Here is a 230,686-nt window from a genome sequence, read left to right on the forward strand (position 1 = left end):
CCCGGCCTGACCCGCGTACTGCGCGACGCCGACGGCTCCATTCTCATCGAAGACATCGACGATTGACCCGGCCCACCACGGCGGACCGCCCACAATGCACGCGAGTGTCCTAGCCCATGAATAGTGCGCGCCCTTTGCTTCTGCTGCTGATCGATGAGGATGAAGCCAGCTACCGGCTCACCCGCGACCTGCTCGGCGTGAACGGGATATTGCACCACCGCCTGGAATGGGTGGGCAATCTCGAGCAGGCACAGCAGAGCATCCTCGAGTACGCGCACGACCTGTACCTGATCGACTACCGCTTCGTAGCGGGCAGCGGGCTGGACCTCATTGCCTGGGCCCAGGCCCAGGGCGTGCACGCACCCTTCATCCTGCTCACCGATCAAGAGGATGAAGCGCTGGAAGCCAGCGCCATCGACGCCGGGGCCGCCGACTACCTGATCAAGGGACAGTTAGACAATCGCAACCTGGTACGCAGCATTCGCTACGCCATAAGCCGGACCCAGGCTTCACGCGCCGTGGCCAACAGCGAGACGCGCTATCGCCTGCTGTTCGATGCCAACCCTCAGCCCATGTACGTTTTCCACCGGGAAAGCCTGGCCTTTCTGGCAGTCAATCAGAAGATGCTCGACATCTACGGCTACGCGCGGGACGAGCTTCTGAGCATGAGTCTGCTCGACATCCGCTGCCCAGAGGAGCAACAGCGCATGCTCGAGTCCTTCAACCCTGCGGAAGTCCAGCGCTCGTTCTTCGGCCCCAGCGTCTGGCGCCATCGCCTGAAGGGCGGCGATGAAATATTGGTGGAAGTAACGGTTTCCGAATTCGACTTCAACGGCCTGCCGGCCTATATCGCCGTAACCAAGGACGTGACCGAACTGCTTCAGTCTCGCCGGGAAGCACAGCGCAAGAGCCAGGCCTTCCATCAGCTGCTGACCGATAGCCGCGACGCCATCCTGGTAGTCGATGCCCAAGATACCGTGCGCTACGCGAACCCTGCCGCGGAAGACCTGCTCGGCGCTCCTCTCGCCGAACTGCAGCAACGCCCCCTGGGCTTGGCCGTGGAGCCTGGCCGGCTGCACGAATGTGCGATGCCGCTGACCAGCGGCGAAACACTGCATGTAGAGGTTCAGTGCTCCCAGACCGCATGGGATGGCCAGGACATGCGTCTGCTCCTGCTAAGGGATATCCGCGGTCGCATCGAGTCGGACAAACAGCTGCGCCTGCTACGGCGCAGCCTCGAAACCAGCTATAACGGCGTGCTGATCTGCGATGCCCATGCCCGCGATTTGCCAATCATCTACGTCAACCCGGCGTTCGAGCGCATCACCGGCTACAGCGCCGATGAAGTCATGGGCCGCAACTGCCGCTTCCTTCAGGGCAAGGAGCGCGACGAGGCCGCTGCCGAGGAAATACGCCGCGGGCTGAAGGAGAAGCACGAAACCCACATCCTGCTGCGCAACTTCCGCAAGGACGGCACCCCCTTCTGGAACGCCCTCTACATCGCCCCGGTACCGGACGAACAGGGCTGCATCAGCCATTACATCGGCATCATGAACGACATCTCCGAGCAGAAACGCTTCGAGAGCCAGCTGGCCTACAATGCCAGCCACGACGTGCTTACCGGTCTCCCCAACCGCTCCCTGCTGGAGGACCGCCTAAACCAGGGCTGCCAGATCAGCCGGCGCTACCGACGCAGCCTGGCGGTGCTGTTCATCGACCTGGACGGCTTCAAACCGATCAACAACAGCATGGGCCACAGCGTCGGCGATCAACTTCTGGTCGAGGTCGCCCGCCGCATGAATCAACAGGTGCGCCCCGGCGACACCGTGGCGCGCCTGGGCGGCGACGAATTCGTCATCATCCTGCCGGATCTGGCCCGCGAAGAAGATGTGCTATTGGTGGCGGACCGTATCATCGCCAGCATTGCCCAGCCCTACAGGGTGGCCGGCATCGAGATGCACATCACTGCCAGTATCGGTATTGTCCTCACCGATGGCTCCGTCGATCAGCCGACAGTGCTGATCCAGCAGGCCGACCTGGCCATGTACAAAGCCAAGCAGCAGGGGCGCAACAACTACCAGTGGTACACCCAGGACCTCGACGAGAGGGTCAGCGAAAAGGTCACTCTGCGTAACGAGCTGCAGAAAGCGATCGAGGCCGAAGCCTTCCAGCTCTACTATCAACCCCAAATCGACGGGCGCAGTGGCCAGGTCGTCGGCTACGAGGCTTTGCTGCGCTGGCAACACGCCGACCGCGGTTTCATCTCGCCAGCCCAATTCGTCCCCGTGGCCGAGAATACCGGGCAGATCATCCCCCTCAGCGAGTGGGTCCTGCTCACTGCCTGCCAGCAGGCACGCTCGCTGTTCGACCAGGGCTGGACCGGCAACACCATGGCCGTCAACGTGTCGCCGGTACAGTTTCAGAGGGTCAACTTCGTCGAAACCGTGTGCAAAGTGCTGGAAGAAACCCGACTGCCGGCGGAGCTGCTGGAACTGGAGCTCACCGAAACCGTGTTGCTGAACAACGCCGAGCGGGCGATCTTCGTTCTGCATGCTCTGAAAGACCTCGGCGTGCATATCGCCATCGACGATTTCGGCACCGGCTTCTCCAGCCTGAACTACCTGAAGCGTCTGCCGATCGACAAGATCAAGATCGACCGCTCTTTCGTCCAGGAGGTAATCAGCGATAGCACCGATGCCGCGATCTCTTTAGGCATTATCTCCATGGCCCACCACCTCAATATCAAGGTGATCGCCGAAGGCGTGGAAACCGAACCCCAATACGCCTTCCTGAAGAAGAATCACTGCGACGAGTTCCAGGGCTTCTACTTCGCCAAGCCCATGCCGCTGTCGCTGCTGGAAGAGTTTCTTCGCGCCCAACGAGAACGCCAGCAACAGCGGATACGCGACTCCGACGGCGAGCGCAACGCCCAGACCCTGCTGCTGCTCGACGACGAGGAGAACATCCTGCGCGCCCTGACCCGCGTTTTGCGCCGCGACGGTTACCGGGTTCTCTCTGCCAACAGTGCCCAAGAAGCCTTCGCCCTGCTCGCTAAACACGACGTACAGGTGATCCTCTCGGATCAACGCATGCCGGAAATGAATGGCACCGAGTTCCTCAGCCGGGTCAAGGACCTCTACCCCGACACTATCCGCATCGTGCTATCGGGCTATACCGACCTGAAGTCGGTCACCGACGCGATCAATCAGGGGGCAATCTACAAGTTCCTCACCAAGCCCTGGGACGACGCTCAGCTGCGCACCACCGTGGCCCAGGCGTTCCAGCACTACAACCTGGCGAAGGAGAAGGACTCCAGCGCGACAGCGCCAGGCGCACAACCCTGAGTAACCCGGCTGTGCTAGCGCCGGCAGAGCGGCACATGTGCACGGCGTCTTGGAGGAACTGCGGCAGGCCAATATCCAGCGCGCCGGGCACCGAAGCCCCCTGCCACCAACAAGCGAGCGCCGGTTCCCCGAGGTGCAACACGCGTGACTACAGCTGAATCGGCCGCCGGCCGGCGATCGAATGGGCCAGGGTGCCGCCATCGACCAGTTCGAGCTCGCCACCCAGTGGCATGCCGTGAGCAATGCGCGAGGCGACCATGCCCTTGCCCGCCAACAGCTGGGCGATATAGTGCGCCGTAGCCTCACCCTCCACCGTGGGATTGGTGGCGAGTATCACCTCGCCGAAGCTTCCGTCCTCGACCCGAGCCAGCAGCTCGGGAATGCCGATGGCTTCCGGGCCCAGGCCATCCAGTGGCGACAGGTGCCCCTTGAGCACGAAGTAACGGCCACGGTAGCCGGTCTGTTCCACCGCATAGACATCCATCGGCCCCTCCACCACGCACAACAGGCCGTCATCCCGACGCGGATCGAGACAGGTCTGGCAGAGCTCATCCTCGCTCAGGGTTCGGCACTGCTTGCAGTGGCCCACCCCCTCCATCGCCTGACTCAAGGCCTGGGCCAAACGCAAGGCACCGCTACGATCACGCTCGAGCAGGTGCAGCGCCATGCGCTGGGCGGTCTTCTGCCCCACGCCAGGCAGGATGCGCAAGGAGTCGATCAGGTGACGAATCAGGGGGCTGAAGCTCATGGGCAGGCTCGATAGCTACACAGGAATTTCTGGGCCCTAGATGCCGTAGCGCACAATCGGAACGCCAGGCATCGGGCACACAGAGCACAGTGACAGCGATACGGGACACCCCGCGGCGCCGCCCTGTGGGTAGACGGATGACGGGGTCAGAAAGGCATCTTGAAGCCGGGCGGCAGCTGCATGCCGGCGGTCATCCCGGCCATCTTGTCCTGGCTGTTCTGCTCGACCTTGCGCACCGCATCGTTCACCGCAGCGGCGATCAGATCCTCGAGAATCTCCTTGTCTTCCTGCATCAGGCTGTCGTCGAGGCTGACGCGCTTGACGTCGTGACGACCGGTCATCACCACGCTCACCAGGCCGGCGCCGGACTGGCCGGTCACCTCGGCGTTCGCCAGCTCTTCCTGCATCTTCTGCATCTTTTCCTGCATCTGCTGGGCCTGCTTCATCAGGCCGGCCATGCCACCTTTCATCATGGTGCTAGTCCTCGGTAATCAGGGGTTAAATTCGTTCGGTTCACAGTAAATGGCGCTCGGCATGTCCGCCACCCTTAACCAGCCCTAGGTATCCACGGGCTCAATGCTGTCCGCCCTTATGCTGGCGGCGAACTGCTGAATCATCTGCTGTACCAGCGGGTCGCTGTGGATCGAGGCCTCGGCCTCGCGCTGGCGGTTGGCACGCTTGCGCGCCGCCGCCTGCGCCGGGGTTTCCTGCTCGGGCTGCCGCAGCTCGATCTGCAGTTTCAACTCGCGGCCGAGGTGCTGGTTCAGCGCATCATTCAAGCGGCGCTGTTGAGTCGCGTTGAACAGCGCGCTGTGTCCAGGGTCCAGGTGCAGCAGCCAGTTGTCACCCTCGGCCGAGATCAGCGTGCAGTTGGCGCCGATGCTACCGGTCATGCCGGACAGCCCCAGCTTGGGGAACAGCTCCAGCCAGTCGGCGGCCAGGCCGGTAGCCGGCTGCGCCGCGACCGTCGGCTCCGGCTCGGCCGGTTGCGTGCTGGCGACCGCATCGAAGTCGTAGTCGAAGGACTCGGCGTCCATCTCCACATAGTCGTAGTCGCCCGGTGGCGGCTCATCCTCGCCCTCGATCTCGGCCGGCGCCTCGCTGTCGACGCTCTGCAGCGCCACACCCCCGGGGACGGCTCGAACGGGCATCGCCTCGACGTCGGGAGCGGCCGGCTCCGCGGCACCGGCCGCAGCAGGCGCCATGGGTGCGGCCTGGGGAGCCTGTTCTTCCCACGGCAGGTCGGTAATCGCCGACGCGGCGGCCGTAGCGGCGGCAGACGCCTCTTGCACGGCAGGCACCGCGGGCGCCACGGATACCTCGGCGCCCGCAGGCTCGACAGGTGCCACGACAGGAGCGGCCGGCTGCTCTACCGGCTGCGGCTCGGGCGGCGCCGCCATGGGCGTGATCGGCGCCTGGGACTCGCTGGCAGGCACAGGAGCGGCAACAGCCGGCGCGACCATGGCCGCGTCGGCCACTGGGTTGCTTCGGGGATCAGCAGTGGCCTGGCTAATCCCTAGCGGCTTTAGCGCCACCCTCGGCGCATCGTCGCTATCCGCCGGGCGGAATGCCAGCATGCGCAACAGCACCATCTCGAAGCCACTGCGCGGGTCTGGCGCCAGGGGCAGGTCGCGGCGACCGATCAAGCCCATCTGGTAATAGAACTGCACATCCTCGGCCGGCAACGCCTGGGCCAGCGCCAGCACCCGATCGCGGTCGCCCTGACCGTTATCCACCGCCTCCGGCAAGGCCTGGGCGATGGCCACGCGGTGCAGCACATTGAGCATTTCCGCCAGCACGCCGTTCCAGTCCGGGCCTTGTTCGGCCAGGTGGCGCACGGCATCGATCAAGGCACGGGCGTCGCCCTCCAGCAGGGCATGCAATACGCCATACACCTGACCATGGTCCAGGGTGCCGAGCATGGCGCGCACATCGGCGGCCAGCACCTTGCCTTCGCCGAAGGCAATGGCCTGATCGGTCAGACTCATGGCGTCGCGCATGGAACCGTCGGCCGCGCGGCCGAGCAACCAGAGGGCGTCCTCCTCGTAGGGGATACTCTCGGCGGCGAGTACATGGCCGAGGTGCTCGACCACCCGCTCCGGCGGCATGTTCTTCAGGGAGAACTGCAGGCAGCGAGAGAGGATGGTCACCGGCAATTTCTGCGGATCGGTGGTGGCCAGGAGGAATTTGACGTGCGGCGGCGGCTCTTCCAGGGTCTTGAGCAGTGCATTGAACGAGTGCGACGAGAGCATGTGCACCTCGTCGATCAGGTAGACCTTGAAGCGCCCGCGGCTCGGCGAGTACTGCACGTTGTCCAGCAGCTCGCGGGTATCCTCGACCTTGGTGCGGCTGGCGGCGTCGACCTCGATCAGGTCGACGAAACGTCCCTCGTCGATCTCCTTGCAGACCGAGCAGACCCCACAGGGCGTCGAGCTGATGCCACTCTCGCAATTCAGGCACTTGGCGATGATCCGCGCGATGGTGGTCTTTCCCACCCCGCGGGTGCCGGTGAACAGGTAGGCGTGATGCAGGCGCTGGCTGTCGAGGGCGTTGATCAGCGCCTTGAGCACATGGGTCTGGCCGACCATTTCGCGGAACGAGCGCGGACGCCACTTGCGTGCAAGAACCTGATAACTCATCGAAACCCGTCACGAGAGGAAAGCATTGAAGAAGGCTAATGCTAACGGAGCATGGGGCAAATTGCATCCGATGCACAGCGCCGGCGCTGTCAGCCACGTCACTCTGTCGATAGTGGACGAGGGCTCGGGGTTTCGTCGGCCACCGCAGTTGTCAGCCCGACATCGAATTGATGCACTCTTGCTGAACTTAGTGCGAGACTCATGGTCTGCTGTCATCACCCTCAGGAGAGAGTACGGATATGGACAACCCCAATCAGCAATTCGTCGACCAACTGTTTGCCCCCTTGCGCGCCAACTTCAGCAACCCTCGCCCAGACGGCAGCATTGTCCTGTCCCTGCTCGACGAAAGCGACGCCACCGCCTACAGCCGAGTGCTCAACGCCAGCCAACTGAGCGACCCACAGGCCTTTGCGCAGAGCCTGGAAGAAATCCGCCTGGAGCTCGCGGTCCGTTCCGGGAGCATTCCTGCCGAGATGCGCAAGGCACTGAAAGAGCAGGACAGCGTACTCAATTACCAGGTCACCTGACACTCGACACACCGGCACTCGCCCCGGCCAATTCGGGGCCTTTCATTCCTCGCCAATTTTGCAGAAGCACTGCCCTCCAACACTAAAGGAGCCGGCGCCTCCCCCCAGCGAATCTGAGGTGCTCGTCATTTCCCGCCGAAGGCATGAGAACGCACAGGACACCGCACCACAACTCGTGAACAGAGGCCGGGGACGGACAACAGAAAAAGGAAGATGCTGCGCACGGGTGCATCACTTCTGTATCACTGCATGAGCGAAGTGAAGAAACCGTTATAGATACAAGATACTGGAGGTGGACCCCACCAGCCACACCCCGGCACACAATGTCACCGCTGCGGCTGCTCCCTTCCGGGCCTGACCGGGTTCACGGCTGATCGTTGCGGGGGGACCGGCAGGGCCACCATAACGCTGCCCACCAGGCGGCGGGCCGCGCCATTGTACCGGCTTGCCCCGAACTTACAACTGCTTCAAGCACTTAGCGCGAAAAACAGGGCGTCAATATGGAGTTTTCCACTTGCCGAGGGGTCACAAGGCGGGCTCGTTTTCCCCAAGTCCGCATCCTGCGATGCCAGCACGGCGAAATACCAGTACCCTGCGCAGGGCATTACAGCACCACCTCTCATTTCAAGGAGCACCATATGGCCATGACCAAAGACCAGTTGATCAGCGATATCGCCGAAGCCATCGACACCCCGAAGAGCACCGTGCGTGCAGCCCTCGAACAGCTCAGCGAGATCGTCAGCGATGCCCTGGAAAATGGCGAGGAAATTACCCTGCCCGGCATCGGCAAGTTGAAAGTCGGCGAGCGCCCGGCCCGTACCGGCCGCAACCCGCAGACCGGCCAGGCGATCGAGATCGCCGCGAAGAAGGTGGTCAAGTATGTGCCGGCCAAGGCACTGACCGACGCGATCAATTAAGGCCTAGGGGCCCTCACCGTCATCTTGGCACCCCAGATGACGCCGCCGCGTTGCACTGCAATGCGGCGGCTGTTAGCTGCGACAGACCGCCCGAATAGTGAAGACTGCGGCGCACAGGTCGCAATACATTCGGCTCCGGACGCCTTACGGGGTCTGTACCGACTCCTGCTGGACAGCGGCCGCTCCCGCACCCAGCTTTCGGCACTGGCGGAACCCTCGCAGCTGGTGATCGAACGCCTGCCGCACCGCGTCCGAGCCTGACTCCCTGAACGCCTCTGGCCTGCCGGCGCCGGTTTGTCAGCCGATGCTGCCATGGCTGGCCAGCACGGCCATGAACCCCTCCTCGTCCAGCACCCGCAGGCCCAGCTCGCTGGCCTTGGCCAGCTTCGAGCCGGCACCCGGTCCGGCCACCACGCAGGTGGTCTTGGCCGACACCGAGCCGGCGACCTTGGCGCCCAGGCTCTCCAGCCTGCTCTTGGCCACATCGCGACTCATGAGCTCCAGGGTGCCGGTCAGGACCCAGGTCTGCCCGGCCAGAGGCAACCCCTCCACGGCCTTGCGCTCGCTCTGCCAGTGCATGCCGAACTCACGCAGCTGCGCCTCGATCGCCCGGGCCCGCTCGACGTTGGCCGGCACCGCGAAATGCTCGCGCAGGGCCTGCTTGGCCTTCTCGTTGAGGCCCTTCATCACGCTCAGCTCCAGCCAGTCCTGACTGAGGGCGATCACGCCGTCGAGGCTACCGCCCTTCTCGGCCAGCTTCCTCGCCCCGGTGGCGGCGATGCCGGCGATATTCAGCTTGTCGAGCAGCCCCTCCAATGTGGCGCAGGCGGCGAACTCGGCGCCGAGCTCACCCTCCTCCTGCAAGGCGATGCCACGGGCCAGCAGGTCGCGGATCACCTGCTGGTTGTGGCCATCGGCGAAGAAGTTGCGAATTTCGTGGGCGACCTCCAGGCCGACATCCGGCAGGTAGGTCAGCACCTCCGGCAGCGCCCGCTGGATGCGCGCGAGCGAGCCCAGGGCACGGGCCAACAGCTTGGCGGTTTCCTCGCCGACATCGGGGATGCCCAGGGCGTAGATGAAACGCGCCAGGCTCGGCGTACGGCTGTCGACGATGGCGGCCAGCAGGTTGTTGCTCGACAGCTCGGCGAAGCCCTCCAGGCCGACGATCTGCTCGAAGGTCAGGCTGTAGAGATCCGCCGGGGAGCGCACCAGGCCCTCGTCGACCAGCTGCTCGACGCTTTTCTCGCCGAGGCCCTCGATGTCCATGGCACGGCGCGAGACGAAATGGATGATCGCCTGCTTGAGCTGGGCAGCGCAGGCCAGACGGCCGACACAACGGTACACCGCCCCCTCGCTAAGGGTCTCGCGCCCCTTGCTGCGCTTGACCAGCTGGGTGCGCTCGACCCGCGAGCCGCACACCGGGCACTGCTCGGGCACCTGCACGGCACGGGCATCGGCCGGGCGGCGCTCGCGCACCACCTGAACCACCTGGGGAATCACGTCGCCGGCCCGGCGGATGATCACCGTATCGCCGACCATCAGCCCCAATCGCGCCACCTCGTCCATGTTGTGCAGGGTCGCATTGGACACCGTGACGCCGGCCACCTTCACCGGCTGCAGGCGCGCCACCGGGGTCACCGCCCCGGTGCGCCCGACCTGAAACTCGACGGCGAGCAGCTCGGTCAGCTCCTCCATCGCCGGGAACTTGTGGGCGATCGCCCAACGCGGCTCGCGGGCGCGAAAACCCAGCTCGCGCTGAGAGGCCAGGCTGTTGACCTTGAACACCACGCCGTCGATCTCATAGGGCAGCGCCTCGCGGCGCTCGCCTATGGCGCGGTAGTAGTCCAGGCACTGCTGTGCGCCCTTGGCCAGTTTCAGCTCGCGGCTGATCGGCAGGCCCCAGCCCTTGAGCGCCTGGAGGATGCCGATATGGGTGTGCGGCAGTTCGCCCTCGACCCGGCCGATGCCGTAGGCGCACAGCTCCAGCGGGCGACTGGCGGTGATCTTCGGGTCCAGCTGGCGCAGGCTGCCGGCCGCGGCATTGCGCGGGTTGGCGAAGGTCTTGCCGCCACTCTCCGCCTGGCGCGCATTCAAGGCCTCGAAACCGGCCTTGGACATGAACACCTCGCCGCGTACCTCGAGCACTTCGGGCCAACCGCTGCCGTGCAGGCGCAGCGGGATGTTGCGTATGGTGCGCACGTTGGCGCTGATGTCCTCGCCGGTGCTGCCGTCGCCGCGGGTGGCACCGCGGACCAACTGACCCCGCTCGTACAGCAGGCTGACGGCCAGACCGTCCAGCTTGGGCTCGCAGCTGTACTCTACTTCGACGCCTTCGGCGAACAGGTCCCCGGTATGGTCGCCGGCCGGCAGATCCAGCCCCTCACGCACGCGGCGGTCGAAATCCAGCAGGTCGCCTTCCTCGAAGGCGTTGCCGAGGCTGAGCATCGGCACCTCGTGCCGGACCTCGCCGAAGGCACTCAGGGCCAGGCTGCCGACCCGCTGGGTCGGTGAGTCCGGGGTGATCAGCTCGGGGTGTTCGGCCTCCAGGGCCTTGAGCTCATGGTAAAGGCGGTCGTACTCGGCATCCGGAATGCTCGGCTCGTCGAGCACGTGGTAGCGGTAGTTGTGCTCATCCAACTCGCTGCGCAACTGGGCGATGCGTTCGGCGGCACTCTGGGCAGATGGGGCGGCGTCGGTCATGGGGCTCATCTCTCAAACGAAAAGAGCAGCCTGGGCTGCTCTTTTCGCGACACAATTGCTACTTAGCGTTTACCGGTCAACTGCTTGCGCTCGAACTCGACGATGCGCTGGCGGTAGTGTTCGATGGTCTGGGCGGTCATCACGCTGCGCTGGTCGTCCTTCAGTTCGCCGTTCAGCTCGTGAGCCAACTTGCGCGCGGCGGCGACCATCACGTCGAACGCCTGCTTCGGGTGGCGCGGCCCCGGCAGGCCGAGGAAGAAGCTCACCGCGCGGGTGCTGAAACCCTCGATATCGTCCAGATCGAAGGTGCCTGGCTTGAGTGCGTTGGCCATGGAGAACAGCACCTCGCCGTTGCCGGCCATGCTCTCGTGGCGATGGAAGATGTCCATTTCGCCGAAGCGCAGGCCGCTCTCGAGGATGTTCTGCAACAGGGCCGGGCCCTTGAACCCTCCATCATCCCGGGCGACCACGTTGATCACCAGGACTTCTTCCACCGCCGCCGGCTCTTTGCCGACGTTTTTCTTGGCGCCGTTATGGGCTTCCGGGGCTCCCGGGTCGACGGGGCTGAGCAGGGTCGGCACCGGCTCGTCCAGGTCCAGATTCAGGTCACCCTGGCGCGGCTCGTTGGAGCGGCGCCGACTCGACTCGCGGGCGCTCATGGCCGGCAGGTCGTGCTCGTCCAGCGAAGGCTCCTGCTGACGCTGAACGACCCGTGGCGGGCCGAGCAGATCGGGATCGCCCTCATCGTCCACTCCGCCGGCCATGCTCCGGTCGAGCTTGAATTTCAACTTGCCCTTACCGCCACGCATGCGCCGCCAGCCATCGAACAAGATGCCGGCAATGACGATGATACCGATGACGATCAGCCACTCGCGCAGACCGAATTCCATGAAATACCCTGACCCCTAATGAATTTTCTACGTAAAAAAGAGCATCCCGCCCTTACTTCGATGACCTTGAAACGCGGCGCCAACTCCATGTTCTGTCAGGCGTTTTCCACGTGCGATAAAAGTGCGCAATAAGCTAGCACGACGAAAGGCAACTTTACACAGCCGACAGGTCGTTATAGCAACTGGCCGCGCAGCGCGATTGTTGCACGCCCAGCCTTCTCAGGCCTCGACCATGGCCAACGCCTCCTCCACATCCACCGCCACCAGGCGCGAGCACCCCGGCTCGTGCATGGTAACGCCCATCAGCTGATCGGCCATCTCCATGGCGATCTTATTGTGGGTGATATAGATGAACTGCACCTTCTCCGACATTTCCTTGACCAAACGGGCATAACGGCCGACGTTGGCGTCGTCCAGCGGCGCATCCACCTCGTCGAGCATGCAGAACGGTGCCGGGTTGAGCTGGAAGATGGCGAACACCAGGGCCAGCGCGGTCAGCGCCTTTTCGCCCCCCGACAGCAGGTGGATGGTGCTGTTCTTCTTGCCCGGCGGCCGCGCCATGATGGTCACGCCGGTGTCCAGCAGGTCTTCGCCGGTGAGCTCCAGGTAGGCATTGCCCCCGCCGAACACCTTGGGGAACAGGGTCTGCAGGCCGCCGTTGATCTGATCGAAGGTCTCCTTGAAGCGGTTGCGGGTTTCCTTGTCGATCTTGCGGATGACGTTTTCCAGGGTATCCAGGGCCTCGACCAGGTCGGCGTCCTGGGCATCCAGGTAGCGCTTGCGCTCGGACTGCTGCTGGTACTCGTCGATGGCCGCCAGGTTGATCGGCCCCAGGCGCTGGATGCGCCCGGCGAGGCGCTCCAGCTCCTCTTCCCAGGCCTGCTCGCTGGCCTCCATGGGCAGGCTGGCGAGCACGCCGTGCAGGTCGTAACTGTCCTCGGCCAGCTGATCCTGCAGGGCCTTGCGCCGCACGTTCAGCGACTGCCACTCCAGGCGCTGCTGTTCGAGCTGGCCACGCAGCAGCTGGGCTTGCTGCTCGGCCTGGCTGCGGCGCTTCTCCGCATCGCGCAGTTCACGGTCGGCGTCCTCCAGGGCCAGGCGGGCGTGCTTGAGCTCCTCCTCCACGCCCAGGCGGCGCTCGAGCAGCTCTTCAAGCTTCAGGCGCAGCTCCTCGAGCGGTGCCTCGCCCTCCTCCAGGTTGAGACTGAGCTGCTCGCGCTTCTCGTGCAGGCGCTCGGCCTGCAGCTCCAGGCGCTCCAGGGCCTGGCGGGTGGAGTCGTGCTGGGCTCGCAGGGAGCCCAGGCGCACGGCCAACTGGTGGGCATGATCCTTGTGTTGACGCGCCTCCTGACGCACGCGATCGAGCCGCTCGCGCAGGGCGTCGCGGCTGGCCAGCAGGGTCTCGCGCTGCTCGTTGTCGAGGGCCATGGCGTCCAGGGCGTCCTGCAGCTGCAGCCGTGCCTCGCCCAATTGCTCCTGCTCCAGCTCGCGCTGCTCGGCCTGCTCGGCCTGTTCGCTCTCGAGCCGGCGGCGACGCAGGGCAAGCTGCTCGGCCTTGGCCTGGCCCGCAGACAGCAGGGCCTTGAGTTCGCCCAGCGCGCGGGTGCGCTCCTGCAGCTGGCGGCGTTGCTGTTCGCGGCGCTCCTCCTGCTGGCGCTGGGTCTCGCGCAGCGCCAGCAGGCGCTCGTCGAGCAATTCCAGGGCGGCCTCACGCTCGTCGCGCTCCAGCCCCAAGCGCTCCAGCTCCTGGCCACGGGCCAGCACGCCACTCTCCGCCTCGCCGGCGCGGCGCACCCGCAGAAAGTGCCGGCCGACCCAGTAGCCGTCGCGACTGACCAGGCTCTCGCCCTCGGCCAGCGCCGCCCGCCCCGCCAGAGCCTCCTCCAGGGACGCCACCGGCCTGACCCTGGCCAGCCAGGGCGCCAGGTCGACGCTCGCCTCGACCTTGTCCAGCAGGCTGCCGGCCATCCTGGCCGTACCGGCAGCGGAGCTGACCAGGCGCAGCTCGCCCTGGCTCAGGCCGGTGAAATCCAGATCGGCGAAGTCGTCCAGCAACACCGCCTGCAGGTCGGCGCCGAGCACGGTTTCCACCGCCAGCTCCCAGCCCGACTCGACCCGCAAGCCCTCGGCCAGACGCGGGCGCTCGCTCAGCTGCTGCTCGCGCAGCCAGTCCACAGCCCCCGCCCCCGGATCGAGCGCCGCCTGCTGCAAGGCTTCCAGCGAAGCCAGGCGTCCCTGCAGGCGCTGCAACTCGCCCTGGGCCTGCTGTTGCGCCTGACCGGTTTGCTGCAATTCGTCGCGCAACTGCCGCAGGCGCTCGGCCTGCTGCTGCTCGTCCGCCTGCAGCTGCTCCTGTTCCAGCTCGGCGGCGGCTATCTGCTCGCCCAGTTCGATGATCGCCGCGTCTTCGGGGTCGGCGACCAGCTGCTGCAATTCGTCGCCCAGGCGCCGCTGGCGTTCGGCCAGACGCTCCAGGCTCTGCTCCAGTTGCTGGATGCGCGACTGCTGCACCTCGGCCTGGCGGCGCGGCTCGGCGCTGCGCTGATTGAAGCCGTCCCACTGCTCCTGCCAGCCGTGCATGGCGCTCTCGGCCTCCTCCAGGGCGGCGGCGGCCTCCTCGGCGGCGGCGCTGGTCAGCTCCTGCTCGGGTTCGAGCAGGGCCAGCTCTTCGCCCAGGGAGGCCAACAGGGTGCGGTCGTGCCCCAGGTGCGACTCGGTCTCCTGACGCGCCCGCTCGGCCTCGCGCAGATCGTCCTGCAGCTGGCGCAGGCGCTGCTGGCCGTGCTGGATGCTCTGCTCGACCCGGGCGATGTCGCCGCCGACCGAATAGAAACGCCCCTGCACCAGGTTGAAGCGCTCGGAGAGCTCGTGGTGACCGTCGCGCAGGCGCTCGATGCTGGCATCGGCATTGCGCTGCTCGGCGACCAGTGCCTCGAAACTGACCTCCTGATTGCCGATCACCGCCTCGCGCTGGCCCACCTGTTCGTTCAGCGCCTGCCAGCGCAGGGCGGTGAGCTGGGCCTTGAGCTGTCGCTCCTCGGCCTTGCACTGCTGGTACTTCTCCGCCGCCTGGGCCTGGCGCTGCAGGCGCTCGAGCTGGCGCTCCAGCTCCTCGCGCAGGTCGGTCAGGCGGGCCAGGTTCTCGTGGGTGCGACGAATGCGGTTCTCGGTCTCGCGGCGGCGCTCCTTGTACTTGGAGATGCCGGCGGCCTCCTCGATGAAGTTGCGCAGGTCCTCGGGCTTGGCCTCGATCAGCTTGCTGATCATGCCCTGCTCGATGATCGAATAGCTGCGCGGGCCCAGGCCGGTGCCCAGGAAGATGTCGGTGATGTCGCGGCGACGGCACTTGGTGCCGTTGAGGAAATAGGTGTTCTGGCTGTCGCGGGTCACCCGACGGCGAATGGAAATCTCGTTGTAGCCGGCGTATTCGCCCACCAGGGTGGCATCTGAGTTGTCGAAGACCAGTTCGATGCTGGCCTGGGTCACCGGCTTGCGCGTGTTGGAGCCGTTGAAGATGACGTCGGTCATCGACTCGCCCCGGAGGTTCTTCGCCGAACTCTCGCCCATCACCCAGCGAACGGCGTCGATGATATTGGATTTGCCGCAACCATTGGGCCCCACCACCGCCGCCATGTTGCTCGGAAAGCTCACGGTGGTCGGGTCGACGAAGGACTTGAAGCCGGCCAGCTTGATGCACTTCAGGCGCATGGGTTAACGCTCGGCCAGGGTCGCCAGGACCAGTTGGCAGTTGTGCTCGCCGTAGCCGAGCAGCAGCTCGCGGGCGCGCCCGTGATCGCGCTCGACTATCGCCTGCAGCAACTGGGCGAATATCTCGAGAAACTGCGCCATCTCGCCTTTGCGCCGCTCCAGCGCCAGGTGATAGGTGCGGCTGATCGCCGGCAGCAGGTTCTCCACGGTTTCCTGCAGATAGGGGTTGTCGGCGAAGGGAAAGGCCAGGCGCATGACATCGAAGCTGTGCTCGACGAAGGCGTCTATGTCCTCGTTGCGCTGGCTCTCCATCAGCCGCTGCTGGATGGCCAGGAAAGGCGCGAGGTCGCTGTCGTCTCGCCAGCCGTCGGCCACGGCGCGGGCCAGGAGGATATACAGCTCCATGACCAGGGCATACAGGCTCTTGACCTTGTGTGGCGTCAGTTCGCTGACCTGGGCGCCGCGGCGCGGCAGGATGACCACCAGGTGACGCCGCTCGAGTATCAGCAAGGCCTCGCGCACCGAGCCGCGGCTGACGTTGAGCGCCTGGGTGACCTTCTGCTCCTGAATCCGCTCGCACGCCTTCATCTCACCACGAATGATGCGCTGCGCGAGGTAATGGGCGATCTGTTCGGCGAGGCTGTCCGAGGCCTTGAACGTCATGATTTTCCTTGGGCTCCATGGACCTTGCGGGGCAGGCGATAACGACGCCATAGCCCCGCCGTGCCGGCGCTGGAGAGGCTGGCGCGGGGCGCGAGTGTAGCACAGGGCGTCCGGTGGCCAATGGCACTAAGGGACGGCCGCGCGCACCTTGGCACCCGACTGCGCCGCCGGCCCGCCCCTCGGATTCGGAGGTCAGCGTCATGGAACGGGCTAGCCTCTGACTAGATCCAGCGCGCGCGGTTCGCCTCATAACCGAATCGCATGACAACCTCCTGACCAGCGGGTCAAATATTTGTTGACCCAAAAGTCAGAAAACTCTAGATTTGCCCCATGACAGAACGGGCGGAAATGCCGCGCAACCGTTATTCGTCCGCCCGCTACGAGTCGCTCGTAAAGAACAATAAAGTGCCTGGAGGTCGTCCTTGATCCAGTTTTTACTCAACCGGGAGCTGCGCACAGAGCAGCGACTCGATCCTAATGTCACCGTGCTCAACTACCTACGCGAGCACCTCGGCAAGCCCGGCACCAAAGAAGGTTGCGCCTCCGGCGATTGCGGCGCCTGCACCGTGGTGGTCGGCGAACTGGACGGCGAACGCATCCGTTACCGCACCCTGAACTCCTGCCTGACCTTCGTCTCCAGCCTGCACGGCAAGCAGCTGATCACCGTCGAAGACCTCAAGCACCAGGGCAAGCTGCACAGCGTGCAACAGGCCATGGTCGACTGCCATGGCTCGCAATGCGGCTTCTGCACCCCCGGTTTCGTCATGTCGCTGTTCGCCCTGCAGAAGAACAGCGACGGTTTCGACAAGGCCGAGACAATGGAGGCCCTGGCCGGCAACCTGTGCCGCTGCACCGGCTACCGGCCGATCATCGACGCCGCCGAGCAGGCCTGCTGCCAGAAGCAACCCGACCAGTTCGACGCCTTCGAGGCCGAGACCGTGGCCCAGTTGAAAGCCATAGCACCCCGTGAAACCGCCGAGCTGAACAGTGGCGACAAGCGTTGCCTGCTGCCGCTGACCGTCGCCGACCTGGCCGACCTCTACGCCGCCAACCCAGAGGCACGCCTGCTCGCCGGCGGCACCGATTTGGCCCTGGAGGTCACCCAGTTCCATCGCGAACTGCCGGTGATGATCTACGTCGGTCATATCGAGTCGATGAAACGGGTGGACGTGACCGCCGACAGCATCGAGATCGGCGCCGCCACCGCCCTGTCCGACTGCTACGCCGCCCTGGCCGAGGAGTACCCGGACTTCGGCGAGCTGTTGCACCGCTTCGCCTCGCTGCAGATCCGCAATCAGGGCACCCTGGGCGGCAATATCGGCAACGCCTCGCCCATCGGCGACGCCCCGCCGCTGCTGATCGCCCTGGGCGCCCAGATCGTCCTGCGCAAGGGCAACAGCACCCGCACCCTGGCCCTGGAGGACTACTTCCTCGACTACAAGGTCACCGCCCGCGAGGAAGCCGAGTTCATCGAGAAGATCGTCGTGCCGCGCGCCCGGGCCAACCAGGCGTTCCGCGCCTACAAGGTGTCCAAGCGCCTGGACGACGATATCTCCGCCGTCTGCGCCGCCTTCAACCTGGTGATCGAGGACGGTGTGGTGCGCGAAGCCCGCATCGCCTTCGGCGGCATGGCCGCCATCCCCAAGCGTGCCGCCGTCTGCGAGGCCGCGCTGGTCGGCGCCGGCTGGTATCCAGAGGTCATCGAGCGCGCCTGCGCCGCCCTGGCCGAGGACTTCACCCCGCTCAGCGACTTCCGCGCCAGCAAGGAATACCGCCTGCTCACCGCGCAGAACCTGCTGCGCAAATTCTTCCTCGAGCTCAACGCTCCCGAAGTCGAAACCCGGGTGACCGCCTATGTCTAACCATCACACTACCCCGAAGACCCAGGCCGAGCTGGCCGAACTGTTCCGCGCCGGCATCACCACCGGGGTCGGCCGCAGCGTCAAGCACGAGAGCGCGGACAAACACGTCTCCGGCGAGGCGGTGTACGTCGACGACCGTCTGGAATTCCCCAACCAGCTGCATGTCTATGCGCGCATGAGCGACCGCGCCCACGCCCGCATCGTCAGGATCGATACCTCGCCCTGCTACGCGATACCCGGGGTGGCCATCGCCATCACCGCCCAGGACGTGCCCGGCCAACTGGACATCGGCCCGGTGGTGGCCGGCGACCCGCTGCTGGCCGACGGCAAGGTCGAATACGTCGGCCAGGTGGTGCTCGCGGTCGGCGCCGACAGCCTGGAGACCGCACGTAAGGCGGCCATGGCGGCCATCGTCGAGTACGAGGACCTGGAGCCGGTGCTCGACGTGGAAGAAGCGCTGCGCAAGAAGCATTTCGTGCTGGACAGCCACCAGCACCGCATCGGCGACTCCGCTGCGGCCCTGAGCAGCGCACCGCACCGCCTGCAGGGCAAGCTGCATATCGGCGGTCAGGAGCACTTCTACCTGGAGACGCAGATCTCCTCGGTGATGCCGACCGAAGATGGCGGCATGATCGTCTACACCTCGACGCAGAACGCCACCGAAGTGCAGAAACTGGTCGCCGAGGTGCTCGGCGTGCCCATGCACAAGATCGTCATCGACATGCGCCGCATGGGCGGCGGCTTCGGCGGCAAGGAAACCCAGGCCGCCGGTCCGGCCTGCCTCTGTGCGGTGATCGCCCACCTCACCGGGCGGCCGACCAAGATGCGCCTGCCGCGCATGGAAGACATGAGCATCACCGGCAAGCGCCACCCCTTCTATGTCGAGTACGACGTGGGCTTCGACGACGACGGCCTGCTGCACGGCATCCAGATGGAGCTGGCCGGCAACTGCGGCTATTCGCCGGACCTGTCCGGTTCCATCGTCGACCGCGCGATGTTCCACTCCGACAACGCCTACTTCCTCGGCAACGCCACCATCAACGGCCATCGCTGCAAGACCAACACCGCCTCCAACACCGCCTACCGCGGCTTCGGCGGCCCCCAGGGCATGGTCGCCATCGAGCAGGTGATGGACCACGTCGCCCGCACGCTGGGCAAGGACCCGCTGGAGGTACGCAAGCGCAACTACTACGGCAAGGAGGAGCGCAACGTCACCCACTACCACCAGACCGTCGAGCACAACATGCTCGCCGAGATGACCGCCGAACTGGAGGCCAGCGCCGAGTACGCCCAGCGCCGCGAGGCCATCCGCGCCTTCAACGCAGGCAGCCCGGTATTGAAGAAGGGCCTGGCACTGACCCCGGTGAAATTCGGCATCAGCTTCACCGCCACCTTCCTCAACCAGGCCGGCGCGCTGATCCATGTCTACACCGACGGCAGCATCCATTTGAACCACGGCGGCACCGAGATGGGCCAGGGCCTCAACACCAAAGTCGCCCAGGTGGTCGCCGAGGTGTTCCAGGTCGATATCTCGCGCATCCAGATCACCGCGACCAACACCGACAAGGTGCCCAACACCTCGCCGACCGCCGCCTCCAGCGGCGCCGACCTCAACGGCAAGGCCGCGCAAAACGCCGCCGAGACCATCAAGCAGCGCCTGGTGGACTTCCTGGTGCGCGAGTACCGGGTCACCCCGGAAGACGTGGAATTCCGCAACGGCCAGGTGCGCGTGCGCGAGCAGTTCCTGTCCTTCGAGGAGCTGATCCAGAAGGCCTACTTCGCCCAGGTCTCGCTCTCCAGCACCGGCTTCTACCGCACGCCGAAGATCTACTACGACCGCGACAAGGCCGCCGGCCGGCCCTTCTACTACTTCGCCTACGGCGCCGCCTGCGCCGAGGTGCTGGTCGACACCCTGACCGGCGAATACAAGATGCTGCGCACCGACATCCTGCACGACGTCGGCGCCTCGCTGAACCCGGCCATCGACATCGGCCAGGTCGAGGGCGCCTTCGTCCAGGGCATGGGCTGGCTGACCATGGAAGAGCTGGTGTGGAACGCCAAGGGCAAGCTGATGACCAACGGTCCGGCCAGCTACAAGATCCCGGCCATCGCCGACATGCCCCTGGACCTGCGGGTCAAGCTGGTGGAGAACCGCAAGAACCCGGAAGACACGGTGTTCCACTCCAAGGCCGTGGGCGAGCCGCCGTTCATGCTCGGCATCGCCGTGTGGTGTGCGATCAAGGACGCGGTGGCCAGCCTCGGCGGCTACCGGGTACAGCCGCTGATCGACGCCCCGGCCACCCCGGAGCGCGTGCTCTGGGGCGTGGAGCAGATGAGGAAGCTGCAGCAGACGGCCAAGGCCGCCGCCGCTAGCGAAGCCGAGCCGGCATAACGCCAACTCTCGTGGGGTGGATGGGCCAAGCGACATCCGCTCCACGACCTGAACGAAACGGGTGTAAAACAATGACAAAACACACCGAACCCAATAGCCGACCCGCACGCCCGGCTCCGGTGCCGATTCTGGACCCGTCGCCGAGCAACTGGCGCCTACCGCGCCCGGGACAGACGCCGCCGACCTGGAGGCTGAGCAAATGAGCTGGATCAGCGCATTGGCCGAACTGCAGCAGCAGGGGCAACCCTGCGTACTGGTGACCATCATCGAGGAACGCGGCTCGACACCGCGCAACGCCGGTTCGAAGATGGTGGTCACCGCCGAGCGCATCTTCGAGACCATCGGCGGCGGCCACCTGGAGTACAAGGCCATGAAACTGGCCCGCGAGATGCTCGAGAGCCGCAGCCAGGACACCCGCCTGGAGCGTTTCAGCCTCGGCGCCAGCCTCGGCCAGTGCTGCGGCGGCGCCACCGTGCTGTTGTTCGAGCCCATGGGCCAGCCCCAGGCGCAGATCGCCGTGTTCGGCGCCGGCCATGTCGGCCGCGCCCTGGTTCCGCTGCTCGCCAGCCTGCCGTGCAAGGTGCGCTGGATCGATTCGCGGGAAAACGAATTCCCCGCGCAGATTCCCGCCGGGGTGGACAAAGTGGTCAACGACGAGGTGGTCGACGAGGTCGATAGCATGCCGGCCGGCAGCTACTACATCGTCATGACCCACAATCACCAGCTCGACCTGGAGCTGACCGCCGCCATCCTCAAGCGCAACGATTTCGCCTACTACGGCCTGATCGGCTCGCAGACCAAGCGCGTCAAGTTCGAGCACCGCCTGCGCGAGCGCGGCTTCGCCCCCGAGACGATGGCCCGCATGCGCTGCCCCATGGGCCTGGCCGAGGTGAAAGGCAAGCTGCCGGTGGAGATCGCCGTGTCCATCGCCGGCGAGGTGATCGCCACCTACAACGCCGCCTTCGGTCAGGACGTGAAGAAAGGCCAGCCGAGCATCGCCAAACTGCTGCCCAGCTCGCGCCGCGCCCAATCCTAGGCGGCACGCCGCCAACACCACCTTAGCCAGGGGCGCAGACGCCCCGACCCAACCGAGATCGAGACGTATCAGATGTCCAGCCACCTGAAAGCCTACCGCGCCGCCATCCTGCACAGCCTCGCCGACCCCGCCGTGGTCGGGGTCGAGCAATCCTATGAGTACTTCGAGGATGGCCTGCTGCTGGTCGAGGATGGGCACATCGCCCGGGTCGGTCATGCCGCCGAGCTGCTGCCCACGCTCAAGGATGTGGAGGTCGTCGAATACCGCGACGCCCTGATCACCCCCGGCTTCATCGACACCCACATCCATTACCCGCAGACCGGCATGATCGCCTCCTACGGCGAACAGCTGCTGGACTGGCTGAACACCTACACCTTCCCCACCGAGCGCCAGTTCGCCGACAAGGCCCATGCCGGCGATGTGGCCGGCATCTTCCTCAAGGAGCTGCTGCGCAACGGCACCACCACCGCCCTGGTGTTCGGCAGCGTGCACAAGCAGTCGGTGGATGCCTTCTTCGAGGCGGCCCAGGCGCTGAACCTGCGGATGATCGCCGGCAAGGTGCTGATGGACCGCAACGCCCCGGACTACCTGACCGATACGCCGGAGTCCGGCTACGCCGACAGCAAGGAGCTGATCGAGCGCTGGCACGGCAAGGGCCGCCTGCACTACGCGGTGACCCCGCGTTTCGCCCCCACCAGCACGCCGGAACAGCTGGCGCTGGCCGGCAAGCTGCTGAGTGAATACCCGGGCCTGTACATGCACACCCACCTGTCCGAGAACCGCAAGGAGATCGAGTGGGTCAAGGAGCTCTTCCCCGAACGTCAGGGTTACCTGGACGTCTACGACCACCATCGACTGATCGGCGCCCGCTCGGTGTTCGCCCACGGCGTACACCTGTGTGACGAGGAGTGCCGACGCCTGGCCGAGACCGGTTCGGCCGTGGCCTTCTGCCCCACCTCCAACCTGTTCCTCGGCAGCGGCCTGTTCGACCTGAACAAGCTGGAGGCGCACGGCGTGCGGGTCGGCCTGGGCACCGACGTCGGCGCCGGCACCAGCTTCAGCCAGCTGCAGTCGCTGAACGAGGCCTACAAGGTGATGCAGCTGCAGGGCAAGAAGCTCGACCCCTTCAAGTCGCTGTACCTGGCCACTCTGGGCGGCGCCAACGCGCTGTACCTGGACGACAAGATCGGCAACTTCGCCAGCGGCAAGGACGCCGACTTCGTGGTGCTGGACTACAACGCCACCCCGCTGATCAGCTACCGCATGCAGCAGGCCAAGACCCTGGCCGAGAAACTGTTCGCCCTCACCATGCTCGGCGACGATCGCGCGGTGAAGGAGACCTACGCCGCCGGGCAGTCGGTGCACCGCCGCGATTGAGCCCATTCATACGTCCCGCCGAACCGCGACCATGAAAAAAGCCCCGCGGCGCAAGCCGCGGGGCTTTCTGGCGAATCTCGCTCAGCGAGCGGCGCCGTTGCGGCCCGGCTTCTTCTTGGTCTGCAGCACGTGGGAGAACACCGCGTGCAGATCGTCCGAGGCGCTCTCCTCGTCCAGGTTGAGCTTGCTATCGATATGGTCCATGTGATGCATCATCAGGCTCACCGCCCGGGCGGCGTCGCGCGCCTCGATGGCGTCGATCAGCTGATTGTGCTCGTCGTAGGAGCAGTGCGAGCGGCTGCCGCTTTCGTACTGGGCGATGATCAGCGAGGTCTGCGACACCAGGCTGCGCTGGAAGCTGATCAGCGGCGCATTGCGCGCCGCCTCGGCCAGTTTCAGGTGGAACTCGCCGGACAGGCGAATGCCGGCGCCGCGATCGCCTCGGGCGAAGCTCGCATGCTCGTCTTCCACCATCTGGCGCAACTCGGTCAGCTGCTCGGCGGTGGCATGCTCCACCGCCAGCTCGGTGATCGCGCGCTCGACCATACGCCGTGCATAGAAGATCTGCCGGGCCTCCTCGACGCTGGGGCTGGCCACCACCGCGCCACGGTTCGGCCGTAGCAGCACCACGCCCTCGTGGGCCAGGCGCGACAGGGCGCGGCGGATGATGGTGCGGCTGACGCCGAAGATCTCGCCCAGGGCCTCCTCGCTCAGCTTGGTGCCGGGCGCCAGGCGCTGTTCGAGGATGGCATCGAAGATATGGGCGTAGACGACATCGTCCTGAGTCCCGCTGCGGCTGCTCTTGCCGGTGCGCGGCTGCTTCTTAAGGGGCTGCAATTGTTCGTTCATTCTGGCTCGTATCTAAAGAGGGCGGCCTGGTACCAGGGAACTCTACTGCGATTCACCCCGTACCTGGCAAGCCGTCGACGGCACGAATCACAGAAAACATCGGACCATTGTACACAATTCAACCAACCCGAACACTGCCCTCCAGCCCTGCACCCTAATCCTCGACGGTGCCCATGGCGGGCCGCACACGGCGGGCTCGCTAAATCCATTTCTTATAAGAGGCGCCCCTTCTTACTCATAAACCCAGTCTCGAATCCCTAGCCGATGCGCCGAGGAGACCTCGTGGAGCGCCCTGCCCTCGCCCTCTCCACCCCCTGTAAATCTCCTACCCATCTGATTTGGTTGATTTTTTTGTTCAGGAGCCCGCCTTCTCCGAACACACAAACCAAGCACTTTTTTCCTCAATCGCGCATCGAGTAGGTCACACACACCACAGAAAACATTATTTGCTTTTTTTGTATACAACAGCATAATCGCGACTGGGCGACTTCCTGACCGCTCGGTCAACAACTAAGCCAGCAAGCGCCCCAAACGCACCACCTGCCTCAGAGAGTCGAAGCCTTGACTCTGGGTGGTACACAACAAGAGATATGAGGAGTACCCGCTGTGGAAAGCGCTAAACAAGAACAACTTGCGACTCACGCCCAAGGCCTGGCGAAAGCCGGCTTACTCGACCGCTTCTTCAAGCTGACCGAGCACCGCACCACCATCAAAACCGAACTGCTGGCCGGCCTGACGACCTTCGTCACCATGGCCTACATCATCTTCGTCAACCCCAACATCATGGCCGGCGCCGGCGTCGATCACGGCGCTGCCTTCGTCGCCACCTGCATCGGCGCCGCCCTCGGCTGCTTCCTCATGGGCCTGTACGCCAACTGGCCGGTGGGCCTGGCGCCGGGCATGGGCCTGAACGCCTTCTTCACCTACACGGTGGTCGGCGAGATGGGCTACAGCTGGCAGATCGCCCTGGGCGCGGTGTTCATCTCCGGCATCCTGTTCATGATCATGAGCCTGTCGCGCATCCGCGAGTGGCTGCTCAACAGCATTCCCATGAGCCTGCGCTTCGCCATGGGCGCCGGGGTCGGTCTGTTCCTCGGCCTGATCGGCCTGAAGACCGCCGGCATAGTGGTCGACAGCCCCGCCACCCTGCTGACCATGGGTTCCTTCGGCGAGCCCTCGGCCCTGCTGGCCGCCGTGTGCTTCCTGCTGATCGCCGTGCTCAGCCACCGCAACGTGTTCGGCGCCATTCTCTTCAGCATGCTCGGCGTCACCGCCCTGGGCTGGGCCCTGGGCCTGGTCGAGTACAACGGCCTGGTGTCGATGCCGCCGAGCCTGGCCCCCACCTTCCTGGCCATGGACATCGCCGGGGCCTTCAACGTGGCCATGGTCAGCGTCATCCTGGCCTTCCTCTTCGTCAACATGTTCGACACCGCCGGCACCCTGATGGGGGTCGCCCACCGCGCCAACCTGGTGGACGAGGACGGCAAGATCCAGAACCTGTCCAGGGCTCTCAAGGCCGACAGCACCTCCAGCGTGATCGGCGCCATGGTCGGCTGCCCGCCGGTGACCAGCTATGTGGAAAGCGCCTCGGGCGTCGCCGCCGGCGGCCGTACCGGTCTCACCGCCGTCACCGTCGGCCTGCTGTTCCTCGCCGCGATGTTCTTCGCCCCCCTGGCCGGCATGATTCCGGCCTATGCCACCGCCGGTGCGCTGATCTATGTGGCGATGCTGATGATGAGCGGCATGGCCCATATCGACTGGGAAGACCTGACCGACACCATCCCGGCCATCGTCACCGTGGTGATGATGCCGCTGACCTTCTCCATCGCCAACGGCATCGCCCTGGGCTTCCTGACCTACGCCACGCTGAAGCTGCTCACCGGCCAGCGCAGCAAGGTCTCCGTCAGCCTCTACGTGCTGTGCATCATCTTTATCGCCAAGTTCGCCTTCCTGTAAGGTTGGCTTGAGCCCTACCCGCCCCCGGCACGCAAGTGCCGGGGGTTTCGCCACTTGTGGAGGCCACCCATGAGCCTGGAAACCTGGCTGCTGTTCGCCAGCGCCGCACTGATCGTGATCCTGATCCCCGGTCCGCTGTCCCTGCTGATGGTCAGCAACAGCCTGAACTACGGCCTGAGCCGCTCCCTGCCGGCATTCCTCGGCGGCGTTTCGGCCTCGATCTGCCTGCTCAGCGCCTCGGCACTGGGCCTGGGCGCCCTGCTGCTGGCCTCGGAGCGGCTGTTCAGCGTCCTCAAGCTGCTCGGCGCCCTCTACCTCTTCTACCTCGCCTGGCAGAGCTGGCAGCAATCGCGCCAGGCCGCCAAGCCGGCACAGGCCGAGGAACAGCCGGTCAACCCCGGTTTCCGCAGCCTGTTCTGGAAGGCCTTCGGCCTGGGCGCCAGCAACCCCAAGGACATCCTGTTCTTCGCCGCCTTCCTGCCGCAGTTCATCAGCGCCGACCGCCCCCTGCTCAGCCAGTTGCTGGTGCTGATCCTCACCTGGACCGTACTGGACCTGGGCTGCAAGCTGTTCTACGGCCTCGGCGCCCACGGCGCCGCACGCTACCTGCGCACAGGCCAGGGCCAGGTGTGGTTCAACCGCATCAGCGCCGGGTTGTTCGCCAGTGCCGGCACGGCCTCCCTGCTGAGCCGCTGAGCATCCCGCAGCGGCTCAAACGGTCGCAGCCGCGCACAGCCCCCTTTCGCCCGCCCGCGGCACCAGCCTCCGCGCGGGCCACCTCCCCCCTGCAACAGTCGCCCGGCCCCAGCGGGGCACCGGCGCATGTCCGTCATGTTTGTGTCGTAATTGACTAAAGCCCGACGCCAATTAGCCGACAGAATAGGAGCCGTCACCAACCGTCTGCGTGCCTACCCAGCAGGAACTCCCGATGAACATAAAACAAAAATTGACCTGGGCCTTTGCCGTCATCGCCTGCGTGCCGATCATGTTGGTCGCCACCCTGGTGGTCTTGAACCTGCGCAGCGAGGCGAAAGACGAGTTCGTCGAAACCAGCGCACGGGAAATCCGCCAGGTGGAGAACGCCATGCAACTGTTCTTCGACGGCATCAACCAGAACGTCGAATACCTGGCCAAACATCCCCTGCTCGCCGCCTCCGACGCCAACCTCAAGCGCTATACCGCCGCCGATGCCGCCAACACCCCGGCCGGCGAGCAGGACAAGCAGATCCTCAAGCTGTTCGCCGATTTCGGCGCCAGTCACCCGGGCTATGCCTACATTTCCCTGGGCACCGTCGACGGCGGCTATGTCAGCTGGCCGGAAGACCCCAAGCTGAGCAACTACGACCCACGCCAGCGCCCCTGGTACCAGAAGGCCATGGCCAACCAGGGTCAGACCGTGCGCACCGATGCCTATTACTGGGCCGTCGACGATGCCGTGCTGCTCGCCAGCGTGCGCAGCATCGCCAATGCCCTGGGCAACCCGGGCGGGGTCCTCGGCATCGACGTGTCGCTCAATCAGCTGACCGACATCGTCAAGGGCATCAAGCTGGGCGAAAGCGGCTACCTGATGCTGATGGAGAACAACGGCACGGTGCTGGTCGACCCGAGCCAGCCAGAGCACAACTTCAAGAAGCTCGGCGAGCTGGGCGCCGGCTATGCGGCGCTGGCCTCCGCGGACAAGGGGCTGGTCGAAGTCGAGATCGACGGCGTGCGCTACATGGCCAACGTCTGGCCGTCGGAGCGCCTCGGCTGGCGCTTCATCGGTCTGATCCGCCAGTCCGAGGTGATGGCCGGCGCGACCCAGCTGACCTGGGTGATCGTCGGCCTGGCGGCGCTGCTGGCCCTGGTGTTCGCCTTCGTCGGCGCCAGCTTCGCCGGCCTGATCGTCAGCCCGATCCGCGCCGTGGCCTCGGGCCTGGAGGGCATCGCCCAGGGCGAAGGCGACCTGACCCGCTCGCTGACCGTCCGCGGTCAGGACGAAACCGCGCAGCTGGCCGGCTGGTTCAACCAGTTCCTCGCCAGCATCCGCCAACTGATCCTGAACATCGGCCAGGCGTCCAAGCAGATCCACCAGACCTCCGGCACCTCCGCCCAGGTATCCGGGAACATGGCCGAAGCCGCCGGACGCCAGCGCGAGTCGGTCGACATGGTCTCCACCGCCTTCCACGAGATGGTCGCCACGGCCAACGAAGTGGCGCGCTCCTGCAACCAGGCCGCGGACTCCGCCGACAGCGGCCAGCGCCAGGCCCAGGAGGGGCAGCTGCAGATCGACGCCGCGGTGAGCAGCGTCGAGCAGCTGAGCCGGGAAATCTCCCAGGCGGCCGCCGCCATGCAGCAACTGGAACAGGACAACAACAACATCCAGTCGATTCTCGGCACTATCCGCTCGATCGCCGAACAGACCAACCTGCTGGCGTTGAACGCCGCCATCGAGGCGGCCCGCGCCGGCGAACAGGGTCGCGGCTTCGCGGTGGTCGCCGACGAGGTGCGGGCCCTGGCCAAGCGCACCTCCGACTCCACCGCGGAAATCGACGGCCTGCTCAGCAACCTGGCGCAACGCACCCGGCAGATGGCCAAGCAGATGCATGCCAGCCTGGAGGTGTCGCAGCGCACCGTTTCCAGCATCAACGACGCGAGCGCGAGCTTCGGCCTGATTCGCGAGTCGGTCGACGTGATCCGCGACATGAATGCGCAAATCGCCACCGCCGCGGAAGAGCAGCATCAGGTGGCCGAGGACATCAACCGCCATATCACCCAGATTCACGGCGACGCCCAGCTGGTGGCCGACCTGGCCGAGTCGGCGCGCTCCGACTCGCAGAACCTCTCCAGCCTCTCCCAGGAGCTCAACGGCCTGGTCCAGCGTTTCCGCACCTGACAGCCCCTCACCAGGCTCGGCCCCGACGACACGCTCGCCGGGGCCGAGACACTGCCGCCATAAGCCCCCCTGTCATGACCTGCTTGCTGCAGCCGTAAAAAAGCCCGCAGCAGGCGGGCCAAGGACTCGTTGACGGAGTCAGAGGGTGACAAGCATTCGGGGTCAGCTGCCGCGATAGGTGGAGTAGCTGTAGGGCGAGATCAGCAGCGGCACGTGGTAGTGCTCCTGGCCGGCATCGATGCCGAAGCGCAACACCACCACATCGAGAAACGCCGGGCTGGGCAGCTCCACCCCCCGCGCCCTGTAGTAGTCGCCGGCATGGAAATGCAGTTGGTAGACGCCGCTGCGGTAGTCCTCGCCCTGCAGAATCGGCGCGTCACAACGGCCATCGTGATTGGTCTGCACGCTGGCGAGCAATTCCAGCTGCGCACCTTCGACGCGGTACAGCTCGATCTTCAGCGCACTGCCGGGGCAGCCGTGCGCGGCATCTAGCACATGTGTCGTCAATCGTCCCATTGGTTCAGGGCGCCCGCGCCGGCCAGCGGCCACGCAGACACCACACCTCCTCTACGCTTATGAAAACTACCGGATCGCCCCAGCGCGATCAGCCTGGTGCTGGCCAGCAGCTTAACATGGAATGCACAAAACGGAACATTTTTGCATGATAATTGTACACAATAATTCCGACTATTTTTCACACTACCTGCTTCGGAAAGCCGAAACGAAAAACCCGTTAGAGGCCTGCACCACACCAGATATGCCCAAGAAACGAGCAGGCAGGCGAGGCACTGCCCCTAGCTCGGGTTTTTACGAAGAAGGCAAATTTTAGATTTACAAATCACAAATCAATTTGTATACAATTACCCCAACACGGCTGCGTACCCCCGATACCCCCGGGCGACGCAGAGGCCGCAACAACACCCAATAAGGAAGACTGCAGTGAGCGCTGACTACCCACGCGACCTGATCGGTTACGCCAACAACCCGCCGCATCCGCAGTGGCCGGGCGATGCCCGCATCGCCCTGTCGTTCGTCCTCAACTACGAGGAAGGCGGCGAACGCAATGTGCTGCACGGTGACAAGGAATCCGAGGCCTTCCTCTCCGAGATGGTCGCCGCACAGCCGCTGCAAGGCCAGCGCAACCTGTGCATGGAGTCGCTCTACGAATACGGCAGCCGCGCCGGCGTCTGGCGCCTGCTCAAGCTGTTCCAACGCCACGGTATTCCGCTGACCGTGTTCGCCGTGGCCATGGCCGCCCAGCGTCACCCGCAAGTGATCAAGGCCATGGTCGCCGCCGGCCATGAGATCTGCAGCCATGGCTACCGCTGGATCGACTACCAGTACCTGGACGAGGCCACCGAGCGCGAGCACCTGCTCGAGGCCATCCGCATCCTCACCGAACTGACCGGCGAACGCCCGCTGGGCTGGTACACCGGGCGCATCGGGCCGAATACTCGCCGCCTGGTGATGGAGGAAGGCGGCTTCCTCTACGACTCCGACACCTACGACGACGACCTGCCCTACTGGGACCCGGCCAGCACCGCGGCCAAGCCCCACCTGGTGATCCCCTATACGCTGGACACCAACGACATGCGCTTCACCCAGGTGCAGGGCTTCAACACCGGCGACGACTTCTACCAGTACCTCAAGGACGCCTTCGACGTGCTCTACGCCGAGGGTGCCGAGGGCGCGCCGAAGATGCTGTCCATCGGCATGCATTGCCGCCTGCTCGGCCGCCCGGCACGTCTGGCCTCGCTCGCGCGCTTCCTCGACTACGTGAAGAGCCACGACAAAGTGTGGTGCGCCCGCCGCGTCGACATCGCCCGCCACTGGCACGCCACCCACCCCTTCAAAGAGAGTGCGAAATGAGCCGTTTCCAGACCCTGACCCCGTCCCAGCTGAGCCGCGCGGACTTCGTCAACGCCTTCGCCGATATCTACGAGCACTCGCCCTGGGTCGCCGAGAAGGCCTTCGACCTGGGGCTGGATGCGCGCGTCGACACCATCGATGGCCTGCACCAGCGCATGGCCGACCTGCTGCTCAGCGCCAGCCATGAGATGCAGCTGGCGCTGATCAACGCGCACCCGGACCTGGCCGGCAAGGCCGCCATCCAGGGCGAGTTGACCGAGTCGAGCACCTCGGAACAGGCCGGCGCCGGCATTCATCAGTGCACCGCCGAGGAGTTTGCCCGTTTCACCGAACTGAACGACGCCTACAAGGCCAAGTTCGGCTTCCCCTTCATCATGGCGGTGAAGGGCAGCAACCGGCACCAGATACTCGCGGCCTTCGAGGAGCGCATCCACAACGACCCCGAGCAGGAGTTCGCCCGCGCCCTGGCCGAGATCAACAAGATCGCCCTGTTCCGCCTGCAGCAGCTCTAGTCGCACGCGCCCCATTCACGCCAACACCTGAGGCAGATCATTAATGAAAGCTTACGCCGTACCCTTCGAGAAATACGTCAACCTCGCCGACGCCCGCCTCGGCACCCAGGCCATCTCGGTCACCGACGACTGGTTCGCCGACGTCAACCGCCTGTTCCAGCCGACCCCGGCCGCCTGGAAGGAAGGCGTGTTCGACGACAACGGCAAGTGGATGGACGGCTGGGAGTCGCGCCGCAAGCGCTTCGAGGGCTACGACCACGCCGTCATCCGCCTCGGCGTGCCGGGCTCGATCAAGGGCGTGGACATCGACACCAGCTTCTTCACCGGCAACTTCCCGCCGTCGGCCTCCCTGGAAGGCTGCTTCGTCGCCGAGGGCGACCCGACCGAGGCCACCGAGTGGGCCGAGGTATTGCCGGCCGTGGAGCTGCAGGGCAACAGCCATCACTACCACGAGATCGCCAACGCCCAGGCCTTCACCCACCTGCGCTTCAACATCTACCCCGATGGCGGCGTCGCCCGCCTGCGCGTCTACGGCGTGCCGTTCCGCGACTGGAGCAACGTCGGCGACAACGAGCAGGTCGACCTGGCCGCCGCCCTCAATGGCGGCCGCGCCCTGGCCTGCTCCGACGAGCACTTCGGCCGCATGAGCAACATCCTCAACCCGGGCCGCGGCATCAACATGGGCGACGGCTGGGAAACCGCGCGCCGCCGCACCCCGGGCAACGACTGGGTCATAGTCGCCCTCGGCCATCCCGGCGAGATCGAGCGCATCGTCGTCGATACCCTGCACTTCAAGGGCAACTACCCGGACAGCTGCTCGATCCAGGGCGCCTTCGTCAAGGGCGGCACCGACAGCCAGATCGAGACCCAGAGCCTGTTCTGGCGCGAACTGCTGCCGAGCCAGAAACTGTCCATGCACGCCGAGCACGAGTTCGTCGAACAGATCCAGGCCCTGGGGCCGATCACCCACGTGCGGGTGAACGTGTTCCCCGACGGCGGCATCAGCCGCCTGCGCCTGTTCGGCAAAGTCAGCAAGTAAGGCCACCGCCCCCGGCTGCGGCCGGGGGCGTCAACGCAACAGAGAACAAGTAGACCGACATGCGCAAACTGATCATCGAGCCCTTGAGCAAAGAAGCCTTCGCCCCCTTCGGCGACGTCATCGAGACCGAGGGCAGCGAGTTCTTCATGATCAACAACGGCTCCACCCGCCGCTACCACAAGCTGGCCACGGTGGAGACCGCCCAGCCGGAGGATCGGGCGATCATCAGCATCTTCAGCGCCGAGGCGCTCGAGATGCCGCTGACCGTGCGCATGCTGGAGCGCCATCCGCTGGGCAGCCAGGCCTTCGTGCCGCTGCTCGGCCACCCCTTTCTGATCGTGGTCGCGCCACTTGGCGATGCACCTGAATCGGAGTTGGTCCGCGCCTTCCGCAGCAACGGCAGGCAGGGCATTAATTACCATCGCGGCGTCTGGCACCACCCGGTGCTGACGATCGAAAAGCGGGATGACTTCCTGGTGGTTGATCGCAGCGGTTCTGGCAACAACTGCGATGAGCATTTCTTTACCGAGGCAGAGCAACTGCTCCTCGACCCCCACCAATAAGAGAAGCCCAGGGGACCGGCACACCGGCACTGGGAAAGAGGTACACACTGTGGAAGCACATTTGACTGAATGGCTGAACCTGGGCATCCGCTGGGTCCATATGATCACCGGCATCGCCTGGATCGGCGCATCCTTCTATTTCGTCTGGCTGGAAAACAACCTCAACCGCAGCAATCCTCGCGAGGGCCTGTCCGGCGACCTCTGGGCGATCCACGGCGGCGGCATCTACCACCTGGAAAAGTACAAGCTGGCTCCGCCGAAAATGCCGGAGAACCTGCACTGGTTCAAATGGGAGGCCTACTTCACCTGGCTGTCGGGCGTCGCCCTGTTGATGGTGGTCTACTACCTCAACCCCAGCCTGTACCTGATCGCCCCCGGTAGCGACATGGCCCCGGCCGTCGCCATCGCCATCGGCCTCGGTTCGCTGGTGGCCGGCTATGTGGCCTACCACTTCCTCTGCGACTCGGCCCTGGGCAAGCAGCCGGCCCTGCTCGGTGCGGTGCTGTTCGTCCTGCTGATCGCGGCGGCCTGGGGCTTCAGCCTGATCTTCAGCGGTCGCGCGGCCTATATCCATGTCGGCGCCATCATCGGCACCATCATGGTCGGCAACGTGTTCTTCACCATCATGCCGGCCCAGCGCGCCCTGGTTAAGGCCATCGAAGAGAACCGCGAGCCCGATCCGGTATTGCCGGCCAAGGGCCTGCTGCGCTCGCGCCACAACAACTACTTCACCCTGCCGGTGCTGTTCATCATGATCAGCAACCACTTCCCGAGCACCTACGGCAGCCAGTACAACTGGCTGATCCTGGCGGGCATCGCGATTCTGGCGGTACTGGTGCGCCACTACTTCAACACCCGCCACGACAGCAGCAAGTTCGCCTGGACCCTGCCGGCCGCGGCCCTGGGCATGATCTGCCTGGCCTACGTCACCGCACCGGTGCGCCCGGCACCGAGCGCCGCGCCGGTGGCCGCGAGCCAGCAGGCCGTGGACGCCAGCGTCGCCAAGGTCGAGACCCTGCCCGCCGAGCAGAGCAGCGCCCCGGCCGAGCAGTCGAGTGCCGCCGCCCAGCCTGACGCAACCCCGGCCGACGGCGCCGACAGCAACTTCGCCAAGGTCAACAGCGTGATCCAGGAGCGCTGCACCGTGTGCCACTCGGCCAGCCCGAGCAGCCCGATGTTCAGCAGCGCACCGGCCGGCCTGATGCTCGACACCCCGCAGCAGATCCAGCAGCAGGCGGCGAAGATCCATGCACAGAGCGTCGCCAGCCAGATCATGCCGCTGGGCAACATCACCCAGATGACCCAGGAGGAACGGGACCTGATCGGCGCCTGGATCGCCCAGGGCGCGCAGACCAACTAACGCCGCGACACTTGGGTACCCCCGAGCAGAAGCCCGCCCCTTGGCGGGCTTCTGCTTTTGTCGCTCCGGAGCCCGGGGTCCGACTGCCGATTCCGGCAGCCCGCTACACTGACTGGAGCCCATCCACGCGAACGCCGCCATAGGTATTGCCGATGCTCGAAGCCAGCTGGATCGCCTTCGCATTCTTGATGGGCCTGGCCGCGCGCTTTATCGGTTTACCCCCCCTGGTCGGCTACCTGGCTGCCGGCTTCACCCTGTCGGGACTCGGCCAGTATCTGCACATCGGGCCGCTGGACAGCTCGATTCTCACCCACGTCGCCCACCTCGGCGTCCTGCTGCTGATGTTCACCATCGGCCTGAAGCTGAAGCTGAGCAACCTGGTGCGGATAGAGGTGATCGGCGGCGGCCTGTTGCACTTTCTCATCTCCGGCCTGCTGTTTCTCGCCGCCGTACTGCTGATCCTCGGGTTGCCGCTGCGCGAGGCGGTACTGCTGTCGGTGGCCCTGTCCTTCTCCAGCACGGTATTGGCGGCCAAGGTGCTGGAGAGCAAGCGCGAACTGCGCTCCTTCCACGGCCGCCTGGCCATCGGCGTGCTGATCATCCAGGACCTGCTCGCCCTGCTGGTGATGAGCCTGGCCAACAGCGAGGCCCCCTCCCCCTGGGCTCTGCTGGTGTTCGCCCTGCCCCTGCTGCGACCGCTGCTGTTCCGCCTGCTGGACGCCAGCGGCCACGAGGAGCTGATGGTGCTGCTGGGCCTGCTGCTGGCCTTGGTCATCGGCGGCTATGGTTTCGAGTCCCTCGGCCTCAGCTCGGAACTCGGCGCCCTGGCCTTCGGCATCATGCTGGCCAGGCACAAGCGTGCCATCGAGCTGTCCAACGCGCTGTGGAGCATCAAGGAGGTGTTCCTGGTCGGCTTCTTCCTGCAGATCGGCATCAGCGGCCTGCCGGGTCCCGATGCCCTGGCCTTTGCCGTGGTCATGGCGGTGCTGCTGCCGTTCAAGGGTCTGCTGTTCTTCGTGCTGTTCGTGCTGTTCCGCCTGCGCGCCCGCAGCGCCTTCCTCGGCAGCGTCAGCCTGACCAACTACAGCGAGTTCGGCCTGATAGTCGCCAGCGTGGTGCTGCCGCAATGGCTGATCCCCCTGGCCATCACCGTGGCCCTGTCCTTCGTCATCTCCGCGCCCCTGAGCCGTCTGGCCCACCCGCTCTACAAGCGCCTCGCCCGCTGGCTGATCCCGCTGGAGCGCGACACCGAGCACCCGGACGAACAACCGCTGTCCCTGGGCGACGCACAGATCGTGATCATGGGCATGGGGCGCACCGGTCGCGCCGCCTTCGACTACCTCAGGGCCAAGGGTTTCGAAGTGGTGGGGCTGGACTCCGACCCGGTGGTCATCGAGGCCTGCGCCAAGGCCGGGCGGCGGGCGCTGTTCGCCGACGGCGAGGACCAGATGCTCTGGCAACGCCTGGACATGCCCCTTGTCGAAGCGGTGATCCTGGCGCTCAACGACGCCGAGACCAAGATCATCTCCATCGGCCAACTGCGCGAACGCGGCTTTCCCGGCCTGATCGCCTCCCATGCCATGTACGAGGACATCGCCCAGCGCATCCTCGAGGCCGGCGCCGACCGCACCTACCTGACCATGAGCGAAGCCGGCGCCGGCCTGGCCGAGCACGTCGCCCACGAACTGCGACCGGGAGCCTACTAGCGCTCCTGTCACCGCCGGAACCGGCGACTCGCAGCGCCGGGTCGCTCAGGCCCGGGCATGCCACAGGAACGAGCAGCGTTCCCAGCCAATTTTTTGTGCACAATATTCAAATAAATTGTTTTTAACGCTGTGCGCATATTGTTATAGTCAGCCGACTCTGACCAGTCGGACAGTTTTTCCGCGATCAGACGGAGGCGCCGTGAAGCCTCGTGCAAGCCCATGACCATATAAGAACAACTGGCAGGCTCTGACATGACCACGACAAGTACGCCCACAGCCACAGCTCCGTCTGCTGGCAGCAACGACCTGATCTACCAACTGGATGACCGCCCCGACTTCGCCCCGGCGATCTTCGCCGCCCTGCAGCATGTGCTGGCCAGCTTCGTCGGCATCATCACCCCAACGCTGATCATCGGCGGCGTGCTCGGCCTGGGCGCCCATGTGCCCTACCTGGTGAGCATGGCGCTGTTCGTCTCCGGGATCGGCACCTTCGTCCAGGCCAAGCGCCTGGGCCCCATCGGCTCCGGCCTGCTGTGCCTGCAGGGCACCAGTTTCGGTTTTCTCAGCGTGATCCTCAGCGCCGGCTTCATCGTCAAGGGCCGCGGCGGCAGCGAGGAGGAGATCCTCTCGACCATTTTCGGCGTGTGCTTCTGCGCCGCCTTCGTCGAGATCGCCTTCAGCCAGTTCATCAACAAGCTGCGCAAGGTCATCACCCCGGTGGTCACCGGCACCATCATCTGCCTGATGGGGTTGTCGCTGATCAAGGTGGCGATGACCGACATCGCCGGCGGTTTCGGCGCCCCGGACCTCGGCGCCCTGCACCACCTGGGCCTGGGCGCCTTGGTGCTCGGCAGCATCGTCCTGCTCAATCGCTCCGCCTCCCAGGTGGTCCGTCTGTCGGCGGTGATCGTCGGCCTGCTCCTCGGCTTCGCGGTGGCCTGGTTCACCGGCCAGGTGGACTTCGCCGACATGGCCGAGGTGCCGCTGGTCAGCGTGCCGGTGCCCTTCAAGTACGGCTTCGACTTCGACTGGGTGGCCTTCGTGCCGATCGCGGTGATCTTCCTGATCACTCCGCTGGAGACTGCCGGCGACCTTACCGCCAATTCGATCATCTCCAAGCAGCCGGTAGCCGGCCCGCTGTACCTGCGCCGGATCAAGTCCGGGGTACTGGCCGACGGTTGCAACTCGGCCGTCGCGGCGATGTTCAACAGCCTGCCGATGACCACCTTCAGCCAGAACAACGGGGTGATCCAGCTCACCGGCGTGGCCAGCCGTCACGTGGCCTTCTATATCGCCGGCCTGCTGGTGCTGCTCGGCCTGTTCCCGGCGGTCGGCGCGGTGCTGCAGCTGATGCCCAAGCCCGTGCTGGGCGGCGCCACCCTAATCATGTTCGGCACAGTCGCCGTGGCCGGCGTCAAGATCCTCAGCGAGGCCGGGCTGCACCGGCGCAATGTGCTGATCGTGGCCATCTCCCTGGGCCTGGGTCTGGGCGTGGCCGGCGTGCCCGAAGCCCTGTCGCAGATGCCCGACGCGCTGAAGAACATCTTCGGTTCACCGATCACCATCGGCGCCTTCAGCGCCATCCTGCTCAACCTCTTCCTCCCGGAGGAGCAGCTCGAGCAGGAGAGCGACTTCGAGCCCGAGGCGCAGCTGCACAGCGTCCTGCAGAGCCGCCCGGGCGCCGAGCCCGGTGCGATGCCGCAAGACCTCGATGAGGGCATGGGCCTAGCCGGCCGCGGCAACTAAAGCAAGCGTCCACTCAACCACCCCTGTACCGCCCCGCGCCTCGGCGCGGGGTGCCAATCCTTGTCTGTCCTAAAAATAAGGAAACTCCGATGAAGCTCAAACACCTTCCCCACTGCCTCGCCCTATCTGCCGGCCTGCTCACCACCTACCAGGCCAACGCCGGCGACCTGCTGTTCTGGCAGGACAACAGCCTGACCTACCTGTATGGCGAGAGCTTCAACGAAGGCCAGTTCGACGAAGAACAGAAGACCCAGACCACCTTCACCTTCGAACACGCCAGTGGTTGGGCCTGGGGGGACATGTTCGGTTTCTATGACTACGTCCTGGCCGACAACACCCAGTCGCGGGGCAGCTTCAGCAATGGCACCTTCCGCCAGCACCGCGAAGAGAACTTCTACTACCTGGAGCTCTCCCCGCGCGTCAGCCTCAGCTGGCTGACCGGCCTGGACCTGTCCGCCGGCCCGCTGAAGGACGTCTATGCGGCCTTCACCTACGAAAAAGGCAATGGTGGCCCGGGGACCGAGAACTACCTGTATGGCATCGGCACGTCCTGGAACGCACCCGGCTTCGCCTACCTCAATGCCAACCTGTATCGGGTTAAGGTCAACAACCAGGTGTTCTTCGCCGACCAGGACAGCAACGGCAACACCTACCAGCTGACCGTCAACGGCGCCTACCCCTTCGCCATCGGCGGGCAGGACTTCGTCGTCGACGGTTACATCGACTGGCGCGCCCCGTCCAAGGACGCCAATACCCAGACCTCGGTCGGCTCCTCCATCCAAGTCAAGTGGGATGCCGGCAAGGCCCTGTTCGGCAAGGAGCGCCAGCTCTACGTCGGCACCGAAGTGAACATGTGGCACAACAAATACGGCGTGAAGCCGATCGACGGTTCGGATGACTTCCACCAAACCGCCGTGCAGGCGCTGGTCAAGTACCACTTCTAAGGGTGATCCCGACCGCCCGTTGATGTGGTGGCGGGCGTTGTATAGAAAAAGGGAATCGTTCTCTCACGACTTATAAGCACCACAAACAAACAACCCGCCATCAAGGCGGGCTGTTTGTTAATGCAAGAACCTACTGCCAGTTAGCTGCGATGACCGCATTGAGCTGATCGCGCTGCACCTGACTCAGGTTGATCTCCCCACCGGCAGGCGCGCCAAAGGCGGCCATGGCATTGACCAGGTTATCGACCTGATTGGCGTACAAGATCGAAGCACCCGCCTGAATTGCATCCAGACGCTGGGCCGAGTTTGCATACCAATCCTGCACGGTAACGCTGTCGGTAGAGCCCGTCACATCGATCACCAGGCTGTCGCCCTGACGCGACAACCAGAGGTTGTCACGGGTGATGCCTTCGATGCTCAGCATGTCGTTATCGGCCGGAGAATTGGACAGGTTGTTGATAACATCCTGACCATCGCCTGCAGCGAAGTAGTAGGTGTCGTTTCCCTCGCCACCGAGGAGGTAGTCATTACCCTTGCCTCCGCGCAGCTTGTCGTTACCAGCACCACCGTCGATCAGGTCCGCATCGGACGAACCGATGACATTCTGATCGCCAGCCTGCCCCGCCAGAATGGTGCCAAACGCACGCTCATCCGGCAGGTTCTGGTAGTTCGGCGAGCCGTTGGTATCAGGGTTAGTCAGACCGAACGCGCCAAACAGCTGAGCAGCTGTGAGTTGGCCACCTGAAGCGAAGCTGATCACATCGACGACATGGTCACCGCCCAGGAACCAGTTCTTCAGGGTGACCTGATCGCTGCCACCGCTGACCTTGAGCACCAGGTCGTTACCGCTCTTCATCAGGCCACTGGAGACTTGGTTGAAGGTAATACCGTCTAAGCGCAGGGTATCGAAACCGCCACCGATATTATCGATAACGTCCTGGCCGCCACCTGCCGCGAACACATAGGTGTCATCGCCACGACCGCCAACCAGCGTGTCACTACCTGCGCCGCCGTTGAGAGTGTCGTTGCCGTTGCCGCCCTCGAGGCGATCATTACCGGCTGCACCGGAAAGCTGGTCATTGCCATTGAAGCCTTGCAGCAAATCACGCTGAGCGCTGCCATTCAGTGCGGCATCGTCGCCACTGCTGCCCTGCACGACATTGTCGAACGCCGCAGCGGGCGCCGTTGGCATAGCAATACCAAACGCCCCGAAGATTTGAGCCGCGGTCAATTGGCCACCGGTGTCGAAGCTGATGGTCTCAACCAGACTATCGCCGCCCAGGAAGTAATCCTTCAGCGTGACCTGGTTGGCGGTGTTGCCATTCACCTTGAGGACCAGGTCGTTACCCGACTTGCCCAAGCCAGAGGCTACCTGGTTAAAGGTAATGCCATTGGCGAAGCGCAACGTGTCGATGCCGCCCAGTTCTTCAAGCACATCCTGACCGGCAGTGAAGACATAGGTATCGTCGCCAATACCGCCCAGCAACCGGTCATTGCCTGCCCCGCCCGTGAGCGTGTCGTTACCGGCGCCACCAATCAATACATCATTGGCTGCGGTCCCGCTGAGGACATCATCACCGCCAACACCCGCAACTGGTGGTTGGTCGCCGCCACCTGGATTGGTGCCGCCGTCACCCGGCTCTTCACCGTCACCGGGATTGCCACCATCCTCCGGCTCATCGGTGCCGCCATCGGGCAGCGCGGTCAGCAGGCCAGCAATCTGAGCGGTGGTGATATAGCTGCCACCATCGGGCTGAACATAGTCAATGGCGAAATCCCCGCCAAGGAAGTGATCGGTCACTTTTACCTGCTGCTCAAGATCGCCATCCACCAAAATCAGCAGATCGTCGCCTTCGCGATGGAAACTCAACCGAGCACGCGCGATACCGATAAAGAACGCACCGTCGAAGCCGCCACCCGTGTTGTCGATCACGTCGACACCGCCGTTGGCACGGTAGTAGTACTTATCATCACCTGCGCCGCCGGTCAGTTGGTCATCGCCATCTTCACCATCGAGCACATCGTTGCCAATGCCGCCAAGTAGGATGTCATCACCCGAACCGCTCTGCGAGCCGTTGCCGCCAGAGAGGTAATCGTTGCCGTCACCGCCTTCGATCTGGTCATTACCGCCCATACCGAACAGGGTGTCGTTACCCGCCAGACCACGCAGCAAATCACGCTCCTGGCCACCGGCCAGTTGCTCACCTGCAGCAGTACCCTCTACGAGGGTATCGAAGCCGCCAGGCACGTTGCCGGCTGCAACGATCTGGGCAATACGTGTGGCGTTGATCAGGAAGCCGCCATCAGGCTGCACATAGCTGATGGCCTTGTCGCCACCCAGAAAATGACCCAGCACGCGCACAGATTGCTCTGCATCGCCGTCCACCAGAATCAACAAGTCATCACCATCGCGGGTAAAGGTCAGACGCTCCTCATCGATACCGCCGCTGAAGAACACTCCGTCATTACCACCGCCGGTATTGTCGATGGTGTCGACGCCGTCGCCCAACGTGTAAACGTATTTGTCGTCGCCAGTACCGCCGGACAGCAGGTCATTACCCACACCGCCCATCAACTGGTCGTTTCCAGCACCACCATAGACCGTGTCGTCACCAGCCTCACCGTCCAGGTAGTCGTTACCACCCTCACCGTGGATTACATCATCACCGGCTCGGCCCCAGGCTTTGTCGTCACCCGCGCCAAGACGCATGCTGTCGTTAAGGTCGCGGTAACCGATAAAACTGTCCACGCCACTTGTGCCGTGCCAGATCACTTGCCCTTCGACTTCGGCCTGGCTCAACTCGCTGCCATCGGCGAACACGAAATGCTCGAGCTTGAAGTGATCGTTGGGCTCCTTGAACCAGTTCTGCACAGTGATGGAGTCAGTGCCGTTGGCATGCTCGATGATCATGTCCAGGCCACGGCGGTGGAAGCTCAGGTCGCTGGCCGCAATCCCCTCGCCAAAGCTCAAGGTGTCGGCGGTCGGCTCAATGTTGCTGTAGGCCTCATTGGCACGCCGCTCGATCAGCAGGTCATGGCCATCGCCGAGGTTGAAGATGTAAGTGTCCTCACCGAACGAGCCATAGATAGTGTCGTTACCGGTACCGCCCTGGATGGTATTGCTGCCCTGATTCCAGGCATTGCTGTAAGCCTCAATCAGGTCATCACCAGCGCCGCCTTGCAGGGTGTCGAAACCCTCGCCTTTGAGGGTATCGTTACCCTCGCCGCCAATCAGCAGGCCGCTGCCTTCCAGGTAATCGTTACCAGCGCCACCGTCGAGCACTCCACCACCGTAAAGATGGTCATCGCCCGCTTCGCCGTAGAGATGGTCATTACCAGCACCGCCATGGAGGATATCGTTACCGTCACCGCCATACAGTTGGTCATCGCCCCAGTCGCCATTGAGCAGGTCGCCGCCAGCATCGCCGTACAGTGCGTCGTCGCCATCGCCGCCGTTTAGGGTGTCATTGCCCTCGCCAGCGTGAATCTCATCGCTGCCTTCCTGGCCATGCACGATGTCGTCGCCCGCACCTGCATGAATAAGGTCATCATCGGGGTGGCCGAAAATCTCATCGGCATCAACGGTACCGGCCAACGCCATTTGCTTGATCTGAACAATATCCCAGGACGTACCATCAGCGAAGAGCATTGACTCGATTGGGGTTTGACCATGCACACCCGCCTGATAGGAAAACTGACCCTTAATCCGAATCTGATCACCCGTGGCAGTTCGGCTTATTACCAGGTCGTACTCATCACGACGCAAAACAACATCCGCAGGGACTGCATCAATAAAGTGCAGGCTGTCGCTACCGCTTTCGTCCTGAATCAGATCTATGCCGCTACCAGCAGCTAATTGGTATAGGTCGTCACCCTGGCCACCTTGCAATTGGTCGTTGCCAGCTCCGCCAACCAGCGTGTCATTACCCTGACCGCCCTGAAGCAAATCATCACCAGCACCGCCATCAAGCAGGTCATCACCCGCAAAGCCTTCAATATGGTCTGCACCTTCGCCAGCAGAGATCGTGTTGTCCAGATCATTCGCCTGGATATGATCATCCCCTGTCGAGCCGACCAACGTCCTTGCATTAACCCCTTGAGTATCCAGCACTTCCACATTGCCTAGCGCATCCTTTAAGGTCAGCCCACGGCGCGGAGTACTGTCGTCGAAGAACTTCTCGAACGTCAGTGTGTCCTGACTATTTGCCAGGAAAGAGACAGCTAGATTATCGCCGGAACGGCGCAACAAAAGTTGCTCAAGGTTGTAACCTTCAATCTGGATGATCGCTTCAGTTGGCAAGCTACTCACCCGGTCATGATCACTGCCTTGACGGAAGATATAGGTATTCTTCTCCCCCCCCCAGTAAGTATCATTACCGGCACCACCATCCAGCAAGTTAGCACCACGGCCACCGGACAGCTCATCATCACCATTGCCCCCAAGCAAGGTATCGTTACCTTCGCCGCCATCCAGGGTGTCGTTGCCATCGCCACCAGATAAATGATCATTCCCAGCATTGCCGTAGAGCCGATCATTTCCTGCTAAGCCCTCCAGTACATCGTCTGTAGCGTAGCCGTATAGCCTATCCGCCCCGTCAGTACCAACCTGTACAAGCTGCTTGACCGCCTCTACATCCCAGGAAGTACCGCCGGCGAAGACAATTCGATCAATCTGGTAACCGTCGGTGGCGTCACTTTCAAAATAGTGTTCAACAGTCAATGTGTCGTCGCTACCTTGAATGCTCAGGATGAGATTGTTCTGCAGACGAGTCAGGCGAATATCCGCCGGTGATATACCAGCGGCGAGTTGAATAATGTCCTCGGAGCCAGCAGATCGATCAAAGTTATTGATCACATTCTGCCCGTAACCGCGACCAAACACATAGGTATCTGAACCTTCACCACCAGTCATGTAGTCATTACCAGCGCCTCCATCCAGGGTGTCATTTCCTTCACCACCCTCCAGGCGATCATTACCCTCGCCGCCAGACAAATGATCGTTTCCCTGATTACCAATCAGGGCGTCATTACCGGCACCACCATTGATCAAATCATTCGTCGCATAACCGTATAAGGTATCGGCGCCATCAGAGGGTTGAAGTACCTGCAGCTTGATTTGCTCAAGATCCCAAAAGCTGCCATCGGCGAATACAATGCGATCAATAAAGTGCCCGGTGGTCGCATCCTTGGCAAAAAAGCTGAGAACGGAAACCGAATCACCCGTATCGAGAATGGTCAGAATCAGGTCGCTGTTGCTGCTTCGGGTCAAGCGGATATCCGACTGAGCAATACCTTCGCCAAGTTGAATGACGTCCACTCGACCAGCAGTGATGTCGTAGTTGGAAATACGATCGTGACCATCACCGCGCCCAAACAGATAAGTATCGGAACCTGCATCACCGGATAAGTAATCATTACCACCTCCTCCGCGCAGCACATCGTTACCGTCGCCACCGCTCAGCGAGTCATTGCCTATCCCGCCGCTCAGGCTGTCGTCGCCATCCTGGCCATCGATTTTGTCATCGCCTATCCCGCCGTCGATCATATCCCCAGAGGCATAACCGGTTAGCTGGTCAGCCCCGTCCGTGGCTTGCAAGACCATCTGCTTGATGGTCGCCACATTCCATTGGGTGCCATCTGCAAAATCGATACGGTCCACCTGATAACCGCCCGCACCATCTTGGTGGAAGAAGCTCTGCACACGTATCGAATCTTGGCCATTATTGAGGCGCACCAGGAGGTCACTGCCCGAACGCCGCACCGTCACATCCTGAGGCGTCACACCCGTTGCAAGCTGAATACGGTCAAGCCGCCCCGTCGAGGTGTCATAGTTATTCACTACATCGTGCCCGGAGCCGGGTCCGAACAGATAAGTATCGGAGCCAATACCGCCTGACAGGTAATCGTTACCTACACCACCATCTAGAACATCATTACCGGTGCCACCGTCGAGACGGTCATTGCCACCGCCACCTGCAAGCGTGTCATTGCCACCATAGCCGTTGATAAACTCACTCGCATCCGAGCCCTGAATCACATCGGCAGACTCATAGCCGTGCAACTGGGTCAGCCCTTCGGCGGGCTGCATAACGATGTGTTTGATTTCGTCCAGTGACCAGGATTGTCCACCGGCAAACTGAATCTGATCGATCTGATAACCGCCAGTCGCATCTTGGTTGAAGAAGTAACTAACCCGTAATGTATCGCTATGACCCTTCAACTTGATCACTAGGTCATTACCCTGACGAGAAAGCTGGACATCTTCCTTGCCCAGCCCTTCGCTCAGTAGAACGCTATCAAAGCGGCCAACCGAACGGTCGTAACTGCCAATCGTGTCGTTGCCTGAGCCAATACCAAACAGGTAGGTGTCCGATCCCTCACCACCGTCTAAGTGATCATTACCCGCTCCACCGCTAATGATGTCATTGCCGGCACCGCCAGAAAGATAATCATCGCCACCACCGCCAAGCAGGATATCTGCGCCGTCACCACCGTACAGACGGTCACTCCCCGCCCCGCCATCGAGGTAGTCATTACCCAGATTACCTTGGAGGGTATCGTTGCCTTCTTTGCCAAAAACAAAGTCTGAACCGCTACCAGTAGAGAGCGAATCGGCAATAGCACCGCCCTGGACAATGCTGCTCGCGCCACCCAACTGCTGCTTGAACGCTTGCTGCTGAGCAGCATCGAGTTGCGACACCCAGGTACCTAGGGTAGCGGACCATTGATCCAGAGGCCCTTTGACCGCCTTGATCAACTCAAACAGATCGACGCTGGCCTTGATTGGGTTGCTTTGGTGGGTCTGTTCAAGTAACTGAGTGACATCGCTGTAATCCAACGCTATGCCATCTACAGAAAAAACCAGATTGATATCAGCCACATAAGGCTGTAAGCGTGTCTGTAACAACAGCCCTTGATACACCGACTCACGCAACGCCTCATAAGCACTTTTCAGGAGCTGAGCCTGGGTCGCGTTCACCCCCAGGTGTGCTTCGGTGACGTAGTGAGTGGTATCACCCATGACGATACCGCTGCTGAAACTGCCACTCCCGCCACGCATAGAACCGGCACCAAATACTGCATCCACAGTTTTCTTGCCGCTGGCGTCGGTACGCTGCGTCGCGCTGAAGTTAAAGAAGTTCTGACTATTGAAGACCTCGAGAATCTTGATTTTCTCAAGCAATGCCTTCTGCTCAAGCTGAGCAGCAGTTGGCCCTGTGTTATGCCCTTCGCCCAGGGCAAGCGAGCCCGAATTACTGCCGCCGCCACCCGTTGAACCAGCGGAAAGACTGATGCCCTGTGGCTTTTCCCAAGAATAGGCAAAAATAAAACGCGCCGAATTGCTATTCAGCGCAGAGACTCGCTGATCGAAAGTGCGATAGCCCGAGCTTTCGGCCCACTCGGCAAGCACACGATCCAGTAACCCTAATTGTTCTTGACGAGTCTGCGCCGAAGCATATTGAGCAAGCACAGCCTTAAGTTTAGGGTTGAGCATGCTGGCTTCGCGTAGATCCCGCACCGCGCCCGAGCCTTGCATGCCCGGCAGCCCCTTTGCAACCGAGTCCAAGGCTATGCGGTCGGTAAACTGACGGTAGAACGGATTGGATGCCAGATCCAGGTTGGCCGCCTGGCTTAAGTTGCCATTGACCGAACTCTCGCTGCCATCACCACGAACATAAGTGCCTACAGCACTGATCAAGTTTCCGTTGGAGTTCTGATTGGTACTGGTCGAGTCAAGATTGATGGCGACGATGTTATGTTCGGCCAGGCTTTTTAGCTCATGCGCCTGCGATACACCATCTTGATTAAGATCCTGCCAGACACGCACATTGGCAAACTCGATATCTTGCGAGTCGAATACGCCATCGGCATTGCTATCCAGATCGCGCAGGGCGTCGAAGCCGTCGGAGGCCAGCTTACCGTTGACCTTAACGGTATCGACACCAAATAGTTCCTTACCGGTATCGATGGTGCCATTGCCATTGCGGTCAAGCACCAAGAAACCGTCATCGCCTTTGACCCAGCCGGTGCCAGTTTTTAGGCCGTCGCCGTCGAAATCGAAGGTGATACCAGAGTTGGCCGAAAGCGTTTCGATACCGTCGCCGTCGAGGTCTAGTGCGAGGGGATCGCGGCGCTGGACAAACTCAACTGCTGAAGTAAATTCAGAGTTTATCCGCTCAACTTCGGCATTAATATATTCTGACCAATTTGGATAGCACAGCCTAGTTAAAGCAGATCCTGAAGACAGCTCGCCTCCTATTTTTTTTATCTTGTCGACAGCATCTCTGACATCTTCCAACTTATCCTTTAAATCCTTCTCAGCACCTAAATCCTCATCGGTAAAATAGGGCCCATCTGGATAAGGGATTGGTTTAAATGGGGGGGCAGGAGTGCCATCTGGACGTTGAGGATTGTAACCAGACCACTTATTTAGTGCATTCACCCCGTCGAGTATGATTCTTAACGTGGTATTGTTAGCCTTTCTTGCCCACTCGCTAGTCCCCTCTGCATACTCGACAAAAGTCAACACTCCACTTGCGCTATCAGCAAGCTTGCCGACTGTCCCACCCATCTGACTCAATCCCTCAAGCAGCAAATCAATAGAGTCATGGACAGATTGTTCATTGTCGCCAGATTTTATATTTTCGATTTGACTTCGAACATACTCATTAATTGTCCCTGCCTGATCAATAGTATTTTTTACATCTTTTAGAGTTTCCACTGGAGTAGACATTCAGACCGTCCTTGATTATTTCACAGAAGAATTTATATACGCCCCGGCTTTCGCAAAATCACCGCCAGCAAAACCCATGACATGGGCAATCAACAAAGCATACTCATGAAAGAAATTCGGATTTCTTTTTAATAAACTGATACAGGACTTTGTTTTGAGGCTTTTCATAAGCCCGCCTTCCAGCTTTATTTTTTCAATAATGCGCCTTGATGCACTGCGAGCAGAGTCAATACTTCTAGATGAAAGAGTTTTTATCTTATACTTTAGAATTGCTGACTCATAAGCCACCGGGCAAATGCTAGCATCTTTGACCCTGCTGATTGCCTCAACAGCCCCCTTAAGCCCTGTATCATAATCAGCCCCATCAATCAAAAGGTTAGATGCCGATGTCATAATTAAATAGCATCGTTCAGAATCATCCTTGCATCTATTCCTCACAACATAGGTAATGAGTTCTTGGTTTTTGCTGGAGCCTTCCTGAAGACTTAATAGATTCATCCGCTCATGCTCCTCAATATCGAGTGCACGGACGTTGAAATAGCTTACACCCCACATATCCCACAACACCCATCTTGACTCCCGCTCGCCAACAGCGATCAGTGAGTTGCCGTATATCCAAAACACTGAAAATACAGCCAGCAAAAGACCGCCGCAAACCAGGAGCCTTACTTTCATTTACACGCATTCCTTAATAGATTTATATTGAGCCATAATAAATTCACACCAACTTATCCAGCACCCACCTAGATAGGCAAATGGGCAGATTTATTTTTAAAATCTCCTTATAACGATGAATAATCCATATAATCACAGACGCACAGCAGCGCCCCTTCCGCATCTTTTCTTGCCATAACTGTACAGTCAACACCCTGAGGAATATCTAACTCACGAATTAGCAAACTTTCTTTTTGCGCATCCCCTCTTATGAAAAGGGACAGCCTATAAATTCCACCTTGAGCGGGCAATTCAAACCTCACATAATTTTTAGATGTAAGATGGGGCCTCGATGCCTGATGGACTGTTATGGACCGCTTGGATATTACCTCCCCATCAATGGCAGCCCCAACCACAACGATGTCTTGCCCGCTTGTATTGGAAACAACAAACCTGTGCCTGCTAAATAGAAAAAAATCAGCAAGCACCCACAAGAAGGCAACGACTATAGCTCCCACTCCAATGATTGTTACTATGCGAAAATATTGGAAAATAAATAACTTAATCTTGCTCCTAACATATTATCTCTCTACCAGGCTTTCAACGGCATATTGCTTTAGCGGACTAAGGAAGTAGTCAATTACCTTCCTCTTATCCGTCTTCACCTCCGCCCTAACCGCCATCCCCGGCGATAAGGCAATCAGGTTCTCGCCCACCCGAATACTGTCCTGCTTGAGTTGTATCCGCGCGCTGTACACCAGCCCCAGACGTTCATCCTCGATGGCATCGTTGGAGATACTGACCACCTCGCCTTCAATCACGCCGTACTTGGTGAAGGTGAAGGTCTCGACTTTGACCTCCACTTCCTGCCCTGGGCGGACGAAGCCGATGTCCTTGTTCTCCAGCAGGGCTTCCACTTCCACCGGCTGGTCGCTGGGCACTATGACCATCAGCGGCTGGGCTTCGGTGACCACGCCGCCCTGGGTGTGGATGGCCAGCTGTTGCACGGTGCCGTCTACCGGGGCGGTGAGCTGCATCAGGCGGTCGCGCTGCTGGGCTTTCTTCAACTCCTGGCTTAGCGCCGCGGCGCGCTGTTCGGCCTCCTGCTGCAGATCGAGCATGGCGCGGCGGGTCTGCGCCAGCACGCTGCTGCGCTGGCTCTCGGCGGCCTTTTTCGCCGCGCCGAGTTCGCGCACCCGCGACTGCTGGGTGCTGAGTTCGCGCTCCTGGTTAAGCAGGGTCTGCTGTTTCTCCAAGTAGGCGTGCTTGGCCACATACTGCTTGTCCAGCAGGCGCTTATAGTCGGCGGCCAGCTCGCGGGTGATCGGCAGGCTCTGTTGCAACGAGGCGACGCTGGTTTGCGCCGCCTGGATCTCGGCGCTGCGTTGCTCGATAGCGGCGGCGCTCTGCGCCAATGTGCTTTGCAGTTCCAGGTACTGGCCTTGCAGCCAGCGTTGCGCCGCCAGCTGCTGCTCGGCGCTGGCCTGGGGAATCAATTGCTCCAGGCTGGCTGGCGGCGCGTTGTGCTGGATGGCATCCAGCAGGGCCGTGGCGCGGGCGCTGTCGACCTGGGCCGCGAGCAGGTCGCTGTTCAGGCGCTGCACATCGGCGTGGGTCTGACTGCTGTCCAGTTCCACCAGCAGGTCACCGACCTTGACCCGTTGGCCGTCCTGCACGTGGATGGCCTCGACCACCGCCACTTCGCTGGGCTGGATCACCTTGCTCTTGCCGCTGGGCACTATCTTGCCGCTGGCGGTGGCGACCACGTCGATCTCGCCGACGCAGGCCCAGATCAGGGTCAATACGGCGAAGGCCATGATGGTCCACTGCACGTAGCGCGACGCCGGGTGCACCGGTTGCTCCTGCAGGGCCAGGGCGGCGGGCAGAAATTGCAGCTCGTGGCTTAGTCGGGCCGGCGCATCCATGGCCTTATGGTTGGCCCAGGCATGGCGCCAGGCCTGGCGGTAACGGTTGAGCAGATCGCGCTTGGCACTCATGCGGCACCGCCTTGCTGCAGGCGATGCAGGCGCGAGTAGTGGCCGGCCTGATGGTCAAGCAGTTCGCTATGGCTGCCCTGCTCGACTATCTGCCCACGGTCCATCACCAGGATGCGGTTGGCGTCGCGCACGGCGCTCAGGCGGTGGGCGATGATGATCACCGTGCGGCCCTGGCAGATGGCCTGCATATTCTGCTGGATGATGCGTTCGGACTCGTAGTCCAGGGCGCTGGTGGCCTCGTCGAAGATCAGGATGCGCGGGTTGCCGATCAAGGCGCGGGCGATGGCGATGCGTTGCCGCTGGCCACCGGACAGCGAGGCGCCGTGTTCGCCTACGACGGTGTCGTAACCTTCCGGCAGTTCGAGGATAAAGTCATGGGCGCCGGCCAGCTTGGCCACCTGCATCACCCGTTCGATCGGGGTGCCGGGGTCGCTCAGGGCGATGTTCTCGCGGATGCTGCGGGCGAACAACATGTTGTCCTGCAGCACCACGCCTATCTGCCGGCGCAGGGAGGACACATCAGCCAGGGCCAGGTCCATGCCGTCCACCAGCACCCGGCCGCGTTCGGGGGTGTAGAGGCGTTGCAACAGGCGGGTCAGGGTGCTCTTACCGGAACCGGAACGCCCCACCACACCTATCACCTCGCCGGCCTGGATGCTCAGGCTGATGCCGCGCAGCACCTCGGAGCCGTCCGGGCGATAGCGGAACTGCACCTGATCGAATTCGATGGAGCCCTTGAGTGGCGGCAGCGCGCTACGCGAATCCTGGGACAGTTCGGTACGGCTGTTGAGGATATCGCCCAGGCGCTGCACCGACACGCCGGTCTGCTGGAAGTTGGTCCACAGCTGGGCCAGGCGCATGATCGGCTGCGACACCCGGCCGGCGAGCATGTTGAAGGCAATCAGCTGGCCCACCGAGAGGTCGCCGTCGATCACCAGGCGCGCGCCCAACCATAGGGTGGCGACCGTGACCAGCTTACCGATCAGGCCTACGCTTTCATTGGCGATGGCCGAGAGGTTCTGGGTCTTGAAGCTGGCGGCCACATAGCCGGCCAGCTGGTTGTCCCACTTGCGGGTGATCTGCGGCTCCACGGCCATGGATTTGAGGGTGTCGATGCCGTTGACCGTCTCCACCAGAAAGGCCTGGTTCTCGGCGCCGCGGGTGAAGCTTTCATTCAGGCGCGCGCGCAATACCGGGGTGATCAGCAGGGACACGATGAAGTACAGCGGCAAGGAGAGAATCACCACCAGGGTCAGCCAGCCGCTGTACATAAACATCACGGCGATAAACACCACCGAGAACAACACGTCCAAGACCAGGGTGATGGCGTTGCCGGTGAGAAAGCTGCGGATATTCTCAAGCTCGCGCACCCGCGCCACCGAGTCCCCCACCCGCCGGGCCTGGAAGTAGGCCAACGGCAGGGTCACCAGATGGCGGAACAGGCGCGAGCCCAGCTCCACATCGATGCGGCTGGCGGTGTGGGCGAATACATAGGTGCGCAGGCCACTCAAGGCGGTCTCGAACAGCATGATGCCGAGCAGGCCGATGGCGATCACATCCAGGGTGGACAGGCCGCGATGCACCAGCACCTTGTCCATCACCACCTGGAAGAACAGCGGCGTCAGCAGGGCAAAAATCTGCAACACGAAGGACACCAGCAGCACCTCGCCGAGCAGCTTGCGGTGCTTGACGATGGCCGGGATAAACCAGCTGAAGTCGAACTTGGCCAGATCGCCGGCCAGGGACGCCTCGGAACGAATGAGGATCAGCTCGCCGCTCCAGCGTGCCTCAAGCTCCTCGAAACCAAGTACCTCGGGGCGCTGGGCCAGGGGGTCGTGAATCAGCGCCTTGCCTTCGTCCAGGCGGGCGATGATAAAGAAGCGCCCCTCGCTATCGGCGGCCATGGCCGGCAGCGGCGTGTGCGCCAGGCGCTCGAGCTTACTGCGCACGGCCTTGGCCTTGAGGCCGAGCTTCTTGGCGGCCAGCAGCAACTCGGCGCGGGCGAAATGGCGGCCATCTTCGGCGAACTCGTGGGAGAGCTGTTCGGGCGAAGCGGCGACGTTGTGGAAGCGCGCGAGCATGACCAGACAGGCAAGTCCACTATCCACGGTGGGAGCGGCACCCATTCCCGGGTGTACATCTGTCATTAGCATTCCTTGGCACAGGTACCGTTAGATAAACGGTCGTTTGAGTCAAGAGGCTAATGCATCAGTATTCGCTCCTGCAAGCCATGAAAGCACCGAGATAGAGGCTCTCGCATCACGTGTGACGTCCTTCTCACTGGCAGCTGGTGCAGGACACAGCTCAAAATGAACACGAGTTTAGTGGTCGGTCTCCGCCTCCACCGAGGCGCCCCTCGGTCGGTCTCGAGCAGCTTGGCCCCCATCTTCTTTCTGTCAATGAGCTAAAAGACACCAATGCAGCGGGTTGATCGGATGCACCGGAATCTGAGGTGCGGCTACGCCAGGGAATAGGCGTTCTGAGCGAACCAAGATATCAATAGTTCGCCGCCCCCCCCTGTCGGCAGCACACCACGCCTCCTTGGGGATGACGCGTCGTGGCAGGCTTACTGCTCGGCCGCCTTGGCCTTCTGCCGCTCGAGGAAATCCACCTTCCACTGCTCCATGCCCATGTACTCGGAGTCCAGATTGGCCTCGACCCGGTGCTTGGCTTTCAGCGCGGCCACCTCGGCGTGGCGCTCGAGCAGGAAATGATCGAAGCGCTGCAGCAGCTCGGGGTGCTTGAGCGTGGACAGATGGAAGGTGCCGCGGGTGTGCGGCAGCTTGGGATCGAACACCAGGGCGCCGGGCCGGGCGCGGATGTTGTCGAGGTAATGGGTGGCTACCACCACGTTGAAATAGGCGCCGTCGGTATCCTGCTTCAACGCCTGGTGGATCATCTTGCGCAAATCGTCGCTGTAGGTCAGGCGAATTGCCCCGGCATCGATGCGCTGCTGGTAGCCCCAGGGCGTCCAGCCATCGACCAGAGCCAGGCGCTTGAGCCGCTCGAGGGGCTCGCCCTGGCGCTGCGGCGCGACCAGCACGCCATCCACATAGTCGACCACGGGCTGGCTGTAGGTCAGGTCGCTGCCGGCCTTCTGCGCCTGGGCCCAGTGGACGCTGTCGGGGTACTTGAAATCCACCTCGCCCGCCAGCAGGGCCGGCAGCAAACGAGCCACCGGCAGTGCCCTATAGTTCAGTTCCATGCCGCTGTGCGCGGCGAAGGCGTCGAGCAGCTCACGGGCGAACCCCTGGTACTGCCCCTGCTTGTCGATGCTGTAGTGCGGCGCGAAGGCCAAGTCCTCCACACCGACCACATAGCGCTCGGCACTGGCATCGGCGGCGATCAACGCGGCTAATAAACTGCAGACGCGAATGGATTTCACAGCGACCCTCCTGATTATTGTTTGAGTTGGGTTAGGCGTGGGGATGGGGCCTACAGCGGCGACTCAGCCGCCGGTCATGCTCATGAACCGCACCACCTGCACCTGTGCATCGGCCTCGAAATGGTGGCGCTCGGGCTTGAGCTGCAAGGCCTCCAGCAGAGCACCGCGCAGGCGCTGACGGTCGCCCGGATGCCGGCGTATCAGCGCCTTGAGATCGAGTGCGTTCTCATGCCCTAGGCACAGCACCAGCTTGCCCTCGGCGGTGACCCGCACGCGGTTGCAGTCCCCGCAGAAGTTGTGGCTGTGCGGCGAGATGAAGCCCACCCGGGTTTCGCTGCCGAGCACCTGCCAGTAACGCGAGGGGCCGCCGGTCTGCTGGTTGCTGCGCACCAGTGCGTGACGCTGCTCGATGCGCCGGCGCACCTCGTCGCTGGAGCAGAAGGTCTCTTCGCGCCGGTGGCTGGAGACGCTGCCCAGCGGCATTTCCTCGATGAAACTGATGTCCAGACCGCGGGCCATGGCGAACTCGACCAGCTCCAACACCTCGTCGTCGTTGCGCCCCTTCTGCACCACGCTGTTGAGCTTGATCCGGCGAAATCCCGCCGCCCGTGCGGCCTCTATCCCGGCCAGCACCTGGTCGAGGCGGTCGCGCCGAGTGAAGGCGGCGAAGCGCTCGCGGCGCAGGGAATCCAGGCTGACATTCAGGCGCTGGACGCCTGCGGCACGCAACTGCGGCGCAAGTTCGGCCAACTGCGAGCCATTGGTGGTAATCGCCAGATCCTCCAGCTCGGGACACCGCCCTAGGCGGGCCAACAGGCTCAGCAGGTTCTTGCGCACCAGGGGTTCGCCGCCGGTGATGCGGATGCGCTTAACCCCCAGGCCGATAAAGGCATCGGCCACCGAATAGAGCTCCTCCAGGCTGAGGATCTGCGCACGGGGGGCGAAGACCATGTCCTCGCTCATGCAGTAGGTACAGCGGAAATCGCAGCGGTCGGTGACCGACAGCCGCAGGTAGGTGATGCGCCGACCGAAGGGGTCGACCAGCTGAGAGTTGTGCACAGCGGGTCTCCTGCTACTCAGAGAGCCGATAGGTCTTTTGTCATGAACGCCATGGCAGCAGATGGAAACAGAAAAGCTCCATCCTGTATACAGGATATTGACCTGACGGTCAGCTAAGCGAGCCGCAGGCCCGCCAGGCGCTGGCTTGAGCCTTGCGCGAGGCCGGTGCTACCATGCCGCTCCGCCGTCCCCCGCCGGGCGACACAAGGATATCGAAAGGGCCTATGACCAGCATTCGCGAGCGCAACAAAGAGCTGATACTGCGCGCGGCCAGCGAAGTATTCGCCGACAAGGGCTTCGCGGCGAGCAAGACCAGCGACATTGCCGCCAAGGCCGGCCTGCCCAAGCCCAACGTCTACTACTACTTCAAGTCGAAGGAAAACCTCTACCGCGAGGTGCTGGAGAGCATCATCGAGCCGTTGCTGGCCGCCTCCGCCCCGTTCAACCAGGCCGGGCGCCCGGGCGAGGTGCTCGAAGCGTACATCCGCTCGAAGATACGCATCTCCCGCGAGCTGCCCTTCGCCTCCAAGGTATTCGCCAGCGAGATCATGCATGGCGCGCCGCACCTGTCGAGCGAACAGACCGAACAGCTCAATGCCCAGGCCAAGCACAACATCGCCTGCATCCGGCGCTGGATCGACCAGGGTCTGATGGCCGAGGTCGACCCGCACCATCTGCTGTTCAGCATCTGGGCGGCGACCCAAACCTACGCCGACTTCGACTGGCAAATCTCCACCGTCACCGGCAAGGCCAGCCTCAGCGATGAGGACTACGAAGCCGCCGCACGGACCATCATTCGCCTGGTGATCAAGGGCTGTGAAATCGACATAAGCGCAGCCACCCCCTCGGAGCGGATCGGCCACGCTTGAGTCAATGCCTTCGAGCGGGTTAGGCGGTGCGCAAATCTTCCGTGTAATCGTGCTCGATGCCCCGCACGGCTAGCCGGCCTAGGTCACTCAGCCGACAACGCCCGGATCGGCCTTCAGGCCCTGGGACTCCACCGCGCTGATCGCACAGCGCTCATCGATGTCCGAGGTGTCGCCGGTGATGCCGATGGCACCTATCACCTCGCCTTCCTCATCACGAATCAGCACCCCGCCCGGCGCCGGGACCAGGTTGCCGCCTGCCAGGTTGTTCACCGCACCGATAAAGGCCGGACGCTGCTGGGCATCGGCGGCGATCAGGCGCGAACCCTTGCCCAGCGCTAACGCCCCCCAGGCCTTGGCGATGGCGATCTGCGGGCGCAACAGGCTGGCGCCGTCTTCTCGCTGCAGACTGATCAAGTGACCGCCGGCATCCAGCATCGCGACCGTCAGGGGTGCGGCGCCTATTTCCCGGCCGACCGCCAGGGCGCGGTTGCTGATCAGGGTGGCCGTGTTCAGGTTCAGGGTGCTCATAAGTAGCCCTTCCTCAATGGTGATAGATCGAACGAAACGCCCGCCGCAATCCCCGCCTGCGTGGCGGAAGAAGACACGCGAGCAATCCAAAGCTCACCCCAACTATCCCACCAGAAACAAAAAAAACAATATAAGGACACACTTAAAATGCTTTTTGTATACATAGGTGATCTCCACCGCCCCCTACTCCTGCACCGCTCCGCTCAAACAGGCGTTTCAAAAGATTTTCCACCGCAGCCTCGGCACGCCAGAAAAATTGTTGACCCACCAGTCAGTAGCTGCATAGAATCCGAGCCAGGTAACTTGTATACAATCTGAAAACAAAAGAGGCACAAGACAATGGCCAGAATGAGAGCAATCGAGGCCGCCGTACTGGTGATGCGCCGCGAAGGCGTTGACACTGCGTTCGGCATCCCCGGCGCCGCCATCAACCCCCTGTACGCCGCACTGAAGAAAGTCGGCGGCATCGACCATGTCCTGGCTCGCCACGTCGAAGGCGCCTCGCACATGGCCGAGGGCTACACCCGCACCAATGCCGGCAACATCGGCGTGTGCATCGGCACCTCGGGCCCGGCCGGCACCGACATGGTCACCGGCCTGTACTCGGCCAGCGCCGACTCCATCCCGATCCTCTGCATCACCGGCCAGGCGCCGCGTGCGCGCATGCACAAGGAGGACTTCCAGGCCGTCGACATCACCAGCATCGTCGAGCCGGTGACCAAGTGGGCCACCACCGTGATGGAGCCGGGCCAGGTACCGCGCGCCTTCCAGAAAGCCTTCTACGAGATGCGCAGCGGCCGTCCCGGTCCCGTGTTGATCGACCTGCCGTTCGATGTGCAGATGGCCGAAATCGAGTTCGACATCGACGCCTACGAACCCTTGCCGCTGGCCAAGCCGGCCGCCAACCGCGTGCAGGCGGAGAAGGCCATCGCCATGCTCAACGAGGCTGAGCGCCCGCTGCTGGTCGCCGGCGGCGGCATCTTCAACGCCGACGCCGCCGACAAGCTGGTGGAATTCGCCGAGCTGACCGGCGTGCCGGTGGTGCCGACCCTGATGGGCTGGGGCGCGATCCCCGACGACCACAAACTGATGGTCGGCATGGTCGGCCTGCAGACCAGCCACCGCTACGGCAACGCCACCCTGCTGGCCTCCGACCTGGTGTTCGGCATCGGCAACCGCTGGGCCAACCGCCACACCGGTTCGGTCGAGGTCTACACCGAAGGTCGCAAGTTCATCCACGTCGACATCGAGCCGACCCAGATCGGCCGGGTGTTCAACCCGGATCTGGGCATCGTCTCCGACGCCGGCGCGGCGCTGGACGCCTTCCTCGAGGTCGCCCGCGAGTGGCAGGCCGCCGGCAAGCTGAAGGACCGCAGCGCCTGGGTCGAGTCGTGCCGCGAGCGCAAGCGCACCCTGCAGCGCAAGACCCACTTCGACAACGTGCCAGCCAAGCCGCAGCGCGTCTACGAGGAGATGAACGAGGCGTTCGGCAAGGACACCTGCTACGTCAGCACCATCGGCCTGTCGCAGATCGCCGGCGCGCAGTTCCTGCACGTCTACAAGCCGCGCCACTGGATCAACTGCGGCCAGGCCGGCCCGCTGGGCTGGACCATTCCGGCGGCCCTCGGCGTGGTCAAGGCCGACCCGCAGCGCCAGGTGGTGGCGCTGTCCGGCGACTACGACTTCCAGTTCATGATCGAGGAACTGGCCGTCGGCGCGCAGTTCAACCTGCCGTACATCCACGTGCTGGTGAACAACTCCTACCTGGGCCTGATCCGCCAGGCGCAGCGCGGCTTCGACATCGACTACTGCGTGCAGCTGGCGTTCGAGAACATCAACGCGCCGGAGATCAACGGTTACGGCGTCGACCACGTCGCCGTGGTCGAGGGCCTGGGCTGCAAGGCGATCCGCGTGTTCGACCCGAACGAACTGCAGAACGCCTTCGCCGAAGCCCAGCGCCTGATGGCCGAACACCGCGTGCCGGTGGTGGTCGAGGTGATCCTGGAGCGCGTCACCAACATCTCCATGGGCACCGAGATCAACGCCATCAACGAGTTCGAGGAACTGGCCGAGCGCGGCGCCGACGCCCCGACCGCCATCTCGCTGCTGGATTGATGCAACCCTAGGGTGGATGTGCTGTGCGGCATCCACCCTACGCACCCGAGGAGTGCTTTTATGCCCCGTTTTGCCGCCAACCTGTCCATGCTGTTCACCGAGGTGGACTTCCTGGAGCGTTTCGCCGCCGCCGCCGAAGCCGGCTTCAGCGGCGTGGAATACCTCTTTCCCTACGATTTCCCGGCCGAGGAGATCAAGGCCCGTCTGGACGCCAACCAGCTGACCCAGGTGCTGTTCAACCTGCCCGCAGGCGACTGGGCCAAGGGTGAGCGCGGCATCGCCTGCCACCCGGACCGGGTCGAGGAGTTCCGTGCCGGCGTCGATAAGGCCATCGCCTACGCCAAGATCCTGGGCAACAGCCAGATCAACTGCCTGGCCGGCATCCGCCCCCAGGGCGTCGACTGCGCCACGGTGGAGAAGACCTTCGTCGACAACCTCAAGTATGCCGCCGACAAGCTCGAGGCCGCCGGCATCAAGCTGGTCATGGAAGCCATCAACACCCGCGACATCCCCGGCTTCTACCTGAACAACACCCAGCAGGCGCTGGCCATTCGCGACAAGGTCGGCAGCAGCAACCTGTACCTGCAGTACGACATCTACCACATGCAGATCATGGAGGGTGACCTGGCCCGCACCGTCGAGGCCAACCTGGCGGCAATCAACCATGTGCAGTTGGCCGACAACCCGGGCCGCAACGAGCCGGGCACCGGCGAGATCAACTACCGCTTCCTGTTCGAGCACCTGGACCGCATCGGCTACCAAGGCTGGATCGGCTGCGAATACAAGCCCGCCACCACCACCGCTGCCGGCCTTGGCTGGATGAAAGCGCACAACGCCATCTAATCAGAGGAGATCTCTCATGGCTAAAATCGGATTTATCGGCACCGGCATCATGGGCAAGCCCATGGCGCAGAACCTGCAGAACGCCGGCCACACCCTGTTCTTCTCCGAGCACTTCGACAAGGCCCCGGCCGACCTGCTGGGTGCCAACGGCATCGCCCTGGCCAACCCGCGCGAAGTCGCCCAGGAAGCCGAGTTCATCATCGTCATGGTGCCGGACACCCCCCAGGTCGAGGACGTGCTGTTCCGCCAGGACGGCGTGGCCGAGGGCGTCGGCGCCGGCAAGGTGGTCATCGACATGAGCTCGATCTCCCCCTCCGCCACCAAGACCTTCGCCGAGAAGATCAAGGCCACCGGCGCCGCCTACCTGGACGCCCCGGTGTCCGGCGGTGAAGTCGGCGCCAAGGCGGCGACCCTGAGCATCATGGTCGGCGGCTGCCCGAATGCCTTCGAGCGCGCCCTGCCGCTGTTCCAGGCCATGGGCAAGAACATCACCCGCGTCGGCGGCAACGGCGACGGCCAGACCGCCAAGGTGGCCAACCAGATCATCGTCGCCCTGAACATCCAGGCAGTGGCCGAGGCCCTGCTGTTCGCCGCCAAGAACGGCGCCGATCCGGCCAAGGTGCGCGAGGCACTGATGGGCGGCTTCGCCGGCTCGAAGATCCTCGAGGTACACGGCGAGCGCATGATCAAGGGCACCTTCGATCCGGGCTTCCGCATCAGCCTGCACCAGAAGGACCTCAACCTGGCGCTGGCCGGCGCCAAGGAACTGAGCCTGAACCTGCCCAACACCGCCAACGCCCAGCAGGTGTTCAGCACCTGTGCGGCCATCGGCGGCAGCAACTGGGATCACTCGGCGCTGATCAAGGGCCTGGAGCACATGGCCAATTTCAACATCCGCGGCGAGTGAGGCCACGGGTCGCGGGAGGGGGTCAGCCCTCCCGCGGCAACCCTTTCGATCTGCCTGGCTGGCGGTGTCACGGCCTGCCAGCCGGGTGGGTCGATTCTAGTGCGCAGCGCCTGCAGGGCGGACGCCGCGCAGTAGAATCGACGTTGTACCAGCGATAACAAGAGAGCCTGCCATGTCCATCGATCCGCAAAGCCTGCTGCGCGAGCTGTTCAGCGCCGCCATCGACGCCGCCCACCCGCGCCAGGTGCTGGCCGACCACCTGCCCGCCGACCGTAGCGGTCGGGTCATCGTCATAGGCGCCGGCAAGGCCGCCGCCGCCATGGCCGAGGTGATCGAGCGCGAATGGCAGGGCGAGGTCTCCGGCCTGGTGGTGACCCGCTACGAGCACGGCGCCGATTGCCGCAAGATCGAGGTGGTGGAAGCCGCCCATCCGGTGCCGGACGATGCCGGCGAGCGGGTCGCGCGGCGGGTGCTGGAGCTGGTCAGCAACCTGCAGGAGTCCGACCGGGTGATCTTCCTGCTGTCCGGCGGCGGCTCCTCGCTGCTGGCCCTGCCGGCCGAGGGCATCTCGCTGGCCGACAAGCAGGCGATCAACAAGGCCCTGCTCAAGTCCGGCGCCTCCATCGGCGAGATGAACTGCGTGCGCAAGCACCTCTCGGCGATCAAGGGCGGCCGCCTGGCCAAGGCCTGCTGGCCGGCCAGCGTCTATACCTACGCGATTTCCGACGTGCCGGGCGACGAGGCCACGGTGATCGCCTCCGGCCCCACGGTGGCCGACCCGACTACCTCGGCCGAGGCCCTGGCGATACTGGCGCGCTACCAGATCGAGATTCCGGCCAACGTGCGCACCTGGCTGCAGGACCCGCGCTCGGAGACGGTCAAGCCTGGCGACCCGGTGCTCTCGCGCAGCCATTTCCAGCTGATCGCCACCCCCCAGCAGTCCCTGGAGGCCGCCGCCGAGAAGGCCCGCGCCGCCGGCTTCACCCCGCTGATCCTCGGCGATCTGGAGGGCGAATCGCGCGAGGTGGCCAAGGTGCATGCCGGCATCGCCCGCCAGGTACGCCTGCACGGCCAGCCGCTCAAGGCGCCCTGCGTGATCCTCTCCGGCGGCGAGACCACCGTCACCGTGCGCGGCAACGGCCGCGGCGGACGCAACGCCGAGTTCCTGCTGAGTCTCACCGAGAGTCTCAAGGGCCTGCCCGGGGTCTACGCCCTGGCCGGCGACACCGACGGCATCGACGGCTCCGAGGACAACGCCGGCGCCCTGATGACCCCGGACGCCTACGCCCGCGCCGCGCGCCTGGGCCTGAACGCCCGCGACGAGCTGGACAACAACGACGGCTATGGCTACTTCGCCGCCCTGGACGCCCTGATCGTCAGCGGCCCGACCCGTACCAACGTCAACGATTTCCGCGCCATTCTGATCCTCGAGGAACCCGCCCAATGAACGCCGACAAGAAAGTTAAGATCCTCGCCACCCTCGGGCCGGCCGTCGAAGGCATCGAACAGATCCGCCAGCTGGTGGAGGCCGGGGTCAATCTGTTTCGCCTCAACTTCAGCCACGGCGAGCACGCCGACCACGCCCAGCGTTACCAGTGGGTGCGCGAAGTGGAGCGCCAGCTGGGCACGCCCATCGGCATCCTCATGGACCTGCAGGGACCCAAGCTGCGGGTTGGCCGCTTCGCCGAAGGCAAGGTCGAGCTGCAGCGCGGCCAGACCCTGCGCCTGGATCTGGACAGCACCCCGGGCGACGCCCGGCGGGTCAACCTGCCGCACCCGGAAATCATCGAGGCGCTGCAGCCGGGGATGAACCTGCTGCTGGACGACGGCCGTCTGCGCCTGCAGGTGACCGCCAAGGAAAGCGACGCGGTGATCACCGAGGTGATCGCCGGCGGCGAGCTGTCCGACCGCAAGGGGGTCAACGTGCCCGAGGCGGTACTGCAACTGAGCCCGCTGACCGAGAAGGATCGCCGCGACCTGACCTTCGGCCTGGAACTGGGCGTGGACTGGGTGGCCCTGTCCTTCGTCCAGCGCCCCGAGGACATCCTCGAGGCTCGCGCGCTGATCCAGGGCAAGGCCGCCCTCATGGCCAAGATCGAGAAGCCCTCGGCGGTGCAGAAGATCGAGGAAATCGCCCAGCTGTGCGACGCCATCATGGTTGCCCGCGGCGACCTGGGCGTGGAGGTGCCTGCGGAGAACGTACCGCGCATCCAGAAGGACATCATCCGCATCTGCCGCCAGCTCGGCCGGCCGGTGGTGGTGGCCACCCAGATGCTCGAATCCATGCGTTTCTCCCCCGCGCCGACCCGTGCCGAGGTCACCGACGTGGCCAACGCCGTGGCCGAGGGGGCCGATGCGGTGATGCTGTCGGCCGAGACCGCCTCCGGCGACTACCCGCTGGAGGCCGTGCAGATGATGAGCAAGATCATCCGCCAAGTGGAGGGCGGCCCGGACTTCCAGAGTCAGCTGGACGTCGGTCGGCCCCAGGCCGAGGCTACCGCCTCGGACGCCATCAGCTGCGCCATTCGCCGTATCAGCGCCATCCTGCCGGTGGCCGCGCTGGTCAACTACAGCGAGTCCGGGGCCAGCAGCCTGCGCGCCTCGCGCGAGCGGCCGAAGGCGCCGATCCTCAGCCTGACCCCGAGCCTGGATACCGCGCGCCGCCTGTCCGTGGCCTGGGGCGTCTACTCGGTGGTCAACGAGCGCCTGCACAAGGTCGAGGATGTCACCCGCACCGCCCTGGAAATCGCCCGGGCCCAGGGCGTCGCCCGGGCCGGCGACACCCTGGTGATCACCGCCGGCGAACCCTTCGGTCAGCCAGGCAGCACCAACAGCCTGCGCATCGAGACCCTGCACTGACCGACCGCTGGCCCTGGCCCGCAACATTGCGGGCCGCAGCCTCCATGCTCCCACGCTGGCATTGCCAGATTACAGGCGTCCCCTGCTGCGGCAGCGGGCGCCTCTTTTTATTCAGTTTCGTCGGGTAGGTTAGGCGCAGGGCGGGATATTCTGCCTGCCACGGCTGTACATTGCGCCGTAACCCACCCTACGATTGGACCGATGGGCGCTCTCACCGGCGCCTGCTTTCATTCACGCCGAGCCTCTATGTCGCCCCTGCCCACTCACGTCCTGCGCGGCTTGCGCGCGTTGCTCAACGGCTTCAGCCAGATATTCCTGCAGAGCCATCCCGGCTGCGGCCTGCTGGTGCTGCTGGCGCTCGCCCTCGGCGCACCGAACCTGCTCGGCGGCGCCCTGCTCGGTGGTCTGAGCGGCATGCTGGTGGCCCGCTGGCGCGACTGTCCGCGCGCCGATATCGAGATCGGCCTGTACGGCTACAACGGCATCCTCCTCGGCCTGCTGGCCAGCCTGCAGTTCGCCTGGTCGCCGCTGCTGGCGCTGTTGATCGCCCTCGGCGGCGGGCTGTCCAGCCTGCTGCTGGCGCCCTGGATGACGCGGATGCGCCGGCGCGGCTGGCTGCCGGCCTTCACCCTGCCCTTCGTCCTGCTCGGTTGGGGGCTGCTGGCCCTGGCCGCACCTCTGCCGCTACCGCTACGGGACGAGGTCGCGGCCGGCACGCCCACCCTGGACGGGTTCGGCATCTTGCTGGCGGTGCTGCGCGGCCTGGGCCAGGTGATCTTCCTCGATAACCCCCTGTCCGGCCTGTGCCTGCTGCTCGGCCTGCTGCTGGCCGACCGTCGCGCCGCCCTCTGGGCCCTGCTCGGCGCAGCTGCTGGCCTGGGCCTGGCCACGCTGCTGGGCTGGTCGCAGGCCGACGCCCTGAGCGGGCTCTTCGGCTACAACGCCGTGCTGGCGGCGATCGCCCTGAGCCAGGTACAGCGCCGACCCTGGGTGCTACTGCTGGGCAGCGTCCTGGCCACGCTGCTGCAGCACGGCCTGGCCAGCCTGGGGGTGCCGGCCCTGACCCTGCCCTTCATCCTCGCCTGCTGGCTGATTCGGCTCAGCGCACAAGGCTGGCGACGCGCGGTAAAGGCCGGCGCGCCGGGACCAAACGTCCACTAGGCAGGCGCTTGCCACCCGACCTCAGGGTCGCTCAGTGCAGCGCGCCCGGCGGACAACCGCCAAGCGCCCGGACAACTGCCTGCAGCACGGCGTTTCCTCGGTTGCCGGTGTCGTGCCTGCGCATGGCGGCGGCCGCCCGCCCTGCTAGCGTAAAAGCTCATCCTTTCGGGTCCCAGACCCATCCCCCACCCAGCGAGAACGACATGCTGCACAGCATCAAGCAAGGCATCACCCTGGAAGAACTGGAACCCTGCGGCACCCTCGAAGACATCGGCGTCGAAATGATCGAAGGCGACAACAGCATGTTCGCCCTGACCACCTTCGCCACCGAAGACGAGTCGGTCAGCGCCGGCTACTTCGGCGTACGCCGCAGCCGTTTCCGCCTGCCCTACACCTTCCATGAGCAGGCCGTGGTGACCCTCGGCGAGGTGAAGATCACCAACGAACAGACCGGCGAAACCGCCCACTACAAAGCGGGCGACTCCTTCTTCGTCGCCAGCGGCACCAACACCCTGTGGGAAGTCGTCAGCGACAGCTTCACCAAACACTACCTGGCGGTCGACTGACAACGGCGCGCTTAGGCCCTGCCCACCGGCAGGGCCTAAGCGCGGGCGACACGGCCCGCACCGCTCGCGCAACGTGCCGTTGCAGCGCGAGCGGTGCGCAAGCAGCCCCCTGGCGGCAGCACACAGCGCACGACATTCGACCATCGCCTGGGAAGAACCCTTGCCACCTCCGCCCCATCCTGCCTAGGCTTCGCCCTCTCGCAAGCAGGGGGGTTCGCCATGGATAACTGGCGCCAACGTCTTTACGCCATCATCTTCCACACCGACACACCGGCCGGACAACGCTTCGACAACTGGCTGCTGCTGATCATCCTGGCCAGCCTGGTGGTGGTAATGCTCGACAGCGTCGACGCCTACCACCGGCAGTACGCCGGCCTGTTCGACGGCCTGGAGTGGGCCTTCACCCTGATGTTCGCCGTCGAGTACGGCTTGCGCCTGTACTGCTCACCCAAACCGCTGCGCTATGCCTTCAGCTTCTTCGGCCTGGTCGACCTGCTGGCCGTGATGCCGGCGATTCTGGCGCTGATCTTCGCCGACGCCCAGTACCTGATGATCGTGCGGGTCGTGCGCATGATCCGCATCTTCCGCGTGCTCAAGCTGCGCCAGTACCTGAGTCAGGCCAACTTCCTGCTTACCGCCCTGCGCGGCAGCCGGCAGAAGGTCACGGTGTTCCTGGTCAGCGTGTCCACCCTGGTCACGGTGTTCGGCGCACTGATGTACGTGATCGAGGGTCCGGCCAATGGCTTCACCAGCATTCCCACCAGCATCTACTGGGCGGTGGTGACCCTGACCACCGTGGGCTACGGCGACATCACCCCGCAGACCCCGGCCGGGCAGATGCTCTCCACCCTGGTGATGATCACCGGCTACTCGATCATCGCCGTGCCCACCGGCATCTTCACCGCCGAACTGGCCAGCGCCATCCGCGGCGGCGAACACCTCAAGCATGCCTGCCCGAATTGTCAGAAGGCCGAGCACGAGCAGACGGCGGCCTTCTGCAACCGCTGCGGCCAGGCGCTGTACCCGCAGCAGCCCCCACGGGACTGACGAGTACCGCAATGAAAAAAGCCCGCATCGCAGCGGGCTTTTTCATTTGCCTCGACTCACTCGCGCTCGACCGGCGCCGAGCTCAGCTCGAATGGGCTGTTGCTGCGCCGCTGATTGCGGTCTTCCCGCGGGGTGGCGCCGAAGAAGTTGCGGTAGGCGCTGGAGAAGTGCGGGCCCGAGGAGAAGCCGCAGGACAGGCCGATCTGGATGATCGACTTGCTGGTCTGCATCAACAACTGGCGCGCCTTGTTCAGGCGCAACTCCAGGTAATACTGGCTGGGCACGCGGGTCAGGTACTGCTTGAAGATGCGCTCCAGCTGACGACGCGACACGCACACATGCTGGGCGATCTCGTCGGTGGTCAGCGGCTCCTCGATGTTCGCCTCCATCAGCAGCACCGCCTGGGTCAGCTTGGGATGGCTGGAGCCCAGGCGATTCTGCAGCGGGATGCGCTGACGCTCGCTGCCTTCACGGATGCGCTCGACCACCAGTTCCTCGGACACCGCACCGGCCAGTTCGGCGCCGTGATCGCGGGCCAGCAGGGCCAGCAGCAGGTCGAGCACGGCCAGGCCGCCACAGGCGGAGAGACGGTCGCGGTCCCAGTCGAACAGGTGGCTGGTGGCGATCACCTTGGGGAAGCGCTCGCTGAAATCGTCCTGCCAACGCCAGTGCACCGCGGCGCGGTAACCGTCGAGCAGGCCCAGCTGGGCCAGGGGATAGACCCCGGCGGAGACGCCGCCGACGATGCCGCCGGCGCGCACCCACTGCTTGAGCGCAGCCGACAGCGCAGGGGCCATCGCCGCAGGCGGCTCGTCAGCCAGCAGGAACAGCTTGTGCACGCCCTCCAGCCTGCCCTGCCAGGGTTCGCCCGGCAGGCGCCAGGCTCCATCCTCGGGCGCTTCGGCCTGGAGGAAGGACAGTTCGTAAGCCACTTCGGGGTGGACGCGTTGGGCGACACGCAAGGCTTCCTCGGCCAATGCCAAGGTCAGGGGCTTGGTATTGGGCCACAGCAGGAAGCCGATTCGATGGGCAGTCATGGGGGGCAGTTTAGGCTCTATTGGCTTAGGGGGGCATGCCGCCACGCCCGCTCTCGTGCTTATTTCAGACTACCGGACAGGAACTGCTGAAGCCGCTCGGACTGCGGGTTGGCCAGCACCTCCTTCGGACAGCCCCGCTCTTCTACCACGCCCTTGTGGAGGAACACCAGCTGGTTGGACACCTCGCGGGCGAAGCCCATCTCGTGGGTCACCACCACCATGGTGCGGCCTTCGGTGGCCAGGTCCTGCATGACCTTGAGCACCTCGCCGACCAGCTCCGGGTCGAGCGCCGAGGTCGGCTCGTCGAACAGCATCACCTCCGGCTCCATGGCCAGGGCCCGGGCGATCGCCACGCGCTGCTGCTCGCCGCCGGACATGTGCCCCGGGTAGGCATCCTTGCGGTGCGCCACGCCGACCTTGTTCAGGTAATGCTCGGCCTTCTCCTGGGCCTCCTTCTTGGCCATCCCGAGCACATGCACCGGGGCCTCCATGACGTTCTCCAGCACGTTCATGTGCGACCACAGGTTGAAATGCTGGAAGACCATGGCCAGGCGCGAGCGCATGCGCTGCAGCTGCTTGGGGTCGGCGGCCTTGAGTCCGCCGTCCTTGTTGGCCACCAGCTTGAGCTCCTCGCCGTTGAGCAGGATCTTGCCGCCGTAGGGCTGCTCCAGCAGGTTGATACAGCGCAGGAAGGTACTCTTGCCCGAGCCGCTGGAGCCGATGATGCTGATCACGTCGCCGGCCTTGGCCGCCAGGGACACGCCCTTGAGCACCTCGTGGCTGCCATAGCGCTTGTGCAGATCCTGAACTTCGAGTTTGTACATGGTTTCCACTCTCTTGAATCAGTCGCTCAACAGGCGACCCAGGCGAATAGGGGTAGAACCGGCCACCTTGGCCAGCCACAGACCGGGTTGGGCGAAGCGCATCCGTTCACGCGCATAGAGCACCCCGCTGGTGGTCGCACAGACGATGCTGCGGCGATCGTCCAGCGGGTCGATCACCTCGAACAGCGGCTCGCCGGCGGCGACCCGCGCCCCCAGCGGTTGCAGGAAACTCACCACCCCGGCATGGGGCGCATAGGCGTATTCGGCCCCCTCGAACGGCGTGGCCTCGCAGCAGGCCTCCGGTGCCGCCGGCCAGTCGCCGGCGATCAGCCCCTGTTCGGCGAGAAATGCCAGGATGGCCTCGGCACTGGCCTGGGCCCGGTCCGCCTCGGTGTCGGCCATGCCGCCCAGCTCGACCGTGGTCGCCAGGCAGGCCAGCGGGATGGTCGCCGCGGGGAAGCGCCGCGCCAGCTGCAACCAGGGTGTGGCGCAGGCTTCGTCGAAGGAGCTGCCGCCGGCGTCCTCCGTGGTCAGCACCGCGCCCGCCTGCAGCCGCGCGGCCAACGATCGCAGTTCATCCCAATGCTGCGGCAGGCTGTACAGGTGCACCACGGCCTCGAAGTCGCAGTGCAGGTCGAGCACCACATCGGCATCGCAGGCATGCCCCAGCAGCAGGCGCTGCAAGCCCTGCAACTCGGACTGGGCCGGCGGCAGCGCCTCGAGCGCCGCTTGCATGGCCGCCCGGATCAGCCGCACGTTGGCGGCGCCGTCCGCCCCCAGGCTGCCGTCCAGGGCCGGGGCGATGGCGCTGGCCAGGTCGAAGAAGTCCCGATTGAAGTTCTTGCCGCTGGCGAACTCGAAGCGTCCCTGGACGGTGGCCTGGAACAGCTGCGCCAGACCGATGGGGTTGGCCAGCGGCACCAGCTCGACCACTCCGCTCAGGCGACCCAGCGCCTCCAGCTCGCGCAGGCGCCGCTTGAGCTCGACGGCGACACGCATGCCCGGCAGTTCATCGGCGTGCAATGACGCCTGGATATAGGCCTTGCGTGGGCCGTTGCCGAAGCGGAACACGCTCAGCCGCCGCTCGGAGCCAGGACAACCCCAGGGCAGGACGTGGTCGATCCGTTGCATGCTCGCCCCCTCAGGCCTTGCGCGGCGCCATATAGCCGAGCCAGCGGCGCTCGGCCGCCTTGAACAGGCGCACGAGGATGAAGGTCAGGCACAGGTAGAGCAAACCGGCGGTGATGAAGGCCTCGAACGGCAAGTAGTGCTGCGAGCTGACGGTGCGCGCCGCGCCGGTGATGTCGATCAGGGTGACGATCGACGCCAGGCTGGTGGTGTGCAGCATCATGATCACTTCGTTGCTGTACTGCGGCAACGCGCGGCGTAGCGCCGAGGGCAGCAGGATGCGGCGGTACAGCTTGGCCCGCGACATGCCCATGGCCTTGGCCGCCTCGATCTCGCCATGGGGCGTGGCGCGCAGGCTGCCGGCGAGGATTTCGGCGCTGTAGGCGCTGGTGTTGATGGCGAAGGCCAGGCAGGCGCAGAAGGTCGCGTCCGACAGGTAGGGCCAGAGCGCGCCCTCGCGCACCGCCTCGAACTGGGCCAGGCCGTAGTAGATCAGGAACAGCTGCACCAGCATCGGCGTGCCGCGGATCACGTAGGTGTAGAGCCAGGCCGGGAAGTTCACCAGCTGCGACTTGGAAACGCGCATCAGCGCCAGGGGAACCGCCATGGCCAGGCCCAGCGCCAGGGAGATCAACAGCAGCTTGAGGGTGACCAGCACACCGCCGAAGTACAGCGGCAGGCTGGCCCAGATGACGTTGTAATCGAAGATCATGCGTTCGCTCCCATGCTCACAGGTCGGCGGCTTTGACGCCGACCGAGTAGCGCTTTTCCAGGTAACGCAGGGCCAGCAGCGACACGCTGGTCAGCACCAGATACAGGGCCGCGACCGCCAGGTAGAAGGTGAAGGGCTCACGCGTGGCATCGGCGGCGCTCTTGGCCTTGAACATCATGTCCTGCAGGCCGACCACCGAGATCAGCGCGGTGGCCTTGGTCAACACCAGCCAGTTGTTGGTGAAGCCGGGAATGGCGAAGCGGATCATCTGCGGTACCAGGATGCGGAAGAACACCTTGATCCCGCTCATGCCGTAGGCCGCCCCCGCCTCGGCCTGGCCCTTGGGGATGGCCATGAAGGCGCCGCGGAAGGTCTCCGACAGGTAGGCGCCGAAGATGAAGCCCATGGTGAACACACCGGCGATGAAGGGGTTGATGTCGATGTATTCGTCATAACCGAGCATCGGCGCCACCCGGTTCACCAGGTCCTGGCCACCGTAGAAGATCAGCAGGATCAGTACCAGGTCGGGAATACCACGAATCACCGTGGCGTAGGCCTCACCCAGTATCGCCAGCCATTTGATCGGCGACAGGCGGAAGGCCGCCCCGAGCAGGCCCAGGAAAATGGCGACCGCCACCGAGGACAGGGCCAACAGCAGGGTGAGCCAGGCACCTTCGAGAATGGTCGAGCCGTAGCCGTTCAGCATGCTCCAGTTACCTCATGCGGGCGCCGCGAGGCGCCGGAAGCACAACGAAAAAGTGGCGCAAGTCCGCGTTGCATCGGGTTGCGCCACTTTCGGTGGGAAGCGATTACTCGCCGTAGACGTCGAAGTCGAAATACTTGTCCTGCACTTCCTTGTACTTGCCGTTGGCGCGGATCGCCGCGATGGCCGCGGTGATCTTGTCGGCCAGGGCCTTGTCGCCCTTGCGCACGGCGATGCCCTGCCCTTCGCCGAAATACTTCATATCGGTGAAGTCAGGCCCAGCAAAGGCGAAACCCTTGCCGGCGTCGGTCTTGAGGAAGCCGTCGTCGATGTTCACCGAGTCGGCCAGGGTGGCGTCCAGGCGGCCGGCGGTCAGGTCCAGGAAGATCTCGTTCTGCGAACTGTAGCGCACCACTTCGATGCCGGCCGGGGCGAAGTTGTCGGTGGCATAGCGGTCGTAGATCGAGGAGCGCTGCACGCCGACCTTCTTGCCTTTGAGGTCGACCAGCGGATCGTTGAGCTGGGTACCGGCCTTCATCGCCAGCTTGGCCGGAGTGGAGTAGTACTTGCCGGTAAAATCAACCGACTTCTTGCGATCTTCGGTGATGGACATCGAGGACAGCACCGCATCGAACTTGCGCACCTTCAGTGCCGGGATCAGGCCGTCGAACTCCTGCTCGATCCACTTGCACTCGACCTTCATCTCTTCGCACAGGGCCTGGCCGATGTCGTAGTCGAAACCGGTGATGTTGCCTTCCGGGGTCTTGTAGGCGAACGGCGGGTAGGCCGCCTCGATGCCGATGCGCAGGGGCTTGGCGTCATCGGCCATGGCCAGCGGGGACAGCACGGAGAGCGCCAGTGCGCCGAGAAGTGCGATCTTCTTCATCTTGTGACTCCTTCGAATGGGAATGGCTTCGCGTGGCGGTGCCGGGGAGCGTGCGCAGGCAGTCAGCCATGCACGAATTGCAGGGATCGTCGCCGTCCTTGCCGCGTAACTCGCGGACGACAAGGAGCCCGGCTCGGTGATCGGCATTCTAGCGAGAGCCCGGAAGTCGAAATTTCCTCAATGCGACAAGTATTTACAAAAGGCCAGAAAGGGCACGCCGGGCGCATTGACAGTCCCCCGACAAACATGCAGAGGCGCAGGAAAGGTAAACCGAATAATACTGCAATAAGCGCGCCCAACACTGAAGAAGCCCGGGATACAAGGCCTGTAGCACATCGGTAAGTTTCAGGGCCGGCGTTCGACGCGCCGATAGCGCACAACTGCGTTTCCATAGACCCCATCGATAGCGCGAGGCGTTACCGGCCCTCCCGCATCCATCCGAGCCTCCAAAAGCACGACGCCCCGCCGCGGCTTGTGGCCGGGCGGGGCGTCGTCGACAGGTGCCGGTCAGGCGGCCTGCATGCCGCGGTGAGTGTCGATGAGGTGTTGCACCACGCCAGGGTCGGCCAGCGTGGAGATGTCGCCGAGCGCATCGTATTCGGCGACGGCGATCTTGCGCAGGATACGGCGCATGATCTTGCCCGAGCGGGTCTTCGGCAGGCCCGGCGCCCACTGGATCACGTCCGGCGTGGCGATCGGACCGATTTCCTTGCGCACCCAGTTCTTCAGCTCCAGGCGCAGCTGCTCGGAAGGCTCCTCGTCGCTGTTCAGGGTGACGTAGACGTAGATGCCCTGCCCCTTGATGTCGTGCGGCACGCCGACCACCGCCGCCTCGGCGACCTTAGGATGGGCGACCATGGCGCTTTCCACTTCCGCGGTGCCCATGCGGTGGCCGGATACGTTGAGCACGTCGTCCACCCGGCCGGTGATCCAGTAGTAGCCGTCCTCGTCGCGCCGGGCGCCGTCGCCGGTGAAGTACATGCCCCGGAAGGTCTTGAAATAGGTGTCGACGAAACGGTCGTGATCGCCGTACAGGGTGCGCGCCTGGCCCGGCCAGGAGTCGATGATCACCAGGTTGCCCTCGGTGGCGCCTTCCAGCAGGTTGCCCATGCTGTCCACCAGGGCCGGCTGCACGCCGAAGAACGGCCGCGCCGCCGATCCCGGCTTGAGGCCGTGGGCGCCGGGCAGCGGCGACATCAGGGTGGCGCCGGTCTCGGTCTGCCACCAGGTGTCGACGATCGGGCAGCGGCTCTGGCCGACCGTCTCGTAATACCACTGCCAGGCTTCCGGGTTGATCGGCTCGCCGACCGAGCCGAGCAGGCGCAGGCTGGAGCCGTCGAACCCCTCCACCGCCGCCGTGCCCTGGGCCATCATGGCGCGAATCGCGGTCGGCGCCGTGTAGAGGATATTGACCTGGTGCTTGTCGACTATCTTGGCGACGCGGGTGATGTCCGGGTAGTTCGGCACGCCCTCGAACAGCACGATGGTGGCGCCGTTGGCCAGCGGCCCGTAGACGTTGTAACTGTGGCCGGTGACCCAGCCGATGTCGGCGGTGCACCAGAACACCTCGCCCGGGCGGTAGTCGAAGACCCGCTCATGGGTCAGCGCGGCATACAGCAGATAACCGCCGGTGGTGTGCTGCACGCCCTTGGGCTTGCCGGTGGAGCCGGAGGTATAGAGGATGAACAGCGGCTCCTCGGCCCCCATCTCCTTCGGCGCGCACTGGCTGCCGGCGACCTGCATCAGGTCCTCGTACCAGATGTCGCGATGCGGGTGCCACTTGATCTGGCCGCCGGTGCGCTTGCAGACGATGATCTTCTGCACGCTGGCGGTTTCCGGGTTGGTCAGGGCATCGTCGACGTTCTCCTTGAGCGGGATGCTCCTGCCGCCGCGCAGGCCCTCGTCGGCGGTGATCACCACCTTGGACTTGCAGTCGATGATCCGCCCGGCCAGCGCCTCGGGCGAGAAGCCGCCGAACACCACCGAATGAATGGCGCCGATGCGCGCGCAGGCGAGCATGGCCACCACTGCTTCCGGGATCATCGGCATGTAGATGGTCACCACGTCGCCGCGATGCACGTCCTGCCCGCGCAGGGCGTTGGCCAGCTTGCACACCTGCTCGTGCAACTCGCGGTAGGTGATGCGCTTGCTCTCGGACGGGTCGTCGCCCTCCCAGATGATCGCCACGGCCTCGCCGCGCTCCTCCAGGTGACGATCCAGGCAGTTGTAGGCCACGTTGAGGGTGCCGTCGGCGAACCACTTGATATCGACGCGGTGATCGTCGAAGGAGGTCTGCTTGACCTGAGTGAAGGGCTTGATCCAGTCCAGACGTTGGGCCTGTTCACGCCAGAAACCCTCGGGATTGATCACCGACTGCTGGTACATGGCTTTGTAGGTGGCCTCATCGGTCAACGAACGGGCCGCTACCTCGGGGCGCACGGGATACAGGGACGCAGCACTCATCAGCAATACCTCAGTGGTTAGTTGTTGTTCTGCAATGCGTCATTTTGTAGCCACACCCCCCTCCCTGGGCCATTCGACCATGGTATTACCGCTCTACGACAAGGGTCTCACCCCCGCACAAGGAGCGGACCTGCGACCCGGCCAGCCGTGGAACCCCGGTCGCCCGGGGCGCCGACATAACGCTATCGAGGCCCGAAAAACAGGCAAAAAAAGGCGACCCGCCAGGGGTCGCCTACCCAATCACTCCCAAAGGAATGGAAAATGCCTGTCTCCAAATCACGCAGGATCCGGACGGGCCCAGTTTCCGCCACCCGTACCCGCCCCCGCCATTGCACCAAGGTCTAACAGGACTCGGCCGCCCCGCCGCCGGTCTCGCCGCTACCCGCAATGCCCACACTGCTCACCACCCAGCAGGCCACCAGGCTGGCCAGTAACCAGAGCGCGGCGAATATCCCCATCACCTCCAGGTAGGCCATGCCCTGATTCCAGGGCCGCGCCACCCCGAGAAACGCGGCGAACAGCCAGGCGCTCATGGACAGCGCGCCGAGCAGGCCCAGGCGAATCCGCGCCGAGGCAGGCAAGGCAACGAAGGGCGCCTGGTGCAACAGGGGAAAACCGAGGCGGTGCAGCAGTACACCGTTGCAGGTCAGCAGCACGACCACGCTGCCCTTGGCCCAGAGTTTCTGATTGAGCAGATAGTCGGCCCCGGCCGTCAGATAGCCCTGCGCCACCAGCGCCAACCCGGTGACCCACAGGGCCAGCAGTGCCAGGCTGACCACCTGCTGCACCTCCGCCAACTGGGCGCGCTTGCCCTCGTCCAGTCCTGCCTTGCGCCAGCGCCAGAGCTTGTGGTCGGTCTGCAACAGGGTACCGAGGGCGACACAGGTGGCCAGCAGGTGGCTGTAGATGAGGAACGTCTTGAGCATGGAACTACCTTCTTGTTGTCAGGCCAGGCGTTCCCTGCGGCGCAAAATTGAAACGTAATGCTACAGACTCCCATTTGCACCAACAACCAGAATGCGAAGCGTTCTTACTCCTTGCCGACACCGTGCTGGCGCAACTTGTTGGCGATGGTGGTGTGCGACACCCCCAGGCGCTTGCCCAGTTGGCGGCTGCTCGGATGCTCGGCATACAGGCGCTCCAGCACGGCCTTCTCGAAGCGGCCGAGGATGACTTCCAGGCCGCCCTCCAGGGAGAAGTCGCCGAGCGGCTGCGGCGCGCCATAGTCCGGCAGGCGGATATGCTCGACCTTGACCGTGCCGCCCTCGCACAGCGACACGGCCTGGAACAGCACGTTCTCCAGCTGGCGCACGTTGCCCGGCCAGTGGTAGTGGCCGAGCTTGTCCAGCACCTGGGGCGCCAGACCCGGCAAGGGGCAGCCGATCTGCCGACTGGCCTGGTCGAGAAAGTGCTCGACCAGCGGCGCCAGGCCATCCAGACACTCGCGTAGCGGCGGAATATGCAGGCTCAGCACGTTGAGGCGGTGATAGAGGTCCTGACGGAACTCGCCCTTGGCGCACAGCTCGGACAGGTCGACCTGGGTGGCGCAGACCACCCGCACGTCCAGGTACACCTCCTCGTCGCTGCCGACCCGGCGGAAGCAGCCGTCCTGCAGGAAACGCAGCAGCTTGGCCTGCAGGCGCGGGCTCATCTCGCCGACGCCGTCGAGAAACAGGGTGCCGCCGGCAGTCAGCTCCAGCAGGCCAAGTTTGCCCTCCGGCCGCGCCCCCTCGAAGGCCCCCGGGCCGTAACCGAACAGCTCGGTCTCGGCCATGGACTCCGGCAGCCCGGCGCAGTTGAGCGCCATGAACGGCGACTGCCCTCGCGGGCTGGCCAGATGGCAGGCGCGGGCCAGCAGCTCCTTGCCGGTGCCGGTCTCGCCCTCGATCAGCAGCGGTGCGTCCAGCGGCGCCATGCGCCGCGCCTCGCGCACCACCGCGGCCATCACCTTGGAGCTCTGGAAGATGCTGTCGAAGCCGCGCAGCTCCTGCTTGCGCACGTGGTAGATACGCTCGCCCACCCGGTCGGCGCGGTGCAGGGTCAGCACCGCGCCGGCCAGCGCATCGCTTTCGTCGTGCTCGGTCTGCAGCGGGGCGATATCGGCGAGGAACACGTCGCCCTTGACCTTGACCCGCAGGCCGTTGATCCGCGACTTGTTGGCGCGCACCAGCTCGGGCAGGTCGAAGTCCTCGGCGTAGCGCGACAGCGGAATGCCCGGCACCTCGTCCACCCGCACGCCGAGCAGCTGCGCGGCGGCGCGGTTGGCGGCGACTATGCTGCCGCCCATGTCGATCGACAGCACCGGAAAATCCAGGGCGCCGAGCAAGGCGTTGAGCTCCAGGTGGCGCCGTTCGCTGGGCATCAGGCCGACGCGCTTGACGCCGAACACCCCGGAAATCGCCTCGAACTTGGCGCGTAGCGACTGGAACTGCAGGTTGATCAGGTTCGGGCAGTGCAGGTAGATGGCATTGCCCTGCTCGCCGCCGACCTCGCCGCGGGCGACGTTGATGCCGTAGTCGACCAGCAGGTTGAGGATGTCGCGCAGGATACCGATACGGTTCTGGCAGTGGACTTTGATACGCATGACGGGCCCCGATGGCGGCGTTGGAAGCGGCTGAGGCCCCTGGAATCGAGCAATCTGCCGTAATTTCCGTCAAGAATATGTTACGGACATAGCCACCAGCAAGACGGCGCGTCGCCACTCCGCCGCCTTCGTAATCTATTCTTTACGGAAAGCGCGCCTTGTCACCGCCCGTCTTTTCCCGGGAGCGGCTGCGCAATCGCACATCCTGGGATATCCATAGTCCAACACAACAACAAGGCCCCCTCAGGAGGCAGCGATGAAATCCACGCAGTACGTGGCCCGCAAACCGGACGAAAGCGGCTTCATCCACTACGACGAGGCCGAGCATCGGGTGTGGAACACCCTGATCACCCGGCAGCTCAAGGTGGTCGAGGGGCGCGCCTGCCAGGAGTACCTGGACGGCATCGACCAGCTCGGCCTGCCGCTCGAACGCATCCCCCAGCTCGACGAGATCAACAAGGTGCTGCAGGCCAGCACCGGCTGGCGGGTCGCCCGGGTACCGGCGCTGATTCCCTTCCAGACCTTCTTCGAGCTGCTGGCCAGCCAGCAATTCCCGGTGGCCACCTTCATCCGCACGCCGGAAGAGCTGGACTACCTGCAGGAGCCGGACATCTTCCACGAGATCTTCGGCCACTGCCCGCTGCTGACCAACCCCTGGTTCGCCGAATTCACCCACACCTACGGCAAGCTCGGCCTCAAGGCCAGCAAGGAAGAGCGGGTGTTCCTGGCGCGGCTGTACTGGATGACCATCGAGTTCGGTCTGGTCGACACCAGCCAGGGCCGCAAGATCTACGGCGGCGGCATCCTCTCCTCGCCGAAGGAAACCGTCTACTGCCTGTCCGATGCGCCCGAGCACCAGGCCTTCGACCCGCTGGAGGCGATGCGCACCCCCTATCGCATCGACATCCTGCAGCCGTTGTACTTCGTCCTGCCGGAGCTCAAGCGCCTGTTCGAACTGGCCCACGAGGACATCATGGCCCTGGTCCACCGGGCCATGCAGATGGGCCTGCACGCCCCGAAGTTCCCACCCAAAGCCGCGTAGGGCGGATAACGCCGCCTGCGGCGGCTTATCCACCATCACCCTGTCCCGGTGGACAAGGCCGAGGGCCGTTGTCCACCCTACGAACACCCCCATCTTCAGGAGAACCCCCATGAGCCTTGCCCAAGCCCACTGCGAAGCCTGCCGCGCCGGTGCCCCGCTGGTGTCCGACGAAGAACTGGCCGAACTGATCAAGCAGATCCCCGACTGGAACATCGAGACCCGCGGCGACCACATGGAGCTGGAGAAGGTCTTCCTGTTCCGCAACTTCCGCCATGCCCTGGCCTTCACCAACGCCGTCGGCGCCATCGCCGAGGAAGAAGGCCACCACCCGGCCCTGCTCACCGAATGGGGCAAGGTCACCGTGACCTGGTGGAGCCATGAGGCCCGCGGCCTGCACCGCAACGACTTCATCATGGCCGCGCGCACCGACGAGGTGGCCAAGAACGCGGAGGGCCGCAAGTGAGGCACTTCGGCGCCATCGCACGGGTGCCCGGCGACCCCATCCTCGGCCTGATGGAAGCCTTCGCCGCCGACGCCAATCCGGCCAAGCTGGACCTGGGCGTCGGGGTGTACAAGGATGCCCGCGGCCTGACCCCCATCCCGCGGGCGGTCAAGCTGGCCGAGCAGCGCCTGGTCGAGGGCGAGACCAGCAAGAGCTACATCGGCGGCCATGGCGATGCCCTGTTCACCGCGCGCCTGGCCGAACTGGTGCTCGGCGCCGCCAGCCCGGCCCTGGCCGAACAGCGTGCCGCCGCCAGCCAGACCCCCGGCGGCACCGGCGCCCTGCGCCTGGCGGCCGACTTCATCGGCCACTGCCTGCCGGGCCGTGGCATCTGGCTGAGCGACCCGACCTGGCCGATCCATGAGACCCTGTTCGCCGAAGCCGGTCTGCGCGTCGGCCACTACCCCTATGTCGGCCCCGACAACCGCCTGGATGTCGAGGCCATGCTCGAGACCCTCGGCCGCCTGCCCCAGGGCGACGTGGTGCTGCTGCACGCCTGCTGCCACAACCCCACCGGCTTCGACCTCGGCCAGGACGACTGGCGCCGGGTGCTGGAGGTGGTCAAGGCGCGCGAGCTGCTGCCGCTGATCGACTTCGCCTACCAGGGCTTCGGCGACGGTCTGGAGCAGGACGCCTGGGCCGTGCGGCTGTTCGCCGAGGCGCTGCCGGAGCTGCTGATCACCAGCTCCTGCTCGAAGAACTTCGGCCTCTACCGCGAGCGCACCGGCGCCCTGCTGGTCTGCGCGGCAGACACCGGAAAGCTTCAGGATGTACGCAGCCAGCTGGCCTCCATCGCCCGCAACCTGTGGTCCACGCCGCCGGCCCACGGCGCCGCGGTGGTCGCCAGCATCCTCGACGACGACGAACTCAAGGCCCTGTGGATCGACGAGCTGGACGCCATGCGCCAGCGCGTCGCCGCCCTGCGCCAGGGACTGGTCGAGGCCCTGCGCCCCCACGGCCTGGCCGAGCGCTTCGCCCATATCACCGTGCAGCGGGGGATGTTCTCCTACACCGGCCTGTCGCCGCGGCAGGTGCAGCGCCTGCGCGAGGAGTACAGCGTGTACATGGTCGGCTCGGGACGGGCCAATGTCGCCGGCCTGGATGCCCAGCGCCTGGACCAACTGGCCAGCGCCATCGCCCGGGTCTGCAGCTGAGGGCTGCCGGGGAGCCGGCCCGCCGGACGAGGGCTCGACTATAGTTCGGGCAAACCCTTCGTTTCGGCGGCCGCTCCCGTGGTGCAACCCTCCAACCTGCTCTTCCGCGCCTACCTGCGCACCATCCACAGCCTGGCGTTCTACCCGACGCTGATCGCCCTGGGTTTCCTGCTGCTGTGCCTGCTCAACATCGCCATCGAGTACCAGCCCTGGCTGCTGGCGGTGAAGGCCAGGCTGGACATCGGCCTGGTGAAGAACGCCGACAACGCGCGGTTGATCCTCGGCACCCTGGTGGCCGGCATCATGTCGTTGATGGTGTTCAGCTTCTCCATGGTCATGGTGGTGCTCAACAACGCGGCCGCGGCCCTGTCGCCGCGGCTGATTCCCGGGCTGATCAGCAGCAAGGGCCACCAGAAGACCCTGGGCTTCTACCTGGGCACCATTCTCTATGCGCTGCTGCTGATCACCACCATCGAGCAACAGGGCGACGAACGGGTTCCCAGCCTCGGCGTACTGGTCACCCTGGGCCTGGGCATCGCCTGCCTGGGGCTGTTCGTGCACTTCATCCGCTCGATCAGCCAGTCGATTCAGGTCGAGCACATCCTCAACAGCCTCTATATCGGCACCCTGGACAAACTCAGCGACTGCGAACACAAGCTGCTCGATTGCACCCAGGCGCCCTCCTGGCCGGTCGACGAGGGCTGGGTGCAGGTCGAGGCCCAGCGCAGCGGCTATTTCAAGGAACTCAACGTCAGCACCCTCTGCGCCCTGCTCGAGGAGCACGACCTGCGCATGGCGGTGCTGGTCCATCGCGGCTTCTTCGTCATGAGCGGTCATCCGCTGTTCAAACTGGATCGCCAGGTCGACGAAGACCTGAGCCAGCAACTGCTCGACTGCTTCGACTTCTTCGTCGAGCAGTACGTCAGCTCCCACTACCTGTTCGGCTGCAAGCACATGTCGGAGATCGCCGTGAAGGCCCTGAGCCCCGGGATCAACGACCCGGGCACGGCCATCACCGCCATCGACATGCTCAGCGTACTGTTCAGCAAGCGCATGGCCCTGCCGGACCTGGATGTCGTCCCCCTGCCGGACCAGCCGCCGCGCCTGTTCTTCTTCGAGCTACCGCTGGACCAGTTGCTGCAGCTGATCTTCGGTCCGCTGCGCAGCTACGGCCACGAGGACCCGCATGTGCTGATCGGTCTGCTGCAGGCCTACAAGAACCTGCTGTACCAGCGCCCCCGCGCCCATCACCAGGCCGACCTGATCCGCCACGCGCAGAGCGTGCTGGAAACCGCCGACCGGCACATCGCCAACCGCCGCGACCGCGAAGAGCTCAACGCCATGGTGGAGCGCTTCAACCAGGCCGCCCGGACCACCCCTCCCGCCCTGAACCCCCTCAGGGTGGAGGCGTCCTGAGCCGGCAATGCCCCAAAAGGGTGCGAAATCTCGCCAAAAAAATATCGCCAGCCTTTTATCTCTTAAATTACCCCTTGCATATCAACAACTTAACCAACGCAACCCGACCCACCTGGCCCGCTTCGTGCTTGCTATCGAGGGCGTAGTTCCCTAGGGTAGTCCGCCATGTGGTCCCAGATTGCCCCCATCAGCTCACTGCTGAGCGGGGTCGCGTTACTCCTGCTCGGCAATGGCCTGCTCAACACCCTCCTGACCTTGCGTGGCGTCGCCGAAGGCTACTCCAGCTCGATGCTCGGCCTGATCATGTCCGGGTATTTCGTCGGCTTCCTCCTCGGCACCTGGCTGGCGATTCCGCTGGTGCGCCGCGTTGGGCATATCCGTGCCTTCGCCTTCTGTGCCGCCCTGGCCGCCATCGCCGCCCTGCTCCACGTGCTGCTGGTCGACCCCTGGGTCTGGCTGGCCCTGCGCGTGCTCTACGGCCTGGCCCTGGTCAGCCTGTACATGGTGATCGAGAGCTGGCTCAACGCCCAGGCCCCCGAGGACAAGCGCGGCCAGGTGTTCGCCCTGTACATGGCGGTCAATCTCGGCGCCCTGGCCGCGGCGCAGCAACTGCTGGGCCTGGCCGAGCCCGGCGACTTCATCCTCTTCGTCCTGGCGGCGATGCTGATCAGCGCCGCGCTGATGCCCATCACCCTCACTCGCCAGGCCCAGCCCAGCGTGCCCGAGGCGCTGCACAGCAACCTGCGCCAACTGCTCGGCATCGCCCCCCTGGCGATAGTCGCCGCCGGCCTGTCGGGCCTGGCCCTCGGGGCCTTCTGGGGCATGGCGCCGGTGTACGCCAGCCTCAGCGGCTTCGACGCCGGCGGCGTGGGCCTGCTGATGAGCAGCGCGATTCTCGGCGGCGCCCTGCTGCAGTGGCCCATCGGCCGCTATTCGGACAAACACGACCGCCGCCTGGTGATGCTCTGGGTGGTGATCCTGGCGGTGCTGGTGGCGCTCGGGATGAGCCTGCTGCCGGCCGGTCGGGCGCTGCTCGGCCTGATCTTCCTGTTCGGCGGCCTGGCGTTCGCCATCTACCCCATCGCCGTGGCCCAGCTGATCGACCAGCTGCACGGCGACGAGATTCTCGCCGGCTCCGGCAGCCTGCTGATGGTCAACGGCATCGGCTCGGTGTGCGGCCCGCTGCTGGCCGGGGTGCTGATGCAGCAGTTCGGCGCCCGCGCCCTGCCGCTGTACTTCGCCACGGTGCTGGCCCTGCTGGCCGCCTACACCTGGTACCGCCTGCGCCATGTCAGCGACCTGGTCAGCGGCGAACAGGCGCACTTCATGCCGATGCTGCGCACCAGCCACACGGTGCTGGAACTGATGCCCGATGCGCCGCCCGCCGAGACGGGCCGCGTCGACGAGCCACTCGTCCCCGAATCACGCTAGCGGCGCACAACCGCGCCGCTGCAACAACTGCGGCCGCCGCCCTCGCGCGGCAACGCCCACCCAACAGCACGTCGGCCCAGGTCGGCGCGTCAACTGCATAAGGAGACAGCGCATGCTACTTGCCACCGATCTCGATGGAACCTTTCTCGCCGGCGATCCCGAGGATCGCCTGAGCCTCTACCAGACCATCGCCGCCCACCCCGAAATCCGCCTGGCCTACGTCACCGGCCGCAGCCTGGAGGCGGTGCTGCCGCTCTTGGCCGACCCGACCCTGCCGCAGCCGGACTACATCATCGCCGACGTCGGCGCCAGCCTGGTGCACGGCGACACGCTGCAGCCCATCCAGCCGCTGCAGAGCGCGGTGGACGCCCTGTGGCCCGGCGAGAGCCAGGTCGCCAGCGCCATCGAGGGCTTCGACCTGGAGCGCCAGGACGTGCCCCAGGCCCGTCGCTGCTCCTACTTCTGCACGCCCGAAGAGGCGGCCAACCCGGCCCTGCTGGACGCCGCCCGCGCCCTGGGTTGCGACCTGCTCTACTCGGCCGAACGCTACCTCGACTTCCTGCCCCAGGGGGTGAACAAGGGCAGCAGCCTCAAGGCCCTGGCCGACTGGCTGAAGCTGGACGCCGACCAGGTGCTGGCCGCCGGTGACACCCTCAACGACCTGTCCATGCTCAGCGGCCCGTTCAAGGGCGTCTGCGTCGGCCAGTCCGAGACGGGCCTGCTGGAAGCCACCGCCCAGCACTCGCGCACCCTGCACGCCAAGCGCCCCGGTTGCGGCGGCATCCTCGAAGCCTTCGCCCACTTCGGTTTCCTCGGCGAGCACGGCATCGCCGCCGAGCACCGCCAGGCCGCCCAGCCCGGCAAGGCCGAACTGGTGATGGTTTACCATCGCCTGCCCTATGAGGAATACCGCGGCACCGACGGCAAGCTGCAGCGCCGCCGGCCGACCTCGCCGAACGGCATCATCCCCACCCTGCTGAGCTTCTTCGGCGACGGCCGGCCCGGCTCCTGGGTCGCCTGGGCGGTGCACGAGGACGAGGATGAACCCTTCGACAGCCACACCACGGTGGATGCCGAACGCTACCCCAAGCTCACCGCCGCGCGGGTCAAGCTCAGCAAGCAAGAAGTCGACATCTTCTACAAGCGCTTCTCCAAGGAGGCCTTCTGGCCGACCCTGCACACCTTCTGGGAACGGGCCACCTTCAACGAGGACGACTGGCAGGTGTTCTGCAAAGTCAACCGCGCCTTCGCCGAACGCACCGCCCTGGAAGCCGCCAAAGGCGCCATCGTGTGGCTGCACGACTACAACCTGTGGATGGTCCCGGCCTACCTGCGCGAACTGCGCCCGGACCTGCGCATCGCCTTCTTCCACCACACCTACTTCCCCTCGGCGGACGTGTTCAACGTGCTGCCCTGGCGCCGGCAGATCGTCGGCAGCCTGCTGCAGTGCGACTACGTCGGCTTCCACATCCCGCGCCAGGTGGAGAACTTCGTCGATGTGGCCCGCGGGGTGTTCCCGCTCAAGACCCTGGAGCGGCAGAACTGCGCGCCGCGCTTTATCACCTACGGCTGTGCCGTGGGCCTGGAGCGCATGACCACGGCCGTGGACACCGGCACCCGAGTGGTCAAGCTCGGCGCCCACCCGGTCGGCCTGGATATCGGTCGGGTGCGCAGCGCCCTGGACAACCCGAAGATCCGCGAGATGATGGCGCGGCTGCGCGAGGAGCTGTCCGGCGTCAAGCTGCTGCTCTCGGTCGAGCGCCTCGACTACACCAAGGGCATCCTGGAGAAGCTCAATGCCTACGAGCGCCTGCTGGCCGACAACCCCGAGCTGCTCGGCAAGGTCACCCTGGTCACCGTCTGCGTGCCGGCGGCCAAGGAAATGACCATCTACGACGAACTGCAGACCCAGATCGAGCAGGCGGTCGGCCGCATCAACGGCCGCTTCGCGCGGATCGGCTGGACGCCGCTGCAGTTCTTCTTCCGCAGCCTGCCGTTCGAGGAGGTCAGCGCCTGGTACGCCATGGCCGACGTCATGTGGATCACCCCGCTGCGCGACGGCCTCAACCTGGTGGCCAAGGAGTTCGTCGCGGCCCAGGGCCTGCTCGGCGGCAGCGGCGTGCTGGTGCTCTCCGAGTTCGCCGGCGCCGCCGCCGAGCTCAAGGGCGCCCTGCTGACCAACCCTCACGACCCGGCGGACCTGGCGCAGACCTGCTACCTGGCGCTGAACCTGCCCAAGGCCGAGGCCCAGGCGCGCCTGCGCCAGCTGTTCGATATCGTCAGCTACAACGACATCCACCGCTGGGGCGACGAGTTCCTCGCCGGGGTGGCACTGGAAGACAGGCCGCAGGAGTCCCTCGTGCAGGCCTCCTGACAGCCCGCCGCCCGCGCTCGTCCCACGGGGCGACGCCGCGAGGCGGCGACCCCTCAGGCCCGAGCTTCTACCTCGATCAGGCCCTCCAGCCACTGCATGAACACCCTCACGCGCTGCGGCAGATAACGCCGGTCGGCGTAGAGCAGCGTAACCGCCATCGGCGGCGCCAGGTGGTCCGGCAGCACGGTGCGCAGCCGCCCGCTCGCCAGGTAGTCGCGCACCCCGGCCAGCGGCGCCTGAATCAACCCCAGACCGCCTAGACAGGCGGCCTCGTAGGCATCGGTGTTGTTCACCGTCACGCTGCCCGTCATCGGCACCTGGCGCAGCCTGCCGTTGGTGACATAGTCGAAGCCGCTCGAGCGCGCGCCGAGCACCGGCACGTAGTGGATCAGCCGATGCCCGGCGAGGTCCTTGAGGGTCGCGGGCGTGCCATAGGCTTGCAGGTAGGCCGGGCTGGCGCAGTTGACCATGGTGAAGCCGCTGAGCCGGCGTGCGACCAAGGAGGTGTCGGCCAGTTCGCCGACGCGCAGCACGCAGTCGAAGCCCTCGCCCACCAGATCGACCTGGCGGTCGCTGCTGCTGATCTCCAACTCGACCTGCGGATGGCGGGCGACGAACTCGGCCAGCCGGGGCAGGACGATCTTGCGAGCCACCGAGCTGGGCATGTCGACCCGCAGGCGGCCGACCAGCGCCGTGTCGTCCTGACGGAACAGGCCCTCCAGCTCATCCATGTGCGCCAGCATGTCCTTGCTGCGCTCGTACAGCACCAGGCCGTCCTGGGTGACCTGCACCTTGCGCGTGGTGCGGTGCAGCAGGCGTGCGCCGAGCAGCGCCTCCAGGGCCTGCACCTGCTCCGATACCGTCGAGCGCGGCAGGCCAAGGCTCTCCCCGGCCTGGGTAAAGCTGGCCAGTTCCGCCACCCGGACGAAGGTGCGCAACAACTCCAGCTTGTTCATGGGTGGCCTCCTCGAAATTGTTCGCCATATCCGACCAGTGTTTCCAATTCTGCCGGATTTATCGGAGCCGGATCGAACAATAAGCTGGCCCTCGACCCTTCCACCCAGGCAACGAGGAGTACGGCCATGACCCGTAAAATCGCACTCATCACCGGCGCCAGCCGCGGTCTCGGCAAGAGCACCGCCCTGCACCTGGCCGCCCAGGGCATCGACATCATCGGCACCTACCACAGTCAGGCCGGCGAAGCACAGGCGCTGGTCGGCGAAATCGAGAAGCTGGGTGGCCGCGCGGCCATGCTGCAGCTCGACGTAGGCGCCAGCGCCGGCTTCGACACCTTCGCCGCGCAGGTTGCCGAGACCCTGGCCAGCACCTTCGGCCGCGAACGCTTCGACTTCCTGGTCAACAACGCCGGCATCGGCGTCCACGCCAGCTTCGCCGAAACTACCGAGGCGCAGTTTGACCAGCTGGTGAACATCCAGTTGAAAGGCCCGTTCTTCCTCACCCAGAAACTGTTGCCGCTGATCGCCGAGCAAGGCCGCATCCTCAATATCTCCACCGGCCTGGCGCGCTTCACCCTGCCGGGCTACGCCGCCTACGCGGCGATGAAGGGCGGTATCGAGGTGTGGACCCGCTACCTGGCCAAGGAACTCGGCCCGCGCGGCATCACGGTCAACGTGCTCGCCCCCGGCGCCATCGAGACCGACTTCGGCGGCGGCGTGGTGCGCGACAACAGCGAGGTCAACCAATACATCGCAGCCAACACCGCACTGGGTCGCGTGGGTCTGCCGGACGACATCGGCGGGGCAATCTCCCTGCTGCTGGCCGAGGGCGGTCGCTGGATCACCGGTCAGCGCATCGAAGCCTCCGGAGGCATGTTCCTCTGACCCCGCCCCCCCCGGCGCCTCAGGCCAGCTGCAGCGCCCGCTGCAGTTCGCCGACCAGGGCGGCGGGACGCTCCAGCATCGGCAGATGCCCGCAGCCCGGGATCAGGGACTGGCTGGCCGCGGCCGACTCGGCCCAGGCCGGCACGTCCCAGCCCGCGCGCGAATGCTCACCGGCGATCAAGTGCACCGGTAGACGGGCGAAGAGCGCGCGCAGCCTGTCCCGATACGCCGCCGGAGCGGTTTCGGCCACCACCGCCTGCGCCATGGCCTGCACCGTCGAGGCAGGCTGCTGGGCCAGCCAGCACTCGGCCACCCGCAGGGTTTCAGCCGTCGGGACAACCCCCGCCCCGGCCAGCCAAGCGGCCGGGTCTCGCCGATAGCCCGCGAGCAACGCCTCCACCTCTGCCGGCGTCATGGCCGCCACCCGGGCCGACCAGAAGGCATCCTTCAGGCTGAAGTTGCCCTCCACGCTGACCAGGCTGCGCACCCGTGCCCCGTATCGGCACGCGAACAGCGCCGCCACCACGCCACCGACCGAATGCCCCACCAGGTGCACCGGCTCATCGCCGAAATGCTGCTCGACAATCCCACGCAGGTACTCGACCTGGGCATCGATGCTCAACTCGGCGGCCACCCGCTGTCGCTGCGCGCCATAGCCGAGCAGATCGGGCGCCAAGACCCGGTGCGGGGCGAGCAATCCGCTCAAGTCGGGAAGCTGCAACGAGCCGATAAGCCCGTGGATCAAGACGATGGGGGTAGAGGCAAGCATTTGGAATCCTTTCGCTGATGTTCGAACAACGGCCGGGACCACCCCCGCGCCTTCGGTACCGCAGGGCCACACGCTGCAATGCAGGGGCATGGGGCGTCAAGCTGTGCTATCGCTGTTAGGGTGCAGTGCAGAGCGCGCTTCGGCGTGAGGAGGCAGGCGATGACACAGGCGGTGCTGCTGGACGTCAGCGGGGTGCTCTACCAGGACAGCGTCCCCCTGCCCGGCTCGGTGGACGCGGTTGCCCAACTGCAGGCCAAGGGCTACCCGTTGCGCCTGGTGACCAATACCTCGCGCCTGACCGCCGCCGAGATCCATCGCCAGCTCAGTGGCATGGGCTACGTCATCGACCCCGAGCAGATCTACAGCGCCCCCCGAGCCATGCGCCATTACCTCGAGGCCCGGGGCCTGCGCCCCTACTGCCTGATCCACCGCAACCTGGAAGCCGAGTTCGCCGACCTCCTCGAAGAACCGGCACCCAATGCGGTGGTCATCGGCGACGCCGCCGAACGCTTCGACTACCCGCATCTGGAGCGCGCCTTCCACCTGCTGCTGGAGGGCGCGCCGTTGCTGGCCATGGGCATCAATCGTTACTTCCGCTACCAGGGTGCCCTGCGCCTGGACGCCGGCCCCTTCGTCCGCGCCCTGGAATACGCCGCAGGGGTCGAGGCCCTGGTGCTCGGCAAACCCTCCGCGGCCTTCTTCCAGGGCGCCCTGGAGGAACTCGGCGTGCAAGCGCCCCAGGCGCTGATGATCGGCGACGACGTCGAAGGCGATGTATTGGGTGCCCAGAAGGCCGGGTTGCAGGGCTGCCTGGTGCAGACCGGCAAGTACCGTCCCGGCGACGAAACCAGGGCTCCGGACGCCCTGCTGGCCAAGGACCTGGCCGATGCGGTCCGCCGCTATTGCTGAGCGGCACCGAAGGAGCCCGCCGGAGTTCCCGGCGGGCGGTCTGTGGCGAGGTCGACTGCCGGCTTACAGCTGCAGGCAGGTCTTCCTCGCCTGGTGGTTGCCGCCGAACGGCGAACACAAGCGCTGGTGCACCCGGCTGAGGAAGCCGATCTCGAAGGCCCGGCGCTGCGCTCCGGGGGGCAGCGCGTCGCGCTCGATGATCAGGTTGGCCCACAGCCAGCCGGTGTCGTCGTTGCTCAACCAGGCCTGGGCGCTGGCCACGCCCCGGTCGAAGGCCTCGTGGCAGTTCACCGGCCACTTGATGATCGCGCCACGATGGCCGTCATGGGTGGGCAGGTGGCTGGTGCAGGGTCTATTCATCGCCAACCCTCCCTTGCGCCTGGGCCAACGCCCGGCGGTACAGCACCAGCACGTCGCTCAACAGCGCGCGGGCGCTGTCGCAGGCCTCATGCAGCGGCCTCGCGCCGGGGGTGGACGCCTCCATGCGCGCCAGGATGTCGAACAGCTTATGCAGCATCGCCACCCGCAACTCGGCCGCCGCCTGGAAATGGCAGCCCTGGCCATCGAGGCAATCGAGTGGTTCGTAGCGTTTGGGGAAGGGAACGACAACAGCGTTGAATCTAGCCATGGCGCACCTCCAGGCAGGAGGCGAACGACAAGGCAAACAGCCCAAGGTGGAGCCCTTGGGTAAAAGGTGGATAGCGCATTTTCCGTATGCTCCTTGGTTTGATTAAGGAGCCGTCACCCCACCTTCCTACGGGTAAGGGTGGCGGACCGTACAAGGGTAGGAAACCGGCAACCAAGGAAACCGGCCAGGCCGAAGCCTGCCTCGCACGGCCCGCCATAACTGCACGAGAAAACAGCAGGCACAAAAAAGCGCCTGCTCTCGACTTATGGCGCTACCGCGCCTTGGTTCAGATCGGGTTCCTACACCCGGTCACGGGATTGACCGTGACCGGCGCACTCTAGCCCGGTGCAATGAGCAGGGCAAGCTCGAAGAAACGAGGGGGCGCTTCGCCACAACAACTTGTGACGACACGCCGCATTCGGGTAGTTTCAGCCCACGCAATGACGCACCCCGCAGGCAGGACGCCGAGTAGCTTTCCCCTGCTTGCATCGACTGTTTCAACTGAGTCATCCGTCGATGCAAAAATGGCACGCCAATGCTTGCCCAGGGTTGTCGATGCGCCACCCCTGGTGCATAACACCCCACAAGGACCCTGCCACAAGCCGGAAGCCTCAAGCTAGAGAGGTTGCGCTGATAATGGCAGGGAATGTTATCCACCCAATGGTGCGTTTAAACGCACCATTGGGTGTCTAATTTTAGTTAGGCCTTATCATCAAGAATAGAGAGGGAGCCTCATATGACAAGCCACACCGCCGTCGCCTTAACTGGCCTTATTACTTGGGCATTGTTTCTGCTCATTCTGATGGAACTTCTGCGTGCCCGTCTCGTTATCTTAAAACAGATCCCCGCAAACGAATTCAAGCCAGACAATGCCAATCTTTCTCCGTTCATGCAGCGTTTGGCGCGTGCACATGCCAACTGCATAGAAGGCCTTCCCATATTTGGCGGCCTCCTGCTTGTGGCCCTTGTCACGGGCCAAGCCGCAGTCACTGATTCACTTGCCTATCCTCTTCTTGCTGCCCGTTTAATGCAGTCGCTTGCACATCTCACATCGCTGAGTATTGTGGCAGTGAACATTCGCTTCGCGGCCTTCGTCATTCAAATGATAATCGCCGCATACTGGGCTATTCGGCTGCTTTCGGGGTTGGCCGGCTAAGGCCTAACAATACGTTTCATCACGACTCTCCCAACTATCAGCCACCACCGCTGCGGGTATAGAAGGTGGTGCGGGGAGAGTCCATTACAGCACTCAAATCGCTCATTTCGTTCGCCGGGACCGGCTAAAGCCGGCCCCTTAGCTTAATCGTTATACAGCACAGCGCTGATCGCAATCTGGCCAAGGAATGGTGATATCTATGCATCCAATTCAATGTAAATGCGGTGCCGTTAAAGGGCAGCTCAAAAGCATTAGAACTAGCAATCGTCTCATCTGCTATTGCACGGATTGCCGAGCGTTCGCACATTTTCTTGGTAAAGCTCCTTTTGTACTAGACGAACAAGGTGGAACTGAGATCGTTCAAGTGGCTCAACAAGACCTGCTTTTCTGCCAAGGAGAAGATCTCCTATCGGCAGTACGCCTCAGCGAAAACGGTATGATCCGCTGGTATGCAGCATGTTGCGGAACGCCTATTGGCAATACTATGGCCAGCCGAAAAGTGTCATTCATCGGACTTATTCACAGCTGCCTTGACCGTCAGCAAATGGATAAAGACTTTGGAGCAAACGTTGCAGTTTTAAACACTGACACCGCCCTAGGCCAAGCGAAGCCAAAGCAACGCGGGCTTCTGGGGGTTTTAGTTCGTTTCATATGGATCGTGGTCACGAACCGCGTCAACGGACGGTACAAAAAATCGCCTCTTTTTAATTCTTCAGGCTTGCCTCGAGTACCCCCCAAAATACTGAGAACTGACGAATTGGATAAGTTGAAGAGTGCCGTATAACGGCTTATATGGACTCTCCCCACAAGCGGTGAGGAATAGCTTTTCCAACCCTGTCGTCAGCGCGGTTGCATGCGTATATCCGGCCTGTGTTGGGCGCTATCGCCCCGGCCATTCTGTAGTTCGCGCAGCGGGGGCCAAGCGTTCAATCGATCCCTCAGATCATGATTGTTATCGGCCTTGTTCCGCTGCAGGGCTCGCCTGTTCCGACAGTGCTGCCGCTCACCACAACCCCATGAAAACCTTCACCCCATCCTGATTACCCCCGCCGTCAGGCGGGCTTCGTGCTGTGCCAAACGCCGCTGAAGCGCCGCGCATGGCACCACACCGCCCAGCAAATCCGCACCAGTTTGTTCGCCAGGGCCACCGCCGCCTTGTTGTGGCCGATCCGCGCGGCGGTCTCGACGGCCCTGCGCTGTAGTGGGGTCAGTTTCTCCGGCGTGCGCGCCTGGCAGCGCTGCGCCGCCAGCAAGGCTGCTCGGGAGCCGTGGACCAATAACGTGCGGACATAGACGTTGCCCAGCCGGCTGATGTGCCCCAGCTTGCGCCGCTCGCCGCTACTGAACTCGCGCGGGGTCATGCCCAGCGCCTGCACTATGCGCGCCCAATAGTGGGCCGTACCACAAGCCTCCATCACCCACTCGACCGCCTCGGCCTGCTCCTGTATATATCGCCGGAACGCCTCCCGGTTCACCCGCTTGCGCTGCACCACATGGCCGGAACGGACACCCGCGGCAACTTGGTAAACGGACTTGGCCAGATCAACCGCAATACGCTTCATCTCGACCCTCCCAACTATCAGCCACCACCGCTGCGGGTATAGATATAGAAGGTGGTGCGGGGGAGTCCATTACAGCATTCAAGATCGTTCGCTACGCTCACTCCGGACGTCCTCAAGCTACGCCGCGTCCGCCCCTTAACCTGTCCGTTAGGCGTCATATGAAAGTTTCAAAAATTCCTAAAAAAATGGCAGCAGAGTTAGACTCTGAAAACAACTTTATTGTCCGTGAAGTGTTCAGCGTACTTCTATCCGACAGAATATTTGAACTATCTACTCGCAGCGTGAGCCCCTACCTAAAGGACTACACGTCGGATGATGAGCCTGAAGATGATTCTGATTGCTACGGTGCATTCGTCGATCAAGAGCTAGTCGGGAAGATCGTGCTTAGTTCAACCTGGAACGACCTAGCCTCAATTGAGCATATTGTTGTAGCTCGCACACACCGAGGCAAAGGAGTCGCAACTGGCCTCATCGAATTTGCAAAAGAATGGGCGCTGAGCAAGCGGCTTCATGGCATCCGCTTGGAGACGCAGACAAATAATGTTCCCTCCTGCAATCTTTATGCGAAATGTGGTTTCACCCTCGGCGGTATTGACTTGTTCTCGTATAAAACTCGACCACAAGTTTCAAACGAAACGGCCATGTACTGGTACTGGTTCCCGAGAACAGTGAATGACACCTAACAATGTATATGGACTCTCCCCACAAGCGGTGAAAAATAGCTTTTCCAACCCTGTCGTCAGCGCGGTTGCATGCGTATATCCGGCCCGTGTTGGGCGTTATCGCCCTGGCCATTCTGTAGTTCGCGCAGCGGGGGCCAAGCGTTCAATCGATCCTTCAGATCATGATTGTTATCGGCCTTGTTCCGCCGCGAGGCCGGCCTGTTCCGACAGGCTCGCGCCTCACCACAACCGCCGATATGAAATGGTCCAGGCACAGGCTCGCGACAGATCAGGCGAGTAGCCGCAAGGCCTCGGCACTGGCTTGCTGGATACGTGCCCAGTCGCCACGCTCGACCCACTGGCGCTCGAACATCCAGCTGCCGCCAACGCACATCACATTGGACAGCGCCATGTAGCTCTGCAGATTGCCCGGGTTGATGCCGCCGGTCGGGCAGAACCGCACGCCGCCGAACGGCCCGGCGAGGGCCTTGAGCGCCGCGGTGCCGCCGCATACCTCGGCCGGGAACAGCTTGAAGCGCCGGTAGCCGAGGCCGTAGCCGAGCATGATGTCCGAGGCGCTGCTGGTGCCCGGCAGCATGGGCACGGTGCTCTCCAGGCCGGCCTGCAACAGCTCGGCGGTGGAACCCGGGGTGACGATGAACTGGGCGCCGGCCTGCTCGGCCGCGGCGAGCATCTGCCGGTCGAGCACGGTGCCGGCGCCGACGCACAGCCCCGGGCGCTCCTCGCGTAGGCGGCGGATGGCGGTCAGGCCGTGCGGCGAGCGCAGGGTGATCTCCAGCACCGTCAGGCCGCCGGCGGCCAGGGCATCGGCCAGGGGCAGGATGTCTTCTTCGCGAGCGATGGTGATCACCGGCATGATCCGCGCACGGGCGCAGATGCTGTCGATCTGGGCGATCTTGTCGGCCATGCGCTCGGCCTGGCGGGTGTCGTTGTTGGTCATGTCGGCTGGTCCTTCGGCCCTAAGGGCACCAGTAGATTTCAAGAGGGGAACGGAGGAAGGCGCGGATCGGCATGCTGCTCGCGTCGGCATGGCTCAGGGCCGCGCCCAGGGTGACCAGCTTGGCCGGCCCCTGGATCGCCAGCAGCGGTCGGCGCGCCGCGGCCAGCAGCGGCAGTGTCAGGCTCAAGCGCTGGCGCGGCTCGCTCGGCGCCTGCATCGGCAGGCAACGGCGCGGACAATCGGTTTGCAGGGCCAGGCCCAGGTTCGGGCTGCCCGGGAACAGCGAGGCGGTATGGCCGTCGTCGCCCATGCCCAGCACCAGCACGTCGATCGGCGGCAGTTCGGCCAGCGCCTGCTCGGCCTTGAGGGCGGCCTCTTCGAGGCTGCCGGCGACCTGGTAGAGGCCGAGCAAGCGCGCCTCGGCGGCCGGCCCGCGGAGCAGGTGACGGCGCACCAGGGCCTCGTTGCTGGTGGCGTGGTTGACCGGTACCCAGCGCTCGTCCGCCAGGCTGATCAGCACCTGCGCCCAGGGCAGTACCTGCCGGGCCAGGCACTCGAAGAAGGCGATGGGGCTGCGACCGCCGGACACCACCAGGGTCGCCCGGCCCTGGCTGGCGATGGCCGCGCGCAAGGCGGCCGCCACGTCGCCGGCGAGGGTCTCGGCGAGCTGCTGGGCATCGTTCAGGCTGCGCGCCACAACGCCGACCGGCAGGTCCAACTTAGAGATCGCCATACCAGGACCTCCCGTCGCGGGTGATCAGCGCCACCGAGCCCATGGGGCCCCAGGTGCCGGCCGGATAGGGTTTGGGCGCGTCGCCGAGCTGTTGCCAGCCGGCGATCAGCTGGTCGCACCATTGCCAGGCGTACTCGATCTCGTCCTTGCGCACGAACAGGTTCTGGTTGCCGCGCATCACCTCCAGCAACAGGCGCTCGTAGGCATCGGGGATGCGCGCACTGCGATAGGTGTCGGAGAAATTCAGCTGCAGCGGGCCGCTGCGCAGCTGCATGCCCTTGTCCAGGCCCTGGTCCTTGGTCATCACCTGCAGGGCGATGCCCTCGTCCGGCTGCAGGCGGATGATCAGCTTGTTGCCGATCAGCTGGCGCTGCTCCGGGGCGAAGATGTAGTGCGGCGGTTCCTTGAAGTGGATGACGATCTGCGACAGCTTCTGCGGCATGCGCTTGCCGGTACGCAGGTAGAACGGCACGCCGGCCCAGCGCCAGTTGCGGATATCGGCGCGCAGGGCGACGAAGGTCTCGGTGTCGCTCTGGGCATTGGCGTTCTCCTCCTCCAGGTAGCCCGGAACGGCCTTGCCATCGCTGCTGCCGGCCACGTACTGGCCGCGCACCACCTGACGACTGAGCTGTTCGGCCTTGATCGGCTCCAGGGCCTTGAGCACCTTGACCTTCTCGTCGCGGATGCTGCTGGCCGACAGGTCGCTGGGCGGGTCCATGGCGATCAGGCAGAGCAGCTGCAGCAGGTGGTTCTGGATCATGTCGCGCAGCTGCCCGGCCTGGTCGAAGTACCCCCAGCGCCCCTCGATGCCGACCTTCTCGGCCACGGTGATCTCCACATGGGAGATGAAGTTCTGGTTCCACTGGGTCTCGAACAGGCTGTTGGCGAAGCGTAGGGCGATCAGGTTCTGCACCGTCTCCTTGCCCAGGTAGTGGTCGATGCGATAGACCCGCGACTCGGGGAAGAACTGTGCCACCGCCTCGTTCACCGCCCGCGAGGACTCCAGGTCATGGCCGATCGGCTTCTCCAGCACCACCCGGGTGCGCGCGGCCAGGCCGCTGCCGGCCAGGTTGGCGCAGATACCGCCGTAGACCGCGGCCGGGGTGGCGAAGTAGGCGATCAGCGACGGCGCGTCGCCGACCCGCTCGGCCAATACGGCGTAGTCGTCGGCCTCGCGGAAATCCATGCTCAGGTAGCTCAGGCGCGCCTGGAAGCGTTGCAGCACCGCCGCGTCGAGCTCGCCCGCCGGCACGTGGCGACGCAGGTGCTCCTCTATGTTGCCCAGGTGCTGCTCGGCGTCGCCGCTTTCGCGGGCCAGGGCGAGGATGCGCGTATCGGCGTGCAGCAGGCCGGCACGGTCGAGCTGATAGAGGGCCGGGAACAGCTTGCGCAGGGCCAGGTCGCCCAGCGCGCCGAACAAGGCAATGCTGCAGGAGTCAACGGTTATGGATGGCATAATGTTTGTTCTTCTATCAAGATGCACTAGGAATACCCGGTATCCGCCATTTTTACAAGGCTAGATGTAGTAATATAACAACATTTTTCGTAAAGACACATTCCTATGGTCGCGAGTCGACCCCATCAGTACGATAGGCCGGCACTTTCATCGCCCGCCTGAGGAAAAGAAATGGATCGCGTGCGAAATCTCCTGGAGCAGATCCAGAGCCGCCTCGACAGCCTGAACAAGGCCGAGCGCAAGGTGGCCGAGGTGATACTGCACAACCCGCAGCAGGCCACCCGCTTCAGCATCGCCGCCCTGGCCCAGGCGGCCCAGGTCAGCGAGCCCACGGTCAACCGCTTCTGCCGCTCCTTCGACGTCAACGGCTACCCGGAACTGAAGATGCAGCTGGCCCAGAGCCTGGCCAGCGGCGCCGCCTACGTCAGCCGCGCCGTGGAGGCCGACGACGGCCCGGAGGCCTACACCCGCAAGATCTTCGGCAGCGCCATCACCTCGCTGGATGCCGCCTGCCAGGCGCTCGACCCGCAGATGATCAGCCGCGCCGTCGACCTGCTGATCCAGGCCCGGCAGATCCACTTCTTCGGCCTCGGCGCCTCGGCTCCGGTGGCCCTGGACGCCCAACACAAGTTCTTCCGCTTCAACCTGGCCGTGTCGGCCCATGCCGACGTGTTGATGCAGCGCATGCTGGCCTCGGTGGCCCACACCGGCGACCTGTTCGTGATCATCTCCTACACCGGGCGCACCCGCGAGCTGGTGGAGGTGGCACGCCTGGCCCGGGAGAACGGCGCCTCGGTACTCGGCCTGACCGCCGCCGGCTCGCCGCTGGCCAAGGCCAGCACCCTGAGCCTGGACATCCCCCTGCCGGAGGACACCGACATCTACATGCCGATGACCTCGCGGATCATCCAGCTGACCGTGCTCGACGTGCTGGCCACCGGCATGACCCTGCGCCGCGGCGTGGACTTCCAGCCGCACCTGCGCAAGATCAAGGAGAGCCTCAACGCCAGCCGCTACCCCAGCGACGAGGAACCCAGCTAGGTTCAGAAGATGTAGTCGGTGGTCAGGAAGCTCGACTCGCGCTTGCGGATGATCTCGCTGACCAGCGCCTTGTTGCTCTCCTGGAACTTGGTCGCCACCAGGGTGCGGATGGAGAACACGCGCAACGCGTCATGCACCGACAGGGTCCCCTCGGCCGAGTTCTTGCGCCCGTTGAACGGGTAGCTGTCCGGGCCGCGCTGGCACTGGGCATTGAGATTGATGCGCCCGACCTGGTTGGCGAAGGCATCGATCAGGCGGCCGACCTGGGCCGAGTCGCTGCCGAAGATGCTCAGTTGCTGGCCGAAGTCCGACTCCAGCACGTAGTCGATCACCGTCTGCAGGTCGCGGTAGGGCACCACCGGCACCAGCGGGCCGAACTGCTCCTCCTGGTAGACCCGCATGTCCGCGCCGACCGGGTAGAGCACGGCCGGGTAGAAGAACGAGCCGCGCGACTCGCCGCCACCGGGATTGACCACCCGCGCGCCCTTGGCCAGGGCGTCGGCCACCAGGGCGTCGAGGCACTCGACCTTGCCCTCCTCCGGCAACGGCGTCAGGGCCACGCCCGACTCCCAGGGCATGCCCGGCTTGAGCGCGGCGAGCTTGCTGTTGAACTTGTCGAGAAAGCTGCCGACCACCTCCTCGTGAACGAAGAGGATCTTCAGTGCGGTGCAGCGCTGGCCGTTGAACGACAGCGCACCGGTCAGCGCCTCGCTCACCGCGTTGTCCAGGTCGACCTCGGGCAACACGATGCCCGGGTTCTTCGCGTCCAGGCCCAGGGCCGCGCGCAGGCGGTGCGGCCGCGGGTGCAGTTTCTTCAGCGCGCTGGCGCCCTTGTGGGTACCGATGAAGGCGAACACGTCGATCTTGCCGCTGGCCATCAGCGCGCTGACCGCCTCGCGGCCGCCGCTGTAGATGACGTTGATCACCCCGGCCGGGAAGCTGTCGCGAAACGCCTCGAGCAGCGGGCGGATCAGCAGCACGCCGAACTTGGCCGGCTTGAACACCACGGTGTTGCCCATGATCAGCGCCGGGATCAGGGTGGTGAAGGTCTCGTTCAGCGGGTAGTTGTAGGGCCCCATGCACAGGGTCACGCCCAGCGGCACGCGACGGATCTGGCCGAGGCAGTCCTGCTCCAGCTCGAAGCGGCTGGAGCGACGATCCAGCTCCTTGAGCGCGGCTATGGTGTCGACGATGTAGTCGCAGGTACGGTCGAACTCCTTCTCCGAGTCCTTGAGGTTCTTGCCGATCTCCCACATCAGCAGCCTGATCACCGCCTCGCGCTGCGCACGCATGCGCACCAGGAAGGCCTCGACATGCTGGATGCGCTCGGCCACACGCATGGTCGGCCAGGCGCCCTGGCCGTTGGCGTAGGCGCGTACCGCCGCGTCCAGGGCGTCCAGCGCCGCCCGCTCGTCGAGTTCCGGCGTGCTGCCGAGCACCACCTGCTCATCGCCCCCCTCGCCCGCCAGGTACACCGGGCTGCGCACGGTCGCCAGCGGCCCCTCCCAGATGCGCAGCTGGCCATCGACCAGGTAGTCGCGCTGCTCGATGAGGGCGCCCAGGCGGTATGCCTCGGGAATCTCGGCCGGGGTCGGGAAAAGCGTGTCGAGACGACTAGCAGTGCTCATGGCAATACCTCTTGTAAATAGCCAATGCCGAGGCGGCGGTCCGCGCCGGCACGAAACGAATCCTCGCGGGCGCGCAACGCCGGCGCCGCGCATACCCAGACCGAGCGCATCAGCAAACGGCATCGCCCACGCGGACCACCCGCAGGCAGTTGGTACCGCCCTGGGCGTTGGCATGATCGCCGCGCGAGATCAGCACGTGGTCGCCCTCCGCCACCACGCCGCGCCGCACCAGCTCCTCGACGGCGCGGCCGTTGACTTCGCCGATCGGATAGGCGTCGCAATCGAAGGGAATGGTCTGCACCCCGCGGAACAGGGCCACCCGGCTCTGCGTGCGCGGGTTGCGCGAGAAAGCGTAGATCGGCAGGTGCGAGCGGATGCGCGACATCAGCCGCGGCGTATCCCCGCTCTCGGTCATGCAGATGATCGCCCGAACCCCGTGCAGGTGGTTGGCCGCATACATGGCAGCCATGGCGATCGACTCGTCGATCTTGTGGAACCGCTCATCCATGCGGTGCTTGGAGCGATGGGTGTGCGGATGCTTCTCCGCCCCGACTATGACCCGGCGCATGGCCTGCACGGTTTCGACCGGGTAGGCGCCGGCGGCGGTCTCGGCCGAGAGCATCACCGCATCGGTGCCGTCGAGCACCGCATTGGCCACGTCGAACACCTCGGCACGGGTCGGCAGCGACTGGCTGATCATCGACTCCATCATCTGCGTCGCGGTGATCACCACCCTATTGAGGCTGCGCGCCCGCTCGATGATCAGCTTCTGCACCGCCACCAGCTCGGCATCGCCTATCTCCACCCCCAGGTCGCCGCGAGCCACCATCACCCCCTCGGAGGCCTCGATGATGGCGTCCAGCACGCGGGGGTCGACGACCGTCTCGGCCCGCTCGATCTTGGCGATCAGCCCGGCCTCGCCGCCGGCCTCACGCAGCAGGCGGCGCGCCAGCTGCATGTCGGCAGCGTCACGGGGGAAGGACACCGCCAGGTAGTCGACCCCCATGCTGGCGGCGGTCTGGATGTCGGCGCGATCCTTGTCGGTCAGGGCCGCAGCCGACAGGCCACCGCCCTTGCGATTGATGCCCTTGTTGTTGGACAGCGGCCCGCCGACCAGCACCTCGCAGACCACCTGGCCGCCCTCGACCCGCAACACCCTGAGCTCGATGCGTCCGTCGTCCAGCAAGAGGATGTCGTCCGGCCGGCTGTCGCTGATCAGCGCCTCGTAGTCGATGCCCACGCCATGCGCGTCGCCGGCGTTCTTGCCCCGCCCGGCATCGAGGACGAAGACCTGCCCCTTGCACAGCTGCACCTTGCCCTCGGCGAAGCGGGCGATGCGGATCTTCGGCCCCTGCAGGTCGGCCAGCACGGCGACGAAGCGCCCGTGCTTGCGGGCCAGCTCGCGCACCAGCGCGGCACGGGCGATGTGCTCCTCGGCACTGCCGTGGGAGAAATTCAGGCGCACCACATCGACGCCGGCCAGCACCAGCGCCTCGATGGCCTCGGGACTCTCGGTGGCCGGCCCCAGGGTGGCGACAATTTTCGTTCTGCGCTGCATAGCTGAATTCCCTCGAAGGCAGGTGGTGCGAACAGGACAGGCGAGGCGCGGAACGGACCGACCGCAGAGAGACCCCGAAGGGTGCTCACGGGAGCGGAGGCCTCGCCATTAAATTGTTGCTCTATCAACTAAATCTATAGATATCTCGTACAACAACATCCATCAAGGATTAATGTTGTTATATAACTACATTTATTTCATAAGTTCAGCCCCGGCGCGCGCCCAGACTCAGCACGCCCTCCTCGCCGGCCTGCAGACTCAGGCTGTCGGGTCCGCAGCTGGCCGCCTCGACACAGAGGAAGCCCAGGGTCTCGTTCCAGCCGACATCGGTCAGCGGCCGGCTGCCGGGATGCCAGACCACGCTGTTGGCGGCACCGGAGGTATCCAGCAGCAGGCGCCGCTGCCAGGCCAGATCCCGCAGCTGCAGCTCGCCGCCGCGGCGGTAAACCCGGTGGCAGCCATCCCCGATGCGCAACTCGCCCTGCTGCCGGCAGTCGGCGCGCGCCAGCAGATCGTGACCCGAGGCGCCGTCCAACCCCAGCAGCGCCAGCTGTGCCACATCGCCGACCCGCCAGTAGGCATGCAAGGCATGGCTGAGCCTGCAGGGCTCGCTGTCCCCGTGCAGGGTGACCAGGCGCAGGCTCAACTCATCGCCCAGCTCGGCCTCCAGGGTCACCTGCCAGTCGCACAGCTCCAGCCGCCAGCGCAGGCGCACGCCTCGCTCATGACTCTCGCAGCCCAACAGCTGCCAATCGCTCAGCCGCGCCCAGCCGTGGGACGGCCAGCCAGGCTCGCTCGGATGGCGGCCGAACCAGGGCCAGCAGATCGGCACGCCGCCGCGAATCGCCCCGTGGGGCTGCCAGCGACTGGCGCACCACAACCAGGGGCGCTCGCCAGTCGGCTGGAAGTGCAGCAGCTGCGCGCCCTGACGGCTGAATACGGCCTGGCAGCGCGGGTGCTCGATCAGCAGCAGCTCGCGTCCCTGATGCATCAACCAACGCTGCGGCGGCCCGCCGCACGGCCGAAACAACCCGGCCAGGGGGTGCTCCACGCCCCCCCCCGGCCGGCTCGCCGGCTTGCCAGAGGGCAAGCCGAGTCGATGCCGTGCCCTAAGCGGCAACATCGAGCCTCACCACCAGTACTCGACCTGCACGCCGAAGTTCGAACCGTGGAGGGCACTGCCGAACGCCCCGCTGTCGGACAGCGCCGAGCCGGCCGCCATCCGGCTGGCGGCCTCCTGCGCCGCCTGGTTCCAGGTTGCGTAGGTGTAGTACAGGCGCAGCTCCGGGCGGGCCCAGAAGCCCGGACCGGACGGCGACCAGGTCGGCGCCACGGTGAACTTGCTCAGCTTGCGCGTGCCGCCCTCGGCATCGACCTGGTCGTGGCCCAGCTCGCCGACCAGCTTGAACTGCTCGGTGAAGGCGTAGCTGGCGCGGCCGCCGACCGACAGCCAGTTCTCGTCGTCCATGTCGGCGCGCTCGTCCTTCTGGTACACCACCAGGAACTGGCCACCCAGGCGCGGGGTGATCTGCCAGTCGAAGAACTCCACCAGGCGATAGCGCTTGGCACTGTCGTCGAGCATCACGTCGCCGGTGGAGCCCAGGGCGGTGCCCGGACCCGGACCGTACTGCAGGGCCAGGGTGTTGGTGCCGCCGAGGTTGAGGAAGTCCTTCTGCTTGTGCTGGGCGGTGATCGACCAGCCGCTGTGGGCGCCTTCGATGTGGCGCGGCTTGTCGATGAAGCTCAGGCCGAACTCCAGCTCGCCATTCGGGTTGGTGGCGAAGCCGGCGACGTTGAAGTCGTGGCGGTTGATGTATTCCTTCTGGAACACGCTGTCCTTGCGCGAGAAGGCGTAGCTGTACTTCAGCCCGCCCAGCGCGTAGTCCTCGATGCCGGCGCCGGTGGCGCTCTGGTTCCAGTAGAAGAAGTCGCTGATATGAATGTCGTTGCGCTTGTAGAAGCGCCGCCCGGCCCACAGCGAGCCGCCGTTTAGCGCCGGCACCTGGCTCCACTCGACGTAGGCCTGGTTCATTCGCGTGAAGCCATGCTCGCCGGTGAATGTCGGGGTATGCCCATACTCGTTGAACAGCTGCGCCATGCCTTCGACGCTGACCACCGAGCCGTCGTCCAGGCTCAGCAGGTCCTGGCGCAGGTCCAGTTCGGCGTACTGCTCACACTCGTTGCCCAGGCGGAACTTCGACTGGGCGCCGGGCAATTGGAAGCACGACTGGCGGCCATTGCCGTCGGCTGTACCGGCGCCGCTGCGCACATAGCCGCTGAACTCCAGGGCCTGGGCTTGGGGCAACAGCAAAGCCACGGCCAATAGGTAGGGTGCGCCACGCACACCACTGACTACCGACGATGACTGAGGGTTGGGGCCATTCTCCATGGTTACTCCTAATTGTTTTTGTTGTGGGGGGCTTCGGAAACCGCCGAAGCGACGGATGCTCTGGCTTTGTGCAGGCGTACAGCTCCCTTGCCGAGTGACGAATCACTCGGTTTTAAATCTTCAGTGGTGAATGGCCGGGCGATGCCGCGCCTCAGCGGCGCGGCAGCCGCATCAGCTCAACCCCGATGACGACCGCGGAAGAAGTCGATCAGCCCCTGGGTCGAGCCGTCCTCGGCTCCGCCCTGCTCGCTGCCGACCAGGCGCGAGTAGACGCTCTTGCCCAACTCCTTGCCCAGCTCCACACCCCACTGGTCGAAGGCGTTGATGCCCCAGATCACGCTCTGCACGAACACCTTGTGCTCGTACAGCGCGACCAGGGCGCCGAGACGGCGCGGGCTGACCCGTTCCATGACCAGGGTGTTGCTCGGCCGGTTGCCGGGGATCACCTTGTGCGGCGCCAGGCGCTGCACCTCATCCTCGTCCAGGCCCTTGGCGCGCAGTTCGGCCTCGGCTTCGGCCTGGGTCTTGCCGCGCATCAGCGCCTGGCTCTGCGACAGGCAGTTGGCGTACAGCCACTGGTGATGGTCGGCCACCGGGTTGTAGCTGACCACCGGCACGATGAAGTCGGCCGGGATCAGCGCGGAGCCCTGGTGCAGCAGCTGGTGATAGGCGTGCTGGCCGTTGCAGCCGACCCCGCCCCAGATCACCGGGCCGGTGGCGCAGGGCACGAGCCTGCCGTCCTGCAGCACGCGCTTGCCGTTGGACTCCATGTCCAGCTGCTGCAGGTGCTTGGTGATGTTGCGCAGGTAGTGGTCGTACGGCAGGATCGCCTGGGTCTGGGCGCCCCAGAAATTGCCGTACCAGATGCCCAGCAGAGCCAGCAGCACCGGCATGTTCTGCTCGAACGGGGCGTTCTGGAAGTGCTCGTCCATACGGTAGGCGCCGGACAGCAGCTCCTTGAAGTTGGACATGCCGATGGACATGGCAATCGGCAGGCCGATGGCCGACCACAGCGAGTAGCGGCCGCCAACCCAGTCCCACATCGGCAGGATGTTCTCCTCGCGGATGCCGAAGGCCACCGCCGCCGGCACGTTGCTCGACACGGCGATGAAGTGACGATGCAGTTCGGCTTCCGAACCGCCCTGGGCCAGGTACCAGCTGCGTGCAGCCTGGGCGTTCTTCAGGGTCTCCAGGGTGCTGAAGGTCTTCGAGGAGATGATGAACAGGGTGGTTTCGGCGCGCAGCTTGGCCGCCAGCTCATGGAACGAGCTGCCGTCTATATTGGCCAGGTAGTGGCAGCGCACGCCGCGCTGGGCGAAGGGCAGCAGCGCCTCGGAGACCAGCTGCGGGCCGAGGAAGGAGCCGCCGATGCCGATGTTCACCACGTCGGTGATGGGCTTCTCGCTGTAGCCGCGCCACAGGCCGTCATGCACCTTGCCGACCAGCTCGGTCATCTGCAGCAGCACCCGGTGCACCTCGGGCATCACGTCGACGCCGTCGACCAGCACCTTGTCGCCGATCGGCCGGCGCAAGGCGGTGTGCAGGGCCGGGCGGCCCTCCGAGGCGTTGAGCCGTTCGCCGTCGAACAGCGCGCCAATCGCCTGCCGCAGGCCACACTCTTCGGCCAGGCGCACCAGCAGGTCGCGGGTTTCGCGGGTGATCAGGTTCTTCGAGTAGTCGAGGAACAGCCCGCAGTCGTTCAGGGAAAACTCGGCGAAGCGCTGCGGCTGCTCGGCGAATGCGTCGCGCATGCTGAACTCGGCGAAGCACTCGCGGTGCGCGGCAAGGCCCTGCCAGGCGGGCAACCGGGTGACATCGTGGGATGGCTGAGGGTGCGGCATGACAACTCCTGGAAAGTTAATGGACGAAAGGCTTGAGGCTCCGGCGCGGCTCAAGGCTGTTCCAGTTCATGGGCGTAGGGCAGATCCGGCCCGGTGCGCGAGCAGGTCACCGCAGCGGCGCGCACGGCGTAGTCGAGCATCGCCTCGATATGCGTGCGCGACAGCGCGGCCAGCGCCTCCGGGCTGTCCAGGCCGTGGCGGCTCAGGTAGGCCAGTAGTGCGGCCTGAAAGGTGTCGCCTGCGCCGACCGTGTCGCGCGTGTCCACCGCCTGCGCCGGCACCGCCCAGCGCCCGTGCTGGCGGCTGTGCACGCTGGCGCCGTCGCTGCCGTGGGTGAGGAACACCAGCTGGCAACGCTGGCCGAGCCACTGACCGACCACGTCCTCGGGATCGCGCTGCGGGTAGAGCAGGGCCAAGTCTTCCTCGCTGACCTTGATCAGGTGGGCCTGGGCGGCGAAGGCCTCGACGCGCTGGCGCCACAGCTCGATGCTGGGCTCGACGCCGAGGCGCACATTGGGGTCGAGGCTGATCAGGCGTTGATCGCCCTCGCGCCGCACCAGTTCGAACAGGGTATCGGCGATGGGCGTCACCACCAGGGAGTAGGAGCCGACATGAATGCCGCGCACCCGTGCCTCCAGCGTCGGCAGATGCTCGAGGCCCAGCATGCGATCGGCACAGCCCTCGCCGCGAAAGCTGTACTGCGGCACGCCCTGGGCATCGACCGCGACCATCGCCAGGGTGGTCGGCGCGTCGCTGGACACCAGGTAGGCGCCGCTCACGCCTTCCTCATGCAACACCCGGCGCAGTCGCTCGCCGAGAAAATCCGTGGAAATTCCGGCGAACAGCGCCGAATCGGCGGCCAAGCGACGCAGGCCGACGGCCACGTTGAACGGCGAACCACCGGCGATCGCCTGCAATTCGAGCTGACTGCTGCGCGCGCCTTCGTCCAGGCTGAAGACATCGAACAAAGCCTCGCCACATACCAGATACATAACTGACTCCTTATCAGGGGAAGGCGCCTTCGCGGCACGGGGGCTCAAGCGAGCAGGGCCTGCAGGGTGACGCTCACCCCTTGGCTGCGCAGGCTCTCGAGATTGCGCTCGAAGGCGGCGACGAAGGCCGGCGAGGCGGCCAGCGCGCCGCCGAAGATCGTCTCTTCACCCAGCACCCGGGCGGTCAGTTGCTGGTCGTCATCGATCAGCGCCTGGCAGTGCTCGGCGCGTGGGTCGACGATCCGGTAGTGCTCGCCGTTCTCGTCGACGCCCTTGAGGTACAGTGCCCAGGCCGCCACCACCAGGGCGCCACGCTCCAGCGCAGCGCCGTCTTCGAGCAGCCGGTTGAGGGTCGGCACGATGAACTTGGGCAGTTTCGACGAGCCGTCGGAGCAGATCCGCTCCAGCTGGTCGGCAATGGCCTGGTTGCAGAAGCGCTCGATCAGGGTGTCCTTGTAGACCTCCAGGTCGATGCCCGGCACCGGCGCCAGCTGCGGAGTCACGTCCAGGTCCATGAAGGCGCGCAGGTAACGGCGCAGCAGCGGGTCGTTCATCGCCTCGTGGACGAAGCGATAGCCCTTGAGAAAGCCCAGGTAGGTCAGCGCCATATGGCCGCCGTTGAGCAGCTTGATCTTCATCTCCTCGTAGGGCGTGACGTCGTCGGTGAACTGCACGCCGACCTTCTCCCAGGCCGGCCGGCCGTTGACGAACTTGTCCTCCAGCACCCACTGGGCGAAGGGCTCGCAGACCACCGGCCAGGCGTCCTCGATGCCGTGGCGCTCGGCCAGTTGCTGGCGGTGCGCCTCGCTGGTCATGGGCGTGATGCGGTCGACCATGGCGTTGGGAAAGCTGACATTGGCCTCGATCCAGGCGGCCAGCTCGGGGTCGGCCAGGCCGGCGAAACTGAGCAGCGCCTTGCGCGTGACCGCGCCGTTGTGCGGCAGGTTATCGCAGGACATCAGGGTAAAGGCCGGGGTGCCGGCGGCGCGGCGCCGGGCCAGGGCCGCACAGAGAAAGCCGAAGACGCTGCGCGGGGCCCCGGGATGGGCCAGGTCGTGCTGGATGTCGGGCAGCTCGGCGAGAAACTCGCCGCTGCTGTCGTCCATGCAGTAGCCGCCTTCGGTGATGGTCAGCGAGACGATGCGGATCGCCGGATCGGCCAGCTTGTCGATCAGCGCCTGGGGCGAGTCCTCGGCCAGCAGCATGCCGCTGATGGCGCCGACCACCTGCACCGCGTTGCCCGCCTCGTCGCCCAGCTCGACCAGGGTGTAGAGGTAGTCCTGGGCGGCCAGGGCATCGCGCATGGCGCGGTCGGCGCCGCGCAGGCCGACGCCGCAGATGCACCAGTCGAGGGCCTCGCCCTGGTTCATCAGGGCCTCGGTGTAGTACGCCTGGTGGGCGCGATGGAAGCCACCGACACCGATGTGGACGATGCCCTGCTGGGTGGTGTCGGCACGGTACGCGGGCAGCGCAATAGGCGCCGCCAACTGGTCGAGGTGCTGGCGATTGAGTTTCATCTGTGCATTCCTGGATGGGGCTGGCGGGCGGCCTCAGGCCGCCTGCTGGAGTCGTTTGGCAATGGCCTGGCCATCGGCGTCGAACAGGTGGCAGTGGGCCGGGTCGAAAGCGAGCTCCAGGACTTCGCCGGCGCGCGGGGCGAAATCGCCGCGTACGCGGATGGTCAGCATCTCCCCGGAGGCACAGCGCACGTGGCAGTAGGTATCGCTGCCCAGACGCTCGCTGACGTCGGCGGTGACCCGCAACTGGCCTTGGCCGGCCGGCACGATGTCGAAGTGCTCGGGACGCACGCCCAGGGTCACCGCGCTGCCCGCGGCCAGGCCGGCGGCGGCCAGCGGCAGGCTCAGTTGCGCGCCGCACTCCAGCTTCACTTCGCAGGCGGCAGCGTCGACCTTGGCGGTCTGGCCCCGCAGGAAGCCCATCTTCGGCGTACCGAGGAAGCCGGCGACGAACAGGTTGGCCGGATGGTGATACAGCTCCATGGGCGAGCCGACCTGCTCGACCCGCCCGCCGTTGAGCACCACCACCTTGTCGGCCAGGGTCATGGCCTCGACCTGGTCGTGGGTCACGTAGATCATGGTCGCCTGCAGCTCCTGGTGCAGGCGCGCCAGCTCCAGGCGAGTCTGCACGCGCAGGGCGGCGTCGAGGTTGGACAGCGGCTCGTCGAACAGGAAGATCTTCGGGTTGCGCACGATGGCGCGGCCGATGGCCACGCGCTGGCGCTGGCCGCCGGAGAGTTGCTTGGGCTTGCGCTCGAGCAGGGGCTTGAGCTCGAGGATGGCCGCGGCGTTGTCGACCTTCTCCTGCACCTCGCGCTTGTCCACGCCGGCCAGGTCGAGGGCGAAGGACAGGTTCTTGCGCACGGTCATGTGCGGGTACAGGGCGTAGGTCTGGAACACCATGGCCAGGTCGCGCTTGGCCGGGGCCATGTCGGTGATGTCCTTGCCGTCCAGCTCGATGTGGCCGCTGGTGACTTCCTCCAGTCCGGCGATCAGCCGCAGCAGGGTGGACTTGCCGCAGCCGGAGGGGCCGACGAACACCACGAACTCGCGGTCGCGGATGTCCAGGTCGATGCCCTTGATGATGGCGGTGCCGTCGAAGCCTTTCTTCAGGTTGCGGATCTTCAAATTAGCCATGGGGAAATCCTCTTGTTACTTGACGGCGCCGAAGGACAGGCCGCGGACGAGTTGTTTCTGGCTGATCCAGCCGAAAATCAGGATGGGCGCGCAGGCCAGGGTCGAAACGGCCGAGAGCTTGGCCCAGAACAGGCCTTCCGGACTGGAGTAGGAGGCGACCAGGGCGGTCAGCGGGGCGGCGGCCGAGCTGGTCAGGTTGAGCGACCAGAAGGCCTCGTTCCAGCACAGGATCAGCGACAACAGCATGGTCGAGGCCAGGCCGCCGCGGGCGATCGGCAGCAGCACGCGAGCGATCTCCTGCAGGGTGGTGGCGCCATCCAGGCGCGCGGCTTCGAGGATGTCGACGGGGATGTCCTTGAAGTAGGTGTAAATCATCCAGACCACGATCGGCAGGTTGATCAGGGTGTAGATGACGATCAGCGCGATGCGCGAATCGAGCAGGCCCAGGCTCTGGCAGATCAGGTAGATCGGCATCAGCACGCCCACCGGCGGCAGCATCTTGGTCGACAGCATCCACAGCAGCGTGCGCTTGGTGTGGCGGCTCTCGAAGAAGGCCATGGAGTAGGCCGCCGGCACGGCGATGAGCATGCACAGCAGGGTCGCCGTGACCGAGATCAGCAGCGAATTCCAGGCGAAGCTGAAGTAGTCGCTGCGCTCGTTGATCAGCAGGTAGTTCTCCAGCGTCGGCATGAAGAGGAACTGCGGCGGCGTGGCGAAGGCGGCGATCTCGGTCTTGAAGCTGGTGAGGATCATCCACAGGATCGGGAAGAAGATCAGCGCGGCGATAGCCCAGGCCGAAGTACCCACCAGCACACTCTGCAGGCGACGGGATTGTTTAAGCGTCAGCATGATCAAGGCCTCATTGCTGGTTGGTGAGGTTCTTGCCGATCATTCGGATCAGCACTATCGCCGCGAGGTTGGCGATGACCACCGCGATCAAGCCGCCGGCCGATGCCATGCCGACGTCGAACTGCAGCAGCGCGTGGTTGTAGATCAGGTAGGCCAGGTTGGTGGACTCGAAGCCCGGGCCGCCGGCGGTGGTGGTGAAGATTTCGGCGAACACCGAGAGCAGGAAGATGGTCTCGATCATCACCACCACGGCGATCGGCCGGGCCAGGTGCGGCAGGGTCAGGTGCCAGAAGATCGCGACGGGACCGGCACCGTCGAGGCGCGCGGCCTCCTTCTGGTCCTGGTCCAGCGACTGCATGGCGGTCATCAGGATCAGGATGGCGAACGGCAGCCACTGCCAGGACACGATGAAGATGATCGACAGCAGCGGGTACTGGGCCAGCCAGTCCACCGGCTGCGCGCCGAAGAGCTTCCAGATCGCCGCGAGGATCCCCGAGACCGGATGGAAGATCAGGTTCTTCCACACCAGGGCACTGACCGTCGGCATGATGAAGAAGGGCGAAATCAGCAGCACGCGGACGATGCCCCGGCCCCAGAACTCGCAGGCCTCCAGCAGTGCGGCGATCAGCACGCCGAACACCACGCTGATCAGCAGCACGCTGCCGACCAGCAACAGGGTGTTGAGCGCACCCGGCATGAAGCCGGCGTCGCTGAGGAAGTACTCGAAGTTCTCCAGGCCGACGAACTGGTTTTCGCCGGGATACAGCAGGTTGTAGCGAATCAGCGAGAAGTAGATGGTCATGCCCAGGGGAATGATCATCCACAACAGCAGCAGCGCCACCGAAGGGCTGACCAGGAACCAGCCCGGCTTGAGCGTGCGCCGCTTGGTGCGGGCAACCGCGGGGGCGCTTTTCAGGGGCGCGTCGAGGGTCGAAGTGTTCATGGTGACTCCGTGTGAATCCGGGAGAATGCGGACAGTCGGGCACCGGCCATCGGGACTGAGGGCGCGGTGCCGGGGCGCTCAGGTGAGCCGGTCTACTTGGGGTAGCCCGCGCGCTTCATCTCGCGTGCCGTGGACTGCTGGGCAGCGGCGAGAGCCTGGTCGACCGACATGTGCCCGGTGAGCGCTGCGGTGAACTGCATGCCGACCTGGGTGCCGATGGCCTGGAACTCGGGGATGGTGACCAACTGGATACCCACATAGGGCACCGGCTTGAGCGTCGGGTTCGCCGGGTCGGCCTGCTGCAGGGACTCCAGGGTGACCTTGGCGAACGGCGCGGCCGCCATGTAGGCGTCGCTGTAGGTCGAGGCGCGGGTGCCCGGCGGTACGTTGGCCACGCCATCGGTCTCGGCGACCAGCTTGGCGTAGGCCTGGGAGGTCGCCCAGGCACTGAAGGTCTTGGCCGCGGCCTTGGCTTTGGAGCTGGTGGGTATCCCCAGCGCCCAGGAGTACAGCCAGGCCGAGCCCTTGTCGGTGACCTGCTGCGGCGCGTGGCTGAAGCCTACCTTGTCGGCGACCTTGCTCTGGCTGCTGTCCGTGACGAAGGAGCCGGCCACGCTGGCATCCACCCACAGCGCACACTTGCCGCTGTTGAACAGCGCCAGGTTCTCGTTGAAGCCATTGCTGGAGGCGCCCGGCGGGCCGTACTGCTTGAGGGTATCGACGTAGAAGTTCAGCGCCTGCTTCCACTCGCTGCCGCTGAATTCGGGCTGCCACTGCTCGTCGAACCAGCGCGCGCCGTAGGCATTGGCCACCGTGCTGATCAGCGCCATGTTCTCGCCCCAGCCGGCCTTGCCGCGCAGGCAGATGCCGTACTGCTCCTGCTCCGGCTTGTGCAGGGCGGCGGCGAACTCGCGCATCTGCTCCCAGGTCGGGTGCTCGGGCATGTGCAGGCCGGCCTGGGCGAACAGGTCGGTGCGGTAGTAGGTGATCGAGCTTTCGGCGTAGAACGGCAGGGCGTACAGCGTGCCCTTGACCGACAGGCCTTCGCGTACGGAGGGGAAGACGTCGTCCAGGGCATAGTCGGCCGGCAGGTCGGCCATGGGTTCGAGCCAGCCCTTCTCGCCCCACAGCGAGGCTTCGTACATGCCGATGGTCAGCACGTCGAACTGGCCGCCCTTGGTGGCGATGTCGGTGGTCAGGCGCTGGCGCAGGACGTTCTCTTCGAGCACCACCCACTTCAGGCGAATCTGCGGATGCTGCTCTTCGAAGGTTTTGGCGAGCCGCTGCATGCGGATCATGTCGCTGTTGTTGACCGTGGCGATGGTCAGGGTTTGCGCGGCTTGGGCAAAAGTCGTCAGGGACAGGCAGGATGCAGCAAGCAGTGCTTTAGCTGAATGGTTCATTTTCGGACTCCCCTCCCGGGCCGCTACGACACCAGGAGAACGCTGTTGTTTTTGTATTAGTCGACCTGCATTACACCCCCGCCATGCCGCCTGGAACAAATCCTAGACTGCACCCCGACCAATACTTTTTTGCACTTAATGGCCAGCCTGCCAACCAGGCAAAAGCACTGCATCCCAGCAATTACGGGGCGAACGAGAAATACAGCCGGCAAATCAGTACAGGTTTTGCTCGGTCAGGCGCTGTACCACCAGCTTGCGGTAGTCCGAGGGCGTCATGCCCTTCAACTGCTGAAAGCGTCGGTTGAAGTTGGAAATGTTGCTGAATCCAGACTCGAAGCAGACCTCGGTCACCGGCATGTCGCTCTGGCTCAACAGCTCGCAGGCCTTGCTCACCCGCAGTCGGTTGACGAACTCGACGAAACCGCGCCCGGTGGCCTGCTTGAAGAAGCGCGAGAAGTAGGTCGGGGTCATGCCCAGGTACTCGGCCACCTCCTCCTGGCTCAGGTCCTGGACGTAGCGCTGGAAGATGTAGTCCACCGCCCGATTGATGCGGTCGACATGCTGCTCGTCCGCCGGCTGGGCGGGGATTCGGCCGGAGAGCAGCTGGTAGTCCTCGCTGGCGGCCAACAGCTCGAGCAGGATGAAGAAATGACCGAGCCGGGTAGCGCCCTGGGAGTCGGCGATCTTCTGCAGCAACAGCCGCGCCTCGCGGATGCAGGACGGATCGCGAAACTCGATGCCGAACTGTGCCCGGGCCAGCAGCGGGGCCACGCTCTTCAGTTCGTCGAAGACCGCGACGCCGCGCTCCAGCACCTTGTCGGTGAAATTGACCAGCATGTCGCGCTCGGCGAACGCCTCGCCCTCCCCGGCCTGGGTGATCCAGTTATGCGGCAAGTTGGGCCCGGTCAGGAACAGCGACTCCGCTGAGAAGTTGCCTATGTAGTCGCCGATGAACACCTTGCCTGAGCTGGCGACTATGAGGTGCAGCTCGTATTCCTTGTGAAAATGCCAGCGCACCAACGGACTGGGAAAGCCGTGCTGCCGATAGATCAACGAGTGGCCTTCGTGGTCGTCCATCAACTCGAAGGAGGGTTCGGAAAAACGATTAGTACGGTGCATAGCGGCTGGCGAATTCAGGCTGGTTGCAGTTTGCGCGGCAGCGCCGGAGCACTGCGCCGAAGCGGCGAAGCCCCGCGGGCCGCGCGTCATTCATAGTAGCGCTTTTGACACCTGTACCCAGCAGGACGGTCTCCACCGCCCCGCTCGGCAGCGGCACAGAGCAGGCAGCTGCGCCCCCAGGTGCCCGCCGCGACGCCGGCTCGGGGATGCCCCGCGCCGCGGCAGCCTCGGGCCTCACCACCAGTACTCGACCTGCACGCCGAAGTTCGAGCCGTGACGGGCGCTGCCGAACGCCCCGCTGTCGGACAGTGCCGAGCCGGCGGCCATCCGGCTGGCGGCCTCCTGCGCCGCCTGGTTCCAGCTGGCGTAGGTGTAGTACAGGCGCAGCTCCGGGCGGGCCCAGAAGCCCGGACCGGACGGCGACCAGGTCGGCGCCACGGTGAGCTTGCTCAGCTTGCGCGTGCCGCCGCTGGCATCGACCTGGTCGTGGCCCAGTTCGCCGACCAGCTTGAACTGCTCGGTGAAGGCGTAGCTGGCGCGGCCGCCGACCGATAGCCAGTTCTCGTCGTCCATATCGGCGCGCTCGTCCTTCTGGTACACCACCAGGAACTGGCCCCCCAGGCGCGGGGTGATCTGCCAGTCGAAGTGCTCCACCAGGCGATAGCGCTTGGCGCTGTCGTCGAGCATCACGTCGCCGGTCGAACCCAGGGCGGTGCCCGGGCCGGGACCGTACTGCAGGGCGAAGGTGTTCTTGCCGCCGAGGCCGAGGAAGTCCTGCTGCTTGTGCTGGGCGGTGATCGACCAGCCGCTGTGGGCGCCTTCGATGTGGCGCGGCTTGTCGATGAAGCTCAGGCCCAGCTCCAGCTCGCCGCCCGGGTTGGTGTCGAAGCCGGCGACGTTGAAGTCGTGGCGGTTGATGTATTCCTTCTGGAACACGCTGTCCTTGCGCGAGAAGGCGTAGCTGTACTTCAGCCCGCCCAGCGCGTAGTCCTCGATGCCGGCGCCGGTGGCGCTCTGGTTCCAGTAGAAGAAGTCGCTGATATGGATGTCGTTGCGCTTGTAGAAGCGCCGCCCCGCCCACAGCGAGCCGCCGTTTAACGCCGGCACCTGGCTCCACTCGGCATAGGCCTGATTCATCCGCGTGAAGCCATGCTCGCCGGTGAATGTCGGGGTGTGGCCATACTCGTTGAACAACTGCGCCATGCCCTCGACGCTGACCACCGAGCCATCGTCCAGGCTCAGCAGGTCCTGGCGCAGGTCCAGTTCGGCGTACTGCTCGCACTCGTTGCCCAGGCGGAACTTCGACTGGGCGCCGGGCAACTGGAAGCACGACTGGCGGCCATTGCCGTCGGCCGTACCGGCGCCGCTGCGCAGATAACCGCTGAACTCCAGGGCCGATGCCGAGCCGGGTGCTGCCAGATAGGCCAGGGTTACCGCCAGGCCGAGACTCTTCGCTGCTTTCATTCACCTACTCCTTCTTGTTGTTATGGTCAGATCATGGGTGCGGCCCGTCGCGGCGCGCAGACACGGCAGGCGCCGGACGAGCCTGTTGCGGCTCATTGCATGGACTTGCGCGCGCGGAGGCGCGCGGACGGCCTTCCGGCCGTCAGCGGCCCTTCAGCTGCGCGACCTTGCGCGGCGCCGTGCTGACAACCGGCACGCCGAGCGGCAGGCGCTCGCCCGTGCGCGCGTCGAACAGCAGCGCCCTGCCCGGGTCGAACTGCAACTCCAGGCCCTGCCCCACCCGCGGCGCCGCGTCCGGCGCCAGGCGGCAGCAGACCTTGGTCTGGTTGATCTCGACGAAGGCCAGGGTGTCCGGGCCGGTGGGCTCGATGACCTCGACCTCGGCGACGATCGAAGGCAGCACAGCGCCCCCGACCGAGACCTGCAGAAGCTGTTCGGGGCGAATGCCGAGGATCAGCTCGCGCCCTTCCAGCCCCTCGGCCGCCCCCAGCGCCAGCTCGCACCGCGCCTGACCCGGAGCGCCGGCCGCGGATTCCAGCAGGCCGTAGCGCTGGCCGTCGCGCACCTGCACCCGCAGCGGGATAAAGTTCATCGGCGGCGAACCGATAAAGCTCGCCACGAAGAGATTCGCCGGGTCGTTGTAGATCTGCTGCGGGGTGCCGAACTGCTGGATGATGCCGTCCTTCATCACCGCCACCTTGTCGCCCAGGGTCATGGCCTCGATCTGGTCGTGGGTGACGTAGACCGTGGTGGTCTTCAGGCGCTGGTGCATCAGCTTGATCTCGGTGCGCATCTCCACCCGCAGCTTGGCATCCAGGTTGGACAGCGGCTCGTCGAACAGGTAGATCTTCGGCCGCCGCGCCAGGGCCCGACCCATGGCCACGCGCTGCTGCTGGCCACCGGACAGCTGGCCGGGCTTGCGGCTCAACAGGTGCTCGATCTGCAGCAACTTGGCCACCCGCGCCACCTCCTCGTCGATCTGTGCCTGCGCCAGCTTGCGGATCTTCAGGCCGAAGGCGATGTTGTCGCGCACGCTCATGGTCGGGTACAGGGCGTAGGACTGGAACACCATGGCGATGTCGCGATCCTTGGGGCTCTTGCCGCTGATGTCGTCGCCGTCCACCAGGATCGCCCCGCCGCTGACATCCTCCAGGCCGGCGATGCAGTTCATCAGGGTCGACTTGCCGCAGCCGGACGGCCCTACCAGGATCAGGAACTCGCCCGAGTCGATGGACAGCTCGATGTTCTTCAGGGTGTCCGCCAGGCCGCTGCCGTAGGACTTGTTGACGTTGCGTAGTTCGAGGGTTGCCATTGTCGTGTCCTCAACCTTTGACGGCGCCGGCAGTCAGCCCGCGCAAGAAGTACTTACCGGCCAGCACGTAGACCACCAGGGTGGGCAGCCCGGCGATCAGCGCCGCGGCCATGTCGACGTTGTATTCCTTGACCCCGGTGCTGGTGTTGACCAGGTTGTTCAAGGCCACGGTGATGGGCTGGGTGTCGCCGCTGGCGAACACCACGCCGAAGAGGAAGTCGTTCCAGATCTGGGTGAACTGCCAGATCAGGCAGACCATGATGATCGGCAGCGACATCGGCAGCAGGATCTTGCCGAAGATGGTGAAGAAGCCGGCGCCGTCCAGGCGCGCCGCGCGCACCAGGGCAGCGGGGATGCTCACGTAGTAGTTGCGGAAGAACAGCGTGGTGAAGGCCAGGCCGTAGACCACGTGGATCAGCACCAGGCCGCCGGTGGTGTTGGCCAGGCCGAGCTGGCCGAGGGTGAAGGACGCCGGCAGCAGCACCACCTGGAACGGCAGGAAGCAGCCGAACAGCAGCAGGCCGAAGAACAGCTGCGAACCGCGGAAGCGCCACATGGCCAGCACGTAGCCATTCAGCGCGCCGAGCAGGGTCGAGATCAGCACCGCCGGCACGGTGATCTTCACCGAGTTCCAGAAGTATCCGCCGACGCTGTCCCAGGCCTTGACCCAGCCGATCGCGGTGAACAGTTCGGGCCAGGACAACAGGTTGCCGCTGCGGATGTCGTCCGGGGTCTTGAAGCTGGTGAGCAGCATGATCACCAGCGGAATCAGGTAGACCGCGCAGACCACCAGCAGGGTCGCGTAGATGGCCACACGGCCCGGAGTCAGGGCACGCTTAATCATGGCGCTTGTTCCTCAGTTCGGAGTACAGGTACGGCACCAGGATCGCCAGCACCGCGCCGAGCATGAGGATCGCGCTGGCGGCGCCGAGGCCCATCTGGCCGCGGGTGAAGGTGTGGGCGTACATGAACAGCGCCGGCAGGTCGGAGGAGTAGCCCGGACCGCCCGCGGTCATCGAGGCCACCAGGTCGAAGCTCTTGATCGCGATATGGGCGAGGATCATCAGGGCGCTGAAGAACACCGGGCCGAGGCTCGGCAGGACGATGCGCAGGTAGATGGCCGGCAGGCTGGCGCCGTCGACCTGGGCGGCGCGGATGATCGACTGGTCGACGCCGCGCAGGCCGGCGAGGAACAGCGCCATGACGAAGCCTGAGGCCTGCCACACCGCCGCCATCACCAGGCAGTACACCACGTACTGCGGGTCCACCAGCCAGTCGAAACGAACACCTTCCCAACCCCAGTCGCGCAGCAGCTTGTCCAGGCCCAGGCCGGGATTGAGCAGCCACTTCCAGGCGGTGCCGGTGACGATCATCGATAGCGCCATGGGGTAGAGGAAGATGGTGCGGATGAACCCTTCGCGGCGGATGCGCTGATCCAGCAGCACCGCCAGCAGCACCCCCAGCACCAGGCTGATGGCGATGAACAGGCCGCCGAACAGCAGCAGGTTCTGGCTCGCCACCCACCAGCGGTCGTTGTCCAGCAAACGCTGGTACTGCTCCAGGCCGACCCACTTGTAGCTGGGCATGAAGCGTGAATTGGTGAACGACAGCAGCAGGGTCCAGCCGATGTAGCCGTAGAAGCCGACCGTGATGATCAGCATGCTCGGCGCCAGCACCAGCTTCGGCAGCCAGCGCTGCAGGGCGTCCAAGGGCGAGGCCTTGGTAAAGACTGCGATTGAGCTCATAACACAGGTCCATCACGTCGAGAGGAACGGATTCAGGGCGCACCTATCCACGGCGCGGTTTTCACCGCACCGGGATACTCGAGTCACCTGGAGAGAGCCGCCGGGCTGGCCGGCGGCCAGGATTGGCCTTACTGCACGGCCTTGATCGCGGCGGCCAGTTGCTGCGCGGCGCGCTGCGGGTCGCCTTGCGGGTCGTTGAAGAAGTTGGTCACCACATCGAACACCGCGCCCTGCACGTAGCTGGAAGCGGCCATGCCGTGGGCCAGGCTCGGCTGCAGGCCGCCGTTGCCGGCCGCCTCCTTGAAGTCGGCCATGGAGGCCTGGGCACAGGCATCGAAGCCGCTCATGTCCTGATCCAGGCGCACCGGTATGGAGCCCTTGTTCTGGTTGAAGAACGCCTGGAACTGCGGCGACATGACGGTCGCGGCCAGGTCGGCCTGGGCCTTGCGGTTGCCTTCGTCGCTCAGCCTGAACATGGCCAGCGAATCGATGTTGTAGGCGAAGCTGCCCTGGGTGCCGGGGAACGGCAGGCACTGGTAGTCCTGGCCCGCCACCTTGCCGGCGGCGGTCCATTCGCTCTTGGCCCAGTCGCCCATCACCTGCATGCCGGCCTTGCCGTTGATCACCAGGCCGGTGGCGGCGTTCCAGTCGCGACCGGCGGCGTTGGCGTCGATGTAGCCGCGCAGCCGTTTCAGGGCGGCGAAGGCCTCGACCATCTTCGGCCCGGTGAGGGTCGCCTCGTCCTGTTCGACGAAGGCCTTGTGGAAGCCTTCCGCGCCCAGGACGCTGAACACCAGGTCCTCGAACACGGTGCTGTCCTGCCAGGGCTGGCCGCCGTGGGCCAGGGGAATGAAGCCGGCGGCCTTGAGCTTGTCGGCGGCGGCGAAGAATTCGTCGAGGGTGGTCGGCGCGGTGGCGCCGGCCTGGGCGAAGACCTGCGGGTTGATCCACAGCCAGTTGACCCGGTGCACGTTGACCGGCACCGCGACGTAGTCGCCGTCGTACTTCATCACATTGGCCACCTGCTCGGGCAGCAGCTTATCCCAGCCCTGCTGCTCGGCGACGCCATTGAGGTCGGTCAGCAGGCCCAGCTCGCCCCACTCCTGGATGTCCGGTCCCTTGATCTGGGCGGCGGCAGGCGGGTTGCCGGAAACGGCGCGGGTCTTGAGTACCGTCATGGCCGCCTCGCCACCGCCGCCGGCGACGGCGAAGTCCTTCCAGCTGTGGCCCTTCTCCTCGACCAGTTTCTGCAGGGTGTCGGCGGCGCGCTTCTCGCCACCGGAGGTCCACCAGTGCAGCACTTCGACTTCGCCGGCATGGGCGGCCAGCGGCAGCAGGTAGGCGAGGGAAACGGCAGTTGTCAGGCGGGAGAACGCATTCATGGACGGTACCTTCTTGTTGTTATCCACGGGATTGATGTGATCCACGGGCAAGTCTGGTGCTTGCGCTGCAGTGGATTCTATCCAGGGTCCCCGGCGTGGAGGGTAACGAAGGGATGCGCAAAGGTCACAGGCTGGTTACAAAGGCGCGGCCCCGCAGCACCCCGGCCATTCGAGTGCCTGGCTGCACAGGCAGGAAGGCCCGGACGACCTGCTCGGATCGTTCCGGGCCAACCGGAGCGCCGGGAGCGGCGCGCGCCTGCTTGGACGCATCGGCGGGCTCAGGCGAACGCCATGACCTCGGGCAACGGCTTGCGCGGCTTCTGCGGCCAGTTGCCCCGAGCCGGGTAGCCGGCGGTGACCAGGATCACCGGAACCTCATTGGCCGCCAGGTCGAACTCGCGCGCCACCGCCGCGGCATCGAAGCCGCTCATGGGGCCGGTTGCCAGCCCCATGCCCGCGGCGGCCAGCATCAGGGTCATGGCCGCCAGGGAGGCCGAACGCAACGCCTCGTCACGCTGCAGCTGCGGGTTGCCCCGGTGCGAGCCGGTGGCCGCGGCGACCCAGCCCTCGACCAGCGCCTGATCGAGGATGCCGGCCGCGACCGAGGGCTGCAGCGCCCGCGCGAGCCCCTCATGGGCCTCCAGGGTGCCGCAGACGATGTAGGTGACCGGGGCATCGAGCACCTGCTGCTGGCCGTAGGCCGCCCCGTGCAGGCGCGCCTTGGCCTCGGCGCTGCGCACGGCGATGAACTTCCAGTTCTGCAGGTTGTAGGCCGATGGCGCGCGGGCGGCCAGGCGCACCAGCTCGCTGACCTGTTCGTCCGACAGGTCGCGACTGGTGTCGTAGCGACCGGTCGATACGCGGGACTCGATGATCTGTTTGATGAAGTCGGACATGGGATTCTCCTCTGGCGATGAATGATGAAGACCGCAGCGCGACGACACGCCCGGCCAAGGTTGCCGATCAGCGCTGCAGTTGCGCGACCGGCGCCGCGGGCGGTTGCGAAGCCGGCGCCGCTGAAGCCCACTGCACCGCCAGGATGCTGCCGAGCACCGCCACCAGCCCCAGCAGCGACAGGCCGGTCAGGCTCTGGCCGAGCAGCGCCCAGCCGAGGACCACCGCGGTCAAGGGGCTGAGCAGGCCCAGCGAGGACACCGCGACCGGCGTCAGCCGGGCGATGCCGCGGAACCACAGGGCATAGGCCAGCAGCGCGCCGAACAGCGACAGGTAGGCATAGGCCAGCCACTGGCTGAGGCTCAGGCTCGGCAACGGCGGATCGAGACTCCAGGCCACCGGCGCCAGCAACAGCCCGCCGAGCAGCAACTGCCAGCCGGTGAACGCCAGCAGCGGCACCTGCGGGCGCCAGCGCCGCGCCAGGTAGGTCCCGGCCGCCATGCAGGCGGTGCCGACGAAGGCCGCGGCGATGCCCAGCGGATCCCACACGGCCCCCGGCGCCAGCAGCAGCGCGGCCATGCCGGCCACCCCCAGCGCGCCAGCGCCCAGGGCCAGGTTGGCCGGCCGGCGGCTGTCCAGCCCCCACACCAGGCCCATCACCAGCAGCGGCTGCAAGGCACCGACCACGGCCGCCAGGCCGCCGGGCAAGCGGTAGGCGGCGACGAACAGCAGGGCCTGAAAGAAGCCGATATTCAGCGCCGCGAGTACCGCCAGGCGCGGCCAGGTCGCGCGGCCGGGCAGGTGCCGGCTGTACAGCACCAGCAACAAGCCGGCAGGCAGGCAGCGCAGCAACGCGGCCGTGAAGGGCCGGTCCGGCGGCAACAACTCGGTGGTGACGATGTAGGTCGAGCCCCAAATGGCCGGTGCCAGGGCGGTGATCAGCACATCGACCCAGGGCAGGGGTGCTTGCTTGCTGCTCATGCAATTACCTTCAATTCAAGATAAAATCAAAGCCTCCCACATAACAATCTTGATATCAAGATAAAAAGGTCCGCCTGATGAGCACAGATCGACGACCGGATGCGGTAGACGCCATCCTCGAACAGTGGCGCCGCGAGCGCCCGGACCTGCAACTCGGCCCCATGGGCACCATCGGCCGGCTCAAGCGCTGCTCCACCCTGCTCGGCCGGCGCCTGGACGAAACCTTCGCCACCTTCGGCCTGAGCGCCTGGGAATTCGACGTGCTGGCGACCCTGCGGCGCTCCGGCGCGCCCTACTGTCTGGCGCCGACCGAGCTGTTCGCCACCCTGATGGTCACCTCCGGCACCATGACCCACCGCCTGAAGAGCCTGGAGGCCAGCGGCTGGGTGCGCCGCGAGGCCAATCCGGCGGACGCACGCAGCCTGCTGGTGCGCCTGACCGACGACGGCAAGGCGCTGATCGACCGCGCGGTGACGGCCCATGTGGAGAACGAGCAGCGGATCATGGCGCCGCTGGACGACGCCGAACTGGCGGCACTGGACGCCGACCTGAGGCGGCTGCTGGCGATGCTGGAGGCGGCGGACGACTGATGCGCGTCCTCACTCGGCCTGGCGCGGCAGCATCAGGGTCACCCGCAGGCCGCCTTCGCGCAGGTTGCGCAGGCTCAGCTCGCCGCCGTGGCTGTGGGCGATATTGCGCGCGATGCCCAGGCCCAGGCCATAGCCCTGCTGTTGCCCGGCCAGACGAAAGTGCGGTTCGAACACCTGCTCCAGGCGCTGCTCCGGCACCCCAGGCCCTTCGTCATCGACGTGCAGGACGAAGGCCTCGGCATCGTCCTCGATATGCAGGTGGGCCCGTTCGCCGTACTTCAGGGCGTTGTCCACCAGGTTGCCGATGCAGCGCTTGAGCGCCAGGGGCTTGCCCGGATAGCTGGCCAGGGCCTGGCCGTCCAGGGTCACCCGGCCGTTGCCGGCCGGGGCCAGGTAGGGTTCGATCACGCAGTTGAGCAGATGGTTGAGGTCCACCGGCTCGATGTTCTCGTGGATGTCGGTGTCCTTGACGCACTGCAGCGCGCCCTTGACCAGCATCTCCAGCTCGTCCAGGTCGCGGCCGAACTTGGCCTGCAGCTCCTCGTCGTCGAGCAGCTCGACACGCAGGCGCAGGCGGGTGATCGGTGTGCGCAGGTCGTGGGAAATGGCGCTGAACAACTGGCTGCGTTCGCGCAGGTAGCGGCCGATGCGCTCGCGCATGCTGTTGAAGGCGCGACTGACCTCCACCACCTCGCTGCCGCCGGCCTCGGGCAGCGGCTCGACCTCGCTGCCCAGGGACATCTCCCGCGCCGCCACCGCCAGGCGCTTGAGCGGGCGGCTCTGCCAGTGCACCAGCAAACCGATGAACAGCAGCAGGAAGCTGCTGGTGAGGAGGATGAACCACAGCTGCTGGGCCGGCAGGCCCTGCTGCTCCAGGCTGACATAGGGCTCGGGCATCAGCGAGGCCAGGTACAGCCACTCGTTCGGCGCGATCTGGATCTGCGTCACCAGCACCGGCGGGTTCAGCGGCTCCAGGCTCAGGGCATAGTGGGCCCAGGAGCGCGGCAGCTGGTCGAGGGCCAGGGCGCTGTTGAAGATGCGCAGGTCGTCCGGGCTGACGAACTGCACGGAAAGGTCCAGGTCCTTGCCCAGGCGCTCGCGCAGGGTCGCATCCACCGCGTCGAGCACCGCGCGCTTGCGTGGCGTCTGCGGCAGCACCTGCATGCTCAGGGGCTTGTCGTTGAGCGAGACGAAGAAGCGCGTGCCACCCATGTTGCGCAGCTGGTCGAGCACCAGCGGCCGGTAGCCCAGCGGCAGGGAGCGGAAGTAGCCGACGCTGGCGGCCATCGACTGAGCCAGACTGCGCGCGCTGGTGAGCAGGCCCTCCATCTGGCTGGCGCGCAGCTGAGACACCCAGATGAAGCTCGACAGGGCCTGGGCCAGCAACACCACCAGCAGGGTCAGCAGCAACATGCGCGCCAGCAGCGAGCGCGGCAGCGGCAGCAAGCGGCGCGGGTTAATGGCCATCGCCCAGGTACGGCGCGACGTTGGCCGCCAGCAGGTAGCCGCTGCCGCGCACCGTGCGGATGAGCCGCGACGGCTTGTCCGTGTCGCGCAGGCGCTGGCGCAGGCGGCTGACCGCCATGTCGACGATGCGCTCCAGCGGCATCACCTCGCGGCCGCGGGTGGCGTTGCCTATGGTGTCGCGGCCTAAGATCTGCTGCGGATGGTCGAGAAACAGCTTGAGCAGGGCGAAGTCGGCGCCGGAGAGGATCACCTCCTCGCCGTCGGCATGGAACAGCCGGTGGCTGACCATGTCCAGGCGCCAGTCGTCGAAGGCCAGCACCTCGCTGCCGCGCTCCTGGCTGAAATGGGCGCGGCGCAGCAGGGCCTTGATCCGCGCCAGCAGTTCGCGCGGGCTGAACGGCTTGCCCAGGTAATCGTCGGCGCCCAGCTCCAGGCCGATCACCCGGTCGGCCTCGTCGGAGCTGGCGGTGAGCATGATGATCGGCACCTGGGCGAAGCGCTGGTGCTCGCGCACCCAGCGGCACAGGCTGAAGCCGTCCTCGTCGGGCAGCATCACGTCGAGGATCAGCAGGTCCGCCGGCTCGGCGCACAGGCCCTGGCGCAGGCCCGTGCCATCGCCGACGGTGCGCACCTGGAAGCCCGCGCGGCTCAGGTAGGTGTGCAGCAGCTCGCGAATTTCCTGGTCATCGTCGACCAGCAGTATCGACTTTCCGGGCAGGCTCATGGTCCGCCATCCTTATTCTTGGCTCATCGGCTGCGCCAGATGCGAATCGGCGCGCGGCCCAGCCTACACCCGCGCCGTGGCGAATGCTTGCTGCAAAGCGACGCCCGCGCCCATCAACCCGGGGTACTCGGCCGTCACCAGCCAGGCCGGGATGCCCTCGAAGTAACCGCTCATCACGCCCTTGTCGCGCAGGCAGCGGGCGAAGCCGCTGGCCCGGAACAGCTCGGCGAAGCGCGGCACTACGCCGCCGACTATGTAGACGCCGCCGCGCCCGCCCAGGCTCAGCACCAGGTTGCCCGCCGCACGGCCGAGCCAGCAGCAGAACTGCTCGATCACCGCCAGCGCCACGGCATCGCCGGCCAGCGCCGCCGCCGTGATCTCGGCGGGCGACTGCAGCCGCGGCGCATAGCCATCCAGGGCACAGATCGCGCGGTACAGCGTCAGCAGACCGCCGCCGCTGAGCACGTCCTCGGCGCGCACATGGCCGAGCTGGGCATGCAGCTGCTGCCACAACAGGGCCTCGCGCGGGCTGCCGATCGGCAGGTCGACATGCCCGCCCTCCCCCGGCAGGGCCAGCCAGCGGCCGTCGGCCAGCTGCAGCAGGGTGCCGACGCCCAGGCCGGTGCCGGGACCGATCACCACCCAGGGCCGGTGCGCCTCCGGCTCGCCGGGGCAGAGCCGCAGGCGCTCGTCCTCGCCCAGGCGGGTCATGCCCAGGGCCATGGCGGAGAAATCGTTGACCAGCAGCAGCTCGCGCAGCTGCAGTTCCTGGCAGAAGGCCGCACGGTCGATGCGCCAGTGGTTGTTGGTGAAGCGCAGCTCATCGCCGCTGACCGGCCCGGCACAGGCCAGGCACACCGCATCCACCGCGCCGAACGGCAGCTCCAGTTCGGCCAGGTAGGCGCCGATGGCCGCCTCCGGCCCCGGGTAGTCGGCGGTGGCCAGCACCCGCACCGACTCCAGCCGCTCGTCGCGCCACAGGGCGAAACGCGCATTGGTGCCGCCGATATCGCCGACCAGGGCCAGTTTCACTTGAGCGACTCCAGGCTGGCGGTGAAGGCGCTGGCGCCCTGCTCGGCCGAACTGAAGGCCTGGCGCATGAAGGCGAACAGCTCGCGGCCGCAGCCCACGGCGTCGGCCAGGTCGTCGAGCGCCGGCTCCCGCGCCGCCAGCTCGGCGTCCTCGACCAGCACCCGCAGCTCGCCGCTGCGGCCGTCGACGCGGATCAGGTCGCCATCGCGCACCCGCGCCAGCGGCCCGCCGTCGTAGGCCTCGGGACAGACATGGATGGCCGCCGGGATCTTGCCCGAGGCACCGGACATGCGCCCGTCGGTGACCAGCGCCACCTTGAAGCCGCGATCCTGCAGCACGCCGAGGAAGGGGGTCATCTTGTGCAGCTCGGGCATGCCGTTGCTGCGCGGCCCCTGGAAGCGCATCACCGCGACGAAATCGCGCTCCAGCTCGCCGGCCTTGAAGGCATCGGCCAGCTGCTGCTGGTCATGGAACACCCGCGCCGGGGCCTCGACCACCTGGTGCTCGGGGGCCACGGCGGAGACCTTCATCACCCCGCGGCCCAGGTTGCCCTGCATCAGGCGCAGGCCGCCCTCGGCGGAGAAGGGGTTGGCCACCGGGCGCAGCACGCTCTCGTCGTGGCTCTTGCCCGGGCCGTCGCGCCAGACCAGCCGACCGTCCTCGAGGAAGGGCTCGCGGGTGTAACGGGACAGGCCGTGGCCGGCCACGGTGGCGACGTCCTCGTGCAGCAGGCCGGCGTCGAGCAGCTGGCGGATCAGCAGGGCCATGCCGCCGGCGGCCTGGAAATGATTGATGTCGGCCTTGCCGTTGGGATAGACGTGGGCCAGGGTCGGGGTCACCGCGGACAGGTCGGCCATGTCCTGCCAGGTCAGCTGGATGCCGGCGGCCCGGGCGATGGCCGGCATGTGCAGGGTGTGGTTGGTCGAACCGCCGGTGGCATTCAACGCGACTATGGAGTTGACCAGACAGCGCTCGTCGACGATCCGCCCCAGCGGCATGAACTGGCCGCTCTGCTTGGTCAGGCGGGTGATCTGCCGGGCCGCCTCGGCGGTCAGGGCCTCGCGCAGCGGCGTACCCGGATTGACGAAGGAGGCGCCGGGCAGGTGCAGGCCCATCACCTCCATCAGCAGCTGGTTGGTGTTGGCGGTGCCATAGAAGGTGCAGGTGCCGGGGCTGTGGTAGGCGGCCATCTCGGCGGCCAGCAGCTCGTCGCGGCTGGCCTTGCCCTCGGCGTAGCGCTGGCGCACGTCGGCCTTCTCCTTGTTCGACAGCCCGGAGGGCATGGGCCCGGCCGGCACGAACAGGCTCGGCAGGTGGCCGAAGCGCAGCGCGCCCATCAGCAGGCCCGGGACGATCTTGTCGCAGATACCCAGGTACAGCGCCGCGTCGAACATGTTGTGCGACAGCGCCACGGCGGTGGCCATGGCGATCACCTCGCGGCTGGCGATGCCCAGCTCCATGCCCGGCTCGCCCTGGGTCACCCCGTCGCACATGGCCGGCACACCGCCGGCGAACTGGCCGACCGAGCCGACCTCGCGCAGGGCCTGCTTGATCCGCTCCGGGTAATCCTGATACGGCTGGTGCGCCGAGAGCATGTCGTTGTAAGCAGAAACAATCGCCACGTTGGCCGCATCCATCAGGCGCAGGGTCTGCTTGTCCTGGCCGCCGCAGCCGGCCACGCCGTGGGCGAAGTTGGCGCACTGCAGCTTGCCGCGCTGCGGGCCATCGCTGGCGGCCGCATCGATCATTGCCAGGTAGCGCGCGCGCGTGTCACGACTGCGTTCGATCAGACGGTCGGTTACCTCAAGGACGCGGGGATGCATGTTGTCGACTCCTGGCTGGCGGATGGCGATATCTTGTGCTTAATACAAGAATACTGCCAGCCAAATCGCTTGATTTCCATAGCTTCGAATATAATCTTGTAATTCCAACAACAAAATCACGAGAAGCCACCATGACCCTACGAATCGCCATCAATGGTTTCGGCCGCATCGGCCGCAACGTGCTGCGCGCCCTATACAGCCAGGGCTACCGTCAACGGCTGCAGGTCGTGGCCATCAACGACCTGGGCGACAGCGCGCTCAACGCGCACCTGTTCAAATACGACAGCGTGCACGGCATCTTCGACGGCGAGGTCGAGGCTGACGGCGAGAGCCTGAGGGTCAATGGCGACTGTATCGCCGTCAGTGCCATCCGTGATCCCGCCGAGCTGCCGTGGAAGGCCCACCGGGTCGACCTGGTGTTGGAATGCACCGGCCTGTTCACCGAGCGCGACAAGGCCGCCGGCCACCTGAGCGCCGGCGCGCGCAAGGTACTGATCTCGGCGCCGGCCAAGGGCGCCGACGCCACCCTGGTGTTCGGGGTCAACCACAGCGTGCTGCGCCAGTCCATGCGGATCGTCTCCAACGCCTCCTGCACCACCAACTGCCTGGCCCCGGTGGCACAGGTGCTGCACCGCGAGTTGGGCATCGAGCAGGGCCTGATGACCACCATCCACGCCTACACCAACGACCAGCACCTCACCGACGTCTACCACGGCGATCCCTACCGCGCCCGCTCGGCGACCCAGTCGATGATCCCGACCAAGACCGGCGCCGCCGAGGCGGTCGGTCTGGTGCTGCCGGAGTTGGCCGGCAAGCTCACCGGCATGGCGGTGCGGGTACCGGTGGTCAACGTCTCGCTGGTCGACCTGTGCCTGCAGGTCCGGCGCGACACCTCGGCCGAGGAGATCAACGCCCTGATGCAGGCTGCCAGCGAGACCTCCAGCGTGCTGGGCTACAACAGCCTGCCCCTGGTCTCCTGCGACTTCAACCACAACCCGCTGTCGTCGATCTTCGACGCCAACCACACCAAGGTCAGCGGCCGCCTGGTCAAGGTCATGGCCTGGTACGACAACGAGTGGGGCTTCTCCAACCGCATGCTCGACAGCGCCCTGGCGCTGTGCGCCGCCCCCCAATAGCGCTCGACTGGGCGATTGCCGGGCGGTCGCACGTTCCCTGGCCCGGTTCGAACAGATTTCTGCCGGTGCCCTGTAACAAAAGCCGATACCGTCCGTCTGATTGAGTAAGAACGGCACGCGGAGCACGCGATGCCAGAGGCGAGTTGCCGTTTCTGCGCCGCCTCGGCCAGTCACCGCGTTTTGTGCAGCGCGAGCCAGGCTGTCACTGCTGCTGTTCTATGCTGCTTCCGAGTGTTTCACCCCTCAACCATATGGAGATACCCAATATGAAAACCACTGCTTCCCATGCTGTTTCGGCCGCCGGTCTCGCCCTTGCCCTGGGGGCAGCCCTGGCGATCTCCAGCGCACCGCTCACCGCCCAGGCGGCGGAAAACGAGAAGTGCTACGGCGTATCCATGAAAGGCAAGAACGACTGCGCCGCCGGCCCCGGCACCACCTGCGCCGGCACCGCGAAGACCGACTACCAGGGCAATGCCTGGAAGTTCGTGCCCGAGGGCACCTGCAAGGACCTCGCCTCGCCGACCTCGCCGACCGGCTTCGGCCAACTCGAGGCCTTCGAAGAAGTGAAGTCCTGACCCGCGAGCAGGAGCGCTGTTGATGACCCCTACCCCCCATCCCCCCGTCAGCAGCGCTCCTGCGCTTCGGCCCGCGCTTCCCAGCCGGGCCGGGGTCAGCCTCAAGTCGCAGCACTTCCAGGACATCCTCGCCAGTGACCCGGCGGTGGGCTTCTTCGAGGTGCACGCCGAGAACTACATGGTCGCCGGCGGCCCCTTCCATCACTACCTGAGTCAGATCCGCGAGCGCTATGCCCTGTCGATCCATGGCGTCGGCCTGTCCATCGGCGGCGAGCAGCCCCTCGACGGCGAGCACCTCGATCGCCTGGCCGCCCTGCTGGAGCGCTACCAGCCCCACGCCTTTTCCGAGCACCTGGCCTGGTCCAGCCACGGCGAGCTGTTCCTCAACGACCTGCTGCCCATCTGCTACGACGACGTGACCCTCGACCGGGTCTGCGCCCACGTCGACCGGGTGCAGAGCCGTCTGCAGCGCCAGATGCTGCTGGAGAACCCGGCGACCTACCTGGAGTTCGCCGGCTCGACCCTGGACGAAGCCAGCTTCATCGGCGAGGTCGTCCGCCGCACCGGCTGCGGCCTGTTGCTGGACATCAACAACATCTACGTGTCCTGCATCAACCATCACTGGGATGCCCAGGCCTACTTGCGTGCCCTGCCACTGGCCGCGGTCGGCGAGATCCATCTGGCCGGTTTCGCCGAAGACCGCGACGCGGCAGGCGACCGCCTGCTGATCGACAACCACGGCGCGCCGGTCGACGATGCGGTGTGGCGACTCTACCAGGACGCCCTGCAGCTGATCGGCCCCTGCCCGACCCTGCTCGAACGGGACAATGCCGTGCCCGCCCTGGCCGTGCTGGTGGAGGAGGCGCAGCGGGCGCAGGCGCTGCTCGATGCCTGCCGGCCCGCCAGGCAGCAGGTGCGCGCATGAGCCTGCAACAGCGCTTCGCCGGCGCCCTGCTCGACCCCGAGCTGGAATGCCCGAGGCAGCTGCGGGCGTGGAACGGCTCCGATCCGACGAAGCGTTTCGCCGTCTATCGCAACAACGTGCTCAGCTCCCTGGTCGATGCCCTGGCCGCCAGTTTCCCGGTGGTCCAGCAACTGGTGGGCGAGAACTTCTTCCGCGCCATGGCCGCGGTGCACGTGCGCAGCTCGCCGCCACGCTCGCGCCTGCTGGCTCACTACGGCGCCGGCTTCCCGGCCTTCATCGAGGGCTTCGCCCCCGCCGCCAGCCTGCCCTATCTGGCGGACATGGCGCGCCTGGAGGCGCTGCGCATCGAGGCTTACCACGCCGCCGACGCCGCCCCCGTGGCCAGCGATGCCCTGGCCGCCGCCCTGGCCACGCCGGAGCGCGTCGGCGCCCTGTGCTTCCAGCTGCATCCGGCCCTCGGCGTGCTCGACTCGGCCTTCGCCGTGGTCTCGCTCTGGGCCGCCCACCAGGACGAGCGGCCGCTCGCCGGCTTCGATCCCCACCAGGGCGAGTGCGCCCTGGTGCAGCGCCGAGGACTGGAGGTGGAGGTACTCGGCATCCGCCCGGGCGACGCCCGCTTCATCCAGGCCCTGCAGCAGGGACAGCCCCTGGGGCAAGCCGCCGAGCGCGCCCTGGTCCGCGACGCCGAATTCGACCCCGGCCGCTGTCTGAGCCATCTGCTCGGCAGCGGCGCCATCATCCAGTTTGCTTACGACAACCAAGGACAATGCCCATGAGCAACCCCGCCCGCACCGCCGCTCCCGTTCGCCTGATCGCCTGGGCAATCGAGTTGTGCAAGCTGATCCCCTACAGCCTGGTGGCCTTGCTCGGCCGCTTCTCCATCGCCGCGGTGTTCTGGAAGTCCGGCCAGACCAAGATCGAGGGCCTGGCCATCGACCTGGTCGAGGGCAGCTTCGAGTTCGGCCTGCCCAGGCTCTCGGCCTCGGCCGTGCCGCTGTTCGAGCACGAGTACCAGGTGCCGCTGCTGCCGCCGGAACTGGCCGCGATCATGGCCGCCTTCGCCGAGCACCTGTTCCCGCTGCTGATCCTGCTCGGCCTCGCCACGCGCTTCTCCGCCCTGGCGCTGGTCGGCATGACCCTGGTGATCCAGCTGTTCGTCTACCCCGGCGCCTACCCGACCCACGGCGTCTGGGCGGCCGTGTTGCTGATGCTGGCGGCCAAGGGACCCGGCGCACTTGCCCTGGATCAACTCATCGCCCGGCACTATGGTTATAATCGCTGACCCGTCCCGGCAGAATCATCACGCGCCATGACCACCCGCCTGCTCCTGTGCCTGCTGCTGTGCCTCGCGCTGCCCCTCAACGGGCTGGCGGCGCTGGCCGTGCAGGCCGAGCCCTGCCCCATGCCGGCCCAGGCCCATGAGGCGTCGATGCAGGCCGGGGCCGATTGCTGCGATGCCCAGAAAAGCGCACAGCTCGGCAGCAAGGTGTGCAAGAACGGCCAGCAGTGCCAGAGCGCCGGCCTGCCCCAGCTGACGCCGGGCAGAACGCCCTTCGCCGCCGCCGACGCAGCCGCGCCCAGCCACTACAGCGACCTCATCCCCCTCCTGAGCCCCGAAGACCCCTGGCGCCCTCCCCGGGCCTGACCCCCGCCCTGTCCTGAACGTCGCCGCGTGCCAGTTACGCGGCGGCCTGTGCGTCCGCGCCCGCGCCGACGCTGGATCATCGCTGGAAGTCTTGCCATGAGATCACCTCGTTTCCCCAACGGGCGCGCCGGCCTGGCCGCGCTGGCCGCCTGCCTGCTGGCCCTGCCGGCCACGGCGCCCGCCCTGACCCTGGAGCAGGCCCTGCAGCTGGCCGAACGCCAGGCGCCCTCCCTGGCCGCCCAGGCGGCCGGCGTCGAGGCCGCCCGTCACGCCGCCATCCCCGCCGGCGAACTGCCGGACCCCAAGCTGCGGCTCGGCCTGCAGAACGTCCCCATAGAAGGCGACAACCGCGCCCGCCTGAATAGCGAGCCCATGACCATGCAGATGGTCGGCTTCATGCAGGAGGTGCCCAACCGGGCCAAGCGCCAGGCGCGGGTCGATGTCGCCCAGGCCGGCCTGCAGCGCGCCGACGCCGAACTGCAGGTCGAACGCCTCAGGGTCAGGCGGGAAACCGCCCTGGCCTGGATCTCGGCTCTGGCCGTCGAACAGAAGCTCGCGCTGTTCGCCAGTCTCTACGAGGAAAACCGCCTGCTGGCCAAGGCGGTGCAGGCGCGCATCGCCGGCGGCCGCGGTCAGGCCGCCGACAGCGTGGCGCCGAAGCAGGAGGCGGCCCTGCTGGCCGAACAGGAGGACCAGCTGCTCAACACCCAGGCCAGGCAGCGGGCGGCCCTGCGCCGCTGGATCGGCGAGGCGGCCGAACGCACGCCGCAGGGGCGCCTGCCCCACTGGCCGGTCGACGCCCGGCATTACCAGGAGCGGCTGCAGCGCCACCCGGAACTGAGCGTCTTCGCGCCCATGACCGAGGAGGCCGAGGCCAGGGTGCGCGAGGCCGTGGCCGACAAGCGCCCGGACTGGAGCTGGGAGCTGGGCTACCAGCGCCGCGGCCGCGAGTTCGGCGATATGGTCAGCCTGCAATTCAGCGTCGACCTGCCGCTGTTCCCGGGCTCCCGGCAAAACCCCAGGATCGCCGCCCGCCACGCCGAGCTCGACCGCGTGCAGGCCGAGCGCCAGGATCTGGAGCGCGAGCATGCCGCGCAGCTGGCCGCGGACCTGGCCGACCACCGGCGCCTGCACCGCGCCGTGCAGCGCAGCCAGGACAGCCTGCTGCCGCTGGCCACGCAGAAGCAGGCGCTGACCCTGGCCGGCTACCGCGCCGGCAGCGGCGAGCTGGGCGAGGTGCTCCAAGCCCGCCGCGAGCTGATCGAGGCGCGCCTGCGGCACATCGACCTCGAGGAACAACGCGCCCTGACCGGCGCCCGCCTGCATTTCGCCTACGGAGAAGCCTCCCGATGAGCACTCGCATCATTCCCGGCGCCCTGCTGTTCGGCCTGGCGCTCGCCCTCGGCGCCACCGCTGGCTACTGGCTCGCCGGGCAACGGCCCGGCGCTACGCCGACCCAGGCCGCCGCCGCCCCTGCCGCCCCAGACGAGAAGGCGGTGCTGTACTGGTACGACCCCATGTACCCGCAGCAGAAGTTCGACCAGCCGGGCAAGTCGCCCTTCATGGACATGGACCTGGTGCCGCGCTACGCCGACGAGGCGGGCGACAGCGCCGCGCTGAGCATCGACCCGAGCCTCACCCAGAACCTCGGCATGCGCCTGGCCACGGTCAGCCGCGGCAGCCTGGCCGGCGAGCTGGAGCTGGTCGGCAGCCTGACCTTCGACGACCGCGCCGTCGCCCTGGTGCAGGCGCGCAGCGGCGGCTTCGTCGAACGCGTCTACCGCCGCGCCAACGAAGACCTGCTGGCCGCCGGCGAGCCGCTGGCCGATCTGCTGGTCCCCGAGTGGGCCGCCGCCCAGGAGGAATACCTCGCCCTGCGCGCGGTCGGCGACCCCGGGCTGCTGGCGGCGGCGCGCCAACGCCTGCGCCTGGCCGGCATGCCCGCCGCGCTGATCGCCCGCCTCGAGCGCAGCGGCCGGATGCAGGCGTTGTGGACGGTGACCAGCCCGATCGCCGGCGTGCTGCGCGAGCTCGAGGTGCGCGAGGGCATGACCCTGGACGCCGGCGCGACGCTGGCCCGGATCAACGGCCTGGAGCGCGTCTGGCTCGAGGTGGCGGTGCCGGAAGCCGAGGCCTCCGGGCTCGGCGCCGGCCAGGGCGTCGAGGTCCGGCTGCCGGCCTTCCCCGGCCAGGTGCTGGCGGCCAGGGTCGACGCCGTGCTGCCCCAGGCCAATCTGGACAGCCGCACCCTGCGCCTGCGCATCGAACTGGACAACCCCCAGGGCCGGCTGCGTCCCGGCATGACCGCCCAGGTGCGCCTGCAGCGGGCGGGCGAGCCCGGCACGCTGCTGCTGCCCAACGAGGCGGTGATCCGCACCGGCCGCCGCGCCCTGGTGATGCTCGCCGAAAGCGAGGGCCGCTACCGCCCGGTGGAGGTTCGCCTGGGCCGGGAGAGCACGACCCGGGTCGAGGTCCTGCAGGGCCTGGAAGAAGGCCAGCGGGTGGTCGCCTCCGGGCAGTTCCTGCTCGACTCCGAGGCCAGCCTGCGCGGGCTGCCGGCCCAGGCCCTGGACGCGCCGAGCGCCCAGGCGGCGCCGGCCCTGCACGAGGCCGAGGGGCGCATCGAGCAAATCGAGGCCCAGGCCCTGACCATCAGCCACGGCCCGTTCAAGACCCTCGGCATGCCCGGCATGCGCATGCGCTTCCCCCTGGCCGAAGCGGCCCTGGCCCGGGACATGCAGGTCGGCGACCGGGTGCGCTTCGGCGTGCGCGAGAGCGATGAGGGTCTGCGCATCGAGCGCCTGGAGAAACTGGAGGTGCAGCCATGATCGCCGCCGTGATCCGCTGGTCGGTGGCCAACCGCTTCCTGGTGCTGCTGGCCACCCTGTTCGCCGTGGGCTGGGGCAGCTGGTCGCTGCAGCACACCGCCGTCGATGCCCTGCCGGACCTGTCCGACGTGCAGGTGATCATCCGCACCCCCTACCCCGGCCAGGCGCCGCAGATAGTCGAGAACCAGGTCACCTACCCGCTGGCCACCACCATGCTCTCGGTGCCGGGGGCCAAAACGGTGCGCGGCTACTCCTTCTTCGGCGACAGCTACGTCTACGTGCTGTTCGAGGACGGCACCGACCTGTACTGGGCCCGCTCGCGGGTGCTGGAATACCTCAGCCAGGTGCAGAACCGCCTGCCGGCCGGCGCCGAGCCGGCGCTGGGGCCGGACGCCACCGGCGTCGGCTGGATCTACCAGTACGCCCTGGTGGACCGCAGCGGCCGCCACGACCTGGCGCAGCTGCGCGCCCTGCAGGACTGGTTCCTCAAGTTCGAGCTCAAGACCCTGGCCAACGTCGCCGAGGTGGCGACCATCGGCGGCATGGTCAAGCAGTACCAGGTGCTGCTCGACCCGGTCGCGCTGGCCAACCGCGGCATCACCCAGCAGCAGGTCGCCGAGGCCATAGGCCGGGCCAACCAGGAGACCGGCGGCAGCGTGCTGGAGCTGGCGGAAAGCGAGTTCATGCTGCGCGCCTCGGGCTATCTGCAGAGCCTCGAGGACTTCCGCGCCATCCCCCTGCGCCTGGACGCCGGCGGCGTGCCGGTGACCCTCGGCGAGGTGGCCCATGTGCAGCTCGGCCCGGAGATGCGCCGCGGCATCGCCGAACTGGACGGCGAAGGCGAGGTGGTCGGCGGCGTGGTGATACTGCGCAGCGGCAAGAATGCCCGCGAGGCCATCGCCGCGGTCAAGCTCAAGCTCGAGGAGCTGGAGAAGAGCCTGCCCGAGGGGGTGGAGCTGGTCACCAGCTACGACCGCAGCCAGCTGATCGACCGCGCGGTGGAGAACCTCGGCTACAAGCTGGTCGAGGAATTCATCGTGGTGGCCCTGGTCTGCGCCCTGTTCCTCTGGCACCTGCGCTCCTCCCTGGTGGCCATCGTCTCCTTGCCGGTCGGCATCCTGATGGCCTTCATCGTCATGCAGCAGCAGGGCATCAACGCCAACATCATGTCCCTCGGCGGTATCGCCATCGCCATCGGCGCCATGGTCGACGCCGCGGTGGTGATGATCGAGAACGCCCACAAGAAGATCGAGGCCTGGCGCGAAGCGCACCCCGGCGAGCCGCTGCAGGGGCCCCAGCACTGGCGGGTGATCACCGAGGCGGCGGTGGAAGTCGGCCCGGCACTGTTCTTCTGCCTGCTGATCATCACCCTGTCGTTCATCCCGGTGTTCACCCTGCAGGCCCAGGAAGGCCGGCTGTTCGGCCCGCTGGCCTTCACCAAGACCTACGCCATGGCCGCCGCCGCCGGGCTGTCGGTGACCCTGGTGCCGGTGCTGATGGGCTACTGGATTCGCGGGCGGATACCGGACGAGCGGCGCAACCCGCTCAACCGCGGGCTGATCCGCCTCTACCAGCCGGCCCTGGACGCCGTGCTGCGCCGCCCCAGGACCACCCTGCTGGCGGCGCTGGCGATCCTGCTCAGCGCGCTGTGGCCGATGAGCCGCCTGGGCGGCGAGTTCCTCCCGCCCCTGGACGAGGGCGACCTGCTCTATATGCCCACGGCGCTGCCCGGGCTGTCCGCGCAGAAGGCCGCCCAGCTGCTGCAGCAGACCGACCGGCTGATCAAGAGCGTGCCCGAGGTCGAGCGCGTGTTCGGCAAGGCCGGCCGCGCCGAGAGCGCCACCGACCCGGCGCCGCTGGAGATGTTCGAGACCACCATCCGCTTCAAGCCCCGGGAACAATGGCGCGCCGGCATGACCCCGGAGAAGCTGGTGGAGGAGCTGGACCGCACCGTGCAGGTGCCGGGCCTGGCCAACCTGTGGATTCCACCTATCCGCAACCGCATCGACATGCTCGCCACCGGGATCAAGAGCCCGATCGGGGTCAAGGTGGCCGGCAGCCACCTGGCGCAGATCGACGCGGTCACCCAGGCGGTGGAGCGGGTGGCCAAGACGGTGCCCGGGGTCAGTTCGGCCCTGGCCGAGCGCCTCACCGGCGGCCGCTACGTCGATGTCGACATCGACCGCCAGGCGGCCGCCCGCCACGGCCTGAACATCGCCGACGTGCAGGCCATAGTCGCCGGCGCCATCGGCGGCGCCAACATCGGCGAGACCGTCGAGGGCCTGGCGCGCTTCCCCATCAGCCTGCGCTATGGGCGCGAGTGGCGCGACTCATTGGCCGGCCTGCGCCAGTTGCCGATCTACACCCCCCAGGGCAGCCAGATCACCCTGGGCAGCGTGGCCAGGGTCAGCGTCAGCGACGGCCCGCCCATGCTCAAGAGCGAGAATGCCCGCCCCTCGGGCTGGGTCTATATCGACGTGCGCGGCCGCGACCTGGCCTCGGTGGTCGGCGACCTGCGCCGGGCCGTCGACGAGCAGGTGCAGCTGGAACCGGGCATGAGCCTGAGCTACTCGGGGCAGTTCGAGTTCCTCGAGCGGGCCAACGCCCGGCTCAAGCTGGTGGTGCCGGCCACCCTGGTGATCATCTTCGTGCTGCTCTACCTGTGCTTCGCCCGCGTCGGCGAGGCCCTGCTGATCATGGCCACCCTGCCCTTCGCCCTCGTCGGCGGGGTGTGGTTCCTCTATCTGCTGGGCTACAACCTGTCGGTGGCCACCGGCGTGGGCTTCATCGCCCTGGCCGGGGTCGCCGCCGAGTTCGGCGTGATCATGCTGCTGTACCTGAAGAACGCCTGGAGCGAGCGCCAGGACGCCGGCGACGGCAGCGAGCGCGCCCTGCTCGAGGCGATTCGCGAGGGCGCGGTGCAGCGGGTGCGGCCCAAGGCCATGACGGTGGCGGTGATCATCGCCGGCCTGCTGCCGATCCTGCTCGACAGCGGCACCGGCAGCGAGGTGATGAGCCGCATCGCCGCGCCCATGGTCGGCGGCATGGTCACCGCGCCGCTGCTGTCGCTGTTCGTGCTGCCGGCGGCCTATCGCCTAATGCGCCGGCGCGACCTGGCACGGGGCGAGGCCGTGGGACAGCAACCGGCGGCTGCGGCGGACGGCTAGCTAGCCGGTCGGGCCGAGTCGGCTGGCGAGGTCATCGGGCAAGCCGCCGCTAGTCGCACCCGGCACTGGGGCCGCTGCAGCACTCGCGCCGGTCCAGCGCTTCCAGCAGGCGGCAGTGCTCGGCCCGCCGGCTGTCGCAGCCGGCCAGCTTGGCCAGCTCGCCTTTCATCCGTTGCAGGTCCTGGATGCGCGCCTCGATGGCCCGCAGGTGTTCCTGCACCAGGCGGTCGGCGTCGGCGCAGGGGCTCTGCGGATGATCGGCCAGCTCGACCAGCGCCTTGATCTCTTCGAGACCGAACCCCAGCTCACGGCCTCGGCGAATAAAGCGCAGGCGGCGTACATCGATGGCCTGGTAATGGCGATAACCCGAGGCGCTGCGCGCCGGCTCCGGCAGCAGACCGCTGCGCTCGTAGAAACGAATGGTTTCCAGGTTCACTCCGCTCTCGCGGGCGAGTACCCCGATGGTGAATGCCTTGCCCATGGCTTGACTCCGTAGCGACTACAGGGTTTAGCGTACAACGCACCCACCATACGGAGAACCACCATGGCCGGACACTGCTGCAACGCCCCACCCGTCGCCCGCTCCCAGCGCTACCGCGCCATTCTGTGGATCGCCCTGGTGGTCAACTTGGTCATGTTCGTTCTGGAGATCGGCGCCGGCGCCCGGGCCGGTTCGACCTCGCTGCTGGCCGATTCGCTGGATTTTCTCGGCGACGCCGGTAACTACGCCATCAGCCTCTGGGTCCTCGGCCTGAGCGTGGCCACACGGGCCAAGGCTTCGCTGCTGAAAGCCCTGTCGATGCTGGCCTTCGGCGTCGGCGTGCTGGGCACGACCGCCTGGCAGATGCTCGGCGACGACCTGCCCGACGCCCAGACCATGGGCAGCGTGGGCCTGCTGGCGCTGCTGGCCAACCTAAGCGTGGCCGCCCTGCTCTACGCCTACCGCGAGGGCGACAGCAACATGCGCAGCGTCTGGCTGTGCACCCGCAATGACGCCCTGGGCAATGTCGCCGTGCTGCTGGCCGCGCTCGGCGTGTTCGGCACCGGCAGCGCCTGGCCGGATCTGCTGGTGGCCGCCTGCATGGCCAGCCTGGCGCTGACCTCCGCCTACCAGGTGATGGTCCAGGCGCGGCGCGAGCTGCGCGCCGCCAGCGTCGCCCCGGCTGCAACGGCCTGAGGCCAGGAGCTCAGAAGTCCACCTTGCCGCGGCCGGCCTTGATCGCCCCGCGCTTGCTCTTGCCTTCCAGGCGGCGCTTCTTCGAACCCAGGGTCGGCTTGGTCGGCCGCCGTGCCTTCTCGGTCTTGCCGGCGCTGCGGATCAGCTCGGCCAGGCGTTCCAGGGCATCGTTGCGGTTCTGTTCCTGGGTGCGGTACTGCTGGGCCTTGATGATGATCACCCCGTCCGCGGTGATGCGGCTGTCGCGCAGCGCCAGCAGGCGCTCCTTGTAGAAGGGCGGCAGGGACGAAGCCTGGCTGTCGAAGCGCAGGTGCACCGCGCTGGACACCTTGTTGACGTTCTGCCCACCGGCGCCCTGGGCGCGGATGGCGGTCAGCTCGACTTCGTCGTCGGGCAGGTGGACGCTGTTGGAGATCACCAGCATGGCGGGGTCTTGGCGAGAAAGGAGCGTTCAGGATACCTCAGCCTGCCTCCTCGATCAGCGCCGACCGAAGGCCGCGTCATGCTCCACACGCCACTGTTCCAGCGGACGAAAACCGGGCCGGGCGCGAATCTGCTGCTCGGTGAAGGCCAGCAGCTGCGCGTCGTCGAGGGCCAGGTCGATGGCAAACTTGCACGGCTGGTCGACATGCCAGGGCGTGTCGGCGAACACCTCCAGGCGGTTGCCTTCCGGGTCGCGAAAATAGAGCGACCAGGTGGTGCCGTGGGACACCGCCTCGACCGCCACGCCCTGGGCCGCGCTGAGCGCCTGGTGGCAGCGGCGCACCCCGGCCAGATTCGCCACGCGAAAGGAGATGTGGTCCAGCGGGCTGTCCCGGGGCCGTCGCGACGGACGGGGATTGAGCACCAACTGGTGGTGCTCGCCGGCATTGCGGCTGAGGAACACCATGGCGTCCGGCCCGGCGCCCCGGTCGCTGACGATGAAACCCAGGCCGGTGGTGTAGAAGGCCTCCATCTGCGCCACATCGCGCACATAGAGTTCGAAGTGACTCAAGGCCAGGTCGGGAAAGTCCGCTGGGTGCGTGCTGCTCATGATCCTAGGTTGCCTCGTTACAGCGTGAGTGGCAGGGCTGCTGCCCGGGCCCGGCCGCGCGCCAGGCAGACCGGCGCGCGACATGAGGCTGCATAGTGCCCCTATTCGATTGGCAGGGCCACCGGGCGCAACGGCGCGGCGTCGGCGCCACGGAATTTCAGCGGGGCGCCGACGAAGGCGAACTGGTACACCCGGTCCCGGGCCAGCTCTTCGAGGTTGGCCAGCTCGATGATCGGCGCGCCCTGCTGGGCCAGCAGGTAAGTGTGCACCGGCACGTAGTTACCCGACACTTCCGAAGGGAAGGCCTCGAAGCTCAGGTTGTCGGCACCGACCACCATGGCGCCTCCCTCCTCGATGAGATACTTGGCCGCCTCCAGGCCCAGGCCCGGCGCATTGCTCATGTAGGCCTGGGCATTGGCGTAATCGCGCATGCGCCCGGTGCGGATCAGCACCACATCGCCCTTCTCCAGGCCGACCTGCTGCCGCTTCAGGGCGTCACGCAGGTCCTGGGCGGTGACCTTGTAGTTGTCCGGCAGCATCTCCAGGTTCTTCGCCGCGGCCATGTCGATCAGCACGCCACGGGCGATGATCGGCGGCATGGTCTCGACCCCGGCCTTCTCCCAGCCGCGGTCGCCCAGGTGCTCGGCGGCGGAGAAGCCGTTCCAGATCTTGCCGTTCAGACCGAAGTGGTTGAGAGCATCGATGTGCGTGCCCATGTGCGCATACATGGACACCGCCGAGCCGCTGTAGCTGACGTGGCCGTTCATCGCCTCGCCGACCCTCATGGGATCGGCGATCTGGTTGCCCCGTGGGGTGTGGGTCATCCACATCTGATAGGGCGGATCGCCCGCTGCCTGCCAGCTGGGCATGCCGATGAAGTAGTCCACCGACAGGTCATAGGCGCGGCCGCCGGATACCCGCGCCAGGATGGCCGCCCTGGACTGCGGGGTGATCAGGTTGAGACGGCCGATCTCATCGGCCGCGCCCCAGGGGCTGACGCCCACCTCGGGCGCGGCCATGGCGGCGCCCCCGATCAGGGCCAAGGCCAGGGGCAAGGCGGCCGCCTGCTGACGGCCGAACTTCAGGTTTGCGCGAATGGACTGAAACATGGCGGACTCCTTGCGAAGGACGAGCCTCCCGACCCAACGCCGGAAAGCGATAGCGCATGGTATTTTTTTCGCTTACCGAGATAATCGGCTTAAAAATCAAAACATACTCAACCCAGGAGAAATTATATGGATCTGCTCGCGGCCATGCGCAGCTTCCGCCGGGTGGTGGAGCGCGGCAGTTTCAGCAAGGCCGCCGAGGACCTCGGCCAATCGGCCGCCGCGGTCAGCAAGCAGGTGCGCCAGCTCGAGGCGCGCCTGGGCAGCCTGTTGCTGCTGCGCACCACTCGGCGCATGAGCCTGTCGGAAACCGGCCGCGGCTACTTCGCCGAATGCTGCCGCCTGCTCGACGAGCTGGATGCCCTGGAACGCAGCACGGCCCGGGGTTCGGAAGAGGTCAGCGGCATCCTGCGGGTCAATGCACCATTGTCCTTCAGCCACAAGGTGCTGTCGCCGCTGCTGGCGCAATTCATGGCGCGCTACCCGCGCCTGAACGTCGAGCTGACCCTGAACGACCGTCTGCTCGACGTGGTGGCCGAAGGCTTCGACGTCTCGCTGCGCATTCGCGCCGAGCTGCACGACTCCTCCCTCATCGCCCGGCGCCTGGGCCGGACGCAGCAGATCCTCTGCGCCGCCCCCTCCTACCTGGAGCGCCACGGCGCGCCGGCGATGCTCGACGAACTGCGCGACCACGCCTGCCTGGCCTACCGCCTGGCCGACCATCCGGGACAGTGGAACCTCAGCGGCCCCGAGGGCATGGCCAGCATCCAGCTGCCGCCGCGCTTCTCGGCGGACAACAGCCTGATCCTCTGCGACCTGCTGCTCGCCGGCAGCGGCATCGGCGCCCTGCCCTCCTTTATCGCCCAGCCCTTGCTGGACAGCGGCCAGTTGCGGCGGGTGCTGCCGGCCTACCACTTTCCCCAACGCGGCATCTACGCCCTGTACAGCAGCAGCCGTCACATGCCACGCAAGGTGCGGGTGTTCGTCGACTTCCTCGCCGAGGCCCTGTCGAGGCAATGACGTCCCGACGCGCCGCGCCGGCTCGGGTATTTCGTAACCTTTGCTTGAAATTTACTCGCCGCCTCGGCCCCGCGCCTCGGTTAACTTAGGCATCTGTCCGCAATAGAGGTCGTGTCATGGATTCGCTTACCCAGGCAGTGCTCGGTGCCACCCTCCAGGGCGCCATGCTCGGCCGCTGGCAAGGACGCAAGGCGCTGCTGTATGGCGCCGTGCTCGGCACCCTGCCCGACCTCGACGTGGTGATCGAGTACGGCGATGCGGTGGCGAACATGACCTATCACCGCGGCTTCAGCCATTCGCTGTTCGTCCTCGGAGCCCTGGCGCTGCTGCTCACCTGGCTGGTCCGGCGCTTTCGCCCGCACCCCGGCTACTCGGGCCGGCGCCTGCTGGCCACGGTCGCGCTGGTGCTGCTGACTCACCCCCTGCTCGACAGCTTCACCAGCTACGGCACCCAGATCCTCTGGCCGTTGCCCCAGGTGCCGGTGGCCTGGTCGAGCATCTTCATCATCGACCCGCTGTACACCTTGCCGCTGCTGGTCGCGGTGCTGCTCGGGCTGATCTACGGCCTGCGCGACAAGCCGCCCCAGACGCCGGTGGTCGCCCTGGCCCTGTCCAGCCTCTACCTGGCCTCGACCCTGGCCGGCAAACAGATGGCCGAACAGCGGGTGGAGGCCGAACTGGCACGCCAGGGCATCCGCGCCGAGGCGCTGTTCAGCACCCCGACGCCGCTCAACAGCCTGCTCTGGCGGGTGATAGTGCTGGACGGCGAGTCCTATCACGAGGCCCTGGTCGGCTGGCTCGACCGCGATCCGCCGCAGCTCGAGCGCATCCCCCGGGGCACCGCCCTGGCCGCCGTGCTGGCCGACTCGCCGGCCTATCGCCGGCTGGCCTGGTTCACCGACGGTGTGCTGCGCTTCGACCGCATCGACGACCACCTGGTGGTCACCGACCTGCGCCTGGGCATGACCGGCTTCCATCCGTTCCGCTTCGATTTCGCTCACTGGCAGGACGGCGCCTGGCAGGTCAATAGCCAGGTCACGCGCTGGCCCATCGAGCGCGGCGAGCTACAGCGCCTGACGCTGCTCTGGCGGCGCATCTGGCAACCCGAGGTCGAGGTGCCGTTGCTGGCCTGGGCCAGCGAACTGAGCAAGCCGCTGCTGGCCAGGCACCCGCACCACGCGGACTGAGACTGCCGGCGGGGTCTCGGCTCAGGTGCGGAACTGCCCCACCAGGCCCTGCAGTTCGACGCCCAGGCGCGCCAGTTCGGCGCTGGAGGCGGCGGTCTGCTGGCTGGCGCCGGCGCTCTGCTCACCGATGTCGCGCACCCGGGTGATGCTTTCGCTGATGGTTTCCGCCACGGCGCTCTGCTCCTCGGCGGCGGCGGCGATCTGCTGGTTCATCTGCTCGATGGTGCTCACCGCCTGGGTGATGCGCCCCAAGGCCGCGCCGGCCTGCCCGGCCAGGTCCACGGTGCGTTGGGTCAGGCTGCGGCTGCTGTCCATCTGCGTCACCGCCCCCTTGGCCATGCGCTGCAGGCTGCCGATCAGGCCCTCGATCTCCTCGGTCGAATCATGGGTGCGCCGCGCCAGGGCCCGCACCTCGTCGGCGACTACCGCAAAACCACGGCCCTGATCCCCCGCCCGCGCCGCTTCGATGGCGGCATTGAGGGCCAGCAGGTTGGTCTGTTCGGCGACGCTACGGATCACCTCCAGCACGCTGCCGATGCGCTCGCTCTCCTGGCCGAGCGCCTGGATCGCCTCGGCCGACTGCTCCACCTCGGTTGCCAGGTGGCCGATCTGCTGCACCGCCTGCTGCACCACCTGGTTGCCCTGTTGCGCCTCCTGATCGGCGTCACGCGCGGCTATCGAGGCCTGCTCGGCATTCTGCGCGACCTCCTGCACGGTGGCCGCCATCTGGTGCATGGCCGTGGCGGTCTGCTCGGTTTCCATCTTCTGGCTCTGCACCCCGGCACTGGTCTGCGCGGTGATCGCCGACAACTGCTCGGCCGCCGCGGCAATCTGGCCGACGCCCCCCCCGATGCGCCCCACCAGGTTGCGCAGGCTACCGGTCATGTCCTGCATGGCGGCCATCAACTGGCCCAGTTCGTCCTTGCGCTGCAGTGGCAGGTCCCGACTCAGATCGCCTTCGGCGATGCGCCGGGCAAAGGCCACGGCCTGCTGCAAGGGAGCGACGATCGAACGAGAAATCAGCAGCGCGGCGAGCACCCCGAACACCACGGCGGCCGTCCCCATGGCGCCCAGCAGCAACAGCATCCGCTGACTATCGGTAGCCATGACCTGCTCTTCACTGGCCTGCGCCTCTTCGGCCAGAGCCACCACCTTCTGGGACTGCTGGACCATGGCCGCCTCGCTGGCCTGGTTCTGGCCGCGCACCTGCCGATAGTTGGCGAAGGCCTGCTGGTAAATCGTCAGTGCCTGCAAGGCGGCCTCGATGGCGCCCTTCTGCTCGTCATCCAGCCAGACCATCAGGCTACTGGCCGCGCTTTGCAGATCGGCGCCTATGTTGTTCCACTCCTCCAACGCAGCGTTCGAGCCGTCGATGATATAGGCGCTCTCATAGCCGCGCAGGTCGAGCATGCGCTTGCTCAGGCCGGACGCCGTTTCCGCCAGGGTCAGTGGATCGCTGCCGCGCAGCTTGTCGCCTTGCAGGCGCAGTTCGCGCACGGCGTCGTACATGTCCAGTTCGATCCCCTCGAATTGGTCGCGCGCCTCCCCGGCTGCCACGCTCATCTGTTCGCGCGCTTCGAGGGCCCTGGCCTGCTGCTGCACGAAGCCGTCGAACTGCTGCTGGTAGTCCATCACCGCCTGATCCATGGCCTGCAGACGAGTCTTGTCCGCCTGCGTGGCGCCTCGCATCTGCTCGCCCAACAGCTGGCGGGCCTTGCCAAGCTGAGTGCGCATCCGCTCGGCGCTTTCTGGCGTCTTGCTCAGGGCGAAGTCGCGCTCGAAGCGGCTCGCCTGGAGAATCTGCTCGCCGATCGCCGCCAAGCGAGTGGCCTGAGCGTGTCCTTGTAGCACCGTCTGCACGGAGAAGAAGCCGCTGCCGGCTACCGCCACGGTCAACAGCAACACCAGACCAAAACCACAAAGCAGCTTCTTGCCAACGGCAAGGTCGGCAAACAGGCGAGCGGCTGAATACGACATGGGGGGCGACTCCGTTATTGTTAGGCGTGGCAACTCGAACCTGCTCGTGGACAAGAGGTCTGTGCGCGTCGGATGGACAAACGCAATCTCTGTACCAGCTTGCCAGGCTATCGGCCGCCAGAGCCGAACATTGAGACCCGCCGCACCCGGCCATCCCGCCCCGGACGCCCCGTTCGGGCGAGTTGCCGGCCGGATAAGGCGCGGCCCCTTACCGCCCGAGGCCAAGGCGCCCTGGCGTCTTACGCCAGACAGGCTCGAGCCGATTCACTGATGGTGCCGGCCACCAGGCAGCAGGTGCTGCACGCCTGTCACGCCCCAATGGCGGCCGTTCGCCATCAGCACGACGCGGACGGCGGTTTTCCGCCGCCCGTGCGTGCGAACGCTCGAGCCAGTACGCCGGCGTCTATTGGGCGTCGGGTTGTGCCTGCGGAGCGGCCTGCCGGAAGGCCTCGTGCTCTTCGCAACGGGCTGCCATGGCCAGCAGACGCGGATAGCTCTCGAGTTCGCAGTTGAAACGCCGGGCGTTATACAACTGCGGAATCAGACAGGCCTCCAGATAGCCCGGCCGGTCCCCCAGGGACAGACGTCCATCGAAGTTCTTCAGCCCCTGCTCCACCGCAACCAGCCCGGTCGCCACCCAGTGCCGGTACCAGGCGTCCTTCGCCGCGTCGCCGACGCCCAACTCGGCGGACAGGTACTGCAGCACCCGCAGGTTGTTCAACGGGTGCACGTCGCAGGCGATATGCAGCGCCAGGGCACGCACCCGCGCGCGCTGGGCCGGATCGGCCGGCAGCAGCGCCGGCACCGGATAGACCTCCTCCAGGTACTCGAGGATCGCCAGCGACTGGGCGATGCGCACCCCGCCGTTGCCCGCGTCCACCAGCAGCGGCACCAACTCCTGCGGGTTGAGCGCCCGGTACTCGGCCGAATGCTGCTGGCCACCGTCCTTGACCAGGTGCACCGGCTCCTGCCGGTAGGCCAGGCCCTTGAGGTTCAGGGCGATGCGCACCCGGTAGGCGGCGCTGGAGCGCCAGTAGGAATAGAGCGTCAGCACAGGGCCTCCTCGTTCGCCGCCGTAGGCCGGGTATCGGTGTCAAAGGCAGCGATACCCGGCACGCGCGGTGCAGGGTAGCGCTGCGCCCCACCCAGCCTACGCCTCATATTTCTCCACCTGCTGGTCGATGGCGCCGAAGATGCTCTGGCCCTCGGCGTCGAACATCTCGATGCGCACCCGGTCGCCGAACCTGAGGAAAGGCGTCTGCGCCTCGCCCTGCTCGATGATCTCCAGCATGCGCTTCTCCGCCAGGCACGAGGAACCGGCGCTGCGGTCGTAGTTGGACACGGTGCCCGAGCCGATGATGGTGCCGCTGCCCAGCGGCCGGGTCTTGGCGGCATGGGCCACCAGGGTCGGGAAGTTGAAGGTCATGTCGGTGCCGGCGTCCGGCTGGCCGAACAGCGCACCATTGATGTGCGACACCAGCGGCCGATGGACCTTGCCGTCCTTCCAGCAGTCGCCCAGCTCGTCCGGGGTCACCGCCACCGGCGAGAAGCTCGACGACGGCTTGCTCTGATAGAAGCCGAAGCCCTTGGCCAGCTCGCCGGGGATCAGGTTGCGCAGGGACACGTCGTTGACCAGCATCAGCAGCTGGATATGTCCGGCCGCCTCGGCGGGCGTGGCGCCCATGGGCACGTCGTCGGTGATCACCGCCAGCTCGGCCTCCAGGTCGATGCCCCAGGCCTCATCGGCCAGGCGGATCGGGCTGTGCGGCGGGATGAAGGCGTCGGCACCGCCCTGGTACATCAGCGGGTCGTGCCAGAAGCTCTCCGGCATCTCCGCGCCACGGGCCTTGCGCACCAGCTCCACATGGTTGACGTAGGCGCTGCCGTCGGCCCAGTGGTAGGCGCGCGGCAGGGGGCTCGCGCAATCGGCCTGGTCGAAGACGAAGGCCTCTTCGCACAGGCCGTTGTTCAGGCGCTGGTAGATGGCCTCCAGCTGCGGGCGCTTGATCGCCCAGTCGTCCAGGGCAATCTGCAGGGTGGCGGCGATCTGCGGGACCCGCACCGCACGGGACAGGTCGCGGGACACCACCAGCAGTTCGCCGTCACGGCCTTGATTCAACGAAGCGAGTTTCATAGAGCATTTCCCCTAAAGTCGGCACGCGGGGGACGCCGGCCGGCGCCCACCGCCGCGCCTCAAGTCTGTTTGCCCGGCGCACGCCAGGAGTTCACGTATTCGGCCACATCCACCGCCGCGGCGGCCTCGCCGACCTCCAGGGCGCGGCGGGTGTCGATCATCACCGCCACCTCCTCGACGAAGGTCGCCGGGTCCTCCTGGCTCTTCTTCAGCGCCTTGGGATGGGGCCCGTGGGGGAAGCCGCAGGGGTGCAGGGTGACCATGCCGGCCTCGATGTTGTCGCGGCTGAAGAAGTTGCCGCGGTGGTAGAACAGCACTTCGTCGTAGTCGTCGTTGTTATGGTAGAACGGCACCTTCAGCGCCCCCGGGTCGCTCTCCACCGGGCGCGGGGTGAAGGTGCAGACCACGAAGCCGTTGGCCACGAAGGTGGTGTGCGCCGACGGCGGCAGGTGGTAGCGGTGGCTCATCAGCGGGCGGATGTCCCGCCAGTTGAGGCGCACCACTGTGTTGTCGCCATGCCAGCCGACCACGTCCAGCGGGTTGTAGGGATAGGTCACGGTGGTCAGCTGGTTGCGCCGCTTGATCCTGATCTGCCAGGTATTCTCGTCCTGCTGGGCCTTGAAGGCCGCGTCCAGCTTGGGATGGTCGAGCACCGCCGGATCGAAGATCGCCTGGGGCCCGAGCAAGCCCTTGTCCGGCAGCTGGTAGGCGCCGTCGCTGCTCTCGATCAGCAGCATGAAGGTCGGTTCGCTGGCCTCGATACGCCAGGCGGTACCCCGGGGAATCATCAGGTAGTCGCCGTCGCGGTACTCCAGGTGGCCGAAGTCGCAGTAGAAGTGCCCGGCGCCCTCGTGGATGAACAGCAGGTCGTCGCCGTCGGCGTTGCGCACCAGGTGGCCCATGGCGCCGTGGGTCTTCCACACGCGCAGCTGGACGTCGCCGTTGTGCAGGCACAGCGGCGCCAACAGCGGGCAGTCGCGCTCGCTGGCGATGTCGTTGAAATTGAAGGCATGGGGGCGCAACGGTCCCTGCCAGTCGATCCAGCCGGTCGGCGGATGCTTGTGGTGCAGGTGCGCGGTGGGGCCGAAGAAGCCCTCGCGGCCCATCTCGCGCTCGTAGGTGCCCTCGGGAAAGTCGCAGTGCGCCTGGCGCGAACACTCGCCCTCGCGCAGAGGGAAGCTGATCCATTTGCGGCTCATGGCCGGTGTCTCCTCGATTCAGCATGGGCCGGGCCTGCGCCCGGCCACCTGGTTTGGCCCGCCGGGCTCACTCGCCCTTGAGCACGCCGCGGCGCACCTGGTCTTCCTCGATGGACTCGAACAGGGCCTTGAAGTTGCCCTCGCCGAAGCCCTGGTTGCCCTTGCGCTGGATGATCTCGAAGAAGATCGGGCCGATCACCGTGTTGGTGAAGATCTGCAGCAGTATGCCGTCGTCGCCCGGGGCACCGTCGATCAGGATGTTCAGCTCGCGCAACACCTCGGTCGGCTCGCCGTGACCGGCCACGCGGCTGTCGACCTTGTCGTAGTAGGTGCCCGGGGTCTGCATGAAGTCCACGCCATTGGCGCGCAGCTGGCGCACGGTGGCGTAGATGTCGTCGGTGGACAGGGCGATGTGCTGGATGCCCTCGCCGTGGTATTCGCGGATGAATTCCTCGATCTGCGACTTGTCGTCGGCCGATTCGTTGATCGGGATGCGGATCTTGCCGCAGGGCGCGGTCATGGCCCTCGAGAGCAGGCCGGTGAGCTTGCCTTCGATGTCGAAGTAGCGGATCTCGCGGAAGTTGGCGATGCGCTCGTAGAAGCCCGACCAGACGTCCATCTGCCCGCGCTTGACGTTGTGGGTCAGGTGGTCGACTTCCTTGAGGCCCACGGCGTTGTCGTTGGGCGTGCGGCCCTCGATGTACTCGAAGTCGACGTCGTAGATGCTCTTGTCGCCGTAGCGGTCGACGAGATAGAGCAAGGAGCCGCCGATGCCCTCGACGCAGGGGATGTTCAGCTCGCCGAAGTTGGCGTGGCTGCCCACCAGCTTGGCGCCCTGGGCCTCGACATAGGCCGCCGCCTGGGCCGCGTTCTTCACCCGGAAGGCCATGGCGCAGGCACTCGGCCCGTGCTTGAGGCCGAACTCGCGCACGTGGCCGGTGGGGCTGCCGTTGAGCACGAAGTTGATGTCGTTCTGCTGGAACAGCCAGACTTCCTTGGAGCGGTGCTTGGCGGTTTCGGTGAAGCCCATGGCGGTGAACAGCTCGCGCAGCTGCTGGATGCCTTCGGGGGTCGGGGCGGTGTATTCGACGAACTCGAAGCCGTCGGTGCCGATGGGGTTGTGCTGTTCGATCTTGTTCACGGCGTTCATTGCGCCTCCCGATTGTTGTTGTGGATGCACCGCGCCACGCGGCGCCGGAATAGCTTCATCACACCCCAACGGCCGGGGTCGGACAAGCGCACTGCAGCGCCCCTGCCCGACCGCGCCCCAGGCCGAGTGGAAATTTTTCGTTACACCGAGCGCAGCGGCCATATCCATCAGGATAGTCACTCGCCAGGCGTAACGTATTGTTGCCAGCGTGGTCTGGCAGGCTGCCAGAGGCGTCCGCCACGGCCGAATGCCGGGCGGCGCGAGGCAGCTGCCGGGGCTGCCGGTCAGGTATACGGAGGGAAGATTGGTCTCGATAACGCCGGCGCCGACGCCGGAGGCGGAGGCGGAGCACTCGACGCTCCGCGACTGGAATACCGCAGCGTCAGTGCTGCAAATGCCCGTAGAGCTTGGCGTACAGCCCGCCGACGGCGATCAGCTGCTGGTGCTCGCCGTCTTCGGCGATACGCCCGCCATCGAACACCAGCACCCGGTCGGCCTGCTTAACCGCACTGAGGCGGTGGGCGATGATCAGGGTGGTGCGGCCGCTGAGGAACTGCGCCAGGGCCTGGTGCAAAGCGTACTCGGTGGCGGCGTCCAGGGCCGAGGTGGCCTCGTCGAGTATCACTACCTTGGGCTCGGCCAGGACCATGCGAGCGATGGCCAGGCGCTGGCGCTGGCCACCGGACAGGCGCACCCCGGAGCGCCCGATGATGCTGTCCAGGCCCTGGGGCAACATGCCGATGGTGGAGGCCAGCTGGGCGATCTCCAGCGCCCGCCAGCAGGCCTCGTCGCTGCGCTCGCGGCCCATGCACAGGTTGGCCCGCACCGTGTCGTTGAACAGCGCCGGGTGCTGCAGCACCACCGCCACCTCGTCGCGCACCTTCTCCAGGCCGATCTCCGCCTGGCTGCTGCCGCCGAAACTGATGGTCCCGGCCTGGGGCGTGTACAGCCCCAGCAGCAGCTGCACCAGGGTGCTCTTGCCGCCACCGCTGGCGCCGACTATGGCGACCTTCTCGCCTGGGCCGATGCTCAGGTCGAGGCGGTCCAGCACCGGTTCGTCGCTGTAGGCGAAGGTCAGGCCTTTGATCTCGATGCCCACCGTGTCGCGGCCCTTGAACGGGTCGAGGCGCCCCGGATACTGCGGCTCGTCGGCCCGCGCCAGCAGCTCGTTGAGGCGCTGCAGGGCGCCGCCGGCGGCATAGAAGGCGTATTGCAGGCTGAGCAACTGCTCGACCGGGCCGATCATGAACCACAGGTAGCTGAACACCGCGAGCATCTGGCCGATCGACAGGTCGGAGAACAGCACCGTGAGCATGGCCGCGGCGCGGAACACGTCGATGCCGAACTGGAACAGCAGGCCGCTGGCGCGGTTGGAGGCATCGCTCTTCCACTGCGAGGCGGTGGCGTAGTCGCGCACCTCCCGGGCACGGCCGGCGAGGCGGCCGAGGAAGAAGCCCTGGCGGTTGCCGGCACGGATCTCCTGGATCGCCTCCAGGGTCTCGGTGAGGGCCTGGGTGAAGCGCGAGGTGCTGTCGTTCTCCAGCTTCTTCAGCAGCTTGACCCGCTTGCCCAGTTGCACCGAGGCGAAGATCACCAGCGGGTTGAACAACAGGATCAGCAGCGCCAGCTGCCAGTGCATCCACAGCAGGATCGCCGCCGTGCCGGTCAGGGTCAGGGTCGCCACCAGGAAGCGGCTGAGGGTCTCGCCGACGAACTTGTCGAGGGTGTCCAGGTCGGTGACCAGGTGGGTGGTCACGGTGCCGCCGCCGAGGCTCTCGTACTCGCCGAGGGAGATGCGCTTGAGCCGCTCGATCAGGCGGATGCGGATGCGGTAGACGATGTCCTTGGACAGGCGGGCGAACTGGCGTGCCTGCAGCACGTTGAACACCAGCGCCGCCCCGCGCAGCAGCAGGGTGAGCAGCAGCATCAGGCCGATATAGCCGGCGGCGGTCTCCCAGGTACCCGGCAGGAAACGGTCCATCACCCTGAGCGCGGCATCGCCGTCGCCCAGCAGCACCTCGTCGACCAACAGCGGCAGGAGCAAGGGGATCGGCACGCTGCACAGGGTCGCCAGCAGCGCCACGCCATTGGCCAACAGCAGGGCCTTCTTATGCTGCAGGGCCAGGCGACGGACTTCCGCCCAGCTCAGCCGATCAGCCATGGGCGGCCTGCTCCAGCCAGCGGGCGAGCAGCGGCGCCAGCGCCTGCAGCGGCTGGTAACCATTGGTCAGCAGGGCCAGCTGGCCATCGCGCTCGGCCAGCAGGGTGGGGAAGCCGGCGATGCCCAGATCCTGCACCCAGGTGAAATCGGCGGCGGTGGCCGCGCGCATGGCCGGGCTGTCGAAGGCCTCGGCGAATTCGATGCGCGGAATCCCCGCCTGCTCGGCCAGACGCAGCAGCTGGGGAGCCTGGGTGACATCCACCCCCTCGGTGTAGAACGCCTGCTGGATCAGCTTGGCCAGCGGCCAGGTGCTCTCGGGGTCGAGCTGCCGGGCGGTGACCAGCGCGCGGCAGGCCGGCTCGGTGTCGTAGACCAGGCCCTCGGGCAGCCCCCGCTCGAAGTCGAACAGCTGGCCGGTGCTGGCGTTGACCGCCTGCCAATAGCCGAGGTAGCGCACCCGCGCCACCGCGTCGACGGCGATGCGCTCGCGGCGCAGGCCGCCGACCACCAGCTGCAGCGGCACGCCCGCGGCGGCCGCCTGCTCGGCGAGGGACTCGAGCACCGGGGCGAAGCCCCAGCACCAGGAACACATCGGGTCCATCACGTAGAGCAGGCGAGCGGACATGCTCAGGCCTCCGAGGCTTGGCGGGGGTCACGGCCCAGGGGATGCGGCTGGTTGCGCGCCTTGGCCAGTTCGATCTGCTTCTGCCGCTCGCGGGCGCCGGCGCGGGTCTTCTCCGGCAGCAAATCCCAGCAGTGCGGGCAGCTGATGCCCGGGGAGTAGAACTCGGACTCACGGTCGGCCACCGACACCGGGGTGCGGCAGGCATGGCACTGGTCGTAGTCGCCCTCGGACAGGTCGTGGCGCACCGTGACCCGGTTGTCGAAGACGAAGCAGTCGCCACGCCACTTGGTCTGTTCCTGGGGCACGTCCTCCAGGTACTTGAGGATACCGCCCTTGAGGTGGAACACCTCCTCGAAGCCGGCGCCGAGCATGTAGCTGGAGGCCTTCTCGCAGCGGATGCCGCCGGTGCAGAACATCGCCACCTTCTTGTGCTTGGCCGGGTCGAAATGCGCCTTGATGTAGTCGGGGAACTCACGGAACGACTTGGTCTTGGGGTCGATTGCGCCCTCGAAGGTGCCGATGGCCACCTCGTAGTCGTTGCGGGTATCGATCAGCAGCACCTCGGGGTCGCTGATCAGCTCGTTCCACGCCTGCGGCTCGACATAGGTGCCGACCCGTTGGTTGGGGTCGACGCCCGGCACCCCGAGGGTGACGATCTCCTTCTTCAGCTTGACCTTGGTGCGATAGAACGGCTGCTCGTCGCAGTAGGATTCCTTGTGGTCGACGTCGGCCAACCGCGGGTCGAGCCGGAACCAGGCGAGCAGCGCGTCGATGCCTTGGCGACTGCCGGAGACGGTGCCGTTGATGCCTTCCTCGGCCAGCAGCAGGGTGCCTTTGATGCCGTGGTCCAGCAGGGTTTGCAACAGGGGTTCGCGCAGCGCCTGGTAGTCCGTCAGGGTGACGAACTTGTACAGCGCCGCGACGACGATCTTGTCGGTCATGCAGCAGATTCCTTCAGTAGTCGCCCTCGCAAAGGGCGGACCGGGCCTATAAACGCAGACGCCGGCGATGGCCGGCGCGGAGGTGAAGTTTACGTTTCCTGGCGCCTGTCGTGTAGGGCCAATTTGTCTCGCCCGACACCCCGTCTCCGTCGGCGAGGGGCTGGAGAAGGCCCTGGCGTGCAGGGCGAACCCCGCTCAACAAGCAGTCAATGGTCGTGCTTGCTGCCGCCGCGACAGGTCGGCGAGTCCGGCGCGGCACCCTGCTGCGCCCATTCCTCGGGCGTGTAGGTATGCAGGGCCAAGGCATGCAGCTGGCCCATCAGCTCGCCGAGGCTGGCATAGACCTTCTGATGCCGCTTGACCGCGTTCAGACCGGCGAACTGCGGGCTGACGATGACCGCCTTGTAGTGGGTCTCCAGCCCGCGGCTGTGCATATGACTCTCGTCCAGCACCTCGAGGTGCTGCGGCTGCAGCGCGGCGAAGGCCGCCTGCAGTTGTTCCAGTTTCGACATCTACGCCTCCGGCTAGGGTTTTTTCGCGTCCAGTTCGGCGGTCATTTCCGCCAGCAGTTCGTTCACCCGCGGTACCGCTGCCTCCAGCTTGTTCTGGGTCAGGCGCGCCGACTGCGCGGTCAGCATGGGCATCTTGTCCAGCACCTTCTGCCCCAGTGGCGAGCGATAGAAAGCCAGCAACTCCTGCATCTCCTGCTCGTCGAAATTGCGGGTATAGAGCTCGACCAGCTCCGGCTTGAGCACCGGCCAGCCCACCGCGCTGTCCAGGGCCGCATTGGCCTTGGCCTGGTAGCGCTCCAGCAGTGCCTGCTTGCTCGCCGGCGCCTGGCTCTCGGCGAAGCGTTGGGTGAACATCTGCTGGACCTGGCCGTAGACCGGCACGGTCAGCCTGTCGGCCCGTGCCAGCAGCAGAAAATGCTCGGCATCGGCGGCGTGGCTGGCGGCATCGGCGTATGCCTGGGTGCTGCCACAGGTCAACAGGACCGTGGCGCAGAAAGCGGTAAGACGAGACATCGAGTACTCCCGGGCGAAAAAGTGGGCCGCGGCACCATGAGGCGCCATTCTGTGCCCTGCTCCCCGCGCACTCAAGTCTCGACCGCTGCCACAGGCCACAAAAGGCCGCCCCCTCCCCGCGTCGAGCCGGGACCAAAATGCCAGCACTTGCCCCCCCAGGATCGGCTGGGCATGCTGTGCACCTTGCGACCTTCTACTAGGCTCTTTTAATACCGCTGCCCCGGCGCCCCGTCGCACGGCATACACATGGATGTGTCTGATGAACAGCTTCACCCCCCCTCACCTCCAAGCGCCGATCGAGCTATGCGACCAGCATGGGCGGCTGAACCCGCAGGCCATCGGCTGGTCGCCCCGCCCACTGGTGGACTGCACCCTGCCCGGCCATTTCGGGCGGCGCAAGCGCTGGAACCATTGGTGCATCACCACACCGCACTGGATGCTCTCGCTGACCCAGGCCGACCTCGACTACCTGGGCTATGGCGCCGCCTACTTCCTCGACCTGGAGAGCGGCGAGGCCGTCGCCCACAGCCGCCTGCGCCTGCTGGCACGCGGCTGCCGGCTTCCGGCGCAGGCCCAGCAGAGTCATGAGTTCAACCATCCGCGTCTGCAGTTGCGGGTCGCCGAGCATGCCGGCCGTGTGCGCCTCACCGTGGCCGCCACGCCACTCGGCGGTAAACCGCTGCAGGTTGCCCTGGAGGTCCAGCGCCCGCCTCATCTCGACTCGGTCAACCTGGTCGCCCCCCTGGCCTCGCACGGCTTTCACGCCACCTGCCGTGAGCTCGGCCTGCCCGTCAGCGGCAGCGTGCAGCTGGGTAACCGGCACTACAGCTGCAGCGCCGGGCAGAGCTTCGCCGCCCTGGACTTCGGCCGCGGCGTCTGGCCGCTGCACAGCCACTGGACCCGTGCCGCCTTCGCCGCACCGGGCGGCATCGCCGGCAACTTCGGCGCCGGCTGGACCGACCACAGCGGCCTCTCGGAGAACGCCCTATGGTTCGGCGGCGAGCTGCAGCACCTGAGCAGTCCCGTGCATATCGAGCAGAGCCCCCATAGCCCCCTGGCCCCCTGGAGCCTGAACACTGCCGACGGGCGGGTCAAACTGACCTTCAAACCGCGCCAGCAGCACAGGGCCTGCCCTCGCGTGGGGCCGATCTATGCCGACACCCGGCAGTGGTTCGGCCACTTCGACGGCATTCTGCGCGGTCCCTCGGGCGAACGCGTGCCGGTGGCCGGGGCGCTGGGCTGGCTCGGCGCAACCCGGGCGCGCTGGTAAGAACTGCGCCTCGAGGGAACCCGCAACGGTCGGCGCGGCCTAAACTGGCTAGACCGCCCCCGGAGAATTCCCATGAGCCGCACCGAAACCGATAGCATCGGCCCGATCGAGGTCCCCGCACACGCCTACTGGGGCGCCCAGACCCAACGCTCGATGATCAATTTCGCCATCGGCGAAGAACGCATGCCCCTGGCTGTCGTGCATGCCCTGGCCCTGATCAAGAAAGCCGCCGCCCGGGTCAACGGCCGCATCGGCAACCTGCCCCAGGACATCGCCCGACTGATCGAACAGGCCGCCGACGAGGTGATCGCCGGCGACCACGACGACCAGTTTCCCCTGGTGGTTTGGCAGACCGGCAGCGGCACCCAGAGCAACATGAACGTCAACGAGGTGATCGCCGGCCGCGCCAACGAGCTGGCCGGGGGCGCCCGCGGCGGCAAGAGCCCGGTGCATCCGAACGACCACGTCAACCAGGCGCAGAGCTCCAACGACAGTTTTCCCACCGCCATGCACATCGCCGCCGCCCGGGCCGTGCAGCATGAGCTGTTGCCGGCGCTGGCCGAGCTGTCCGGCGGCCTGGCCGAGCAGGCCGCGCGCCACGCCAAGCTGGTCAAGACCGGCCGCACCCACATGATGGATGCCACGCCCGTCACCTTCGGCCAGGAACTGTCGGCCTTCGTCGCCCAGCTGCGCTACGCCGAACAGGCGATTCGCGGCGCCTTGCCGGCGGTCTGCGAACTGGCCCAGGGCGGCACAGCCGTGGGCACCGGACTCAACGCGCCCCAGGGCTTCGCCCAGGCCATGGCCGCGGAACTGGCCGCCCTCAGTGGCTTGCCCCTGGTCAGCGCGCCCAACAAGTTTGCCGCCCTGGCCGGCCACGAGCCGCTGACCACGCTCTCCGGCGCCTTGAAGACCCTCGCCGTGGCCCTGATGAAGATCGCCAACGACCTGCGCCTGCTCGGCTCCGGCCCCCGCGGCGGACTGGCCGAGGTACGCCTGCCGGCCAACGAACCGGGCAGCTCGATCATGCCCGGCAAGGTCAACCCGACCCAGTGCGAGGCGCTGTCGATGCTCGCCTGCCAGGTGCTGGGCAACGATGTGACCATAGGGTTCGCCGCCAGCCAGGGCCATCTGCAGCTGAACGTGTTCAAGCCGGTGATCATCCACAACCTGTTGCAGTCGGTGCGCCTGCTGGCCGACGGCTGCCGCAACTTCCAGCTGCACTGCGTCTCCGGCCTGGAGCCTGACGCCGGGCAGATGGCCGCACACCTGGAGCGCGGCCTGATGCTGGTGACCGCGCTGAACCCGCATATCGGCTACGACCAGGCCGCGCAGATCGCCAAGAAAGCCTATACCGAGGGCACCACCCTGCGTGCCGCCGCCCTGGACCTGGGGCTGCTGAACGAGGAGCAATTCGATGCCTGGGTTCGCCCCGAAGACATGCTGGGGAGCGACAAGCATGAATGAGACGAAAAGCGGCGCGACGCCGCTGGAAGGCGATGGCAAGCGCATCCTGATGATCTTCGGCACCCCCAAGGGTGCCGGCCTGTGCCACGCCCTGGGGGACGCCTATGCCCAGGGCGCGCGCGGCAAGGGCCATGTGGTGCGCCAGCTGAAGCTGGGCGAGCTGAGCTTCGACCCGGTGCTGCACGACGGCTACGACCAGGGCCAGCATCTGGAACCGGACCTGCTCGAGGCGCAGCGGCAGATTCACTGGGCCGAGCACCTGGTATTCGTCTACCCGGTCTGGTGGGGCGGCCTGCCGGCCCTGCTCAAGGGCTTCTTCGACCGGGTGTTCCTGCCCGGCTTCGCCTTCAAGTACCGCGGCCGCTCGCAGGCCTGGGACAAGCTGCTCAGCGGCCGCACCGCCGACCTGCTGGTGACTCTGGATACCCCGCCCTGGTACTTCCGCTGGTTCTACGGCGCACCGGCACACCGGCAAATGACCCGCACCATCCTCGGTTTCAGCGGCATCAAGACCCGCCGCCTGGCCGAGTTCGCCCCGGTGCGCCCCTCCTCCGAGACCCAGCGCCAGCACTGGCTGCAGCGCGCCGAACGGCTGGGCGTGCAGGCCTGAGCCTAGCCTCGCCAGCGGCCCGCCCCGAGGCGGGCCAGGACTCGCTACGGCAGTGCGGCCAGCTTCCGCACACGGCGGGCACGCAGGCCGGCCAGCAACGACGGCGCCAACGCGGTCAGCGCCGACCCCAGCACCACCAGCACGGCCCCGCCGTAGGCGATCCAGTTGAGCTGCTCGGGGCGTACATGATCCGGCCACCAGGTGGCCGCCAGCGCCACCGAGGCGAAGGTCACCAGGGGGGTGACGGCCAGGGTCGCGCTGACCCTCGAGGCTTCCCAATGAGCCAATGCCTCGGCGAACGCGCCATAGGCCACCAGGGTGTTCAGGCAGCAGGCCAGCAGCAGCCAGCCTTGCGCCGGGCTCAGCTGCAGCACTTGCCAGGGCTGTGCCCAGGGCGTGAGCAACAGGGCGCAGGCCAGGTAGATCACCATCATCACCTGCAGCGAGTTCCAGCGCGTCAGCAACTGCTTCTGCGCCAGGCCATAGAAGGCCCAGACGAAGGCCGCCAGCAGCACGATGAGCACACCCGTGGTGTAGTCGCTCAACGAACTCAGCAACTCCTCCAGACGCTGATTGAAGAACAGCGCGAAACCCGACAGCAGCAGGGCCAGGCCCACCCCCTGCCCCAGGCCGAAGCGCTCGCGAAAGACCAGCACGCTGCCGACCAGCAGCAGGATCGGCGCGACCTGGATCACCAGCTGGGTGGTCCCCGGCGAAAGCAGGTTGAGACCGATCAGGTAGAGCACGTAATTGCCGCTCAGGCCGGCGATCGCCAGCGCCAGCAACCAGCCGCCGCGCCGCCCCAACGGGCGAAAGCTCGGCAGCCGCCGCGCCGCCGCCAGATAGGCGAGCAGGATGGCGCCCGCCACCAGCAGGCGGTACCAGGTCACCGTGACCGGGTCCATCACCTGCAGCACCTCTTTGAGTTTGATCGGCAAAATGCCCCAGAGCAGCGCGGTCACCAGCGCCAGAAACATGCCGTAGAGCCAACGGCCGGAAGAGATATGCATGACTGCCTCTGCTGCACGACACCCGCGATCGCCTGAAATAGAGCGGACGGGGGCCATAAAACAGCATTCTAGGCCGGCACCGGCAAGCGGCACAGCTACAGTTCGATACCGGCATGCAGCAAAACTGTACCCATGGCCCTTCGATATCGCCATCAGGTTGACGACAAAGTAACGTAAATCTCGACCAGCACGCCGGATACATACCGAAAAGCAACCATTGGTCGCCAACTCCGGCAACCCCGCGGACGCGGATTAGACTCAGACCAATAGGCTTACTGTGTGAGGTCTCCCCATGTTCGGTCAGCGCCAAGTCGATCCCGGCCCCGGCACGCACTATCGCAGCGAACGAGTCAGCGCGGTCAACGGGCAATACTTTTTCGCCACCCGCGAAGGCACCCTGGAAGGCCCCTATTTCACCCGCGTCGATGCCGAGCGGGAAATCGCCCTCTATGTCCGCCGCATGAATCAGGCCAACGACATCATCGAAAGCCGGAGCTTCTAGCCACCCACGATTTCGCCCAAATAAAGAACCGCACTCGAGGCGGTTTTTTATTTGGACGGATCGGCGATCGGCCGGGGGTCAGCGCACCGCTTCGAACAACCCGCTGGCCCCCATGCCGCCCCCCACGCACATGGAGACGATGCCGTAACGCAGGTTGCGCCGCTGCAGCTCGCGCACCAGGTGGCCGACCTGGCGCGAGCCGGTCATGCCGAAGGGATGGCCGATGGCGATCGAGCCACCGTTGACGTTGTACCTCCGATTGTCGACCCCCAGCCGGTCGCGGGCGTACAGGCATTGCGAGGCGAAGGCCTCGTTGAGCTCCCACAGGTCGATATCGGCCACGCTCAACCCCTTGGCCTTGAGCAGCTTGGGCACCGAGAACACCGGGCCTATGCCCATCTCGTCCGGCGCGCAACCGGCGACGGTGAAACCACGGAAGAAGGCCTTGGGCTCGAGCCCCAGCGCCAGGGCCTTGTCCAGGCTCATCACCAGGGTCATGGAGGCGCCATCGGACAGCTGCGAGGCATTGCCGGCGGTCACCGAGCCATCCTCGGCGAAGGCCGGCCTGAGCGCGGCCAGGCTCTCCAGGGTGGTGTCGGGGCGGTTGCAATCGTCGCGATCGACCAGCCCCTCGACCAGCTGCTGCTCGCCGCTGGCCTTGTCCTCGAGCAGATAGCGCACGTTCATCGGCACGATCTCGTCGGCGAACAGGCCCGCGGCCTGGGCCCGGGCGGTGCGCTGCTGGCTCTGCAGGGCATAGGCGTCTTGCGCCTCGCGACTGACGCCATAGCGCCTGGCGACGATCTCGGCGGTCCGCCCCATGGGGTAGTAGATGCCCGGCACGTCCCGCTGCAGTATGGGGTTGAACAGGTGGTCGCCGTTGACGCTCTTGAGCGTCAGGCTGATCGATTCGACGCCGCCGGCCACCATCGCCTCGGAGCAGCCGGAGGCGATCTGGTTGGCGGCGATGGCGATGGCCTGCAAACCCGAGGAACAGAAACGGTTGAGGGTCATGCCGGCGACCCCGGTTCCCAACCCCGAGAGCACCGCGACGTTGCGGCCGATGTTCATGCCCTGGGCGCCCTCGTTGGAACCGGCGCCGACTATGCAGTCGTCGACCAGCGCCGGGTCCAGGTCGTTGCGCGCCAGCAGCGCATTGACGCAGTGGGCCGCCATGTCGTCGGGACGGGTCTGGTTGAACTTGCCGCGGAAGGACTTGGCCAGGCCGGTCCGGACGCTGTCGACTATCACCACTTCACGCATGACGCACCTCAGGCTGCTGACGTTGCTGATGGCTGGAGCATAGAAGCCGGCCACCAGCGATCGCGACGATCATTCACCCCGCATATGCATGCCCATCCGCCTGGTCCGAGGGCTCACCCGCGCCGCCGTCAGTCCCGGGCGAACGCCGCCTCCAAGGCCTGACTCAGGGTACGCAGCACCTTGACCCGGGCGAAGCGCTTGTCGTTGGCCTCGACCAGGGTCCAGGGCGCGATCTCGGTGCTGGTGCGGTCCACCATGTCCTCCACCGCCTCGCGGTACTGCGGCCATTTCTCGCGGTTGCGCCAGTCGTCCTCGGTGATCTTGAAGCGCTTGAAGGGGATCTTCTCGCGCGCCTGGAAACGCGCCAGCTGGGTGTCCGAATCGATGGCCAGCCAGAACTTGACCACCACCACGCCGGCCTCGGTCAGCTGCTCCTCGAAGTCGTTGATCTCGCCGTAGGCGCGCAGCCAGTCGGCCGGGCTGCAGAACCCTTCGACCCGCTCCACCAGGACCCGGCCATACCAGGAGCGATCGAACAGGGTGAAACCGCCGCGTGCCGGCACATGGCGCCAGAACCGCCAGAGGTAGGGCTGGGCACGTTCCTCCTCGGTGGGCGCCGCCACCGGCACTATCTGGTACTGGCGCGGGTCCAGGGCGCCGGTCACGCGGCGAATGGCGCCGCCCTTGCCGGCGGCATCGTTGCCCTCGAACACCGCGACCAGGGCATGTCGGCGCATGCGCTTGTCGCGCATCAGGCCGGCGAAACGCGCCTGCTCGGCGACCAGCTGCTCACGGTAGTCCTCCTTGTCCAGCGCCTGGGCCAGATCCAGGCTGTCGAGCAGGCCGCGCTCGTCCAGACTCGAGATCAGAGGCGCCGCATGGGGCTGGGGCAGGCGCGGCGTCTCGGCCCGAAGCGCCGCCTGCAGGCCGTCGAGCAGGATGCGCCCGACCGTCAGGCTGCGGTAGCACTCGTCCACCCCCTCCACCACGTACCAAGGCGCATGCTCGCGGCTGGTGCGGCGCAACACCCGCTCGCCGAAACGCACGAACTTGTCGTAGGTCTTGGACTGCTGCCAGTCCAGCGGGCTGATCCGCCAGCTGTGCAGCGGGTCGTCCTGCAGCGCCTTGAGGCGCGCCTTCATCTGCGGCTTGGACAGGTGGAACCAGAACTTGAAGACCAGCGCACCCTCGTCGCAGAGCATCTGCTCCAGACTCAGGGCGCCGCCGATGGCCTGGTCCAGCTCGGCATTCTTGATCGTCCCACGCACCCGCCCCTGGAGCATCTGGCTGTACCAGTTGCCGAAGAAGATGCCGATGCGCCCCTTCGGCGGCAGCTTGCGCCAGTAGCGCCAGGCCGGCGGCCGGGCCAGTTCCTCGTCGCTCTGCTGGTCGAAGGTGCTGACCTGGATCAGCCGCGGGTCCATCCACTCGTTGAGCAGCTTGACCGTCTCGCCCTTGCCGGCGCCCTCGATGCCGTTGAGCAGGATGATCACCGCGAAACGCCCCTGCTGACGCAGCTCGTACTGCGCCTCCAGCAGCGCCTCGCGCAGCAGCGGCGCCTCGGCCTCGAAGACCTCCCTGTCGATGGCATGACCGATCTCGGCGGATTCGAACATATACGGCTCCCGCAATTGAATGTCTGCAGCCTAGCGGAGAGTCGTGCCCTTTGTCCGCGCCGGACCTGCAATAGAGCCCAGGGGATCGGCTAGAATGCGCGCCTGCTCAACCTGGTGGTCGCCATGCCCGATTCCCCCGACACCCTCCCCGGCACCCAACAGGCCCAGCTCGACTGGGACGCCAAGGGCCAGCCGCTGTCGCGCCAGTACGGCGACGTGTACTTCTCCCAGGACAACGGCCTGGAAGAGACCCGCTACGTCTTCCTCGCCAACAACCAGCTTGCGGAGCGTCTCGCCGCGCTGGGCGACGGCGAACACCTGGTGATCGGCGAGACCGGCTTCGGCACCGGGCTGAACTTCCTCTGCGCCTGGCAGCTGTTCGCCCAGCAGGCGCCCGCCGGCGCACGCCTGCACTTCGTCAGCGTCGAGAAATACCCGCTGAGCCGCGCCGATCTGCAACGCGCCCTGGCCCTGTGGCCGGAGCTGGCGCCCTTCGCCGAGCCGCTCCTGGCGCAATACGTCGCCCTGCACCCCGGCTTTCAGCGCCTGCTGTTCGACGGCGGCCGGGTCGTGCTCACCCTGTTGATCGGCGACGCCCTGGAACTGCTGCCCCAGCTCGACGCCCGGGTCGACGCCTGGTTCCTCGATGGCTTCGCCCCGGCGAAGAACCCGGAACTGTGGAGCGCCGAGCTGTTCGCCGAGCTGGCCCGCCTGTCCGCCCCGGCCGCCAGCTTCGGCACCTTCACCAGCGCCGGGGTGGTGCGCCGCGGCCTCAAGGCGGCCGGTTTCGAGGTCAAGCGGATGCCCGGCCAGGGCAAGAAGTGGGAGGTCCTCAAGGGGCGCTTCACGGGCGCACCGGCGCCGGCGAGCAAACCCTGGTTCGCCCGCCCACCCAAGCACCTCGGCGAGCGTCACGCCCTGGTGATCGGCGCCGGCCTGGCCGGCTGCGCCACCGCCGCCAGCCTGGCCGCCCGCGGTTGGCGGGTCAGCCTGCTGGAGCGCCACGCCGAGATCGCCGAGGAGGCCTCCGGCAACCCCCAAGGCGTGCTCTACCTCAAGCTCTCGGCCCACCACACGGCGCTGTCGCGCCTGATCGTCAGCGGTTTCGGCCACAGCCGTCGCCTGCTCGAGCAATTGCCCCGCGGCCAGGACTGGGACGCCTGCGGCGTGCTGCAACTGGCCTTCGACGCCAAGGAGGCCCAACGCCAGGCACGGCTGGCGGCGGCCTTCCCCACCGAGCTGCTGCACCCCCTGGAGCGGGCCGCGGCCGAGCGCCGGGCCGGCGTCACGCTGCCCGCCGGCGGCCTGTTCTACCCCCAGGCCGGCTGGGTGCATCCGCCGGCGCTGTGCCGCCTGCTCGGCCAGCACCCGAATATCCGCCTACTGACCCATAACGAGGCCCTGGAGCTGCGCCGCGACGCCGAACAGTGGCAGGCCTGGAATGGCGACCGGCTGCTCGCCGCCGCGCCGCTGGTGGTGCTGGCCGGGGCCGCGGAGATCAAGCGCTTTCCCTGCAGCGCCGCGCTGCCGCTCAAGCGCATTCGCGGGCAGATCAGCAGCCTGCCGCAGACCCAGGACAGCCGTGCGCTGTCGACCGTGGTCTGTGCCGAGGGCTACGTCGCCCCGGCGCGCCTGGGCGAACACACCCTGGGCGCCAGCTTCGATTTCCACAGCGATGACTTGACGCCTAACAGCGCCGATCACGCCGGCAACCTGCGGCTACTCGAAGAAATTTCCAGGGATCTGAGCCTGCGCCTGCACGCCACCGAGCTCGATCCTGCCCGGCTACAAGGCCGCGCCGCCTTTCGCTGCACCAGCCCCGACTACCTGCCGCTGGTCGGCCCCCTGGCCGAGCGTGACGCCTTCGCCGCGGCCTACGCGGTGCTCGGCAAGGACGCCCGCCAGGTGCCGGACACGCCCTGCCCCTGGCTCGCGGGCCTGTACGTCAACAGCGGCCACGGCTCCCGCGGCCTGATCACCGCCCCGCTGTCCGGCGAGCTGCTGGCCGCCTGGCTGGACGACGAGCCCCTGCCGCTACCGCGCGAGGTGGCCGAGGCCTGCCACCCCAATCGCTTCGCCCTGCGCCGGCTGATCCGCAACGCCAAGGCCTGAAGCCGGGCACCCTCACTCCATCTCCCCGCACAGCTCCGCGGCGCGCAGCAGCGCCGCGGTCAGGCTGTGCCGCTCCCAGTCGGCCAGGGCGGCGAAGCGCTGGCGGAACCCCGGCGGCAGCAGGCTCGGCGCCTGCTGCACCAGTTCGCGCCCGGCGTCGCTGAGCAGCAGCCACTGGCGCCGCCGGTCCTGATCGTCGCGCCGACGGTGCAGCAGCTCGCGCTCCTCCAAGCGGTCGAGCATGCCCGACAGGGTCGCCGCGGTCAGGCTCACCCGCCCGCTCAGATCGCTGGCCGTCAAGCGCTCCTCGCCCGCCAGCACCTGCAGGATCATCAGCTGCATGGGCGTCAGCCCGCCGAAGCGCGCCAGGCGCTTGGCATGCACCTCGCCGGCCTGCTGCAGGCGCCGCAGGGACTGGAAGATCGGCAGCTCGAACGCCATGACGGATGACAAATCTATTTCAGTAGAAACTATTTTTTCGGGCATAAACACCTAACTACATCGCATTAAAACTTTGACATAAAAGCATTTTCTTGTTCCCATGTAAAAGGTTCGGCGAGCCCGGACGACTCCCCAACGGCAACACCGGTAAGGAAAACTATGTGCGGAATAGCTGGAGAACTACGTTTTGATCAGCAGGCGGCCGACCTGGCCGCAGTAGAACGAATCACCCATCATTTAGCGCCGCGCGGTCCAGACGCGCACGGCTTCCACAGCCAGGGGCCGGTTGCCCTCGGCCATCGTCGGCTGAAGATCATGGATCTGGCCGAAGCCTCGGGCCAACCCATGATCGACAGCGATCTGGGCCTGAGCATGGTGTTCAACGGCGCCATCTACAACTACCCGGAACTGCGCGACGAGCTGCAAGCCCTCGGCTACCGCTTCTTCTCCGGCGGCGACACCGAGGTGCTGCTCAAGGGCTACCACGCCTGGGGCACCGACCTGCTGCCCAAACTCAACGGCATGTTCGCCTTCGCCGTGTGGGAGCGTGACACCCAGCAGCTGTTCATCGCTCGCGACCGCCTCGGCGTCAAACCGCTGTACCTGTCGCACACCGGCCAGCGCCTGCGCTTCGCCTCGAGCCTGCCGGCCCTGCTGGCCGGCGGCGATATCGGCAAGACCCTGGACCCGGTCGCCCTGAACCACTACCTGAACTTCCACGCCGTGGTGCCGGCGCCGCGCACCATACTCGCCGGCGTCGAGAAGCTGGCCCCGGCCAGCTGGATGCGCTTCGACGCCCAGGGCAACTGCGAGCAGCAGAGCTGGTGGCAGCTGGACTACGGACCCAAGCGCGAGGAAATTGCCTTCGAGCTGGAGGACTGGCGCGACAAGGTGCTCGACGGCATGCGCGAGGCGGTGTCGATCCGCCAGCGCGCCGCGGTGGACGTCGGCGTGCTGCTGTCCGGCGGCGTCGACTCGAGCATGCTGGTCGGCCTGCTGCGCGAGGCCGGAGTGGAGAACCTGTCGACCTTCTCCATCGGCTTCCAGGACGCCGGCGGCGAGCGTGGCGACGAGTTCCAGTACTCGGACCTGATCGCCGAGCGCTTCGATACCCGCCACCACCAGTTGCGCATCGGCGAGAACGAGATCATCGAACAACTGCCGGCCGCCTTCCGTGCCATGAGCGAGCCGATGGTCAGCCACGACTGCATCGCCTTCTACCTGCTCTCGCGGGAAGTGGCCAAGCACTGCAAGGTGGTGCAGAGCGGCCAGGGCGCCGACGAGCTGTTCGCCGGCTACCACTGGTACCCGCTGGTGGATGGCGCCGAGGATGCCTTCGCCGCCTACCGCAAGGCGTTCTTCGACCGCGAGCACGAGGAATACGCCCAGTGCGTGCAGCCCGAGTGGCTGACCGACGACCATGCCGGCGAGTTCGTCCGCCAGCACTTCGCCAAGCCCGGCGCGGTGGCCGCGGTGGACAAGGCGCTGCGCCTGGACAGCACGGTGATGCTGGTCGACGACCCGGTCAAGCGGGTCGACAACATGACCATGGCCTGGGGCCTGGAGGCGCGCACGCCGTTCCTCGACTACCGTCTGGCCGAACTGTCGGCGCGTATTCCAGCCCGCTTCAAGCTGCCCGACGGCGGCAAGCACGTGCTCAAGGAAGCCGCGCGCCAGGTGATCCCCAACGAGGTGATCGACCGGCCCAAGGGCTATTTCCCGGTGCCGGGCCTCAAGCATCTGGAGGGGGCTACACTGGACTGGGTCCGCGACCTGCTGATCGACCCGAGCCAGGACCGCGGCCTGTTCAATCCGGCCATGCTCGACCGCCTGCTGACCGATCCGGATGGCCAGCTCACGCCGCTACGCGGCTCGAAACTCTGGCAGATGGCGGCGCTCAACCTGTGGTTGAGCGAGCAAGGCCTGTAGCAACTGCGCAGGGCGGACAAATTCCGCCCTGCTGCGTTCCACACGCCGTAGCCGGATGTAATCCGGAGAAGTCACGACTGAACTCACGCCCCGGCAACGCTCCGGGCGCTGCGGACAGCTAAGGAAACATCTCCATGCGAGCCACTGCCTACAACCAACGCCTCCTGCGCGGCCAGGCGCCCTCCTATGAGCGCCTGCAGGCGCGCTTCGCCGAAGAGCGCGGGGTGAAACCCTGCGAGTCACGGGCCGTACATTGCGGCTGGGGCCGCCTGCTGATCGGCCACACCTACCCCGACCCGGCCACGCTGGCCGACGAACTGCTCAGCGAGCGCCCCGGCGAGCGCGATATCGCCCTGTACGTCGCCGCCCCCCATCAGGTTCTGGCCCAGGCGCCGCAGCAGCTGTTTCTCGACCCGTCGGACACCCTGCGCCTGTGGTTCAGCGACTACCGTCCGGCGCGCCGCGGCTTTCGCGGCTACCGGGTGCGCCGCGCGCAGAACGCCGAGGACTGGCAGGCGATCAACTGCCTGTACCAGATGCGCGGCATGCTGCCGATCGACCCGGCCAAGCTCACCCCCCGCCACCAGGGCGGGCCGGTGTATTGGCTGGCCGAGGACGAAGAGAGCGGCTCGGTGATCGGCAGCGTCATGGGCCTGAACCATGACAAGGCGTTCAAGGACCCGGAAAACGGTTGCAGCCTCTGGTGCCTGGCGGTCGACCCGCACTGCAGTCGTCCCGGAGTCGGCGAGGTGCTGGTGCGCCACCTGATCGAACACTTCATGAGCCGCGGGCTTAGTTACCTTGACCTGTCCGTCCTGCACGACAACCGCCAGGCCAAGGGACTGTACGCCAAGCTGGGCTTCCGCGAGCTACAGACCTTCAGCGTCAAACGCAAGAACAGCATCAACCAGCCGCTGTTCCTCGGCCCGGGCCCGGAGGCCGAGCTCAACCCCTACGCCAAGATCATCGTCGACGAGGCGCTGCGCCGCGGCATCGAGGTGCAGGTCGACGATGCCGAGGCCGGTCTGTTCACCCTCAGCCACGGCGGTCGACGCATCCGCTGCCGCGAGTCGCTGACCGACCTGACCAGCGCGGTGAGCATGACCCTGTGCCAGGACAAGCGCCTGACCCATCGCGCCCTGGCCCGCGCCGGCCTGCAGCTGCCGGCCCAGCGCCTGGCCGGCAGCGCCGAAGACAACGCGGCGTTCCTCGCCGAGCACGGCAGCCTGGTGGTCAAACCGGTGGATGGCGAGCAGGGTCAGGGCGTGGCAGTCGACCTGCGCAGCCCGGGCGAGGTCCAGGCCGCCATCGAGCGCGCCCGGGTGTTCGACGACCGCGTAGTGCTGGAGAGCTTCCACGAGGGCTGCGACCTGCGCGTCCTGGTGATCGGCTTCGAGGTGGTGGCCGCCGCCATCCGCCGCCCGGCCGAGGTGGTCGGCGACGGCCGCCATAGCATCGGCGACCTGATCGACGCCCAGAGCCGTCGACGCCAGGCCGCCACCGGTGGCGAGAGCCGCATCCCCAAGGACGCGGAAACCCTGCGCACCCTGCACGCCGCCGGGGTCGACTACGACAGCATCCTGCCCGCCGGCAAGCGCCTGGCCGTGCGCAAGACCGCCAACCTGCACACCGGAGGCAGCCTCGAGGACGTCACCGAGATCCTCCATCCGGCCCTGGCCGAAGCGGCGGTCAAAGCGGCCCGGGCCCTGGACATCCCGGTGGTCGGCCTCGACCTGCTGGTACCGGCGGCCGACCGCCCCGAACACGTGTTCATCGAGGCCAACGAGCGCGCCGGCCTGGCCAACCACGAGCCGCAGCCGACCGCCGAGCGCTTCGTCGACCTGCTGTTCCCCCTCAGCCAGGTGACCGGCTAGGTACCGGGCCGTCGAGTGGCTCGCGCAGTCCACTCGCAGCGGCCCGCCACCTCCCCTGTTGACGCCATAAGCGCAGGGCCAGGAGCCCACGAGCAAAGGAGTCCTCTATGCAGCAACTGCCCCAACCCGACCTCGAATACCTGCAGAAAGTCCTGCTGGAGATGCTCGCCATCCCCAGCCCGACCGGCTTCACCGACACCATCGTGCGCTACGTCGCCGAACGCCTGGAAGAGATCGGCATCCCCTTCGAACTGACCCGCCGCGGCACCATCCGCGCCACCCTCAAGGGCAAGCAGAGCAGTCCGGATCGCGCGGTGTCGACCCACCTGGACACCATCGGCGCCATCGTCCGCACCATTCAGGATAATGGCCGCCTGGGCCTGGCACCGGTCGGCACCTGGTCCAGCCGCTTCGCCGAAGGCAGCCGGGTCAGCGTCTTCACCGAAACCAGCGTGATCCGTGGCAGCGTGCTGCCGCTGCTGGCCTCCGGGCATGCCTTCAATACCGAGGTGGATCAGCTGCCGATCAGCTGGGACCATGTCGAGCTGCGCCTGGACGCCTACTGCGCCACCCGCGCCGACTGCGAATCCCTGGGCATCGCGGTGGGCGACTTCGTCGCCTTCGACCCGCTGCCGGAGTTCACCGAGAGCGGCCACATCAGCGCCCGCCACCTGGACGACAAGGCCGGCGTCGCCGCCCTGCTCGCCTCGCTCAAGGCCATAGTCGAAAGCGGCGCGGAGCTGGAGATCGACTGTCATCCGCTGTTCACCGTCACCGAGGAGGTCGGCTCCGGCGCGGCCGCGGCGCTGCACTGGGACGTCAGCGAGTTCGTCGGCGTGGATATCGCCCCGGTGGCCCAGGGCCAGAGCTCCAGCGAGCACACGGTCAGCGTCGCCATGCAGGACTCCGGCGGCCCCCACGACTACCACCTGTCGCGGCAGTTGTTACGCCTGGCCGGCGAACACGACATCCCGGTGCGCCGCGACCTGTTCCGCTACTACCACAGCGACGCGCAGTCGGCGGTGGGGGCCGGCCATGACGTGCGCACCGCCCTGCTGGCCTTCGGCTGCGATGCCACCCATGGCTACGAGCGCACCCATATCGACAGTCTGGTGGCGCTGAGCCGGCTGCTCAGCGCCTACATGCTCAGCCCGCCGGTGTTCGCCAGCGATGCCCAGCCCGCGCAAGGCTCGCTGGACCGCTTCAGCCACCAACTGGAACACGACACGCAGATGGCCAGCGATACCCGGGTGCCCGCCGTCGACAGCCTGCTCGGCCAACGCGGCGAGGAGAGCTGAGGCGGCACTGCCGGCGCCCTGGGCTCACGCACAGTGCTGCACGGGCCGCCGGGCCGACAACTGACCACCGGATTGGCCAGTTGCCGATCCAGCAGGTAGCATCGCCGCAGCGTTCTGGAGAACCGAGCCGTGTTGATCCCCCCTCACCTGCTGCAAGCCGACACCCTGACCCACCTGATCGAGGACTTCGTCACCCGCGAGGGCACCGACAACGGTGACGAGACCCCGCTGGAGACCCGCGTGCAGCGGGTGCGCCGCGCCCTGGACAAAGGCGAGGCGGTGATCGTCTTCGACCCGGAAAGCCAGCAATGCCAACTGGCGTTGAAACGCGAGGTGCCCAAGGAGTGGCTGCAGGCGCTGGTCGAGTGAACCGCGCCAGGCCAGGGCGCAACGCCTAACCGCGCAAGCCGCTCTCGCGCTCCCAGGCGCAGCGCACTCGCAGCTCGCCCTCGTGGGGACTGTGACCGCCGCTCTCCGAGTCCCAGCGAAAGGTATGGGTGCCGTTGAGCTCGGTCTCCAGATGCACCACCGCACTGGCCCAATACAGGCGCTTGAGCAGAGCCTCGAACTGCTCCACCCAGAGACTCCACTCGTACTCCACGGCCCTGTAGCTGGCGCCGAAATGGATCACCTGGGTCTGGTACAGGCCATCGCCCGGCTGCTCGCAGCAGGCGAACATCTCGCGACCGAGGAGCGACCAGGCATCGCCCGCCGGCAGCTCGCGCAGCACCTGTCGATTGAGCTCGCGACGCAGGCGGCTCTGCTCCGCGCTGTCCGCCGGCCAGTCGCGGATGCAGCCATAGACGATGGATTCTGACTCCACACCGGTACTCCAGGAAATCGAGGCTGCCTTCTACCACAGCACCGGCGCTCAAGGAAGGAACTGCGGCGGAAGTCCGCCGATTTAAGGGGCGTCAGTGTCGGCCGGCGCTACGCCCCTGGCCATCCACCAGGCCAGCATCACCATCAACAGCGCCAGACCGGTGAGCACGGCGAAAGCCGGCTGGTAACCGCCGGCCAGGTCGCGCGCCATACCGGTCAGGACCGGCGCCAGCGAGGCCATGCCGTAACCGGCGCAGAGCATCATCGAGGTCCAGCGGCTGACCGCCAACGGCGTGCTCGCCTCGTACAGCGGCAAGACCAGGGACAAGGCGAACGCCCCGCCCAGGCCCAAGCCGATGACCACTGCCCACAGCTCCGGCAATAGCGTCGGCACAAAACTGATCATCGCCAGGCTGACGCAGGCCAGCAGGGCGCAAGCCTGCAGCAGGCCATAACGATTGCCGAAGCGCTGGGCCAGCCAGGGAAACAGAAAGGAGCTGGGCAAGCCCGTCAGCATCGACAGGCTGAACAGGCTATTACTGTGCAGCAGGCTCAGGCCGGCCTCGTGATAGCGCGCCACTACCCAGGTGGCCAGGGCATAGAAGAGCCCCGCCTGGAGCGCGAAGAATGCGCTGATCAGCCAGGCCCGCGGCTGGCCCCAGGGCAGGCCGGCCTGGGCCTCGCCCTGACCGGCCGACTCGGCGCGGTTGGGCACCCACAGCCATACCCCCATGGCCAGCAGCGCCGGCAGCGCCCACAGCGCCAGCCCCTGGGTCCAGCGCTCGCCGAGCCAGTGCATGGCCGGCACCGTCAACACGGCGCCGGCCGCTCCGCCCACCGCCATGCCCAGGGAGTACCAGGCCACCACCCGGCCCATATGCGCGAAGAAATAACGCTTGATAAAACCGGAGAGCAGCGGGCCGGCCACAGCGATGCCGCTACCGAGCAGCGCCGCACTGGCGATCAGCACCCCACCGACATCGCCGAGCAACCGCAGCAGCAAGGCACCCGCGATGGTGGCCATGCACAGGGTGATGGTGCGCTCCAGGCCCAACTGCAGCGCCAGGCGCGGCGCCAGCGGTGCCAGCAGGCCCATGCACAGCACCGGCAAGGCCGTGCTCAGGCTGATCAGGCCGCGGCTCAGGGCGAGGTCCGCGGCGATCCGCTCGATCAGCGGGGCCAGGGAGGTGATACCGGGGCGCAGATTCACCGCCGCCAACAACAGCGCCAACAGCAGGGCGGTTCCAGATAAGGGTTTCACGAATCATCCAAGGCGTGGGGCGAGCGACAGACGAGGTCCGCCACCCTAACCGCGGACCTGCCCCCAGGCAAGCCTGCGGGCGGCATTAGCTGACCGTTCGATCAGCCACCTTGGCACGCATCCGCTCGGCCATGCCGGCCATCTCGTCGTAGAGCATCTGCGGGTTATTCTGCTTCAGCGCCCAGGCCATGCGGCCCTGCTCGTGGGGCAGGATCATGAACTCGCCCTCGGCGACCTGACAGTAGATGTAGTCGGCAATCTCCGCCGCGCTGATCGGCGAGCTCTCCAGCAGCTTGCCGACCTGGGCCTTCATCGCCGGCGTCGGACCGCGGAAGGAGTCCAGCAAATTGGTCCGGAAGAAGGATGGGCAGACCACATGCACACCGATCTCCTGCGTCCGCAGTTCCACCAGCAGGCTTTCCGACAGCGCCACCACGCCGGCCTTGGCGACGTTGTAGTTGCTCATGGCCGGCCCCTGCATCAGGGCCGCCATCGAGGCGATGTTGACGATCTTGCCCTTGCTGCGCTCGAGCAGCGGCAGAAAGGCCTTGCAGCCCTTGACCACGCCCATCAGGTTGATCGAGATCTGCCAGTCCCAGTCCTCCAGCGACAGCTCGCCGAAGAAGCCCCCGGACGCCACCCCGGCGTTGTTGACGACCACATCGATGCCGCCGAACTTCGCCTCGCAGGCCTGGGCCAAGGCGGTCAGCTGGCTGTAGTCGCGCACGTCGCACAAGCGGGTGAAACCGTCGCCCCCGGCCGCCCGCACCAGCTGCAGGGTCTCCGCCAGACCGGCCTCCCTGACGTCGGCCAGGGCCAGCCGCCAGCCCTCACGGGCCCAGCGCAGGGCGATCTCGCGCCCCAAACCCGAACCCGCACCGGTAATCATCATGCGCTTTTGCATACAGAGGCCGCCTTACGCTGTCGTGATAGATGGTCCGCAGTGTAGCGAAGGACAATCCCAGCCCCACTCACCATCAGACTGCTGAATGCGCAAGGCAAAGCAAAAGCGGATAGAACCTGGGCCGGCGGCTGAATATGTCGCAACCTAGCGCTCGGCCTTGCCTCGCCACAGCAGATAGCCATAGATCGCGCCGTTGACCACCAGCACCAGAACACCGAGCAGCAACTGGACGCCTGGCGTGAGTCCGGCCGGGTAGATGAGCGGTAACAGATACTGCTCGACGAAACCGCCGTCGTAGCCCTGCTCGCCGGCGGCGCGGCGCAGGGCATTCTCGAGCGGGGTCAGGGGACATTGCAGCGAATACAGCTCTACCACCGCCCCCCATAGCGCAGCCGGCAGGTGCAGCCAGGCCAAAACACGCCAGCGCAGCACCAGCAAGCCACCGAGCAGCACGAACAGGATAAACAGCAGGTGCACCACCAGCACGGCATCCGCCGCCAGACGACTGGTCATGCCGGCAGACCGGCGACGCACCAAGGACCAGCCCGCTCGACGCCGAACATCACATCCCCTCGCACGGAGTAAAGCCCACAGCCTAATGCGGCTTGCTGCGGCGCTTCAGGTGGATCCAGTCGACGATCTCACCCTCTGGTGCGTAGCCGCTTACCGTCTCACGCAGCAGCTGACGCACTCGGTCATAGTCGTCACGTTCGACCGCGCCCTGCAGCTCGGCCAGCACCTTCTTGAAGGATTCCCAAGGCTGGTGCTCCTCGTTGGCGCGCATGATCATCGGGTGCTCGGTCGGGCTGACGTTGTCACCTATCAGCAACTCCTCGTAGAGCTTTTCGCCGGGACGCAGGCCGGTGAACTCGATGGCGATGTCGCCGTGGGGGTTCTTCTCCGAGCGCACGCTAAGGCCGCTCAAGTGAATCATCTTCTCGGCCAGCTGGACGATCTTCACCGGGCTGCCCATGTCCAGCACGAACACGTCGCCGCCCTGGCCCATGGCGCCGGCCTGGATCACCAGCTGGGCGGCTTCGGGAATGGTCATGAAGTAGCGGGTGATATTCGGATGGGTCACGGTCACCGGCCCGCCCTGGCGGATCTGTTCATGGAAGCGCGGGATCACCGAGCCGGAGGAACCCAGCACATTGCCGAAACGCACCATGGTGAAGCGGGTCTTGTTGACCCGATGCACGGCCTCGGCATCGCCGAACAACACCGGTGCCGACTCGGCGCTGAGCGCCTGCAGCACCATTTCGGCCAGGCGCTTGGTGCTGCCCATGACATTGGTCGGCCGCACCGCCTTGTCCGTGGAAATCAACACGAAGTGCTCGACCCCGGCCTTCACCGCCGCCTGCGCCGTATGCAACGAGCCGAGCACGTTGTTCAGCACGCCCTCGGCGATGTTGTGCTCGACCATGGGCACATGCTTGTAGGCGGCGGCATGGTAAACCGTGTTCACCCCCCAGGTGCGCATGACATCCACCAGCCTGATCGGGTTGCGGATGGAGCCGAGGATGGGCACCAGGCGCACGGGCAGCGACTCGCGCTGCAGCCGCTGCTCCAGCTCGCTGTGGATGCTGTAGAGATTGAATTCGCTGTGCTCGAACAGGATCAGGGTGATGGGCCCGCTCGCCACAATCTGCCGACACAGCTCCGATCCGATCGAACCGCCGGCCCCTGTGACCATCACCACCTGGCCGCGAATGCAACGCTCGAACAGCGCCTGCTGCGGCGGCACGGCATCGCGCCCGAGCAGGTCGGCGATATCCACCTCCTGGATATCCTCGACCTTGACCCGGCCACTGGCCAGGTCCATGAAGCCGGGCACGCTGCGCACGTGCAGGGGAAAGTCCTCGAGCAGCTCGAGTATCTCGCGGCGGCGAGCGCGGGAAGCCGAAGGAATCGCCAGGAGGATCTCGTCCGCACCTGTTTCGTTGATCATCTGCTGGATATGCTTGGGGGTATAAACCCGCAAGCCGGCGATCACCCGGTTGGCGATGTTGGAGTCGTCGTCGATGAAGGCCACCGGACGCATGGCACGCCCCATCCTCAACGCCGCCACCAACTGGTTGCCGGCCGCCCCCGCACCGTATACCGCGACCTTCGGCAATCCAGTATCGCGCCCCTTGAGCCTGCTGGGTTGCTCCGGCGAAAACCAGTCGCCCATGAAGTACTGCCGCATCACCAGGCGCAAGCCGCCGATCAGCACCAGGCTCAGCCACCAGTAATTGAACACCATGGAGCGCGGAATGAGTTTGGGCGCCCCCTGATGCCAGTACACCGCCAACGCCAGGAGCAACGCCGACAGTGTGACCGCCTTGGCGATGGCCAGCAGCGCATCGTTGCCGAAGTAGCGCATCACCGCCCGATACATGCCGAAGCGCACAAACAAGGGAACGGCGATCAGCGGCGCCACTGCAAACAACCAGGCATGTCCGGCAAAGGGCTCGATATTCTTCGAGTCCCCCAGGCGCACGACAAAAGCCAGCCACAATGCGGCCCAGATCAGCAGCACATCGACTGTGACCTGAATCAGTCGCTTATGGCGCCGCGGCAGGCAGACCAGACGACTGCGTAGTTTCTCGGCAAGTCTTAACACAATAATTCCTCACACTGCTTCTGCCATTGCTGCATCACTTGCAGTACAGCAGCGAATGATCTGTTGGGGCAGGCTTGTTCGCGACACCACTGCCCAACCTGAGCTCGCAAATTATCCCAAGCGTAAAGACAGGCACTCCCGGGGTTAACCGCCAACACACCAATCTTTTGCCGACGCCCTTACTCCAGCGCCCCCGCATTGAACTTCACTGCCAGCCACAGCAGAGGTGCATAGGCAATCAGCACGCCCGTCAAACCGTCCAGCCCATCCACTCCGACCCAAAGTGCGATGGGTAGCAACCAGAACAAATTGAGCCCTCCCACGATGAGAGTCACCGGCAAATGCCTACCCAAACGTCTGGATGCATATTGATAGGCATGACTGCGGTGGGCTTCATAAACCTTGTCGCCCCTCAGCAGGCGCCGCAGTAAGGTGAAGGTGGCATCGACGATGAACACCCCGAGCAGAATCAGCCAGCTCCACAGCAACTGCGGCTCCACCCAGGCCGCCTGCAGCGACAGTAGGCCCAGGGTGATGCCGAGAAAGCCACTACCGGCATCGCCCATGAAGATCCGCGCCGGCGGGAAGTTCCAGAACAGAAAGCCGGCCACCGCAGCCGCCAACAGTAAAGGCACAACGAACTCCGTAGCTTGGGTTGAGCCCACGATACCCGACACGGCATACAACAAGGCGCCGCCCAAACAAACACAAATGGCCTCGACACTGGCAATGCCATCGATGCCATCCATGAAGTTGTAGAGATTCAACAGCCACACCAGGTACACCGCTGCCAGCATATGTCCCAGCCATCCAAGATCGAAGCTCATGCCGAAAATAGTCAACGGCGGCAGTCCACCCAGCCAGAACAATGCCCAAATGGCCGCGGCAAAGTGCCCCAATAACCGCCAACGCGCCGGAATATGGCCGTGGTCATCGAGAAAACCGATCACGGCCACCCCGCCCCCCGCCCCCAACAGCCCCCACATCACGGCCCAAGGCAACAAATTGGCCCAGGCCAAAACCGGTAACGCCGCCAGGAAGGCCAACACGATGGCCACTCCCCCGCCGCGCGGTGTCGGCACCGAATGCGAACTGCGCGCGTTGGGGATGTCCATCAGGCTGCGGGCCAAGGCGTAACGACGCAACGTGCCAGTCATAACAAGCGAAACGCCGGCCACCGCCGGCAGCAACCACCAGATAGTCATTTGCTTTGCTGTTCCAGAAAATGCTTAGCCGTCTTACGCAGCGCCTCATCGACGCTGACCGGCGGTGTCCAGTTCAATAACTCACGGGTCTTGGCGATATCGACCTGCAGCGAGCCGCACAACCGCTGGGAAAGCGCCTGCTTGCCGAGCAGCGCCGCTCCCCTCTCCAGCAACCAACTCGGCACCGGCAACAAGCGCGCCGGCTTGCCCAAGGCAGTGGCCATCCTGCGCAACAACTCGGTAGTCGAAAGATCCTCACCATCGCTGACCAAGAAGGTCTGATTCGTCGCGGCAGGATGATCGATACAGGTCACGATCAGGTCGACCAGATTGTCCAGGGCCACCAGGCTGCGCCGGTTGTGGATGGCCCCGAATGGCAAGGGTACGCCCTTGTGCAGCCAGCGCATCATATTGAGGAAGTTGGCCTTCACCCCCGGCCCATAGACTAGGGTCGGGCGGATAATCACCACCTCTATCCCGGTCTCGGCCGCAAGAGCACGCAACCCCTGCTCGGCTTCCATCTTGGAAATGCCGTACGGATCAGCAGGTGCGGCCTGAGCATCGGCAAGGTAAGGCACACCTAGAGGCGTGCCCTCGCCATTGACCTTGATCGAGCTGATAAAGATGAAACGGCGCACACCCGCCGCCGCCGCCTGACGAGCGAAGTTCAAGGTACCCTCGACATTGACCTTGCGGAACTCGGCGAGCGGGTCGGACGCCTGCTCATGCATGACGTGAACGCGAGCAGCACAGTGAATCAATACATCAACACTCTCCAGGGGCACCCCTTCGAGGGACTCCTCAAGTGTTGCAATATGTACCGATACTCCTTGCGTGGACAACCTTGTGTACTTATTCCGCACCAATGCAAGCACCTGAGCCTTAGGATTTCGTTGTAATCGCTCAAGCACTGCGCTCCCTACAAACCCGGAAGCGCCTGTTACGAAAATCTTTCCCTGATGACTCAAGTGGTGGTCCCCATTTTTTTGTAGATATCCAAGTGCTGTTGCACGATCTTCCCTATAGAAAATTCACGCTCAGCCAACTTCCGCCCGGCTGTACCCATCCGCTGGCGCAACTCTGGGTTATCTATCAAACTCTCTATTGCATCGGCTAATGCCTCTGAATTACGCACCGGCACCAATAAACCCGTCACGCTCGGCTCAATAGCGTCCCGACAACCGGGTACATCAGTAGTGACGACAGCACGACCACAAGCAGCTGCTTCTACTAATACCTTGGGCAAGCCTTCACGATACGAAGGCAATACCACGACATGCGCAGCGGCAAACAATTGAGCAATGTCCGTTCTGTACCCAAGTAGCTCGATCAAGCCTTCACGACGCCAGCCTTCGAGCTCATCAGCCGTAACAGAAGCCGGGTTACCGGGATCCACATCACCGATCAATTGAAAGCATGCCGTTACTCCACGCTGACGCAGAAGTCGAGCAGCCTCAACGAACTCCATAACCCCCTTGTCACGCAACAACCGAGCCGCAAGGCAGATGATCGGCATACCTCCAGACTCAGGCAATGATGGATAAAGGGAAAGATCCACGCCAGAGCCACGAATCATCTCAGCCTTTGTCGCTTTCAACCCGCCAATGCGCAGGAGCATATCGCGGTCATCTGGGTTCTGGAAAATAACGCGCAAGTTCTTTTTGCCCAAAGCCAAGCGATAAAAGACCTTGACAATATTACGCAGCAAGGAAGCCATTGCTCCCTTGGATAAAAAAACAAAGCCGAGACCAGAAATAGCAGCCACAACCCCCTTAACCGGGGCCAACCGTGCTGCGATCCCACCATACAAGACCGGTTTAACTGTAACTAGATGCAGCACCTCCGGCCTTAAACGCCATAGTAGACACCATATGGAAAATAACGTGCAAAACTCAGCCAGAATACTCTTACCACTGCGTGATAGAGGTAGCGCATGATGTGTGAACCCCATATCGCATATCCCACGCACCGCTTGTCCAGGCATACTGGCAATATGTACCTGATAGCCCGCTTGTCGTGCGCCCTCCGCCACGGCCAAACGATGTGAAAGAAAGAATGCAGGGTCGTTCACAATGATGAGTAAAATAGATTTCATGCTAAGAACCTGTCATGTCGCACATCAGCACATATTCCTAGGAGAAGACAAAGCATCATACACTTGCATAAAGCGCTCGCTTGCTCGCTTCATCGTAAAGCAGGCATAAATTCGATCTTTCGCTCTTTGCCCAAGCTCCAAACGCTCTTCAACACTTAGTGCTATTAACCGCTCAAGCCCATCCGCTAATGCTTGTGCATTTTGCCTTGGCACGACAATACCGGCATCACCAATCAGATAAGCAGCATCCCCAACATCTGTTGCCACGCAAGGCAATCCCATCGTCATGGCTTCGCCCAGCACATTAGGGAATCCCTCAGTGCGCGAATGCAGACAAAATATATCCATGACCTTCAGACATACCGGGACATCCTGGCGCTCGCCCAAAAGTATGAAGCGGTCGGCATAGCCAGTAGCATCAATATACTCCTTCAATGCTATGTTATTTTTGTCAAGATCTCGGCCAACCAGCAAAAAGCGCAAACTGGGGTACTTCGGGGCGAGCATGCCAGCGGCTGTAATGAAATTTGCATGGTCCTTAACAGGGTTGAACCTACCCAGGCTGCCTACAACTAGCTCCCCGGCAGTTATCTCAAGCAAAGCGCGATGCTGATTACGTTGTTCCGCGGTAGCAGTCAGTCTCACTACATCAAAGCCATTAGGAATAACGATCATCCGTTTATCATCATAACCAATGCCCAAATGGACACGCCGCGAAGCCTCCGCAGCACAAACAATCACTTTCGGTATATAGCGTGAAAGAAATGCACAGGCCCTACGAACAAGCACAGTCGCTCTATTACCGCTTTTAGCCAACTCAGTGGTACGAACACCCCATATGATATTCTCGATGCCCGCAAGTCGTGCCGCAACGCCACCCAGCAAATCCGAGTGGTACATCCAGGTTTGCACGACATCGGGTTTACTCTTTAAAAAAATACGATAAAGAGAGTACAACGCCTTCGGCATGCCAAAAAAACTGCGCATATTCAACGCGGTAACTTGAATACCCTGTGCGACCAACTGCGGGCCTATCTTCCCAAAATCTGTCAACGAGATTACAGAGTGCTGGATTCCGGTGTCTGAGGCATGCGATTCAATCAGTCGCTTGAGCATAAACTCTGCCCCACCAAAATTAAGATCAACAATCACATGGTGGACAATCAAAGCTTTTGCTCCTCCAACCACGCCTGAAACATCAGAATGCTCCAGAGTTTCGTGGAATGGTCTGCCTTGCTATGTAAATGCTCCAGCCACACCCGCCGCACCGGCGCAGCATTGAAGTATCCCTCGCGCTGTAGCCTGCTTTCATCCAGCAGGGCTTCGGCCCAGCCACGTAACGAGCCACGTAACCAGATCGCCAGCGGGATGGAGAAGCCCTTCTTAGGGCGATCGATCAACTCTCTAGGTACATGACGGTAAAGCATCTCGCGCAATACCCATTTGCCCTTACCTTCACGGATTTTCAAACTCACAGGAATACGCCAGGCCAGTTCGACCACGCGATGATCGAGCATCGGCACACGAGTTTCCAGGCTGTTGGCCATGGCCGCTCGATCTACCTTTACCAGAATGTCGTCGGTCATGTAGGTCTGAGCATCCATAGCCATCATCCAGTTGGCAAAGTTTTCCGTTACAGGCCAGGCTTGCGGTGAGCTGAGTTGCGTTAGAGGCTCATGCGCAGCAATCACCAGCGCTTCCGGTTGTTTCCAGTGGCTCATTAGCAGGTGATAGAAGTCTTCACGACTGGCCGCCGGCAATACCTCCATCAGCTTGCGTACTTTGCCTGGCATTGGCAGCCCAGAAAGCGTGCTGGCGGCGAGTTTGCGCACTGATACAGGTAGTTTGCTGAGATGCTTCCAAATGCGCGGGGCAAACTGGTAGGGGTTGTAACCGCCAAACAACTCATCGCCCGCATCACCACTGAGCGCGACCGTGACATGTTGACGCGCCATCTGGCTGACCAAAAAAGTGGGAATTTGAGAGCTGTCAGCGAAAGGCTCGCAGTACATCTGTGACAAACGCGGGACAACAGCCAAAGCATCCGCCGAACTGACGTACAGCTCCGTGTGGTCAGTGCCAAGATGACGGGCCACGGCCAGAGCATGTTCTGCTTCGTTGTAGCCGGTTTCATTAAAACCAATAGCGAAGGTGCGCACTGGCTGGCTGCTTTGCCGCTGCATCAAGGCCACAACGGAGCTGCTATCGACCCCCCCACTGAGAAAAGCTCCCAATGGCACATCGGCCAGCATCTGCCCGGCAATACTTTGGCTCAGCTGTTGTTCCAGCAGATCGACGGCTTCGGCATCACTGCCCGTAAATAAGTTAACTTGCCCCTGCTCAACCGCTTGGTTCATCTGCCAATAAGGTATCGACTGCACGGAAACGGCCGCGTCTACGTTTAGTGGAATGCTAACGTAATGACCGGGGCGCAGTTTCTCGATACCCTTATAGATACTCGAAGGAGCCGGGATATAGTTGTACCGCAACAAAAGCGCCAAAGCATCGCGATCGATTTCTGCCTTGCACGCTGGATGAGCCTTGAGAGCCTTCAACTCCGAGCCAAAAAGCAGTACACCATCTTGCCACCCCCAATACAGGGGCTTCTCTCCCAAGCGATCACGGGCCAGGGTTAGAACCCGCTCTTGGCGATCCCACAGCGCGATGGCAAACATTCCCACAGTAGCCTGCAGGGTTTTTTCGATACCCCACGCAACAAAACAGGCCAATAAGGTTTCAGTGTCGGCATGGCCACGCCAGGCAGGTGCTACACCCGCACTTTCCAGACGAGCACGCAAGTCGCGGTGATTGTAGATCTCGCCGTTGAATGCAATGACATAGCGACCACAGGCGGAATGCATAGGTTGGTGACCTGCCGGAGACAGATCGACGACCGATAAACGCCGGTGCGAAAGCCCCACCCCCGCTCTCTCATCGAGCCAGTGCCCCCTATCATCGGGGCCACGATGAATAATAGACTGGCTCATCACCTTAAGATCGTGAGTGGCGACCTGCGATGAATGACCAGGCGAGATAAAACCAGAAAAGCCGCACATAAGACTCTCTTAATAATTACAAGTAATTTTCCACACCCCAACCAAACCCAGGCAAGCCGGCACGTTGATACCACTGCACACAAAAATAGAAGAACACAGCAGAAAAAAAACAGACCTTCCTGTAAGAGTCAAGCGACAAGCCCGCAAGAAGTACCAGAATCATTCCACTCTCAAAAATACGCGCAGTCACCGGCAGAAAAAAATAGGTTATCAAGTAGAATAACAATATTGAGAATGCAAACGCATTAGCCCTTAAAAACTGCCTTCCCTGAGAAAAAAATAATACAGCAACAGCTAACCAAAATATAAAGCCAAGACCGCTAACGCTAAAATATTGCGCCCCCTCTCCTTGACGAGCACCTAGTACTCTAGCGAGCCACATCCCCGCCCCTCCAATCGTAACACTAAGCAATGATATCAATAAAACACGCAGCCCAGTTGAGTACCGAAAGATAGTAAATAGCTGATTCAGAAAAAACAATAAAACCAAAAACAAAAACGAGGCATGAATCAAGCTAGAAAGCCCCATAAAAGTCCAGCGCAAACCTGAACGAGAAGAAAACCATCCCATTAAAAAAAATGTAATAGCCAACCCTTGACGTAAATGAATTATATTATTTTTCAAGATTTGTGGAAGAAGCAAAAACACCAACAAAACAAAAAAATATTCCACCTTAAAGCGCAAAATGTAAATACACGTAAAGAAAGAAGAAAAGAAAATAATAACCCGCAAAACAACATCAGGAAAAAAGAAAAAAGATAGAAATATGTTTATAAAAAGCCAAACCGGCTCATTAAAAATGACAGAAAGCGCACCTTCACCCACATACCTTTCTAAAATATCCGAGGAGTACTCCGCATAAACCAAATAATTATCCCGATCAACAAATGCATCAACCTGAAGCCCTGAAAGAACAGCAGCATAAACAATGGAAAAAGCAAAACTAAAAGCCCAATAACAATCAGCCGAATATTGCTTCCTAAACTCAACCATACACAACTTCCGACAAAGCCTTCCCTCGCACACGCAGCAATAAAGAAAAAATAAAAAAACTTATCGAATACTTCAGTCTGAAATAAAACGAAGAAAACTCAGCCAAAGAATCACCATCAAAAGGCACGCCTTTTACACCATTAAAGTTCTGAACACATGTTTCTATTGAAAAAATATCTGCCTTACTAATATGGTCGTAAGAAATTTTAGTCCTTGAACAACAATCCATATTTATAAACTCAAAAATCTTGTCAACGGCCAAATTTTTTGTATAAAGATTGTCTTCATTATAGGTAAATCCGGGAATTTCAGACAGAAAACCATAAGTCACAGGAGCATCAACAGACTCAATGCCAATCAATGAAGGAACACCCTGCCCAGCAGCTTCAACAATTGCTGTTCCAGAACCTATAAAAATATCAAATTCACTAATGGCTCCCGTGAATTTTGAGTATTCAAGCAGCCCTCGCAACTCAATTCGATCTAACAGACCATAAGCTTCAATTTTCTTGATCATGTCAGCCCTCAAGGGGCCGTCTCCGTAAATCACATAACGAACGGAAATCCCACGTTTTATCAGATCATGCACAACATCAATCATCCACAGATTGTAAGTCTTAAAATCGACCAAGCGCCCTATAGATCCAATGACGAGATCTTTACTCTTACTTTTTTTCCTTTTCCCTATATCAACACGAGCATTGGAACTAGTAACCCCTAAAGGAAAAACATTTACGCCAACCATGTCATGACCAAAAGCCTCTTCGTAACAACTAACGAGTCGCTCGTTGAAAAAGATCAAGTTTTCTCTGCTCAAAAACTTAGAAAAGAGGTGTCTATTAGTTCTTTCATAAAAAGGCAAATCCCCCCCCGCTCCCCAAATGAACTCCCTCGAATGGTAAACGCCAATCGTAAGTGGAATACTTAGCTCAAAAAGCGAGGAAACTCTAAGATAAAAAAATCCTAGGGCACCACTAGAAACATGAACTTGCCTAACATCATCAAAAACATGGCGAAGCTCCTTCCTAAGTGGAATTACAAGTAATAAATGGTACGGAATAAATGCAGAAACCAGTTTCGGCAAGAAAACAAAATCCTCCAGATAATAAACCTCAGCATATTTCCCCATTTCATCAAGTAGTTCAGGGTTACTCCGTTCTTTATTCTTTAGAAGGAGAATTTTCGTTTTCATCCCCATCGCTGCTCGTGCTTTCGCCATACGCACAAAGAACGTCTCGATACCACCAAGAGCTAATGAACCATAAATAAAAAGCATTTTTCACCTACGCGAAATCTCTTTTATCTAATTATGTCTAATAGAATCAGACAAGAATTTTGAAAGAAAATACTCTTTAGCCACTAAAATTGTGGACCGAAATGAAAACAGAGAACACAGGAATATAATTCCCCACAATAAAAATGATGCCAACCCTAAGCTCTCATACAAGATTGACTGACCACTTGAGACCACCGAGCAAAGAAACGCAAAGAAATATAATTTCCCCCGAGGAAATGGACGCCAGAGTACAGCAGAGAACTCTGTCCTTAATAAAAAGAATACAAAGAATGCCAAATTAGTCGCTGCGGCAGCTCCAGGCGCACCATAATTCGGAACTAAAATATAGTTAAGCATCAAGTTAACGAGCAAGGCTAACAATGGCGCCAGCATGGCGAAAATTGTTTTGCGCGTTAGATGCAGCCCCACAACAGTGGTCTCGGAAAGCATATATAGCAGCGGCGCTCCCATGCAAGCCGTAATGATATAGGAAACGATTGAATATTTTTCCGGCAACAGATAGCTGACTAACCAAGAAAAAGTACCAACTAAAGAATAAATAAAAACCACAGCAGCCAAAACATGTTCAGTTACTTGGTTTAACCTTTCAACATCCAAACCCTCAGCATTCCACCTATAGATGAAGGGTGTCCATACTGTAGTAAAAATACTTTGAAAAAGCACTGCAATACCAGCAAAACTGACTGCAACAGAAAAGATACCAAGCTGTTCAAAATCAGACCACCAACGAATGGACACTCGATCAACAGCCTGGAGTCCCCAGTATGCCCCCCCCCCAAAAACAAGAGGCAGGGAGAAACGAATATATCCGAATAATTGTTGATACGAAAAATTGGCATATAAAGCAGCCAACCATTCTTTGCGGGCAAGCCAAATAGCTGCAAGCATGGCAACCACAACACTTAGAGAGTGCAACCCAATGAGCGTGTGGAAGTTTTTCGAGAATCCAAGAAAATAAACCATCAGAACTGAAAAAAGAAACAGGCCTTTTGCAGAAAGATTTATCAGCGAATAAGCCAAAGCGCGCTCATTCATTCTGAGTATTAGAGACGAGTAAGCAGCAATAAAATTCGCCAAGACGCAAACATAAACCAAGACCAAAAATGTGAAATCATGCACCCCAAACAATAACCCGCTGACATCAACCCCAACCAAGAGAAGCATCGAAACTACGATTAACGCAAACAGAAAACCCGGTATAAAAGTTATTTTCAATAATGCCGCACGGTCAGAATGTTCATAAAATTCCCTCGCATAGGCCTGCTCTAAAGCCATTCCACCAAAGACAAAGGAAAACGATACCGCAACTTGAAGCAATGTAATTCGGCCAATATCCTCTGGCGAGAACATCCATGCCAAAACAGGCAAGGTTAAAAACGCAATACCTGCGGCACAAACCGGTCCAATTGTAAATTGCAGTATCTTTTTCAAATTCACTGGAAAAACTCATTAATAGCATCTACTACCCTTTGCTTTACCGCCTCCTCTATGCCATACCATAATGGCAAACGAATTAGGCGCTCACTCTCCATAGTTGTATAGTTATCAATACCATGAAAACGACTGAATTGTGGCCCAGCAGTAGCCGTGTGTAGCGGAACGTAATGAAATACTGCAAATATATTATTTTCCTTAAGATGCCTAAGAAGCGATGTTCTTTTCTCAAGATTCCGGACCTTGAGGTAGAACATGTGGGCGTTGTGTACACAATCTTTAGGTATGAAAGGGAGTTCAACTTCCCCGTGTTTGATTAGCGGTTTGAGTGCGCTGTAATAGTAATTCCAGCTTTGTAATCGATCCTGATTGATCTCTTGAGCAATCTCTAATTGTCCCCAGAGATAAGCAGCCTGTATATCGCTAGGCAAATAGCTACTACCCACATCAACCCAACTATATTTATCGACCATACCCCGGAAGAACTGGCTACGGTTGGTGCCTTTTTCTCGGATGATCTCAGCACGAGCGACAAACTGTTCATCATTGATGATTAGCAACCCACCTTCACCACCGCTGGTGTAGTTCTTGGTTTCATGAAAACTATAAGCGGCCAAATGCCCAATGCTGCCGAGGGGGCGGCCTTTATAAGTTGACATCATACCTTGCGCGGCATCCTCAATCACAAAGAGTTGATGGCGGGCAGCGATATCCATGATGCTGTCCATCTCACAAGCAACGCCTGCATAGTGAACCGGTATGATCGCTTTAGTTCTGGACGTAATGGCCGCCTCAATCAAACTTTCATCTATATTCAATGTATCCGGACGGATGTCAACGAAAACTATTTTTGCGCCTCGTAATACAAAAGCGTTTGCGGTACTTACGAAGGTGTAACTGGGCATGATAACTTCATCACCCGGTTGCACATCGATCAATATCGCAGCCATTTCCAAGGCATGGGTACAAGAAGGTGTCAGAAGTACCTTCTTACATGAAAGCATATGTTCAAACCATCTATGACAACGCTTGCTGAACTCACCGTCACCAGAAATTTTTGCACTACGCATAGCTGCTAATACGTATTTATCTTCGTTGCCAGTATACGGAGGCTTATTAAAAGGTATCATCTGACATCTCTTTAAGAAATTTTTTCTCAAGCTCTAGCAAATCTTTTTTCCGTTCTTTTATTCTTCGTGCCGGACTGCCAACATAGATACCCCATGACTGAGTACTCTTATTAACCAAAGCCATCGCACCAATCGAACAACCTTCAGCCACATCTACGCCAGGGAAAACCGTAGCACCAGCACCGACAATAACATGACGACCAAAATAAACAGATCTAAATAATTCATTTTTATACTTTGATGGGATCAATGAATTGGTTAATGTTTCGCCTGTATAGTCATCACTTTGTGAGAAAACCTTTACCCCGTATGCAAGAGTACAAAAGTCAGAAAAATAAATTCCAGGACTACCCCCAGCGACAAGGCACATTGGAGTAATATGACAATATGAGCCAATCGACACCTTTCCGGATATAACACAAAAGTCGTCTATTCTCGAATTATCACCAATCTCTATCTGATCAGCATCATATATACTAGCTTTATCACTGATCCTTACATTTCTTCCAAGGCTCTTAAACCCCATTTTCAGGAGTTGTTCTTCGTTTAAATAGGCCAAAGCTCGTACCTTTAGATAAGTTTATTAATTTCTCATCTTAAAAATTTACCAGAATACAGACTTGCCGACTTTGCACATAATACACAATTGACCAAGTAACCTTAGAAATTCATTGAGAACTGCTCTTTTCAAAAATAAAACAGCCGAACTCATTTAGCCAATGACAGCAGATACTGCCCGTAACTGTTCTTGCTCAACGACTCGCCAATGCGCAGGAGATCATCTTTGCCCAACCAACCATTGCTGAATGCGATCTCTTCTAAGCAAGCAATCTTATAACCTTGACGCTTCTCAATAGTTTCGACGAAGTGCCCAGCTTCCAGCAGGCTCTCGTGGGTGCCGGTATCCAGCCAGGCAAAGCCACGCCCCAGCAGTTCCACGTTGAGCTCGCCCCGCTCCAAGTAACTCTGATTGATGCTTGTTATTTCCAGCTCGCCACGAGCAGAGGGCTTCACCTGCTTGGCAATCTCCACCACAGCGTTGTCGTAAAAGTACAAACCGGTCACAGCGTAATGGGACTTGGGTTTGAGCGGCTTTTCCTCGATGGAGATAGCACGCTTGCTTTCATCGAACTCGACCACACCGAAGCGCTCCGGATCTTTGACCTGGTAACCGAATACGGTAGCCCCCCGCTCTCTTGCTACTGCAGCACGCAACATGGGGCTGAAGCCCTGCCCATAGAAGATATTGTCGCCCAACACCAGACATACGGCATCGCCACCGATAAACGCTTCACCAAGGATGAAGGCTTGCGCCAGTCCATCTGGACTAGGTTGCACGGCATAACTCAGCCTGATCCCGAAATCACCGCCATCACCCAGCAACCGTTGATAGCCGCCAATATCTTCCTGGGTGCTGATCAGAAGGATGTCGCGGATACCGGCCAGCATCAACACCGACAATGGGTAATAAATCATCGGCTTGTCGTAGATCGGCAGCAGCTGCTTGGAGACGCCTTTGGTGATCGGATACAAACGAGTGCCGGAGCCACCGGCGAGAATAATGCCTTTCATCTACTATTGTTCCTTATACCGCAACACCAAGGCGCTCGCGCTGATAACTACCATCCTGCACGCGACGACACCACTCAAGATTACTCAAGTACCACTCGACCGTCCTGCGGATACCCGACTCGAAAGTCTCTTCGGGTATCCAGCCCAGCTCGCGCTGGATCTTGCTGGCATCGATGGCGTAGCGTAGGTCGTGACCAGGACGATCCTGCACGAAAGTGATTAGGTTTCTGTAAGAGCGAACTTCGTCATCGCTTTGCGCTGACTCACAGGCGCTTGCAGGGTGGACCGCGGATGAACCCACTCCTGCAGGGGACTGCATAGGACGGAGCTCATCCAGCAAGTCGCAGATGGTGTGGACAACCTCGATGTTCTGTTTCTCGTTGTGACCGCCGACGTTGTAGGTCTCTCCGACCACGCCCTCGGTCACCACTTTGTACAACGCGCGGGCATGATCTTCGACGTACAACCAGTCACGAATTTGGTTCCCGTTGCCATACACCGGCAGCGGCTTGCCTTCCAGCGCGTTGAGAATCACCAGAGGAATCAGCTTCTCGGGGAAGTGATACGGCCCATAGTTGTTCGAGCAGTTAGTAATCACTGTAGGCAAGCCATAGGTGCGGCTCCAAGCACGCACCAAATGGTCGGAGCTGGCCTTACTCGCCGAGTAAGGTGAACTGGGCGCGTAGGGTGTAGTTTCTGTGAACAGGTCATCGGTACCGTCCAGATCACCGTATACCTCGTCAGTAGATATGTGATGAAAGCGGAAGGCTGCCTTGCGTGATACCTCCAGCCCTTGCCAGTACTGACGAGTAACATCCAGCAGGATGTAAGTGCCGACAATATTGGTTTCGATAAAGGCTGCCGGGCCGTCAATAGAACGATCTACATGAGACTCCGCCGCCAGATGCATCACCGCATCCGGTTGGTGCTGATTGAAAACCCGTTCCACCTCGGCGCGATCGCAGATATCCACCTGTTCAAAAACATAACGCCCGCTGCTACAGACCGTAGCCAGCGACTCCAGATTGCCGGCATAAGTCAGCTTGTCGAGATTTACCACGCTATCGGTGGTGTTACCAATAATGTGACGCACGACTGCCGAGCCAATGAAACCTGCACCGCCTGTGATAAGTACTTTCATGAGCTAATCCAGACCTATTTCAAAAAGCTGATATACCACGGCATTGCCTGCTCGATACCGGCCTGAATATTGAACTGCGGAGTATAACCAAGTAAACGCTCAGCCTTTCCAACATCCGCTTGGGAGTGGCGCACATCGCCTGCTCGGAAATCACGATACACTGGGGCTTTGGCGTAACTCACACCATTATTAGCCAGGCTCTGCTTGATTGCGGAGAAAAGTTGATTGAGGTCGGTGCGCCCACCTACCGCCACGTTGTAAACCTGATTGCGAGCATCTAAATTTACGCTAGTTGCTGCTAGCAAATTGGCTTGTACGGTATTCTCGATAAAACAGAAGTCGCGACTTGTTTCGCCGTCACCATTGATATAAAGATCCTCGCCCTTGATCATCGAGGCAGTCCACTTCGGAATTACAGCGGCATAAGCACCATCCGGATCCTGGCGCTTGCCGAACACATTGAAGTAACGAAGACCTATAGTAGTGAAGCCATAGCAACGGGCAAATACATCGGCATACAACTCATTGACATACTTGGTCACAGCATAGGGTGACAACGGCTTGCCAATCACATCCTCGACTTTAGGCAGGCCGGGGTGGTCTCCATAGGTCGAACTGCTGGCGGCATAGGTGAAACTCTTAACCTTGGCGTCACGCGCAGCTACCAACATATTGAGGAAGCCATCTATATTGGCGCTATTGGTGGTGATCGGATCGTTAATCGAGCGAGGCACTGAGCCGAGAGCGGCCTGATGCAGTACGTAGTCGACCCCCGCACAGGCTCGATGACAATCGTCCAGGCTACGTATATCGCCCCGAATGAAGTTGAACCGCGCCCACTGTTCCGCGCTGACCATACGCTGCACTTCATCCAGATTACGCTGGTGGCCAGTAGCAAAGTTGTCCAGCCCTACGACTCGCTGGTCGAGTTTGAGCAGGGTTTCCAACAGATTGGAACCGATGAAACCTGCTACGCCAGTGATGAGCCAGGCTTTCGGAGCGGTGGGTAGTGCTTGCAACAGGGACTCATAAGGTGTCATGGGCATCTGTGACTTATGAACGATGAAGTGGATTAGCGGTGGAAGGATGACGTACATCTTATACATCACCTCCCCCTCCCTGGTTTCTTCTAGATCTATAACCTCAAATCAGACTCTTCCGCGCTTAGCAGATACTTGAGATCGTAGAGCACGTGTTCGGCTTTGCCGAACTGACGGATATTAGCTACGCCCAGACTCTTAAATTGATCGTGCGCAACGGCAAGGATAATGCCGTCGTAAGCGCCAGTGATCGGCTCGACCACGGGAGTGATGCCATACTCATGCTGCGCTTCGTCGAGACTGACCCAAGGGTCGTAGACATCAACCTTGATGTTGTAGTCGGTTAGTTCACGAATGATATCCACCACCTTGGTGTTGCGCAGGTCCGGGCAGTTTTCCTTGAAGGTCAAGCCCATCACTAGCACACGAGCGCCATCCACATGGATGCGGCGCTTGAGCATGCCCTTGACCAATTGGGATACCACATAAGCGCCCATGCCATCATTCAATCGGCGACCAGCAAGAATGATCTCCGGGTGGTAACCGATGGACTGCGCTTTGTGCGTGAGGTAGTACGGATCGACACCGATGCAGTGACCACCTACCAAACCGGGGCGGAATGGCAAAAAATTCCATTTAGTACCAGCAGCCTGCAAAACGGCTTCGGTGTCGATTCCCATCTTGTTGAAGATGATCGCTAGTTCATTGATCAATGCAATGTTGAGGTCGCGCTGGGTGTTCTCGATGACCTTGGCGGCTTCAGCCACCCTAATGCTGCTGGCCTTGTGTGTACCAGCGATGATGATTTGCTTATAGAGCGCATCCACCAAGCTGGCAACTTCAGGAGTAGAGCCGGAAGTAACCTTCTTGATGGTGGTGACACGGTGCTCTTTGTCTCCCGGATTGATACGTTCAGGGCTGTACCCGGCAAAGAAATCGACATTGAACTTCAAGCCGGAAACTTGCTCTAGGACCGGCACACAGTCTTCTTCTGTTGCACCCGGATATACCGTTGACTCATAAATGACGATATCGCCACGCTTCAAAACCTTCCCGATGGTTTCCGAAGCTTTCACCAGAGGAGTCAGATCAGGCTGCCGATGCTCATCGATAGGCGTTGGAACAGTAACAATAAATATATTGCATTCAGCTAAATTGGCAATATCTGTACTGAAGCTTAGCTGTTGAGCGCTAGCAAGGTCTTCGTCGCTTACTTCCAAGGTAATATCATGCCCTGCTTCAAGAGCACGAATACGTGGAGCACTGATATCGAACCCTACCACCGAGCGCAGTTTGCCAAATTCGACAGCCAGGGGTAGCCCGACATAGCCAAGACCAATTACTGCCAGGTTCACATCTTCAAGCTTAAGCATTTTCCCCCCTACAAATCCAACCAAGTCAAAATCTTTAAACACCTTCAGAATCCTTTCACCACCGTCCGAATGACGGCGATTACAATTTTACCTTTTAATATAAATTTCTGAGCAACCCTTACATCAAGCCCATCAATAGATTAAATGCGCGAAAAACCAAGATTAGCGCATTGCCTAGCAACTACTACCCTCCGGCCCTGTCGGTAATTCTACGCAAGTTGGGTATTGGTGCTCGCAATCCCCCATGATGAGTCCTAATTGATGAACCTATAGCTTTGACAGAACACCAGCCTTTAGCTTGGTATGACAGTTTTCACTGTCCGAGTCTTGCCCCGATATCGTTGCCCCAGCAATCTGGCCAAAGCCTGCTTCACTTCAGCTTCGCCGTGAACAATCCTCACCTGTGACGGCCACTCACGCATCCGCGTAACAAAATTCACCAAGTCCTTCTGGCCCGCACGGGCCGAGTAGCCACCTATGGTATGGATTTGAGCGTGGATGGCATAGCGTTGCCCGTCCAAATCCGCATAACCACCACGCGGGCCATAGGCTTGGATGGCCCGGCCCGGGGTACCTTGGGCCTGGTAGCCGACGAAGAGGACATTGTGCCGCGGGTCGTGCAGCATGGATTTCAGGTAATTGACAATTCGACCGCTGCTGCACATTCCGTTCCCTGCGATGACGATGGCCGGACGAGCGGTTTCCGTCAGCTGACGGACCATCGCCAGGTGCGTTTGGTGGCTGTCGACGGTTAGCAGCTGCGCGAATTCCAGTGGGTTGCGGCCTTGTTTCACTCGCTGCAGCGCTTCGTTATCCCAGAAGGGTTTGAGGTCGCGGTAGACCTGAGTGAAGCGGCTGGCCAGGGGCGAGTCGAGGATGATGGGGAGTGTGGGCCAGTCAAGGCCAGCCGTGTCGTGATTACGGGCTTTACCCCTCACCCCGCTTTCCCTCACCCCTAGCCCCTCTCCCAGAGGGAGAGGGGGACTAAGAGCGGCTCTGCCCCCCTGCCCTTTTCCATCGGCATTGAGTTTGCGGTGGATGATGTCTTCCAGCTCGTAGAGAAGTTCCTGGGTGCGGCCGATGCTGAAGGCGGGGATCAATACCGTGCCGTTGTCGGCCAGGGCTTGTTCGATGAGACTTTCCAGGCGCTGCCGGCGGCTGCGGCGGTCTTCGTGCAGGCGGTCGCCGTAGGTGCTTTCGATCACCAAGATGTCGGCGCGGTACGGCGGGTTGGACGCCGGTAGCAGGGACGCATGGGGCGCGCCCAGGTCGCCGGAGAAGACGATGCGCTTCTTCTCGCCGGACTGGGGATAGTGCAGGTCGATTTCCACATAGGCCGAGCCGAGGATATGCCCGGCACGCTGCAGACGGATGCGGCAGGTCAGGTTCTCGGTGTATTGCAGGGTGAACCAGGTCTTGTAGGGCAAGGCGATGATGCGCTGTTCGATCAGCTTGATGTAGCGCTCGACCTGCTTCTGGTCGTGACTGAAGCCGAGCTTGAAGGCATCTTCCAGCACGATGGGCAACAGTTTGGCGGAGGGTTCGCTGCAGAGTATCGGCCCCTTGAAGCCAGCGGCCAGCAGGTAGGGAATGCGCCCGACGTGATCGATATGCACGTGGGTGGCGATCAGGGCCTTGATCGTATCCAGGGAAAATTCGATGGCCAGGCGATCGGCGCCTGTCTTGCCTTCGGGCGAGGTTTCCGCGCCCTGGAACAGGCCGCAGTCGATCAGCAGACTGTGCTGGGCGTCCATCAGCAGTTGGTGACAGGAACCGGTGACGCCGTCCTTGGCGCCGTGGTGCAGGATGTCGGGGTAAACCATGTTGTCGATCCGTGTTAGTCCGTTAACAATGCCGGCGAATGGACGGTACCGGCGGTGCATCCCTGGTTTACGGCGTCGTGTTCGCCCCAACAAGCGGCTAGAGCCTGCTTGTTAATGGATCGCTGTACGGTGCGTCATGCGCATCGCTTGTGTTTGAGGGCTTGATGCGCACGGCGCACCCTACAAACTCGCCCTGTCAGGGTGTCAAGCTCAACTGACCGGAACGATACCGCGAGGACGCTCGGCGCAGGATGTTACGCAGCAGGGCGATAAACAGGCCCAACATGCCGCCGAGCACCAAACCCAATGCCAGGATCAACGCCTTCTTGGGTTTTACTGGGTGCAGGGGGTCCACAGCGACTTGGTCGACAGACACCAGCTTGAGATCGGCCACATCGATACTGAGGTTGCGCAAGCGGGTGGCCTCCTCGCGCCAGCTGGCCAGGCCCTTGAGGAACAGGTCTTCGTTTTCACGCTGGTTGAGCACTTCGATCTGCCGGTTGTGCGTCAGCAGTTGCAACTCCTTGGCGATCTGCGCGATGCGTGGCTCGGTAAAGTCGTCGGAGCGGCGTTGCAGCAATGCGTTACGCTCTGCCTCCAGCGCATCACTGCCCATGAAGTAGAGCGGTATCTGCTGATTGTTGACCTCGGTGCGGATCACACTGCCTTGTGCTACACGCTCGCCTTCACCCAATGCGGAAGGCGTAGTGGGCTTGCTGATACCCAATGCCTTGGCGATACGGATCGCCTCGTCCAATTGGGTAATGCGGTTGTCGCGGCGGGTCTTGAGCTGCTGACGCAAGGCCTTGAGTTCATCTTGCAACTGCGCACGCTTGAGGCTGTCGACTTCGAGTAACTGGGCGATCTTGGCTTCCTTACTCGCTTCGTAGTTGGCGCGGGCTGCGGCCATTTTCAATTCGAGTTGAGTGAGGCGGTTCAGGATCACTGTTTGAAAATCGGCGGAAATTCGCCCGCGCTCCTCCTGAATGACATGCTCAACCAGGCCATTGACCAGGGCTACACCGTTGACGTCTGCCGGGTAGGTCAGCTGAATGCCGACATAGGCGCTCAGGCTGTCGGTCTTCTTAGGGTCGGGCTGCAGCATCTTAAAAGCCTCCCGATTGAAGCTTTCGAACGTCTGCTCGCGGCTGCGATTGGGCTGGCGCAAGACCTCGAACAGCCCCGGGTTAGCCCGAAAGAACGCCAAGCGGCTCTCATAGGATTCCAGAGCCGCGCCGATTCGCTGCATGGCTTGGTCAGGCTTTAACTCATAAACGCCGGTACGATTCAGGGCATCCAGGTCCTTGATCGCTGCCGGGCGCAGCATGCTTTGTACTTGGTATTCCGGGGTAACCAGGAAGGCATAAGCCGTTGCAGCCAGGCCAACCAGCAGAGTCACCAGGCCAATCAGCAGCTTCTGCTCCCAGAGCGAGTGAAATAACGCTGCCAGGTCGATTTCATCACTAACGGTTTGTTGCACAACGGGGGATACTGCGTTCATGGTCAAGATCCATCTTTTAAATAGGTGCCACGGGTGTGCAAGTTGTGTTTGGGGGTAACCATTGCTGTCCGCTTGAGCTATCGCAGCCATCCGCCGCATGCCCTGAAGCACGCGGCACAGCGGGCTTACACCCTCCCACCAGAAGAAATTTGTCGGCATTGTGCCTGCGACATACGACATTACAAGTCTTGACAAACAACTAGCAGCTATTGATGGATAGACGAAAGCTTTGTGACTCACCTCACACTCCCTGCACTTCGCGCATTGACACGCGCCCCGTAGCTGACTGGCAAGGGTTCGTGCGTTTGCCACTGCGGAAAACGGCACACAGCTGCACGACTACGCCTGACGGGGTTACTCAATCGTCGTAGGGCAAGTCATTGGATTGTTCACCACCTTCCAATCGGCGCGTAGATGCCGCTCGCCCCCAGGCGACGGAAGGTGGAGAGGCCAGTCACGCACCCGGCTGACCAAGCCGCGCTTGAGCGTACTGATGTGGATGTAGTCAAGATGGCGGCTCAGGTTGTCATGGTTACGGATGCAATGCTCCCAATAGCACCGCTGCCGAATACCCGCTCACGGCAGCGCAGCATAACTTTCGAGCGCCATTCAACCGCAGGCACCGCACACGAAAGCACTAGCTTGATCAATCGCCAACGCAGTGCAGGTGATCCGGCAACACCACCCCGCCGTGACTCTCAGAGGATGTCGATGTGTCGGGCCAGCAGGTCGCTACCGTGACGTACCCGCGGGGCATGGGTGAAGAAGAAGATACCCCGGGCATCAGATACGGCTGTCTTTGGGTATGGGCGTCATCCTTGACCGTATCGCGCTATTCGCGAAAGTTCAGCCTGGGAATTCCCGCGGCATCCACTATGTAGGTCGGAGTAGGTGCCAAGCGCTTGCCGTAGGGCGTACTCGTGCAGCAGTACGCCACTCGATTGGCTGTGAACAATGGCGGACTGCTCGCTACGACCCTGAGTCCGCCCGACACAACCCAAATTGAGTCAGGCCGGCTACGGGGTTTGGCGTGTGCGCGGGCGCAGCAGGTTGCGCAGCAACGCCACGAAGACGCCGATCGTCAGGCCTGCGACACCGCCCAGGCCGAGCACAAGCGCTTTCTTCGGTTTGACCGCGGAGAGCGGTTCGAGCGCCTGTTGGTCAACCCTGACCAGTTGCAAGGTGCTGGTATCGAATTTGATCCCCTTAAGTTGAGCCGCCTCCTGGCGCCATTCCGCCAGGCCCTTGAGGTACAGGTCATCGTTCGTGCGCTGTTCGAGGACTTCCACCTGTCGGTTGCGGCCCAGCAGGGTCAATTCCTTCTCGATCTCGGCGATTCGCGGCTCGCTGAAGTCGTCCGAGCTGCGCTCGTTCAAGGCCTGCCGCTCGGCCTTCAACGCATCCACCCCCATGAAGTACAGCGGAATGTCACGGCTGTTGACCTCGGTACGCACCACCTGTCCTTGCTGCTGTGCATCGGCCATGGCCGATGGCGTGGTAGGTTTGCGAATACCCAGCGACTCAGCTATCTGCATGGCTTCGTCGAGACGTTTGATGCGATTTTCCCGGCGCGTTTTCAATTCGCCGCGCAGTGCCTGCAATTCGTCCTGCAATTGCGCCCTACGCAAGGCATCCTGCTCGAGCAGGCTAGCAATCTGTGCCTGCTTGCTTGCCTCATAGCTTGCCCGCGCGGCCTCAATCTTTTGCTCGAGGGCAGACAAGCGGTTGGCAATCAGCACCTTCAGGTCCGTGGCTATGCGCTCCCGCTCTGCCTCCTGCACGGCAGCAACCAACCCATTGACCACCGCCACACCGTCGACCCCCTTGGGGTAGGTCAGCGATATACCGACGAACTCGCTCAGGCTATTGGGCTTCTTCGGGTCGACCTGCAGCATGGTGAACGCCGAGCGGTTGAACGCTTCAAAAACTTGCTCCAGAGAGCGCCCAGGCTCGCCCAAGCCCGTGAACAGCTGTTGATTGTCACGGAAGAACCTGAGGCGGCTCTCATAGGAAGAGAGCCCCGCCCCGACACGACTCAATGCTTCAGCCGGGGTCAGCTCATAAACGCCGGAGCCATTTAGCTCATCGAGACTGCCCCGGTCCACCGGGCGCAAGAGGCTCTGCACCTGAAAGTGCGGCGTCGCCAGGAAGGCATAGGCAGCTGCCCCCAAGGTGATCAGACTGGCGATAGATAGAATCAGGTACTTTTGCTGGAACAGTGAGCGAAGCAGTTCAGCCAGATCTATTTCATCGTTGCTATAGCTGGGGCGTTGCAGTTGGTCAGGCATTGGTTGGCTGGGGTCCTTCTAAACAAGGTCTATTGCGTGGCATGCGATCGCTTTTATCCCCCTCCTTGAGTGCTCTGCCTCTCATGAATAGGCAGTAGCAGGCGCGCTCCCTGCGCCCAGAGGGTGTGTGACAGTCGTCCAGCAGATTTGTTCATCGCCGCCCCGGGAATCCAGGATTGATTCTGTCGGGGTTGATTCACGCCTCCATCCCCATGCGCAAAACTATCTGCTGTATCGGTACGTCCTAAAGATATAGCTCCAAAGAATGGGCTTGGTGGATGTGCTCCGCACACCAACGGATAGCCACAGCCTGCGGTGCGCACGGCGCACCCTACAAAAACGGTATGGGCCGACAAGTCGCCCCATACCGCTCTTGTTGTTACCGCGTTCCGCTTTGTTGACGGCGTCCTTATACCGCCAGAGTAAAGTCCGCCTGGGTGATGGTCGTCGCATCGTTGATTCCCACCAGCCGGATGCTCCCCCCGCCGACCGACACCAGGGTGTCTGCCCCAACATCGGCGATGGTCACGTTGGCAGCAAAGTTCGCGGCGGTCACGCCTAGCGCAGCAATATTCAGCAGGTCCTGACCACCGACCGGGTCGGCGTCGAAGTCCGTGATCCGGTCGTTGCCAAAGCCGGGGCCGAAGACGAAGGTATCGTTACCGAGGCCGCCACTCAGTGTATCGTTACCGGCGCCACCAGTGAGGGTGTCATTCCCCGCCCCCCCATTGAGTCGATCGTTACCGGCACCACCATTGAGATTGTCATTGCCAGTACTACCGTTCAACGTGTTATCCAGTCCATTGCCAATGCCGGTGAACGCCCCAGACCCAAGGTAGGACAGGTATTCCACGTTAGCGCCAAGGGTGTAACTCAACAGCGTGGTCCGGACAATGTCAGCACCTTCACCAACAAACTCGACTACAACATCCCCAACATCATCAACCATGTAGGCATCGTCGCCGGTGCCACCCGCCATCCTGTCTGCGCCTACGCCGCCATTGAGAACATCCGCCCCTGCGCCACCGTTGAGTCGGTCGTTACCGGCACCACCATTGAGATTGTCATTGCCAGTACTACCGTTCAACGTGTTATCCAGTCCATTGCCAATGCCGGTGAACGCCCCAGACCCAAGGTAGGACAGGTATTCCACGTTAGCGCCAAGGGTGTAACTCAACAGCGTGGTCCGGACAATGTCAGCACCTTCACCAGCAAACTCGACTACAACATCCCCAACATCATCAACCATGTAGGCATCGTCGCCGGTGCCACCCGCCATCCTGTCTGCGCCTACGCCGCCATTGAGAACATCCGCCCCTGCGCCACCGTTGAGTCGGTCGTTACCGGCACCACCATTGAGATTGTCATTGCCAGTACTGCCGTTCAACGTGTTATCCAGTCCATTGCCAATGCCGGTGAACGCCCCAGACCCAAGGTAGGACAGGTATTCCACGTTAGCGCCAAGGGTGTAACTTAACAGCGTGGTCCGGACAATGTCAGCACCTTCACCAGCAAACTCGACTACAACATCCCCAACATCATCAACCATGTAGGCATCGTCGCCGGTGCCACCCGCCATCCTGTCTGCACCTACACCGCCATTGAGAACATCCGCCCCTGCGCCACCGTTGAGTCGGTCGTTACCGGCACCACCATTGAGATTGTCATTGCCAGTACTACCGTTCAACGTGTTATCCAGTCCATTGCCAATGCCAGTGAACGCCCCAGACCCAAGGTAGGACAGGTATTCCACGTTAGCGCCAAGGGTGTAACTCAACAGCGTGGTCCGGACAATGTCAGCACCTTCACCAACAAACTCGACTACAACATCCCCAACATCATCAACCATGTAGGCATCGTCGCCGGTACCACCCGCCATCCTGTCTGCACCTACACCGCCATTGAGAACATCCGCCCCTGCGCCACCATCTAGCACATCATTCCCGGCCAATCCATTGAGAATGTCGTTTCCATCAAGCCCACGGATCTCATCATCAAACGCCGTGCCATTCAGCACATCATCCCCTGCCGTACCAACGATCACACTGGCCACCGCCGCCGTCGCCAGCGAAGTCACGGTCTCCAGAGTGCCGAGGTCATCGGTGTAGGTGACAACAACCCGCAACTGCATTCCATGCTGCGCCAGGGTCGGAGTGAAGAACGCAGTTGTTGCGCCAGCAATATTACTGAACACCCCACCACTACCAACCTGCCACTGATACGACAGCACCGGACTGGCCGGCCCATCCGGGTCGGTGAAGGCGCGAGTGGCGGTCAGCTGCTGGCCCACATTCGGCGTTGTATCGCTGATCAGCATGGTGCCGACCGGGGCGTCGTTGACCGAGACCGCGGCAACCGGATCAGTCACTGCCGAGAACACGGTCTCGAGCACGCCGTTGGCGTCCTGGTAGACCGCCTGGACCCGCAGGTTCAGGCCGACCAGATCCTCAGTGACGCGGAAGGTCTGGCCGTTCGCCCGCTCGTCGCCGAGCGGTGTGATTGCCACTATATCCTCGAACACGCCGGTGGCGGTGAAGTCGGCCTGCCATTGATAGCTCACCGGCCCCGTCACACGGCCGATACCCGGGTTGTCGGCATCGGTCACGGTATCGAGGTTAGCCGCCAGCAAGGAGCCGACTTCCGGGTTGCTGTCGTTGATCGAGGCCAACCCCACTGGCTCGGCATTCAGGCCAGGCACCAGGACCACCGACTGATCGTTGAACTGCAAGCGCTCGATATTGCGCAGCGTATCGATGCCATCTGGCCCAATGATTCCGCCGACTAGCAGGTCATCGCCAAGGTCTTCCACCGTGAAGGTGCCGTCGCCGTTCTCGACGATGTTGTAGTTGGCCAGAGGCCCTGAATACATGGCCGTGTCGAAGTTGAAGCCGCCATCGCCGGGCAGGATCTCCCGGACGATGACCAGCTGACCCGGGTTGATGAGGCCGGCGAACACGTCATCCACCAGCTCGGTCATGCTGTTGGCGCTGCCAATCTCCGCGCCGGTGCCGTCGCTGTTCTCGCGCACGCTGATGCGCACGTTCATCCACAGGTCGCCGTCGATCAGGTCGTCGCCACCGTTACCCTGCAGCAGGTCGCTGCCGTTGCCGCCGAGGATGATGTTGCCGGCGCCGAACGAGGTCACGGTTGCGCCGAGCATGGCGTCGAGGAAACCCTGCAGACCATCAATGAGGGCGATATTGGTCAACACGCTGCCGGTGAAGCCGGAGGCGGCAATCATGCCGGCATCGAAGTCATCGCCCAGCAAGATGTCGCTGTGGGCCGAACCGGAGAGGCCTTCCATGGACTCGAAGCGGGCGAGACTGGAGCCGTTGGACGGCGGCAGGATCGCCTCGTTGAAGGCACGCAGGCGCATGTCGACGTAGGCGCCGGCCGGATTATCCCGGAACAGGGCCCAGTCGAAGCCCGAGCCGCCGATATAACGATCAGTCGGGCCGCCGTTGCCCATCATGATGTCGTCGCCGCCCTCGCCGCCCATGCGGTCGATGCTGCCACCACCGATGAACACGTCGTTACCTATGGTCGCGTCCAGACCCCGTACATCGAAGTTGTCGCCGGAGCTGCCGTCGGCCATGCCCAGTTCGAGCCAGTCGTCGCCTTCGTTACCGAACACGAACTCGTCGGCGATGTCGCCCAGGATGAAGTCGTTGCCCGGGCCACCGAAGGATTCGTCGCCGTCCTCACCGGTGACGATGAAGTCGTTGCCGAAACCGCCGAGGATCAGGTCGATGCTGTTGCCGCCATGAATGGCGTCGTTGCCGTCACCGCCCTGCATGTTGTCCTCGCCACCCTGGTCGGTGAGGATGTCATCGCCGGCACCGCCGAGGACGATATCGTTACCGTCGCCGCCTTCGAGCCGGTCGTTGCCCTCATCGCCGTGCAGGGTGTCGTCGCCGATGCTGGAGATCAGGATGTCATCGCCCGCGGTGCCGCCGAGCACGATGTGCTCATCGCCGTTGTAGCGCAGGTAGTTGGTGTCGGCCCCCGGAGTGTCCGGGTTGTCGCGCACCACATCCGGAATCAGCAAAGATTCACCGACGGGGTCGTCCCTGCCATCGAGACCGAGCCCGGTGAACTGCCGGCTCTGATCGACCTCGAGGATGAAGCCCGGGGTCGAGAACACGTCACCCGGCAGGTGCGTGGCATCGGTGTTGGCCATGATCATGCGGGCGAAGGAGTTGTTCTCCAGCTCGGAGAGGAAGTTCAGCCCCGCGGTGCGCTCCAGGTAGTAGAAGCGGTCGCCGTTCTGCAGTTTCTCCAGCTGGTTCTCGAACACGAAGTTGAAGGTCGAGCCGAGCATGCCGCCGAACGGCATCTGCCGTTCGGCCAGGCCACCGACCCAGAGGTCGATGTCATCGACGCCGGTGGTGGTCACCCCATTCACCATGGCGTAGATGCCGGTGCTGTTGAGGAAGGCCACACGGTCGACGTCGTCGGCCACGAAGGTTCGCTCATCCAGCTCACCGGCATTGATCACCGCACTGCCGCCCAGGACCAGCGCCGCGGCCACCGCGCGCTTCTCGGCCAGGGTGTCGACATCGGCCGCCAGCAGTTCGGCATGGGTGCCGTAGGCGGCGATGAAGTTAACCAGCGACGACGGATGGCGCATGCTCAGCGAGAAGTCGAACCAGCTGGTATAGGGGGCCAGCTGGCTGTCGCCGGTGTTTTCCCAGAAGTCGCGACGGGCCGCGTTGAGCGACGGCGTGCCGGTGTCGCGGGCCCGGGTGATGTTGATGGCCGCCAGGTCCAGCGGCAGGCCCAACAGGTTGTTGCGCAGCGCCTCGGTGACGAAGTTGTCGATCTCGTTACCGGCCTGCCGGGTCACGCCGCGGGCGATTGCGCCTGCCGCCTGTTCAGGTGTGAGCGTACCGTTCTGGTCGAACTCGAGCGGGTTGAGGAAGGCCTGGATCAGGCCGATTTCACTGGAGGCGAAATTGGGGTCTAGGCGGTCCACCGTTTCGAGCAGCATGGTGTGACCGAAGCGGTACACGGCATGGGCGAACTCGGCGACGATCGCCGGGTTGATCTCGCCGTCATAGCCCTGACCTTCGCCGAGGAAGACGTCGACCTGCGGCTGGATCTTGCGGGCGAACTCCTCGAACACCAGATGCTGATACTCCATCTCGGTGGTGAACTTGGCCACATGGAACAGGCGCTCGCCGTTCCAGTTGAGCGCATCGATTTCGCCCTGGGTGGTCGGCAGTGCCACGATCGGGGTGAGCAACCAGTTATTGATGAAATCGACGTCGTTCGACGCCAGCACCACGTCCTTGGTGTGCGCCACGACGCGGTTGTGCTCGGCGTGGAACACATGGTGGACGGAGGTCAGGGCGATGTTCTCGTTGACCCGGCCGTCGCCGGCCATGTAGTGCGCGTCGAGCAACTCATTGTCGAATGCGCCAGGCTCCGACAGGCCGACCACGTTATCGGTGTCGGCCATCAAAGGCATACCGGTCGGACCGAATGGATTGGCCGTATGGGCGATATCCACCAGGAAGCTATGGCCGGTGCGCACAGCCGTTGCGGTGCTGATCGGCGCAGCCGGATCGCCCTCAACCAGCACATCGTCGGCCGTACCAGGCAATCCATCGGGTCCCACGGTGACCAGCTGCACGCGACCGTTCGGCCCCGGGATGAAGTTGCCATACGGATCGACCGCCACCAGCGGCACGTTGAGGGCATCGTGATCCGTCAGCTCGATGCCGAGGATGTCACGGGCCTGGGCCTTGAGCACGGCCCAGGTCGCCATGCCGCCGATGGCCACATCGTCGGCGGTGCCGAAGATGCCATCGAGGCCGACATTACGGTTGGTCAGCAGCTCGCCAGTCGCGGCCGGCTGATTGGCCCCGTTGAGCTCGTAAGCGCGCAGGAACACCTGATGCGCCGGATGCGAGGCATAGGTCTGGTTCTGGTCGACGAACGGCGAGGTCTGGTTCTTGTGGGTGTGAATGTCGTCGGAGGTACCCAGCACGCCATCCGGCCCCGGCAGCACCTCGACATTGGTGGCGCGGGTGAGCAGCATGAACTGCTGGCCCGGGTTGGTCAGCTCGTCGCCGGTGCCGGCGATGCCGTCCGGGCCATGGGTGATCAGCGGATCGTCCGGCTGCAGCGGCACGAAGACGTTGCCGTTGCCGCCCTTCTGCACCAGATCGAGGCCGTGGTCGAAGAACTGGCCGAAGAAGGTGAACCAGGCATTGAAGGGCGCCGACAAGCCTTCATCCGGTGCGGTATTGGGGATGGTCAGGCTCTGGCCGCGGGGAATTTCCACGCCGTCCAGATCGAGAATCCGCGGGGTGCCGTCGGCGTTGAACAGCGGCTCGCCGGTGACCGCATCGAGCACCTGGGTGCCCAGCCCGGCATCGAGGAAGGCCTGCACCGCCGAGGGGTTGGTGATGGTCTGGTCGGCGATCAGGTTGCTGATGATGCGCGGATCGGCGTCGGCCACGTCGGTGGTCGAGGCGTAGTTGGTGTTGGTCACGCCGTTGAAGCTGTCGCCATCCTGATCGTCGCGGAAATTCTGCGGCACCAGGAACGGGAAGGTCTCGTCGGTGGCGCCGAAGCCGCTCTGGCCCTGCACCAAGTTGTTGAACGAGCCATCCACCGTACGCAGGCCGAACGGCACCCGCGAGTTGGGCAGCAGCGACAGCAGGTCTTCACCCGCGGCGTGCCGCTCGGAGATGAAGATCTGTTCGAGGATGAACTGCAGGTCCGAACGGATCAGGTGCAGGCCACCGCCGGGGCTGACCGTCGGCGATTCCGCCGGTATCGCCGCCGGGGTCGGGAAAACGCCCGCAGCTACCGGCGCCGTGCCGGCGGAGAAGACCAGTTCGGTGGTTCCGGCGTCATCGCGATAGATGGCCTTGACGCGCAGCGCCAGGCCTTCCAGGTCCGCGGTCACGCGGAAGGTATTGCCGAGTTGGGTCGCCGGGTTACCGCCGCCCAAGGCGACGATGTCTTCGAAGATGCCGTCGCCGAAGGTGTCGACCTGCCAGATGTAGCTGATCGGCCGGCCATTGAGGGTGCCGCCGGCATTATCCTGATCGGTGATGCCGGCCACCGATGCGGTGAGCAGCTGACCCACCTGTACCGTACCGCTGATCTGGATGTTGCCCAGCGGCGAGAAGTTGCCGAATTGCTGGGTACCGGCGACCTGCTCGACGAACTCGCCGGTAGCGTCATCACGCACCAGGGCAATATCGTTGAACTGCAGGCGTTCGATGCCGCGCAACCGGTCGACGCCATCGCCATCCAGGAAGGTGTCCGTCACGGTGAACACATCGTCGCTGAAGTCGCCCGGCGTACCGTTGTCGTCGCGGCTGATCAGGTAATCCGGCACGCCGAGGGTGGAGAAGTTACCCGTGAACACGGCCGTATCGAAGCTCTCGGGATCGACCAGAATCTCGCGAACGATGACCAGTTGGCCCGGGTTGTAGGTGCCGTTGAGCATGAGCGGGATCATCGGCTTCATGCTGTCGAAGCTGGCGATCTCCGGCCCGGTCCCGTCGAGGTTCTGACGAACGCTGATGCGTACGTTCAGCGTGCGCTCGCCGTCGATCAGGTCGTCGCCGCCGCGGCCCTCGATGATGTCGCTACCGCCGCCGCCGAGGATGATGTTACCGGCGCCGAAGGAGGTGGTCGGGACGCCGAGCATGTCATTGAGGAAGGCCTGCAGGCCGTCGATCAGGGCGATACCCTCGGCGTTGAGGGTGCTGTTCAGGGCGCCGTCGACATTGATGATTGCCGCATCGGCATGATCGCCGCGCAGGATATCGCCCTCGGCGGAGCCGAACAGGCCCTCGACATTGGCGAAGCGATCGAGAATACCCTGGTTCGAAGCAGCCACCGGCGGCTCGATCAGGTCATTGACCAGCATGTCGACACTGACGCCGAAGCGGGCGAACTTGTAGCCGACCCAGTCGAAACCGCCGCCGCCACCGAAGTGATCTTCGCCCTCGGAGCCGATCATGATGTCGTCACCGCCCTCGCCGTCGACTTCGTCGAAGCCGCCGCCGGTGATGAACACGTCATGGCCGAGTATGGTGCCGGCTTCCAGCGGGTCGAAGTTGTCGCCGCCGGCGCCATCGGAGGTGCCCAGTTCGATCCAGTCGTCGCCTTCGTTACCGAAGGTCGGCAGGTTCAACGGTGCCCCATAGATGAAGTCGTCGCCGGGACCGCCGAAGGTCTCGGACATGTCTTCACCGGTGATGATGAAGTCCTTGCCATGGCCGCCGAGGATCAGGTTCTCGCCGTTGCCGCCCTGGATGACGTCGTTGCCGTCGTTACCCTTGAGCACATCGTCGCCACCCATGTCGGTGATGATGTCGTCGCCATCACCGCCCTCGATGACGTCATTACCGTCACCGCCTTCCAGGCGGTCGTTGCCGGCGTCGCCCCACAGGGTGTCGTCGCCGATGCTGGAGATCAGGGTGTCGTCACCGTCGGTGCCGCCGAGCACCACATGCTCGTCGCCGGTGTAGCGTAGATAGTTGGTCTCGACTGCATCGGTGCCGGGATCGTCACGCATCACCAGCGGAATCAACGGGTCTTCACCGACCGGGTCGGCATTGCCGAGCCCCTCGTTGAACTGCCGGCTCTGGTCGGCCTCGAGGATCAGGCCGGGGGTCGAGAAAATATCCGCCGGCAGGTGGAGCGTATCGGTGTGGCGCATCACCAGCTTGGCGAAGGAGTTGTCCTCCATCTCGGTGAGGAAGTTCAGGCCCGCCAGACGGCCCAGGTAGTAGAAGCGGTCGCCACTTTGCAGCGCCTCCATCTGGGTCTCGAAGACGAAGTTGAAGGTCGAGCCGAGCAGGCCACCGAAGGGCATCTGTTTCTCGGCCAGACCACCGACCCAGAAGTCGATGTCGTCGACCCCGGTAATGGTCACGCCACCGGCACCATTGGCCCAGGCGCCGGTGCTGTGGAGGAAGTCGAGACGATCGGCGGCGACCACGGCGTCGCCGTTTTCATCGACACCGAACACCAGCTCCATGGCCGCCGCACGCTTAGCTTCGAGGGTCGTGGCACCGGTGATGGTGGCGTGGGTGCCGTAGGCGGCAATGAAGTTGATCAGCGACAGTTCATGCTTGAGGTTGCCCAGCAGGTCGACCCAACTGGTGTAGGGCTTGAGCTGGCTGTCGGCGGTCGCCTCATAGAACGAACGACGCGCCGCGTTCAACGACGGCACGCCGGCATCGCGACCACGGGCGATATTGATGGCCGGCAGGTCCAGCGGCAGGCCGAGCAGGTTATTGCGCAGCGCGCCGGTGACGAACTCGTCGACCTCGTTACCGGCCTGGCGGGTCAAGCCGCGCACCAGGGCGCCGGCGGCCTGTTCGGCCGTGACCGTTACCCCACCGACCTGGTTGAACGCCAGGGGATTGAGGAAGGCCTCGATCAGTCCCATGTCGCTGGATACGAAGTTGGGGTCGAGGCGATTGACGGTTTCGGTCAACATCGAATGGCCGAAGCGATAGACGGTATGAGCGAACTCGGCGACGATCGACGGGTCGATCGTGACATCGAAGCCATCCGGCGCCAGGAACTCATCGACCTGTGGCTGGACCTTACGCGCGAACTCTTCGAACACCAGATGCTGGTACTGCATCTCGGTACCGAACTTGGCGGCCTGGAACAGACGCTCGCCGTTCCAGTCCAGCGTCGAAAGATCGACCGGTACCGCCGCCACCGGCGTCAGCAACCACTGGTTGAGGAACGCCAGGTCGCCCGCTATCGCCGCCTCTACCGCCACCTCCTGGGTGAGCTCGACCAGGCGATTGTGTTCGGAGTGGAATACATGGTGCACGGCGGTCAGGCCGATGTTTTCGTTGACCCGGCCGTCGCCCGTGATGAAGTGCGCATCGAGCAACTCATTGTCGTAAGTGCCAGGTTCCGACAGGCCTACTGCGCTGTCGGAGTCGGCCGCCAGCATGGCGCCGCTCTGGCTATCGATGGGGTTGGCCGTATGGGCGATATCGACCAGGAAGGCCTGGCCGGTGAGCACCGCGCCGGCCAGGCTGATCGGGGCGGCCGGGTTGCCTTCCATGAGGAAGTCATCGGCAGTGCCCGGTATCCCGTCCGGGCCGAGCATCACCACTTGCGGGAAGCCATTGGGCCCCGGGATGAACTTGCCGTAGGCATCGGTGGCCAGCAACGGAATGTTGGTCACGTTGTCGTCGGTGAGGTCGATACCCAGCAACGCACGCGCCTGGGCCTTGACCACCGCCCAGGTGGCCATGCCGGTGCCCGGGCCATCGTCAGCGGTACCGAATATGCCGTCGGGCCCCAGGTCCCTGTTATTGATCAGGCGGCCGGTCGACACCGGCTTACCGGACGCATCCAGCTCATAGGCACGCAGGAACACCTGGTGCGACGGATGGGAGCTGTAGGTCTGGTTCTGGTCGACGAACGGCGAGGTCTGATTGAGGTGCTCATGGACATCGTCGGCCGTGCCGAGAATGCCGTCGGGCCCCGGCTGATTGGTCGCCCGCGACAACACCATGAACTGCAGCGCCGGATCGGTCAGCTCGTCGCCGCTGCCGGCGATGCCGTCGGGACCGTGAGTGATCAGCGGATCGTCCGGCTGCAGCGGCATGAACACCAACCCGCTACCGCCTTTCTGCACCAGATCGAGGCCATGGTCGAAGAACTGACCGAAGAAGATGAACCAGTTGTTGAAGGGCGCGGACAACCCCTCGTCCGGGGCCGTATTGGGGATGAACAGCGGTTGCCCCTCCGGAACCGGATTACCGTCAAGGTCCAGCAAGGTGCCGACCGGGAACGGGACGCCGCCCCCGTCGACTTGACTGCCGTCAGCCAGGATGCCCATCTCCGCATCGACGAACGCCTGCACGGCGGCAGGGTTGCTGATCGTCTGATCGACTATCAGATTGGAAATCGTACGGGGCTGGGAATCGATCACCATGCCGCTGGTCTGGGTATAGGAGGTACCGCCCTCCGCGGGGCGGAAGACCGGATCGAGCATGCGTGGGAACAGGTTGTCGGCCGCTCCGAACTCTGTCTGTCCCGTAATCAGGTTGTTGTTGGAACCATCAACGGTACGCAAACCGAAAGGCACCAGGGTATTGGGAAGCAAGGACAGGAGGTCTTCACCGTTCGCGTTGGCTTCGGCGATCAGTATTTGCTGAAGAATGAACTCAAGGTCGGATTTGATGAAATTGGCCATTTCTGTGTCCTCAATGCTGTTCAGCGCCGACGCTCAGCGCGGAAAACAGGAAGCCACGTGCATGCAAGACCGTCGCAAAGGCGTGGCTCAGCGGTGCAGTACTAAACAGTTGGAAATGCCAGGGATAAGGCCGAACGCCGCCGCAACCGATTGCTTCAGTCAATCGGTACCCGACCAGAGTTGGAATCGTCCCTTCAGCGCCTAGTCAAACGCCAGGCGCTGAGCCTCAGGCATGAGGTGGTCCACGCAGCAGTGGATCGAAGTAGTGCCCTAGCGGAGACAGCATCATGGTGATTCTGCTCATCGTGATTCTCATCGTTGGCGGCTGACGTAAGCCACGGTGCCCTCTCCTGCACAGAATGCTTCGTCAACAATCACACTCGATTTGACTAAAGTCCCGCTAGCCAGGCTTGTCAAGATACCGTCGATCAGCACACACATAACCAACAAGATACCTATCCAACTGATATAAAAGGACAAATTCAACTAGGCAGGAGCGGGACACCGCCTATCAGGCTATTTCCTCTCCGTTTGCATGATCCCTTGAGGACGACCTATACCCACAGAGATCGATTTTTTTGGAGGGGCTTAGCCACGCTTATGCAGTTGCCGAGCGGGCCTTGGCTGGGACGCGCCAACCAGGGAAACAGCAGCTTGTGCGAGACAGGGTCTGTGACGCGGGCGACAGCAAGGAGGACAGACCGGCCGAGCGAGTCCGCCAGCCACCCGCAATCGAGGAAGCGCGCCTGCAATGACAGCACGGCCTGCCACCAAACTTATGCATCAGGCGAAGCCGGCTGGTTCAGGACTCTGGGCGAACAGGCTGGTGTTATCCCCAAGCAGCAGCCTTACAGGGGGGACACCCTTCAGAATGAAGGGCCGAAGAAGAGGCCGGGAAACTGGGCCGATTAGCGCGAATTCGCGGCAGCTAACCGCAACAACAACACGAAGCCTCTGGCCTGCAGCATTCGTCGACCAGGAGGCTCACCGAGAAGAGAAGGAAGCAGAGCCCTATTCGTCCTCGTTCACCCGGTCACGCAGCTCTTTGCCCGGCTTGAAATGCGGCACGAACTTGCCGTCCAGACGCACAGACTGGCCCGTCTTGGGATTGCGACCGATCCGCGGCGCCCGGTAATGCAAGGAGAAACTGCCGAAGCCGCGAATCTCGATGCGATCACCCGTGGCCAGCGCCTGGGACATCTGCTCCAGCATGGTCTTGATCGCCAGCTCGACATCCTTGGAGGACAACTGCCCCTGATGGGTGACAATTCGTTCGATCAACTCCGACTTCGTCATGGTTTTCCCTTCTTTTTCAAGCGGCTAGACCACTCTATAGAATGGTTTTAGCATGCTGGTCAGCATTTGAACAGCCCAAAAAACAAGGTGTTAGCGATGCTGGCCGAGCATTCCAGACTCGATTCGCGAGTTGCCGGCAGATAGAGCGCCACTCTCCTCGCCCCCTCGGATTAAATCGCAAGCACAAAAAAGGGCGACCGAAGTCGCCCTTTTTCAAGATCACCCGAACTTAGTTCTGGTTTTCCATCTGCGCACGAATCAGATCACCGATGGTGGTCGGACCGGAAGTTTCGACTTCCTGCTTGCTGCGCATTTCCTTGATCGCCTCCTTCTCGTCCTCGACGTCCTTGGACTTGATGGACAGGCTGATCACGCGGCTCTTGCGGTCAACGCTGATGATCTTGGCTTCGACTTCTTCGCCTTCCTTCAGCACGTTGCGCGCGTCTTCGACGCGGTCACGGCTGATTTCGGAGGCCTTCAGCGTAGCTTCGATGTCGTTGCCCAGATCGATGATGGCGCCCTTGGCGTCAACTTCTTTCACGGTACCGCGAACGATGGTGCCCTTGTCGTTGAGCGACACGTAGTTGGAGAACGGATCGTCTTCCAGCTGCTTGATGCCCAGGGAGATGCGCTCGCGCTCCGGATCGACGGAGAGGATGACGGTTTCCAGCTCGTCGCCCTTCTTGAAACGACGTACGGCTTCTTCGCCCACTTCGTTCCAGGAGATGTCGGACAGGTGAACCAGGCCGTCGATGCCGCCGTCCAGACCAATGAAGATACCGAAATCGGTGATCGACTTGATGGTGCCGGAGATCTTGTCACCCTTGTTGAACTGGCTGGAGAAATCTTCCCACGGGTTGGTCTTGCACTGCTTGATACCCAGGGAGATACGACGACGCTCTTCGTCGATGTCCAGAACCATGACTTCCACTTCGTCGCCAACCTGAACGACTTTCGACGGGTGGATGTTCTTGTTGGTCCAGTCCATTTCGGAAACGTGCACCAGGCCTTCCACGCCCTCTTCCAGCTCTGCGAAGCAGCCGTAGTCGGTCAGGTTGGTCACGCGCGCCATGACGCGGGTGCTCTCCGGGTAACGGGCCTTGATGGCGACCCACGGGTCTTCGCCCAGCTGCTTCAGGCCGAGGGAGACGCGGTTGCGCTCGCGATCGTACTTCAGGACCTTGACGTCGATCTCGTCGCCAACGTTGACGATCTCGGACGGATGCTTGATGCGCTTCCAGGCCATGTCGGTGATGTGCAGCAGGCCGTCGACGCCACCCAGGTCCACGAACGCGCCGTAGTCGGTGAGGTTCTTGACGATACCCTTGACCTGCTGGCCTTCCTGCAGGGACTCCAGCAGAGCCTCGCGCTCGGCGCTGTTCTCGGCTTCCAGCACGCTGCGGCGGGAAACGACAACGTTGTTGCGCTTCTGGTCCAGCTTGATGACCTTGAACTCGAGCTCTTTGCCTTCCAGGTGGGTGGTATCACGCACCGGACGGACATCGACCAAGGAACCTGGCAGGAACGCACGGATGCCGTTAACGTCGACAGTGAAGCCGCCCTTAACCTTACCGTTGATAACGCCCTTGACCACTTCCTCGGCGGCGAAAGCTGCTTCCAGAACGATCCAGCACTCGGCGCGCTTGGCTTTTTCGCGGGACAGCTTGGTTTCACCGAAGCCATCTTCAACCGCGTCCAGCGCGACATGGACTTCGTCACCGACCTTGATGGTCAGCTCGCCTTGTTCGTTGAAGAACTGCTCGAGCGGGATGACGCCCTCGGACTTCAGGCCGGCATGCACGGTGACCCAGTCACCGTCGATGTCGACCACGATGCCGGTGATGATGGCACCCGGCTGCATATCGAGGGATTTCAGGCTTTCTTCAAATAGTTCTGCGAAGCTTTCGCTCATGTTGATTCCTGTTGATTCAGGGCAGGGAATCTGCCCAATCCACACTCCAGACAATGTGGGTTCGTTCATGTAAAAAGAGGCCTGCGGGACTAGGACTGGTCTCCCGCATGCCTCCTTGTCGAGCCCTTCGGCCTAAGCCGCAGCTCTTTCACCCGGCGAGGTCGCGATCGGCGACTTCGCGCAGAATACGTTCAAGCACCTGCTCTATCGAGAGTTCGGTGGAATCCAACTGGATCGCATCGGCGGCCGGCTTGAGCGGCGCCACGGCGCGTTGGGTGTCGCGCTCGTCGCGCGCACGAATCTCGTCGAGAAGACTCGCGAGATTAACATCATCGCCCTTGGCCTTCAACTGCAAGTAGCGGCGCCTGGCACGCTCCTCGGCACTGGCGGTGAGGAAGATCTTCAGCGGCGCGTCGGGGAACACCACGGTGCCCATGTCGCGGCCATCGGCCACCAGCCCGGGCAGCTCCTGGAACGCCCGCTGGCGCTGCAGCAGCGCCTCGCGCACGGCCGGCAGCGAGGCCACCTGCGAGGCACCGGCGCCGATCTGTTCGTTGCGGATCAGGTCGGTGACGTCCTCGCCCTCGAGGATGATGCGCTGCCCCTGGTCATCGGTGGCCGCATTGAACTGCACGTCCAGATGGGCGGCGAGCACCTTCATCGCCTCCTCGTTGGTCAGATCCACCCCGTGGTTGCCCGCCGCGAAGGCCAGCAAACGGTACAGGGCGCCGGAGTCCAGCAGGCTCCAGCCCAGCTGCCGGGCCAGCAGGCCGGCGATGGTGCCCTTGCCCGAACCGCTCGGTCCGTCGATCGCGATCACCGGCGCCACGGCAGTCATGACTTACCCTCCTCGGCGACACGGATGCCGACCTGCGCGGCCAGCGCGAGGAAGTTCGGGAAGGAGGTGGCGACGTTGGCACAGTCATGGATGCGAATCGGCGCACTGGCGCGCAGCGAGGCCACGCTGAAGGACATGGCGATGCGGTGGTCGCCGTGGCTGTAGACCTCGCCCCCGCCGATGCCGCCGCCCTCGATGACGATGCCGTCCGGGGTCGGCTCGGCCTTGATCCCCAGCGCCTGCAGGCCGTCGGCCATGACCTGGATGCGGTCGGACTCCTTGACCCGCAGCTCCTCGGCGCCGCGCAGCACGGTGCGGCCCTCGGCGCAGGACGCGGCGACGAACAGCACCGGGAACTCGTCGATGGCCAGCGGCACCAGGTCTTCCGGGATGTCGATGCCCTTGAGTTTGGCCGAACGCACGCGGATGTCGGCCACCGGCTCGCCGCCCACCTCGCGCTGGTTTTCCAGGCTGATATCGCCGCCCATCAGCTTGAGGATGTCGATCACCCCGGTGCGGGTCGGGTTGATGCCGACATGCTCCAGCACCAGTTCGGAATCCTCGGCGATGCTACCGGCGACCAGGAAGAAGGCCGCCGAGGAGATATCCGCCGGCACCTCGATGCGGGTGGCCACCAGTTTGTGTCCGGACTCGACTGTCGCGCTGCTGCCCTCGACCGTCACCGGGTAGCCGAACCCCTGCAGCATGCGCTCGGTATGGTCGCGGGTCGGCGCCGGCTCGATCACCGTGGTCGAGTTCGCCGCGTAGAGCCCGGCGAGCAGCAGGCAGGACTTCACCTGGGCGCTGGCCATGGGCATCTGATAGGTCATGCCGCCCAGGCGGCGGCCGCCGCGGATGGTCATGGGCGGACGCCCCTCGGCGGCGGTCTCGATCTCCGCGCCCATCTCCCGCAGCGGCTTGGCCACCCGGTTCATCGGCCGCTTGGACAGCGAGGCGTCGCCGGTCAGGGTGGTGTCGAAGGGCTGCGCGGCGAGCAGGCCGGCAAGCAGACGCATGGAGGTGCCGGAGTTGCCCAGGTAGATGGGGCCGGGGGGCGCCTGCAGGCCGTGCAGGCCGACGCCGTGGATGGTCACCCGGCCGTGGTGCGGGCCCTCGATCACCACGCCCATGTCGCGGAAGGCCTGCAGGGTCGCCAGGGCATCCTCGCCCTCGAGGAAGCCTTCCACCTCGGTGGTGCCTTCGGCCAGGGAGCCGAGCATGATCGAGCGGTGCGAGATGGATTTGTCGCCGGGAACGCGAATCCGTCCGGTCAGTTTGCCACCAGGGTTAGCCAGGAAAATCAGATCGTTCGAGTGCATAGCGTCCACATAGGCCCTGCGGGCCAGAATTTTGCCGAAATGCTCGCGGGCCACCCGGGCGCGGGTGAACACGCCCAGCAGTTGATGCCCGTCCCCAGCGTCGACCGCATCGCGCAGGGCGTCGAGGTCGTCGCGAAATACGTCCAGGGTGTGCAGCACGGCCTCGCGGTTGGCGAGGAAGATGTCGTGCCACATCACCGGGTCGCTGCCGGCAATTCGCGTGAAATCGCGAAAGCCGCCGGCGGCGTAGCGGAATATCTCCAGATTCTCGCTGCGTTTGGCCAGCGAGTCGACCAGACCGAATGCCAGCAGGTGCGGCAGATGGCTGGTGGCGGCGAGCACCTGATCATGGTGCTCGACCTGCATCTGCTCGACATCGGCGCCCAGCTCGCGCCACAGGGCATCGACCAGCACCAGAGCCCGCTCGTCGCTGCGCTCGCAGGGAGTCAGGATCACCTTGTGCCGGCGGAACAGTTCTCCGTTGGCCGCCTCGACGCCGCTCTGCTCGGAACCGGCGATCGGATGGCCCGGCACGAAACGCACCGGCTTGTCGACGAAGGCCAGGCGCGCGGCGCGCACCACATTGCCCTTGGCACTGCCGACATCGGTGAGTACCGCATCGCCGAGCTCGAGCCCGGCCAGCTGGCCCAGCAGCTTCTCCATGGCCAGGATGGGCACCGCCAGCTGAATCACCTCGGCCCCCTCGCAGGCGATGGCCAGCCGCTCTTCGCAACGGTCGACCACCCCCAGCTCGACGGCCATGCGCCGCGACTCGGGATCCAGATCGACGCCCACCACCTCGCGACACAGGCCGCGCTCGCGCAGGCCCTTGGCGAAGGAGCCGCCGATCAGGCCGAGGCCGATCACCACCAGGCGACCGATCATCGGGGCTGCGGACTGGGTAACGGCACCGGCCTTGACCTCGCTCACGCGCCCAGCACCTTGGCCAAGGACGCGAGGAAGCGGCTGTTCTCCTGCTCCGTGCCGATCGACACCCGCAGATGATGGGGCATGCCATAGCCGGCCACCGGGCGAACGATCACCCCTTCGCGCAGCAACGCCTGGTTGAGCGCGGCGGTATCGCGGCCAAAGTCCACCGCGATGAAGTTGCCCCGCGACGGAATCCAACTCAGCCCCAGGGCGCGCAAGCCCTCCTCCAGCTGCGCCATGCCGGCGTCGTTGGCCTGGCGGCTACGCTGCAGGTAGTCGTCGTCATCCAGCGCGGCGCAGGCCGCAGCCAGGGCCAGGCTGTTGACGTTGAAGGGCTGGCGCACGCGATTGAGCACCTCGGCGACCTGCACGGAACTGACGGCGTAACCGACCCGCAACGCCGCCAGGCCATAAGCCTTGGAGAAGGTGCGCGATACCAGCAAGTTCGGGTATTGAGCCAGGTAGTCGAGGCCATTGGGCAACTCGTCGCCCCGGGCATACTCGATATAGGCCTCGTCCAGCACCACCAGCACGCTCTCCGGCACCCGGGCGAGGAAGTCGCTCAACGCCTGCGGGCCGAACCAGGTGCCCGTGGGGTTGTTGGGGTTGGCGACGAACACCACGCGGGTCTGGTCGTCGATGGCCGCCAGCATGGCCTCCAGATCGTGACCGAAGTCCCTGGCCGGCACCGCCCTGCCCTCGGCGCCGACCGCCTGGGTGGCGATGGGGTAGACGGCGAAGGCGAACTGGCTGAACACCGCATTCAGCCCCGGCGCCAGGTAGGCGCGGGCGACCAGGTCGAGCACATCGTTGGAACCGTTGCCGAGGGTCACCTGAGCGGCCTGCACGCCGCAGCGCTCGGCCAGGCGGCGCTTGAGCTCGAAGCCGTTGCCGTCGGGATAGCGGGTCAGCTCGGCCAGCTCGCCACGAATCGCCTCCAGCGCCTTGGGGCTGGGGCCCAGGGGGTTTTCGTTACTGGCCAGCTTGACGATGCCGGCCGGGTCGAGATTCAGCTCGCGCGCCAACTCGTCGACCGGCTTGCCCGGCACGTAGGGCGACAGCTTCTGTACGCCTGGCTGGGCCAGGGCGAGGAAATCACAGCTCATTGCTTGCCTCTTGTCGATCCGCCCCGCACAAGCTGTGCGTCGCGATGGAGTCGCCGCAGGCCCGGAGCAGCGCCCGGGACGAGCACCGGCCTAGAGCACCGCCTTGGGGTAGGAGCCCAGCACCTTGAGCGCCACGGCTTCCTGATTGATCTTCTCCAGCACGTCCTTGATCAGCGGATCGCGGTGATGGCCGACGAAATCGATGAAGAACACGTAGGTCCACTTGCCGCTGCGCGACGGCCGGGTCTCGATACGGGTCAGGTCGATGCCGTTGTTGTGGAAAGGCACCAGCAGTTCGTGCAGCGCGCCCGGCTTGTTGCGCATGGACACGATGACCGAGGTCTTGTCGTCGCCGGTCGGCGGCACTTCCTGGCTGCCGATGATGAGAAAGCGCGTGGAGTTGTCCGGGCGGTCCTCGATCTTCTCCGCCAGCTTGGTCAGACCGTAGAGGTTGGCCGCCATGTCACCGGCGATCGCCGCCGAATTCCACTCGCTCTTCACCCGCTTGGCCGCATCGGCATTGCTCGACACGGCCACGCGCTCGACGTTCGGGTAGTGCGCATCCAGCCACTTGCGGCACTGGGCCAGGGACTGGGCGTGGGAGTAGATGCGGGTGATCTTGTCGGTCTTGGTGGTTTCGCCGACCAGCAGGTGGTGGTGGATGCGCAGCTCGACCTCGCCGCAGATGACCATGTCGTGCTCGAGGAAGCTGTCCAGGGTGTGGTTGATCGCCCCCTCGGTGGAATTCTCCACCGGCACCACGCCGAAGTTGACCGCGCCTGCGGCCACCTCGCGGAACACCTCGTCGATGGCCGCCATCGGCACGCTGATCACCGCGTGACCGAAGTGCTTCATCGCCGCGGCCTGGGAGAAGGTTCCCTCGGGGCCGAGGTAGGCGACCTTGAGCGGGTTCTCCAGGGCCAGGCAGGAGGACATGATCTCGCGGAACAGCCGCGCCATCTCCTCGTTGTCCAGCGGCCCCTTGTTGCGCTCCATGATGCGCTTGAGCACCTGGGCCTCGCGCTCGGGGCGGTAGAACACCGGCTTCTCGCCTTCCGGCAGGGCCTTCATCTTGACCCGTGCGACCTCCTCGGCGCAGCGCGCACGGTCGCTGATCAGCTCGAGAATCTTCTCGTCGAGACTGTCGATGCGCAGGCGCAGGGCCTGCAGTTCCTGCTCGGAGATTACTTCCGTCATCAGCCGTGCTCCTTCTCGAACTCGGTCATGTAGGCCACCAGCGCCTGCACCGCGTCGAGGCCCACGGCGTTATAGATGGAGGCGCGCATGCCGCCGACCGAGCGGTGGCCCTTGAGGTTGAGCAGGCCACGGGCCTCGGCGCCGGCGAGGAACGGCTGATCCAGGCGCTCGTCGGCCAGGCGGAACGGCACGTTCATCCAGGAGCGGGCGTTATGACTAATAGGGTTGCTGTACAGCTCGCTGCTGTCGATGACCCCGTACAGCAGGTCTTTCTTGGCACGGTTACGCTGCTCCATCGCCTCGACGCCACCCTGCTCCTTGAGCCACTCGAACACCAGGCCCGACAGGTACCAGGAGAAGGTCGCCGGAGTGTTGTACATCGAGCCGTTGTCGGCGGCGACCTTGTAGTTGAGCATGGTCGGGCAGGCACTGCGGGCGCGGCCGAGCAGGTCCTCACGGACGATCACCACCACCAGGCCGGAAGGACCGATGTTCTTCTGCGCACCGGCATAGATCAGGCCGAACTTCGACACATCGATCTCACGCGAAAGGATGTCCGAGGACATGTCCGCCACCAGCGGTACCTCGCCGACCTCGGGAACCCAGTCGAACTCCAGCCCGCCGATGGTCTCGTTCGGCGTGTAGTGCAGGTAGGAAGCGCCCTTCGACAGCTGCCACTCGTTCTGCCCGGGAATGGCGAAATAGTCGTAGGCCTTGGCACTGGCCGCCACCTTGACATTACCGAAGCGCCGCCCCTCTTCGATGGCCTTCTTCGACCAGATGCCGGTGTCGACGTAATCGGCCACGCCCTCTTCGGGCAAAAGGTTCAGCGGGATCTCGGCGAACTGCTGGCTGGCGCCGCCCTGGAGGAACAGCACCTTGTAGTTCGAGGGGATGGCGAGCAGCTCGCGCAGGTCCTGCTCGGCCTTGGCGGCGATGGCCATGTACTCATCGCTGCGATGGCTCATCTCCATCACCGACAGGCCCTTGCCCTGCCAGTCGAGGAGCTCCGCCTGGGCGCGTTGCAGAACAGCTTCCGGAAGCGCGGCCGGGCCGGCGCAAAAATTAAAGGCTCGCTTGCTCACATCCACTCTCGCTCAAATGTTGCGCGGACAGGCCCGTCATGGACATCCGCCGATTCCTACGCCGCGACGGGCGGGAGCATCCCGCCCAGGCGCATCATTCCTCGCCGAGCGGGCTCTCGTCGGCCGCCCCACCTTCCGTCTCGGCCGCCATCGCGGCCATGGTCTCGTCCTCGTCCAGTTCCTCGTCCTCTTCCGCAGACGGCTCCTGCACGCGCTCCAGGCCCACCAGCTTCTCGTCCTTGGCCAGCTTGATCAGGGTCACGCCCTGGGTATTGCGCCCCAGGCTGGAGACCTCGCCGGCGCGGGTACGCACCAGGGTGCCCTGGTCGGAAATCAGCATGATCTCCTCGCCGTCGAGCACCTGCACCGCACCGACCAGCGGGCCGTTGCGCTCGTTGCTGACCATGGCGATGACGCCCTGGCCGCCGCGCCCGCGGCGCGGGAACTCGGCCATCTCGGTGCGCTTGCCGTAGCCGCGCTCGGAGGCGGTGAGGATCTGCGCGCCGGGCTCGGGAATCAGCATGGAGATGATCTGCTGGCCTTCGGCCAGGCGCATGCCGCGTACGCCGCGGGCGGTACGGCCCATGGTGCGCACGTGCTTCTCCTTGAAGCGGATGACCTTACCGCCGTCGGAAAACAGCATCACCTCACGGGCACCGTCGGTGACGGCGGCGGCGATCAGGGTGTCGTCCTCGTCCAACTTCAGGGCGATCAGGCCGGTGCTGCGCGGTCGGCTGAACTGCACCAGCGGGGTCTTCTTCACCGTGCCCTTGGCGGTGGCCATGAAGATGTAGGCGCCGGTCGGCTCGTCCTGCTCATCGTCGCCCGTTTCGCCATCGCCGTCCTCGACCACTTCGCCTTCGATCACCTCGCCTTCCAGCGCCTCATCCAGCTCGTCTTCGTTGCCGGCACTCTGCTGCAGGGCTTCCAGGTCGATCTGCAGCATCGCGGTGATGCGCTCGCCCTCGTCCAGCGGCAGCAGGTTGACCAGCGGGCGGCCACGGGCGGCGCGGGAGGCCTCGGGAATCTCGTAGGTCTTCAACCAGTACACCTTGCCCTTGCTGGAGAACAGCAGCAGGGTGGCATGGCTGTTGGCGACCAGCAGGTGTTCGATGTAGTCCTCGTCCTTGATCCCGGTCGCCGACTTGCCCTTGCCGCCGCGGCGCTGGGCCTGGTAGGCGGCCAGCGGCTGGCTCTTGGCATAGCCGCCGTGGGAGATGGTCACGACCCGCTCTTCTTCGGTGATCAGGTCGGCCAGGGTCAGGTCCAGGCGGGTGTCGAGGATCTCGGTGCGACGGGCATCGCCGAACTCGGCCTTGACCGCTTCCAGCTCCTCGCGGATCACCTCCATCAGACGCACCGCGTCGGTGAGGATGCGGATCAGCTCGCCGATCTGGGTGAGGATCTCCTGGTACTCGGCCAACAGCTTCTCGTGCTCCAGGCCGGTCAGGCGGTGCAGGCGCAGGTCGAGAATGGCCTGGGCCTGCTCCGGCGACAGATGGTACTTGCCGTCGCGCAGGCCGTACTGCGGGTCCAGGTCCTCGGGGCGGCAGGCCTCGGCGCCGGCGCGCTCGACCATGGCCTCCACCGCGCTGGATTCCCAGGGCGTGGAGACCAGCGCCTCCTTGGCTTCGGCCGGGGTCGGCGAGGCCTTGATCAGGGCGATCACCGGGTCGATGTTGGACAGCGCCACCGCCTGGCCTTCGAGGATGTGCCCGCGCTCGCGCGCCTTGCGCAACTCGAACACGGTGCGCCGGGTCACCACCTCGCGGCGGTGCAGGATGAAGGCCTCGAGCATGTCCTTGAGGTTGAGCACCTTCGGCTGGCCGTCGATCAGGGCCACCACGTTGATGCCGAACACGCTCTGCATCTGGGTCTGGGCATAGAGGTTGTTGAGGATCACCTCCGGCACCTCGCCGCGGCGCAGCTCGATGACGATGCGCATGCCGTCCTTGTCCGACTCGTCGCGCAGCTCGGTGATGCCCTCGAGCTTCTTCTCCTTGACCAGCTCGGCGATCTTCTCGATCAGGCGCGCCTTGTTCAGCTGGTAGGGCAGCTCGGTGACCACGATCTGCTGGCGGCCGCCGACCTTGTCGATGTCCTCGACCTCGGCGCGGGCACGGATATAGATGCGCCCCCTGCCCGTGCGATACGCCTCGATGATGCCGGCGCGGCCGTTGATGATCGCCGCGGTCGGAAAGTCCGGGCCGGGGATGTACTGCATCAGCTCGTCGACCGTCAGCTCGCTGTTGTCGATCAGCGCCAGGCAGCCGTCGATGACCTCCGAGAGGTTGTGCGGCGGGATGTTGGTGGCCATGCCCACGGCGATACCGCTGGAGCCGTTGACCAGCAGGTTGGGAATCTTGGTCGGCATGACCGCGGGGATCTGCTCGGTGCCGTCGTAGTTCGGCACCCAGTCCACGGTTTCCTTGTGCAGGTCGGCCAGCAGCTCGTGGGCCAGCTTGGTCATGCGCACTTCGGTGTAGCGCATGGCCGCGGCGTTGTCGCCGTCCACCGAACCGAAGTTGCCCTGGCCGTCGACCAGCAGGTAACGCAGGGAGAACGGCTGGGCCATGCGCACGATGGTGTCGTACACCGCCGTGTCGCCGTGGGGGTGGTACTTACCGATCACGTCACCGACCACACGGGCGGACTTCTTGTACGGCTTGTTCCAGTCGTTGCCCAGCTCACTCATTGCGAAGAGTACGCGACGGTGCACGGGCTTCAAGCCATCGCGCGCATCCGGCAGGGCCCGCCCGACGATCACGCTCATCGCGTAGTCGAGGTAGGACTGCTGCAGTTCGTCTTCGATATTGACCGGGAGGATTTCTTTGGCCAGTTCGCCCATGAGTAGCCTGGTTCCTTTTTCTGGTGAAACTCCGCCCCATTCATCCTGAACGACGCGAAGCTTGCCGCCGTGGCCCTAGGCCAGCAACGACTCACGACAAATCAATGAGTTATGCCATGTATCTGCGCAGTCGAGGCGCCCGCGGAGGGCACCCCTGAAAACCGCCGGAGTGTACCACAATCACCGCCCCGCACCTATCCCCAGGCCCGGCCCGGGCAACCACTCAGTGCAGGCGCTTGCGACACATGAGCTGGGCCATCTTCGCCGCGTCCGGACGCTCCACCACGCCCTTTTCGGTGACGATGAAGTCGATCAGGTCGGCAGGGGTCACGTCGAACACCGGATTGACCGCGTCGACGCCCGCCGCCACGTGCTTGCCGCCCACCTCCAGCAGCTCGCGACCGTCGCGCTCCTCGATGGGGATGTCCTCGCCACTCTCCAGGGCCATGTCGATGGTCGAGCTGGGCGCCACCACCATGAAACGCACGCCGTGGTGCATGGCGTTGACCGCCAGCTGGTAGGTGCCGATCTTGTTGGCCACGTCGCCGTTGGCGGTGATGCGGTCGGCGCCGACTATGACCCAGGTGATGCCCTTGGTCTTCATCAGATGGGCCGCCGCCGAATCGGCGTTCAGGCTCACCGGCACCCCCTCGTTGGCCAGCTCCCAGGCGGTCAGGCGCGAGCCCTGCAGCCAGGGCCGGGTCTCGTCGGCATAGACGCGTTCGACCAGGCCATCGAGGTAGGCGGCGCGAATCACCCCCAGCGCGGTCCCGAAGCCGCCAGTGGCCAGCGCCCCGGTATTGCAGTGGGTCAGCAGGTTCTGCTGGTTACCCTGGTGCTTGCGGATCAGCTCGACGCCGAGCTGCGCCATGGTCAGGTTGGCCTCGCGGTCGCTCTGATGGATGCCATGCGCCTCGGCCTCCAGCGCCAGCAGCGGGTCCTCGCCCTCCTTCAAACGCTCCAGGCGCTCGCGCATGCGATTGAGCGCCCAGAACAGATTGACCGCGGTCGGCCGCGAATCGGCCAACACCTGGAAGTCCTCCTCCAGCGCCGCGCGCCAGTCGCCGCCCGCCGCCAGCCGCGCCCGAGCGCCCAGCACCAGGCCGTAGGCGGCGCTGATGCCGATGGCCGGCGCACCGCGCACCACCATCGCCCGAATCGCCTCGGCCACCTCGGCAGCCGAGCGATAGGCGTGCCAGACTTCCTCGAGCGGCAACACGCGCTGATCGAGCAGATGCAGCGCACCCTCGCGCCACTCGATAGCCTTGACCTTCTCGGCCGCCAGCAATTGCTCGCGCATGACCCACCTCGCAGTCCCAAAGAAAAAGCCGATCATTATACGCACATGCCCGGCGCCCCAAGCCATATCGACGCCACCACCGGGAGGCGCCACCTCAACGCACCAAACTAGCCGCCCGCCAGCGCCGCCCCCTCAGGCACCGGCTTCCGGCAGGGCGAAGGACTCGGCCAGTTGGGCGGCAGCAGCCTGTAGCTGCGGTACGTAGTCGAGCAGCTCGTTGAGGCTCTTGCGCGCCGTGGGCGCATGGCAGGCCAGGCCGGCCACGCAGTGGCCCTCGGCATTCCTGATCGGCACCGCCACGGCCACCATCCCCCTGACGAACTCTTCGCTGTCGATGCCCACGCCGCGGGCGTGGATGCGGCCCAGCTCGCTCTCCAGCAGGTCGAGTTCAGTGATGCTGCGGTCGGTCTGCGGACTCAGCTCGAGCCCCGCGAGCAGCGCGCGGCGGCGCGCCGCCGGCATCTCGGCGAGGAACAGCTTGCCGCTGGCCGTGCAGTGCAGCGGCACATGGGTGCCGGGCTGGACGTGCAGGCGCAGGGGCTCGCTGGTTTCGACACGATCGATGTAGATCACCCGATCGCCGTCCAGGGCCGTCAGGTTGCAGGTCTCACCCAGTTCGCGCACCAGCGCCCGCAGCACCAGGCGGTGCCGCTGCAGCACCACCTCGTTGCGCAGCAGCCGCAGCCCCAGACGCCCGGCCCGCGGGCCGAGCAGATAGGTCTTCTCGTCCACCTCGCGCAACAGAAAGCCGAGCCGCTCCAGCGCCCCCAGCAGGCGCAGCAGCGTGGCCTTGGGCGCATCCAGGCGCTCGCTCAGCTGGGCGAGCGACAAGGGCCCGTCGGCCGTGGCGACTATCTCCAACAGCAACAGGGCACGCAGGCTGCGATCCGGGCCGCTGCCGGCGTCACCGGAGACCACTCCTGATAATTTTGAATCATTTTGTTCCATTATCAAAAAATCCGCATCGAGTTGAGTATCGAGCCAAGCCATTAATTTACAAGAGAATACCCTGACATTCCGGCGCAAAATTGGCGAGTGGCCTCACTCGCCTCCTGCGGCTGGCACCACAAAAATGGACCGCTCTGTTCTACTTTAATCCTGCTGTTCGGTTTCACGCCTATAAAAACAAGAGGATTTCGAATGTCACGCGCCTATGACTTCGTCGTTGTCGGTGCCGGTTCCGCCGGTTGTGTGCTGGCGAATCGACTCAGCGAGAACGGACGATACAGCGTTTGCCTGCTCGAGGCCGGACCTGCGGATCGCTATCCGTGGATCCACATCCCGATCGGCTACGCCAAGACCATGTTTCACCCCGTCTACAACTGGGGCTTCTACACCGACCCGGACCCCGGTATGAACGGCCGCCGCATCTACTGGCCGCGCGGCCGGGTGTTCGGCGGCTGCAGCTCGATCAACGGCCTGATCTACATTCGCGGCCAGCGCGAGGATTACGATGCCTGGGCCCGCGCCGGAAACCAAGGTTGGAGCTGGGACGAGGTGCTGCCCTACTTCCGCCGCGCCGAATGCAACGACCTCGGCCCGGGCCCCACCCGCGGCACCGACGGCCCCCTGTCGGCCTCGAGCATCAAGGCACGCCACCCGCTCACCGAGAGCTTCATCGCGGCGGCCAACGAGCTCGGCATCCCCCGCACCGAGGACTTCAACGGCGGCGACCAGGAAGGCGTCGGCTACTACCAGCTGACCACCCGCAACGGCCTGCGCTGCAGCACCGCGGTGGCTTACCTGCGCCCCGCCAAGCGCCGCGCGAACCTGACCATCGAGGCCCTGGCCCATGCGGAAAAGGTACTGTTCGAGGGCAAGCGCGCCGTCGGCGTGCGCTACCGCCAGAACGGCCAATCGCTGACCGTGCGCGCCCGCCGCGAGGTGATTCTCAGCGCCGGTGCGCTGCAGTCGCCGCAGCTGCTGCAGCTGTCCGGCGTCGGTCCGGCCGAGCTGCTCGCGCAGTTCGGCATCGCCCCGGTGCAGGTCCTGCCCGGGGTGGGCGAGAACCTGCAGGACCACCTGCAGATTCGCCTGATCTACGAATGCAGCCAGCCCATCACCACCAACGACGACCTGCGCTCGCCATGGCGCAAGCTGCGCATGGGCCTGCAATGGCTGCTCACCCGCAGCGGGCCCTTGGCCATCGGCATCAACCAGGGCGGACTGTTCACCCGGGCCCTGGCGCAAAGCCGCACCCCGGACATCCAGTACCATTTCGGCACCCTCAGCGCCGACTCCGCCGGCGGCAGCGTGCACCCCTTCTCCGGCTTCACCCTGTCGGTCTGCCAGCTGCGCCCGGAGAGCCGCGGCCATGTGCGCATCACCTCCACCGACCCGCTGCAGCCGCCGTCGATGCAGCCCAACTACCTGTCCACAGAACTGGACCGCCAGACCGTGATCGCGGCGGTACGCCTGACCCGCCGCCTGGCCGAGACGGGACCGCTCAAGCGCCTGATCCGCCGCGAGTACCGTCCCGGCAGCGAGCAGCAGAGCGACGCGCAGATCCTCGAGTTCTGCCGCCAGTACGGGGCGACCATCTTCCACCCCTCCGGCACCTGCAAGATGGGCAACGACCCCCTCGCGGTGGTCGATGCGCGCCTGCGCGTGCACGGCCTGCAGGGGCTGCGCGTGGTCGACTGCTCGATCATGCCGACCCTGGTCTCGGGCAATACCAACGTCCCGGTGGTGATGATCGCGGAGAAGGCCAGCGCCATGATCCTCGAGGACTGCCTGCAGCCCGGCGCCCAGGTGCCCACGGCAAGCGCCGCGGCGGCCCCCGAGCTGCACACGCTCGCCTCCTGAGCGGACCTCAAGCGGGGGCGCGCCCGCGGCGCCGCTTCTGCCCAGCCCAACACATAGGAATACTGACATGTCCACGCCCAACCCCGTGCGCAAGGTCGTTATCGCAAGTGTCATAGGCGCCACCATCGAGTGGTACGACTTCTTCCTCTACGGCGTCGTCGCCGGCATCGTGTTCAACCAGCTGTACTTCCCGGCCGACGACCCGCTGGTGTCGACCATGCTGGCCTACGGCACCTTCGCCGTCGGCTTCCTCAGCCGCCCCATCGGCGGGGTGATCTTCGGCCACTTCGGCGACAAGATCGGCCGCAAGAGCATGCTGGTCATGACCATGATGATCATGGGCGTGGCCACCTTCCTCATCGGCCTGGTGCCCAGCTACGACAGCATCGGCATCTGGGCGCCGCTGATCCTGCTGCTGCTGCGCATCTTCCAGGGCATCGGCCTGGGCGGCGAATGGGGCGGCGCGGTGCTGATGGCCTTCGAGTACGCGCCCAAGCACCAGCGCGGCTTCTACGCCAGCCTGCCGCAGATCGGCCTGGCCATTGGCCTGTGCCTGGCCTCGGGGGTGGTGGCGATCCTGTCCTACAGCCTGAGCGACAGCCAGTTCCTCGACTGGGGCTGGCGCATCGCCTTCCTGCTCAGCGCCGCCCTGGTCTTCCTCGGCACCTGGATCCGCCTGAACGTGATGGAGAGCCCGGAGTTCGCCAAGGTCAAGCAGGCCAACGCCGAGGCCGCCATTCCCTTCGTCGACATGATGAAGCGCTATCCGAAGAACGTGCTGGCCGGCATGGGCGCGCGCTACATCGACGGGGTGTTCTTCAACGTGTTCGGCGTGTTCTCCCTCAGCTACCTGACCCAGACCCTCAACCTGCCGCGCTCCGAGGCGTTGATCGGGGTGATGGTCGCCGCGGTGGTGATGTGCTTCACCATCCCGCTGTTCGGCGCCCTGAGCGACCGCATCGGCCGGACCCGGGTGTACTTCTGGGGTTCGCTGATCACCGCGGCATCGGCCTTCCCGGCCTTCTGGCTGATGATGACCAGCGCCGGCGACATGTTCCTCATCTGGATGGCCATCGTGATCCCCTTCGGCATCTTCTACGCCGCAGTCTACGGCCCGGAGGCCGCGCTCTTCTGCGAGCTGTTCGACGCCAAGGTGCGCTACACCGGGATCTCCTTCGTCTATCAGTTCTCCGGCATCTTCGCCAGCGGCCTGACCCCGATCATCGCCACGGCGCTGATGCGCAGCAGCGACGGCCAGCCCTGGACCACCTGCCTCTACGTGCTGGCGGTCGGCGCCATCAGCGCCTACAGCGTCTGGTGGATCGGCCGGCGCAAGGGCGAGCAGGTGACTCCCGAGGAGGTCGGCGTGGCCGCCCGCTCCGTCGCCTCCTGACCGCCCACCTGCTAGACCCCGCCCTTCGCCCGGCGCCCTGCCGGCCGGAGGGCTTTTTTCTTGGCTATGTCCCAATGATGTGTTGCAAGAACTAGTCTGAAAGGCAGGCATCCGCTCGGGAGGTCTGCCCATCATGGACACTCAAGCCTTTCACCACTGGCTGGCTCAACTAGGCCAGCTCAGCCCCCAGCAGAAATCCACGCTTCATCAAGCCCTGCAGAGCCCGCCCACAACAGCGGTGCTTGATGACCTGCCGGCGCTGCAGAGTTGCCCGCATTGCCAGGCCGCCGCGAGATACCTCGCGCCCTGGGGATGGTCGCGTGGTCTGCGTCGCTATCGCTGCCGTAGCTGCCGACGGACGTGTACCGCGTTGTCGGCAACCGGCCTTGCCCGCCTGCGCTACCCCGAGCGCTGGAAAGACTATGCCCAGGCACTGATTAATGGGCTGAGCGTGCGCAAGGCTGCCAAGGTGTGCGGCATCAGTAAGAACACCGCGTTTCTCTGGAGGCACCGTTTCCTGGCGGCAGCCGCCGAGCATCACGCCACCCATGAGACCGGGATTGTCGAAGTGGATGAAACGTTCTTTCTGGAGTCATTCAAAGGTCAGCGACGCTTACCGCGGCCGCCGCGTAAACGGGGCGGGGTCAGCGTGACCCGCGGCACGGGGAAAGACCAAATCCCGGTGATGGTGGTGCGCGACCGGGAGGGGCATACCGCTGACTTCACACTGGCCAAGCTCGATGCTGTGCATGTACGCAAAGCGCTGGCGCCGCTGATCGATCAGGAGTCCGTGCTGTGCACTGACGGAGCGGCGGTCTATGCCAGTTTCGCCCGGGTGCAGGGCATCACCCATCAGGTCGTGCATGCCCGCCCCGGCCAGCGCGTGCGCCAGGGCGCCTTCCATATCCAGAACGTCAATGCCTACCACAGTCGACTGAAGAACTGGATGACCCGCTTTCATGGCGTGGCCACCCGCTACCTCCCGAACTATCTGGGCTGGCGCCGTATGCTGGAGCGCTATCAGCACGGCATTCCGCTGATGGGCGGGCCATAGCACTGTTGTCAGGTGGGATATCGCATGATGCTAACCAGGTCCCGACTCGGCATGGGCCGGCCCGGCATGGGCCGCCCGTCGGCTCGAATCGCCCTGCCAGGGCGCAGCCCCTGTCACGCCGCCGGACGACGGCTGCGTGATGCGATGAGCAAGGGTGGCGGCGGCGAGCGCCCGGACAACGGCTGGCGACAGCCCGTTGCGCCCGCCTCATGCCCCAAGCGGCTGTGGGGCAAGCGACGGGGCATCGCGGCCGGGGCGCCGCGAGCGATGCCACAGGAGCGCGGGGCACAACGGAAAATGGCCCGCCGGCCAGTCGAACCCGAACCGTCGTGGCGACGGCCGATGATTCTTCGGGCCAGCGAGCCATGCGGCCTGGCTGGGATGGGAACGGCCCGGCTCCCGGGGGAGCGGGCCGCCGTGGGCCTCAGCCCTCGTAGTTACCGCGCGGGCGCAGGTTCTGCGGATCGAAGGCCGGCGCCTGGATCACCCGGGCCGCGCGGTGCTGACCGAGGATCAGCACGCTGAGCGCGGTGCCGACCGCGGCCTGCTCGGCCTGCACATAGGCGAACGCCAGGCTCTTCTGCACGCAGTGGCCGTAGCCACCCGAGCTGACCACGCCGACCACCTGGTCGCCGGCCAACACCGGCTCGAAGTTGAAGGCATCGGTACCCTCGGCATCGACCTCCAGGTAGGCCAGCTGGACCTTCACGCCCTGCTCGCGCTGTTGCACCAGCGCCTCGCGGCCGACGAAATCGCGGCCCTCGGTCTTGACGAAGAAGCCCAGCTTGGCCTCCAGCGGGGTGTTCTCGCAGGTCAGCTCGTGGCCCCACATCGGATAGGCCTTCTCCAGGCGCAGCGAGTCCATCGCCCGGGTGCCGAAGTTGCGCATGCCGAACTCGGCACCCGCCTCGACCAGGGCATCGTACAGCCCCAGCTGGTACTCGATGGGGTGGTGCAGCTCCCAGCCCAGCTCGCCGACATAGTTGACCCGCAGGGCCCGTACCGGGGCGCCGGCCACGGCAATTTCCTGGGCACTGAGCCAGGGGAAGGCCGCGTTGCCCAGGTCGCTGGAGGTCAGCTTGCGCAGCACCTCGCGGGCCTTGGGACCGGCCACCACCAGGGTGCCGTAGCGCGCGGTGAGGTCATCGAGGCGCACCGAGCCATCGGCCGGCAGGCGGCGACGCAGCTCGTCCCAGTCGTGAACCTGGGCGGCGGCGGCGCTGATCAGATAGAAACGCTCGGCAGCCAGGCGGGTGATGGTGAACTCGCCGAGGATACGTCCCGAGTTGGACACCATGTAGGTCAGGGCAATACCGCCCACCTCAGCTGGCAGGCGATTGGTCGACAGCCGCTCCAGATAGGCAACGGCACCCGAGCCCGACACCTCGAACTTGGCGAAGGCCGACAGGTCGAGCAGGCCGACCCGCTCGCGCACCGCGCGGCACTCCTCGCCGACGGTCTCGAACCAGTTGCTGCGGCTGTAGCTCAGTACGTCGCGCGGTTCCATGCCGGCCGGGGCGAACCAGTTGGCGCGCTCCCAGCCGAAGCGGGCGCCGAACACCGCGCCATTCTCCTTCAGCCGGCTATAGATCGGCGTGGTCTTGGCCGGGCGTGCCGCCGGGCGGTTCTCGTATTCGTAGGGCAGGCCGTTGGCGTACTCGTGGGCATACACCTCGGTGGCCTTGGCCACGGTATAGCGCGCATTGGCGTAGTCGCCGAAGCGACGCGGGTCCAGCTCGTTGAGATCGATTTCCGGGTGGCCGTCGAGGATCCACTGCGCCATGAAGTGGCCGGCGCCGCCGCCCTGGACGATGCCGAAGTTGAAGCCGGAGCAGACGAAGTAGTTGTCGAAGCCGGCCACCGGGCCGATCAGCGGATGGCCGTCCGGGGTATAGGTGATCGGGCCGTTGATGACGGTCTGCACGCCGGCTTTTTCCAACAGCGGCATCTGCTCCATGGCCGTGGCGATGATGTCCTCGAGGCGGTCCAGCGAGGGTTCGAACAGCTCCTGGCCGAAGTCCGGCGGCACGCCGTCGGTCCAGCACGGCAGGCCGCCGGGCTCGTAGGGGCCGAGGATGAAGCCGTTGCGCTCCTGGCGCAGGTAGTAGGACACGTCCGGGTCGCGCACCATGGGCAGCTCGCGGCCGCAGTCGGCGACTTCCGACAGCCCCTCGGTCACCAGGTACTGGTGCTCCATCGAGGCGATCGGCAGCTGGTGGCCGATCATCGCGGCGATCTCGTTGGCGCGGAAGCCCGCGGCGTTGACGATGATTTCCGCGGTGATGCTGCCCTTGGCGGTCTCCACCTGCCACAGGCCGTCGGCCGTGCGGCTGATGGCGCTGACAGGGCTGTTGCGGTAGATCTGCGCGCCCAGGTCGCGGGCGCCCTTGGCCATGGCGTTGGTCACGCTGGTCGGGTCGATGTGGCCGTCGTCCGGGTCCCACAGGCCGCCCACCAGGTCGTGGCTCTCGAGGAACGGATGGTACTGCTGCAGCTCCTCCGGCTCGAGCAGCTTGAAGTTCAGGCCGCAGGCGTCGGCCATGCCGGCGACCCGCTGGAACTCCTGGAAACGCTCCTGGGTGTGGGCCAGGCGCAGCGCGCCGGTCTTGTGATGGCCCACCGCCTGGCCGGTCTCGGCTTCCAGGCGCTGGTACAGGGCGATGCTGTACTGCTGCAGGCGCATCACGTTGAGGCTGGTGCTGAAGTGCGGCAGGTTGCCTGCCGCGTGCCAGGTCGAGCCGGCCGTCAATTCGGTGCGCTCCACCAGGGCGATGTTGGTGCAGCCTCTCTTGGCCAGGTGGTAGAGCGTGCTCACCCCGGCAATGCCACCGCCGATCACCAATACTTTTGCATGAGTCATCATGTCTTTCTTCTCCGAAAACGGTCTCAGGAAATCTGTTGAACTGAGGCTCAGCTGCGGCCCTTGCTCTTCCAGGGGATCAGCTTCTGCTCAAGGCGGCGCATGCACAGGTCGATCATGAAGCCGACCACGCCCATCAGGATCACCCCCATCAGCACGATGTCGGTGTTCAGATAACGGCTGGCGTTGAGCACCATCCAGCCCACGCCGGAGGTGGCGGCGACCATCTCGGCGGCCACCAGGGTGCCCCAGCACACACCCATGGCCACGCGCATGCCGGTGAAGATCTCCGGCAGGGCATTGATCAGGATGACGTGGCGCAGGATCTGCCAGCGGCTGGCGCCCAGCGAGTAGGCCGCGTGAATCTTCTCGATGGCCACGCTGGCGACGCCGGCGCGGGCGCTGATGACGATGATCGAGAAGGTCGCCAGGAACAGCAGCAGCACCTTGCCGCTGTCGCCGATGCCCATCCAGATGATCACCAGCGGCACATAGGCCAGCGGCGGCACCGGACGGTAGAACTCGATCAAGGGGTCCATCCAGCCCTTGATGACCTTGTTCAGGCCCATGCCGAGGCCGACCGGAATGCCGAACAGGCAGCCCAGGCCGAAGCCCGCCAGGACCCGGTACAGGCTGATGCCCAGGTGCTCGGCCAGGGTGAAGCCCTTGTAACCCTCGGTCGAGATCTGCACGAACTTGTCGAACACCGCGCTCGGGCTCGGCCAGAACAGCGGCGGCACGATCTCGGCCATGGCCACCAGCTGCCAGACCAGGGCCACGGTCAGCACCGAGATCAGCCCGTAGATGGCGCCGCCCTGGACCGCGGCCGGGTCGCCGAAGGTGACGGTCTTGCGCTGGGCCAGGCCGTCGGTGTTCCACAGCCGGTACAGGAAAAACATGCGTTTCTTGCTTACGTTGGCTTCAGACATGATTCATACCCCTGCTGGCGAGTGCTGCTCTTCCATCGACCAGATCATCTCCAGCACCTCCTCGCGGACCGCGATGAACTCGCGACTGGACTTGATCTCGCGCGGGTTGGCGTCGCATCCCGCGGCGGCGAACGGCAGCTGAAATTCCTTGACGATGTGCCCCGGTCGCGGGGCCATCACCACCAGGCGGGAGCCGAGGAAGATCGCCTCCTCGACGCTGTGGGTGATTACGAACACCATCTTGCGGGTCTCCTGCCAGAGCTTGAGGACCAAGGTCTGCATCTTTTCCCGGGTCAGCGCGTCCAGTGCGCCGAGGGGTTCGTCCATCAGGATCACATCCGGGTCGTTGGCCAGGCAGCGGGCCAGCGCCACCCGCTGCTGCATGCCCCCGGACAGGTTGTAGATCGGCGTATCGCGAAAGCCGTGCAGGCCGACCAGGCCGAGCAGCTCGTCGACCTTCGCGGCGCACTGGCGGGCATCGACGCCGGCCATGCGCGGGCCGAAGTTGATGTTCTCGCCGACGCTGAGCCACTCGAACAGCGCGCCGTGCTGGAACACCATGCCGCGATCCTGACCCGGCCCGCTGATCTCGCGGCCGTCGACCAGAACCTTGCCCGCCGTCGGGCTGAGGAAGCCGGCGATGATGTTGAGCAGGGTGCTCTTGCCGCAGCCCGATGGACCCAGGACGGTGACGATGTCCTCCTGGCTCATGGAGAAGTTGATATTTTCGAGCGCCCTGACCGGCTGGCCATCGCTGCCGTCGTAGGTCATCGACACGCCCTTCACACACAATTCACTCACAGCCTTTCCCCTTGCAGACGAATGTCATGGAACCCTTAGGCAGGGCAGGTAGCCGGGCCAGATCCCGCGCTCGCGCGGTCGAGCCCGGCCGCCTGCTGCCCTAGGGAGCGGTGGAGTTGCTGTAGTAGCCGGCCTTGACGTAGGGGCCGTAGTCGTCCAGCGCCTTGTCCAGCTCGCCGTTGGCGACCATCACGTCGGCTACGCCCTTGAGGAAGGTGGGCACGTCCTTGCCCAGCCAGGCATCGCTGAGCTGCTCTTCGCGCTGGGGGAAGCCGAACTTGGCCATGATCGAGCGGGTCTGCTCCTCGGAGATACCGGCCTTCTTGCTGATGATCGTCGTCGCCTCGGCGCTATTGGCCTGGTAGAAGTCGGTGGACTTGTCCACCGTGGCGAGGAACGCGGAGACCTTCTCCGGGTTCTGCTTGGCGAAGTCACGGTTGACCACTATCACGTCGAAGACCTTCAGCCCCCAGGACTCCTGCTCCTTGGTGCTGACCAGCAGCTCGCCGTTCTCCAGCATGCTGGACAGGGCCGGCTCCCAGCCGCAGCCCATGTCCACGTCGCCACGGCTCATGGCCGCGGCCACATCCGGCGGCGCCATGTCGACCACCTTCAGGGCGCCGACATCCACGCCGATGTTCTCGAAGGTCTTCAGCATCTTGTAGTGCGACACGGTGCCGAACGGCACGCCGACCGTCTTGCCCTTGAGGTCGAGCGGCGAGGCGATGCCGCTGCCGTTGCGCACCACGCAGTTGTCGTTCTCCGAATAGGTCACCGCGACCCCGACCAGGTCCAGCGGGGCGCCCTGGGTGACGGCGATCACGAAGGGGATGACCCCCATCGAATAGGCGACCTGCACATCGCCCGAGAGCATCGCCGCCGCCATGGCCGCACCGGTGTCGAACTCGCGGAACTGTACATCCATGCCCACTGCTTCGTTGAACCAGCCCTTCTCCTCGCCGACCTGGTGGGTGGTGGGCCAGCCTGGAAAGTAGGCGACCGTAAGGTCTTCGGCCTGGGCGTATGCCCCCATCACCAGCGCCAGCACGGAGCCACAGAGGCCCCTACACAGCATCCGCCCGGGAGCGCTGCTGGATTTACGGTGGTAGCTCATAACGTGTTCCTCACTGTTTATATTGTTATCAGAGAGTTCAGTGCGGCAGTTGAAGGCCATGCAGCCACGCCACGAGCAAGAGACTATCAGAAAAAAATAATTCAAAAATGAAAATTACAAATTAATTTTCACTTTAAAGCCGGTTTTTTATGCATTTTCCCTAATGCACATGAAAAACAACCACTTAGCCGCCCCCCAGCCGGCTCGACCCTGGCCTGGGCTCGGCTGGAGGGAATGGGCGGGACAGGGACGCAGCCGGCCGGGCGAGCAGGACGACACGCCGCCGGGCGGCCGGGAGTCCGAAGGAAGGGAGGCTGGGGGGACGGGGAATGTCGCGGTGGGAGGTCGCGGCACCGGGCCGCAGCGCGGCGCGAGGCCGCCGGGGCCGGCGCCCCGGTCAGTATTCGACGCCGGTCATCACCCAGATCACCCGGGTCTCGACATCGCCCGGGTTGTAGATCAGGTGCGGCTCGTCGCCGGTGATGGCGAAGCTGTCGCCGGGGCCGAGGAGGAAGGTGCGCTGGCCGATCTTCAGCTCCAGGGTGCCGGCCTCGACATAACCGGCCTCCTCGCCCTTGCGCTGGCGCGGCTCCTTGCCGCCGCTCGCGCCGGGGGCCAGGCGCGTCATGATCAGCAGCAGCTGGCCGCTCAGGCGGGGCGACAGCAGTTCCTCGCGCACCCCGATACCGGAGAAGGTCATCGAGCGCCGGTGATCGGCACGCACGAGGTACTCGCGCTCCTCGCTGGGAATTTCATCGTCCCCCTGGAAGAACCAGCTGACCCTGACCCCCAGTATCTCGCTGATCGCCTGCAGCACCCCGATCGGCAGGGACGAAACGCCGCGCTCGACCTGGCTCAGGTAGCCCACGGAACGATCCAGTTTCTCCGCCAGGGTCGCGAGGGTGATCCGCTTCGATTTGCGCAGATCACGGATCTGCCGGCCGATCCGCAGACTCTCGGGGTCCGTTGCGTTGTCCTTGGCGGGAAGTGGCTCTGACATGAGGAATAGCTTGCTCTGTGACATTTGAGTGGACAAAGCATA

Annotated in this window: 176 protein-coding genes, 1 other RNA gene and 3 pseudogenes (1 of these 180 running past the window's edge); 66 read left to right on the plus strand and 114 right to left on the minus strand. The window is 64.3% G+C overall.

Features of this window, described 5'->3' with window-relative positions; genetic code table 11:
* Positions 1–66 carry the 3' portion of a response regulator gene (locus ACSX1C_RS06460; protein ID WP_439888737.1) on the plus strand. 465 nt of this gene lie to the left of the window's left edge, so the window shows 66 of its 531 coding nt (coding positions 466–531); its start codon lies off the left edge, out of view; its stop codon occupies positions 64–66.
* A 50-nt stretch (positions 67–116) separates the two neighbouring features.
* Complete coding sequence (locus tag ACSX1C_RS06465; RefSeq protein ID WP_439888738.1) at positions 117–3,344, plus strand: EAL domain-containing protein; 3,228 nt, start codon at positions 117–119, stop codon at positions 3,342–3,344.
* A gap of 148 nt (positions 3,345–3,492) precedes the next feature.
* Here ACSX1C_RS06465 and recR read toward each other — a convergent pair whose 3' ends face one another.
* The 3 genes from recR to dnaX form a co-directional block, all read right to left on the minus strand.
* Complete coding sequence (gene recR, locus ACSX1C_RS06470; RefSeq protein WP_439888739.1) at positions 3,493–4,092, minus strand: recombination mediator RecR; 600 nt, start codon at positions 4,090–4,092, stop codon at positions 3,493–3,495.
* 146 nt (positions 4,093–4,238) lie between these two features.
* Entirely contained in the window at positions 4,239–4,565 is a 327-nt protein-coding gene (locus ACSX1C_RS06475) for a YbaB/EbfC family nucleoid-associated protein (RefSeq protein ID WP_208706694.1), read from the minus strand.
* An 84-nt stretch (positions 4,566–4,649) separates the two neighbouring features.
* Positions 4,650–6,731, minus strand: a complete 2,082-nt coding sequence (gene dnaX, locus ACSX1C_RS06480) for a DNA polymerase III subunit gamma/tau (protein WP_439888740.1) — start codon at positions 6,729–6,731, stop codon at positions 4,650–4,652.
* Between the two features lie 239 nt (positions 6,732–6,970).
* Between dnaX and ACSX1C_RS06485 the strand changes: the two genes are divergently transcribed.
* The gene (locus tag ACSX1C_RS06485) at positions 6,971–7,258 is read left to right on the plus strand and encodes a DUF3509 domain-containing protein (RefSeq protein ID WP_439888741.1); all 288 of its coding nucleotides are present in this window, start codon (positions 6,971–6,973) and stop codon (positions 7,256–7,258) included.
* 297 nt (positions 7,259–7,555) lie between these two features.
* On the opposite strand, the gene ffs is transcribed toward ACSX1C_RS06485, so the two are convergent.
* Positions 7,556–7,652, minus strand: an RNA gene (gene ffs, locus ACSX1C_RS06490) — signal recognition particle sRNA small type.
* A gap of 244 nt (positions 7,653–7,896) precedes the next feature.
* On the opposite strand from ffs, the gene ACSX1C_RS06495 reads away from it, so the two are divergent.
* Positions 7,897–8,175, plus strand: a complete 279-nt coding sequence (locus ACSX1C_RS06495; RefSeq protein WP_439888742.1) for an HU family DNA-binding protein — start codon at positions 7,897–7,899, stop codon at positions 8,173–8,175.
* Positions 8,176–8,472: 297 nt separating this feature from the next.
* Here ACSX1C_RS06495 and ligA read toward each other — a convergent pair whose 3' ends face one another.
* The 4 genes from ligA to ACSX1C_RS06515 all read right to left on the minus strand — a co-directional run bounded on the left by ligA (position 8,473) and on the right by ACSX1C_RS06515 (position 16,136).
* The gene (gene ligA, locus ACSX1C_RS06500; protein ID WP_439888743.1) at positions 8,473–10,875 is read right to left on the minus strand and encodes an NAD-dependent DNA ligase LigA; all 2,403 of its coding nucleotides are present in this window, start codon (positions 10,873–10,875) and stop codon (positions 8,473–8,475) included.
* A 62-nt stretch (positions 10,876–10,937) separates the two neighbouring features.
* Positions 10,938–11,765 (minus strand): cell division protein ZipA, encoded by an 828-nt coding sequence (gene zipA / locus ACSX1C_RS06505; protein WP_439888744.1) that lies wholly within the window; start codon positions 11,763–11,765, stop codon positions 10,938–10,940.
* 219 nt (positions 11,766–11,984) lie between these two features.
* Entirely contained in the window at positions 11,985–15,473 is a 3,489-nt protein-coding gene (gene smc, locus ACSX1C_RS06510) for a chromosome segregation protein SMC (RefSeq protein WP_439888745.1), read from the minus strand.
* A gap of 3 nt (positions 15,474–15,476) precedes the next feature.
* Positions 15,477–16,136 (minus strand): GntR family transcriptional regulator, encoded by a 660-nt coding sequence (locus ACSX1C_RS06515; protein ID WP_439888746.1) that lies wholly within the window; start codon positions 16,134–16,136, stop codon positions 15,477–15,479.
* Positions 16,137–16,558: 422 nt separating this feature from the next.
* Here ACSX1C_RS06515 and xdhA point away from each other — a divergent pair, with 422 nt between their 5' ends.
* From xdhA to guaD, 4 genes are all read left to right on the plus strand, one after another.
* Entirely contained in the window at positions 16,559–17,998 is a 1,440-nt protein-coding gene (gene xdhA, locus ACSX1C_RS06520; protein ID WP_439888747.1) for a xanthine dehydrogenase small subunit, read from the plus strand.
* Entirely contained in the window at positions 17,991–20,390 is a 2,400-nt protein-coding gene (gene xdhB, locus ACSX1C_RS06525) for a xanthine dehydrogenase molybdopterin binding subunit (RefSeq protein ID WP_439888748.1), read from the plus strand. The genes xdhA and xdhB overlap by 8 nt, the downstream gene beginning before the upstream one ends.
* Positions 20,391–20,589: 199 nt before the next feature.
* Entirely contained in the window at positions 20,590–21,426 is an 837-nt protein-coding gene (xdhC, locus tag ACSX1C_RS06530; protein WP_439888749.1) for a xanthine dehydrogenase accessory protein XdhC, read from the plus strand.
* A gap of 72 nt (positions 21,427–21,498) precedes the next feature.
* Positions 21,499–22,803, plus strand: a complete 1,305-nt coding sequence (guaD, locus tag ACSX1C_RS06535) for a guanine deaminase (protein ID WP_439888750.1) — start codon at positions 21,499–21,501, stop codon at positions 22,801–22,803.
* Positions 22,804–22,884: 81 nt separating this feature from the next.
* On the opposite strand, the gene ACSX1C_RS06540 is transcribed toward guaD, so the two are convergent.
* A complete protein-coding gene (locus ACSX1C_RS06540) occupies positions 22,885–23,652 on the minus strand; it encodes a GntR family transcriptional regulator (protein ID WP_439888751.1) in 768 nt (255 codons plus the stop codon).
* Positions 23,653–24,258: 606 nt separating this feature from the next.
* On the opposite strand from ACSX1C_RS06540, the gene ACSX1C_RS06545 reads away from it, so the two are divergent.
* The 4 genes and pseudogenes from ACSX1C_RS06545 to ACSX1C_RS06560 all read left to right on the plus strand — a co-directional run bounded on the left by ACSX1C_RS06545 (position 24,259) and on the right by ACSX1C_RS06560 (position 28,483).
* Complete coding sequence (locus ACSX1C_RS06545) at positions 24,259–25,608, plus strand: NCS2 family permease (RefSeq protein ID WP_439888752.1); 1,350 nt, start codon at positions 24,259–24,261, stop codon at positions 25,606–25,608.
* Positions 25,609–25,677: 69 nt separating this feature from the next.
* Positions 25,678–26,304 (plus strand): LysE family translocator, encoded by a 627-nt coding sequence (locus ACSX1C_RS06550; protein ID WP_439888753.1) that lies wholly within the window; start codon positions 25,678–25,680, stop codon positions 26,302–26,304.
* Between the two features lie 289 nt (positions 26,305–26,593).
* Positions 26,594–27,580 (plus strand): annotated as a pseudogene (locus ACSX1C_RS06555) (cache domain-containing protein); the annotation flags it as partial.
* 198 nt (positions 27,581–27,778) lie between these two features.
* Entirely contained in the window at positions 27,779–28,483 is a 705-nt protein-coding gene (locus ACSX1C_RS06560) for a methyl-accepting chemotaxis protein (protein ID WP_439889375.1), read from the plus strand.
* A 162-nt stretch (positions 28,484–28,645) separates the two neighbouring features.
* Here the strand turns inward: ACSX1C_RS06560 and uraH are convergent, their stop codons facing one another.
* Positions 28,646–28,999 carry a hydroxyisourate hydrolase gene (gene uraH / locus ACSX1C_RS06565; RefSeq protein ID WP_318646087.1) on the minus strand — a complete coding sequence of 118 codons (354 nt, stop codon included), beginning with the start codon at positions 28,997–28,999 and terminating at the stop codon, positions 28,646–28,648.
* 423 nt (positions 29,000–29,422) lie between these two features.
* Here uraH and puuE point away from each other — a divergent pair, with 423 nt between their 5' ends.
* The 8 genes from puuE (at position 29,423) to ACSX1C_RS06605 (ending at position 38,222) form a co-directional block, all read left to right on the plus strand.
* Positions 29,423–30,352, plus strand: coding sequence for an allantoinase PuuE (puuE, locus tag ACSX1C_RS06570; protein WP_369959441.1), 930 nt, complete (start codon positions 29,423–29,425; stop codon positions 30,350–30,352).
* Positions 30,349–30,864, plus strand: coding sequence for a 2-oxo-4-hydroxy-4-carboxy-5-ureidoimidazoline decarboxylase (gene uraD, locus ACSX1C_RS06575; protein ID WP_439888754.1), 516 nt, complete (start codon positions 30,349–30,351; stop codon positions 30,862–30,864). Before puuE ends, uraD begins: the two co-directional genes overlap by 4 nt.
* Positions 30,865–30,907: 43 nt before the next feature.
* Entirely contained in the window at positions 30,908–31,903 is a 996-nt protein-coding gene (gene alc / locus ACSX1C_RS06580; protein WP_439888755.1) for an allantoicase, read from the plus strand.
* Between the two features lie 59 nt (positions 31,904–31,962).
* The gene (locus ACSX1C_RS06585; RefSeq protein ID WP_439888756.1) at positions 31,963–32,466 is read left to right on the plus strand and encodes an ureidoglycolate lyase; all 504 of its coding nucleotides are present in this window, start codon (positions 31,963–31,965) and stop codon (positions 32,464–32,466) included.
* A 49-nt stretch (positions 32,467–32,515) separates the two neighbouring features.
* The gene (locus ACSX1C_RS06590; RefSeq protein ID WP_439888757.1) at positions 32,516–33,826 is read left to right on the plus strand and encodes a urate hydroxylase PuuD; all 1,311 of its coding nucleotides are present in this window, start codon (positions 32,516–32,518) and stop codon (positions 33,824–33,826) included.
* A gap of 152 nt (positions 33,827–33,978) precedes the next feature.
* Entirely contained in the window at positions 33,979–35,532 is a 1,554-nt protein-coding gene (locus ACSX1C_RS06595) for a cation:proton antiporter domain-containing protein (protein ID WP_439888758.1), read from the plus strand.
* A 252-nt stretch (positions 35,533–35,784) separates the two neighbouring features.
* On the plus strand, positions 35,785–37,278 hold the full coding sequence (locus ACSX1C_RS06600) for a uracil-xanthine permease family protein (protein ID WP_439888759.1): 1,494 nt from the start codon (positions 35,785–35,787) through the stop codon (positions 37,276–37,278).
* An 89-nt stretch (positions 37,279–37,367) separates the two neighbouring features.
* The gene (locus ACSX1C_RS06605) at positions 37,368–38,222 is read left to right on the plus strand and encodes an outer membrane protein OmpK (protein WP_439888760.1); all 855 of its coding nucleotides are present in this window, start codon (positions 37,368–37,370) and stop codon (positions 38,220–38,222) included.
* Positions 38,223–38,352: 130 nt separating this feature from the next.
* Here ACSX1C_RS06605 and ACSX1C_RS06610 read toward each other — a convergent pair whose 3' ends face one another.
* From ACSX1C_RS06610 to moaA, 6 genes are all read right to left on the minus strand, one after another.
* On the minus strand, positions 38,353–46,956 hold the full coding sequence (locus tag ACSX1C_RS06610; protein WP_439888761.1) for a calcium-binding protein: 8,604 nt from the start codon (positions 46,954–46,956) through the stop codon (positions 38,353–38,355).
* A gap of 15 nt (positions 46,957–46,971) precedes the next feature.
* Positions 46,972–47,631 carry a hypothetical protein gene (locus ACSX1C_RS06615; RefSeq protein WP_439888762.1) on the minus strand — a complete coding sequence of 220 codons (660 nt, stop codon included), beginning with the start codon at positions 47,629–47,631 and terminating at the stop codon, positions 46,972–46,974.
* A gap of 560 nt (positions 47,632–48,191) precedes the next feature.
* The gene (locus tag ACSX1C_RS06620; protein ID WP_439888763.1) at positions 48,192–49,607 is read right to left on the minus strand and encodes an HlyD family type I secretion periplasmic adaptor subunit; all 1,416 of its coding nucleotides are present in this window, start codon (positions 49,605–49,607) and stop codon (positions 48,192–48,194) included.
* Positions 49,604–51,754: a type I secretion system permease/ATPase gene (locus ACSX1C_RS06625; protein WP_439888764.1), complete on the minus strand. Its 2,151-nt coding sequence runs from the start codon at positions 51,752–51,754 to the stop codon at positions 49,604–49,606. Before ACSX1C_RS06625 ends, ACSX1C_RS06620 begins: the two co-directional genes overlap by 4 nt.
* Before the next feature lie 419 nt (positions 51,755–52,173).
* Positions 52,174–52,992, minus strand: coding sequence for a substrate-binding periplasmic protein (locus ACSX1C_RS06630; protein ID WP_439888765.1), 819 nt, complete (start codon positions 52,990–52,992; stop codon positions 52,174–52,176).
* A 63-nt stretch (positions 52,993–53,055) separates the two neighbouring features.
* Entirely contained in the window at positions 53,056–54,051 is a 996-nt protein-coding gene (gene moaA / locus ACSX1C_RS06635) for a GTP 3',8-cyclase MoaA (RefSeq protein WP_439888766.1), read from the minus strand.
* A 224-nt stretch (positions 54,052–54,275) separates the two neighbouring features.
* On the opposite strand from moaA, the gene ACSX1C_RS06640 reads away from it, so the two are divergent.
* Positions 54,276–54,920, plus strand: coding sequence for a TetR/AcrR family transcriptional regulator (locus ACSX1C_RS06640; RefSeq protein ID WP_439888767.1), 645 nt, complete (start codon positions 54,276–54,278; stop codon positions 54,918–54,920).
* An 87-nt stretch (positions 54,921–55,007) separates the two neighbouring features.
* Here the strand turns inward: ACSX1C_RS06640 and ACSX1C_RS06645 are convergent, their stop codons facing one another.
* Positions 55,008–55,448 (minus strand): GlcG/HbpS family heme-binding protein, encoded by a 441-nt coding sequence (locus ACSX1C_RS06645; protein ID WP_318646076.1) that lies wholly within the window; start codon positions 55,446–55,448, stop codon positions 55,008–55,010.
* A gap of 339 nt (positions 55,449–55,787) precedes the next feature.
* On the opposite strand from ACSX1C_RS06645, the gene gcl reads away from it, so the two are divergent.
* The 8 genes from gcl (at position 55,788) to ACSX1C_RS06685 (ending at position 64,946) form a co-directional block, all read left to right on the plus strand.
* Positions 55,788–57,563, plus strand: coding sequence for a glyoxylate carboligase (gcl, locus tag ACSX1C_RS06650; protein ID WP_439888768.1), 1,776 nt, complete (start codon positions 55,788–55,790; stop codon positions 57,561–57,563).
* A 60-nt stretch (positions 57,564–57,623) separates the two neighbouring features.
* Positions 57,624–58,406 (plus strand): hydroxypyruvate isomerase, encoded by a 783-nt coding sequence (gene hyi, locus ACSX1C_RS06655; protein ID WP_439888769.1) that lies wholly within the window; start codon positions 57,624–57,626, stop codon positions 58,404–58,406.
* Positions 58,407–58,422: 16 nt separating this feature from the next.
* Positions 58,423–59,313 (plus strand): 2-hydroxy-3-oxopropionate reductase, encoded by an 891-nt coding sequence (locus ACSX1C_RS06660; protein WP_439888770.1) that lies wholly within the window; start codon positions 58,423–58,425, stop codon positions 59,311–59,313.
* A gap of 172 nt (positions 59,314–59,485) precedes the next feature.
* A complete protein-coding gene (locus ACSX1C_RS06665) occupies positions 59,486–60,760 on the plus strand; it encodes a glycerate kinase type-2 family protein (protein WP_439888771.1) in 1,275 nt (424 codons plus the stop codon).
* On the plus strand, positions 60,757–62,172 hold the full coding sequence (pyk, locus tag ACSX1C_RS06670; protein WP_439888772.1) for a pyruvate kinase: 1,416 nt from the start codon (positions 60,757–60,759) through the stop codon (positions 62,170–62,172). The genes ACSX1C_RS06665 and pyk (ACSX1C_RS06670) overlap by 4 nt, the downstream gene beginning before the upstream one ends.
* A 246-nt stretch (positions 62,173–62,418) precedes the next feature.
* Positions 62,419–63,333 (plus strand): urea transporter, encoded by a 915-nt coding sequence (locus tag ACSX1C_RS06675; protein WP_439888773.1) that lies wholly within the window; start codon positions 62,419–62,421, stop codon positions 63,331–63,333.
* A 203-nt stretch (positions 63,334–63,536) separates the two neighbouring features.
* Complete coding sequence (locus ACSX1C_RS06680) at positions 63,537–63,899, plus strand: cupin domain-containing protein (protein WP_439888774.1); 363 nt, start codon at positions 63,537–63,539, stop codon at positions 63,897–63,899.
* A 219-nt stretch (positions 63,900–64,118) separates the two neighbouring features.
* Entirely contained in the window at positions 64,119–64,946 is an 828-nt protein-coding gene (locus tag ACSX1C_RS06685; RefSeq protein ID WP_439888775.1) for an ion transporter, read from the plus strand.
* Between the two features lie 56 nt (positions 64,947–65,002).
* Here the strand turns inward: ACSX1C_RS06685 and argR are convergent, their stop codons facing one another.
* The 9 genes from argR to ACSX1C_RS06730 all read right to left on the minus strand — a co-directional run bounded on the left by argR (position 65,003) and on the right by ACSX1C_RS06730 (position 75,283).
* Positions 65,003–65,983, minus strand: coding sequence for a transcriptional regulator ArgR (gene argR / locus ACSX1C_RS06690; protein WP_439888776.1), 981 nt, complete (start codon positions 65,981–65,983; stop codon positions 65,003–65,005).
* A 59-nt stretch (positions 65,984–66,042) separates the two neighbouring features.
* Positions 66,043–66,807: an ABC transporter ATP-binding protein gene (locus ACSX1C_RS06695; RefSeq protein ID WP_439888777.1), complete on the minus strand. Its 765-nt coding sequence runs from the start codon at positions 66,805–66,807 to the stop codon at positions 66,043–66,045.
* 18 nt (positions 66,808–66,825) lie between these two features.
* Positions 66,826–67,938: a succinylglutamate desuccinylase/aspartoacylase family protein gene (locus ACSX1C_RS06700; RefSeq protein WP_439888778.1), complete on the minus strand. Its 1,113-nt coding sequence runs from the start codon at positions 67,936–67,938 to the stop codon at positions 66,826–66,828.
* Between the two features lie 10 nt (positions 67,939–67,948).
* Complete coding sequence (locus tag ACSX1C_RS06705; RefSeq protein ID WP_439888779.1) at positions 67,949–68,647, minus strand: ABC transporter permease; 699 nt, start codon at positions 68,645–68,647, stop codon at positions 67,949–67,951.
* A 16-nt stretch (positions 68,648–68,663) separates the two neighbouring features.
* Positions 68,664–69,353 carry an ABC transporter permease gene (locus tag ACSX1C_RS06710; protein WP_369959461.1) on the minus strand — a complete coding sequence of 230 codons (690 nt, stop codon included), beginning with the start codon at positions 69,351–69,353 and terminating at the stop codon, positions 68,664–68,666.
* A 103-nt stretch (positions 69,354–69,456) separates the two neighbouring features.
* Positions 69,457–70,236: an ABC transporter substrate-binding protein gene (locus ACSX1C_RS06715; protein ID WP_318646056.1), complete on the minus strand. Its 780-nt coding sequence runs from the start codon at positions 70,234–70,236 to the stop codon at positions 69,457–69,459.
* A gap of 507 nt (positions 70,237–70,743) precedes the next feature.
* A complete protein-coding gene (acs, locus tag ACSX1C_RS06720; RefSeq protein WP_439888780.1) occupies positions 70,744–72,699 on the minus strand; it encodes an acetate--CoA ligase in 1,956 nt (651 codons plus the stop codon).
* Positions 72,700–73,040: 341 nt separating this feature from the next.
* Positions 73,041–73,625 (minus strand): hypothetical protein, encoded by a 585-nt coding sequence (locus tag ACSX1C_RS06725; protein ID WP_439888781.1) that lies wholly within the window; start codon positions 73,623–73,625, stop codon positions 73,041–73,043.
* A gap of 104 nt (positions 73,626–73,729) precedes the next feature.
* Positions 73,730–75,283 carry a sigma-54-dependent transcriptional regulator gene (locus tag ACSX1C_RS06730; protein ID WP_439888782.1) on the minus strand — a complete coding sequence of 518 codons (1,554 nt, stop codon included), beginning with the start codon at positions 75,281–75,283 and terminating at the stop codon, positions 73,730–73,732.
* Positions 75,284–75,539: 256 nt separating this feature from the next.
* Here ACSX1C_RS06730 and phhA point away from each other — a divergent pair, with 256 nt between their 5' ends.
* The 6 genes from phhA (at position 75,540) to ggpS (ending at position 83,202) form a co-directional block, all read left to right on the plus strand.
* On the plus strand, positions 75,540–76,325 hold the full coding sequence (gene phhA / locus ACSX1C_RS06735) for a phenylalanine 4-monooxygenase (protein WP_439888783.1): 786 nt from the start codon (positions 75,540–75,542) through the stop codon (positions 76,323–76,325).
* A 109-nt stretch (positions 76,326–76,434) separates the two neighbouring features.
* A complete protein-coding gene (locus ACSX1C_RS06740; protein WP_318646051.1) occupies positions 76,435–76,788 on the plus strand; it encodes a 4a-hydroxytetrahydrobiopterin dehydratase in 354 nt (117 codons plus the stop codon).
* Positions 76,785–77,981, plus strand: coding sequence for an amino acid aminotransferase (locus ACSX1C_RS06745; protein ID WP_439888784.1), 1,197 nt, complete (start codon positions 76,785–76,787; stop codon positions 77,979–77,981). Before ACSX1C_RS06740 ends, ACSX1C_RS06745 begins: the two co-directional genes overlap by 4 nt.
* 78 nt (positions 77,982–78,059) lie before the next feature.
* Positions 78,060–79,397, plus strand: coding sequence for a DUF2254 domain-containing protein (locus ACSX1C_RS06750; RefSeq protein WP_439888785.1), 1,338 nt, complete (start codon positions 78,060–78,062; stop codon positions 79,395–79,397).
* A gap of 165 nt (positions 79,398–79,562) precedes the next feature.
* Positions 79,563–80,828, plus strand: a complete 1,266-nt coding sequence (locus tag ACSX1C_RS06755) for an MFS transporter (protein WP_439888786.1) — start codon at positions 79,563–79,565, stop codon at positions 80,826–80,828.
* A gap of 112 nt (positions 80,829–80,940) precedes the next feature.
* Positions 80,941–83,202 carry a glucosylglycerol-phosphate synthase gene (gene ggpS / locus ACSX1C_RS06760; RefSeq protein ID WP_439888787.1) on the plus strand — a complete coding sequence of 754 codons (2,262 nt, stop codon included), beginning with the start codon at positions 80,941–80,943 and terminating at the stop codon, positions 83,200–83,202.
* A 53-nt stretch (positions 83,203–83,255) separates the two neighbouring features.
* Here the strand turns inward: ggpS and ACSX1C_RS06765 are convergent, their stop codons facing one another.
* Complete coding sequence (locus ACSX1C_RS06765) at positions 83,256–84,158, minus strand: LysR family transcriptional regulator (protein ID WP_439888788.1); 903 nt, start codon at positions 84,156–84,158, stop codon at positions 83,256–83,258.
* Between the two features lie 126 nt (positions 84,159–84,284).
* On the opposite strand from ACSX1C_RS06765, the gene ACSX1C_RS06770 reads away from it, so the two are divergent.
* A complete protein-coding gene (locus ACSX1C_RS06770) occupies positions 84,285–85,043 on the plus strand; it encodes an SDR family NAD(P)-dependent oxidoreductase (protein WP_439888789.1) in 759 nt (252 codons plus the stop codon).
* Positions 85,044–85,062: 19 nt separating this feature from the next.
* Here ACSX1C_RS06770 and ACSX1C_RS06775 read toward each other — a convergent pair whose 3' ends face one another.
* Positions 85,063–85,812, minus strand: coding sequence for an alpha/beta fold hydrolase (locus ACSX1C_RS06775; RefSeq protein ID WP_439888790.1), 750 nt, complete (start codon positions 85,810–85,812; stop codon positions 85,063–85,065).
* Positions 85,813–85,971: 159 nt separating this feature from the next.
* On the opposite strand from ACSX1C_RS06775, the gene ACSX1C_RS06780 reads away from it, so the two are divergent.
* The gene (locus ACSX1C_RS06780) at positions 85,972–86,721 is read left to right on the plus strand and encodes a TIGR01458 family HAD-type hydrolase (protein WP_439888791.1); all 750 of its coding nucleotides are present in this window, start codon (positions 85,972–85,974) and stop codon (positions 86,719–86,721) included.
* Positions 86,722–86,784: 63 nt separating this feature from the next.
* On the opposite strand, the gene ACSX1C_RS06785 is transcribed toward ACSX1C_RS06780, so the two are convergent.
* Positions 86,785–87,081 carry a LasR-specific antiactivator QslA gene (locus tag ACSX1C_RS06785; protein WP_318644653.1) on the minus strand — a complete coding sequence of 99 codons (297 nt, stop codon included), beginning with the start codon at positions 87,079–87,081 and terminating at the stop codon, positions 86,785–86,787.
* A complete protein-coding gene (locus ACSX1C_RS06790; protein ID WP_439888792.1) occupies positions 87,074–87,349 on the minus strand; it encodes a hypothetical protein in 276 nt (91 codons plus the stop codon). The genes ACSX1C_RS06785 and ACSX1C_RS06790 overlap by 8 nt, the downstream gene beginning before the upstream one ends.
* A gap of 736 nt (positions 87,350–88,085) precedes the next feature.
* Here ACSX1C_RS06790 and ACSX1C_RS06795 point away from each other — a divergent pair.
* Both ACSX1C_RS06795 and ACSX1C_RS06800 read left to right on the plus strand, forming a co-directional pair.
* Complete coding sequence (locus tag ACSX1C_RS06795) at positions 88,086–88,505, plus strand: MAPEG family protein (protein WP_439888793.1); 420 nt, start codon at positions 88,086–88,088, stop codon at positions 88,503–88,505.
* Between the two features lie 199 nt (positions 88,506–88,704).
* Positions 88,705–89,289 carry a DUF6151 family protein gene (locus tag ACSX1C_RS06800; RefSeq protein ID WP_439888794.1) on the plus strand — a complete coding sequence of 195 codons (585 nt, stop codon included), beginning with the start codon at positions 88,705–88,707 and terminating at the stop codon, positions 89,287–89,289.
* A 268-nt stretch (positions 89,290–89,557) separates the two neighbouring features.
* Here ACSX1C_RS06800 and ACSX1C_RS06805 read toward each other — a convergent pair whose 3' ends face one another.
* Positions 89,558–90,067: a transposase gene (locus tag ACSX1C_RS06805; protein WP_439888795.1), complete on the minus strand. Its 510-nt coding sequence runs from the start codon at positions 90,065–90,067 to the stop codon at positions 89,558–89,560.
* A gap of 158 nt (positions 90,068–90,225) precedes the next feature.
* Here ACSX1C_RS06805 and ACSX1C_RS06810 point away from each other — a divergent pair, with 158 nt between their 5' ends.
* The gene (locus ACSX1C_RS06810) at positions 90,226–90,750 is read left to right on the plus strand and encodes a GNAT family N-acetyltransferase (RefSeq protein WP_439888796.1); all 525 of its coding nucleotides are present in this window, start codon (positions 90,226–90,228) and stop codon (positions 90,748–90,750) included.
* Positions 90,751–91,018: 268 nt separating this feature from the next.
* Here the strand turns inward: ACSX1C_RS06810 and ACSX1C_RS06815 are convergent, their stop codons facing one another.
* The 3 genes from ACSX1C_RS06815 to zwf are packed head-to-tail and all read right to left on the minus strand — an operon-like array spanning position 91,019 to position 93,879.
* On the minus strand, positions 91,019–91,690 hold the full coding sequence (locus ACSX1C_RS06815; protein WP_439888797.1) for a bifunctional 4-hydroxy-2-oxoglutarate aldolase/2-dehydro-3-deoxy-phosphogluconate aldolase: 672 nt from the start codon (positions 91,688–91,690) through the stop codon (positions 91,019–91,021).
* Between the two features lie 19 nt (positions 91,691–91,709).
* Entirely contained in the window at positions 91,710–92,423 is a 714-nt protein-coding gene (gene pgl / locus ACSX1C_RS06820; RefSeq protein ID WP_439888798.1) for a 6-phosphogluconolactonase, read from the minus strand.
* A complete protein-coding gene (gene zwf, locus ACSX1C_RS06825) occupies positions 92,410–93,879 on the minus strand; it encodes a glucose-6-phosphate dehydrogenase (protein ID WP_439888799.1) in 1,470 nt (489 codons plus the stop codon). The genes pgl and zwf overlap by 14 nt, the downstream gene beginning before the upstream one ends.
* A 180-nt stretch (positions 93,880–94,059) precedes the next feature.
* On the opposite strand from zwf, the gene ACSX1C_RS06830 reads away from it, so the two are divergent.
* Entirely contained in the window at positions 94,060–94,920 is an 861-nt protein-coding gene (locus tag ACSX1C_RS06830; RefSeq protein ID WP_318646324.1) for a MurR/RpiR family transcriptional regulator, read from the plus strand.
* Positions 94,921–94,922: 2 nt separating this feature from the next.
* On the opposite strand, the gene ACSX1C_RS06835 is transcribed toward ACSX1C_RS06830, so the two are convergent.
* The 19 genes from ACSX1C_RS06835 to ACSX1C_RS06925 all read right to left on the minus strand — a co-directional run bounded on the left by ACSX1C_RS06835 (position 94,923) and on the right by ACSX1C_RS06925 (position 118,074).
* A complete protein-coding gene (locus tag ACSX1C_RS06835) occupies positions 94,923–96,548 on the minus strand; it encodes an NADP-dependent glyceraldehyde-3-phosphate dehydrogenase (protein WP_439888800.1) in 1,626 nt (541 codons plus the stop codon).
* 109 nt (positions 96,549–96,657) lie between these two features.
* A complete protein-coding gene (gene pyk, locus ACSX1C_RS06840; RefSeq protein ID WP_439888801.1) occupies positions 96,658–98,106 on the minus strand; it encodes a pyruvate kinase in 1,449 nt (482 codons plus the stop codon).
* A gap of 205 nt (positions 98,107–98,311) precedes the next feature.
* Complete coding sequence (locus tag ACSX1C_RS06845) at positions 98,312–99,097, minus strand: D-hexose-6-phosphate mutarotase (protein WP_439888802.1); 786 nt, start codon at positions 99,095–99,097, stop codon at positions 98,312–98,314.
* A gap of 138 nt (positions 99,098–99,235) precedes the next feature.
* Complete coding sequence (locus tag ACSX1C_RS06850) at positions 99,236–100,495, minus strand: maltoporin (protein ID WP_439888803.1); 1,260 nt, start codon at positions 100,493–100,495, stop codon at positions 99,236–99,238.
* A 176-nt stretch (positions 100,496–100,671) separates the two neighbouring features.
* Positions 100,672–102,336 (minus strand): glucose-6-phosphate isomerase, encoded by a 1,665-nt coding sequence (gene pgi, locus ACSX1C_RS06855; RefSeq protein ID WP_439888804.1) that lies wholly within the window; start codon positions 102,334–102,336, stop codon positions 100,672–100,674.
* 50 nt (positions 102,337–102,386) lie between these two features.
* Positions 102,387–103,328 (minus strand): carbohydrate kinase family protein, encoded by a 942-nt coding sequence (locus ACSX1C_RS06860; RefSeq protein ID WP_439888805.1) that lies wholly within the window; start codon positions 103,326–103,328, stop codon positions 102,387–102,389.
* A 44-nt stretch (positions 103,329–103,372) separates the two neighbouring features.
* The gene (locus ACSX1C_RS06865) at positions 103,373–104,845 is read right to left on the minus strand and encodes a mannitol dehydrogenase family protein (RefSeq protein WP_439888806.1); all 1,473 of its coding nucleotides are present in this window, start codon (positions 104,843–104,845) and stop codon (positions 103,373–103,375) included.
* A 33-nt stretch (positions 104,846–104,878) separates the two neighbouring features.
* On the minus strand, positions 104,879–105,982 hold the full coding sequence (locus ACSX1C_RS06870; protein WP_439888807.1) for an ABC transporter ATP-binding protein: 1,104 nt from the start codon (positions 105,980–105,982) through the stop codon (positions 104,879–104,881).
* Between the two features lie 15 nt (positions 105,983–105,997).
* The gene (locus tag ACSX1C_RS06875) at positions 105,998–106,831 is read right to left on the minus strand and encodes a carbohydrate ABC transporter permease (protein WP_439888808.1); all 834 of its coding nucleotides are present in this window, start codon (positions 106,829–106,831) and stop codon (positions 105,998–106,000) included.
* 10 nt (positions 106,832–106,841) lie between these two features.
* Positions 106,842–107,774, minus strand: a complete 933-nt coding sequence (locus tag ACSX1C_RS06880) for a carbohydrate ABC transporter permease (protein WP_439888809.1) — start codon at positions 107,772–107,774, stop codon at positions 106,842–106,844.
* A gap of 92 nt (positions 107,775–107,866) precedes the next feature.
* Positions 107,867–109,177 (minus strand): ABC transporter substrate-binding protein, encoded by a 1,311-nt coding sequence (locus ACSX1C_RS06885; protein ID WP_439888810.1) that lies wholly within the window; start codon positions 109,175–109,177, stop codon positions 107,867–107,869.
* A gap of 213 nt (positions 109,178–109,390) precedes the next feature.
* Complete coding sequence (locus ACSX1C_RS06890) at positions 109,391–110,296, minus strand: helix-turn-helix domain-containing protein (protein ID WP_439888811.1); 906 nt, start codon at positions 110,294–110,296, stop codon at positions 109,391–109,393.
* Positions 110,297–110,530: 234 nt separating this feature from the next.
* The gene (locus ACSX1C_RS06895) at positions 110,531–111,760 is read right to left on the minus strand and encodes a maltoporin (protein WP_439888812.1); all 1,230 of its coding nucleotides are present in this window, start codon (positions 111,758–111,760) and stop codon (positions 110,531–110,533) included.
* Between the two features lie 142 nt (positions 111,761–111,902).
* On the minus strand, positions 111,903–113,072 hold the full coding sequence (locus ACSX1C_RS06900) for an ABC transporter ATP-binding protein (protein ID WP_439888813.1): 1,170 nt from the start codon (positions 113,070–113,072) through the stop codon (positions 111,903–111,905).
* A gap of 10 nt (positions 113,073–113,082) precedes the next feature.
* Positions 113,083–113,916, minus strand: a complete 834-nt coding sequence (locus tag ACSX1C_RS06905; RefSeq protein ID WP_439888814.1) for a carbohydrate ABC transporter permease — start codon at positions 113,914–113,916, stop codon at positions 113,083–113,085.
* Complete coding sequence (locus ACSX1C_RS06910; protein WP_439888815.1) at positions 113,909–114,817, minus strand: carbohydrate ABC transporter permease; 909 nt, start codon at positions 114,815–114,817, stop codon at positions 113,909–113,911. The genes ACSX1C_RS06905 and ACSX1C_RS06910 overlap by 8 nt, the downstream gene beginning before the upstream one ends.
* Before the next feature lie 128 nt (positions 114,818–114,945).
* The gene (locus ACSX1C_RS06915; RefSeq protein WP_439888816.1) at positions 114,946–116,199 is read right to left on the minus strand and encodes an ABC transporter substrate-binding protein; all 1,254 of its coding nucleotides are present in this window, start codon (positions 116,197–116,199) and stop codon (positions 114,946–114,948) included.
* A gap of 278 nt (positions 116,200–116,477) precedes the next feature.
* On the minus strand, positions 116,478–117,095 hold the full coding sequence (locus ACSX1C_RS06920; RefSeq protein WP_439888817.1) for a nitroreductase family protein: 618 nt from the start codon (positions 117,093–117,095) through the stop codon (positions 116,478–116,480).
* Between the two features lie 67 nt (positions 117,096–117,162).
* Positions 117,163–118,074, minus strand: a complete 912-nt coding sequence (locus ACSX1C_RS06925) for an EamA family transporter (RefSeq protein WP_439888818.1) — start codon at positions 118,072–118,074, stop codon at positions 117,163–117,165.
* 77 nt (positions 118,075–118,151) lie between these two features.
* Between ACSX1C_RS06925 and ACSX1C_RS06930 the strand changes: the two genes are divergently transcribed.
* Positions 118,152–118,664, plus strand: a complete 513-nt coding sequence (locus ACSX1C_RS06930) for a MarR family winged helix-turn-helix transcriptional regulator (protein WP_439888819.1) — start codon at positions 118,152–118,154, stop codon at positions 118,662–118,664.
* A 9-nt stretch (positions 118,665–118,673) separates the two neighbouring features.
* Here ACSX1C_RS06930 and ACSX1C_RS06935 read toward each other — a convergent pair whose 3' ends face one another.
* The 4 genes from ACSX1C_RS06935 to edd all read right to left on the minus strand — a co-directional run bounded on the left by ACSX1C_RS06935 (position 118,674) and on the right by edd (position 123,710).
* On the minus strand, positions 118,674–120,101 hold the full coding sequence (locus ACSX1C_RS06935; protein WP_439889376.1) for an ATP-binding protein: 1,428 nt from the start codon (positions 120,099–120,101) through the stop codon (positions 118,674–118,676).
* Between the two features lie 19 nt (positions 120,102–120,120).
* The gene (locus ACSX1C_RS06940; RefSeq protein WP_439888820.1) at positions 120,121–120,855 is read right to left on the minus strand and encodes a response regulator; all 735 of its coding nucleotides are present in this window, start codon (positions 120,853–120,855) and stop codon (positions 120,121–120,123) included.
* Positions 120,856–120,918: 63 nt separating this feature from the next.
* Positions 120,919–121,887, minus strand: coding sequence for a glucokinase (locus ACSX1C_RS06945; RefSeq protein ID WP_439888821.1), 969 nt, complete (start codon positions 121,885–121,887; stop codon positions 120,919–120,921).
* Positions 121,884–123,710, minus strand: coding sequence for a phosphogluconate dehydratase (edd, locus tag ACSX1C_RS06950; RefSeq protein ID WP_439888822.1), 1,827 nt, complete (start codon positions 123,708–123,710; stop codon positions 121,884–121,886). The genes ACSX1C_RS06945 and edd overlap by 4 nt, the downstream gene beginning before the upstream one ends.
* Positions 123,711–123,841: 131 nt before the next feature.
* On the opposite strand from edd, the gene gap reads away from it, so the two are divergent.
* The 9 genes from gap (at position 123,842) to ACSX1C_RS06995 (ending at position 133,986) form a co-directional block, all read left to right on the plus strand.
* Positions 123,842–124,846, plus strand: coding sequence for a type I glyceraldehyde-3-phosphate dehydrogenase (gene gap, locus ACSX1C_RS06955; RefSeq protein WP_439888823.1), 1,005 nt, complete (start codon positions 123,842–123,844; stop codon positions 124,844–124,846).
* 266 nt (positions 124,847–125,112) lie between these two features.
* Positions 125,113–125,421, plus strand: coding sequence for a BufA1 family periplasmic bufferin-type metallophore (locus tag ACSX1C_RS06960; protein ID WP_439888824.1), 309 nt, complete (start codon positions 125,113–125,115; stop codon positions 125,419–125,421).
* Positions 125,422–125,443: 22 nt separating this feature from the next.
* Positions 125,444–126,346, plus strand: a complete 903-nt coding sequence (gene bufB, locus ACSX1C_RS06965; protein WP_439888825.1) for an MNIO family bufferin maturase — start codon at positions 125,444–125,446, stop codon at positions 126,344–126,346.
* Positions 126,343–127,122: an HvfC/BufC N-terminal domain-containing protein gene (locus ACSX1C_RS06970; RefSeq protein WP_439888826.1), complete on the plus strand. Its 780-nt coding sequence runs from the start codon at positions 126,343–126,345 to the stop codon at positions 127,120–127,122. Before bufB ends, ACSX1C_RS06970 begins: the two co-directional genes overlap by 4 nt.
* Complete coding sequence (locus ACSX1C_RS06975; RefSeq protein WP_439888827.1) at positions 127,119–127,628, plus strand: DoxX family protein; 510 nt, start codon at positions 127,119–127,121, stop codon at positions 127,626–127,628. Before ACSX1C_RS06970 ends, ACSX1C_RS06975 begins: the two co-directional genes overlap by 4 nt.
* Positions 127,629–127,655: 27 nt before the next feature.
* On the plus strand, positions 127,656–127,991 hold the full coding sequence (locus tag ACSX1C_RS06980) for a hypothetical protein (RefSeq protein ID WP_439888828.1): 336 nt from the start codon (positions 127,656–127,658) through the stop codon (positions 127,989–127,991).
* 96 nt (positions 127,992–128,087) lie between these two features.
* A complete protein-coding gene (locus tag ACSX1C_RS06985; protein ID WP_439888829.1) occupies positions 128,088–129,344 on the plus strand; it encodes a TolC family protein in 1,257 nt (418 codons plus the stop codon).
* Positions 129,341–130,819, plus strand: a complete 1,479-nt coding sequence (locus ACSX1C_RS06990; RefSeq protein WP_439888830.1) for an efflux RND transporter periplasmic adaptor subunit — start codon at positions 129,341–129,343, stop codon at positions 130,817–130,819. Before ACSX1C_RS06985 ends, ACSX1C_RS06990 begins: the two co-directional genes overlap by 4 nt.
* Positions 130,816–133,986, plus strand: coding sequence for an efflux RND transporter permease subunit (locus ACSX1C_RS06995; RefSeq protein WP_439888831.1), 3,171 nt, complete (start codon positions 130,816–130,818; stop codon positions 133,984–133,986). Before ACSX1C_RS06990 ends, ACSX1C_RS06995 begins: the two co-directional genes overlap by 4 nt.
* Positions 133,987–134,035: 49 nt before the next feature.
* Here ACSX1C_RS06995 and ACSX1C_RS07000 read toward each other — a convergent pair whose 3' ends face one another.
* The gene (locus tag ACSX1C_RS07000; protein ID WP_439888832.1) at positions 134,036–134,467 is read right to left on the minus strand and encodes a MerR family DNA-binding protein; all 432 of its coding nucleotides are present in this window, start codon (positions 134,465–134,467) and stop codon (positions 134,036–134,038) included.
* Positions 134,468–134,530: 63 nt separating this feature from the next.
* Here ACSX1C_RS07000 and ACSX1C_RS07005 point away from each other — a divergent pair, with 63 nt between their 5' ends.
* Positions 134,531–135,163, plus strand: coding sequence for a cation transporter (locus ACSX1C_RS07005; RefSeq protein ID WP_439888833.1), 633 nt, complete (start codon positions 134,531–134,533; stop codon positions 135,161–135,163).
* A 10-nt stretch (positions 135,164–135,173) separates the two neighbouring features.
* Here ACSX1C_RS07005 and arfB read toward each other — a convergent pair whose 3' ends face one another.
* The 3 genes from arfB to ACSX1C_RS07020 all read right to left on the minus strand — a co-directional run bounded on the left by arfB (position 135,174) and on the right by ACSX1C_RS07020 (position 137,305).
* Entirely contained in the window at positions 135,174–135,587 is a 414-nt protein-coding gene (gene arfB, locus ACSX1C_RS07010; protein WP_439888834.1) for an alternative ribosome rescue aminoacyl-tRNA hydrolase ArfB, read from the minus strand.
* A gap of 54 nt (positions 135,588–135,641) precedes the next feature.
* A complete protein-coding gene (locus ACSX1C_RS07015) occupies positions 135,642–136,196 on the minus strand; it encodes a VOC family protein (RefSeq protein ID WP_439888835.1) in 555 nt (184 codons plus the stop codon).
* Positions 136,197–136,297: 101 nt separating this feature from the next.
* Positions 136,298–137,305, minus strand: a complete 1,008-nt coding sequence (locus ACSX1C_RS07020) for a cyclase family protein (RefSeq protein WP_439888836.1) — start codon at positions 137,303–137,305, stop codon at positions 136,298–136,300.
* A gap of 126 nt (positions 137,306–137,431) precedes the next feature.
* Between ACSX1C_RS07020 and ACSX1C_RS07025 the strand changes: the two genes are divergently transcribed.
* A complete protein-coding gene (locus ACSX1C_RS07025) occupies positions 137,432–138,322 on the plus strand; it encodes a LysR substrate-binding domain-containing protein (RefSeq protein WP_439888837.1) in 891 nt (296 codons plus the stop codon).
* Positions 138,323–138,438: 116 nt separating this feature from the next.
* On the plus strand, positions 138,439–139,509 hold the full coding sequence (locus ACSX1C_RS07030) for a metal-dependent hydrolase (protein ID WP_439888838.1): 1,071 nt from the start codon (positions 138,439–138,441) through the stop codon (positions 139,507–139,509).
* 21 nt (positions 139,510–139,530) lie between these two features.
* Here ACSX1C_RS07030 and ACSX1C_RS07035 read toward each other — a convergent pair whose 3' ends face one another.
* From ACSX1C_RS07035 to ACSX1C_RS07085, 11 genes and pseudogenes are all read right to left on the minus strand, one after another.
* Positions 139,531–140,412 (minus strand): methyl-accepting chemotaxis protein, encoded by an 882-nt coding sequence (locus ACSX1C_RS07035; protein WP_439889377.1) that lies wholly within the window; start codon positions 140,410–140,412, stop codon positions 139,531–139,533.
* A pseudogene (locus ACSX1C_RS07040) lies at positions 140,389–141,486 on the minus strand (HAMP domain-containing protein); the annotation flags it as partial. The pseudogene ACSX1C_RS07040 and the gene ACSX1C_RS07035, both read right to left, overlap by 24 nt.
* A 403-nt stretch (positions 141,487–141,889) precedes the next feature.
* Positions 141,890–142,540: a maleylacetoacetate isomerase gene (gene maiA, locus ACSX1C_RS07045; protein ID WP_439888839.1), complete on the minus strand. Its 651-nt coding sequence runs from the start codon at positions 142,538–142,540 to the stop codon at positions 141,890–141,892.
* Positions 142,541–142,636: 96 nt separating this feature from the next.
* A complete protein-coding gene (locus tag ACSX1C_RS07050) occupies positions 142,637–143,620 on the minus strand; it encodes a fumarylacetoacetate hydrolase family protein (protein ID WP_439888840.1) in 984 nt (327 codons plus the stop codon).
* Positions 143,621–143,679: 59 nt separating this feature from the next.
* Positions 143,680–144,819, minus strand: coding sequence for a homogentisate 1,2-dioxygenase (locus ACSX1C_RS07055; protein ID WP_439888841.1), 1,140 nt, complete (start codon positions 144,817–144,819; stop codon positions 143,680–143,682).
* A gap of 67 nt (positions 144,820–144,886) precedes the next feature.
* Positions 144,887–145,969, minus strand: coding sequence for a 4-hydroxyphenylpyruvate dioxygenase (hppD, locus tag ACSX1C_RS07060; RefSeq protein ID WP_318645984.1), 1,083 nt, complete (start codon positions 145,967–145,969; stop codon positions 144,887–144,889).
* Positions 145,970–146,351: 382 nt separating this feature from the next.
* Positions 146,352–148,130, minus strand: a complete 1,779-nt coding sequence (locus ACSX1C_RS07065; RefSeq protein WP_439888842.1) for an ABC transporter ATP-binding protein — start codon at positions 148,128–148,130, stop codon at positions 146,352–146,354.
* The gene (locus ACSX1C_RS07070; protein ID WP_439888843.1) at positions 148,123–148,755 is read right to left on the minus strand and encodes a DsbA family protein; all 633 of its coding nucleotides are present in this window, start codon (positions 148,753–148,755) and stop codon (positions 148,123–148,125) included. The genes ACSX1C_RS07065 and ACSX1C_RS07070 overlap by 8 nt, the downstream gene beginning before the upstream one ends.
* Positions 148,756–148,757: 2 nt before the next feature.
* Entirely contained in the window at positions 148,758–149,696 is a 939-nt protein-coding gene (gene trhO / locus ACSX1C_RS07075) for an oxygen-dependent tRNA uridine(34) hydroxylase TrhO (protein WP_439888844.1), read from the minus strand.
* Positions 149,697–149,902: 206 nt separating this feature from the next.
* Positions 149,903–150,208, minus strand: a complete 306-nt coding sequence (locus ACSX1C_RS07080) for a BolA family protein (RefSeq protein ID WP_439888845.1) — start codon at positions 150,206–150,208, stop codon at positions 149,903–149,905.
* 12 nt (positions 150,209–150,220) lie between these two features.
* Complete coding sequence (locus tag ACSX1C_RS07085) at positions 150,221–150,721, minus strand: DUF2059 domain-containing protein (RefSeq protein ID WP_439888846.1); 501 nt, start codon at positions 150,719–150,721, stop codon at positions 150,221–150,223.
* Positions 150,722–150,980: 259 nt separating this feature from the next.
* Between ACSX1C_RS07085 and ACSX1C_RS07090 the strand changes: the two genes are divergently transcribed.
* The 3 genes from ACSX1C_RS07090 (at position 150,981) to ACSX1C_RS07100 (ending at position 154,068) form a co-directional block, all read left to right on the plus strand.
* Complete coding sequence (locus ACSX1C_RS07090; RefSeq protein WP_439888847.1) at positions 150,981–151,991, plus strand: DUF2804 domain-containing protein; 1,011 nt, start codon at positions 150,981–150,983, stop codon at positions 151,989–151,991.
* A gap of 72 nt (positions 151,992–152,063) precedes the next feature.
* Positions 152,064–153,458 carry a class II fumarate hydratase gene (locus ACSX1C_RS07095; protein WP_439888848.1) on the plus strand — a complete coding sequence of 465 codons (1,395 nt, stop codon included), beginning with the start codon at positions 152,064–152,066 and terminating at the stop codon, positions 153,456–153,458.
* On the plus strand, positions 153,451–154,068 hold the full coding sequence (locus tag ACSX1C_RS07100) for an NAD(P)H-dependent oxidoreductase (protein WP_439888849.1): 618 nt from the start codon (positions 153,451–153,453) through the stop codon (positions 154,066–154,068). The genes ACSX1C_RS07095 and ACSX1C_RS07100 overlap by 8 nt, the downstream gene beginning before the upstream one ends.
* Before the next feature lie 44 nt (positions 154,069–154,112).
* On the opposite strand, the gene ACSX1C_RS07105 is transcribed toward ACSX1C_RS07100, so the two are convergent.
* Positions 154,113–155,078, minus strand: coding sequence for a DMT family transporter (locus ACSX1C_RS07105; protein ID WP_369959521.1), 966 nt, complete (start codon positions 155,076–155,078; stop codon positions 154,113–154,115).
* 292 nt (positions 155,079–155,370) lie between these two features.
* Between ACSX1C_RS07105 and ACSX1C_RS07110 the strand changes: the two genes are divergently transcribed.
* Positions 155,371–155,580, plus strand: a complete 210-nt coding sequence (locus tag ACSX1C_RS07110) for a DUF6316 family protein (protein WP_439888850.1) — start codon at positions 155,371–155,373, stop codon at positions 155,578–155,580.
* Positions 155,581–155,658: 78 nt separating this feature from the next.
* Here ACSX1C_RS07110 and ACSX1C_RS07115 read toward each other — a convergent pair whose 3' ends face one another.
* Complete coding sequence (locus ACSX1C_RS07115) at positions 155,659–156,843, minus strand: thiolase family protein (RefSeq protein ID WP_439888851.1); 1,185 nt, start codon at positions 156,841–156,843, stop codon at positions 155,659–155,661.
* Between the two features lie 128 nt (positions 156,844–156,971).
* Positions 156,972–158,459, minus strand: coding sequence for a polyphosphate:AMP phosphotransferase (gene pap, locus ACSX1C_RS07120; RefSeq protein WP_439888852.1), 1,488 nt, complete (start codon positions 158,457–158,459; stop codon positions 156,972–156,974).
* A 123-nt stretch (positions 158,460–158,582) separates the two neighbouring features.
* Here pap and mnmC point away from each other — a divergent pair, with 123 nt between their 5' ends.
* Entirely contained in the window at positions 158,583–160,571 is a 1,989-nt protein-coding gene (mnmC, locus tag ACSX1C_RS07125; RefSeq protein WP_439888853.1) for a bifunctional tRNA (5-methylaminomethyl-2-thiouridine)(34)-methyltransferase MnmD/FAD-dependent 5-carboxymethylaminomethyl-2-thiouridine(34) oxidoreductase MnmC, read from the plus strand.
* 12 nt (positions 160,572–160,583) lie between these two features.
* On the opposite strand, the gene ACSX1C_RS07130 is transcribed toward mnmC, so the two are convergent.
* Positions 160,584–161,057, minus strand: a complete 474-nt coding sequence (locus tag ACSX1C_RS07130; RefSeq protein WP_439888854.1) for a MarR family winged helix-turn-helix transcriptional regulator — start codon at positions 161,055–161,057, stop codon at positions 160,584–160,586.
* Between the two features lie 114 nt (positions 161,058–161,171).
* Here ACSX1C_RS07130 and ACSX1C_RS07135 point away from each other — a divergent pair, with 114 nt between their 5' ends.
* The 4 genes and pseudogenes from ACSX1C_RS07135 to ACSX1C_RS07150 all read left to right on the plus strand — a co-directional run bounded on the left by ACSX1C_RS07135 (position 161,172) and on the right by ACSX1C_RS07150 (position 166,482).
* Positions 161,172–162,941 (plus strand): N-acetylglutaminylglutamine amidotransferase, encoded by a 1,770-nt coding sequence (locus ACSX1C_RS07135; RefSeq protein ID WP_439888855.1) that lies wholly within the window; start codon positions 161,172–161,174, stop codon positions 162,939–162,941.
* Positions 162,942–163,059: 118 nt separating this feature from the next.
* Positions 163,060–164,815, plus strand: a pseudogene (gene ngg, locus ACSX1C_RS07140) (N-acetylglutaminylglutamine synthetase); the annotation flags it as partial.
* Between the two features lie 107 nt (positions 164,816–164,922).
* Positions 164,923–166,113 (plus strand): osmoprotectant NAGGN system M42 family peptidase, encoded by a 1,191-nt coding sequence (locus tag ACSX1C_RS07145; protein ID WP_439888856.1) that lies wholly within the window; start codon positions 164,923–164,925, stop codon positions 166,111–166,113.
* 129 nt (positions 166,114–166,242) lie between these two features.
* On the plus strand, positions 166,243–166,482 hold the full coding sequence (locus tag ACSX1C_RS07150; protein ID WP_318645967.1) for a YheU family protein: 240 nt from the start codon (positions 166,243–166,245) through the stop codon (positions 166,480–166,482).
* A gap of 25 nt (positions 166,483–166,507) precedes the next feature.
* Here the strand turns inward: ACSX1C_RS07150 and ACSX1C_RS07155 are convergent, their stop codons facing one another.
* The 33 genes from ACSX1C_RS07155 to ACSX1C_RS07315 form a co-directional block, all read right to left on the minus strand.
* Positions 166,508–166,936, minus strand: coding sequence for a hypothetical protein (locus tag ACSX1C_RS07155; protein ID WP_318645966.1), 429 nt, complete (start codon positions 166,934–166,936; stop codon positions 166,508–166,510).
* Positions 166,937–167,017: 81 nt separating this feature from the next.
* Positions 167,018–168,196 (minus strand): MFS transporter, encoded by a 1,179-nt coding sequence (locus ACSX1C_RS07160; protein ID WP_439888857.1) that lies wholly within the window; start codon positions 168,194–168,196, stop codon positions 167,018–167,020.
* 85 nt (positions 168,197–168,281) lie between these two features.
* The gene (locus tag ACSX1C_RS07165; protein WP_439888858.1) at positions 168,282–169,100 is read right to left on the minus strand and encodes an SDR family oxidoreductase; all 819 of its coding nucleotides are present in this window, start codon (positions 169,098–169,100) and stop codon (positions 168,282–168,284) included.
* 144 nt (positions 169,101–169,244) lie between these two features.
* Positions 169,245–169,613 (minus strand): DUF2784 domain-containing protein, encoded by a 369-nt coding sequence (locus ACSX1C_RS07170; protein ID WP_439888859.1) that lies wholly within the window; start codon positions 169,611–169,613, stop codon positions 169,245–169,247.
* An 82-nt stretch (positions 169,614–169,695) separates the two neighbouring features.
* Entirely contained in the window at positions 169,696–171,705 is a 2,010-nt protein-coding gene (locus ACSX1C_RS07175) for a polysaccharide biosynthesis protein (protein ID WP_439888860.1), read from the minus strand.
* A 179-nt stretch (positions 171,706–171,884) separates the two neighbouring features.
* Entirely contained in the window at positions 171,885–172,910 is a 1,026-nt protein-coding gene (locus ACSX1C_RS07180; RefSeq protein WP_439888861.1) for an MraY family glycosyltransferase, read from the minus strand.
* Positions 172,907–173,878, minus strand: a complete 972-nt coding sequence (locus ACSX1C_RS07185; protein WP_439888862.1) for a UDP-glucose 4-epimerase family protein — start codon at positions 173,876–173,878, stop codon at positions 172,907–172,909. Before ACSX1C_RS07185 ends, ACSX1C_RS07180 begins: the two co-directional genes overlap by 4 nt.
* Entirely contained in the window at positions 173,875–175,005 is a 1,131-nt protein-coding gene (locus ACSX1C_RS07190) for a glycosyltransferase family 4 protein (RefSeq protein WP_439888863.1), read from the minus strand. Before ACSX1C_RS07190 ends, ACSX1C_RS07185 begins: the two co-directional genes overlap by 4 nt.
* Before the next feature lie 24 nt (positions 175,006–175,029).
* Positions 175,030–176,172, minus strand: a complete 1,143-nt coding sequence (locus tag ACSX1C_RS07195; protein WP_439888864.1) for a glycosyltransferase family 4 protein — start codon at positions 176,170–176,172, stop codon at positions 175,030–175,032.
* Positions 176,169–178,061, minus strand: a complete 1,893-nt coding sequence (asnB, locus tag ACSX1C_RS07200; protein WP_439888865.1) for an asparagine synthase (glutamine-hydrolyzing) — start codon at positions 178,059–178,061, stop codon at positions 176,169–176,171. Before asnB ends, ACSX1C_RS07195 begins: the two co-directional genes overlap by 4 nt.
* A gap of 16 nt (positions 178,062–178,077) precedes the next feature.
* Complete coding sequence (locus tag ACSX1C_RS07205) at positions 178,078–179,055, minus strand: hypothetical protein (RefSeq protein ID WP_439888866.1); 978 nt, start codon at positions 179,053–179,055, stop codon at positions 178,078–178,080.
* Positions 179,048–180,331 (minus strand): hypothetical protein, encoded by a 1,284-nt coding sequence (locus tag ACSX1C_RS07210; RefSeq protein ID WP_439888867.1) that lies wholly within the window; start codon positions 180,329–180,331, stop codon positions 179,048–179,050. The genes ACSX1C_RS07205 and ACSX1C_RS07210 overlap by 8 nt, the downstream gene beginning before the upstream one ends.
* Positions 180,332–180,358: 27 nt before the next feature.
* On the minus strand, positions 180,359–181,789 hold the full coding sequence (locus ACSX1C_RS07215) for a lipopolysaccharide biosynthesis protein (RefSeq protein WP_439888868.1): 1,431 nt from the start codon (positions 181,787–181,789) through the stop codon (positions 180,359–180,361).
* The gene (gene rffA, locus ACSX1C_RS07220; protein ID WP_439888869.1) at positions 181,786–182,916 is read right to left on the minus strand and encodes a dTDP-4-amino-4,6-dideoxygalactose transaminase; all 1,131 of its coding nucleotides are present in this window, start codon (positions 182,914–182,916) and stop codon (positions 181,786–181,788) included. The genes ACSX1C_RS07215 and rffA overlap by 4 nt, the downstream gene beginning before the upstream one ends.
* A complete protein-coding gene (locus tag ACSX1C_RS07225) occupies positions 182,903–183,475 on the minus strand; it encodes an acyltransferase (protein ID WP_439888870.1) in 573 nt (190 codons plus the stop codon). Before ACSX1C_RS07225 ends, rffA begins: the two co-directional genes overlap by 14 nt.
* 149 nt (positions 183,476–183,624) lie before the next feature.
* Positions 183,625–184,488: a glucose-1-phosphate thymidylyltransferase RfbA gene (gene rfbA, locus ACSX1C_RS07230; protein ID WP_439888871.1), complete on the minus strand. Its 864-nt coding sequence runs from the start codon at positions 184,486–184,488 to the stop codon at positions 183,625–183,627.
* A 13-nt stretch (positions 184,489–184,501) separates the two neighbouring features.
* Positions 184,502–185,629, minus strand: a complete 1,128-nt coding sequence (rfbB, locus tag ACSX1C_RS07235; protein WP_439888872.1) for a dTDP-glucose 4,6-dehydratase — start codon at positions 185,627–185,629, stop codon at positions 184,502–184,504.
* Positions 185,630–185,643: 14 nt separating this feature from the next.
* A complete protein-coding gene (locus ACSX1C_RS07240; RefSeq protein ID WP_439889378.1) occupies positions 185,644–186,669 on the minus strand; it encodes an NAD-dependent epimerase/dehydratase family protein in 1,026 nt (341 codons plus the stop codon).
* 95 nt (positions 186,670–186,764) lie between these two features.
* On the minus strand, positions 186,765–188,042 hold the full coding sequence (gene tviB / locus ACSX1C_RS07245) for a Vi polysaccharide biosynthesis UDP-N-acetylglucosamine C-6 dehydrogenase TviB (RefSeq protein ID WP_439889379.1): 1,278 nt from the start codon (positions 188,040–188,042) through the stop codon (positions 186,765–186,767).
* A gap of 293 nt (positions 188,043–188,335) precedes the next feature.
* The gene (locus ACSX1C_RS07250) at positions 188,336–189,865 is read right to left on the minus strand and encodes an MBL fold metallo-hydrolase RNA specificity domain-containing protein (protein WP_439888873.1); all 1,530 of its coding nucleotides are present in this window, start codon (positions 189,863–189,865) and stop codon (positions 188,336–188,338) included.
* 196 nt (positions 189,866–190,061) lie between these two features.
* Positions 190,062–191,366, minus strand: coding sequence for a Wzz/FepE/Etk N-terminal domain-containing protein (locus tag ACSX1C_RS07255; protein ID WP_439888874.1), 1,305 nt, complete (start codon positions 191,364–191,366; stop codon positions 190,062–190,064).
* Positions 191,367–192,382: 1,016 nt separating this feature from the next.
* Positions 192,383–193,654, minus strand: a complete 1,272-nt coding sequence (locus ACSX1C_RS07260; RefSeq protein ID WP_439888875.1) for a Wzz/FepE/Etk N-terminal domain-containing protein — start codon at positions 193,652–193,654, stop codon at positions 192,383–192,385.
* Positions 193,655–194,063: 409 nt separating this feature from the next.
* Complete coding sequence (locus ACSX1C_RS07265) at positions 194,064–204,857, minus strand: peroxidase family protein (protein ID WP_439888876.1); 10,794 nt, start codon at positions 204,855–204,857, stop codon at positions 194,064–194,066.
* Positions 204,858–205,868: 1,011 nt separating this feature from the next.
* The gene (gene ihfB / locus ACSX1C_RS07270) at positions 205,869–206,153 is read right to left on the minus strand and encodes an integration host factor subunit beta (protein ID WP_369959547.1); all 285 of its coding nucleotides are present in this window, start codon (positions 206,151–206,153) and stop codon (positions 205,869–205,871) included.
* A gap of 229 nt (positions 206,154–206,382) precedes the next feature.
* A complete protein-coding gene (gene rpsA / locus ACSX1C_RS07275) occupies positions 206,383–208,065 on the minus strand; it encodes a 30S ribosomal protein S1 (protein ID WP_318645939.1) in 1,683 nt (560 codons plus the stop codon).
* A 148-nt stretch (positions 208,066–208,213) separates the two neighbouring features.
* The gene (cmk, locus tag ACSX1C_RS07280; RefSeq protein WP_318645938.1) at positions 208,214–208,903 is read right to left on the minus strand and encodes a (d)CMP kinase; all 690 of its coding nucleotides are present in this window, start codon (positions 208,901–208,903) and stop codon (positions 208,214–208,216) included.
* Positions 208,900–211,107 carry a bifunctional prephenate dehydrogenase/3-phosphoshikimate 1-carboxyvinyltransferase gene (locus ACSX1C_RS07285; protein ID WP_439889380.1) on the minus strand — a complete coding sequence of 736 codons (2,208 nt, stop codon included), beginning with the start codon at positions 211,105–211,107 and terminating at the stop codon, positions 208,900–208,902. Before ACSX1C_RS07285 ends, cmk begins: the two co-directional genes overlap by 4 nt.
* Before the next feature lie 41 nt (positions 211,108–211,148).
* Positions 211,149–212,258 (minus strand): histidinol-phosphate transaminase, encoded by a 1,110-nt coding sequence (gene hisC, locus ACSX1C_RS07290; RefSeq protein WP_439888877.1) that lies wholly within the window; start codon positions 212,256–212,258, stop codon positions 211,149–211,151.
* Positions 212,259–212,348: 90 nt separating this feature from the next.
* Entirely contained in the window at positions 212,349–213,455 is a 1,107-nt protein-coding gene (gene pheA, locus ACSX1C_RS07295) for a prephenate dehydratase (RefSeq protein WP_318645936.1), read from the minus strand.
* Complete coding sequence (gene serC / locus ACSX1C_RS07300) at positions 213,455–214,540, minus strand: 3-phosphoserine/phosphohydroxythreonine transaminase (protein ID WP_439888878.1); 1,086 nt, start codon at positions 214,538–214,540, stop codon at positions 213,455–213,457. The genes pheA and serC overlap by 1 nt, the downstream gene beginning before the upstream one ends.
* A gap of 94 nt (positions 214,541–214,634) precedes the next feature.
* Positions 214,635–217,388: a DNA gyrase subunit A gene (gyrA, locus tag ACSX1C_RS07305; protein WP_439888879.1), complete on the minus strand. Its 2,754-nt coding sequence runs from the start codon at positions 217,386–217,388 to the stop codon at positions 214,635–214,637.
* A gap of 223 nt (positions 217,389–217,611) precedes the next feature.
* Positions 217,612–218,688 carry an S-methyl-5-thioribose-1-phosphate isomerase gene (gene mtnA / locus ACSX1C_RS07310; RefSeq protein ID WP_439888880.1) on the minus strand — a complete coding sequence of 359 codons (1,077 nt, stop codon included), beginning with the start codon at positions 218,686–218,688 and terminating at the stop codon, positions 217,612–217,614.
* 132 nt (positions 218,689–218,820) lie between these two features.
* Positions 218,821–219,636 (minus strand): IclR family transcriptional regulator, encoded by an 816-nt coding sequence (locus ACSX1C_RS07315; RefSeq protein ID WP_439888881.1) that lies wholly within the window; start codon positions 219,634–219,636, stop codon positions 218,821–218,823.
* A gap of 192 nt (positions 219,637–219,828) precedes the next feature.
* Between ACSX1C_RS07315 and ACSX1C_RS07320 the strand changes: the two genes are divergently transcribed.
* From ACSX1C_RS07320 to ACSX1C_RS07330, 3 genes are all read left to right on the plus strand, one after another.
* Positions 219,829–221,493 carry a GMC family oxidoreductase gene (locus ACSX1C_RS07320; RefSeq protein WP_439888882.1) on the plus strand — a complete coding sequence of 555 codons (1,665 nt, stop codon included), beginning with the start codon at positions 219,829–219,831 and terminating at the stop codon, positions 221,491–221,493.
* 67 nt (positions 221,494–221,560) lie between these two features.
* A complete protein-coding gene (locus ACSX1C_RS07325) occupies positions 221,561–222,886 on the plus strand; it encodes an MFS transporter (RefSeq protein WP_439888883.1) in 1,326 nt (441 codons plus the stop codon).
* A 133-nt stretch (positions 222,887–223,019) separates the two neighbouring features.
* Positions 223,020–223,940, plus strand: a complete 921-nt coding sequence (locus tag ACSX1C_RS07330; RefSeq protein WP_439888884.1) for an IS1595 family transposase — start codon at positions 223,020–223,022, stop codon at positions 223,938–223,940.
* A gap of 424 nt (positions 223,941–224,364) precedes the next feature.
* Here the strand turns inward: ACSX1C_RS07330 and ACSX1C_RS07335 are convergent, their stop codons facing one another.
* The 5 genes from ACSX1C_RS07335 to ACSX1C_RS07355 form a co-directional block, all read right to left on the minus strand.
* Positions 224,365–226,803, minus strand: a complete 2,439-nt coding sequence (locus ACSX1C_RS07335; protein WP_439888885.1) for a GcvT family protein — start codon at positions 226,801–226,803, stop codon at positions 224,365–224,367.
* Between the two features lie 47 nt (positions 226,804–226,850).
* Positions 226,851–227,729 (minus strand): ABC transporter permease, encoded by an 879-nt coding sequence (locus ACSX1C_RS07340; RefSeq protein WP_439888886.1) that lies wholly within the window; start codon positions 227,727–227,729, stop codon positions 226,851–226,853.
* Between the two features lie 3 nt (positions 227,730–227,732).
* The gene (locus ACSX1C_RS07345) at positions 227,733–228,500 is read right to left on the minus strand and encodes a taurine ABC transporter ATP-binding protein (RefSeq protein WP_439889381.1); all 768 of its coding nucleotides are present in this window, start codon (positions 228,498–228,500) and stop codon (positions 227,733–227,735) included.
* Positions 228,501–228,630: 130 nt separating this feature from the next.
* Positions 228,631–229,644 carry a taurine ABC transporter substrate-binding protein gene (locus tag ACSX1C_RS07350; RefSeq protein ID WP_439888887.1) on the minus strand — a complete coding sequence of 338 codons (1,014 nt, stop codon included), beginning with the start codon at positions 229,642–229,644 and terminating at the stop codon, positions 228,631–228,633.
* A 397-nt stretch (positions 229,645–230,041) separates the two neighbouring features.
* Positions 230,042–230,644 (minus strand): helix-turn-helix domain-containing protein, encoded by a 603-nt coding sequence (locus ACSX1C_RS07355; protein WP_439888888.1) that lies wholly within the window; start codon positions 230,642–230,644, stop codon positions 230,042–230,044.
* Positions 230,645–230,686 lie beyond the last annotated feature (42 nt).

It is taken from the genome of Pseudomonas sp. MBLB4123, from assembly GCF_051904775.1.
Taxonomy (GTDB): Bacteria; Pseudomonadota; Gammaproteobacteria; order Pseudomonadales; family Pseudomonadaceae; genus Aquipseudomonas; species Aquipseudomonas benzenivorans_B.

Coding starts and splice junctions, on each gene's coding strand:
- ACSX1C_RS06465 (WP_439888738.1), top strand. CDS start 117: ATGAATAGTGCGCGCCCTTTGCTTCTGCTGCTGATCGATGAGGATGAA.
- recR (WP_439888739.1), bottom strand. CDS start 4,092: ATGAGCTTCAGCCCCCTGATTCGTCACCTGATCGACTCCTTGCGCATC.
- ACSX1C_RS06475 (WP_208706694.1), bottom strand. CDS start 4,565: ATGATGAAAGGTGGCATGGCCGGCCTGATGAAGCAGGCCCAGCAGATG.
- dnaX (WP_439888740.1), bottom strand. CDS start 6,731: ATGAGTTATCAGGTTCTTGCACGCAAGTGGCGTCCGCGCTCGTTCCGC.
- ACSX1C_RS06485 (WP_439888741.1), top strand. CDS start 6,971: ATGGACAACCCCAATCAGCAATTCGTCGACCAACTGTTTGCCCCCTTG.
- ACSX1C_RS06495 (WP_439888742.1), top strand. CDS start 7,897: ATGGCCATGACCAAAGACCAGTTGATCAGCGATATCGCCGAAGCCATC.
- ligA (WP_439888743.1), bottom strand. CDS start 10,875: ATGACCGACGCCGCCCCATCTGCCCAGAGTGCCGCCGAACGCATCGCC.
- zipA (WP_439888744.1), bottom strand. CDS start 11,765: ATGGAATTCGGTCTGCGCGAGTGGCTGATCGTCATCGGTATCATCGTC.
- smc (WP_439888745.1), bottom strand. CDS start 15,473: ATGCGCCTGAAGTGCATCAAGCTGGCCGGCTTCAAGTCCTTCGTCGAC.
- ACSX1C_RS06515 (WP_439888746.1), bottom strand. CDS start 16,136: ATGACGTTCAAGGCCTCGGACAGCCTCGCCGAACAGATCGCCCATTAC.
- xdhB (WP_439888748.1), top strand. CDS start 17,991: ATGTCTAACCATCACACTACCCCGAAGACCCAGGCCGAGCTGGCCGAA.
- xdhC (WP_439888749.1), top strand. CDS start 20,590: ATGAGCTGGATCAGCGCATTGGCCGAACTGCAGCAGCAGGGGCAACCC.
- guaD (WP_439888750.1), top strand. CDS start 21,499: ATGTCCAGCCACCTGAAAGCCTACCGCGCCGCCATCCTGCACAGCCTC.
- ACSX1C_RS06540 (WP_439888751.1), bottom strand. CDS start 23,652: ATGAACGAACAATTGCAGCCCCTTAAGAAGCAGCCGCGCACCGGCAAG.
- ACSX1C_RS06550 (WP_439888753.1), top strand. CDS start 25,678: ATGAGCCTGGAAACCTGGCTGCTGTTCGCCAGCGCCGCACTGATCGTG.
- ACSX1C_RS06560 (WP_439889375.1), top strand. CDS start 27,779: ATGGTCGCCACGGCCAACGAAGTGGCGCGCTCCTGCAACCAGGCCGCG.
- uraH (WP_318646087.1), bottom strand. CDS start 28,999: ATGGGACGATTGACGACACATGTGCTAGATGCCGCGCACGGCTGCCCC.
- uraD (WP_439888754.1), top strand. CDS start 30,349: ATGAGCCGTTTCCAGACCCTGACCCCGTCCCAGCTGAGCCGCGCGGAC.
- alc (WP_439888755.1), top strand. CDS start 30,908: ATGAAAGCTTACGCCGTACCCTTCGAGAAATACGTCAACCTCGCCGAC.
- ACSX1C_RS06585 (WP_439888756.1), top strand. CDS start 31,963: ATGCGCAAACTGATCATCGAGCCCTTGAGCAAAGAAGCCTTCGCCCCC.
- ACSX1C_RS06595 (WP_439888758.1), top strand. CDS start 33,979: ATGCTCGAAGCCAGCTGGATCGCCTTCGCATTCTTGATGGGCCTGGCC.
- ACSX1C_RS06600 (WP_439888759.1), top strand. CDS start 35,785: ATGACCACGACAAGTACGCCCACAGCCACAGCTCCGTCTGCTGGCAGC.
- ACSX1C_RS06605 (WP_439888760.1), top strand. CDS start 37,368: ATGAAGCTCAAACACCTTCCCCACTGCCTCGCCCTATCTGCCGGCCTG.
- ACSX1C_RS06610 (WP_439888761.1), bottom strand. CDS start 46,956: ATGTCTACTCCAGTGGAAACTCTAAAAGATGTAAAAAATACTATTGAT.
- ACSX1C_RS06615 (WP_439888762.1), bottom strand. CDS start 47,631: ATGAAAGTAAGGCTCCTGGTTTGCGGCGGTCTTTTGCTGGCTGTATTT.
- ACSX1C_RS06620 (WP_439888763.1), bottom strand. CDS start 49,607: ATGAGTGCCAAGCGCGATCTGCTCAACCGTTACCGCCAGGCCTGGCGC.
- ACSX1C_RS06625 (WP_439888764.1), bottom strand. CDS start 51,754: ATGACAGATGTACACCCGGGAATGGGTGCCGCTCCCACCGTGGATAGT.
- ACSX1C_RS06640 (WP_439888767.1), top strand. CDS start 54,276: ATGACCAGCATTCGCGAGCGCAACAAAGAGCTGATACTGCGCGCGGCC.
- ACSX1C_RS06645 (WP_318646076.1), bottom strand. CDS start 55,448: ATGAGCACCCTGAACCTGAACACGGCCACCCTGATCAGCAACCGCGCC.
- gcl (WP_439888768.1), top strand. CDS start 55,788: ATGGCCAGAATGAGAGCAATCGAGGCCGCCGTACTGGTGATGCGCCGC.
- hyi (WP_439888769.1), top strand. CDS start 57,624: ATGCCCCGTTTTGCCGCCAACCTGTCCATGCTGTTCACCGAGGTGGAC.
- ACSX1C_RS06660 (WP_439888770.1), top strand. CDS start 58,423: ATGGCTAAAATCGGATTTATCGGCACCGGCATCATGGGCAAGCCCATG.
- ACSX1C_RS06665 (WP_439888771.1), top strand. CDS start 59,486: ATGTCCATCGATCCGCAAAGCCTGCTGCGCGAGCTGTTCAGCGCCGCC.
- pyk (WP_439888772.1), top strand. CDS start 60,757: ATGAACGCCGACAAGAAAGTTAAGATCCTCGCCACCCTCGGGCCGGCC.
- ACSX1C_RS06675 (WP_439888773.1), top strand. CDS start 62,419: ATGTCGCCCCTGCCCACTCACGTCCTGCGCGGCTTGCGCGCGTTGCTC.
- ACSX1C_RS06680 (WP_439888774.1), top strand. CDS start 63,537: ATGCTGCACAGCATCAAGCAAGGCATCACCCTGGAAGAACTGGAACCC.
- ACSX1C_RS06685 (WP_439888775.1), top strand. CDS start 64,119: ATGGATAACTGGCGCCAACGTCTTTACGCCATCATCTTCCACACCGAC.
- argR (WP_439888776.1), bottom strand. CDS start 65,983: ATGACTGCCCATCGAATCGGCTTCCTGCTGTGGCCCAATACCAAGCCC.
- ACSX1C_RS06695 (WP_439888777.1), bottom strand. CDS start 66,807: ATGTACAAACTCGAAGTTCAGGATCTGCACAAGCGCTATGGCAGCCAC.
- ACSX1C_RS06700 (WP_439888778.1), bottom strand. CDS start 67,938: ATGCAACGGATCGACCACGTCCTGCCCTGGGGTTGTCCTGGCTCCGAG.
- ACSX1C_RS06705 (WP_439888779.1), bottom strand. CDS start 68,647: ATGATCTTCGATTACAACGTCATCTGGGCCAGCCTGCCGCTGTACTTC.
- ACSX1C_RS06710 (WP_369959461.1), bottom strand. CDS start 69,353: ATGCTGAACGGCTACGGCTCGACCATTCTCGAAGGTGCCTGGCTCACC.
- ACSX1C_RS06715 (WP_318646056.1), bottom strand. CDS start 70,236: ATGAAGAAGATCGCACTTCTCGGCGCACTGGCGCTCTCCGTGCTGTCC.
- acs (WP_439888780.1), bottom strand. CDS start 72,699: ATGAGTGCTGCGTCCCTGTATCCCGTGCGCCCCGAGGTAGCGGCCCGT.
- ACSX1C_RS06725 (WP_439888781.1), bottom strand. CDS start 73,625: ATGCTCAAGACGTTCCTCATCTACAGCCACCTGCTGGCCACCTGTGTC.
- ACSX1C_RS06730 (WP_439888782.1), bottom strand. CDS start 75,283: ATGCGTATCAAAGTCCACTGCCAGAACCGTATCGGTATCCTGCGCGAC.
- phhA (WP_439888783.1), top strand. CDS start 75,540: ATGAAATCCACGCAGTACGTGGCCCGCAAACCGGACGAAAGCGGCTTC.
- ACSX1C_RS06740 (WP_318646051.1), top strand. CDS start 76,435: ATGAGCCTTGCCCAAGCCCACTGCGAAGCCTGCCGCGCCGGTGCCCCG.
- ACSX1C_RS06755 (WP_439888786.1), top strand. CDS start 79,563: ATGTGGTCCCAGATTGCCCCCATCAGCTCACTGCTGAGCGGGGTCGCG.
- ggpS (WP_439888787.1), top strand. CDS start 80,941: ATGCTACTTGCCACCGATCTCGATGGAACCTTTCTCGCCGGCGATCCC.
- ACSX1C_RS06765 (WP_439888788.1), bottom strand. CDS start 84,158: ATGAACAAGCTGGAGTTGTTGCGCACCTTCGTCCGGGTGGCGGAACTG.
- ACSX1C_RS06770 (WP_439888789.1), top strand. CDS start 84,285: ATGACCCGTAAAATCGCACTCATCACCGGCGCCAGCCGCGGTCTCGGC.
- ACSX1C_RS06775 (WP_439888790.1), bottom strand. CDS start 85,812: ATGCTTGCCTCTACCCCCATCGTCTTGATCCACGGGCTTATCGGCTCG.
- ACSX1C_RS06780 (WP_439888791.1), top strand. CDS start 85,972: ATGACACAGGCGGTGCTGCTGGACGTCAGCGGGGTGCTCTACCAGGAC.
- ACSX1C_RS06785 (WP_318644653.1), bottom strand. CDS start 87,081: ATGAATAGACCCTGCACCAGCCACCTGCCCACCCATGACGGCCATCGT.
- ACSX1C_RS06790 (WP_439888792.1), bottom strand. CDS start 87,349: ATGGCTAGATTCAACGCTGTTGTCGTTCCCTTCCCCAAACGCTACGAA.
- ACSX1C_RS06795 (WP_439888793.1), top strand. CDS start 88,086: ATGACAAGCCACACCGCCGTCGCCTTAACTGGCCTTATTACTTGGGCA.
- ACSX1C_RS06800 (WP_439888794.1), top strand. CDS start 88,705: ATGCATCCAATTCAATGTAAATGCGGTGCCGTTAAAGGGCAGCTCAAA.
- ACSX1C_RS06805 (WP_439888795.1), bottom strand. CDS start 90,067: ATGAAGCGTATTGCGGTTGATCTGGCCAAGTCCGTTTACCAAGTTGCC.
- ACSX1C_RS06810 (WP_439888796.1), top strand. CDS start 90,226: ATGAAAGTTTCAAAAATTCCTAAAAAAATGGCAGCAGAGTTAGACTCT.
- ACSX1C_RS06815 (WP_439888797.1), bottom strand. CDS start 91,690: ATGACCAACAACGACACCCGCCAGGCCGAGCGCATGGCCGACAAGATC.
- pgl (WP_439888798.1), bottom strand. CDS start 92,423: ATGGCGATCTCTAAGTTGGACCTGCCGGTCGGCGTTGTGGCGCGCAGC.
- zwf (WP_439888799.1), bottom strand. CDS start 93,879: ATGCCATCCATAACCGTTGACTCCTGCAGCATTGCCTTGTTCGGCGCG.
- ACSX1C_RS06835 (WP_439888800.1), bottom strand. CDS start 96,548: ATGAGCACTGCTAGTCGTCTCGACACGCTTTTCCCGACCCCGGCCGAG.
- pyk (WP_439888801.1), bottom strand. CDS start 98,106: ATGCAGCGCAGAACGAAAATTGTCGCCACCCTGGGGCCGGCCACCGAG.
- ACSX1C_RS06845 (WP_439888802.1), bottom strand. CDS start 99,097: ATGCATCAGGGACGCGAGCTGCTGCTGATCGAGCACCCGCGCTGCCAG.
- ACSX1C_RS06850 (WP_439888803.1), bottom strand. CDS start 100,495: ATGGAGAATGGCCCCAACCCTCAGTCATCGTCGGTAGTCAGTGGTGTG.
- pgi (WP_439888804.1), bottom strand. CDS start 102,336: ATGCCGCACCCTCAGCCATCCCACGATGTCACCCGGTTGCCCGCCTGG.
- ACSX1C_RS06860 (WP_439888805.1), bottom strand. CDS start 103,328: ATGTATCTGGTATGTGGCGAGGCTTTGTTCGATGTCTTCAGCCTGGAC.
- ACSX1C_RS06865 (WP_439888806.1), bottom strand. CDS start 104,845: ATGAAACTCAATCGCCAGCACCTCGACCAGTTGGCGGCGCCTATTGCG.
- ACSX1C_RS06870 (WP_439888807.1), bottom strand. CDS start 105,982: ATGGCTAATTTGAAGATCCGCAACCTGAAGAAAGGCTTCGACGGCACC.
- ACSX1C_RS06875 (WP_439888808.1), bottom strand. CDS start 106,831: ATGCTGACGCTTAAACAATCCCGTCGCCTGCAGAGTGTGCTGGTGGGT.
- ACSX1C_RS06880 (WP_439888809.1), bottom strand. CDS start 107,774: ATGAACACTTCGACCCTCGACGCGCCCCTGAAAAGCGCCCCCGCGGTT.
- ACSX1C_RS06885 (WP_439888810.1), bottom strand. CDS start 109,177: ATGAACCATTCAGCTAAAGCACTGCTTGCTGCATCCTGCCTGTCCCTG.
- ACSX1C_RS06890 (WP_439888811.1), bottom strand. CDS start 110,296: ATGCACCGTACTAATCGTTTTTCCGAACCCTCCTTCGAGTTGATGGAC.
- ACSX1C_RS06895 (WP_439888812.1), bottom strand. CDS start 111,760: ATGAAAGCAGCGAAGAGTCTCGGCCTGGCGGTAACCCTGGCCTATCTG.
- ACSX1C_RS06900 (WP_439888813.1), bottom strand. CDS start 113,072: ATGGCAACCCTCGAACTACGCAACGTCAACAAGTCCTACGGCAGCGGC.
- ACSX1C_RS06905 (WP_439888814.1), bottom strand. CDS start 113,916: ATGATTAAGCGTGCCCTGACTCCGGGCCGTGTGGCCATCTACGCGACC.
- ACSX1C_RS06910 (WP_439888815.1), bottom strand. CDS start 114,817: ATGAGCTCAATCGCAGTCTTTACCAAGGCCTCGCCCTTGGACGCCCTG.
- ACSX1C_RS06915 (WP_439888816.1), bottom strand. CDS start 116,199: ATGAATGCGTTCTCCCGCCTGACAACTGCCGTTTCCCTCGCCTACCTG.
- ACSX1C_RS06920 (WP_439888817.1), bottom strand. CDS start 117,095: ATGTCCGACTTCATCAAACAGATCATCGAGTCCCGCGTATCGACCGGT.
- ACSX1C_RS06925 (WP_439888818.1), bottom strand. CDS start 118,074: ATGAGCAGCAAGCAAGCACCCCTGCCCTGGGTCGATGTGCTGATCACC.
- ACSX1C_RS06930 (WP_439888819.1), top strand. CDS start 118,152: ATGAGCACAGATCGACGACCGGATGCGGTAGACGCCATCCTCGAACAG.
- ACSX1C_RS06940 (WP_439888820.1), bottom strand. CDS start 120,855: ATGAGCCTGCCCGGAAAGTCGATACTGCTGGTCGACGATGACCAGGAA.
- edd (WP_439888822.1), bottom strand. CDS start 123,710: ATGCATCCCCGCGTCCTTGAGGTAACCGACCGTCTGATCGAACGCAGT.
- gap (WP_439888823.1), top strand. CDS start 123,842: ATGACCCTACGAATCGCCATCAATGGTTTCGGCCGCATCGGCCGCAAC.
- ACSX1C_RS06960 (WP_439888824.1), top strand. CDS start 125,113: ATGAAAACCACTGCTTCCCATGCTGTTTCGGCCGCCGGTCTCGCCCTT.
- bufB (WP_439888825.1), top strand. CDS start 125,444: ATGACCCCTACCCCCCATCCCCCCGTCAGCAGCGCTCCTGCGCTTCGG.
- ACSX1C_RS06970 (WP_439888826.1), top strand. CDS start 126,343: ATGAGCCTGCAACAGCGCTTCGCCGGCGCCCTGCTCGACCCCGAGCTG.
- ACSX1C_RS06975 (WP_439888827.1), top strand. CDS start 127,119: ATGAGCAACCCCGCCCGCACCGCCGCTCCCGTTCGCCTGATCGCCTGG.
- ACSX1C_RS06980 (WP_439888828.1), top strand. CDS start 127,656: ATGACCACCCGCCTGCTCCTGTGCCTGCTGCTGTGCCTCGCGCTGCCC.
- ACSX1C_RS06985 (WP_439888829.1), top strand. CDS start 128,088: ATGAGATCACCTCGTTTCCCCAACGGGCGCGCCGGCCTGGCCGCGCTG.
- ACSX1C_RS06990 (WP_439888830.1), top strand. CDS start 129,341: ATGAGCACTCGCATCATTCCCGGCGCCCTGCTGTTCGGCCTGGCGCTC.
- ACSX1C_RS06995 (WP_439888831.1), top strand. CDS start 130,816: ATGATCGCCGCCGTGATCCGCTGGTCGGTGGCCAACCGCTTCCTGGTG.
- ACSX1C_RS07000 (WP_439888832.1), bottom strand. CDS start 134,467: ATGGGCAAGGCATTCACCATCGGGGTACTCGCCCGCGAGAGCGGAGTG.
- ACSX1C_RS07005 (WP_439888833.1), top strand. CDS start 134,531: ATGGCCGGACACTGCTGCAACGCCCCACCCGTCGCCCGCTCCCAGCGC.
- arfB (WP_439888834.1), bottom strand. CDS start 135,587: ATGCTGGTGATCTCCAACAGCGTCCACCTGCCCGACGACGAAGTCGAG.
- ACSX1C_RS07015 (WP_439888835.1), bottom strand. CDS start 136,196: ATGAGCAGCACGCACCCAGCGGACTTTCCCGACCTGGCCTTGAGTCAC.
- ACSX1C_RS07020 (WP_439888836.1), bottom strand. CDS start 137,305: ATGTTTCAGTCCATTCGCGCAAACCTGAAGTTCGGCCGTCAGCAGGCG.
- ACSX1C_RS07025 (WP_439888837.1), top strand. CDS start 137,432: ATGGATCTGCTCGCGGCCATGCGCAGCTTCCGCCGGGTGGTGGAGCGC.
- ACSX1C_RS07030 (WP_439888838.1), top strand. CDS start 138,439: ATGGATTCGCTTACCCAGGCAGTGCTCGGTGCCACCCTCCAGGGCGCC.
- ACSX1C_RS07035 (WP_439889377.1), bottom strand. CDS start 140,412: ATGGCCGCCATGCAGGACATGACCGGTAGCCTGCGCAACCTGGTGGGG.
- ACSX1C_RS07050 (WP_439888840.1), bottom strand. CDS start 143,620: ATGAAACTCGCTTCGTTGAATCAAGGCCGTGACGGCGAACTGCTGGTG.
- ACSX1C_RS07055 (WP_439888841.1), bottom strand. CDS start 144,819: ATGAGCCGCAAATGGATCAGCTTCCCTCTGCGCGAGGGCGAGTGTTCG.
- hppD (WP_318645984.1), bottom strand. CDS start 145,969: ATGAACGCCGTGAACAAGATCGAACAGCACAACCCCATCGGCACCGAC.
- ACSX1C_RS07065 (WP_439888842.1), bottom strand. CDS start 148,130: ATGGCTGATCGGCTGAGCTGGGCGGAAGTCCGTCGCCTGGCCCTGCAG.
- ACSX1C_RS07070 (WP_439888843.1), bottom strand. CDS start 148,755: ATGTCCGCTCGCCTGCTCTACGTGATGGACCCGATGTGTTCCTGGTGC.
- trhO (WP_439888844.1), bottom strand. CDS start 149,696: ATGACCGACAAGATCGTCGTCGCGGCGCTGTACAAGTTCGTCACCCTG.
- ACSX1C_RS07080 (WP_439888845.1), bottom strand. CDS start 150,208: ATGTCGAAACTGGAACAACTGCAGGCGGCCTTCGCCGCGCTGCAGCCG.
- ACSX1C_RS07085 (WP_439888846.1), bottom strand. CDS start 150,721: ATGTCTCGTCTTACCGCTTTCTGCGCCACGGTCCTGTTGACCTGTGGC.
- ACSX1C_RS07090 (WP_439888847.1), top strand. CDS start 150,981: ATGAACAGCTTCACCCCCCCTCACCTCCAAGCGCCGATCGAGCTATGC.
- ACSX1C_RS07095 (WP_439888848.1), top strand. CDS start 152,064: ATGAGCCGCACCGAAACCGATAGCATCGGCCCGATCGAGGTCCCCGCA.
- ACSX1C_RS07100 (WP_439888849.1), top strand. CDS start 153,451: ATGAATGAGACGAAAAGCGGCGCGACGCCGCTGGAAGGCGATGGCAAG.
- ACSX1C_RS07105 (WP_369959521.1), bottom strand. CDS start 155,078: ATGCATATCTCTTCCGGCCGTTGGCTCTACGGCATGTTTCTGGCGCTG.
- ACSX1C_RS07110 (WP_439888850.1), top strand. CDS start 155,371: ATGTTCGGTCAGCGCCAAGTCGATCCCGGCCCCGGCACGCACTATCGC.
- ACSX1C_RS07115 (WP_439888851.1), bottom strand. CDS start 156,843: ATGCGTGAAGTGGTGATAGTCGACAGCGTCCGGACCGGCCTGGCCAAG.
- pap (WP_439888852.1), bottom strand. CDS start 158,459: ATGTTCGAATCCGCCGAGATCGGTCATGCCATCGACAGGGAGGTCTTC.
- mnmC (WP_439888853.1), top strand. CDS start 158,583: ATGCCCGATTCCCCCGACACCCTCCCCGGCACCCAACAGGCCCAGCTC.
- ACSX1C_RS07130 (WP_439888854.1), bottom strand. CDS start 161,057: ATGCCCGAAAAAATAGTTTCTACTGAAATAGATTTGTCATCCGTCATG.
- ACSX1C_RS07135 (WP_439888855.1), top strand. CDS start 161,172: ATGTGCGGAATAGCTGGAGAACTACGTTTTGATCAGCAGGCGGCCGAC.
- ACSX1C_RS07145 (WP_439888856.1), top strand. CDS start 164,923: ATGCAGCAACTGCCCCAACCCGACCTCGAATACCTGCAGAAAGTCCTG.
- ACSX1C_RS07165 (WP_439888858.1), bottom strand. CDS start 169,100: ATGCAAAAGCGCATGATGATTACCGGTGCGGGTTCGGGTTTGGGGCGC.
- ACSX1C_RS07170 (WP_439888859.1), bottom strand. CDS start 169,613: ATGACCAGTCGTCTGGCGGCGGATGCCGTGCTGGTGGTGCACCTGCTG.
- ACSX1C_RS07180 (WP_439888861.1), bottom strand. CDS start 172,910: ATGACTATCTGGTGGTTGCTGCCGGCGGTGGCCGGCGTTTCGCTTGTT.
- ACSX1C_RS07190 (WP_439888863.1), bottom strand. CDS start 175,005: ATGAAATCTATTTTACTCATCATTGTGAACGACCCTGCATTCTTTCTT.
- asnB (WP_439888865.1), bottom strand. CDS start 178,061: ATGTGCGGCTTTTCTGGTTTTATCTCGCCTGGTCATTCATCGCAGGTC.
- ACSX1C_RS07205 (WP_439888866.1), bottom strand. CDS start 179,055: ATGGTTGAGTTTAGGAAGCAATATTCGGCTGATTGTTATTGGGCTTTT.
- ACSX1C_RS07210 (WP_439888867.1), bottom strand. CDS start 180,331: ATGCTTTTTATTTATGGTTCATTAGCTCTTGGTGGTATCGAGACGTTC.
- rffA (WP_439888869.1), bottom strand. CDS start 182,916: ATGATACCTTTTAATAAGCCTCCGTATACTGGCAACGAAGATAAATAC.
- rfbA (WP_439888871.1), bottom strand. CDS start 184,488: ATGAAAGGCATTATTCTCGCCGGTGGCTCCGGCACTCGTTTGTATCCG.
- rfbB (WP_439888872.1), bottom strand. CDS start 185,629: ATGAAAGTACTTATCACAGGCGGTGCAGGTTTCATTGGCTCGGCAGTC.
- ACSX1C_RS07240 (WP_439889378.1), bottom strand. CDS start 186,669: ATGACACCTTATGAGTCCCTGTTGCAAGCACTACCCACCGCTCCGAAA.
- tviB (WP_439889379.1), bottom strand. CDS start 188,042: ATGCTTAAGCTTGAAGATGTGAACCTGGCAGTAATTGGTCTTGGCTAT.
- ACSX1C_RS07250 (WP_439888873.1), bottom strand. CDS start 189,865: ATGGTTTACCCCGACATCCTGCACCACGGCGCCAAGGACGGCGTCACC.
- ACSX1C_RS07255 (WP_439888874.1), bottom strand. CDS start 191,366: ATGAACGCAGTATCCCCCGTTGTGCAACAAACCGTTAGTGATGAAATC.
- ACSX1C_RS07260 (WP_439888875.1), bottom strand. CDS start 193,654: ATGCCTGACCAACTGCAACGCCCCAGCTATAGCAACGATGAAATAGAT.
- ACSX1C_RS07265 (WP_439888876.1), bottom strand. CDS start 204,857: ATGGCCAATTTCATCAAATCCGACCTTGAGTTCATTCTTCAGCAAATA.
- ihfB (WP_369959547.1), bottom strand. CDS start 206,153: ATGACGAAGTCGGAGTTGATCGAACGAATTGTCACCCATCAGGGGCAG.
- rpsA (WP_318645939.1), bottom strand. CDS start 208,065: ATGAGCGAAAGCTTCGCAGAACTATTTGAAGAAAGCCTGAAATCCCTC.
- cmk (WP_318645938.1), bottom strand. CDS start 208,903: ATGACTGCCGTGGCGCCGGTGATCGCGATCGACGGACCGAGCGGTTCG.
- ACSX1C_RS07285 (WP_439889380.1), bottom strand. CDS start 211,107: ATGATCGGTCGCCTGGTGGTGATCGGCCTCGGCCTGATCGGCGGCTCC.
- hisC (WP_439888877.1), bottom strand. CDS start 212,258: ATGAGCTGTGATTTCCTCGCCCTGGCCCAGCCAGGCGTACAGAAGCTG.
- pheA (WP_318645936.1), bottom strand. CDS start 213,455: ATGACGGAAGTAATCTCCGAGCAGGAACTGCAGGCCCTGCGCCTGCGC.
- gyrA (WP_439888879.1), bottom strand. CDS start 217,388: ATGGGCGAACTGGCCAAAGAAATCCTCCCGGTCAATATCGAAGACGAA.
- mtnA (WP_439888880.1), bottom strand. CDS start 218,688: ATGCGCGAGCAATTGCTGGCGGCCGAGAAGGTCAAGGCTATCGAGTGG.
- ACSX1C_RS07315 (WP_439888881.1), bottom strand. CDS start 219,636: ATGGAACAAAATGATTCAAAATTATCAGGAGTGGTCTCCGGTGACGCC.
- ACSX1C_RS07320 (WP_439888882.1), top strand. CDS start 219,829: ATGTCACGCGCCTATGACTTCGTCGTTGTCGGTGCCGGTTCCGCCGGT.
- ACSX1C_RS07325 (WP_439888883.1), top strand. CDS start 221,561: ATGTCCACGCCCAACCCCGTGCGCAAGGTCGTTATCGCAAGTGTCATA.
- ACSX1C_RS07330 (WP_439888884.1), top strand. CDS start 223,020: ATGGACACTCAAGCCTTTCACCACTGGCTGGCTCAACTAGGCCAGCTC.
- ACSX1C_RS07335 (WP_439888885.1), bottom strand. CDS start 226,803: ATGATGACTCATGCAAAAGTATTGGTGATCGGCGGTGGCATTGCCGGG.
- ACSX1C_RS07340 (WP_439888886.1), bottom strand. CDS start 227,729: ATGTCTGAAGCCAACGTAAGCAAGAAACGCATGTTTTTCCTGTACCGG.
- ACSX1C_RS07345 (WP_439889381.1), bottom strand. CDS start 228,500: ATGACCTACGACGGCAGCGATGGCCAGCCGGTCAGGGCGCTCGAAAAT.
- ACSX1C_RS07350 (WP_439888887.1), bottom strand. CDS start 229,644: ATGAGCTACCACCGTAAATCCAGCAGCGCTCCCGGGCGGATGCTGTGT.
- ACSX1C_RS07355 (WP_439888888.1), bottom strand. CDS start 230,644: ATGTCAGAGCCACTTCCCGCCAAGGACAACGCAACGGACCCCGAGAGT.